The organism is Oceanobacillus jeddahensis (assembly GCF_000750635.1).
Classification (GTDB): domain Bacteria; phylum Bacillota; class Bacilli; order Bacillales; family Amphibacillaceae; genus Oceanobacillus; species Oceanobacillus jeddahense.
The window spans coordinates 1-230,686 of the sequence record NZ_CCDM010000002.1 but is presented as its reverse complement, the minus strand read 5'-3'; the positions used below and the strand labels follow the sequence as shown (position 1 = coordinate 230,686).

Genomic DNA, 230,686 nt, shown 5'->3' with positions numbered 1-230,686 from the left:
ATATTTAATTAAAGATATTTTTGCGAGAATTATATTAAAAGAAGGCTACCCTTAATTCGGATAACCTTCCCTTCATATACATTAAGCATGAATCCGTTTATTCAACGAAACCATTTCTAATAAACCTAACGCAGCTTCTCCGCCCTTATTCCCTGCTTTTGTACCAGCTCTCTCCAATGCCTGTTCAATCGTTTCTGTTGTCAGCACACCAAACATCACAGGAATTTCTGCATTCAAGCCAATTTGCGCAATGCCTTTAGCTGCTTCATTACTGACAAGTTCATAGTGTGTGGTTGCACCGCGAATAATCGCTCCAAGGGTAATAATCCCATCATACTTTTTTGTCTTTTCCACCTGCTTTGTCACATACGGAAGTTCAAAAGCACCTGGCACCCAGAAAATATCGATATCTTCTTCGCTTACCCCATGTCTTTTCAAAATATCCTTGGCACCTTCCAATAATTTAGATGTAATCAGCTCATTAAACCTGGACACCGTGATGGCTATTTTTAATTGCTCTCCTTGAAACATTCCTTCATATACAGTCATAATCATTCTCCTTCTACAGATAATAAATGGTGAAATTTATCTTTTTTTATTTTTAAATAGTGTTTATTTTCATGATAAACAGTTGTTTCCAATGGTACCCTTTGAGCCACCTCAATACCGTATTGCTGTAATTCCTTTACTTTATCCGGATTATTCGTCAGCAAGCGGATTTTTGATATCCCTTCCTTTTTCAACAACCACGCGGCGATATCATAATGGCGCTCATCCGGAAGAAAGCCGAGAGAAACATTCGCTTCATAGGTGTCTGCCCCCTGCTCCTGCAATTCATATGTTTTTAATTTATTCAGCAATCCAATTCCTCTTCCTTCCTGCCTTAAATATAGAATAGCGCCCCGCCCTGCATCAGCAATCATTTGCATGGCTCTCTCCAGCTGTTCACCGCAATCACAGCGATGGGAACCGAAAATATCTCCAGTTAAGCATTCCGAATGCACTCTGACTAATAGAGGCTCCTCGATATCCTTGATTTCTCCCATTGATAACACGAGCTGATCTTTGCCTTCTTTGTCCTGATAAAGGGACAAGTCAAAGTCTCCATGCTTGGTCGGCAGCTTCACTTTGGCATTTGCCTGGATACTGGAATAAGCAAAATAATCTGCAAGCTCTTCGATGGTAACTAGCGGCATATTCCATTCTGCCGCAAGCTGTTTTAAATCCTGCAGCCGAGCCATGTCCCCGTCTTCCTTTAAAATTTCACAAATATAGGCTGCTTCGCTGTCTCCTGCCAGTTTTGCTAAATCAACCGCCGCCTCCGTGTGACCCCTGCGTTCCAGTACCCCGCCGTTTTTCGCTATTAACGGGAAAATATGGCCGGGCCTGTTGAAATCAGCCGCTTGGCTACTTCTATTTGCCAATTCCTGAATCGTCTTTGCCCGTTCAAATGCTGAAATCCCTGTGGTTGTTTCTTTATGATCGACACTAATAGTGAATGCTGTTTGATATTCATCAGTATTTTCACTGGTCATTTCCCATAAATTTAAGTTCTTGGCAATGTTTTCAGAAACCGGCGCGCATATCAATCCCCGGGCATGCTTTGTCATAAAGTTGATTGTTTCCGCAGTTGCTTTGCTGGAAAGACCAACTAAATCGCCCTCTGCTTCCCTGTCCTCATCATCTGCAACAATAATCAGCCGCCCTTGTTTCAATGCAGTAACAGCTGCTTCGATATGGTTTATCATCTTTATTTCCCCTCTATTCTCCAATGTATTTACTCCATAGCTGATTCTTTTCCGTACCGATCATAGCTTTGATATATTTTCCGAGTATATCCGTCTCTACATTTACGAATTCGCCTTGTTTTAACTGACCCAGATTAGTATGGTTCATCGAATAAGGAATGAGTGAAACACTAAATGATCCAGGTGTAACAGCTGACACCGTTAAACTTATTCCGTTAATCGCAACAGATCCTTGAGCCACAATTTCTCCTTGAATTTGCGGCGGATAATAAAATGTGAGAATGACGGAATTCTCCTTTTTTACTTTTTTGGTCAATCGCGTGGTAGTGTCTGCGTGTCCTGAAACAATATGTCCCTCTAACCGTCCATTTGCAGGCATCGCCCGTTCCAGATTGACCGCCGCGTGTACACGCAAATCAGAGAATGTTGTTTTATGAAATGTTTCCGGCATAATATCTACTGTAAAGTCGGAATCGGTCACTTCGATGGCAGTCAGGCAAACCCCATTGATTGCCATACTGTCTCCAACTTGATAATCCTGCAGAAGTTCTCTGGAGGCCGTGCATGTCAATTCAATATGCCGGCTTGCTTTTTTGATTTTCTTGACTGTCCCTACTTCCTGAATTAACCCTGTAAACATCCTTCTTCTCCCTCCTGCTTACGATTCGTATATCCTCACCAACAGCTTCCACACTTTGTAAAGCTAAAGACGTTACAGACGAAACCTTTCTATCGCTATAAAAAGCAGGCGCCCCATTGCCGCCAATCAGCTTAGGCGAGATATACGTAATAACTTCTTCAAATTTATTTTCTGCCAGGAATGCATCATGAATTTTGCTTCCCCCTTCCACATAAACCGATTGAATCCCTTCTTTCTGCAAATAATCAACTACTTTAGGGATTGTCCAATGACTGTCTGGAATTAACCGGACATGCTCAGGTATATTCGCGATGGAATCGTTTTTTGTAAATACCCACACTGGAAGAGACTCTTTATAAATCTGGTATTTTTCAAAATCCAGTGTTTGTCCTCTCCGGTCTAAAATGATACGAACCGGTGGAAAATCAGTGATTACACTTGGTAATAGCTTGGGATCATCCGCTAAAACGGTCCGGCTTCCTGTCAAAACAGCCTGATAAAATTGCCGCTCTTCACGTACTTTTTTATAGGTTTCTTCTCCTGTAAGATACGTCCGCTGAAACGGATCAACAGATAGCTTCCCATCCAGGCTGACAGCTTGTTTTAATACAATATAAGGCTGCTGTCTCCTGTGAAAATAGTTATAGTGCTTGTTCAACGCTTCCGCTTTTTCCTGCAATATACCAGAAATGACTTGTATCCCTTGTGATTCTAAATAAGCTTTTCCTTTGCCTGCTACAACTGGATTGGGGTCAAGCTGTGCAATCACCACCTTGGAAATACCGCTGTCTATAATCATTTGGGTACAAGGGGGTTGTTTTCCAGTATGATTGCATGGCTCCAGCGTCACATATATTGTTGCATCGATTATCTCTTCGGGGGATTCACATTGGTCAATGGCCATTTTTTCAGCATGCTTGTCACCATATTTCGAATGATAGCCAGTTGCTAAAATGACATCGTCTTTCACGATTACTGCACCGACTAATGGGTTGGTATATGTCTTTCCTCTTCCTAAACGGGCAAGCTCTATTGCTTTTTCCATATACAGTTCGTTCATGTGTTTCCTCCTTTCTAAAACATAAAAAAGCCCCGCGAAAATTTTTTCACGAGGCATACTTAAATAGACCATGTCGATTCACCTAAACAAGGTTTTATGTACGCAAAAAGAATACACTACACCCATTCATGTGCTGACTTACGTTCTCTTCTCCCATCCAGACTATTACTGTCGGCTCTAGAATCTCACTAGATCCACCGCTAAACGCGGGTCACGGACTTCAAACCTTATATGTTTGTCACCGTCGGTCGGGAATTACACCCTGCCCCGAAGAAAAATATTCGATTATCTAAGAGAATAAACGCATTTTATAAAATTGTCAAACAGCGAAATACATTTTTTATTGCAGTCAGTGATCACCCTAATGGTTCGACTAACCTTAGTGGCAGTCTATTTTTAACCAATAATTATTTTGCAAAAAAAGAGATAATTTCAAATAAGGATGTATGATTGACAATCTTATTAAAGTGATTTAGGGTATAGAACGGTGGAATTATACTTCCGTTGCTGGGGTATGATTCCACTTTTTATGTTGCTGCGTTTCTATTAGAGGATGTTCAAAAAGTCCACAAATGATAAGCGGCGAATTTCTACGTTGATATGATTTTTCCAATGGGGTCTGCGATTGCTTGCCCTACCAAGACCGTTACTCACGTATTATAAAGCATACGCTCCGTTCGTAAAAATCATATCGCCTTGATCTTCTTGCTTCTAATTAGGAACTTTTTGAACACGCATTATTACCTATTTCATGATATTAAAATGACATATTGGGGAGTTTTTATATTTCCCATCGTAAAAAATGGAAATAATCATTAAATAGAAATTTGGATTCGGAGGAAGAATAAACGTGTAGAACAATTCAACAAACTGGAGGAAAAAAAGGAATGCAAGATTCAAATAAAAAGAAGTCTTCTTTAGATTTACCCACATTTCTGATAAGTGGCGGTGCGCTCATCTTATTTGTCATAGCTGCGCTTATTAATGCAGACTTTGTTGCAAATATGGTGGACACTCTATTTGGCTGGTCAGCTACTTATTTTGGAATCATTTATCAGATCGTTATACTCGGAACATTTTTTATTGCATTAATATTAGCCTTTTCGAAATATGGAAAAATTCGATTGGGTAATGTTAACAAGCCAGAGATGAGTACCTTTAAATGGATTTCCATTATCATGTGTACTTTATTAGCAGGAGGCGGTGTGTTTTGGGCAGCTGCAGAACCCCTCAGTCACTTTTTGGAGGTCCCGCCTCATTTTTCCGGAATTGAAAATGCATCACCGGAAGCCGTTGTGCCTGCGCTTGCCATGAGCTTTGTGGATTGGGGATTTCTTTCATGGGCCATTTTAGGGACACTTGGTACAATTGTGTTAATGTATTCCCATTATCATAAAGGAATGCCATTAAAGCCAAGGTCACTTCTCTATCCTATCTTTGGAGAAAAAATTATTTATAAGAGTGCATTCGGAACCATTGTCGACTCCTTTGCCATTATATCCGTGGCAGCCGGAACGATTGGACCGATTGGATTTTTAGGTTTACAGGCAGGTTATGGGTTAAGTACCATCACAAACTTACCTAACACCTTAACCGTTCATATCATTATTATTATCTTACTTGTAATTGCTGCAGCTATCTCTGCTGTATCGGGTCTTCACAGAGGTATTCAGGTTTTAAGCAGCTTTAATGTTGTTTTAGCTGTCGCATTAATTATTGGCGTACTGATACTTGGCCCTGGATACTTTATCTTTAATCATTATTTGGAAGCATTCGGGCTCTATGTTAATGAACTTATCCCCTTCAGCACTTATCGTGGTGATGAGGCATGGCTCAGCTTATGGACGGTGTTTTTCTTTGCATGGTTTATCGGCTATGGTCCTATGATGGCAGTTTTCTCAGCCCGTATTTCACGTGGGCGTACCATACGTGAGCTTATTGTAGCAGTTGCGATTATCGCTCCTGTCGTTGCTACGTTCTGGTTCGCTGTTATCGGCGGTACGGGGATCTTTCAGGAATTAGAACTTCCAGGTTCCATATCAACCGCATTAAATGAAGCCGGGCAACCAGCTGCCATGATGGCAATTACAGAACAATTACCGCTGGGAACCATTTTCAGTTTCTTATTTTTATTAGCTACAGTCATCTTTGTATTAACGACGACAGACTCTATGTCACTGACAATATCCATGGCTATTTCCGGTAATGGACATCCGCCAAGATGGTTAAGAGCTTTCTACGCAATGGTTATGGGCTTGGTAGCTATTGTTCTTGTGACACTGGGCGAAAACAGTATTAATGCATTACAGTCGTTTATCGTCGTTACTGCGGTTCCGGTTGTATTCTTATTGTTAACCACCTTCTGGACTGCACCGAAAGCAGTTAAAGATTTATACGAAAATCATAAAAAAGAAACGTTATAACATGTATAAGCAGGCCATTCCATTTATTAGGAAGGCCTGCTTTTATATTGTGAAAGAATTTTAAGCCACTACCCGCTCTATATCAATTCTTAGCTATACAAAATATAAAGCGGTCATCAGGACTCCAAATATGTTCTTCATCAGCAATATAGCCCCGTAACCATAATTCTCCTTGAATCCGCCGAAGGTAAAATCCTTTAGGAACATTCACATCCTCACTAAAAATCTTTGAAGCTATTGTTATGGAACCATAAGGTGCTCGATTTTGAAGCTGATTTCCCTCATCCCCTTCTGTTTGATTTAAATACGCTAACCTTAAGTATGGTGCGAGCTCAAGTGGACAAATTTCCAAATCAGATTGGGCAGCTTTGCTATAGAGTTGAGCTGTCACAGCTCCATCAATAAAACCCAAATCCTTTACAGCAAGTTCAACAACCTTCATTCTATAGCGTTCTTCAGACACTTCAAAATACTCACTAGCCATTAGTTCCTCAGCCAGTCTGTTCATAAATATATTATTTTCGTTCATTTTTTTAATTAATTCGTGCTGCGTATGACCGCCTACCTCTATTGTCTTTATATTTGCATCATCATATTGATACGTTTTTTCATTTTTTGTCATGACATAGGCACTCCTTAGATTTTTCTATTTCCAATTCAGGTTCAAAACTATTTATATAAGCTAACTGAACACTTTTTCGCTCAACTATTATAACACAATATTAAGAATATTATGCTATAATAGTTCTAATAAAAGATTGGAACGAATTAACAATCTAACTCAGCCTATTTATACTTCACCCTGCTTCTTCATCTCTTTTTCAACAAATATACGAAAGGAGAGGTCTCAATGCCCCATTCCATTTTAAACCAGACAAATACAATTTTTATTCATGTCAGCGATTTAGAAAGATCCGTTATATGGTATAGCAATTTATTAAACCAGCAAGCTGATCTTTCAAAAGTGTCACGCCCGGTTTATAACCTGGAAATGAACCAGCATACCGGTATTACACTGGATGCAGGGCCGCCTGGTACAACTAAAGAAATTTCACCACAGCCGCACCCTCTGTTTAATTTTCACACGGACGATATTCATCAGGCTTATAAGTATATCGAAAAATTAGGGTATACAATTGCAGCGGAGATTACAGAATTTGATGACTTTGCTTTCTTCAATGTGAATGATCCTGATGGAAATGTAATTATGATTTGCAATGGATAAAGTGATGGCTGCTTTATATCAGAAAGCAGATACCCATGTTAAAAATAACTGCTGCCATCTTCTCTTTTAACTAGCAACAGTTATTTTTCATGCACGCATATTAGTCGATGGAAGCCTTAAAAAGGAAAGCCGCTCAACCCTCATCTTTTTATAATCATCCAATTTCTTCTTTTACTATTTCCAAGCCCAGCTCCTCCAGCAGTTCAAAATAATGTGGGAATGTTTTAGAAACACAGCCCGGATCATCTATCTGAATTCCCTCTATCCTTGACCCAATCAATGCGAATGCCATCGCAACCCGGTGATCATCATAGGTATGCAGCAAAGCTGGTTTTGGAGTACCTGGATAAATCTTCAGCCCCTCATCGTATTCCTCTGTTTTGATTTCCATCCTGGTTAATGCTTCACAAATAGCACTTATCCGGTTAGATTCATGATGACGGATATGGCCGATATCCTTGATCGTTACCGGACCATCCGCAAATGGAGCAATTGCAGCTAACGTCAGAGCCTGATCGGACATTTCCTTCATCGATATTTCAAAATCACCTTTTAATTGTGCAGCCCCTTCTAATTCAATATAAGAAGCCTCTCTTGTCACTTTACATCCCATTTTCTCAAAAACCTCCAGCATGTGAATATCCGGCTGCTTTGTTTTTGTGGTCAGTCCATTTATGCGTATTCTGCCATTTGTTATCGCAGCCAGCGCCCATAAGTAACAGGCCGCAGAAACATCTGGCTCCAAATGGAGTTCTTTCGCTTTGAACGGTTGAGGATTGATAACGATTTTTTGGAGCGCATGATCATATTGTACTTCTGCACCAAACTCCTTCATTAAATCCAGGGTTAAGTAAACATAAGCATGCTGGACAATTTCATCCTTGATGGTAACTGTCGTCGTTTCCTTAAAATACGGTGCAGCAATCAGTACTCCACTGATAAATTGGCTGGATATAGAGCCGGATAAAGTTGCTTCTCCTCCCTTCATTTCAGTGCCTTTAATTCCCAGCGGATAATAATCTTTATCAGCCAGATAGCTGATATCAGCACCAAGTGTTCTTAAGGTATCGATTAGCGGCGCAACCGGTCTTTTGCTCATACTTTGACTTGCCTCCAGTCTCCACTCCCCTTCACGGGATCCTGCCAATACTCCTGGAAGAAATCTTGCAATCGTTCCTGCTGCACCAATATATAAATTATTTGATCTTAAATGTCCGCCGTTTCCCTTAATATACGCTATATCGGCCTGCAGCTCGATCTCTATTCCTAATTGCTTTAAAACCTCGATACACCAATATGAATCATCACTTTTTAAAATACCGCTCAATTTAGAGTTTCCTTCTGCTAAAGCACTCATTATAAGTGCTCTGTTCGTCATGCTTTTACTCCCCGGAATGGTAATAGAACCATTTATTTCTTGCTTCCCGGGGGAAAGACTTATCCTGGTGACTCCCTCCAAAGAAGTCCAGGGGCTTCTTGCCTTGCTGTCAAACAGCTTATTTTCTCCCATCCTTATCATCTCCTCCATCATTCATTGTTTGATATTCATTATAATTAGAATTATGATATAAATGAAATTATTATTTTTAATAAATGCTATAGGTGGTGTCTATACCATGGATGTAGACTTATATCGTGTTTTCTATATAACAGCTATCGAAAAGAATTTTAGCAGAGCAGCAACCCGGCTTTTTATTACGCAGCCCAGTGTCAGTCATTCTATTAAGCAATTAGAAAATGAACTGGAAATTCAGCTGTTTACCAGGACTTCAAAGGGAGTTCTGCTTACGAAAGAAGGGGAAGTGCTATTTGAATATCTCAAACAAGCGTTTGATTTAATTGATCGCGCAGAACAAAAAATAAATGAAATGAAAAATTTGCAAAGCGGGTCTGTTACCGTTGGAGGAAGCGATTCAACATGCAAGCATTATCTGCTCCCTTATATACAGACTTTTCAGGATCTGTATCCAGATATTCAAATCAAATTACAACACGGATCTACCCCGCAGATTTTAGAAAAACTGACAAATGGATTAATTGATATTGGGATTGTCCACCTGCCAGTTGATCAGAACCATGTTTCTATAAAAGATTTCCTGGATATTCATAGCACTTTTGTTGTTGGAAAAAGGTTTCAACATCTATCAAAAGAAAAGCGCTCTCTGTCAGTCATTCAAGAATACCCGCTTATTTCTTTTTCAGAAGCCAGCAGCTCCAGAAAATTTCTCCATCAGCTTTTTGTTAAGCATGGTTTGGACGTGAAGCCGGATATTGAAGTTGGCAGTGTGGACTTATTAATCGAATGCGCAAAAATCGGAATGGGAGCAGCGTTTGTTACCAAAGAGCTGGTATCAGAAGAATTAGCTGAAAAAGAATTATTTGAAGTAACCATAAATGAAGCTATTGAAAAAAGAAAAATTGGATTAGCCACCAATAAAGGAGCTTCGCTATCCTTAGCAACTGAGACATTTTTTAATCACTTGCTGACATAAGGCAGGAAAGCAGGTTCCATGCATGCGAAAAAGCATACAGGTTTATTCATGGCATAAACCTGTATGCTTTTTATTCTCTATTCAAATTTATATCATTTCGTTTTTCACTGAAAAAATATACGAATATCAGATTAAAATATTTAAAATTCCACATAAAACGGATGCATACTTTCATCCAAGCAATACCGGATTCGTTCTCTGAAATTTTTAAGTGTTACCATCTCCAAAGCCTGCTCAATCGGAAAGAATCCAACTTCCAAACTTTCCGGTGAGGTTGTAAACTCCCCTCCAACCGGTTTAGCTAAAAATAACGTATTACAAACGGAGCGGTTTACATTTTGAAATACACCGCAAAATTTTAAGACCTCCACATCAATTCCCGATTCTTCCTTTGTTTCTCTGACAGCAGCAGCTTTTAAAGATTCACCCTCTTCCACTTGTCCGCCAGGCATTTCCCAACCTCTTCTTGGTCCTTTAATTAGCAAAAGCTCATTCTTTTCATTCCGTACGATCGTTGCTGCAGATAAGATATGCTTTGGTGGTGTGAAATTTTCTCGAGTATTTTGACCCAATAATATTCCTCCTTTAACCATTATTGATTAAATTTTAACGCTATTCATTCAAAAGGATATAGATATTCTTTATTCATCTCTTTAAAACACTCTATTACATTCATTTTGCTTTCATCCCTTTTCATGCTCAGGCCTTAAAAACAGCGATCTATCGATCACAGAAGCTATATTAATTTGCGGATATTTACGTTGTATCAGCCGGTAAACCTCCTGTACAATCCCTTCTAATTCACTTAAAGCAGCTGAAGGCTCTCCCATAAAAACGAATTCCAGCCGTTTGAATATATTTTCAGGGACGAGAGACATCGATTCCAATGTCTGCTTCTGCCATTTAAAAGCAGGATGGTGGACATATTGTTTATTTAAGCCAGACAGCATTCCCATGATATTTGTCTGCACATCGGTCATTACTTTATACAGCATCAGCCAGTCCCGGCGATGCAATAAAGCCGCCCGGTTCGTCCAGCTGTTGCCTAAAAACATGTATTCTTTTATCATGGCAATACTTAATTCATCCGGATATTGGCTTACCTTTTTCTTCAATTGTTTTATTAGCTCTTCACCGCTTAACATGACACCATCATATACAGCAGCTGCAAGGCATTGCTTATACACATCCGGATTATAGGACACAACGACATCATTTATGATTCCTTTTATACTATTTGTTAAAAAACTACTTATTTCTAATTTTATCCCCTCGACAACATAGGATTCTGACCACTCCTCCTCTTCATATGGATAAAAATCAATAATATCCCCTGCCAATTCTGTAATTGGCATTTTTCTATCCTCATCTGTCGGCGGTTCCTTCCAAAAAATAAACAGCTCAATATCTGAATAGGAATCCTGCCAATTTCTGGACACCGAACCGCCCAGTAAAACAGCTTCTACTTTTAAATTTGATTGATACACCTTTGCAGCCTTTGATGCCATTATATTTAAATCCATCATCCTGCCTCCACGTATTACGTTAATTTTTTATGTAATGATTTTGATGATTTTAGTGTACAGTCATACAGTTGTTCCTTTTAATCTGTTCATCATCTGTCTGAAAAAACATCTTTTAATGATTCGTATTCCAGAAATTATTCCATCAGCACAATATTATAATAATTTCTATCAAATAAACTGCCTTTCGCATGGAATCTTTTTTCTGATTATAACGTTACTCCCCCCTCTACTCTGTTTACCTCTCTCAAAAATAATACGGATTTTGAATTTCACTCTCTCCCCATTCCTTTACAGCCATGCGGTACATCCCTTTCGCATGAATATGATCATGCCAAATAAATCTTCTTAACACCTTCCGCAGTGACCACTGCTCTCCATAGCTCCCATGAAATACTTTATTTTGCAAAAACGCCTCTTTTTCTTCTATAGCTTGGAAAACCTGGACTCTATTTTGATAGATTGTGTCAGTATTATCTAACTCCACACCAATTTCTGCAGCATAATAATTCGTGACACCATTTGTATGGTCATACATCTCTCCAGGAGTCCTTGGCACATTTCCATAAAAGGATGTTCTTTTCGGCAAAGAAGTATATGTCTTATCAGGCACAGAATTGTAAAGTGTTTGAAAATCCTTCGCAGATTTCAATGCTCTATTTTTCAGCAGCTCATATTCCTCTTTTGGTAATGGATTTTGTTCTGATAAGAAAATAACATCTGAATCTGCTTCGTGTATTTTCAGTTCGCTTTCTTCTGATTGAACAATGATGGATTCAACAGTTTCCGTTTCAGCATCATCTATTTCAGCCCATCTGCAATACCTTTTAATCTCCACGGGAAACTTAGAGAGCGCCTCTTGACGCTCTCTGCCTCTGGTATATGCTCCCGGAAAACTTTCCGAGTACATTAAATATCCTTTCTCATTATATTCTACTACAATATTATTCTTTATCAGCTTCACGCTACCATCCTCCTTAAAGCCGTGCTCCATTAAAACGCAACATACGGGTTGTCTCTTCGGAATATTCTGCTCTGATGGCAGAAATGATTTCTTCTTTCCTTGTCTCTGCTTCTTCTTCTCCAAGGTGCAGAACAATATCTTCAATGTCGTGTGGTCCAATTCTCCAATGTCCGAGCACTGCCCCTTTAAATTCCCCATCAATCAAAAGATACTGAAGAACTTCCCTGCTTTTAAATTTTTCCTTCAATTCATCTAATTCAGTTCTGACCAAAAAATCGGATTGATCCAGCATAAATACAGCCGGCGGGATTTCTGCATTGGTTAAATACAAATCTTTCTCTTGAATAAATCCTTCCCCAAGTCCGTCCACATCTATTTTTACAATTACTTCTCTATCCAATAATACAGTCAAAGCACCTTGTATCGTTTTCCGTGTTAACTGCGTCCAGCTTTTGATTTGATCCAAAGTGGCAAATACTGCTGCATCCAAAAATCGCAGCAGCATTTCTGCTGTAGCAGGAACTGGATCCTCTGCCAACTTAATTTCCAGCCACTCCGTTTTAAAATCAAACCAGCCTGTATTCCAATCTGTATCCACCTGTGATTCATATATTAAGAAAGCCTCCTGCAGCCTTTTTAAAGCAATAGTAATTTCCCGGGCTTTAAAAGGAAGCTCCTCCTTTAACTGATCCTTCGAAATACCGCCGGACGACTGAATCATAGATATAATTTCTTCCTGAAGCACCGTTGTTTTTTGAACAGGCTTTCGAAAAACCGTGCTGTATAGACCAAGGTCCTCTTCCAGAACATATCCGATACGCCCGCCCTGAAAACGGCCTTTTACTAACTGATGTTTCTGGCGTAAGTTTTCTGCTAATAGGACCTCCTTAAAAACTGCTCTGTGTACAAGCTGCGGCGCCTCCCCCGGTCGACTGTTGAAGACTGGAGCTACAGGCTGTAATTTTTGAAATAACTGTTTATAAGCTTCCATATCCTGACTGTCCTCCAGCGGTGTCGTTAATCCTTGCCTTTGCAAGCGTTCACAAATGATGGTTTCCTTATTCAAATAGGATTACCTCCCCTTCTCTGTCTATCAAACATACAGATCAAACATATCTATTTCGTAGCCAAGCTGCTTTAAATAGGTAAAGAATTGGGCCCGGTGATGGAATACATGCGAAACCTCTTCCACAAGCCAATGCGCCTGCGTTTCCCCCTTTTCCAGATAAAAGGGTTTCGTCTTTTTCTTTAAAAAATCTTCATCTGACAGGGACAGCATATACGTTTTGTACAATTGTAAGCCTTGATTCATCGCTTCCGTCATTTCCTCCGAGGATTCCAGCTTTTCATATTTTGATTCTAACTGTTGAATTGTTTCCTGCTTCTTTTCCTGCCAGAGATTCAAGTCTACTTCTGGAATTGAGACAATATGTCTGGCAAGCTCTCTGAGACTGCGCATGTTTTCTGCCGGCCGGTAGTCCCAATCCTTTTTATCAACCTTTTTCAATAACCCTTCCATGGATCGGATCCCAAGCTCCAGCTCCGCTAATAATTCCTCTCTCAAAACAGATACAGCGTTCATTGCACTCATCCTTTCATTATCTTTACTGCTTTAATGTACCATGGAACCATGACAAATCCTGTCATCATTGATAAAGCTAGTTGAAAAATTAATTGTATTTCTCCAGCAGACCCTCTAACTTTCTTTTCATAGTGGCTATTGCTTCTTCCGGTGCTATTATTTGCGCTTCCCTGCCAAAATTCCAGATCAGGTCAACAAAATATGTCAGTTCAGACTTAGGGATCTCCATTTCCACCCATCCTGTTTCGTCCTCCCGCTTCTGAACTTGTCTTTCCAAATCCAATTCTGACATTGCCCGCCGGACTCCTTCTCTCGTCAATTCCACTGAAAAAGTCATTGGATCAGCGATTTCCGATTCAGATAGCGCTATCCATTCCATTACAGATGAATAAGGCAGCTCCCGCTTTTTTTCACCTGTAAGCTCTGCTTTTTTAATTCGATCAGCACGGAACAAACGTATATCCCCACGCAGAAAACAATAGGCAGGACAATACCAGAAACCATTATGACTGTATAAGCCAATGGGCTGGATGATTCTCTCTTTTAATCCCTTTTGGCTATCGTATTGAATCGTAAGCGTCGATTGATCTACTGCTGCGTTTAATAATATATCCAGCTCATTCGCTGTCTGTAGACGGCTTGGATTCCAAAAAACAATCCGATCCTTCATCGTGTCAATACGCTTTTTCACTTCATTTGGCAGGTAGTTATATAATTTCTTTAAAACATAACCTGCTTCTGTTTCAAAAGGCAGAGAACCAATAAATTGCAGGGATTGAAATGCAAAATAAAGCGCAATGGCTTCCGACTCTTTTAATAAAACTGGAGGAAGCATCCGCTCGCTCAGTACGTAATAGCCGCCATCCGCGCCAACTTCTGAATAGAGCGGAACTCCGAGTTCTTCCAATTCATTCAAATCTCTCAGAATTGTGCGGTAAGAAACGTTGAATTCTTCTGCAAGCTCCCGTGCTGTGAATTTACGTTTTGCATTTACTGTCATCATTAGTTCGATTAATCGTTTTGTTTTGGACATAGAATTTCCTCCATTTGAATGAAAGGTTGAGCATGGAAATAAATATTGCGCAGTGAAGCTTCCCAACTTCTTTTCAACTATTTTCTGAAAAGGCTTTCTCCATTAAGAATCATATTTACCTGTTTCAGACTATCTACAACAAATGTGGGCTTCTCACCATTTACCTCTCCCAACGAACCGTATCCATATGTAACACCGATGGAATCTATCCCGGTTTGATTGGCTCCGATAATATCATGCTTTCTATCACCAACCATGATAAATTCTTCCAATTTATATTCTGGATAATTGTCTATAATGTACCGGATAATCTCTGCTTTTGCAGATCTTGTCCCATCCAAATTGCTTCCTGCAATGATTTCAAAGTACTTATTTATTTGGAAATACTCCAGTATTTGCTCTGCGAAAACAGTCGGCTTTGACGTGGCGACTGTTAAAATAAACCCTTGTTCCTTCAGTAATTGTAATAACCCTGCCGTATCAGGGTATAACGTATTCTCATACATCCCTTTTTCTTTAAATCTTTCCCTGTATAACTGGATTGCTTTTTGCGTATTCGCTTCATTAAAATGGTAATATTCAGTAAAAGACACTTGTAAAGGTGGACCAATAAAGCATTTCAGTATATCCAGACTGGATTCCACAATGCCCATTTTATTTAACGCATACTGAACCATTTGGTTATGCCTTCTTTTGGATCAGAAAGTGTCCCATCTAAATCAAATAGGATGATTTTATATTTCCCCATTAGAATCTACCTCTCTCATAAGTTAACTTTATATCTTTCTCTATTTTACCATTTATTTTATATTTAAAGATTTCTCTAAAACCATTTATACAAATTTCATTCAATCTATTTTTGCTATACAATAAAAAGAGAGAGGGAGGATACATATATGACAGTATTTGAAGACAGATTAATAACTATTCTTAAAGAAGACAGCTATATCCTATCAATTTTACAAACAGTGGAAAAATTACAACTGAATGATTGCTGGGTTGCTGCGGGATTAATCAGAAGTAAAGTTTGGGATACCTTATATGATTGCCATACAAAAATAAACGATATTGATGTCATTTATTTCGACCAAACAGATCTTTCCGAAGATACAGAGAAAAAACTGGAAGCGACATTAGAAAAACGGATGCCTGGACAGCCATGGTCTGTGAAAAATCAAGCGAGGATGCATTTAAAGAATAACAACCTTCCTTATACATCTTCCTTTGATGGTGTTTCTCACTTTCCTGAGACACCCACCGCCGTTGCTGCACAGATGGATCATCATGAAATTAAAATAATGGCTCCTTATGGTTTAGAAGATTTATTTCAAGGCATTGTCAAACCAACGCCGTATTATGTAAATGGTATAGAGCTCCATTCCGTTTATAGAGAACGGATGCGTAGTAAAGATTGGGAAGCCAATTGGAAAAATTTATCGATAGCATATTAATACGATATTTCTTCTATGCATGGAAATATATCTTTATTCACTTTAAATAACAGAACATTACATATTATTTACATTCTATTCATCCTACGTTAAAGTCTTTCACCTACAATAAGGTTAAGTACAATTTTGAAGGAGGATGATGGAATGATAAGAAAGCTAGGAGTGGCTGCGTTAAGTGCCGGGATCATTTTTTCAGGAGTAAGCCCAACCGCAGCGAGTGCAGATGAAAACAGCCAGGTGAATAACAGCATGAACAACGGAGACAAGGCGGAAAATATCATTTATATGATTCCAGACGGTTTTAACGCTGACTACGCAACAAATTATCGGCATTATAAAGGAGAACCTGCAGTCTGGGATAACCATTTGCAAGGGATGTTCTCTACATATTCCGCTGATTCCAATATTACAGATTCCGCGGCAGCTGGTACAGCGATGGCATCAGGAGTAAAAACCAATAATGGCATCATTGGATTGGATCCAGATGGTAATGCACATCAAACTATTTTAGAAGCCTCACAGGATAAGGATATGTCAACGGGGCTTGTTGCTACTTCCACGATTACACATGCAACTCCGGCTGCATTTGGTGCTCATGTAGATGACCGAAACGATGAAACAGAGATTGCCAGTCAATTTATAGACAACGAGATTGATGTTTTACTAGGCGGTGGTAAAAATAATTTCCTTCCAGAATCAGAAGGTGGAAATCAGGAAGAAACTAATGTGCTTCAGCAAGCAGAAGAGCAAGGGTATCAGCTCATCGAAAATCGCAATCAATTATTGAATGCTGATATTGATTTGGATAACGAGAATTTACTGGGATTATTCGCAGATGATGCCATGTCACCGGAATTGCACCGCGACGCAGAGGAAGAGCCAAGCCTCGCAGAAATGACGCAAACGGCGATTGATACACTAAACCAAGATGAAGATGGCTTTTTCCTTATGGTTGAAGGAAGCCAGATTGACTGGGCTGGTCATGATAATGATGCAGCATGGGCGATGACAGATGTAGGTGCATTTGAAGAAGCTGTTCAAGAAGCGATTGATTTCGCTGAAAAAGACGGTAATACGCTGGTTGTTGTCGGCGGTGACCATGAAACAGGCGGCATGACTGCGGGTGCCAATGGTTCAGGAACAGCTAATCCAGAACTGCTTCACAGTGTAACCGCAACTGGTGAGAACATCGCTGCAGAGCTAAATGAAGGTCGCTCCAATGCAAGTGAAGTAGTAAATAAATATACAGATATGGAATTATCAGAAGAAGAAATTCAAGCCATTCAGGAAGCAGAAGATCCTAAAATGGCAATCAATGCAGTAATCAGTGCAAAATCCAATGTTGGATGGACAAGCACAAATCATACAGGAGTGGACCTCCCTGTTTATGCATATGGTCCAGGGGCTGAACAGTTTACCGGATTCCATGACAATACCGATTTACCAAAAATCATCGCTGGCTCTGCCAAGATTGAGTTTGGTGGAGAAATCAGTCAAAAACAGCCTGAAGGAAACGTGTATACGGTAAAATCTGGAGATACCCTGTTTGAAATTGGTCTGAAATATAATTATTTATGGACGACCTTACAGGAAATCAATCAATTTCCAAATCCTGATTTGATTTATCCAGGAGACGAGGTAAATTTTAAGTAAGAATCTAAACCAAATTTAGACCTAGTTTATGAGACTTCTCGGAAACCCCCCTGTGAATACGAGTTTATCAAGTACTCGGTGATTCACAGGGGGTTTTGGATATCTTAACTCATAGGATAGAAATTAAATTCTACTCAGACAAAATCTCAACAGTAAATCCTCCAGGGGCTTCCACATAGAAAGTATATCCATGAGCTTCAATGGGAGGATCTACTTCATAACCATCCTCTTTCAGCTGTTTATTTATTTGATTCACTTTCTCTCTGCTCTCCTGCGGGAACCCAATATGAAAGGTTTTTGGATATTGAACATCTTTTCCTTTCATCAGCGTTAAGACAAATTGATTATCGTCAAACATAGCTGCAAAACCTTTTCCACGACTGTTTACACATTTCATTTCAAAGTATTTTTCCAGAAACTCCCGGGAGGCTTCTACATCGCTTACCGTTAAATTTAAATGACTTAATTGCATACCATCACCTCTTTACATGTATTGAAATAATAACTACTTTAACAAGTATATCTGAAAAAAGCGTACAATCTTAAACAGAGCGATATTTTTTCACAGAGAAAAAATAACAAATTCCGCCTATCATCCAAAACGGCTCCCAAAATACCAATCTCCAAAAGGTTGCATGGGCTTCTAAATCCATATCCAGTATAGCAAAAGCACTCATGGAAATCGTGATAAAATTTAATAATCCATATACAAATAAGAATACGCCTGCAATCTTTGTAAAATAGTAAAGCACTTTGGAAATGATAGCATTTTTCCACGGAACAACCAGCAACAATAGCAATAATGCACCTAATAATTTTACAAAGCCCGTCAGCCATACAATTAGGATAAAGGAAGGTTCTGGATCAAGAGACATTTCATAGATTTCCCCACCTAGAGATCTCACGCCAAGCATTCCGCCCATCGCCCAATAAAAGCTCATACCAGCAAAAAGAACTGTCCAAATAACGCCTACAGTCAGCCACCATTTATTAACCCGCAAATAAATACTCCTCTCTTCAGAAATTTACCTTTGTTCAAATAAAAAAGAATCAAGAACTGTTGGTTTACATCCATTCTTGATTCTTCATACCTTTCTCCTGTTTGCGGCTACACGCGTAACATCCCCCGGAATCCTCTGGACCCATAATAAGACTCCGCTCCATTATGATACACAAAAACATGCCCAAATCGGAAATCACAAAATAGCGCGCCACCAAGTTTTCTAATATCCTCAGGTGTCTGTACCCAAGTTGATGTTTTTGCATCAAACGTTCCCAGCTTTTGAAGTTCGCGGTATTGTTCTTCTGTTAACATTTCAATACCCATATCCGCCGCCATATCCATCGCACTGTTTTCTGGTTTATGCTTCTTTCTTGATTCCAGCGCAGCCCGATCATAGCAGACACTCCGACGTCCTTTAGGGCTTTCTTTCGAGCAGTCTACAAAGATATATTCTTTTCTTTCTTCGTCATATCCAATGACATCCGGTTCGCCCTCCGTTCTTTCCATTTCATATAGAGAGGTTAATTTTTCAGAATTACCCTCCAGCTTTAATTGAATTAGATTCCAGTCAAAATCTTCATGGCGATCCATATTTTTTTCAAAACGGGCTTTTAATTTTTCCAGTAATTCTTCTTGTTCCACTTGAGAAAGCTCTTTTCTATTTTCTGCTGTCATATTTATTCTCCTTACGATTTAGATTATTTCATTTAAAATTATTATATCCATTTAGGAAAGTTTTTTCATTTTTTATCACGGAGAACTGTCCGTAAAACTCCCACTGAGTGAAGTTTCGTTTTATACTAATTTTTATTTCCGCTGAAAGCCTGAAAAATGAATTAGTTTAGATTACTCAACAAATTATTATTCAGGATTCATTTGATAAATATGTTCCCTTAATTCCTCTTCCCATAGTGCACGATTCTCATTATCCACCAGATTAAAAACATAATCAACTATCTCTATAAATCCTGCTTCATTCGGATTTAGTCCGCCAACGCTAGTCGTGAAATCTGTTAAATGAACCTCGACATTATAAAAACCCCCATCAACAGAATCACCATCTGATATATCCTCAGGAAGTTGCCAGAAGTGATCTTCCACCAGGCTTTTTATCTCTTCCACTTCTTCTTCAGATACACTTGTTTCGTATACCGGGGCATCTTCTCCTATTTTTATATCATCTGTCTGTTCTGTACGCAGCATTAGATCTCCATTTTCATAAACATCATATTTAACCGGATAAAAATTCCTGTATTCATCTGGTCCAGCAATCCTGGAAGTTACTGTGATAAAAGGGCCTTCTGTATTGTAATCTCGGTTTTCGTTGCACCCAGTCAAGATAATAAGGATCATAAGTAAAATCGATACGGAGGTTAGCATTTTTTTCATTTCTTCTGCACCTCTCTTACACAAAATGATTTTATTTAATATGTACTTTCTTCAAAGTATAGACTAATTCCTTTTTTCTTTCCTGATTTTCACCATTAATCTATCAAAAATTAAACTTTCCATTAAAAAGGACCGCCCATTTAGAATCATGGTGCGGCCACGAGTATTTAAGCTTTCTATTTTAAAACCAAGCTAATTAACCAACCAACAAGCGCCAGCGTAATCACATAACTAATAAGTGTATTCGCTGCCCCCATTTGAAAAATCCAAATATATACTGCTAATAGTAATGCAGCAATAATGATAGCTGCTATAATGAGCCCTGCCGAAGCTTTCAGAATAGCTAAACCTCCTGCAATCAATATCATCCCGCTAATCGCAAAGCTCAAAAAGTCTTTACCTACCCACTCATTTGCCGGAAATTCAAAGAAGCCCCAAATAATAATGATAAATCCAATAATCAACATCGACCAGCTTAAGATTTGTAAACCCATGGTTCGCTCTCCTTTCTATTACTTTATATTGAATGAATATATTTTTAATTCATTCAATAAATGATAAAATAAACCGCCACTTTAATTAGTGGCGTTTATTCTTTAATACTTAGTCCATCCACAATCATATCAGCTAATATTTCCAACATTTGCGGATAATTTCCTGTTCCAATTTCTTCTTTATGGTTATCTACCACAACCAATGCATTGAAAAGAGCCAATGTTGTTTCCATATCAATATCCTGCCGGAACTGTCCTATCTCTCGCCAACGCTGGATATTTTCAATCAGAAAGCTATATACAAAACTGTTTTGCCATCCATCTTTGTTTTTATCATATTCCATAATCAGCTGGCTGACTTCTGTATTTCGGTACCATTCTGCTAAAATAGCATTTTGTTCACTCGTTTGAATAATTGCCTTGATAAATTGTTTAATGATATCCTTAGGTGATTGATTGGTATTTATCAGTGAAACAATTCGATGCTTGGCTGCCTCATTTTCAGCCTGGTACACCTCATAGAAAATTTGTTCCTTGGAATCATAATATTTATAAAAGGTTCCTACTGCTACATTGGCCTGTTTGGTAATAGCTGCTATATTGGTCTTTTTAAACCCATGTTCTAAAAAGAGTGTACGAGCAGCATTAAAAAGCACCTGTTGTTTGTCCATCTGCATCCAACAATCCACCTCCTTAATAATAATGAATGAACATATTTTGTATTCATTCATTATTATATCCTGTTTTATACAAATTGTCAATATAATATAGGGAACGCACCACTTTCAAGCATTCCCTATAGATTATTGATCTATATTTTTCCGGGTAAACACCTGTACTATCCTGGAGTAAAAACTTATTTAACCCAAATAGCGATGATAGATATTTTTTGCCTCCAGCTGATCCATTGTCCCATGGATCAATGCTCTTCCATCCTGAAAGAGAACAACCCGGAAAGAATCCACTTCAAACGAAAGCAAATAAGGGTTTTGAAACAGCTTAATTTGCTTATTCTTCTGCAATTCTTTGGCCACTTCATCTAGATCTGTTTGTTCACGCTGTGGACGCAGCTGTACCGTATTTCTTCCGCATAATACAGCTGTTTTCAAGCGGGAATCATAAGCTAAGTTTGGATAGCTCCTATTCTCTGAGCATGATGGACAATCTGTTTTGCGTAAGGCAGCTGCTTCTATTTCCGTATGCTCATTCTTCCAAAGATCAAAGGAAATAAGCTTTCCAGATAAAGCTGCTTCATTGCCTGTTAATAGCTTCAACGCTTCTGTTACTTGCTGGGATACGACCTTCTGCACAACAGGCTGAATAATTCCAACACTATCACAGGTAGCACCATTTGCCGGAATATATGCTTGCAAACATTGTAAACAAGGTGTTTTATCAGGTAATATAGTAAAAGTCACTCCATAACTTGCTACAACTGCACCGTAAATCCAAGGTTTCTGATACTTTTGTGCGATATCATTCAGTAAAAGTCTTGTTTCAAAATTATCCGTTGCATCGATGATCAAGTTTACTTCAGGTACGATTTGCCTCAGCGTATCTATCTCGGCATCTCCAACAATCGCATCTATTTTGACATGGCTATTTACTTGAGAAAGTCTTTGTTTGGCAGCGATTGCTTTGGGTGTCTTCAGTCTCATATCCTCTTCACTGAATAACTGCTGCCGCTGTAAATTACTTTCTTCTACATAATCCCGGTCAATTAATGTGATATGCCCAACACCGGCACGGGTCAATGCCTCAGCGCTGCTTGATCCCAGTGCACCTGCGCCAACAATTAGCACATGGCTTCGGATCAATTTTTCTTGACCCGTTTCTCCTATTGGAGTAAATAATATTTGGCGATGATAACGACTAGTTTCCAACGCTGATCCCTTCCTCCGGGCTGCTGGCTACAGCATAGTCTTTCACCGGAATCCTGCCTGCTTCATAACCCAGTCTTCCAGCCTCTACTGCGTATTTCATCGCTTCTGCCATTTTTACCGGGTCTTCTGCTCCGGAAACGGCTGTATTCAGTAAAACACCATCCGCTCCCAATTCCATGGCATAAGCTGCATCAGCCGGTGAACCAATGCCTGCGTCTACAATAACCGGCACTTTCGACTGTTCAATAATAAAAGAAAGGTTTAAAGGATTAATAATTCCTTGACCGCTACCAATTGGAGAAGCTCCCGGCATCACAGCATGTGCCCCTGCTTCTTCCAATTTTTTCGCCAATACAACATCATCTGATGTATAAGGAAGCACGGTAAAACCTTCTTTTACCAGCTCTTCAGTAGCTTTTAACGTCTCTACAGGATCAGGTAATAATGTTTTATCGCAACCAATAACCTCCACCTTTACCATATCACATCGTCCCGAAGCAGCAGCCAGCTTAGCAATTCGTACAGCTTCTTTTGCATCCTTCGCCCCTGCCGTATTCGGTAAAAACGTATATTGATCCACATCAATTTTCTCTAAAAAATTGGGTAAGGAAGGATCATAAATATTCATCCTTCTTACGGAAAAAGTGAGTACCTCAGTTCCTGACTTATCTACGGCCTGTTTTTGAATATCAAAATTCGGATATTTTCCAGTTCCTAAGAATAAACGAGATTTAAATTGATAATTTCCAACTTGAAGCATTTGCTTAACCCCCTCCTACAAAATGTACAATCTCAACCTTGTCTCCACTTTCTAATACTGCTTTTTCATGCTCTTCCTTCTGTAATATCTGTTGATTATGCTCAATAATCAACGGTTTATCTTCCAATTCCAGAAAGTTAATCAAACCTTTGATGTGCTTTACATCATCCTGCACCTCTAATCCATTGCCGTTCACCGTTATTTTCATTTTGATTCACCTGCCTTCTCCAATTTATTGCCTCGAGGACTTGCATGAAAGCAATCGTAATAAAGCGGGGAAACCGGCTTATTTTCTATTATGTCTGCCAAATAGATTCCCGTAATTGGTGATAACAGTATGCCGTTTCGATAATGTCCCTTTGCCACATATAAGCCTGGAACACCTGGAATCTCTCCCAAGTATGGCAGTTCATCAGCAGTACCTGGTCTAACCCCTGCCCAATATTTTCTTAGCTTTGCTTCTCCTAGCTGTGGGACCATTTTCTGTGCTTTTGACAACAACCTTTGTACACTTGCAGCATGGACATGCTTATTGGCTTTACCGGGTATAGAGGATGCTCCGACAATGACTTTATTTTCTCGTTTCGGAACAAGATAACAACCGTCCATCCAAAGCGTCGATTGAAATAATTCTTCCTCCCATTCTAATAGTAGACATTCACCTTTCACGGGAAGTGTGGCATAATCTGCTGGAAGCAACTCATCTCCAAAAGCCCCTGTTGCAACAACAACTTGATCAGCATAATAAGCTGCCTCTGTTGTCTGAATCCCGTGGACCTTTCCATTTTCCATTAGCAACTCGACTACTTTTTCCTGCTCATGTATAACTGCACCATGATGAGAGGCGGCCAGAGAAAATGCTTTCGTAAGGTCTCGGGCAGAAACTTGACCATCATTTGGCAGATAGAGGACCGCGCGAAGATTCTCTGTCAAGCCAGGTTCCATCTTTATTGCCTCTTCTACTGACAGCAAATAAGCAGGGTTATCCGCTTCCCGCTGAAACGAAGCAATTGCTTGCAGTCTGTTATATTGTTGCTGATGAAAGGCAAGCTTCATAATTCCTTTATGCAGATATTGAATATCAATCCCTGCTTCTTCCAGCAACTCTTCCGATAAATTTTGAAATAATGCCCTGCTCTCCTGTGCAAATCGGAATAAAGGACTATCTTCTGTAAATTCTCCTTGAGCACCTAACATCCCTGCTGCAGCACTTGATGCCTCACAACCAATCCGGTTCCTTTCTACCAGTAGTACCCGATACCCTCTTTTCACCAGCTGATAAGCAATGGAACAGCCAATGACTCCGCCGCCTACAATGATTTGATCAAACTGTTTATTCACCTTCAACCTCCTTTCCAAGTATTCAACGCTTGGCGAAAAGCCGTGACAGCTTGTACTGGGTTATCTGCCTGCCAAACACCAGACATTACAGCTACTCCGGATGCTCCTGCTTCAATTACTTCTTTCGTTCGCTCCGGTGTAATTCCGCCAATGGCGAATACAGGCGTAGATAGCATGCCCGTAATTTCCCGGAGTTCAGCTAACCCTCTAGGCTGTTGGTTCGGCTTAGATGCACTGGGATAAACATGCCCGTATAAGAGATAATCTGCTCCGTCCTGCTGTCCCTGTTTTGCCTCTGATAAAGAATGCACAGACTTTCCTGCTCTTAGGCTGGGGAAGCTTCCTTTTACAAGTGGAATGGAAGGACTGTGGTATGCCAATTGAACACCTGTACATTGTTTCATCACAGCAATATCAGTGCGGTCATTAACAATTACTTTAGCTAATGGAAATCCGATACCTTCTAAAGCTTCCAAGATATCCAAGATATCCTTTGCTGTCTTGTTTTTTTCTCTAATATGCAAATAATCAATATTACGATGAATCCGCTTTACTATTTGCAAATGCTCTCCGGAAAAACTTCCATCGCTGATTAGATGCAGCTGGTTGTCCATCCTCCATGCTCCTTTCTTTCATCGCTTTTAACTCGCGGAGAAACGAAAAAGACCACTTATCCAACGAGGACAAGTGGCCTTGATTATATAAAAATTCATTGATCGAATGATATATCATCATGTTCCTGCCACTTCCCTACGCTAGTGTTAACCAGATCAGGTTCAAAGGGTCCGAACTTTCGTCTCAGCCAAAGGCTCCCCTAGTGTTGATTATTTAATTTTCGGATTACTCTTAAAGAATAACATATCACATTATATTTTTAAAGCTATTTTCACTGAAGATTTAAAAAATGATAGATTCTATTTTTTGCTGTTAATCACTTGTTTAACTCTGTTTTGCGTAATTAACAGAGGCAGCATATAAATAATATGTTAAGCCCGTTTGCTGCTCTTCCAACATATTTTTGTGAAATTCATCCGTGATAAAAAACCATGTGGATTCAACAAATCCCTGCGAATCTAACTTAATGATATTGTCGTTAATATAACTAATATGCTCAGAAATAAGCTGCTTTACTCGTTCATCATTAACTGCCCATCCTTTTTTCAAGGCAAAACCCATTTTATCCATAAATTCTTTTGATTCTCGAGCTGATTCATTTAATTCTTCCTCTTCTACATTATCCACAGGAATTTCATATTGATAGTTTTCTCTCAAATATGCATTCTGCTCTTTTAATTGTTTCTTCCATTGTGCTTGATTTAATCCTTTAAACATATTTTGATTGTTCATTACTTCTCCACGCTCCTCAAAATAAATAGTCTCATTAATGGTACTTAATATAAGATTCATTCGCTCCTTCTTGTCTTCTATTAGTTTCTTCTGATCAACTAACATATAATGACGACTCTTTTTTTCATACAATATTTTTTGAATAGCTTCTAATGAAAAATCTAACTCACGATAAAACAAAATATGCTGCAATTTTTCTAATTCCTTTTTTCCATATAAACGATATCCCGCATCCGTCATTTCTCCAGGTTCTAAAAGACCGATCTTATGATAATGATAAAGTGTTTTGATTGTTATTCCAGTTAAATCAGCTACTTGTTTCACTGTCATCATATGCAACTCACCCCCTTATAAATAAACAATAGACTCTCACCTAAGGTAAGAGTCAACACTTATTTTGATATTCTTTTATAGAAGATATTTCATCTTCAAATTAGTTCCATTACCCAATAACCTGAACAACATTTCCTTCATTATCTTTAATGTGAGTTTTAACTATCTTAACAACCATCTGTTCACATGAAGAAAGTTCTATCACACTCTCTTTAGGAATTAACTTCTCACTCAATTCGACTGCAGTTTGGTCATCTAAAATTAGTTGGACCTTATCCTTTTCAATGGTATAACCTGATTTTTCACCTGGTTCTATAACAACTAAAATATGAGGTCCTGCCAATGTCAAACCTTTTCCTTTAAGAATACGTCCCCGTAGTACTTTGCTAATTGTTTCTGTTTGCTTTGCACCTAAAGTCAGCATTGCTGGTTTTTTTCTGAACAAGCCCTTTTTCTCTGGTAACCAAGATAAATTGTCATTAAATAAGAACCCTGTGTTTGATCCTTCCCGTTCTCTTCCTTCATCAACTTTCTTAGAAACATCAGGGTAATTTAGAAATGACTCTCTTTCTAAATCAGTTATAGATCCGGGCATATATGCGGCGCCAGCAGAGAGAACTCCCAGCGTATTCCATGTCTGCATAGCTTCAAGTTCACCATCTGTTATGCCAATCATCTGCAGAAATTGCACTTGACCATTCTCTGTTTCTATCGTACCAAGCTCAGGATCAGTCATGAATGCCAACGCTGTTAATTTAGTATTTGATTCCAAGCAGATAGGACCATTTGCGTCCATATAGTCCCCATTTCTGAAAACATTACCACTGTTAAAAACATATCTCCCCATATTTTGAAGTAAATTAAGTGCCCATGCTGGCGGCTCTTCCTCTCCTTCTTTTCTTTTTAATCTGAATGTTAATTCAAATCCAAAACCGCTTACTTCCGGGTTGTCCGATTCCTTTTCATAAATCTCAGAAAATCCATATGTAACCATATGCCAGTGCGACTCTGGAGTCTCTGATTTATAGGCGCTTATCCCATCTAATGGATCCGGTCCACCCAATACATAAGAGACCAATGTTCCATAATGCTTCGGCTCCTGCTCTCCATAGATCGCTTCCATTGTACGATCAATTGCATCCCAGCCTGTTGCCTTTACTTCTTCACTCATCGTATTCCTCCTCTATTACAACTTATTACTGAACTATAAAATGACCTGTTTTAAATACCGTATGAACCATTATCCTACTATTTATAATTATTTTCTTTGTTATTCCATTAAGGGAACTTTCCATCTTTTAAAAGGTACAGCTTGTATTATTCTTTCTTCCTAAAGCACTACCCCTTTCTCGAAGTACAAAACATCTCTGCAAAATCATTTACGATTGTTTTTTCAGGATAATGTTGGACATCATATTTCATTTTCTCTAATCCTTCCTGGTAGTCCTGATCTGTAATCAACGTTAATACCGATATGTCTCTATTCATTGTATGTGTCAGATAATCAGATACTTTGATTCTTTCTAAACAATATTGTATTTCCATTTCCACATGAAATCCTCTTACAGAAAGTTCGTCGAAAATCGCTTGTTTTTCCCAAAACCTTTTCACATCCTCATCATATGCTGTTGGAAAGTAATGATATATCCACCATTTTTTCATATCGTGTATAGCAATATTATGTTGTTTGTATATGCCATTTTTCTTTAGGACACGATAAATTTCATCCAGTGCTGCTTCTTTATTTAAAAAGTGATGAAAAGCATAATTATTGGAGATATAATCAAAACTCTTATCCTTATAGCACATATCTTCAGCCATCCCATGTACGAAAGAAACATTTTTTAATTTTCGCTGCGCCCTTTTTAACATGTCCTCTGAGGCATCAAGGCCATGCCAATTGATATTGTAATTATCAAAATAGTTTATTTGATTTTCAATATAAATACCTGTTCCACATGCTAAATCTAATACTTGATACATTGATTTAGGATGTTTATCCATATATTCCTTTAAATCCTTATCAAACTGTCTTTCCTCTAATCGATATGGATTATCCTCATATTTATCAGCAATTTTTGAGTAATCAGTTATTTTCATGCCGTTTATACCTGCCTTTTGGTTATTTGGAAGAAGTTAAGTTAAATATTATATAGACCATTATACCTTTTTTCATTTTGTTTAAAAAAGCTAACAGTTTAACTAATTCATGAAGTAAGGACCCACGCTTTTTAAGCAGAAAAAAACAGCACCATTCAAAAATGAAAGGAACTGTCTTTTCCATCTATATATTAAATTATTGATTCCCTTTTTTCACCCATTCAGCTGTTGTAACTGTCCGTTGCGCCTGATGTTTCACAGCAGCTTCTACATCTTCCACCATTTTTCCATCTTGATCCACGGTAACACTTGTACCATATGGGTTTCCGCCAGCTGCAAATGCACTTGCATCAGAATAGCCTGGAGGTACAATAATAGCTCCCCAATGCATCATACTCGTGTATAGTGACAGGATTGTTGCTTCCTGACCGCCATGTGGATTCTGTGCAGAAGACATCGCACTGACCACTTTGTTAACTGTTTTTCCACTGCCCCAAAGTCCACCTTGGATATCTAAAAATTGCTTTATTTGTGAAGGCACATTTCCAAAACGTGTAGGTGTACTAAAAATAAGTGCATCTGCCCATTCGATATCCTCTGAAGATGCTACCGGAACATCCTTTGTTGCTTCCACGGTTGCTTTCCATGCCGGATTTCCTTCAATAACGGATTCCGGAGCTAATTCCTGTACTTTTAATACTCTTACTTCGGCACCTTTCGTTTCTGCTGCTTCTGCTGCCCATTTTGCCATTTGGTAGTTTGTACCACCCATACTATAAAAAATAACTGCTACTTTTGCGTTTTCCATATTTTCCATCTCCTTTGATTCATTTGATTTTCCAAATAATTTATCTAAAAATCCCATTGGTTGCACCTCTTTCTTATAAGTTACTTTTTCTCTGTCATAACCATCCCCTTTATTGAAGTCCAGGTTTCCAATATCTAACTGTTCTTTTTATGCTTCATTACCGCAATTTTATACTGAATATCATTCACTTCTTTGAAACGTAAGAGGGTTATGCCAGTATGAAAATAAAAAAACATTTTAAGAGTTAGTCTTCTCCCAGTTAATTTTCATTTGATTGGCTATCATAACGCTACTTTCTAAAATAAATTTAATTAAATAATAATTAATTCATTCATTTTTAATTCAATATAAATTATAGGCTGCATATTTTATTTTGTCAACATAATTATTAAAAACATTTAATGATCGAATAAGAAATACGAAAGAAGTCAATAAACCAAAGCACCTGCATAAAACGTTCGTATAATTTAATAGGAATTAGAGAAAATACCAATAAGACGCCTGACACAATAATAAAATAATCGAGGTGCTTTATATGAGTCAGCCATACCAATGTCCCAGATGTAAAACCAATCGATCCCGCTTTAACGTTATTGAGCAAATAGCGAAGCCGGTCAAATTAGATGCCAGCACAGGAGAAGTATTAAATGATTACCAACAGGAACCGTTAGAAGTCTTTCACATCGCCTATAATGGACCTGACAGAAGAATACAGTGCGGAGCATGCGGTTTAATTGAGGACGAAAATACATTTGTAAATATGAAAGTACAATAACCACGCTATGGGGAGGATGAATACAGATGACCAAAAACCGAAAAGGACCAAAACAGCAGGAACAACCTAATTTGCCTCAAAGTCCGAAACAGCCTTACGGTGAGCCATTAGCAGGATCTCATAAAGTAAAAAATAAAAATCATTCCAGACAAAAAAATAATGCATCACATGATATGTGACGCATGAATTGTTTATCACGGAGAACCGCCCGTAAAACTCCCGCCTCAAAATAAAGAGTAAGAATGAATTTATTTAGGCGGGAGATAACGGGCGCTAACTCCCTGAATCACTAAGGCTAATTCAGTGGGAGAATGAAGGAAGCAGACTAAGTTCGCGACGTCCTGGGACTGGGGCTGCGATTACTCGCCCCATCGTAAAGAGTTGTGCGTCGTAAAACTCCCACTGAATAAAGTTTCGTTTTATACAATGTGCAAAGCAAATGTTTTTTATAGATTATATGACTTTTGCTTTGCATATGGTAGAGAACTATCAGATCTTTTCCCTCTATCTCTATGTTTTCACCTTTATTTACTTAATAACTTTGCGCACTATTCATTCTGTTACTCCCATTATCTTCAAAAGATTAATGTTTCTTGTTCATTAAAAATTGTAATGTTTCTTCAAGACCTTTTTGAAAAGGAGTTACTGGAACAGCGCCGATACGTTTTTCATATTTTTCCCCGCTCAAAATAAAACCTTCTTTAGTAAGGTACATGATTTCAACAATTTCTCTCATAAATACATCAAACAATCCAATCACACGAATAACATTTTTAGTCAGAGGAATAACTGCTTTTCTATCTCCTGTCACTTCCCGAGCTATTCGGATCATCTCTTTACCTGAAATCAATCCAGCACCTGGTATATTCCAATTTTCACCATAGGAATCGTCTTTGTCTGCTATATTTACAATCATCTTAGCAGCGTCTGGCAAATAAACATATTCACGAGGCGTTTTTAAATTTCCAATAAAAATGGATGTTTTACCTGCAGCCATTCCATCGAGTGTAGGCTGCAAGTAAGAATTTTGTGAAGTTGGACCATAATAATCCGGCAATCTGACAATTAAAGCTTTTGCCCTCTTCCATTTTCCGCTAAATATTAATTGCTCGAACGCTACTCGAAGTTTTCCTTTTTTCGTATGCGGGTGTTGCGGATGGTTTTCATCCCCTTTTGCAACTTGATGGCCATATACATAAATACCATCAACAATCACAATTCTTTTTCCCAAAGTGTCTGCTGCTTTCATCACACTCTCTCCCAACGGTATTAATTTTTCCGCCATTTCTTGGTACTTAACATTAGCACATTGAAAGATAACATCTGCATCTTTAGCGGCATCAACAATCGTTTGATAATCAAATATATCTCCCCGTTTATAGATAAGATTCACATGATGATCGTGTTCTGTTATTAATGCTTCCAATTTATTTTGGGAACGTCCGAAAGCAATGACTCCAACTCCTCTATCTAATAGTTCCGAAACCATAACCTGGCCGGTACCGCCGGTTGCACCTAATACAATTGCTTTTTTCATCTTTAAAACTCTCCTTCCATTTAGTTAGTGATTAATCAATAACTAAACAACAAAAAATAAATAATATGTTACATCTGATATCTATTATGGCATTGACTTCCATCTATTTTGGATAAATATTAAAAATTAATCCCAATATGTGAACAATACAATGACAAGAGCAGCAATACCTAAGCCGATAGATAAGGTAGAAACAGCATTTTCCTTTTTATTTTTAACCATCTTTTTATTCAATCTCCTTTCGATCATTGATTAGCAAATAATTAATCCAACCAGCTAATGATACAAACAGTAATAACTCCAATAAAAACATAGTCAATCTTTTGTAATTTCACTTTTTAATCCTCATTCCATTTCATTTATTGATTGATCAATTACTAATTGTGATAAAAAAATAAATAATCAACTTTGATTGATTATTTATTTTGCTTTCTCATCAATCAGCTCGGGAAGGTCTAAGAAATAAGAAATATTACATAACATTCCTCTTGCCAAAAACGTACTAGCTTCTCTTTCTGCATCCTTTATTCCGGCAGACTTGAATCTTTCTAACGTATAGCTTCTGATGTTAGATAATCCTTTTTTTGCAGTGTCCTGTATTGGCTTTTCTGTGACAGAAATACCGATTACTTGCAAAGCAATCTCATTAGGGTACATTTCAGACAACTCTTCATATGCTTCAATCATTTTTGCAACAAGTTGATCTGGATTTGCTTCCACGTTTTTAAATGTTTGAAGGATTCTTTCAAATGCCCGATCTAAAGCAGCAATGAACAACGCTTCCTTTGTTTTAAAGAAACGAAAAACATACGGCTGAGAGATGGCTGCTTTTTCCGCAACATGAGCGGTAGTTGCATTATAATAGCCTTTTTCTGCAAATACCTCCAATCCCGCCTCCAAAATTTCTTCTTTACGATTTTCCTTTTTTGATTTTACCATATTCGTGCACCTACCCAAATTTAGTGATTGATCAATTACTAAATATATTAACTCTTTTTTAAACTCCATGCAAGTGTGTTGCTATTATTTTTTTAATGTTAAAAGAGAATGGACAAAAATCGCTGAAAGTCTTTCATTTTGTCTATAATTGACTTATCGGAAAAATACCATTCAGAAGCTGCCATTTAATAGAGAATAAAAATACATTTAGAAATACAAATTTATAATAATCACACTGTCGCGCGTTATTTCTTAAAATTTCGATACTTCCTAAAGTGCAAAACAAAAGCTTCACTCATTACGAACGAAGCTCTTTCCAATGAAAAACCATACGATTATTTTAATATATCATATTTAACGTGAATTACACCTGTTCCTTCCATTACTTTGGTTGATTTTAATTTAATGCTTTGTTTTCCAATATGATCAAATAAACGTATACCTTTCCCTAATAAAACCGGAGCAATATGCAAATCAAGTTCATCCAATAGCCCGCGTGCTATACATTGCTCTGCGACACTGGCTGTTCCAACACTTACATTTTTTGTGCCTGCTGCTTCTTTCGCCTGTCTCACTGCCTGCTCCACTCCGTCAGTTATAAAAATAAATGGTGTTGCTCCTTTTGGTGGATCCTCTGGGGTATGGTGTGTAAGGACAAAAACAGGAATATTCTCTAATGGATGACTTCCACCCCAACCACCGACAATATCATAAGTTCTTTTTCCAACAAGCATTGCACCAGTTTCTTGAGCTGCAGAATCAAAGATATTCTTATCGGTGCTGGAGAGCTTGAAAAAAGAATTGATTTCACTTATTTCTTCTCCCGAAAACATCCAGGCTTGTAGAATATCACCTTGATCTCCTAAAGGTTGGCTAGGGTTATCATTGGTTCCGGCTATAAATCCGTCTAATGACATAGAGATGTTCAGAATAACTTTATTCATTTCAAAACCTCCTTGATGTCATTGTAACAAGTGAAAATAGGCTATATTTCTTTTCGATTGCTGTATATGTCTATAAACAAGTTAAGCAAAAAGGTATTTATCTATTCTTCTATGCGATTTAGACTTCATTAGTAAGTTATTTCGACCTCCCTTTCAAAGTTTCTGCAAGCCCAATCTCCTTCTTTTTGAAACAGTTCATATGCAAAATCCCGATCTGCAGGTGGTTTTTCTAACCAATGTAACAAAATATCGGTAACGGCACTTTTTTCGGGGAAGTACCGGATAACTACTTCAGATTGTTCATGCAACCGCGTCGTCCAAATCTGAGAGCGCACCATTACCATCGAATAATAGGTTCGAATCAGTTTACGGGAGAATCCCTGTGAGAGTGTTTTGAAATCTTTATCAGAAGCTGCTTCCATCCTTTTTAAAGCTCGATTACGAACCTCGCAAATATCCCCATTAAAAGAAATTGGTATCTCTGGAGTCAGTTTATATGGACCAAAACGTTTCCCTACATCTTCTCCATATACACAAACACAAATTTCCTTTAAAAATGCATTTTCATAGTAATTGGCGGGGTCAAACGTATCATCATAATTAGCAACAGCTATCCCGACATCACGAACTAATGATTGATATTTTTTAGTTAATTCCCCAGAAAGTTTCTTTAACCTATCCAACTGTTGCGTGTTCATTTTACTATGAAACATTGCTATAATATCTAAATCTGACTTCAAAAGAATAGCATCTCCTCTTGGCACACTCCCGTAAAGATAGATACTATGCAATTGCTGTTGGAACAAATGTTGCAGACAATCAATGGTCTCCTCTATACACGGTAAATATCTTGAGTCAATTTTATCCATGCTGACATCACTTATAATAAATCCATTAGAATCGATACCATATCCCGATGATAAACTCAATATATCCATCCCCTTTCTTATTATTATTTTACTAAATGTTTCTATATTAGAAAGTTTATTTATATTTTTATAATCAAGATTATATATAATAGTACCTTAAAATCCATCTTCCTTATTTATTATGATTTCCAAATGAATACCTCATTTATCTACAATAGTTATCCAAGCGAATTTCATGGAGCTAATAACAACCATATAAAAAAAGTATCATGTCAAATTATTTTATTGGTTATCATTACTAGCATTTTTCAGGAAGGAAACTTATAGTGCACATATTACCTCATTGTATAAATATTTTTTAATGATAAAAGTCATTATCTTTATAAATAATTTAGCTTTATTCCATCTCATTAAAAATCCGATTTACTTCAGCATGACTTATAAAACAAAACTTCATTCAGCAGGAGTTTTCACTCTGCTCCCATTGAATGAAGTTTCATTTTTAAACTGAACGCTGATAACGTTTAAAAGCATAGACAGCTAAATAAATAGCAATAATGGCAAAAATCAGTAAATATGCAATATAAAACAATATATTCCCATCATTATTCGCCGTCAGTGCTCCACGCCCCGCCTCAATTGCCCAGTTTACTGGGTTAAGACTTGCCACTATTTGCATCCAACCAGGTACAAACTGCAAAGGCATAAACAAACCGGACATAAATAAAAGAGGCATCGTCGAAAAAGCTACAGCAGAGGTTAATCCCTCTTCTTTACGGATTGTAATGGCAAGTGCTATGGATAACGCTCCAAAAGCAATACCAAGCAGAACACTACACAAAATAAGGAGCGCAATACCGCTAATACCTCCCTCAAATCGAGCTCCCATGATCAATGCTATACCAATCATCATAAAGGATTGGATAACCAGTGTTACTACATTTTGAACAAGTGAGCCGATGATAATAGAGGAACGATGGACAGGTGTAACAAGAAAACGATTCAACACACCCTGCTTGTAATCCGCGATGATCCCCATACCAGCATAACTTCCAGCCATCAATGTACTCATCACCACAATCCCCGGACTGAGAAAATCAATATATGAACTTGCAGCAAAACCTGGCATATGGACAATGTTAGCGAAAACGGTGCTGAACAAAAGCATCCATAAAATTGGTTGGACTAGGTTAATCGCGATGATAAATGGGGAACGGACAATATGGCTTAAGTTACGTCTCATCATGTACCAAGAATCCATGATTACATTCATCGTGACACCTCCCTCTCTTCCGTCTCAGTAAATACGTGACCGGTATACCGTAAATAGACATCATCGAGGGAAGGACGAGAAATCGTTGCTGCTCGGACTTTTATATTTTCTGCTTTCAGTATGCTCATCAAGGCGGGTAATTGTTCAGCCCCTTGGTCTGTACGTACATATACTGATAGTCCGTCAACAATAATTTCATGTAAATCAGAAATCCCTTGCAACATATCTTTAGCCTGAAACTCTGATATAGCTTCCATTGTTTCTATATGAACGACATCTCCATGCATTTCTCCTTTTAACGCTTCAGGAGTACCTTGTACAATCACTTTCCCTTTATCAATGATAGCTAATCGATCACAGAGTTGATCCGCTTCCTCTAAATAATGCGTCGTCAACAAAACAGTTAATCCATCTTCCTTAGACAGATGATGGATAGTATCCCACAAGGAAGCCCTTGCTTCAGGATCCAGACCAGTTGTCGGTTCATCAAGAAACAATATTTTGGGATGATGAATCAGTCCCATTGCCAAATCAAGTTTACGCTGCATACCTCCTGAATACGTTTTGCTTAGACGATCCGCTGCATCCATCAAGTCAAATCGTTCCAGCAATTGTACAACCCGTTCGCTTAATATAGATCCCCGCAACCCATATAACCTTCCTTGCAGCATAAGATTCTCACGGCCAGTACTTTCTCCGTCTACTGCGGATTGTTGAGCTACATATCCAAAAAGCTTGCGTGCTTCTTCCGGATAATGAATGGCATCTACATTATAGAGTTGTACCTCTCCTTGACTCGGACAAGATAATGTGGTCATCACCTTGACTGCCGTTGATTTTCCAGCCCCATTCGGTCCAAGAAATCCATAAATTTCTCCTTTTTGAACGGAAAAATTCAAGCCATTCAGCGCAAATACATCCTTTCCATACTTTTTCGTTAATGCACGAACTTTAATCGCCAAGTCCTCATCCGTAGTACATGTTAAACCGTCCACACCTTTATTTTCAGGATCTATCATATTATTCATTTTCACATGTTCCTTTCTGCTAATTCTTATTTCGTTTTCCAGCACCTTTATTCGACAGTTATTCCTCCTCTTTTCGTTCATACATAATATGAATAGCACGTTCCATAAACTGAACTATCTCTTCATCCATTGGGTAAAAGGCGACGCTTCCTGAATGATCTTTAATAACATCCCACATCTTCCCCTTTAAGACATGATCATCATCGAACATATCATGAACCTTTTTCATCCACTGCTCCGCTAATTGCTGGACTTTTTCTGATTCAGGATTTTCATTTAGAACTGCACGCACATCATGAATAATACGAGCCCATTCCTGAACATCATCCTTATTCCTTTCAGTTTGTAAACTCATAATCTTTTTTTGCTCTTCTTCATTAAAATATTTTTCATAAAGATGGTTAACAACATCTTTATCCCGCTGGAACAAACGAATAATATCAAAAATAAGCGGCCATTTTATTTCTTCTTCCAGCTGAATGGAATAGAGAACACCACTCAAAGCCTGTTCTAACGCCTGTAACTCTTTCTGTTGCTCTCTGATCATGCTCAATTGCTGCTCAATCGACTGTTCCCAAGTCGTTACCGATTCATTCAAGTTTCTTTTGATTTGCTCCAGTGAAAAGCCCATATATTTCAAAGCTAATATTTGCTGTAATCGCAGCACATCACCTTCATTATATAGGCGATGGCCGCCTTCCGTTGCAGAAGACGGTTTAAGTAACTTAATCTCGTCATAATAATCCAAGGTCCGTACTGTCACACCAGTCTTTTTTGATAATTGGCCAATGGAGTACACATTATCCTCTCCTTCTATTTTTGCTACAACTTCAGTATAAAACACCACGTGACGTTTGATTCAAGAAAAATTAAATGTTCCATAAGAAAAAAGAATAAACCATTTTGAAAAAAGCAAATCAAAACGGCTTATTCTTTGAATATCATGACAGAATTTTTATTTTTATAGAGGGTGAATTGTCTTCCTTTATTTTTTTAAAGTATGAAACTGGATCTATACTATCCCTTACTTTTATGCTGATACAAATAGATTGTCAATGGAACAAAAACAGCTGCAATGATAATAGAGACTAGAAATACCCCTCCTATCTGCGCCATCGTAACTATCCCATTCATCGAATCACGGATCGCATTCACCACGATAGAGATTGGATTCATATCAACAAAACCTTGCAACCAGGATGGCAACGTTCCAGGATCTACAAACACATTACTGACAAATGTGAAAGGTACGATAAAGATAGTACTTACCATAATCAAAGACTTTTCCGTCTTAAGCACTAACGCAAGCAGGGTCCAAATCCATGATAAGCAAAAGGCAAAGAACAAAAGCAGTGCGAATGACAAGAGCATCCCAGTCAAACCGCCATCCGGCCTAAATCCAAGAATGAAGCCTAAACTTGCCATGATCATTGCCGCAACCAAATACCGTAAAATATCAACGAACAACGCCCCAACAAGTGGAGAAGGTAGCCAGATCGGTAACGTTCGAAATCGATCAAATACGCCTTTTTCAATATCTCTTTTCAAATCAACTCCTGTATACATTGTTAACATCGTTACTGTCATGGCAAGGACGCCTGGAAAAACAAACTGCAAATAATCAGATGTGGAACCGGCAACTGCTCCGCCGAACAAATACGTAAACATTAATAAAATAATGATTGGCAGAATAGTGATATCAATCAATTGTTCAGGTACATGTTTAATCCGCAGTAGTGCTCTCTTTCCAAATATCAATGACGAAACAAATGCATTAGTTCCCTTCACTTGTTGTTCATTGGAACTCAAATGATTAAATAGTGATTCTTTATGAACGACCGTATTTGAATTCTTTTCTGATAATTGCTCCATTAGTTTGCTCCTTCCTTTCGCTGATCTTCTTGAAACGATGAATAGCTGGTTAATTGGAGAAATACTTCATCGAGGCTCGGCTGTCCAAAAGAAAACTCATTTATTACTACTTTTTCTTTTTCTAATTTCCTTATCTCTTCCATTGCCTCTTGAGAATTCTCCATTTCAAAAAGAAGTTCGAGCGGATTCGGATTCTCAGAAGCAGAAGATGCAAACAACGGGGATAGAATCTTTTCTGCTTTATGACGCTCTTTTAAACCTGGAAAGCGTATACGTAATATCCCTGTTTTCAAAGAGGCTTTTAATTCAGCGGTTGTTCCTTCAGCAATCATTTTTCCCTCTTTAATAATCGCAATGCAATCTGCCAGGTAATCAGCTTCCTCTAAATACTGTGTGGTCAAAAAAACGGTAGTACCGGCATCTTTCAAACTCCGTATAATATTCCAGACTTGATTGCGGCTTTCAGGATCAAGACCTGTCGTCGGTTCATCCAGAAAAAGGATATCAGGTACTTTTACAATACTTCCTGCAATATCGATTCGCCGCCGCATTCCTCCTGAATAATTTTTCACCTGACGCTTTGCTGCTTCTTCCATCTTAAAAAGACGTAACAATGTTTTTGCACGTTTTTTTGCCTGACTTCGTGAGTATCCTAATAACCTGGCAATAATCAAGAGATTTTCCATCCCTGTCAAGTCTTCATCTAAAGAAGCATACTGACCAGCAAGACTGATTCGCTTTCTTACTTCTTTTGATTCATTTTCCAAGTCATTCCCAAATACCTTTACGGTACCGCCGTTCATTGGTAGCAACGTAGACAACATACGTACCGTTGTAGTTTTCCCAGACCCATTAGGGCCAAGGAAACCAAATATGGTTCCCTTAGGAATATTTAAGTTTATATGGTCCACGACAATATTTCTCCCAAATTTTTTCACAAGACCTTTTGCCTCAATAGCGAGTTCTGTTGACGCATCAGGTTGTTTATTGTTTATCAATTATTTCACCTCTTTGGTCATTTTATTATATTTATAATTGCTGACAGCTTCTGCATTCTTGTCATTTAAGAGTAAGACTGATTAGCCATATTGTAATCGCTGCCGCAATAATATAACTTAGAATCGTCATCCCCATTCCCATGGCAGCTGCCCAAATATAAAGTGCCAGTATCAGTACAGAGATTAGAATCGTTACTATAGTTAGAAAGGAAGGTGCTTTACAAATCGCCAGACCACTTGTAATCAATATCATTCCGCTAAAAGCAAAACTTAGAAAATCAAGTCCCAGCCATTGATTCATAGGAATCTCAAAAAATCCCCAAATCAAGATAACAATTCCAATAACTAGAAAAGTGCCACCCAGAATTTGAAACCTGCCTCCACGAGTCTTTTTTTGTTCTGTTAATTTTTCAGATTGATTCGTCATTATATTTCCCCCTTTTATGAATGAATTATTTTTAAATTCATTCACTTCATTGTAAAAATGTACACCACTTCATATCGTGGTGTTTATAATTCTTACTCCAATCATCACTAATCATTTCCGTTAACGATTCTAACACTTTACAGTCAATGCTAAATCCAGTATTCCAGTGCCATTCAGAGCATTTTTCATCCGTTTAAAACAGTGAATTACTGAAATCGACTGACCACCTCCTTAATTAATATATGTTTTTTTATTTTTATATTTTATTGTGAATGAATAATTATTATATTCATTCACAATATTAAACAATAAAAAATGAATTGTCAATTAAATTATTCATTTTTAATGGAACAAAAGGTATCAATTCATTCAAATATATAAAATAGAATGCTCCTGTAAAAGATATTTGACATCCTATATATCTTATTTTAAAATGATCTTGTAAAATATCTTTTACAACCATTAAAATTTAAAGGTGCTGCTCCTATGCAAAATAGAATTAAAGAATACAGAAAAACAAAAGGTATTTCTCAAGGCGAGTTAGCTGATCAATGCCATGTCAGCAGGCAAACTATTAATGCCATTGAAAACAATAAATACGACCCGAGTCTGCAATTAGCTTTTAATATGGCAAAGATATTAGGGGTTAAAGTGGATCATTTATTTTTAAGCGAGGAGGATTTTTAATGAAAACTCGAAAAATTGGTACAATGATTTTTGGCACTGCTGCACTGGTGGTGATAGGATATACTATTTATCAGTTATTAACTGGAAAGACTGTCGGCTTCAATGAAATTATCGCAATTTCCTTAGCATTAATGATGTTTTTCTCTGTAGTTACTTGGGGAAACAGAAAAGAAAAAGATGGCATATACCAGGATGAGGAACTTGGTCAAAAAATCACAGAAAAAAGCTCAAAAATAAGTTATTTTATTTTATTATTTATTATATTGGCTGCTGTAGCCGTTGATCAATTAGTGAATGGAACGATTAATATATTTTTGTTAGCTTCGTTAGGTTTAGGGATAATTCTGTTGCCTATTGTTGAATATATGGTTGCTAAAAAGTATCAATAAATTAATATGAATCATCCTTTATTTTGGAGAAGACTGAAAAAATCTTAATTCATGAGGAATTAAGATTTTCGTTTGCCGTTTTTTTACTACTTACTATATAAAATCTCCAACTCAATCAATAGCTTCATTCTTGAAAAATTTTAAAAGTATTCTAATCGAATCAAGCTTAAACGATTCTTCATGACTTTACTGGATCAGACAGTATATAACCTATTTTTCAGCAGGATTCCCTGGTCCATTAAGTTCTAATTGATAGAAAGCTAAATCTCTCCATTGATTAAATTTAAAACCAACATTTTTTATAGTTCCCGCATGCACAAAGTCGAATTTTTCATGCATGGCAATGCTTTTTTCATTTTCTGCATCAATGCCGGCAATTATTGTCATATACTCTCTTTCTCTGGCAATCGTAATAATTTCCCGCATTAAAGCACTTGCAATTCCTTTTTTCTGATATTCATTCCCTACATAGACAGAATGTTCAATAGAATATTTATAAGCCGGCCAATCTCTAAAAGGGCCAAATGTTGCAAAGCCAGCAACTTTACCATCATGTTCGCTTACTATTATTGGATACCCTGCATCTCTTTTTTGCTTATACCAGGCCTGCCTATTCTCAAGCGTTTGCGGTTTATATGTATATACAGCGGTAGTATGAAGGATAGCATCATTATAAATTTCTAATATATCCATTAAATCTTTTGATGTTGCTTCTCTGATCATGCTTTCTCTCCCTTTCTTATCGATTAGTACTGCTTTACTAATTTTATATTGTCAGTAAACAATACAAATAATTTTATTTTTCATTATAAGCTACATTCACTATAATACAATTAATACTCATATTTAATCCAGAGCGTATACTTTAAGGAGGAGCAGCTATGGGACGGCAGGAAAAAGATCGTTGGAATGCAGCTTTGTATGATGGAAATCATTCCTTTGTATCAACGTTTGGGAGTCATCTATTAGAGCTTCTATCTCCTGTTGCAGGAGAAAAGATTCTTGATATTGGATGTGGTACAGGGGATTTGGCATATAAAATCTATCAACATGGTGCGCAAGTAATCGGCGTTGATAAATCAGAAAACATGGTACAGCAGGCAAATCAGAAATATCCGGAAATAACATTTATGCCTAAAGATGTTTTAGAGCTTCCATACAAAAATGATTTTGATGCGGTTTTCTCTAATGCAACACTTCATTGGATAAAGCAGCCTAAGGAGGCACTTCAACATATCTATAACAGCCTGAGACCCGGCGGCAGGTTTGTTGCTGAGTTTGGCGGAAAAGATAATGTTCAAATCATTACAAATGAAATTATCCATCAGGTTAAAGAAGCAGGTATTCCCTATACACAGGAACAATTTCCATGGTATTTCCCGAGCATTGGTGAGTATACAACACTAATGGAGGAAACCGGTTTTAACGTGACATTTGCCCAGCATTTTGATCGGCCAACACCTTTAGATGGAGATAAGGGACTGCGCAATTGGATGGAGATGTTCTGTGGAGATATCTTTGAAAATTATTCTGAATCTATCAGAGAACGCGTGACGAAAAATGTAGAAAATAATCTAAAAGAAATTCTATATCAAAATGGTCAGTGGATTGCTGATTATAAGAGGCTGCGTGTTATAGGGATTAAAAAAGACACGTAGCATGTTAAACAAGGCTTAATGGCAAGAATATGGCGGGAATTTATTTAGAACTCATGGATTCACAATAAACTCCCGCTTCCAATATTTTAAACGTATTACCTGCCAGTTTACCTTCTGTTCAAAGAAACGAAAACGACTCCACTATCTCTTTTCCCGAAAACATATCCTTTACTTTAAACTGATTATTTCTGACTTCCTCGTCCCCAATAATAATAACGTTGCGGATTTTTTCTTTATTTGCCCAATTAAGTGCTTTTCCAACTTTTTTATTTCCCATCTCGACTTCCACTTTATATCCCTTATCCCGAAAGTATTTTGATACAGATAGAGATTCTTTTTCCGTACCTAGCGGAATAATATAATAATCCATCTCTCTGCCAGTTTTCTGATTTCCCTCGGCTGCAGACATCGCTGTATAAATAACATCCAGTCCAAATGAAATCCCAACAGTAGAGAAAGTTTCATCGGTGCCTATTAATCCGCCAATTGCATTATCATACCTTCCACCGCTCCCGATGCTTGATTTTATCGAATCATCCGCTAAAAACATTTCATAAACCGTACCTGTGTATATTTCTAATCCCCGTGCTAGAAACGGGTTAAATATACATTGTTCACCAACGTCCAGATAGTTAAGATACGATTTCAGCTCTTTTAGTTCCTGCAATCCTTTTCTTACTTGTTCATTTTGATTAGACAGGGATTCAAAGTAGCTTAAATCCGTATGATTCGCATCTACCAAAAACTGTTTAATTAAGCGCATTGCAGTATCTGACACACCTTGCTCATCAAGCTCATCTACAACAGCATCTACCCCTATCTTCTCAAGTTTATCCAATACTAGTACCACTGTATTTATTCTCTCATCTTCTACACCAAATAAATCTAATACCCCAGTTAACAGCTTTCTATTGTTATATTGAATGTTTACCTTCAATCCGAGTTTATCAAAAGCATCTAGCGCCATCAGCATTAATTCTGCTTCACCCATTTGAGATTCTACCCCGACAATATCCACATCACACTGTGTAAATTCCCGCAGCCGTCCTGTTTTTATTGGTCCATCTCGAAATACTTTACCAATTTCATATCGCTTAAAAGGCATTTTTAATGTCGGATTCATTGCCGCCACCTTGGCAAAAGGAATGGTAAGGTCATAGCGTAAAGCCAGATTTCTTTCTCCCCTGTCTGTTAAGGTGTACATCTCCTCCAGTATTTCTGCTCCACCGCCATACTTTGAAGCAAGCAATTCAGTATAATTTAAGATCGGTGTTTCCAGCGGCTGACATCCGTATTGAATAAATACATCCTCTAATGTTCTCCGGATATTTCTTCGCACGCTTTCTGACTCCGGCAAATAATCTTGTGTTCCTTTTACATTTTGATATTCCATTTTCTTCATTTTCCGTACCTCCTCTATTTTCCTTTCTTAAAGCGCAAAAAAATCGCACCTGAGTTAAGTGATTTACTTAATTCCAATGCGATTTCATGAATAATAGCCTTCCTCATTCGATTTTTTAATTTAAATCGATTAGCAAGGCTATCTGATATGATGATGTAGTTGTGAACAGGAATAAATTGCTTGGATAAAATTCATAATGCTCACCTCTGATTTCAAATAAGTCTACCATAATCGTTTGATCATTTCAAAATATACACCCGTAGGTTATTATTTCAAATACGGATCTCTTTGTATGCTCTATTCCTTCATTTCTTTCAAATCCCGATTATTTCGCAGGAACATATAAAAGGAAGCTCCAAATATGGCAAGATAACCAAGAATACTCCATATGTCAGGTATTTGACCAAACAGAACAATACTGAAGATACCTGAATATACGACAGTAGAATAGAAAAAGATGGATATTTCTTTTGCTGGTGCAAATTTATAAGCAACGGTAATACCAAACTGGCCAACTGTGGCGAATACACCTGCTGCAAGCAAATACAACCACTGTATCCCTGTCATCGGTTCATAAAAAAAGATAACCGGCGGCAACAGAATTACTGTGGAAAAGGCTGAAAAATAAAATACAACTGTATAGAACTGTTCTTTATTCCCAAGTACTCGTAAAACGGTGTAAGCCCCTCCTGCAAAAACAGCGGATAAAATCCCCGCTACATAGGGAACCATATCCAGATTGAAAACTGGCTTGATAATAAATAGCGTTCCAAGAAACGCTATAATAACAGATACCACCTGAAAGCGCATCACGTACTCTCTTAGGAAAATTGCCGCAAAAATAATCGTTATAAATGGGCTCATTTTATTCAACATGTCCGCGTCAGAGAGAACAAGATGGTCAATAGCGTAGAAATTTAGTAATACGCCTGTCATCCCCAGAGCTGATCGCAGGAGTAAATATTTTTGGTTTTCCTTTTTACCAAAAAGCCGCTCTCTATGATAAAGAACAAAACCTAACGCAATAATCATTGCTACTCCATTACGAAATAATGTTTTTTGTATGGTAGGCACGTCTCCTGACAATTTCACAAACATAGCCATCAACGAAAAACCTAGTGCTGATAATAATAACAATAAAATTCCTTTATTTCTGTCACTCATGAAGCTTTTATTTCCTCCTAATATATTTTTTGACGGAACTTTTGCACCAAAAAATCTATTATAAAATGAATAAATTCAAGTACTTATATATATTCTTGGGCAAAGACATAAACAAGAAAAACACCTCCACGATTGGTATAGTAGTATTGACCAAAATCACACTACCCAAAACAGAAGGTGCATCTTTTCCTATAATAGCGAATAAGTACCAGAAGAAGCAACTGCCAAATGAAATAAAACGGTGTTTATGACACCAAACAAAAAACTGCCTTTGGAAGCTTCCAAGGACTTCTAAAGGCAGTTTTTGTTTACTATTTTCCAAATTTTTCAGGAAAGAAGCGAATATCATCAAATATTTAAATCTGCTATATATTTAAAATTAGCGTTGATCATTTTCTTCCGGTCATCCTTACTTACTCCATTTTTCTTAACAACGAAGCTTCTAAATTACTTACTGAGCTTTGACCTGCCAGCCCCATCGTAATATCTAAATCAGCAAGTATATTTTGCATTACTTCTTTTACACCTCTTTGCCCTGCGACGGCAAGACCATACATCAGCGGCCTTCCTACAAGTACTGCTTCCGCGCCAAGAGCCATGGCTTTTAAAATGTCTGACCCCCGTCTGATTCCGCTATCCATGAGTATTGTTGCTTTATCTCCTACAGCAGCTGCAACATCAGGAAGGGCATCCAAAGCCCCAATAGCTCCATCTACTTGTCGTCCGCCATGATTGGATACAATAATGCCGTCAACACCTTTTTTTACAGCAAGCTTAGCATCTTCCGGGTGCAGAATACCCTTCAAAATAATCGGCAGTTTTGTATGTTCACGTAAAAAATCAATATCATCCCAGGTTAACCCGGTATTTCCAAAAATCGTTGTCCAATGCATAATGGCAGCTTGTGGATCTTCTTGCGGCGGCTTGTCCAACTTAGTCAAGAACGCGGGATCAGTAAAATAATTCGCTACACCTTCTCCAGCCAGAAATGGTAAATACACATTTTTTAAATCTTTCTCTCTCCAAGCCATCATTGGTGTATCTAAAGTTACTACAATCGCAGAGTACCCGGATTTTTCAGCACGACTTAAAAAACTCGCTACTATCTCAGAATCTCTACTCCAATACAGCTGAAACCAGCGCGGGGCGTCTTCCATAGCCTCTGCTATTTTTTCCATTGGTACAGAAGAAGCGGAACTTGCAATATAAGGAACCCCCATTTCAGCAGATGCTTTTGCAGATCCAATATCCCCTTCTTCATGTATGATGGACTGTACTCCAATAGGCGCTTGTAATATTGGGAACGGATACTTTTGCCCGAATAAATGAACCGATAAATCGCGTTGATCTACATTCCTTAACATCCGAGGAATAATTTCTTGTTTAGAAAGCGCTTTCAAATTTGCCCGCATTGTTTTTTCACTTCCAGCTCCGCCTGCAATATAGTAAAAAGGGCCATCCTGTAATTTTTTGCGGGCAAGATTTTCCCACTCCTCATGTATTACTGGAAATCTATCAGGATCTGGATTTTGCATCGTTGCATAAATTTGATACTGAATGTTATTACCTATGTTTTCCATAGTTTAATTTCCCTCCATTTCCTATATTTATATAATATGCTGTTATCATATCATATATTTTATTCATTTTGGTTTTCAAGAAATAATAATTATTAGAATCTCAACTTTCGCACCTTAAAAAGAAACTTCCTTTCCATAGAAACAGGAGTGATTGTTCTTTTGTTAACTTCCTTGACAAAGAAAGAATAGAAGGTGAGGTGTAAAATACCGCTGATATGCTACCTTTATAGTAGACAGAGAAATAATAAAAAATCTCTCCTACTATGAAGGGAGTATTTTGTATGTCTAGAAGACTGACGAAACATGAGTTAGATGATCGAATTCAAATCGTACGGCAAGTATTAGATAAGAGAAAATCCATAGGGGCAACAGCTAAAAAACATGGAGTAGATGAACGGACACTGAAAAGCTGGATTCGTAAATACCAGGCTGATGGAGTGGACGGTTTGAAAGAATCAAGAAGCTGGAAGTCTTATTCCGCAGAGTTAAAACAACAAGCTGTCGAGTTTTATCTGTATAAAGGAGGAAGTCTGGAAAGCACATGTAACCAATTTCATATTTCGTCCCGATCGGTTTTACAACATTGGCTTAGCCTTTATAATAGTGGGAAAGAGATGAAATCCACGAATAAAGGAAGCGTTAAAATGAGCGAAAGGCGTAAAACCACATTCAAAGAACGGATAGAGATTGTCCAATATGCGATAGCCAATGATTTGAATTATCAGCAAGCTGCGGAGAAGTATGGGGTTTCCTATCAACAAGTGTATAGTTGGGTTCGTAAATACCGGAAAGATGGCGAGCAGGCTCTTCAGGATCGGCGCGGGAAAACATTAGAATCAAAGCCAAACCTAACCGAAGAAGAGAAATTACAGCTTCGAATCAAGGAACTGGAACACCGTACGCAATATTTGGAGGCAGAAAATGGTCTCTTAAAAAAGTTGGAGGAAATCGAAAGGAGAGGATGGAACGAGTAGGAAAACAAGTCCCTACCTTTGAAGCGATTCATGCATATCATGAAGAAACAGGTACGCCAATTCAATTATTATGCGACATTTTAAAGGTATCCCGATCCGGATATTATAAATGGCTGAATCACACGCCGGGTAGCCACGAAGAAGAAAATGTATGGCTGATGAAGCAAATTCAAAAGATTTTTAAACAGTACGGAGGGATTTACGGCTATCGCCGGATCAGAATGGTTATTCAACGCAAATACGGGAAACGCTATAATTTGAAACGTATTCGCCGTTTAATGATTTTATTAGACTTGAAATCATTTATACGTCGTTCCAATAGATATTCCACCAAAACAAGCTATGTCAACATCGAAGACAATCTTCTTAATCGGGAGTTTACGGCAGAAAAACCAAATCAAAAGTGGGTAACGGATATTACCCATTTAAAATACAGAGACGGTCATAAAGCCTATTTATGTATGATCAAAGACCTTTATGATGGGTCCATCGTTGCCTATAAGGTTAGTTACTATAACAATAATGATCTCGTTATGGAAACAATTAAAGCAGCGCTGGAAGCAAATCCAGGGGCTACTCCTTTACTGCATAGTGATCGTGGTTCGCAATATACCTCGAAGGAATATCGATTCGTGACAACAGAAGCCGGGATTACCCGCAGTATGTCCTGCGTTGGAAATTGCATTGACAATGCGCCTGCGGAAAGCTTTTTTGGGCATTTTAAAAGTGAGTCTTACTATTTTAAACAGTATAAAAGTTTTGAAGCATTGGCAGCGGATATTGATAGATATATCCAATTCTATAATAAAGAACGTTACCAGGAGAACTTAAATAGCCTGACACCGTTGGAATGTCGGTACCAGGCTGTTGCATAGAATTTTTGTTTTTTTACTGTCTACTTGACAGGGAGCAGTTCACCGCTGCGGCGGACCGTTTTGCTTTCCTAGGGGCACGCTCTTCAGCTAACTTTTGCCAAGAAGATCGCTTGGCAAAAGTGGATCTTCAGATGGTGCTGATCCCACAGGAGTCAAAACGGTCCGCCTCCGCTAGTTAGATATTCTATACGTGAAATAGCCGAACAAATAAAAGCTAGATCAGACAGAAGAGATTTTTTGTAGTGCATGGTAAAAGTTCCGCTAAGATTACTTTCTGTGCATGAAAACTATTCCTATTGTTAATTATCCATGCTTTTTTGAGTCGAACTGCTAAACCATCCATTTGAAATAACGGAATGATCGTGTCATCAAGCGATAGAGATACTATTTCGTCCACTCCAACAGGATGTTATTTCATTCATTCGCTGTAGAATCCTAATTAAGCGGAGTCCAACCACGCAGACTCCTATGGGAACAGGGCGAGCTGAAGATCCACTTGAAAAGCGGTCTTCTTTTCAAGTTAGCTGAAGCCGTCCCCATGGAAAGCGGAGTGGTTGGACGGAGCAGAAGCTATACACTATTATTCGTTCAAAAAAAGCTGATTTAACTAAAAAGCAAGCACAATAAAAAAGAACTTGATAATCCTGAAACAGCAAGAAATATTTGCTTATTCTTAGGTGCGATAGTTGAGTTAGAATTATATGTTTGTTTCATACGTTAGCCTTAAATTCTTTATACCTGCTTAAAATGCAAAAAACGTCTTCTAAAAAATGTTTTGCACTTTTTAGAAGACGTTGAGGAACTTATACTCTTTTTTTAACCATAGAGGAGAAAACTAGCAATATTACACCAAGCAATACAGCAATTCCGCCAATAATTCCAAAATAAAGAATCTCTGTTTCAGGACTGTATAGCTTCACAATTTGCGCATTAATTGCCTGCGCAGCAGCGTTTGACAAGAACCATAGACTCATTGTTTGTGCAGAAAATGCCGCAGGAGCCATTCTGGTCGTTGCTGCTAAACCTACTGGTGATAAACATAACTCACCAAACACTACAATTAAAAAGCTGAGTACTAGCCATATTGGGCTTACAAGCGCCTCAGGGCCTGCATAAATTGCTGGAATTATCATAATTAAGAAAGAAAGACCAGCAAACATTAAACCTAATGAGAACTTTTTATGTGTAGAAGGCTGTCTTTTCCCTAATTTCATCCATAAGGCAGCAAATACTGGTGCTAAAATAACAACGAATAATGGATTTAGTGATTGGAACCATGATGATTGCAGTGAAAAGCTACCCAAGGATAACCTTGTCCGTTCATCCGCATATTGCGCTAAAATAACAGCTCCTTGCTCCTGGATTGCCCAAAACATCATTGCTGCAATGAATAATGGGATATAAGCCAGCAGACTCTTCTGTTCCTGTTTGGTTGTTTTCTTGCTGAAATACATCACCAAAAAGTAAATAATCGGAATCACTATTCCCAGGATACTCACTGTCATAATAAATCGGTCAATAGTCAGGATTCCCTTAGAAATAAGCCTTTGTCCAATGATCACAATAATGAGCGCACTGATTCCAAATTTCAGAAATATAGATTTCTTTTCATTCGCTGATAATGGGTTTGGTACATAAGAACCGGCCAGGCCTAAATATTTCTTTCTTGTAGCTAAGAAAATAATTAAGCCAACAAGCATACCGATTGCTGCCACTCCAAATCCAAGATGGAAACTATATTTTTGCCCGAGTGTTCCGACAATAAATGGTGCAATTAATCCACCCAGGTTAATTCCCATATAGAATATACTAAAACCGGCATCTGTACGTATATCCTCTTTATCATATAAATCTCCGACGATATTGGATACATTTGGCTTTAACAGCCCTGTCCCAATAACAATTAAGCCCATCGATACAAATAGAGCTGTAACCCCTCCTGGAAAGGATAATGCAATATGACCTGCCATAATCAATAGTCCGCCATAAAAGACGGTTCTCTTCGTACCAAGCATCCGGTCAGCAATCCAGCCGCCGATAATCCCTGACATATAAACAAGCGAGCCATAAATAGCCATAATGGAGGCAGCTGTGCCTTTATCCATATTCAGCCCGCCATCTTTAATTGCGTAATACATATAATAGAGCAAGATTGCCCTCATACCATAATATGAAAATCTTTCCCAAAACTCAGTGAAAAATAATGTAAATAAGCCTTTAGGATGTCCAAAGAAACCTTTTTGCGGAATACTCTTCAGGATCTCTTGTGAATTCTTCGATGTCATAATCTTTCCTGTCCCTTTCTTTCTTTTAGATTCGTGTTCAAAAAGACCGATAAATAGGACCAAGTCGGTTAAGAACGCGACGTCCTGTCGCAACACCGACACTAGCACGTCCTGGGACTGCGATTACTCGCCCCATCGGAAACATTTGTGCGTCGGAAGTTCAAGGCGACGTGTTTTTTCCGAACGGACTTTCACAGGATGTGATGACTTCTGTGTTGTCCACAGGACGTGGACGGTTTTAACAGAAGTTCCTCTATGCTTTATAATACGTGAGTAACGGTCTTGGTGGGGCGAGTAATCGCAGACCCCATCGGAAAAAAACACGTCAACGCAGAAATTCGCCGTGTCATTTTTATTGGACTTTTTGAACTTCCTCTTTTAGATTCGTTCGACTTTTGCAATATATATGGCTTCTAAATATTACTACCGCATCCACCAGATGAAATTGATGCTCTTACATAAATATTCAAACAATTAAAAAATACCTCGCCGTTTGGGTTTTAGATTACTGAATCGTAAAATCGCCAAACAGAAGAGGTACCTGTAATTGATGAGCCTATAAGCAAATGCTACATGAAATTAATTCAACTTTTATAAGAAATAAACGGATAAAACTTTCATGTCATGCAAGTATGACAACGTCTTTCTTACATTGATCCGCTTTTATTTTCAAATATACTGTTTATCTCTGCTTTGAAAATAAAATCTTTTTTATACTTATTTTGGGTTCGTCATGGTACTACTTCTTTTGTTTATTTCCATGCGTAAAAGTCGAATACAATATATCATACCACTCCGGAACTTTAATGTAAATAAACTGTCAAATGGTTATTTTTTCATTTTTTAGCAAGTATGCACATAACTAAATACAGTTTATGCTTCATTATTAATCATAATTGGACCTATACAACATCATCCTTTTACATTCCAAAAGTTCTTCCTTCAAGCATTATTAACTATTGGAATATTGATCTTTATTTAAAATTTTTGTTTTGATTGCTTTGAAAATTTATTTATAAACATAGCTTATATAAACCTTTTTACATGTTACTATTCCTTATTTGACTTGTATTTTTATAAAGTATAGAATTATCCTAATTAACAAATGTTCTAAATTTTTGTTTTATTTTTCATATGAAGGAGGATATGGATGATTTCAATACAAAATACCGTAAACAGTGATATCAATATTTCTTTAAATCATTACATTGTTAACTCCATTCAGCTATTTAAATACAACCAATATGAACTTTATAATTATATTAAAAATAAATTCAATGAAAATCCGCTGGTTTTTATATATGAAGATAAGATTCCAATATCCAATATCTCACAGCAGCAGGTTGATTCTCATCATATCATCGATGATATACTGTCCCATTTCCGCTGTACCCTTCATACGCAGGATCAGTTGACGATGGAGTTTATTCTTCATTCTCTTAATTCCAAAGGCTTTTTAGAAGAACAACCCTATGAGATTGCTTCTTATACCGGATCTTCACTAAATAGAGTGGAAGAATTAATTAACCAACTGCAAAGCTATGAAAATAAGGGTATAGGAACTTTTAATATGCTGGATTTTCTTAAATTTCAACTGAAAAATAAAGGCTTTTATAACGAAAAGCTATTTACTCTTTTTTCATCTCATTTGAATGAAATCAATCAACATTCCTTCCGTTTTCTGGAAGGTTCAAATGTAAATGAAGTTGAATTCAAAGAATACATAGATTTAATTACTACCCATTGCAATTTGACTCCTTTAGAAGCTGATGAAACATTAAATATATCTCCTGATGCTTCCATTGTGCATGGAGAGAACGGATTACAGGTTATCATTCATGATTATCTCAGCGGCGACATTTCCTATGAACCTCTTTTAGCGGATGGTCATCATCATTCATTCAACGCTGAATTGGAAAAGTTTAAAACGGAATACGATGAACTTATTTCTATTTTGAATGCAAGAAAAATATACTTAACTCAGGTCATCTCTATCATTGCAAATGTTCAATATGATTATTTAACTGGAAAAAGTGACTATTTGCATGCTTTAGATCAGACAGATTTAACAGAACATACGAAACTGAGCCCGGCCACCATCAGCAGATTGCTCAGCAATAAATATATCGCTACGCCCAGAGGAACCATTCCAATAAAAAAATTATTATCCAAAAAATATCATAAAAACCTATCAGTCAGTTACATTAAATACTTGATTCAAAATATAACTGACTTCGAAGCACTCTCTGATAATAAAATTTCGAAATATTTAGCTGAAATAGGTATATCTATTTCCAGAAGAACCGTGAACAAATATAAAAATCAAATACTAGGGAATAACAAAAGGACTAGTCCAAAACCGTGAGGACTAATCCTTTTCTTTGCTGTATAATATTTAATCCAGTTTTTCCATAAGTCCTTTCAGCTTCGTAACTTCTTCCTCTGTAAGTCCTAATCTAGGTTTTCTTGCTGGTCCGCCGTTTAACCCTTTCAGATCCATCGCCTTTTTCACTATTTGAACATACTTTCCGGAATCCTCCAGAAACTCACATAGCGGCAATAAGTCTTTATACAACTCCTTCGCTCCGTCGTAATTCTTTGCTTTCACCAGTTCATACAGTCTTCCTGCGCTGTTTGGTGCAATATTTGCCGCTACCGAAATCCAGCCAGTTGCTCCAAGGACATATGATTCCAATGCGAGATCATCTGCTCCACAGAACAGGACAAGATCTGTATTGTCGGCCACCGCTCTAACCTTTCTTATATCTCCACTCGACTCTTTGATATACTGTACGTTATCAAGTTCTTTATCAATTTTATAAATAGTCTCATTTTCCAAATTTACATTTGCCGTAAATGGATTGTTGTACATCATAATCGGTGTGGAAACGTGATCATTTACTTCTTTAAATTGTTCAAATGCTTCTTCTTCCGTTGGTGTCATGTAATATGAATTGATAAGCAACAGCCCATCTGCGTGATTTGCTTCGGCGTGTTTAGCATATTCTAACACTTTATCCGTTCGTTCATCGGCGATTCCAACCAATAAATCTGTCTCTGTATCTTTTACTGCTTCCCCAGCGATTCTAACGATTTCCTTCTTTTCTTCATCATTTAATGAGACAAATTCCCCTGTACTTCCAACCACCACTATTCCTGGGACTTTTTGATCTAAATAGTACTGGATATTTTCTTTTACCCCTTCATAGTTCACGCTGTAATCCTCATTCATTGGTGTAATTAATACTGGAAATGCTCCTTCAAATTGCTTTTTCATGTAAATCACCTTTCCTCTCAAAATTTTAAAAAATATATTTTAACTTCCGAAATACAAATATTTCTGAAAATAGAGGATACGGAAGTTGAGAATACAATTAATCAATTATTTATTCGGGATTGAGTATATCTGGTAACCAAGTAGCTAGAACTGGAAATAATATTAATAATATAATTGCTACGAGTTGCAATCCAATAAACGGTAAAGTTGCCATATATATTTTCCCAATTTTCACTTTCTCGCCTACAGCACTCTTCAAATAAAATATAGCAAAACCAAAAGGTGGTGTTAAAAATGCCATTTGTAAAATAACCATGAATAGTACCGCCCACCAAAGGGGATCAAATCCAGCTTCAACTACTACTGGCGTAATAATTGGAGCTGCCAGCATAATTAATGCCATTGTTTCTAAAAACATCCCTAAAATAAAGATGAAGAGAATAGCAAAAAATAATACGCCCCATTTTCCTCCATAAACATTGGATGCTAATTCAGACACCATTTGATTTCCACCAATTCCAGAAAAAACAGTACTGAACGTTGCTGCTCCAATAAGTATCCAAGCAACCATCCCCGTCATCTTACTAGATTCAAAAATTGCATCTTTTATTTTATACCAGTTTAACCTTTTAGAAAATATACCAATTAAAATTGTTCCTGCTACGCCAACAGAAGCACTTTCAGTAGGTGTAGCTACTCCTGTAAAAATGGAACCTAATACAAGTAAGATTAAAATCATAGGTAGTATTAATGATTTTATAGAATGGAGCTTTTCCTTTAATGAAACACGCTCTTCCTTAGCAAGAGCAGGTACACTAGATGGTTTGATATAAGCAATGATAAATATATATATGATAAAAATAAAAATTAACAGTATACCTGCACCTAGACCTCCTGCAAACAGGTTTGATATAGAAACTCCCGTGATTGCTCCATAAAGGACCATATTTAAATTTGGTGGAATAATTTGACCAAGCGTTCCGCCGCCCATAATAGTCCCTAAACTCAAATTTTCATTGTATTTATATCTCCTCATATGCGGTAAAGCAATAAGGCCTAAACCAATAACACCTGCTGCTACAACACCTGAAATAGAGCCAATAATAGCACCCACTATGATTACTGTAATTGCTATTCCGCCTCTTAGACCGCCAGACCATTTATAAACTGCATCAAACAGTTCTGATATGATATTTGATTTTTCTAAAAGGATCGACATAAGTATAAAGAGTGGAATAGCTATTAATGTATAGTTATTCATTACGCCCCACGCGCCACTAGTAAGCAAAGCTGTACTGTCATATCCCCACATTAGTAGAGCATAGAATACCCCAGTAAATGCAAGAGAAAAAGCAATTGGTACACCCAAAAATAAAAGAAACAGTAATAATACAAACATACCAATAGGCGCATAATCAAAGATTAGTTCCATAATCGCTCTCCCCCTTTTCAAACCATAATTTATACAACTCTACCAATGACTGCAGCCATAATATGAATGCACTAATTGGAATAAACCATTTAAACCACCAAATTGGAGGATTAAAAGAAGTCTGGTGTGCAGAATGTTCCACAATTCGAGTAGACTCTATTGCCAGCTCCACCCCTTTCACCAATAAAAGGAAGGAAGTTATTATAACTAAAATGTGTATAAAAGTAAGTAGAATCAACTTGGATTTTCCTTTTATAAAAGATTGTAATATATCTACTGTAATATGCCCTTTTGTTCTTAATGTATCTGCACCAGTAAGCAGTATCATGATTCCAAAAAGGAAAATAGTAACCTCAAATCCCCAATCTGGTGAGTTACCGAAAAATCTCCTCATAATTACTGTATATAAAATAACGAGAGTCAAAGGAATGATCATATAACTCGCAATTTTCCCTGAAATCCTTGATAGATTTTCTATTGCATTAACAACTCTCTTCATGGTTGACACCCCCTATTCTTCATACCCTAATTTCTCCGCATCTTCTAAATAGCCGAGTTCAGCTAATACTTGGGCATATTCTTCTACGTACTGTTTGCTTAATTCACTTTCTTCCTTATAATCTAACAATAAATCAAATCCAATTTCTTTCATTTCTTCTACATCTTCTTCTGGCAGTTCGATAAATTCGATATCTGGATTATCTCTCCACTCTTGTTCAGCAATCTGGCTTTCAACTCCATATGCAATAGCTGATTCATATCTAACCTTATCTCTTGCTACATATACAGCTGCTTTTAAATCCTCCGGTAGTTCTTCCCAAGCTTTGGGATTGATAATAAGCTCTTTATCAGTACTCGGCCCAACGTGAATTGCCGGATCAATAATATATCTAGTAACCTCATCTAACCCCATTTCTCCATTAACTAGAAAATCATTAAATTCTGCAGCATCCACAGTACCTAATTGCAAGCCTGTATAGATCTCTGAAGCGGAAAGAGAAATAGATGACGCTCCAAGCGCACCATAAAACTGAGATGCAACTCCTGCTGCCCGAATATTTTTCCCTTCAAAATCCTCAATACCTTCTATGGGTACACGTGAAATTAATACTTCTTCCGGAGCATAGTCAAAGGCACCTAAATTTTTTATTCCATGTTGTTCATACGCTTCATTAATGATAGGCTCTAATCTTTCCGTTCTATAAAAATGCTCTTCAAATCCTCTGATCGGATCTCCAGGAATAGTTCCTCCACCAAGTGTAAAAACTGGATCCTTCCCAGACCAAAATCCAGTATAGAGAGCTCCCATTTCAACAACGCCGTTTTTTACCATATCAAATGAATCAGTAGTCGGAAAAAGAATATCAGCTCCATAAGGTTCTATGATTAACTGACCATCTGTTATTTCTTCTACTGCTTCTACAAAGGGAATAATTGTTCCATCATACCTAGAAGTACCTTCAATTTGATGCGTAACCATTCTCCATTCATAGACTCTTTTTTCGCCTTCTGGAATAGTTTGAATGGGTGCACATGAACTCAGTAAAATGATTGTCGATATCATCATTCCAATAATAAACCTTTTCATGTATAATCCTCCTTTTGGCATCGCTTACAATTCTGATTTTATTAAATATTCCATCTTAGTAAATAGAGTATTTCACTTTGTGTGAAAAGTCAATATTTTTTTACACACAGCAAAAAAGGACCAGTCTAAAAAATCGACTAATCCTTTTTAATTTGCTGTATAATATTTAATCCAGTTTCTCCATAAGTCCTTTCAGCTTCGTGACTTCTTCCTCTGTAAGTCCTAATCTAGGTTTTCTTGCTGGTCCGCCGTTTAACCCTTTCAGATCCATCGCCTTTTTCACTATTTGAACATACTTTCCGGAATCCTCCAGAAACTCACATAGCGGCAATAAGTCTTTATACAACTCCTTCGCTCCGTCGTAATTCTTTGCTTTCACCAGTTCATACAGTCTTCCTGCGCTGTTTGGTGCAATATTTGCCGCTACCGATATCCAGCCAGTTGCTCCAAGGACAAATGATTCCAATGCGAGATCATCTGCTCCACAGAACAGGACAAGGTCCGTATTGTCAGCCACCGCTCTAACCTTTCTTATATCCCCACTAGATTCTTTGATATACTGTACGTTATCAAGTTCCTTATCAATTTTATAAATGGTCTCATTTTCCAAATTCACATTTGCCGTAAATGGATTGTTGTACATCATAATCGGTGTGGAAACGTGATCATTTACTTCTTTAAATTGTTCAAATGCCTCTTCTTCCGTTGGTGTCATGTAGTATGAGTTAATAAGCAACAGTCCATCTGCGTAATTTGCTTCGGCATGTTTTGCATATTCTAACACTTTATCCGTCCGTTCATCGGCGATTCCAACCAATAAATCTGTCTCTGTATCTTTTACTGCTTCCCCAGCGATCTTCACGATTTCCTTCTTTTCTTCATCATTTAATGAAGCAAATTCTCCTGTACTTCCAACTACCACTATTCCAGGAACTTTTTGATCTAAATAGTACTGGATATTCTCCTTTACCCCTTCATAGTTCACACTGTAATCCTCATTCATTGGTGTAATTAATACTGGAAATGCTCCTTCAAATTGCTTTTTCATGCTCCTCATCCTTTTCTTTTTCATATTTGTCTTTATCTAAAATAAACCAACCAAAGTAACCATAGATTAAGTTGATTATAATGACTAAAAATCCGTACCAGAAGAAAGGCAGGTATGCAAGGGTTGACACTCCAAGTGTCGTTGCCATAAAAACCCCTCCATCAGTCCAGGGAACCATTGGATTAGCAATTGTACCTCCTGCCTCTACATTTCTTGATAACAAAGTTCTGCTGATTTTTTTCTTATCATAATTAGCTTCTGTAATTTTCGTTCCTGTCAACATTGAAACATAAGCTGCGCCACCAAAAAATACACCAAAGAAAGCTGCGAGCATTGTTGTAAATGTCAGTTTACCTGTATTTGTTGCCCATTTGGCAAAAAGTTCACCAATCACTGTAAATGCACCGATAGTCTGTAACAACCCGCCAACACCTAAAGCTAGAAGAATTAATAATATGACTTCAAGCATGAAAGTAATACCACCACGGTCTAAAAGGTTATCAATGAAATCAATTCCTGTAGTGACTCCGCTTCCAGAGTACAGTGTCTCAATCGCTTCAATGAAACCATATCCTTGAAACCAAACCGCCCATAAACTTCCCAGCAGTGCCCCAAATATAATTACCGGTATGGATGGAAGTTTAAATGCCAGCATGACGACAACCACTACTGCTGGAATCAGCATAAGCCAAGATATATGAAATGTATCCTGTAAACTAGCCATTGTATTCTCCGCAATTGACAGATCACCGCTGCCATCTTGCATAATTAAACCTGTAATCCAATAAGCAATTGCGGCTATAATGAAAGCTGGTATAGATACATATGACATCGATCTAATATGTCTGAATAAATCTACTCTTGACAAGGAAGCCGTCATAACAGTTGTATCAGAGAGCGGTGACATTTTATCTCCAACGTAACACCCTGAAATGACTGCGCCAGCAACCAAATAGGTTGGAAGTCCGAAGCTTTCTCCAATACCCATCATCGCAATGCCAGCTGTCCCTGCCGAACCAAATGATGTTCCTGTGGAAATAGATGTAATCGCACAGATAACCATTGCTGCCATCAGAAAAATACTTGGACTAATGATACTTAAACCATAATAAATCATCGTCGGTACAATACCACCTGCAATCCAAGACCCGATAAGCGCCCCTACAGCGATTAAAACGAGTGTCGCTCCTAAGCCTTCATAAATTCCTTTTAAAAGGCCTTTCTCCATTTCTATATACGTATTACCTAGATATAATCCAACCCCCATAATCACAAACCAGATTGTGAGCAATGCCAGCTGGATAGGCAACTCTAAAACAACAATAAAACCAAACATTATTACTACAAATAAAACTAGGACGAGCAATAATACCGGTATGCTTGGCAATTTCTTTTCTCTAGCCATATATTTCTCCCCTTGTTTTATTTAATAACAAACCCTTTAGAGTAAATATCGGTATGATCAATATAAAATTGTGAATTAGAAATTAAATAATAATGAAGCTGCATATCTTCCACACGTATTTTTAACCCAGTAAAGAAAGTAATAATTTCCTGAGAAAATTCCTTTGCAAGTACAGCCATGACTTCGATAATTGGATATGCTAAAATATCTCCGTTTTTATTTGCAACTACTTGTTTTTCTCCCTGTTTAAGCACCAGATAATCACTGTCTCCATCTTTCTTAGAACGAATGTACTCTTTAATCGTTGTTATATTTTTTATTTCTAATTCTATATCCACTTCATCTACTCTTATTTTCTTGTCGTTGACCAGGTAGATATTCTGTTGTTTTGCTACTTCAGGTAATTTTTCTGTCCTCAGACAATCATGCCGGTATTCATAGATTTGGTCATTATATCTTACGGAATAGCTTTCCTTTTGATTTATTCTGCCTCGATCCACAAGTGATAAAAGCAAGCTTTTTAGTAAAATACTTTCGTTGTCAACGCTTTCATTTTCATGTAAATCTACCTCTAAAACATTGTCATTCCATTGAAAGATTAGTAAATGAACATATTTACTCCCTCTCGGCTCATTACGCATTAATGCCCTATTTTCATAACCTGGTAATGTCGTTTCCAGCTCACTTTTCTCGATAATTCTTAATTGCTGTCCATTAATATGAATATCGTAACTATTAATTACTTTTGAAATCATACATTCACCCCTTTCTTATATTTCCGGGATCAATAGATACCCTTGATTTAAGGGATCATTCGGATCGAAATAAAAGTCATGCCTCCCCATTATCCATGCAGATCCTGTAATAGCAACTTTATTATAAGTTACACCGTCTTCCTTATTCGCATGAATGACCTGAGCTTTAAACTGGGAACCCGTAATACTTTCATGGAGAAAGCTTTCATTCAAACCCAGCTGGCCATCTTTATAAAGTGTCGATACTTTTGCACATGTCCCTGTACCGCACGGCGATCTATCAATACCTCCTGGTGGCACAATTACCGTGTTTTTGACAACATCACCAGGTTCATAGAATTCCATATGCGTCAGCTTATTAATAAATGGATACTCAGGATGCTTCACCTCATGCTGACGATTAATTTCATCTCTGACCGCCATGGCCACGTCCACAATTTCTTCTGATCTTGATACATCAAGCGATAAACCCAAATCACCGGCTTTCATAATTCCATAAAAATTTCCGCCATACGCCACATCACATGGTACATTCTTGAACTCCTTGTAGTCGATATATAATTTCTTTAGATGAAAGGAATCTGTACTGATAAATGTTACTTCTTGTACTTTACCGTCTTCCACCTTGCAGCTGGCTTCCACCACACCTGCTGGCGTATCCAGGACTACCGAAGTATAAGGCTCTTTGACTTCGACATAACCAAGCTCTACAAGTGCTGTACATGTTCCAATGGTGTCATGTCCGCACATTGGCAGATACCCGCCGGTCTCTATAAAAATTACACTAAAATCAGCTTCCTCTTTTAAAGGCGGGAGTAATATCGTGCCACTCATTACATCATGTCCCCTGGGCGGAAAAACCAGGAACTTTCGAATGTAATCATGATTTTCTTTCATATCCAGCATTTTTTCTTGAATCGTCTCTCCTTTTAATTTAGGCATACCGGATAAAACCGTTCTTGTCGGGTTTCCCCCAGTGTGTGTATCCACAGTAACAAGTAGTTTTGAATTTATCTTCATATTGCCTCCTTCTGAAATCTATCCATACTTAGCGGACTAATGTCATCCTCGAGTGTATCTGTCACCATCTGAGCCATCCAATAACCTGTTACCGCAGACAATCCAATTCCATCTCCCTCATGACCAGCGGCTACATAATAATTAGGTACAGTAGTCTCTGAAATAATTGGCAAGTGATCCGGTGTCCACGGCCGGAGACCTGCATAACTACGGATAATATTCATGTCCTTCATTTTCGGGAAAAACTCTATCGCCCTTTTGGCAATCAGTTGAACAACTTGATGATTGACGGTTGTGTCAAAACCGATAAATTCCCGGCTGCTTCCTATCAGGAAGTTTTGACTCTCTGTCGGTTCATGCACCAATGCAATTCCATAATCATTCATGATTTTATCGGCTTTTCTCTCTTTGCCAAACTTCGTCATCAAGTATCCAAACTCTTGAATTTTTCTTGTACCCATTAATTCTGCACGTGATGAAACCAAGATATGACCTTTTCTTGGTTTAATTGGTAAAGGTACACCAAGATGTTTACTCACTTCTGGCGCAAAAACACCAGCTGCATTAATTACTTTATTGGCCGTAAATACACGATCATGAGAATGTACTTTAAATCCTTTTGTTCTATGTTCCTCTATAAATGTTACGGGCGTTTTTTCGAAAAGCTCAAAATCATTTTTTTTCGCTGCGTGAATGAACGAAAATGTTAACATGTATGGGTTTACCGTCGAATCATTCGTGCATTCAATGCCGCCAACCAAATGATCAGCAAAATATTTGGAATCATTTTTTAAATCTTCTTTGGTTAATTTTTTAAAAAATTGATATTCGCCATTTGCCTTGTTGTGTTGATCTACCCAGTCATATGCCTGCTCCAATTCTTCTTCATTTGCACAAAGGAAAATACTTCCCGGATGCCTGTATTCAAATTTCATTTCTAATTCTTTTGATAAGCTTTTGATTAATGCCTGGCTCTTTATCGCCATATTGCTATCAAATCCCGGCTCTTTATCAATCAATAAAACATTGCCATCACATTTTGAGCTTGTACCAGAAGCAACTGTATCCCCTTCTAACATCCCTACTTTCAAACCTTTTTCAGAAGTATAATAAGCAATGCTTGCACCGATAATACCTCCACCAATTATCAATACATCATAAGATGGCGTTGTCAAAATTGCTCCCTCCTTCCTTTATAAAATACTAAGAAAAAAACGTGCCAACTTCACATATCGTAAAATCAATAAAATTTGAAATAATGTGTAAAGAAAAATATAATTATTATTATAAATTTAACACTAAAGGGGATTATACATATGTTAGAACATTCTATTATTGAAGAGCTAATAAATTTTTATAACCACTCTTTTACGATTATTGATAAACACGAAAAAGTCATTTACTGGAGCGACAGAGCTTCAGAAATATTTAACATGGAGAAAAGCGAGGTGATTGGAAAGGATATTAAAGAAATTTTCGCAGAAGACAAATTGGCGATTTTACAAACATTACGAAACAATGAAATCATTGAGAAGAAGCAGCACATGGCTACGAAAAGTATTTATGTAAATCTTAAATCTGTTCCGATTCTCATTGAAGGCAAAGTTGAAGGTGCCATTGTTTCAGAAATTGATGTGACAGAAAAAAAACGCCAGGAGGAAGAAATCGAACAACTCAAAAATCAGGTAAGCTTCCTTACCGATAATGTCAAACAGTTGAAAAATGAAGAACATTTTAAAAATATTATTTTCAAAAGCTCGATCATGGAAAATTTAAAAAACCAGATAAAACGAGCCGCAAAGACAAATGCCAATATTTTAATCACTGGAGAAACTGGTGTGGGCAAGGAACTATTTGCACAATCTATTCATAACAGCAGTGAAACATCCGGTGAATTCATCCCTATTAACTGTGGTGCGATTCCAAAGCATTTATTTGAGGCAGAATTGTTTGGTTACGAAAAAGGAGCTTTTACGGGAGCAAATAAAGAAGGAAACAAAGGGAAGCTCGAGCTTGCCAGAGATGGCACACTTTTTCTTGATGAAATCGGGGATATGCCGTTGGATATGCAAGTAAAATTCCTGCGGGTATTACAAGAAAGAAAATACTTCAGATTAGGCGGTAAAAAAGAAGTTTCCACCCATTTTCGGTTGGTTTCAGCTACAAACAAAACGATTTCTGAGTTACTGAATTCTGATAATTTTCGTTCGGACCTGCTGTACCGGATTAATGTCCTTAATATCCACATACCTCCTTTAAGAGAACGGCCCGATGACATTGAATCCTTATTCTATTATTATCTTTATCACTTATCGAAGAAATACCAGACAGAGCTTCGTTATGCAGATCATTCACTTTTAAACAACCTAAGAAGCTATCACTGGCCTGGAAATGTTAGAGAATTAATCAATGTTGTCGAACGATTAGTTATTTTCTCCAATGAAGATCAATTAAATAATAATATCTTTGATCAATATTTGGTGGAAGTGGGGCAACCAGATAAGACCCTGTCTGTACCAAATCTATCAGAGGATCTAAATCTGAAAGACTATATCCATAAGGTGGAAGCAGAATATATTAAATATATCGTCGAACAAAATGATCATAACATTGAAAAATCCAGTCATGACCTCGGTATCAGCAGACCTACATTATATTCAAAAATGCGCAAATTCCAATTTTAAATTGGCACACTTTTTTCTTGTTTATAAATAAATATCCTTTGAGGTGATTCGAATGAAAAAACAAGATGATTTTATAGTATGTCGATGTGAAAATATATACTACTCCGAAATACTTGAAATATTAGAGAAAGGAGCAGCAAACTCGAGGGAATTAAAACTTAAGTCCCGAGCTGGCATGGGATTTTGCAACTCCAGAACATGCGGACATTTTTTAGACCAGTTGACTCAAGATAAAAATACACAGGCTCCTTCTTATATCAACCTGAAATCCCAGTCTCCTATTCGAACCGTTTCGTTTGAGGAAATTTCAGGGGGTGTGGAATCGTGACAGAAAGAATTACAGATCATAAAATTTTAGGAAAAAAAGAGCAGACACTCATCCCTTTTCAATGGAACGGTCAAACGTATTATGGAGCAGAGGGGGAAAGTATCACAGCAGCGCTTCTCGCTAATAATATTAGAACGCTCAGATACCATGAAAAAGATGGCAAACCACGAGGGCTATACTGTAACATTGGACACTGCTCCGAATGCAGGGTAATTGTGGAAGGAAAACGTAATCAACGGGCCTGCCTCACTCCAATCCATAAAAATATGGTGATTGAACAGCAGAAGGAATTGCCTCACTTGGTAAAAGGAGGGCATTCCCATGGATCACTTTGATACTATAATTATCGGTGCCGGCCCTGCCGGATTAACGGCTGCCCAAGTCCTGCAAGAAAAGCAAAATGTACTCCTTATCGATGAATATTATCATTATGGCGGCAGATTGCTTGGGCAGCTATATGAGGAAACAAAAGGAGAATGGTGGAATGGAATGGAGGTTGCTCGGAAACTTTACAATGAAGTCTCTGAAAAGGTGAACTTTAAGCTTGGCACATCAGTGTATAACGTAGAACATAGTAATCAAGGCTTCGATATCTACACAACGTCCGGCCATTTTCGATCAGAACACTTGATTGTTGCGACCGGCGGAAAAGAAAAATCGACTCCGCTTCCAGGCTGGGATTTGCCAGGAGTAATGACGGTAGGTGCTGCTCAGGTGCTGACAAACTTCCAACGTGTGAAACCGGGAAATAAGGGAGTTATTATCGGTATTAATCCATTGTCCATGGTCATCGCGCTAGAGCTCGGTTACGCATATGTTGATGTTGCTAAAATCTGTCTTCCTCCAGTTAATCTAATCAACAAAGCAACGCCAAAAGAAGCATTGGAAACGCTGATATCTTTAGGAAATTCTGCTCCATCTAAATTCTTTTCAACAGGTTCAAAAATAGCTGGAAAAGTGACTCCACTCCAGCAGCTGGTATTACAGCTTTTCCCTAAAAAAGGAGTCCGTGCACTTGGATTACCTATCTCCATCAAAGAAAGGGTAATGAGAATAAACGGGCAACATGAAGTTGAATCCGTAACCATTCAAAAAACGAATGCCTCGGGTGAACTTATAGAGGGTACAGAAAAAGAAATAGCATGTGATTTTGTATGCATCTCTGACGGTTTATCACCAGTCAATGAAGTAACATCCTTATTGAATCTGAAACATATTTATATGGAATCGTTAGGTGGATATGTACCTCTGCATAACGAAACGATGGAAACAGAAATAGAGAATTTGTATGTTGCCGGTAATATTACTGGCATAGAGAATGCTAAAATTGCTATGCTGCAGGGAAAAATGGCTGCAAATCAGATTATAAAAGATACTATTTCATCTAAAAAAACACTGGAAGCCATAACATACGAAAGGCAACACGCAAAAGTAACCTTCCATAAAGATTTGCACCAAGGAAGAAAAAACTTACAAAGCATGTGGAAACAATTTTTATAAAAAACGCTCTTCTCTAATTTTGAGAAGAGCGTTTTTTCATTTTGTGGATGAAACGAGAAGTAGCTTTGTCGTTTCATCCGTAGCATTGTACCAATGGTGTGCCATACTTGAGTCTATATGGATGGACTCATTGCTATACAGTGTTTCTTGAACACCTTCAATTTCAACTTCTAATTGGCCGGATAAGACATATACAAACTCCTGTCCACTATGTGTATAAGGAATTTGTTGATACTCCCCTGCCTCTAAGTCAATCCGTGCAGGGATAAAATCCGGATGTTCCATTTTTCCAACTAGGCTTTTATAGGAAAAGTTACCAGTATTTTTATACGATGTTTTCTCTTTTTTTACAAAGCTGGAATCTCCATTATCGAAGAAGAAATTCACATTAACATCTAATGCTTCACAGATTTTTTTAAGTGATGTAAATGTAAGTGTCCGCAGTCCCCTTTCTATCTGGGATAAAAAGCTCACAGACAGACCACTTCGATCACTCAATTGTTGTAAGGTCAGCTGCCTGCTCTTACGTACTTTTTTTAGTTCGCTGCCTAATAACTCATCCATCCACGTCACCTCTTAGTTATTATTGCTTCATATTAACAAAGATACTTTTCACTTCTACATAGTTGGAGATGCCGTAATCTCCACCCATCTCTCTGCCTATACCGGAATGTTTGTAACCGCCAAACGGCATTGTTTCCAATTCAAGACCAAAATCATTCACCCAGACAGTTCCTGATTCTAACTTAGAAGCAATATAGTGTCCTTTTTTAATATTTTCCGTCCATACACTTGCAGCTAAACCATACTCACTATCATTAGCCCGCTGAATCACTTCTTCCACTTCATCGAAGACAAACACCGACATAACAGGACCAAATATTTCTTCTCTTGCAATCGTCATATGGTCTTCTACGTCCGCAAAGATAGTCGGTTCTACAAAATATCCTTGATCCCCTGTACGCTTACCGCCAGTAATAAGCCGCGCACCTTCTTCCTTTCCTTTTTCAATATACCCTAAAACAGTATTCATTTGTTTTTCAGATACAAGCGGCCCCATATCCGTAGCATTGTCTAGCCCAGGGCCAACGACCGTTTCTTCAGCTTTTTTCTTGAGCTTATCCAGTACTTCATTATATAAACTTCGATGCACAAAAATACGGGTAGTTGCACTACAATTTTGACCATGATTATACATCGTACCATCAAAAATACCATCTAATGTTGTTTCTAAATCAGCATCTTCTAAGACAATAGCTGGAGATTTCCCTCCAAGTTCTAAGGTGACCGCCTTCACATCATCTGCTGCTTTTCTCATAATTTCCTTACCAGTTTCTGTGGAGCCTGTAAACGCAACTTTGTTCACTTGGGGATGTGTTACCAAAGCATTTCCAACTACACTTCCTGGCCCAGAAACAATATTGACTACACCATCTGGAAAACCAGCTTCTTTAAATAACTTCGCTGCATATAAAATGGATAATGGTGTATCTTCTGCAGGTTTTAAAACAACCGTACACCCTGCTGCAAGTGCTGACCCCAGCTTCCAGGCAGCCATTAGCAGAGGATAGTTCCATGGAATAATCTGCCCTACTACACCAACAGGCTCGTGAACCGTATACGTAGCATAATCCGGCGAAACGTTTGTTGTCTTACCAAAGATTTTGGTTGCCCAGCCCGCATAATATCTAAAATGCTCAATCGTTCCCTCTACATCATCTTCCAAAGCTTGCTGATAAGGTTTTCCGTTATCAAGCGCCTCCAATTGAGCAAGTTCTTCTCTATGCTCTTCTAATAAGTCTCCAAATTTATAAATTATACGGGAACGCTCGGCAGCCTCCATCTTGGTCCATTGTCCTTCATCGAAAGCTTTACGAGCTGCTTGAACAGCCAAATCAATATCGGATTCATCTGCTTGGCTTACTTTCGCAATCACTTCTTCCGTTGCCGGGTTCAAAACGTCAAATGTTTGACCGCTCTGTGCTGTAACGTATTGACCATTAATATAGAACCCGTTTACCTCTTCTAAAAACGCTTTCACTTTTGGCTTCAACGTATCTAACGTATCTAGTGACATACACAAACATCTCCCTTAATATAGATTTATTTAACCTCGAAATATAGCAATCTCCAGATTAAATATTCTGTTAATTAACAGGATAGTCTATGAATGCATAAAAAGCAATCATTTTTTCACAGACAGTAAAATATGGTGCATTATCTGATTAACGTTCAGGCTCCTCAAAAGAGTATTGTTCACAGTTTCTTTTAAAAATATCATCCTTTTTACAGGTACTGTAAAATTCTTACATAAGCACGTTGTTAGGAATATTGAAATCAAGTTTTCTTTTTATATAAGAGTAATCGTTTGTTCGTCGTTCAAACGATAAAATTGAAATAGGCATACTATCCTTTTATGTTTAAAAACCTGTATGTTTCTTGCAAAACTGCTTCTAAATTATCTATCAATAAAGCGTGACCGGCACTTATCGGTGCATAATGAAAGTCAATTCCAGCCTCTTTTAAATCCTCAATTATTTCCATCGTCATTTCTTCCGATACAATCAAATCATTTTCTCCCCAGATTACCAGAATAGGAGCCTGGATATTACTTACTTCCCCGGTCCCATCAATTACACCATTGGATACTGTACTTATATTGAACCTGTTTGCAGCATATGCCGCATCGATTATATTCCTTTGCTGTGTGGCACTGGTTAAATACTTTCGATACCGTTCTTCGTTTGGTTGGTTAACGGAATAAAGCACTTGATCCATAGCCGCTCTAAAAAATGCTTGATTATTTGTTCTCTGAGCATCTAACATCATATTTAATCCAGGGTCTTCTATTAATTGTTCTCTAAAACGGATTCTTTCACCGTCTGTATTAAAAGCTGGATACCCTCGTGTAGACATGGAAGAAAGCAATAGGATTTTTTGAATATGGTCTGGATAATCACTAGCAAACTGCATGGCTACACCACCGCCATTAGACCAACCCATTATATAAAACTTCTGCAAATCTAATTGATCAACAAATTGTTTGATATCCTCCGAAAAATCTTTGATTGAATTTATCGGCTGGTCATAGCTCGATTGCCCATATCCACGTAAATCTACTGCATACACTGTAAAGGCAGGATCTATTTCTTCAAGCAGTAAATCCCATTGAGCCGAAGATGCCATATTTCCATGAATTAATAATAAAACATGCTCTCCTCCTCCTTTTTTTACATAAAAAAGATTCTCGCCATTCTCTAATGCAATATTCATAAATATCCTCCTTTTTGTTAGTTTTAAAACTTCTATTCTATTCGATCACTGAACCTTAAAAGTTCGATAACACAGCTTCTTCAGCGCATCCTGTCTTTATCTACAACATTCTATAAACAAAAAGCATATAGTTATGTTAAATGATCTTTGCATTGAAACCTCTTTCATTATACAATAAAATATTATTTATAGATTGTCAGCAAGCGAATAAATATCAGAAACCAATTCAGGGATCCATTCACGCGCTATTGGTATAACCTCTACCCCATAGTCGAACAATTGCCGCAGTGCATGAATGGTCCAACAAATACCACCCATATTTATTTGCCACTCGATATCGTCTGGTACGCTATCAGCAGTTTGTTCATAATATGCATGGATTAAATCAGCAGAATCAATAGGATAATCCTCTGCCGCACGAATGAAGCAGTACAAATCTCCAAGATGGGGGCTAAGATTTGCGGACGCCCAATCAATTACAGTTATTCTTTCATTATTTTTCATTAAATTTTTAGGATAATAATCATTATGCACAAGCGTCAGCGGAAAATCTCTATATAAGCGCTCCATATGAGGCGGCAAAATAGTTGATAATTTTTTTAAGAATGTTACTTGAGTATCATCTATATACTCCCTCTGTTGGCTCAAGTATACTAAATCATTTATTATCTGGTCTTTGGAAGCGTAATAATACAAATACGTTTCGTTTGTAAGTCTCCCTTCCATGATTGCTGATTTTGTCTCACTGCGAATAGTGGCTAGCTCTTTTGCCGCTTCAATAAAAGTCTCAGGTTGAGGAGCCTCCTCTAAAGTTTCACCCGGAAGATCTTTCATTATCAAGATTCCAATATCATCCGCTTTATAGGACGCATAAATTGTTGGAATATCTAATCCAAATGGAATTAATAAATCTTTATAAACGATGACTTCACGGGCGTTCTCGTCTTTTCCCATTTTGACGATACAGGAATCTCCATTGTTTCTATTTGCCCGCCATACTTCTGAATGGGACCACTTCCGTAAAAGAGTCCAGGATGTTACCTTTTTTAAACTAGGAAGCAAATCGATATATTCAGCAAATGACTCAGGTATTCTATCCATCGGGCCTTCCCCCTTTCTGTAATCATTCCAGTTTCTCTTCTATCAATTCATCAAAACGAAACGTTTGAAAACCCACGGTGTGTTACTTAAATATTATAATTTGTATTACACAAAGAATACCACAGTTTTTTTATCGAAATAATTTTCCAATGGCGAAAAATAATGGTATAGTTGTCAGAGGGATTGTAAAATAAAGTACGGTCCTTAAAGCGTTTTTCAAATTTAATTAATCGAATCAATTGAAATGGAAACACACTCCTATTTTCGCAGCGAATATAGATATAAAATTAATGACACTCAAAAGGAGAAACCAAGTGGAAAAAACAGTAGAATCCGGAATATCCAGTGCAATCGGTAAACTTTTCCGTGATAATTTTGGAAAGGGACCCGAAGCCATTTTTGTATCTATAGCAAAACCATACATTACGATCTATTTAAGAAACTTTTTAGCTCCTATGGAAAAAATTCTGCTGAAGCAGGAAAATGAATTGAAATTTCAGGAAACCCGTGATCTATTAATGAAAGAACTAACTCCGGAGATACAATCGATTATCTCCTCACATGTAGGCGTAAAAGTAGAAAAAATCTACTATGACTGGTCGGTAGAAAATAAAAGCGGAATTCTTTTTACGGAACTGGATTCCAATCTGGATGAAACGACAGAGGACTATCTTTATTATCCAGCCAAAGAACAGGTACATGAAGAGATCAGCCGTTTTACTCAAAAAGCACAAAAGTCTCCGAAGCAGCTTACGTCATGTATGCTTAATTCCCGGACCTTGATCTCCAGACGCGAGGATATACTCGTTCTCATTGAACAGGAGTTGATTCAATCCGGCTTTGAAAACCAGCTCAGGCTGTCAAAACGGAAACTGGAAAAGAGTTTAATTGATAAAAAATTCTTAGAATCTGTACTTCATCAGGAAATACAAGATTTATTTGTGGACTGGGATTTTAACAACGATACAGGATTTGTTATATTCATACTTAAACCAAAAAAATAACATGGTGGAAATGTCTAGACAATAGCGCTAAGGCATGAGCCGAAAAGGATTTTCATTCCTTTTCGGCTTTTTTTATTAAACAAAAGGAGAACAGGTTAACAAATGATAATGTGAACAAAAGGACAGTTTTAGTTGGTATGTTGATTGATGTAGATATCCATCTCCAGAAGCTTCCATCTATGCAGAATCTGAAACAAAACATCTTAAACTTTTATCAGAAACTGGGGGAATTAACTATGAAAACTCAATCATATGTAAACATCGACAAAGAATTGGATATCGTTCATGCTAGACAAATAGGCCGGGATATAGCAAGACAGATTGGCTTTGGTACGGTTGATCAAGCACGTATCACCACTGCAATATCTGAATTAGCTCGTAACATTTACTTATATGCAGAAAAAGGCAGGATTTCTATTGAGGTCACTGACAAATTTGGTCATAAGGGGATAATGATGACAGCAACCGACTCAGGTCCGGGAATAAGCGATATTAGATTGGTATTGGAGGATGGCTATACGACTTCAGGAGGACTTGGAGCAGGTCTTCCCGGTGTAAAGCGTCTGATGGACGAATTCGATATCCAATCAGACATCGGAGAAGGTACAACAATTAAGGTGGTAAAATGGATTTAGTTTCAACATGCATAAAATTAGAATGATGCTGGAGGTTTCGTAAATAAAAGCCCATTCGTTTTGTTTGCAGTGATGGTTTTTTGATCAATTTATTTCATATTTTCCATGTTACGTTTTTTGTTCACTCTTTTACATAGGGAAGAGAACCTAAACTTTAATGAACTTTTAATTACTTTAAATTCGTTAACCATGTCGTAGATCCTCTCCCCATCACTGTTTTGAAAAGTTATTAGATATTTATCATTTCTATTTACCAGATTTTCATGTATCCTATTATTTTCTCACTCCTTCTAATAAATACTGTAAAACAATCATTGTTTCTTCAATTACGCTTTTCTTCTGGTCAAGATGATTGGCAATCCATAATATCGCTTCATTCATCGCTCCAGAAAGACAATGTGTCAATGCCTCTATGGAAACCGGTTTTATGAAGTGTTGTTCCTGCATATGCTGTAATTGCTCCCTCAGGGAATTCATCGAGTATTTTTCGTCCATCTTTCTGAACATTTCCCAACCTAATACAGCTGGCCCGTCAATTAAAAGAATATATTGATTTTGTGATTCCACTGCCCCCTCCAGGAAAGCCTGACATCCGTTAATTAATTGATCCCAGCTATCATCACTTTTAGCTGCAGCTGATTCCACATGATCTCCTACTTCTTTCTGAACTGCTTCAAACACTGCAAGAAAAAGTCCTTTTTTATTATTAAAATGATGATATAAAGCACCTCTGGTTAAACCTGCTTCTTTTACAATTTCTTCTAAAGATACATTCGCATATCCATGTACTGTAAAATGCTGACGTGCTATTACTATTAAATCTTGTATTGTTTTTTCTGTTTCCGCTTTGTTTTTCCTCATCCTGTTTACACTCCTTGCTCTACCTGATGTACCAATTCCATTGCATGTTCATCCTCTGATTTTATTAATGTTCTTAAACCATTTTTAATTATTCCAGAGTTTATCTTCTCATTATTGGATATATATTGCTGCATCCATTTGAGGACTTCTTCTGGATCTTCTTTTGTTAAATCATTTATATGGTTGGCTACAGACTTTTGTACATAACGAGATGAATCATACATTAATTGTTCTAGTAAATAAAAATTATTTTGCAAATCATTCTTTAGTGGATTCATCTTTTTAGCCCATGGTAGACGCGGGCGAGTTCCTTCACTTACTAATCGTCTAACATGCGAGTTAGAGTCCTTTATCCAATATGGAAAATAATTCATACAGTGATCAACATCCATCATTAAATATGGTCTGATAGCATACTCCGCTGTATGACGCTTTGTAATTTCATACATTGCTTGAAAGGAGGAATCAAAATGGTCTAATCCATATTTTTCAACAAAGAAGGCGACAGGCATTAGGAAATAACCTTTCGTAAACATCCCTTCTTCTGTTTTATTTTCCGGTCCCAGAATGTTTAACAAGATAGTTAAAGCTTCTTCGTAATCCTCTGGAAGATATTTCTTTAAAGCGTCTGCTATTACTTCAACACGAGCTTTTAATTCTTTATCGTCTACTTCTGCTCTCACCGTATCTACAAAATTGCATTTAGAAAAAGAGGGATACTGCGGCTGGATTAAATCAGATAACCTGAGAGCCAGTTCTTTATCAAAATAATACTTTAAAGCTATATATTCACTCATGGTAACTCCTACTCTTTCGTTTGCGCTTCTATATTATAATGATCTTGAAAGGATTCATCAGGCGGAATAACTGTAATCACATCAATTAATACACCGCTAGGATCACTCGTTATAAAATGCCTTTGACCAAATGCTTCATCACGTAAATCAAGATGTAAAGGAAGCTTTTTTTCCTTAATTAACCGCACGTATAGTTCATCAACATTTTCCACCTCAAAATTAAGGATTAATCCTTGGACAGACGTTCCAAAGGAAGAAGGCACTGTTTCATGATCTTCTTGGAGAACTGCTAATTCAGCACCTATCTCCTCCTGTTGCAAACTCGTATACCAATCTGTTTCAAAAACAATGGAGAACCCAAAATGCTGTACGTAGAACGCACTAGTTATGCTTACATCCTTTGTCATCAATACCGGGTAAAAACTGCTGATTTTCATTTTCTTCACCCCTCATTATAAGTTATATTCATATTAACATACGTACAGTATGTATGTAAATAAGATAAATGCTACTGAATTTCAAATGAGCTTTATATAATTAGAAAACTTGCATTCGCTCGCTCTTTACTAGCACAAGGAGGTGGGAAACTTAGTCGTAGTTTCTTTGGCTCCGCAGTTTTTATGCTTTCTTATCATGGAACATAAAAAAGCGCTCCAAACTTTGATAAAATTGGATGAATCAATTCAAATAAACCAAAAGAAAGGAACACTTTTATGAAATATAATGGAATGAAAGTAATATCAACTCTGTGAATAAATACGATTATTCATTGGCAAAAAATATAGGATAATATGAATTGTAACATTAACATCATTTTCTAAAGCGTACTAATATCTTTTCTTTTATTCCTTCGCCAACCTGCTTACAGCACATTCAAACATGATTTTCGCAGCTATCGATGTAGTAATCTCTCGTACATCATATAACGGATTTACTTCTGCAATATCAAATACATCTACTTTGTTATAAAGTTCTTCGAGCATGGAAAAAGCTTGTACTACTGTTAACCCTCCTGGCTCATTCGCTCCTGTTCCAGGGGCAAACCCAGGCTCTAATACATCCATATCAAACGTAAGGTAAATATGATCTACATCTTTTAATTTATCATTGATCACTTCTGATATGATTTCTTTAGGATTACGTGAATGAACTTCTCTTGCAGTATATTGAACCACACCTATTTCATTTAAATAGTCAGCGTACCATGGATAGTTAAAGCTGCGCACGCCAATCTGCACAACATGTTCAGGACTTATTCGATCAAGTTCAATTGCTCTTCTCATTTGACTGCTTTGAGAATATTTCCCCTGTATAGGCGAATCATCTACCAAATCCAAATGCGCATCAAATTGGATGATTCCTATCTTACCTTCTGTATGATCATGCAAGGCGTCTATAATCGGATAAGAAATCGAATGATCTCCTCCCAACACAAATGGGAAAACCCCTCCACTCAACATTTCAGCTACCTTATTTTTTGCATTATCAAATGTTTTTTCCGTACTATAAGCAACTATATCAATATCTCCGTAATCTATAATACTATTATCTTGCAATGTATAAAGCTTCCTTTTATCCACATCATATACTTGATTATCTTCAATGCGGTTTTCAAACCATTTATAAGCATCTCTGATACCTTGAGGAGCAAATCTGGCGCCTGGTCTGCCAAGAGACGCCCCGCCATCCCAAGGAAACCCTACTATACCAAAAGTCTCTTTATTCATCATTCAACATCTCCTTTAAAATCTATTCTATTTCTACTATAACTGGCATAAATTGCTATACCAATAATCAACCAAATCACGAATAATATATATTCTATTCCATGTAAAGAAATAGGGGTTCCGGGAATTACCATCAGTAAAGTTAAAATACCAGAGAAAAACGTTGCAATGTAACTTGTTATTATCCCACCCGGTGGGCTGTAAGGTCTATGCATATTCGGCTTTTTCTTATATAACTGAACACTGCTCAAAGACATAAAGAACCATGCAATAAGAAATGAAATACCTCCCATTACTATAAACGGTGCTAAAATTCCCTGACCGAGAAATATACCAAAAACAGTAACGATAAACATGAATATTAATGCATTCTTCGGTGTCTTATTGTCCTGGTCTTCTTTAGAGAGCACTTTTGGCAGAAAACCCGCTTCGGAAAATGACTGAACCAAACGGCTGCCAGCAAATAAAAAGCCATTAAAAGTAGTGATAACACCTAATAACACTCCAAAAACAATAACGGTTGTTAAGAACTTAGAACCTGTTGCTGCTTCAAACGCTGAAACAAGCGGTAATTCTCCTAAATTCACGAGCTCGTTTGCAGGCATGATAAAACTGGAAGCCAGCACAATAACCGAATACAATAAACTGCCAGCAATAATTGTACCAACAATGGCTTTACCAAGGTTTGCCTTATTTATATTGGAACCCGCCTCATTTCGAGCTTTAGGAATCGTATCAAAACCATTCATAAAGAATAAGATAGAAGCAATTGCCGTTGCCACACCACCTATCAATCCCGAGTCAGACGTTGTTTGGGTTATATTTTCACTCGATCCCGTTAAAAATCCTCCAATGATAAACACAAAAAATGTTGCAATCATCATCCACGTTGCAATGTTTTGAAATTTACTTGACTGCTTTACTCCCTTGTAATTTAAGTACACCATTGTCGTAACCATGATCAAACTCACAATTAAATGAGGAAGGTATATGACTGAACCAAACAATGAATATAGAGGAATAGCGTCCATCGATGGAAATAAATAGGAAGTTAGTGCAGCAACTGACACTGCTACCCAAGGTAGAATAATTAAATACCCTAATACTAAAAACCATCCACAAACAAAAGCAGAGAGCTTACCAACAGCTAAATATGTATATGCATATTCACCACCTGAAATCTTTAAGCTGGATGTAAGCTCACCGTAGACAAAACCAATTGGAATAATTACCAGCATCGTTACTAAAATGGCGATAATTGCTCCAATACTTCCCGCAGCTGCCATCCACGCAGGGATAGATATCACCCAGCCGATTCCTATCATGCTTCCAAATGCAAGCGCAAAAAAATCTTTGCCCGACATTCCATCTTTCATTAATAAACCACCTCAAACTTATATTTATACTTTATTATAAATAATTATGCACTTTAAGACAATCATAAATTTCCTATCAAGTTATTTTTCTTACTTATCGTATAAAGAAAACTTGGTATTCTCTGAGCTTTTCACAAATGCCTTAATTGAGGCTGGGACTGGGGCTGCGATTACTCGTCACATTAAAACCGCTGTACTTATACTTTATTCCTTGAATTTTTTATACTTCAAGTGTAAAAAAGATTCTTCTATCCTGATTTCGCTCTTAATTCCTCAACTGATTCTGCTGGTTAATCTTTTCTATCCATTTACCTGTTTAAAAATTAATGGTAAGATGTTTTCAATTTAACTCTTAAGGGGGAAGAAAAAATGGAAAGAAACAACCAAATTATTTGTGAAAAAAGAACTTATTCAAAAGAATTCCATTCGCATCAACACACATTTGGACAATTTCTTTTCCCGCTGCAAGGCTCTCTGGATATCCAAACAAGTCAGCAAGAACTTCATCTTGAACCGGATTATGTCTTCTATCTGCCGCCAAACTCCCATCATCATTATCGCTCTGTAGACAGAAATGAATTTTTAATATTGGATATTCCCATGCATTATTTACCTAATCATACGGAAAGCATGCACATCCGATTAGATAAACAATGGAATGCGATCCGTTATTTACTGTTGGAGGAGGCGGACATAAAGAATGGTTTATCTTCTTTAACCGACTTAACTCGATATGTGACCAAAAAACTCCAAACTTCCAACCCTCCTTCCATTGACTATATCCATAAACATTTCAAGGAGCCAATTCGGTTGGAAACACTGGCAAGCATCGAGCATTATCACCCAGTCTATTATTCAGAATGGTTTAAGAAAAAAACCGGAAAAAGTCCGCAAGCATATATTTTAAAGCTGCGTTTACAAGAGGCTGAGCACTTATTACTAACAACCGGATGGCCTATATCCCGGATTAGTGAGGAATTGGGTTTCGAAAATGGATCTTCCTTTACAAGATGGTTCGTCCGCCATAAGGGAATGGCGCCCAAAAAATATAGATATCTTTAAAATGGATAAAAGAAAAATTAAATCTGGTATAGAAAAAAGAGCAGTAATTTTCTATGATAAGTGTACGATTCTATTTATGGAGTGAGTGGACATTATGCAAGGAAAACTTTCTGCTTTTCTTATCCTGCTTGCTGCTGTACTTTGGGGGACAACCGGTACAACACAGGCTCTTGCACCAGAAAATGCACATCCCATTGCGATTGGAACGATCCGTTTAGCGGTAGGAGGACTCTTTTTACTATCTCTTGTTCTCTTATTCGGCAAATTGGAGTTGAAGAATTGGCCAATGAAAGCTACCATCTTGGCTGCTTTAAGTATGGCTTTATATCAACCGTTATTTTTCTCTGCTGTTACTGTCACCGGCGTAGCCATTGGAACAGTCGTCGCCATTGGGAGCGCCCCCATTTTATCAGGGTTCTTGGAATGGATATTTTTTAAAGTTCGCCCATCTAAAATATGGTGGTGCTCTACTTTTCTTTCCATTTCCGGCTGTATCCTGCTATTTATAAATAGAGAATCCGCCTATGTAGATCCAATTGGTGTCATCATGGCTTTAGGTGCAGGTCTTTCTTTTGCCAGTTACACTCTTGCAAGCAGAGATATGGTTCAAAAATTCTCTTCCTTAAATGTGGTTGCAATTATTTTTACACTCAGTGCCATTTTCCTAGCTCCATTCCTATTTATTTTTGATATGTCATGGGTGGCGAGCTTGCAAGGCGTTGGTGTAAGTATTCAACTAGGTGTTGTGGCTACAGGAATAGCTTATTTTCTTTTTGCCAAAGGTTTAGCAAAAGTCACGTCCTCGACGGCAGTAACCCTTGCTTTAGCAGAGCCTTTAACAGCCGCATTATTAGGGGTGTTCCTGTTAGGAGAAAGCTTAAACATGACTGCTTGGCTTGGTATCGGTCTTTTAATTATGGGGATTGCGATATTAATTGGCTCGTCCAGAACAGCTAATCGAAAGGATAAGGCTGCGATGACGGTTTCTTCTCAAGCAAAATGATAAAAATAGTTAAAAAGGGCAAAGAGAATACACAATCTCCCTGCCCTTTTTAATTATTTTGTACTTGTAGCTATAAATAAAGAAGCGTCCTGCTTCATAAAGATACTACTTCCTTGATGAAACGTATGCATTTTCACACCCTGAAAACCAGCATGACTTAATGCACGATGTATTTCCTCTTCCGTAAAACCGTTATGCACTTTCGGATGTTGTACTTTTTCATTTTTATCAAAATCTACAATGATAAACAGACCACTTGCATTCAGCCGCTCGTTTAATCTTTGCAGGAGCAAATCAATATTGGGAACATGCAGCAACACTAACGATAATACGATAACATCAGCTTTAAGATCCAACCTGTTGTCCTCTACTAAATTGAACGCCATTGCTTCGAAGTGTTCTAATTGTTTTTGCTCTATTTTACTTTGAGCAACTTGAATCATTTCCTGAGAGGAGTCAATTAGCCATCCCTTTTCAAATTGATCAGTCAGCTGAAAGGTAACAAGGCCAGTCCCTCCACCATAATCCAGAATAGAATGATACTGCCCATCATCTAAGGTTTTCTTTATTTCATCCGCAATGATATTTGCCAACTCTTTGCGATCTTTTGTATCATATTTTTTTGCCATTTGATTGAATACATTCTCTTCCATCGTATATATCCTCTCCTGCATATGAGCTCATTTGCTTTTTCAATATAGAATTTCCTGATTTTCCAATATACCACAACTTCAGATTTAAACAAGAAATAAGTCATAGGTTTTAACCTACAATCAGTTAGTGTTAATAGAAGAATTTTTACTAACCCTTCTATATTCGAGAACGTTTATATGATTCAAACCTTAGCAGTTTCATTCCATAGAATGTGTTTCAATAAATAAGATAATTATTTTCACTGGCGGCCAAGCGGGGTTAAATCAAGATAATTCAAAGGAAATAACAAGATATCCAACCCACGCATATAAGTTGTGTAGGTATGAAAAATACGATCATCTTCCCTTAGAAACACACTTACTCCTGGTAACTCCGTACCCCATATATCCCACTTTCCAACCGTATTTTCATGCTCTGTTTTATCCCGAAAGTTAATTTGAATTGGGGTGATGTTCTCATCTAACGTAACGTGAAAATCATAATTGAAATCGCTGTCAAAAGAAGAATACCAAGGAAAAGTCCAGCCCATCTCCTTTTTATATGCTGTAAGTTTAGATAAAGGTGCTCGAGAAACTACGGCTAATGTTGTATTTTTCTCATGAAGATGCGGCAAATGACCAAGATTATGCATATGGAAAGTACATCCCGGGCACGCTTTTTCCCAGTTCGGATCAAACATAACATGGTGGATGATCAACTGACGACGACCCTCAAACAAGTCGAGCAAACTCGCTTTTCCATCTACTCCTTCAAAAATATACTCTTTATCCATTTCAACCATTGGTAAATTACGACGCGCAGCATTCAGTCGATCTCGTGCTCTTGTGAGCTCTTTTTCTTGTTTTAATAAATCTTTACGGGCAGCAAGCCATGCTTCTCTTGAAACGACAGTTTGTTTTGTATTTTCTTGCACCATAATATTTCTCCTTTCATTTCTTTTAAATTAGGTAGTTATTGGTGTTTATGATATTGTAAACTTTTTTAGCTCCAAGCATTTCTTTTAGATTGCGATATTTTGTTACGTATCTTCACCGAATTCTATACAGTTTTTTAAGAGATTTCTCTATATCGCCCTTTATTTGAAGTCAATAAGTTCAATTTCTCTTTCATGCTCTTTAGAAAAGCAATCGATAAGAAATGTAAATCTTGCGGACATGCTACGATATATTTGCTAAGGTAATCGCTTTCTAAAAAAGGGAGGGAAACAATGGAAAATAATCTATATGTCCATCTGACGGAACAGTATTATTTTCCGACTTCAATGAGTGAAGGAGTGAAAAAATGAAGTCTATCTCAAATTTAGTACGACAGTATTTTTCGGCATACGAAACGAAAAACAGGACGATGTTGGAAGGTTTATTAAGTACAAATTTTCATTTTACCAGTCCTGTCGACAATTCCATTAATAAGGAAGCTTATATGCAAAGATGCTGGCCTAGCTGTAAACATATTGATACTTATGAAATTCAAAACTTACTGGTGGATGGAAATAAAGCTGTTATACGTTATGAATGTCGTTTGATTTCTGGAGTAAACTTTCGAAATATGGAGTATTTCAACGTCGTAGGAAACAAAATTGAAGAAATTGATGTCTATTTCGGCTATGATTTACGGAATGATCTCTTTGAAGGAGAAAAATAATACATGGCTTTATACAAAAAAGACAATCGTCAGAAAGAACTTGTAGATTATTTGGAAGGTTAAGTTGCAACATTCTATTCTAAATGAGGAGTGTTTTAAAAATGAAATGGTTAAGTCACATCGGACAAGGGGTACTAATACTTGTATTTTTAATGGCAGGATTAACGAAACTATTTTCAAATACAGAGCAAATCATCGAAATGTATTCAGACCCATTCGGTTATCCGCCGATCTTCATGTACTTCATTGGAGTTATTGAATTGATTGCGGCACTTGGACTGATTGCTGGTTATCGTTGGCGTCGTATTGCCGTACTTTCTTCACTCCTCGTACTCATTCTGTTGCTAGGTATTATCGCTTCAAATCTGATGATAAATGCTTTTGCTGATGCTATTCTGCCTATCATGTACTTACTACTACTGATTGGATTGCTTATACGATTGATCCACGTTGAATCTGTAATGAAAATACAGCCACAATAAGTTCCATCATTTATCAACAAGAGACGATCCCTCTAACTCTTTTCAAAACATCTTACTGGGATCGTCTCTTCATTCATAATATTACCGTTTTCCACTAAATTCAGTATCTATGCTAATAAGACATTTTATCGTCGGAATTTTTCCAAATTTGAAATGGCATATCGTACTTATCTGTCCTAACTTGTTTCATCTGTATATCACGTTCTTCCACGGGAAGCGCAATTTGTTCGTAAATAAAATGATCATCAAACCCAGCTTCTGCAGCTTCTTTTTGAGAAGCAGCATAATAAACTGCCTTTGGCCTGGCCCAATAGATTGCTCCAATGCACATTGGGCAAGGTTCACAGCTGGTGTAGATTTCACAACCTGCTAATTGAAAACTATCCAATCTTTTGCACGCCTCCCGAATCGCTTGTACCTCTGCATGTGCTGTGGGATCGTTCGTTGCTGTAACTTGATTATTCCCGTTACCAATAATTTCTCCTTCTTTGACAACAATTGCTCCAAATGGACCGCCACCAGTGACTGCACTTTTTTGAGCAATTTCTACCGCCCGTTCCATCAGCTTCTCATCTCCCACGATTATTCCCCCACTTCTTTCATGAATTATTTTTATTTTTACGCATTATGAAAACGCGTTCATTATTATAACATAAATCCATTTTTATTTTTGAATGAATTAACTTCTATTTATCCTGGCAAAACCTCAGCAAGTAACCATCAGGGTCTTGAACAATGAATTCTTTTTGAATAAAGTCGCTATAGTTATTTACCATAACATTGCTAAATAGAGGTACATTATGTTTCTTTATATTCTGTAGTATAGGTTCTACATCTTCTACTTCGATTTGAAAATTAATTCCTCTCCCATACGGATATTCCAGTGCACCAGTCTGCCAAACACCATTACTTTCTTCAATCATGATCTGAGCTTCTTCTAATGAAATAAAGGCAAACTTGTCTTCTACTCGTTCATAGTCAAGTTGAAATCCGAGAATCTTTATATAAAAATGTTTTGATTGTTGTATATCTTTAACCGATAATTCAGGTATTAGCTTATTAAACTTCATAAGTTCACTCCTCTTCTCTTCTTTTTGTTCCATTACCACACGCTCTCTTCTGCTAATCATACCATGGTCCAATCTCTTGATAAAAAAAACTACTATGTTATCATTGCTTCAGAATGAAATAAAGGAGTTTTTACCTGTGAATGTTCCAATTCTTTATGAGGACAATCATTTACTTTTTGTAGAAAAGCCTGTCAACGTTCCTGTACAGGAAGATCAGTCTAAAGACCAAGATTTACTAAATTTCTTAAAGAAAGATATAAAAGTTCGTTATCAAAAACCAGGCAATGTTTACTTGGCGCTAGTCCATCGTCTTGATCGCCCAGTAGGAGGTGTAATGGTATTTTCAAAAACGTCTAAAGCAGCGTCCCGACTGTCAGATGCAATTCGCAGACAGGCTGTAGAAAAGAAATATTTAGCTGTCGTACGGGGGATACCTGATAAAAAGCAAGCCTTGCTAAAAGACTATTTAGTCAAAGATGAACAGGAAAATAAAGTTTACACCACACATGCAAATAATAAAAATGCGAAAAAGGCAAAGTTAGAATACGAAGTACTCGGGAGTAAAAAAAATTTGAGTTTGCTTTCCATCAAACTACACACCGGCAGACCACATCAAATTCGTGTACAATTCTCCTCCCGCAATTTGCCGCTTTATGGAGATCAAAAATACGGGGAAAAATGGAATAAGACTGGTGAGCAAATTGCTTTATGGTCAGAAACCCTTGCAATTGAACATCCTACTAAAAAAGAAGAAATAAAAGTAGAATCACGACCTCCTAATCAATTTCCTTGGAACCTGTGGTGAAATATAGGGTTGAGAGAAGCTATTTTTCATCATAACGATTGGTACTCCAGTTACTCGCCCCACCAAGGTCATTTCATCGTGGCAGAAGAAAAAAGTTCATCCATTATTAATTTTTTCCATTCATAGATTTATTAATCATTCCTCATAATAAGTTTGAGGTATAACAAGGAGGTTTTTATAATGGGTGAAATCAGCCAATTTAAGGGTGGAGAGAAAGTTCCAAATAACGGGGTCTATATTGAAGTTGGTGAAACAGGCAGCAATGTAGAAGATCCACAGCAAATTTCGATGAAAGCTGGAGAAAAGTTTCCAGAAACAAAGAACAATGACCGTGTTTGGAAAAACAAACGTAGTCAATCCCATCCAAGCCCGCGGAATAGCCGAAGTACGAATTAATGTAAAGAAGCAAAGGTATGAATATATATTCCTTTGCTTCTTTACATTATCCCTTTCTGAGTTCTTAGCTAACAGTGTATATATAAATGCTAAAATAAATATTTTCTTATAAAAATTACCCAACGAGCATTTCTCAATACCGAACTTCATTTGTATTTATTTTCATATAAAGTGCCCTCTTTTCAGAAATGGAATTGTTTTTTTATATAATCTTTTATCGTGCCCTATTACTGTTACGACTCCTCATCTGTATGTTTCCCAAACTTCTGAAACAACGCTTCTCCAACCAAACCTAATCCTATCCCTATCATTGTCCCTGCTGCAACATTCCCAGTAAATAAGCCAATGCCTATTCCCAAACACATAAAACCGCCGATAACCATAGCTACCCCTCCCATATTAAATAATGGAATTCCTTTACCATTATTTTAACCCGAATCAACAATGATTACATCATTTTGTCTAAAATATCTGTATATTCCAAACAAAGAAAATACACTCGATAATATAATGCCTATTCATCAAGTAATTCGTTGCACCCATCATTTAATAAATATTTAATAAACGATTTAGATTTCTTTAAGATATTACTCTTATGATATGAATTGCAAGAGAAAAAGATAGTTATTTCAATAAAGAAAGGAGTTCTCTTGATGTTCATTCAAAAAATAAATAATTATTTAGGTGTACCGGTGCTTACGTTAATAGTACTCTCTCTGCTAGGTGTGCCCCGTGTCATTTTACATGATTTATCCATTATTGAGGAAGGAAGCACAGTAAATAGCCTGCTCGTTTTTATACCAATTATCATATGGCTTGCTTATATTGTTTTAAAAAATGTAAACAAACCCTTTTTGTCTCTACTGCTCACTGGCTTTTTCTATGGTATATTTTTAGCAATCGTGCACCAAATTTTATGGAATGTAGCTATGGATACGTCTATTCAATTGGGAGGTAACTTCAGTAACCTGCCGCAAGCTGTATCAAATATTATCGTCCGTACATTTGCGTTCTTTAGCGGTGTAACGACCGGTATCGTAGTGGGGGCAATAACTGGAGCAGTCGGTTCTCTCTTAAACTTTGTTAAGAAAAGGTTCACGCCGAGACAAAACAAAGATTAAAATCAAGATTGACGAAAAATAATCACATCTAATTAATCCCAGCCATGATAAAATGAAGGAAGAAAAGGTATCGAAAAAGTCATTCATATAAAACGAAACTTCATTCAGTGGGAGTTTTTCGACGCACAACTCTTTACGGTGGGATGAGTAACCGCAAAAGCTCTTCGATGGGGCGAGTAATCGCAGCCCCAGTCCCAGGACGTCGCGAACTTAGTCTGCTTCCTTCATTCTCCCACTGAATTAGCCTAAGTGATTCAGGGAATTAGCGCCCGTTATCTCCCGCCTAAATAAATTTATTTTCGCTCTTTATTTTGTGGCGGGAGTTTTACGGGCGGTTCTCCGTGATAAAGGAGGAAGATAAAAATGACAGCATCCATGAATTGGAAAAATAATGCCCACGGTCATAAATTTATTGCTTCTTTCAGTGGCGGGAAAGATGGTTCTTTAGCACTTTATCAATCAATGAAGGTTGGAAAAGCAATTGGACTGATTGTCATGATGGAGGAAGAGGGAAAACGATCCAGGTCCCATAACATGCCTCCAGAGATTATACATGCCCAAGCTGACTCCATCGGATTGCCCGTATATACTGCTGCTGCCAGCTGGGAAGATTATGAAACAGTATTTATAGATCTGTTAGTAAAGGCAAAAAACAAGGGGGCAGAAGTGCTGGTAACCGGCGACTTGGATATGCCCGCCCATGGCTGCTGGCACGAAGAAGTTACCAAAAAAGCTGGATTAAAGCTGGGAATGCCTCTATGGGAAATGGACCACAGACAAGTTGTCAAAGAATTCATTGATTTAGGGTTTGCAGCAACAGTTGTAACGGTTAATCTATCTCTTGGCATGCGGGAAGAAGATTTAGGACGAACGTTAGACCATGAATACATACAGGAGCTTGTAAACCGTGGAATTGATCCTTGTGGAGAAGGCGGGGAATTCCATACTACTGTACTGGACGGTCCGATCTTTAAATATCCTATTTCCATTCGTAAAGGGGAAATTCTAAAAGATGGAGATTATGCTTTTTTACCTTTGAGGTCAGGTTAGATTTTGACGTAAATTCCAGAATGGTAAATATCGGACCAAGCCTGCCCCATTATTTACCATTCTAATTCTGATTCAGTTTCTATTACTTTTAGATTAGCATTCACTAATCATTAACATATTCCCATCCGGATCTTTAAAATTAAAATAATGATGATGCTCAACCTCTGTAACCAAATGAACGCCTTTATTTTTCATGTATTGAAAGGCTTCTTCAATGTTTTTGGTATTCAGGTGAAATGCTGGTGCTTTAAAAATATTATCTTTTGCATAAATCTTACTATCTAATACAATTCCTGTGCCCTCCATAGGAATTACGTAAAGATGATCAAACAGAATTTCTCCATCTGCTTTTAACCCTAAAATATCGCAATACCAATTTCTTGCCCTTTCTATGTTACTTACTGGGATAAATACAGTTCCAATTTGTTTTAAGATAGGATTATCCACCAAAACATCTCTCCTTTTAGCTCTCCTCGTTTACTCACTTAAGCTGGCCTGCAAAAGCAACCTATACTTTTTGAATCATATCCTTTAGATTTTTAGTTGTTTCAAGTGCTTCCATAACACACTTATCACTAAATTCACTTAAAATCTGCTTGTAACCTTCATCATTTTTTAATTTTAAGTCCATTGCTTTTTCTTCTACATTTTTAGCTTCCAGAAGCCACTTCCTCTCTAAATCATTATATACCTTTCGTATAATTGGTTGACGTACATTGAACTTTTCACCATAGGCGTCCCCTTTAGCGGTCTCGAGCAAATCACGCATGATCCACCAGAAAGAGTCCTCTTTATAAGAGTCGACTGCAGCATCCTGAGGTGCCATTGCATGTTTACCATACGTACCAGCCTTAGATAGTATCGGATTTATTGGGCCTGCTTCAGGATAAAAAGGGATATACACACCGGTACATGGCACTCCTGCCAGCCACCACATTACAGGAAAACGATCCTTTTCTTTAGGCAAAATAAACTGAGACGATGACGCTGTATTCCCCCAAGTAAATTCTGCAGGTGAATGGTGCATACAGACAGTTAAAAAGTCCGGGAGAGCAGCATTCATATATGGACCTTCTAAGAAAGTATCTTCATAATGATCGCGCATAATCCGTCTGGACCAAGGTAAACCGATCTGACCTTGATGATTATCTAAACCTTCTTTTAACAGCTGCTTCATTCGTTGCACTCGGATATGAGAGAGTTGTAATGGTTTTTCAAAATCCAAAAAAGCTTTTGCAAAATCGAATTCTGACCGCCGTTCTTCTTCCCACCAGCCCTTTTCAATCGCATAATCAATAATTCCATCAGATGCTAAATCCCACTCCGTCCGAATACTTGGCTCATTAGAAATGGCTGTGGTTCCCTTTGAGACTCTTTTGGCCATAAAGTGTTTACCAACCGTTTCTAAAACATAGGATTCATCTTTATCAGCAATAATAAACGAGTTATCGTAAGCTCCATCTTCCGGCTGAACGGCAGGGTTTCCCGAAGAAAACTGGCCATATTCTGCAAGCAAACCGGTAATTACATTTACTGCTTCACGAGCGGTTTTCGCTCTTTCCAGTCCTAATCGGATAAATTCCATACCGATAATTCCATACTCTACATGTTCTCCGTCTTTAACCGCTTGCATTTTCTCTGCGACATCTTTAGTAAAAATAGCTTCATTCCCAATCGCCACACCATGAACATTTATACCTTCTTCATAGCCCCAGCACCAATAAGGAGAAGAGCCTAAATGTTCATAAGTTTCTTCTACTTGGTCAATCGTGACATTTCCTAATTTTAATTTTTCATGAGGGCCATATGTCTTTTTCGGATAATACATTAACGGTTGTGCATCATACTCAACTCTATCACTATTTTTTGAAAGAATGGTAGCCTCTTCTTCAGAAACATCTGCCATAATAACAAAAGTATCACAGCTCCATGAGGAGTTATTTTTTAATGTCTTTAATTCCTCATCCGTAAAATTTTGCTTTGCAATTAAATCTTTCATGCCTATCCTTCCTTTCTCAATTTGAGCTCGTATTAATCAACAAAAAACAGCGTTACATTCCTATGATTGTATGCCCTTACATTTTAATTCTATCATATTGCTGAGACTCTTTGCATGGAAGCATCATAAATCATTTAGAAAATAAATAAATAAGACCAATCGGATGGCGGTTAGATATGCTCAAATTGCAAACATTCTTTTAAATGCGTGTTCAAAAGTCCGATAAATAGGACCAAGAAGTTCAAGGCGGCGAAGCTTTGAGGAACACAACGTATGTTATTAGATACGTGAGTAGCGCTTTTGATGGGGCGAGTAATCGCAAAAGCTCTTCGATGGGATGAGTAATCGCAGTCCCAGTCCCACCGGAAAAGCAAGCCAACGCAGAAATTCGCCGTGTCATTTTTATTGGACTTTTTGAACTTCCACTTTAATCTAAATCCGAAAGCAGCATTCCATACACAATACTATCTGTCCATTCCCCTTTACTCCAAAAATCCTGAATAAAATGCGCTTCTTTTCTCATCCCTATACGCTCACATAATTTTTGTGACGCTTCATTCCTCGCATCCAAATTCGCTTGGATACGATGCACATCATATTCAGCAAACAGCCTCTTCACTAAGCTACTTACAGCCTCCGTTGCGTAGCCTTTCCCCGAAGCTTCTTGTGAAAATGTATAGCCAATTTCAACCGTATCTTTCATCTCTGTATACCATACAGCCAAATCACCAATTACTTCCGCGCCGCTTACTACTGCCAAATTTAAAGGAGTCTCTTTTGTGAGTACATTATTCTTCAATTTTTTATGAAACTCTTCTTGTTTATTTTCATCAGTCCACTTATCATGCAAAAGATATTTACAGGTAGCGTCATTATTATAAAGATGAAATACATCCTGTAAGTCATTTTCATTAAATGGTCTAATCAGTAACCTGTCCGTTTTAAATTCCAAAGAGATTCCTCCTTATTTTCTGTTTCTTTTTTAGTTAACCTTTTATTTCAATACATCAGCCTGTTTTGTGAATGGTTATAATAGAAATTCGTTTAAATAATTATACCAAACTTTCTTATAACTTCCTTTTATTAAAAATAAGCTTTTTACATAAAACGAAACTTCACTCATCGGGAGTTTTCGACGCACAACTCTTTACGATGGGCGAGTAATCACAGTCCCAGCCGCAGTCCCAGGACGTTGCGAACTTAGTCTGCTGTTCTTCTCCCACTGAGTTAGCCTGAGTGATTCAGGGAGTTAGCTCACCTGATCTCCCGCCTAAATAAATTTATTTTCACACTTTATTTTGAGGCAGGAATTTTACGGACAGTTCTCCATGATAAAATATTTTGCAGCAAACTTTAATGTGTACTTTACAATAGTGTGTGACATACACTATAATGAATATAGGAGTTGATCACATGACAGATGCAAACGAACATTTAGATAAAATCATGCAAGAATTGAGAAGAGGAACCATTACAATTGGTGCATTAAGCCAGCTCTCAGAACCGCAGTATGGATACTCCCTCGTGACAAGGCTTTATGAAAAAGGGATACATGTTGAACCTGGCACATTATATCCACTGCTGAGAAGATTGGAAAAACAGGGACTCTTAGATAGTACATGGGATACGAATGAATCAAGGCCGAGGAAATATTATGTACTGAGTAAGACTGGAAAAGAAGTCTTTGATTTGCTGGTTATTGAATGGAAAAATATTGCAGCCAGCATGGATCAGATCATCGAAAATAAGAGAGGTGAAGAAAATGGAAATGATTAATCGGTATATTTATGCGGTTACCCAAAAGCTCCCCCAATCCCAGCGTAAGGATATCGCTGATGAGCTGCGTGGATTAATTGAAGATATGTTGGAAGATCGGGCAGGAAATGATAACGTAAAAGATAGCGAAGTAGAGGAAGTACTTTTGGAACTAGGCAGCCCAAGAGAGCTTGCTGATAAGTATCGGGGAACAAAGAAATATATCATTGGTCCGGAGCTTTTTGATTCCTATATTTTAGTCGTGAAGATTGTTCTCATCGTTATAAGTTCTTTAATAGGTGTTGGATTTGTCATCCAAACAATTTTAGACCCAACGTCTATTTTAGATTATTTTGTGGATATGATTGTTTCCTTCGTTACTGTACTCCCCACGGCTTTTGGCTGGACGACATTTTGGTTTGCTATCGGTGAGCTGTGCGGAGGCACGAAGCAAAAAGATATATCGGGGCATGAATGGAAGCCTTCTGATTTACCGCCCATACCAGATGAAAAAAGACAAATCAAACGTAGTGAGTCAATTATCGGCATTATTTTCTACACCATTATTATTGCATTTCTCGCTTTTTCGAACGACTACTTTGGGATTTGGGTATTTCAAGACGGCTTTACCGAAGTTGTTCCGTTTTTAAATGAACAAACTTATGGCACTTATTTATTGTTTATTCTTCTCATATTTGGAGCTGGAATCATTAAAGAATGCCTCAAACTTGTTTCTGGAAAATGGACGTATAAATTAGCCATTTATACCACTATTGTGAACGTTATTTCGATGGCAGCAATACTATTTATGATTAGCTGGCCTGATTTTTGGAATCCTGATTTTATAAATGAATTAGTAGAAGCCGGTATCGTTGAGGCTGGTTCAGAGACATTTGATACAGTGACTACGATATGGAATCAGTCAACATTTTGGATTTTTATTCTGTTCATTATCGGTTTAGTTTGGGATGCTGTGGACGGATTTATAAAGTCTCGAAAAAAATAAATATTTTCTAATGGCGCATGGTTGAACAGGAAATAATTCAATCATGCGTTGTTTATTTCTAATATCTTAACGTTGAAATACGAATTGAATGGTGGATAGCCCTATTTACTTTTTTGTTTTAAGAAACGTTTTGCCCTTTTATTTCATTTTAACGAACTTCCTATTTTTCATAAAGTGAAACTTCCTTCAGGGGGGGATTTTGCGACGCACAACTCTTTACGATGGAGCGAGTAACCGCAGACCCAGCTCTAGCCAATTACACTGCGATAAACAATGTACGTAATATTTGCCTGGCCAACACATACTTTTTTTGATTAATTCTCTCCAAACAGCCCCCTTTAAATAATCATACTAAGGTTGATATTTGAATCAAAAACTCCAAATACCAATTTTTGCAAAACTGTTTCTATATATTAAATTTTTTCAGCAACAAATTATTGATATGTTATTTTCTCATAGAATTCTAACCAAGTTTTAACCATCATCTTATTCACATCACTTATGATGTTATACAAAAGGGAGGTGAAAAAATTGGCAATAGAAGTTTTCAAAAGAAAAGAGCAGAAATATCTGATTACATTGGATCAATACTCGCTCTTGTTGGAACAAATCATGCCATATATGCGGTCAGATAAATTTGGTGTGGACGGAAGATATATTGTCAGTAGCTTATATTTTGATAGCGATGATCACAAAATTTATTTTGAAACAAAGAATAAATTGGCATTCCGGCAAAAACTCCGCCTGCGAACCTATAATGAAACAGGTATTGATGGAACATCTTTTTTTGAGGTTAAACAAAAACATAACAATGTAGTCAATAAACGGAGAATGTTACTTCCCTTAGAAGAAGCATATCATTATCTGGAAAAAGGAAACGAAAAACATTTAAAGGACTTTCATACTTCGAATTTGCAGGTGCTTCGTGAAATTGATCATTTTCGAACATTATACACATTAAAACCGGAAATGGTTGTTAGCTATGAACGTCATGCACTTCACGGAATAGATGATCCTGAATTGCGTATCACATTTGATTTTAATTTACGCTGTCGTAATGATGATCTCCTTTTAGAACATGGTTCTGATGGAGAGCACTTTATTGATAACAATCTAGTTGTATTGGAAGTCAAAGTAAATGATAGTGTTCCATTATGGTTAACCCGTATTCTACAGGCACTTCAATGCGAGCAGAGAAGTGCATCTAAATACTGTACCAGTATAGAATTACTGCAAAGAAATCAACTGCCAGATGGAATGGAAAGAGAGTATGTAACAGCAGGAGGAAGATAGAATGGATTTCATAGATAAAATATTCGATTTACAAGCTAGTGAACCATCCAGTATTTATATGATATTACTTGCATTGGTCATGGCAACTTTATTGAGCTTGGCTATTACGAAGGTATACATAATCACATTTACAGGTGAACGATATGCCCAATCATTCGTACACACTATTATTATTTTGAGCATTATCGTCTCCGTGGTTATGAACGTGGTTAGTGATAATGCCGGTGTTGCATTTGGTTTATTTGCTATTTTTTCACTAATTCGATTCAGAAGTGCAGTCACCAATGTGAAAGATATTGCGTATATTTTTTTCGGTTTGTGCGCAGGTATGACATGTGGACTTTTTCGTTTTGATTTAGCAATCATACTCACGTTATTTGCTTGTTTGGTACTTTACTTGCTTTACAAATTTGAATATGGAAAAGGAAAAGACACACAAATTTTAAAGGTAACTGTACCAGAAAACTTAAATTATGAAAATCTGATGAATGATGTACTGGCTGCGTATACGCTAAGTTCTTCCTTACGACAGGTTGAAACGACTAATCTTGGAACAATGATTTTATACACTTATGCTATCCGTATGAAAAATGAAGTACATGATAAAGAATTGCTAGACCACATTCGTGAAAAAAATGCTAATTTAAAAGTTTCGATCACTTATATAGAAAATACTGATGGGTAGAATGAGTTAAATATAAAAATAATTTTTAAGAAGTGAAACTTCCTTCAATTAGGGCTTCACTTCTTAAATATTTTTATATTTTTGTGAAATACTTCACAAAAATGCCATAACCTAAGTATTTTCGTCTTTATTTACCTGTTATATTAAAGTTAGAAACATTGATCAACCATTCACAAACAAGGAGGAGATCACATATGAAAAATGTTTTTATTTTGGGAGGAACAGGATTACTCGGATATCATACCGTTCGGGAATTATTAAAGCGGGAATACATTGTATCTACAGTTGCTTTACCGCCAATGCCGGCACCAGAATTACTACCTCCGGAAGTAGAATGCCATCTTGGGGATATCAATGAAATGACGGATGAACAAATTTTAGATATACTAGCTGGTAAAGATATGTTTATCTATGCTGCCAGTGCAGATGAACGAATGGTTCCGGAAATACCTGCAACGCATTTTTTCTATGAAGCAAATGTGCTTCCAACACAACGTTTAGCTCATCTTGCTAGAAAGGCTGGAATTAAAAAGTTTGTTATTTACGGTTCTTACTTTGCCCATTTTGCAGAAACTTGGCCAGAGCTTGAGCTTAAAAAACAAGCCTATCCACGAACACGTTTATTACAAGAAGAAATTGCCTTCATGGAAGGGGAAGGACAAATGGATGTGATGTCTCTACGTCTTCCATATATTTTCGGAACGATGCCTGGGCGAACTCCATTATGGGCAATGTTTTTCCCACAAATCGAAGGAAAAGAAATCGTTCCAGTACTTGGTGGAGGCTCAGCAATGGTTACTGTTCAACAAGTTGCTGAAGCGACAATTGGAGCATTGGAATATGGCGAACATGGAGAAAAATATGCTATTTCTGATACGAATATGAGACACAAAGATTTTTTCCAAATCATTGCCAATGAGCTAGGACAAAAAGACACCGTCATCCAAGTAGTTCCACTCGAGCAAATGAAGCCTGCTATGGCAAAATATGATGAACAAACAGCTGCTGCAGGGAAAGAACATGGTATTCATCAAGCAGTTGCCGCAGAAATTCAAAATCGGGATGCGTATATCAATCCCGATGATACAATGCCAGTATTAAAATATAATAAAGCGGATATCCATCAAGCGATTGCGGAAACAATGAAGCGCTGTATTGAAGACACAAGAAAATAATAGTAAACCTTTCTTTTAAACTCTATTTACCAATTCATTCGCTTAAATCCAAACGTTCAATTAAAACTTGAATTCGTTCGGATTTAAGCGATACTATCCCATTTTCTATAAAAGTAAGCAGAAGTCTTGTTAGAAAAATATTTAAAATAATAAACTTTGCTACTTGTTCCATTACAAATTTGTAATTATTCGGCATTAAACAAACGTTTGATTACTATCTACTAACTAAGCTTATAGTATCTATTTTTGTAATATGTGATATTTATCACGGAGAACCGTCCGTAAAACTCCCGCATCAAAATAAGAACTTAGCAACCACAAATAATATCACCGTAATAAATGTCTGACATCCAATAAATAGCACATATCCTTTTTTAAAATTTTTTTGCTGATTCATTTGATAATACTTAATCACTAAATATTCACTGCAAAAGCAAGAAATATTAACAATTAGTAAAAATCCCACTGTTTTAAATACAGTATTTTCATAAGATGTAAAAGAATTTGAAAAAAGTATTATTGTTAAAATAAGGTGAACGCTGGAAAAGCACCAGTTCTTAGGTGCTACAACCGTCTTAGTTTCTTGCTTCATTTGATTGTCTGTACCTTTTCGTTCATCTGTTTGTTCTTGCGAAAGTATCTCTGTAATATCACAGGAAAACAACTCGGCCAGCGTGATAAGATTATTGGTTGATGGTTCAGATTGGACCCATTTCCCACTTCGATACTGCCTGTCGACTGACTTGCAGCTGTTCAGCTATATATTCCTGTGAAAGCTTCAAAGATTTTCTTTTATTTCTTATATTTATTCCCAATGCTACCCACTCCTCCTCCTTTCTATGCTTTATTACTTTAATCATAAGCATTTTACAAGTTATTTACCACCAACTAAGACGCAACTATTGGTTGCAATGATTGTTTCCCCCACTCTTATTACGATTTTTAATTCAAATCATCACTCTGTCTCCTAAAAAAAGAAGGTCTTTCAGTTAAATACCGAAAACCTCCGAATCAGGGAATATTCTTTTTTAAGAATTATTTTTATGTTCAAACAGGCTCAGTTTATCATGAACTCAACTTTCGCACCTTAAAAAGAAACTTCATTTCCATAGAAACAGGAGTTGGTCGTCCCTTTGATAACTACCTTGACAAAGAATAGAAGGTGGAGTGTAAAATAGCCGAACAAATAAAAGGTAGATCAGACAGAACATATTTATCATGCTCCATGGTAAAATGTTCCACCAAGATTACTTTCGGTGCATAAAAGCTATTTCTGATGATAACTATCTATGCTGTCATGATTCGAACTGCTAAACCAACCATTTAAAATACTGTAATAATCGTGTTATCAAACGAAAGAGCCACTATTTCATGCAACTCAACAGGATGTTATTTCTTTCATGCGCTGTAGAATCCCATTAGAGCGGAGGCCAACCACAGAGACTCCTATGGGAACAGGGCGAGCTGAATATCCACTTGAAAAGCGTTTTTCTTTTCAAGTTAGCTGAAGCCGTCCCCATGGCAGACTAAAAACGCAACGTCCTGGGGTTGCGATTACTCACCCCACCGAAAAGAGTTGTTGTAACGTCTGCACTAGTACGTCCTGGGACTGCGGTTACTCGCCCCATCAAAAACCGTTGTACGTCGGAAAGCGGAGTGGTTGGCTGGAGCGGAGCTATGCACTATCATTCGTTCAAAAACAGCTGATTTAACTAAAAAGCAAGCACAATAAAGAAGAACTTGATAATTCTGAAACAGCAAGATATATATGCTTATTTTTAGGTGAGATAGTTGAGTCATGAATAAAACAAATATCTAATTTTCCTCCTGCTCCATACTTGGTTCAATTACATCTCCATCTGTGGTTTGCACAGTTACGGGCTCTGTTATTTGATCCAATCCGATTATAATATAACCGCTTTCATCCCTACTTCCCCCATCAACAATTTTTACAGTAACTTCTGTTGGCCCACGTTTGTTCACTTTTTCTACTTCCACATTTTTCCCGGCATGTTCTTCTCCTAAATGAACAGTAATTTGCTTTCTCCTTTCAGGAATGGTGGTAATTTCGTAATAGCTTCCCTCTCCTTCTATCACAGTAGTTTCTCCCTCATCAATAACCCAGTAGTTATCCTCCAAATAAATACCTGCCCCAATTGCCGAAAAAAACAGCAGCGGTAAAAGAATAAGAGCCCATATATCTTTCCTTGTAAATTCTCTCGCAAACTTCAAACGGGTCAGTAAAGGTAAAAAGAGGGTCCCGACTATACTTACAACTAGAAAACCTGCTCCTAAAAATCCTACCCCCATCCCTTCGAATCCACCAACAACAATTAAGCTATACGCTACGACAACAAGGAAGATAAGAAAGGTGACGACTGGTGCCATATAATATTTGCCGCTCTTTTTAGATGCAATAAACGTAAACAGAAATACGATAACCCCAAAAAAGATGCCTATCCCTATAATTCTAAACATATGAATACCCCCAATGTTTTAAAAGAAAAATTGCAACATGTTGCCAAACAGAAAAATAATAATGGCGTCTGCCGTTAAAGAAATCCACAGCCATTTTTTATTAAAAAAGGTAAACGTAAATACCAGTAAAAAGACTGCAGCCGGGAAGTAGAACAGTAAAATACCTCCCTGGAAATTTTGCAGCACGACGCCTGGCGATTCCAAATCATAAAATTGAAAACTGGAATAAGTAACGTAAAACAGAATAATAGCCCGAACGGCAATCAATAATAGTTTCAATCCCTTATTAAACTGTACTAATTTCTTTAACGGTTTTATTTCAACCTCTTTGTCGTATGCGTGTTCAGGAATTTCTTTATCCACATCCATCATCTCTGCATACAAATTTTCACATTCGTCGCATGCTTCGATATGCTCTAATACAATTTGTTTCGGTTCCTCATCCAAATCATTGATAACCGGTATTAATTCCTGAGATAATAGGTGAATTTTTTCATTGTCATCCATAGTATCATCCCTTTTTTATCATTTGCTTCCGCATTCGGAAAAACTTTGACTTCAATGTAGAAATTGGCAGATTTAACAATTCGCTGATTTCCTGATAATTATATCCATAGTACTCTTTCGCAAGCATAATCGCTTTATCTGTATCAGATAACTTCCCGAGAACCGTTTCCAAACGTTCGTTAATGATGACATCTTTCTCTGGTGTTCGGTGGTCAATAAGCAGCGACTCGATCACATTTTCATCATGAAGCAATACTGGTTTCTTCTTTTTGTAATAATCCAGCAGTGTATTTTTTGCTCCTCTGGCCAGCCAGCTTTTCATATAATCTACTTTATAAACAATCGTTGGTGTAACCAGAATTTTCGAAAAAAGTTCCTGAATAATTTCATCCGCAATCTCATCACTTTTTGTCAGTCCTATTAAAAAGTTTCTTAAATAGGCATAATGTTCATTGTAGATTTCCTCTATCATCTCTAATGGATTGATTTTCGACATAAGTAAGCCTCTCCATATCATCTCCTGTATAAGTGAGACGAATAAAATGAAATAAAGTTGCATTTTCTTTTTATTTTTTAAATAAAACAGATATTAAATTAATTTCTTTATAAAAAATATACCCTTTGGACACATCGTATCCAAAGGATCTGGACGGTGCAATAATATTTTAAGCGAACACGTATCAAGTCTTCTTTGCAAATTTCTTTTCTATTAGCTGCATCATTTATACCATATTTTCCCAAATTAAAAACACTGACTCTTTATACAGAATCAGTGTTCATTTATGCTTATTATTTTCGTAAAATCTTCTCCATCTTCTTTCCTTTTGCCAATTCATCAATGAGCTTATCCAAATAACGAATCTCCTGCATCAGTGGTTCTTCTATATCTTCTACACGCACACCGCAAATAACGCCTTTGATCAGAGCACGGGAATCGTTCATCTGTGGGGCTTCCGCAAAGAAGGACTCAAAGGTTACTTCTTTTTCAATTTGCGCTTCCAATTCTTCCTGACTGTATCCTGTCAGCCAAGTAATAATCTCGTCGACTTCTTCTTTGGTACGGTCTTTCCTCTCTGCTTTGTTTACATAATGAGGATAAACACTTGCAAATGTCATTGTGTATATACGATGATTAGCCATCGCGTAGCCCCCCTTTTACTGTTCCGTCACTGTATCTTCCGTTTCCAAATGAAACGCATCCAGCAATTCCCGAACTTCATCTGTTGTTTCGGTACTCATCAATTGATGTCTTAGTTCGCTGGCTCCCCGGAACCCGCGGACGTAAATTTTAAAGAATCGACGTAATGGCTTGAAAGCCCGCGGTTCCTGTTCCGAATATTTATCATGCAGGTCAAGCTGCAACCGTAACAAATCCAACAATTCCTGACTGCTATGCTCTCTCGGCTCTTTTTCAAATGCGAATGGATTTTTAAAAATACCGCGTCCAATCATCACGCCATCGACACCAAATTCTTCAACAAGCTTCAAGCCTGCTTCCCGATCCGGTATATCTCCATTGATGGTTAACATGGTATCCGGAGCAATCTCATCACGGAGCCTCTTGATTTCTCCAATCAATTCCCAATGCGCATCGACCTTACTCATTTCTTTTCTCGTACGCAAATGAATGGAAAGATTCGCTATATCCTGCTCAAACACATGCTTCAGCCAATCACGCCATTCATCTATATTGGAATAACCCAGTCTTGTTTTCACACTGACAGGGATTCCGCCCGCTTTGGCAGCCTGAATAATTTCCGCTGCTACTTCCGGACGAAGAATCAATCCGCTTCCCTTTCCTTTGGAAGCTACATTCGGCACAGGGCATCCCATATTAAGATCTATGCCTTTGTATCCCATTTCGGCCATTCCAATGCTCATCTCACGAAAATTATCTGGTTTGTCTCCCCATATATGGGCAACCATGGGCTGTTCGTCCTCGGTAAAAGTCAAACGTCCGCGCACACTATAAATGCCCTCTGGGTGACAATAACTCTCCGTATTTGTAAACTCTGTAAAAAACACATCCGGGCGGCCTGCTTCAGCTACAACATGACGGAAAACAACATCTGTCACATCTTCCATCGGCGCCAATATAAAAAACGGTCGTGGTAAATCACGCCAAAAATTATTTGTCATTTCTTTATTTCAATCCTCTCATTTATGGATAGATAAGGCATTGTACACTTATCCAATATGTTAAAGCAATCATCAATGCTGCTTCTTTTTTATTTTGTCCATGATAATATTATCATAAGAGGATTGAAGAGTACAAAAAGAATTCTTACCACGCAAAACAAGGGACAGAACTTTTTGTCCTGCCCCTAAGTCTATTACCCTCAAATATAAATTAGCGATTTTTTAACAATTGCCGTCTGTATTTTTAATCATTATGAGAGCATCACTTACATCTATATATCTATATTCTGGAAAGTATTGATTTCTTTAGAAAGTGCGTTTTTCATTTTCTGACCACATTTTTCATCACAAACCGTAAACAGACCGTCTTTTCCATGCTTTTTCGCTTCTGAGTCAGCAGTGGCAACAAACATTGGTACACTTGTCCGCCGTGATGATAGATAGACCTGGATGATTTCTCCTTCTTTATCCTTAAAATCTACTCCTTCAACAAACTTCACATTTAGCGCGGTTAATGGCTGATTTTCTCCTATTTTCTTCATACACCATGCACATCGGAACATTACTGAATCCTCCCTCTATATAAATATCTGCTCTAAATCTAATACTAAATTAGACAGTGTCTCAACAGAAATCGTATCGCTTTCTGTAAAGACTCCTTTAAATATATATTGTCCGTCAGTCAACAGATGCATTTCTACAGATTCATTCACCGGATCAACAATCCAGTATTCTTTCACTCCTGCTTCCTCATAAAGGCGATATTTTATCCAACGGTCCAGTTTAATAGATGCAGATGAAAGGATTTCGACAATCATATCTGGAGATCCATTACATCCTTTATCATCCAATTTTTCGGAATCGCATATAATAGATAAGTCAGGTTGAACCACATTATTTATCTCATTATCCTTCTTATTTTGCCCAAACAACCGTACATCAAAGGGAGCAAAAAATACTTCACACTCCTTTCCCTTTAAGAAAACAGAAAAAGCAGTAGACAGCTCCCGCAATACTTGCTGGTGTTTACGTGAAGGACCAGGCGAGATATTAAAAATAGCTCCATCAATTAATTGAATGCTTTCCTCTTCATCCCAGGTCAGATAATCCGCATACGAATATTTCTCATTTTTATTTGGAATAGACGTAAAATCATTCCCTTCAAAGCGTATTTTACAGTTATCATAACATAATCAGAATGATTACTCATCTAACATGGATAAGCTTCTTAAAAATAAATATATTCGTTTCGATAGTATTTCCTATATTTATTTTATCATTTCTTGATACGTCATCATCAAAAAAGACTGAAACATATCTTTTCTGAATAGTCCAGATTCAGAAATAGCGTTCCAGCCTCCATATCTACTTATTTTTATGCAAATATTTATTTAATGTCTCTTCCTGTTTTTTTAAAGTAGAGGTACCGCCCAAATCAGTTTATGATATTTCAATTTAATGATTACGTTCCTTTTCCATTCTTTCAGGATTCAGCTTAAAGCGATAAATCATACTTTAAAGAGCCTCTTTCAAAAAATTTATTATCTATATTGGGGCTTGTAAGTATATTCCTATTTTCCTTCTAAATATTTTTCTTTGAACTGCGGACTAAGCTCACTCCATACATCAAATTTATTACCATTTAAATCATAAAAAACAAAATTCCTTCCTGCATGCCCTCTGTTTTCAAACTCTTCAATTCTAACCCCATTTGCAATCAAATCTTTATACAGAGCTTCTAAGGATTCTACTCCATTTACTTCAAATGTCATAGAAAAGCGCTCTTTTCCATGTACATCTATAAAATTTAACGTTTGATTTTCATCTGATTTCACCAGAAAAAAACTTTGATTTGCCAGGTTTAATATAGCTTTATCCTCATCTTTATAAGACAATCCTGCACCTAACTTATTTATATACCATTCAGATGATTGCTCTACGTTTGTTACTGGAATATAAGCAGTTCCAACCCTTAATAATTTACCGCTCATTTAGAAAACCCTCCCTTATTTTGAATAATTATTTCATTCACCTGTAAAATACTTTTGACTCTTATTTCAACTCATTCGTCAATAAAACTAAACTTCATTCAGTGGGATTTTTTCGACGCACAACTCTTTACGATGGGGTGAGTAATCGCAAAAGCTCTTCGGTGGGGCGAGTAATCGCAGTCCCAGCCCCAGTCCCAGGACGTCGCGAACTTAGTCTGCTTCCTTCATTCTCCCACTGAATTAGCCTAAGTGATTCAGGGAGGTAGCGTCCGTTATCTCCCGCCTAAATAAATTTATTTTCGCTCTTTATTTTGAGACGGAAGTTTTACGGGCGGTTCTCCGTGATAAACCTGAAATGTAATCTATTTATCAAATAACCCTCTTCTGATCAAATTTGCAGTAACCGGTTTCTTCCCCAATACTCGTGACCATACAGATAACTGACCAACATGATGTATTTCGTGAGCAATGACATGACGCATAACTTCTCCATGTTTAAAAAGAACCGCATTCCCAGCAGAATCCGTTTCTGAGAGGATTTGATATTCCATTTCATTGTTCCAGGCAGTAATAAAAGGTTCAACCTCCCGACGGCATTGCCTTGAAAATTCCTTTACTTTTGATAGACTTGCATAAGAATCAAATGGCGGTTCCTCAGGAGGCAATTCACCTTTTAATTCTAAAATCCAGCTGTATTCAACATCTATAATATGAAAAAGGGTATAAAGAATACTGCCTACTCCTCCCACCCGCTCCTTTAATAATTCTTCTTCAGGAATATCTTCACACCACTTAAACCAATCATCACGAACCTGCCAATTATATTGAAATAATTTTAACATTTCACTGTCCTCCATATTCAAAAATATTTAGGTTTATCATATTTGCCTTCATTCATAAAGCACACGATGTAGTTATCAAGAAATCAAGCTCATAAAATCTTCTACATCCTTCACACATATTTTTATCCCCTTCTCCCAAAAACTTTCTGAAGTAATATCCTCTCCCAAATGTTTCATGACTAAATCTTCTGTAGACATACTTCCTGAATCACGAAGCAATGCGATATAATCCTTTTCAAATGCTTTTCCGCTTTCTTTTGATTTTGCATAGAAACTAAGTGTTAACAAATATCCGAAAGTATATGGAAAATTGTAAAATGGCGATGTTGTAATATAGTAATGTGGTGTCCATATCCAGGAACGCAATGACGGGGAATCCAATGATCCGTCATAAGCTGTATCAAAGGCTTCCTGCATAAGTTCATTTAAACGTTCTGCTGGAACCATTCCCTTTTTGCGTTCTTCGTAAAAATTATTTTCAAACAGGAACCTGGAATGGATATTCATAAAATTCATCACACTTCGTTTTAATTTTTCATCAAGCAAAAACAATTTTTCTTCTTTCGTTTCTGCTTTTTCTAATACGGCATCCAGTACGATTTGTTCTGCAAAAAAGGAAGCAGTTTCTGCAATACTTAATGGATATTGTCTATTGATTCCATCCACTGTTTTCATTGCATTGTTATGAAAAGCATGACCCAATTCATGTGCCAAAGTTAATACATTTGTAATTCCTTCTTCATATGTCATAAAAACTCTTGATTCACCCGTAAGCGGAAAGCTCGCACAAAATCCAGCAACTGATTTATTTGTACGGTTTTCAGCCTCTACCCAGCCACTATCAAATACGTTCCGGGCAAAGTTTCCCAACTCATTTCCAAACCGGTTGAAGCTTTCCAAAATAAAATCCACTGCTTCCTCATAAGTTATCTTTTGCTTACTCTCACCAATTGGCGCCCAAAAGTTATATGACTGCATTTTTGTATCTCCATACATTTTTGCTTTTTCTGTTAAATAATCGGTAAATGGCTGTTTATATTTATTTACAGTAGACCACATTGCATTTAATGTTTCCGCTTTCAAATGATTTTTCATTAAAGATTCTGTTAATATATGAGGGAGGTTCTTGTTTTTATATACCTGTAATCGAAAACCTGCTATATGATTTAAGATTTGTGCAAATAGATCTTCTTCTTTTTGCAAAGATTCCTCTAAAGCATGATGAGCTGCTTTACGAATGCCCTCATTGGAATGGGACCGCAAATTAAAGGCTTGACCCACAGACAGTTCCCTAACTTCTTCATCAAATGGTATATTAATCTTTATTTTTCCTATTAGAGAATTGTAAAACTGTCGCCATGCATGGTAGCCATCCATCATCAAATCTGAAATCAGCCTTTCTTCATTCTCCGGGAGTAACAGCTTTCCTTTTTCCCGCCATTCTGTCAATATAAATTTATATTCAGTTAAAGCCTTTATTTCAATTATTTCTGTCCAATGTTCTTCTTCTGTCTCTAAAATAATATATTGGAATTTATTAATTACTGATTCAAAATGAGCATTCATGAAGGAGGTAATTTCTTTAAGAACTACTGCATCCTGATCTTTTGTGTTTTGTGCAGAAAGGCAGGTTATAAAAGAGTTGGCTTGAGACAATTTTTTCCAGATTTCTCCTATGTGTTTTAAGACAGATTTAACTCCCAGTGATTCATTTATCTCTATAAGATTATCAAAAAGATTTATTTTTTCTTCGAGCTCCGTGATTTCCATTTCTAATTGTTTTACATAGTTATCAAATGAAGATGGTCCGCTTCCGCATGGAAATAAATTATTCAGGTTCCAAACTTTTTTATATCTTGTTTCTCTCATTTTTATCCTCCCATTTTTATCATGAATGAATATCGAACGTATATTCCTATGATAACATATTAGAAATGGAAAAGAACCTATTTTGAAAATATTTATCAAAACAGGTTCTTATACCCAAAGTTTATCTTATCATCCAACTTATTTATTTTTTTGCAAATATTTATTTAGCGTCTCTTCCTGTTTTTTGAAATATAGATACCAACCTCCCCAGTACAGTATATACAACAAGATAAAAATCAAACTGTATAATAAAATCGATCTACCGCTGAGGGGAAACCATCCAACCACAGCAGCAATAATGAGCAAGACGCCATACGTAAGAACAAAGTGGATTATGGACTTTTTTAAAAGATGATTACCACTCTCTCCAAAAATAAGCGAAATTACACCAAAATAGATGCCTAATAACATATTTGCTCCCATATGCATCCAAATTTCTGATACAGTAGCCTCCCAGGCATTAAACTTCAAAATAGTGAGGACAATAAATGTTATTATTGCTCCAAAAGCGATACCCATCGTCGAACGTTTTAACATTTCAACTATCATATTACTGCCCTCCCTGCATCAGTTTGTCCTTAATGGCATTGACATATTTTCGCGTAATATATTCCTTATTGCCAGACTGAAAATAAACACATAAATTTCCATTAAAAGATGCTTCAAATTTTTCAATACGATGGATATTCCCGATAACCGACTTGGAAAAGCGCATAAAACCATGAGGAACCAAAAACTCCTCTACTTCATACAGCTTCATTCGCACTTCAAAACGCCAATCTTTGGACACCGCATAGATTTTTCGTTTTTCCGCATGAATAAAATCAATTTCCTTTGGCTCCAGAAGAACCGTCTGCTCTTCATCCACACCAAATAAACGCTGCTGTTTTTTTCTTTTAATCACGTTTACAATATCCTCCAGCTCCTGTGTCCATTCCTTTGCCTGGATAGTGATTTGCGTTTCATCGTGGTTATCATCAATATCAATGTTTATTTTCATTCCGACCCCTCCAAATACACTGCCTATCTTCTGCTAGTTTACAGCTCGTTTTAGAAAATACGGGTATCGGATAATGGCAATAATAAATGCTGCTAAACCAATTGCAAATAATACGCCTAACGTTTGGAATAACTCCGAAGCTTGCGTGGTTCCTGCCATGGCATCCTGGAAAGACTGGTGCGCCCAGTATTGTGGCAGAAAACGGGCGATGGTCTGCATAAAGTCCGGCATCATTTCTAGCGGCATCCATAATCCACTCAGCATCGCTCCACCAAGAGCAATAATTTGTGTAATCGCTATTCCCATATTTTCCGTGTTTACTGTCAGTGACATGGCGAGCCCAATTGCAGTCACTGTAAATGTGATATACAAGGACAAAACCAATAAAATAATTGGCTCACCTAATGAAATATTATAAACGACCTTTCCAAATAAAAATAACACAATAATCTGAAATAACACAATAAACATGAATGGAAGCCACTTGCCTAGTAAATAAGAATAGCTTTTGATAGGAGTACTTGCCAGCCTTGCAGTCATTCCTTTATCTCTGTCTTTAATAAATACCTGTACCATCGAAATCATAATAAAAAAAACAAACATCACAACATACCCTGGAACAATGGATTGAATAACATCCTGTCTCGTTGCATCGTCGACTCCTGATGTAAAAATAGCAATAAATAATACTGTAAATAGAATAGGCAAAAGAAATATCCAAAACACAAGCCCTTTATCCTGTACATGCTTTTTTAATTCGACAATCATAACAGCATTCATCATGAACACCTCCAGCTTTATTATTAATCTCTCAAGTTGCTTCCCGTCAGCCTGAAAAATACATCCTCTAACCGTGGCCGTACAAGCTCCAGCCGCTCTATATCGATGTCACTCTCTCTACAATAGGAAATCACATTTTCCATTACTGAAAGAGCTTCTTCTGTATAGATGAAGAATGCGTTTTTCTCCTGTGAAACTTCGCCATAGGCTTCCAGCTGCTCGGCGGAAATACGATCTGCTTTGATATAAATGGAAGGAACCGCATATTGTTGAAGCAATTCACTAACCACACCGTTTTCTACCATTTTCCCTCTATCGAGAAAAGCAACATTGTCACAGAGTCTTTCTACTTCCTCCATGTAATGGCTGGCATAGATAACAGTCTTCCCAGCTGTTTTTAGTTCTTCAATCATTTGAAAGATATATTGTCGTGATTGCGGATCAATACCGACTGTCGGTTCATCCATAATAATCAGTTCCGGATTATGCATCAGGGCACACCCGATATTGAGTCTGCGTTTCATTCCCCCTGAAAAAGTGGATACTTTATCCTTGCTTCTTTCGCTAAGCCCAATGAGTGTCAATACTTCCTTTGTCCGTTGAGCTAATTTACTTCCGTTTAATCCATATATTCTTCCAAATAGATATAAGTTGCCAGATGCTGTGATATTTTCCTCTAAAACAATATCCTGTGGCACATAGCCTAATTTCTGCTTTGTTTTGTCGGAGATTCGTTGTTCATTAAATTCAATTTTTCCTTCGTAATCGCGGATAATAGATGTAATCATTTTAATTAAAGTCGATTTTCCTGCCCCATTTGGGCCGACTAATCCATAGCAGATTCCCCCAGGAATGGTCATGGAAATATTTTTTAACGCTTCCGTTTTATCATAATGCTTTGTTACATTATTGATTGTCAGCATACTCACCATCTCCTTTCACTTATATTATGGCAAAGAAATCAGGGGCTGCGGGAAGGGATAGGATAAGATGCAAAGTTCTATGTATGAAAAGCTGAAATTCATGCATAAAAAATTGCTCCTAAATTGCGATACTGCTTGTCAATATTGATTCCAGACATACAGACACCGTTAAAATACTTCATTATAAAATCATAATGACAATGTTTGCTTATCCTATTTTCATTTGATTCATCATTTTTTGAATGGGCGAAAAGATAACCAGCGCCAAACCCATTCTAAAGGGCCTGTCCCTAAAAATTTCATAAATAATTCGGATATGAACATCATCAAAATAGTAATTCCAACAAATGCGATAAATGTACCAAAAGCCCCTGTAATTGGAGCCAATCGAAACCCCCAACTATAAAATAAAATGGAGGCGACAATATTTTGAAGAACGTAACAGCTAAGGGCCGTTTGACCAATAGCTTCAAACCGTTTTACGAACCAACGTAAGACTCCTGCTTCCATAAGCCAAGCAATTACACCAATATAGCCAACTGATAATACCGGTGCAAACAAATAACGAACCGGGATTTCAAAGTAACCTCCAGGTACAAGTGCAAGTAAATTAAGTGGCAACCCTACACCGACACCCCAGTATAATAATTTCCGTCTAATACGTTGTCCATTCTCATCTGATGCAAACGCACCCGCTCTCATAAGGCGAATACCAAATAAATAGAGGGAAATATTCATAAATAAAATAGCAATTGCTTCCATTCGTAAAGAACCAAAACCTATTATTCTATATTGAATTTGTTCCAAATACGTACCATTCATATAAATATCCGCTGTCCCTGCCGCCAAATGACCCATCATCGTTAAAAATTCAGGGTCTTGCAACACGAAGATCATGGATAAGGTAACTAATAAAACACCAATCATATGAATAGCAGCCGTCACACGCATCCATCGTGCCATGACCTTCTCCCTGCATCGGATAATGAATACCACAATTACCCCAGTAATGGCGTAACTCATCAATATATCGTAATCAAATACGAAAAGGTAGTGCAATAGACCATCCATAAATAAAATGGCCATCGTCCATATATACACTGGAAGCCAAGGTAATTGGTTCCGTAATGTCTTCCGGTATTTTAATTCTAATCCGATCCCAAACAGGATGGTTAATAAACCAAGAAATTTTCCATTAATAAAGACGGATTGAAGATTTTCAAATATGGAATTCCCACTGTCTCCCCCTATAAACATAGATAAAGAATCACCAGGGTGAGTAAACAACCAAATATTTGTTCCAAGCGTCCCAATAATAGCAAATCCACGTAAAACATCTAATAAACGAATTCTAGACTGCTTTTCCATCTCTATCTCTTCTCCTTATTGTTCTATTATTCAAATTCATACTGTATTCGTTTATTCATCTTGATTCATAGCTTTTAGAGTAATAGCTGTAACAAAAAAGGTTAAACAAATGATTACTGTAGACACAACGATTGCTACTGATAAAGACAAGATTCGTTCCCTCCTCTAATAAAAATATCTTTTAAAATCACTGGCTTTTCACCTTGCTTGATTGATCTCCTTTCACTTATATTATGGTAAAGGAGTCGAGGCTTTTGGGAAGAGAAGGGATAACTTGCAAAGCTGTTCGTATAAAAAGCTAAAATTTTTGCATGAAATATATACAGGTTGATGGGCAGGTCATGGATTGGTAATTTATGTTTGGTTCAAAGAATCTTCATGTGGAAACAGATTGAAAGTATTAGCAGATTAAAAATGGCTTTGCTTAAAAGCGCCTTTCAGATTTCCTTTCTTATTTATATACTTTCTTATCTTTTTAGAAAACTTGGTTGTCACCAAGCCTTTAGATGACAACCTTAGCTACACTTATGCAGTAAGAAAGTTTATACTTTCTTAACTGCTAAAATAAAATAATCCATTTTGAATGATCAAAATGGATTATTTCTTTACTGGTTTTATATGCAATTAAAAAGAACAGACACTCTATTTAATGCGCAAATCAAAATAGCGAATTTATTGTTGTTGATTTAGTATTTTAGAATACAAATTTCATATTACAAGGTATCTTTTTTAGCGGCTAATCCTTGAAATAATGTATCCAAGATATTATGAACAAATCTTTTTTTCTCTTCTCCTAGTTCTCCATCCATAAATCTAAGTTGGAATGCATACTGAAAACAACTTCCCAATAGCATATCAGCTGCAGCTTTTGGATCAATATTCTCTTTCATTCTGCCAAGTAATTGCTCTTCACACAGATAAGCTTCAACCGCTTCATTTGCTCTATGAGGACCTTCATTACGACTTATAAATCCCTTTCTATGGCGAAGTAATAAACCCGGGTCTGAAAAAATAGATGCCATTAAAGGCATCGAATGATAAAAATCTTCCAGCGCAGCAATCCCAACCTCTTCTAAGTTTTCCTGCACTGTTCTAGTCCCTTTTCTCTCTGGAAGAGCAGTTAAAACCTGCATTAAATTTTTTAATTGCCCTCTTAACACATGCAGAAAAACGTCCTCCTTACTTTCAAAATTATTATACAAAGAGCCCTCTGAACATTCCGCTACCCTAGCAATCTCCTTCGTTGTAGAACGAGCGAGTCCCTTCATTTGAATGACCTGTTCAGCAGCTTCTACAATTCTTTCACGCAATCCCAATATTTATCCCTCTCCATCCTTGACAATAAATCGATCATTATTTACACTTACAATTATGAGTGGGTGCACACTCATTGTCAAGAAATTGATTGATTTTTTACATTCAACTGAGTGTGCACCCACTCAGTTGAATACCAATTAAAATGATAAATTAGATAGGAGGATAGTATTTCTTCATGAATGTGTATTCACTCAATGATATCCTGTTAAGGAGGGAATAACTTTTGAAAACACAAACGTATGATAATCACACTAGGTCAGTACCTGGATTTCACTATTTCCTTGTTCCACTTTGTTTCATTACTTTAATCGGTTCCATCATCTATGCAGTATTATCTTTTTTAAACGATGGTTCTATCTTTGCTTCTGTTTTGTTTTTAGCGCTCGCTTTGATTGTAACAATCTCTGTTTTTTTCCTTAGAGCTTTTGTTTGCAAGATACAGGACAGGGCAATTCGTTCAGAAGAAAATTTGCGTTCTTTCGTGTTAACTGGGAAATTACTCGATTCTCGCTTAACTATATCTCAAATTATTGCTTTACGCTTCGCTGATGATGAAGAGTTTCCAGGTTTGTGTAAAAAAGCGGTGATGTATGATATGAACCCTGATGATATTAAAAAGACCATTCAAAACTGGAAAGCTGATTATTATCGAGTTTAACAAGGATGTGGCAGTAATGAATAAATTGATTGATGTTATGTCAGCTAAAGGAAGAACCATTGAAATACTCACCCATTACATTCAAGAATATATTGATGACCAATGGGAGCAAGTTTGGAATTTAAACTTAGAAAAATTAGAAAATGTCTATGTAAAAAATGGTGATGTAGCTTATGGTATATACATTTCTAAATTATTTCATCCCGTTATGCGTGAAATTTACGAAGCAGGGTTAAAACCAAAACCTCTGCTGCCTGGAGATTTCCGTCAATCTAAAGAAAGTTGGGGGCCTTGGGAAGAACGAGAACGACGGTTTTGGAGCGTAATATACCAAGAAAATGATCAAGCTTTAGGTACCCTTTTCACAAGAATTTTTCATGATCATACTTGTTTACGTATCCCGAAAACCCCTAAATTATATTTTATGAAAGAAACGGATTCCGAATACATCTCCCGTTCCATGTTGATAGATAACCCAGAAGCTCAAAATTTAATTCCAGAGGAGGAATAAAATCATTGAATTCTTCAAAGTTAGTACATTTTTGGCGCTTAAGTTTTATCATCATTGCTTGGATTTTCACTATCTGTATTACCACGCAAGTCTTGATGGCAGGGCTTGCATTGTTCACAAACCCGATGTATTGGAATAGTCACACAGTCTTCGCGAGATTTTTCTTTTTCCTGCCAATTTTAATGGCGATACTGGCTTATTTGGCCCAGGTACCTAAAATAACCATTTGGAGATGTTTTGGATTATTTGGAATAGTTATTGGTTTGTTTTTTACAGCAGCTATTTCATCTCGTTTTGGTATTTTAGCGGCACTTCACCCTGTTATCACCATTTTTTTATTTTATAACTGTATGAAAGTTATTCAGACGTTCAACTATCAGTTTCAATAATAGTTGAGAATATATGGTGACCTCAATATTATTGGGGTCTTTTTCTTTAAAAAGCAATATAATTTCTAAACACTTATTATAAAACACATTTTAATGCTTCTTAAAAGGATTATAAGCTCATGTTTTACTCTTCTCCCACTGCGTTAGCCTAAGTGATTCAGGGAGTTAGCTCACCTGATCCCCGCCTAAATATATTTATTTTTACGCTTTATTTGGAGGAGGAGTTTTATGGACGGTTCTTCGTGATAAACATTCCAGGATTTAAAATCGGGTTTTTAGTCCCCCTTCCCTATAAACCTAAACTTCCATATAATAATAACCATTAAACCAAACAAACCAATTGCAGTTATTCCATAGATCGTTTGAAGTGCAACCGTAAATGACGATTGGATAGCTTGAAGCATTTCTGGAAACCTTTCTGATACAGCAACGGCAGAACCAACGTTTTCCATGGTTGAATCAGCTATTTCTGAAGGTACTCCAGCAGGGAGGGAATCCATCAAAGTTAGGCGGTAAACCAACATTCCCAGACTTCCAATAAATGCAATGCTCATTACCGAGCCAAATCCACCGCTGACATCGGACATCGCAGAAGCAGAGCCGGCACGTTCTTGCGGAACACTGGAGATAAGCTGCTCACCAGTAATCGTCATCGTAGGTCCTACTCCGAAAGCAAGCAGGGAAGCGCCAATAATTAAAATAAGTGATCCTGCATCATGCACCGTTAATATAATAAGCAGTGCACCAGCTAATGCAATTAAAAGTCCCATGACCATGGCGTATGCCGGGCGGATCCACCTTGTAAGCACGGGGGATATCATCGTTCCAGCCATTGATAAAAGCGCAGGAATAATCAGTAAGAGTCCCGCCTTCGTTGGAGTAAGTCCAACAACAGCTTGCAGATGTTGTGCAAAAAACATATCTGCCCCAGTTATTACAAGTATGATGACCATCAAAGCAATCAATGAAAAATTAAATATGCGGATTCGAAACATGCTCAAATCTAATAATGGATCTTTCGCTTTTAACTGCCGACGAATAAACAGAATCCCAGTTCCAATACCAATCACTACTGATCCAGCGTAAAACATATTAAAACCAGTGTTAGCTATTTCCTGTAAACCAAAAATAAATGTGACTAATGCCAATGAGGACAACAAAACACTGATAAAATCGATACGTTTTGAATCTTTGTTGCGATATTCAGGAAGAAGAGGTGATATCGCTAACAAGAAAATAGCAATTGGGACATTAATTAGAAATACCGCGCCCCACCCAAAATAATCCAAGAGTAAACCGCCCATTGGAGGGCCTAACGCCATGCCAGCAGAGAATGCACTAAGATTAATAGCGATGGCTACTGAAAATTGCTTTGGATCAAAAAACATATTTCGTAATAAAGACATTGTGGAAGGCATTACAGTTGCAGTAGCTACACCAAGAAATGCTCTTGCAGCAATTAACATCCAGGGCTCTGTCGAAAATGCAGCCAGAAAAGAAGCTGACCCATAGACAGTTACACCAATTACAAGTAGTCGCCTTCTTCCTATGTTGTCACCTAGACGCCCCATCGTTAGTGCAAATCCTACAGCCAGCAGTTCACCAACATGAATAATCCAAAGCATTTGTGTGCCGCTTGGTCCCAAATCAGCAGCAATCGATGGTGTGGCAAGAAAGAGAACGGTCATGTCTGTGGAAAGCATAAAAACCGCCAAAGTTAATGTCCCAAGCCCCAGCCATTCCCGCCATGTTGCTTTTTGCACCTCATTAGCGTACTCGTTACTTCCTCCTTGATTATCGCTTGTGTTACTCATAGCTGCCAACTCTCCTTTTCATATGACTTAACCATTTACATATGCAGCGTTAATGTTCGTTTTTACGAATCTTCCATTACTTGCACATGGATGTCCTGACTTCAACGTTCCCCCACAACGCGGAGAACTTAGTTGAAGTTCCTTTACTTTCATGTGAAAATATCCGTCCCAAGTTCCTCAAGGACATCTATTGCATCTTCAACAGGCAATTTAGGAAGCTCAAATTCCTGGTCGATTACCTTACGAATAGCTTGACGATCCGTTAGTATATGCTTTTCAACTTCTCCATCACTATATTGAATACTTAACACATTATTGACTAAAGACAACGAACGCTGCTGATCCAGCTGCCAGATTTGACAGCGTAGATTAGACGTAAATAATCCATTAGGCTGGAAGTATTCTTTAATTGCCGGCTGAAAATCATCAAATTGATAGATTTTCCTCGTGTCAAAATCCCAAATCATATTCTCAGATAATTTTCCATTCGTATAACGATAATACGTATAGGTTCCTGTTTTATCTCCCGGGCGAAGTCTTATCTCAACTCCTCCAAATCGAGAGACATTCATCGGGTTTGTTTGCAAATGAACCGGTTCAAAAAAAGGAGCACCATTTCCGGCATCGACATACACCTCTTCTATTTCACCCGGAATCTGAACAAGCAAAGCTACATGTCCTCCACCTAGAAAAGCATAACGGCTTTGGAAACCAAGTTCTTTTAGTAGCTGAAGAAGGCTGCTGTTAATGACATAACATGTTCCGCCCATATGATATTGAAATAATTGTTTAACAAACCGCTCCTCATCTTGAACAAGTTTTCCTTTTTGGTGGTACTCCTCAAATTGCAGTAATGTGCTAATATTTTCAAAAGGAATTTGATTTAGATGTGCGCTGGATATTTCTGTTAAATATTCCAGCGACGGCTCTTTCACAGAGACTTGAATATAATGCAGATAATCCCTAGACCATCTAGGCAATTGTTGTTGATTCATCATCCTTGTCACGCTCCTTTATTCCTTGTTTTTCATCTACTTTTACTATACTGACTCTGGAAATCTGACACATCATACAGCTGTCTAAAAATTGCATACAAAAAAAGCCTTATTATTAATAAGACCTTTTCTACGACGATCGTCGCATATTTATCACGGAGAATCACTCGTAAAAACTCCCACCTCAAAATAAAGCGTGAAAATGAAGTTTCATTTTATATTTAAATTTCGAACCATCGATGTTTTAAAGCATGTATAGCTGCTTGTGTTCGGTCCTGGACGTCCATTTTGCCAAGAATACTGGTAATATGCGTTTTCACCGTTTTCTCTGTGATATGAAGAGCTGCAGCAATCTCCTTGTTGCTTTCTCCATATGTGATATGTTCCAAAACGACGCGTTCTCTTGGAGTCAACTCGTAGTAACTAGATTGATTCTTATCTTCCTTAGAAACATGCACCATTAAATGACTGGCTATTTCCGAATGAAGCGAAGTCCCCCCGTCCATAACAGCGATGAGGGTTTCTTCCAAAAAGTTTGGATCCACATCTTTGAGCTGATAACCGCTGGCGCCCGCGCGAATTGCCGGTATGACATGATCCTTATCAGAGGAGCTAGTGAGTATAACAACCTTCACATCAGGATAATCTACTTTTATTTGCCGAGTCGCTTCAATGCCATCCATAATTGGCATAATCACATCCATCAACACAATATCCGGCTGCAGTTTTTTCACCTGCTGCAATGCTTCTTTTCCATCCTGGGCTTCACCGACAATATCAATACCGGGTCGTGTTTGCAGAAAAAAGCGCAGACCTTTTAAAACGACAAGATGGTCATCAACAAGTAATATTTTCAAAAGATATCACCTTCCTTTTCTATCGTTTGGAAAACGGACAATAATCGTCGTGCCTTTTCCTTTTTCGCTGTTTATATGGAAAGAACCATCAAGTTCTTCAGTCCGTTCTTTCATACTTGTAATACCAAGGGATTGCTGTTTTTCAACAGCACCTCCATTACCTTGATCGATCACTTTCATCATAAAGCCATCAGCATCTGATTCCATGACAATCACAGCTTTAGATGTCCCTGCATGTTTTTGAATATTGTTTAATGCTTCTTGCCCAATTCGCCACAATGCTTCTTTACACGATTGATTTAGCTCTAAATTCTCCGGAATTTCCATAGATAGTTCGACCCCAATTTTTTGTGCATATTCGTTGAATAAAGTGACAAGTCCCTGCTCAAGATGATCGGGACGAAGCTGCCAAATCAAACTTCGCATATCTATCAATGCTTCTTTAGAAAGTTGTTGAACTTCCCGGACAGCTTCCAAAATTGTATGTTCATCCTTATCAATGAGCTCTTGCAGTCCACCTGATATTAACGAGAGCGCAAACAATTTTTGATTCACGGAGTCGTGTAAATCCCGAGCAAGTCGATTTCTTTCCTTACTAACAAGCAAAGCTTCCCACTCTTCATACAAACGAATGCGTTCAATTCCCATCGAGAAATGATTCGCAAGCCCTTCCAACATTCCAATTTCCAAATAGTCACATGCTGTCGTACTTCGACTGAGCAATAACACACCGAATGTTTCCTCAGGTCTTTCACGCATAAATAAAGGAAAGGCGATGGAATAAAGAGATTGATGATCTTTTAAAGAGGAAAAATGCAACGGTTTCTTATTTTCTTGCATGATACGTTGCTGAACATAAGCTCTTCGAATCAGATCTGGCTGGGAAAGGTTAATTTTTTGTTCTTTATCAAAAACTTCTTTGGGTCCGTGCTCATCTAAGCAAATTTGAATCGTTAATCTCCCTTGCTCCATTGTAATAATGGCTGCATGTGTCCAATGAGGTAAATGATGGTGTAGCTCCTCCATGATTCCCTGAAATAATTCATTTCGGGTGTGAACATTACCAATTTCACGTTTAATCCTTTCAGCATTGGCATAAGCATCGATAAGATAACGCGCCGTAGCATGTACCTCTTCTTTTGTTTGCTGTTGATGTAAACGCGTCCGTTCTACTGCTGCACCTATTTGATAAGCAATGGTTTCTAAAAGGATAAGATCATCCTCATGAAAGCGATGGCGCCCAGGTGAAGCTAGATTAAGCAATCCAATTTTCTTCCCACGAATTGTAAGAGGGATGCTCGCATGATGGGTAAGTCCTCGCGTTTCCCCCATCTTGTCCGCGACGGCTTGTTTTAGACGAATGCATTTCACATGGTTGACAGCCTGTTTCATATGCCCTTCCCAATAAAGCTGCAAACACGTACAATCGGTGCATCCTTCCTGACAATGCATCAGTTCTTCTCTATTATCAGCCATTGCAGGTGGAAGTTGATAATCAGCAGCAAGCTGGTAAAAAGTATTATCCTCCGTTAAAAAAATCCATCCGGTTTCCAATTCCATTAATTCAAGCAAGCGCTCTAATGATAATTGCAGAATCTCATGAAGATCGGTGCTTTTATTCAATGTTTCCGAAATTTCCCGTTGGATTTGCAGTGCTTTTTGATACTTTAATGAGTGGATTGGCATCTTATTTCCCTCCTCATACCCACTTATACAATGTTCCCTTCTTTATAGAAAACAAAAAAGATTATTTTTCGAAAAATATAATCAAAACTCCATCACCTAAAACAATGGACGAATAATAGGTAAGCGTTTTCTCGCATGTGCTCATTGTGTCTCAAATTTTGTTCTTTTACCATACAGTTAGAGTACCAAATACCTTGGGTCCTCACAAGATATCTATTTCAGCAATGTAATCAAGATCACGTTAATACAACAAAACGACCAAAGACATCTTTGATAACGAACTCCCTTTAGTGTTATTTTTAGTATCATAGGCACCACGAATTTTCTTACCTTCCATGCGATCATCTAGATTTCTGGTGTACAAGCACCTCAGGTTTGATTTCTTTTCTTGATTCCGTTTTATACGTATTTTTAATATGCAAGCAAATCTCGGAAAACTGTTTGGGTTCACTGATATGCGGAGAATGTCCTGAATCCTCAAACCAAAAAATTCTCTTTTGTGGGGCATTTAGTTTTTCGATGTATTGTATTGCGAGTTCAAACGGCGCTTGATAATCGTGTCGTCCTTCACATAAATAGACAGGCACAGATAATTGAGGAACCTCTTCAAAGAGGTTAACGTTCATGAATTCATCCCACAATAATTGATTGGATATCAGAATATTTTTAGCGAAGAAGTACCAATCTACTAAGGTATATTCAGTGGATGAGAGAATGGCACGCAACAGATAATCCGATGAAAGTTCCATCGGTATAAATTTAATCAGCCATTTCCGCTGTTTCATCATTGCTTTAAAGTTTGAGTAAGGTGGGCGACCAATTTTGGATAAAGCTGCAATAGCTTTTTGATGCCCTGCTTCTTGAGCACGTTGAACAGCATAATCATAACTTATCTGTTCGTTTAACTCCATGTTAACTAATTGGGAAATACCAATATAGGAAGTAATATTTTCAGGATACTTTTGTGTTGTAAGAACGCCTAATATGCTGCCCCATGAATGACCAGCAAGAAATAGCGTTCTCTTTCCGAACCGTGATAGCAAATATGTAATCAATTCATTTGTATCCTCAACCATTTGAGCTAGGTTCATCGTTGATGGATCGACTTTTCTTCCTGACTTGCCAGCACCGCGTTGGTCCCAATTTACCACAATAAAATGTTTTTCTAACGCTTGCTCATATTTACGAATAAAACCAACCTGTGCAGAACCTGGCCCTCCATGAAGAAAAAGGAGTAACGGACAGTTTTGATCTTCTCCGCGAACTAATATCCATTGTTTTATCCCGGCAATCTGAACAGGTTCTAATATCGAAACACTATTTTCCAATACCTCGCCTTTTTCATCCAACATTTTAGGAGTCCTACTTTTGAACATTGGCTTTCTTCCTCCAATATAATTTTAAGTGTATGATAAAAATCAGAAAGGTTGCTTTATTGTTTTCCATGCATTCCTTGATTCTATCTATAGGAACGATAGTTTTCATTCATTAATTACTTGTTTCTCATCTTTATTCCTTGTAGAGAATCTAAACCTTCTCATCATGGTTCAGCCCATATCAAATATAATGAACCTGCTAAATAACGCTCTTCCTTTATGAGCTTTACATTAGACTTTTCTATAATATTAGAAATGTTCCTGTTCTGATGACATCCTACAACTCTTAATGCCAATGGATCTACCATTTTTTGCATTCCTGCCAAAAATGTATTCGTACTGATTCCATGCTCTAGCATCAGTATTTTCCCTTCTGGTTTACACCACTTTTGAAATTTATTCAAGACTTCAACAGGTTCTTGATAAGCGCAAAAACTAGTAGAAGATATAATCGTATCAAAGCTATCATCGTTGAATTCAACCGTCTCAACATCTTTTTGGATAAATACAGAATGAAAAGCATAATCTTTTGCCGCACGGTCTGCTTTTTTTAACATTTCGTGACTAAAATCCACTCCTGTCAGTTTAATATTTTCACTATAGAAGGGAAAATTGAGACCAGAACCAATGGCAACTTCCAAAACATTTCCCTCTGCTTTTTGAAAAATTCGTTGCCGAAACCGATACAATGGATCATTCCTACGCCGCTTATCATATTTATCTGCCTGCTTATCAAATTTTTTAATTAATGATTGACGGTTCATATCATCCCTCGATTTCCGATTTATTTGAATAGCTCTTTACCTAGCAAAATCCGCTCTGCTCTATATTCTTGATCTTATTCCCCTTTTTTTTCATTTCATGCTGCTCTTTTATCTAACAAATTCAGAATTGCTTTCACTACTTCATCTGGGCAATCTATATGAATACTTGCATGCCCGGCATTTTCAAGTATTCGATGTTCTCCATATGAGACAGAATTAGCTAAATTCTTATAAATCGTTTTCTTCACATGATTGAATGACTCCGTAATCTCGTGCAAGAATGATTGACACGTCACCAAAGATGTCATTGCGTCAGTTTCCATCGCTGTAAATACAATCAATGGCACGTCTGGCAAATCCCCTCCTGCACGAAGTTCACGATAAAGCTGGGTATTTAAGTTTTTCTTCTCCGCATTCATTTTTAAAAATGTTCTGGTATGATATTCAATCAACTGTTCACGCACCGCATCTGGCCATTCGGAAAACATATGCTCATATAAACCACGAAAAGAGCGTTTATAAGTTAGGAAGGTACGAAGAACAGCGAAACTCTGTGAGAACAGGTAACGTTTCTTAAATTTTGGTGTCCGGGTAAGGTAGTCCTCATGTACTGGTTCCAGTAAAACCATTCCCGTTACTTCATTTGGAAAGCACTGAGCATAACGTTGCGCGTATAACCCACCCAGCGAGTGGCCGACAAAGAGATACGGAGCTGGTATCCCAGCATGATTTAACAAATGTCGCAATTCCCCCGTCACCTCTTGAGCGCTTCTAGGCAGCTTAACTTGTTCACTCCAACCTGTCCCAGCTCGATCATAAATGACAGAAGTTGTATGCTCGCTGATAGAGTGATGGATATTTAGGTAGTCCAGCCCCACCATACCAGCAGCTGGCAAAAAGACAACAGCTGGACCTCCAGAACCAGCCTTATTCAATAACAAACGTCTCCCATCAATATTGTAAAGGTTTTCAAAATAGGGATTACTATTTAAAGACTGATTACTCCGGTATGCATTTGTATTATTTTTCATCACCATACCAATACCTCCAATTATTTATTTAAATCCCTTCCATCGTGTTAATCATTCCTCCCCTCCCCAAACTTCTTCCAAACCTTAATCTGGAATTATCGATAAAAAACTTTTCTAAGTTCATCAAGGTAGCCATCGAGTTCTGCAATAATATGATCATAATCTAATTCAGAAGTTTTCGTATTTCTCATATCCGCCAGTATTTGATTGGTAAAACCAACATTAGACCATAAAATAAGCTGCTTTGATTTTTTTATGTTTAATCCTTCTCTGAATTTAGATTCATCCACGGTATCAAACATGGTTTCATGACAGGAGGATACTTTTTCATGTGTTCTTTTTTCTAACTCTCGATTCACTTCATCAGATTTCGTAGCAGAAGAAAGGTTAATAAATTCGAAAATCCATGGATACTTTTGGATCAACTCAAGCTGGAGTAGATAAGATTGACGAAGTTTTTCAAAAATATCCGGTTCATCAAAATTCATTAAATCCAGATATTCTTCATCAATCATCTTTGTACAGTAATCATAAAGAAATAGAAATAAATCTTTTTTGCTATTTACATAGTGAAACATTAACCCCTTTGAAATCCCTGCTTCTTTTGCAATCACATTGGTTGAGGCATCATCAAATCCATTCGCAGCAAATTCTTTTAATGCTGCATTTAAAATAGCATCTTTTCTTTTGGGTTCTAGACTCTTTATTTTTGGTAGCATCATATCACCTTTATTATTATTTACCAATTAGGTTAATTTAATTGTATTTTAATTTACCTAAAAGGTCAACACCTTTCAAGTCCATCCTTTTCAAAATTATAATCATTTATGGTATTGACTGGCGTTTTTAGGTTGTTATAATAAACGCAACTAATAGGAGTTTGGAGGGAATCATAATGAGGCTAAATAAAACAAATACAGTGATCCATCGTCAATCGGGAACTTTGATAAAGTGTTTACGATGTTGATTTATCAATAAAATAGACTTCCTTCATTTATTGATAAATCATTACCAATAAATGTTAAGGAGAAATTAATGAAAATAAAAAAATTCATATCGTATTATCGACCGTATAAGAAAATTTTTGTAAGTACGTTATTTGCATCATTATTAGTCACCATCATTACGCTCTCGATCCCGCTAATCATCAAATATATGACTGATAATTTATTAAACAATTTTTCTCAGGAAAATATATCTCTCATCTATCTATTAGGCGGATTCATGATGGTTCTAATCCTTATTCAATTTCTGGCACATATTTTTGTAGATTATTACGGGCATGTGATGGGGAACAGAATGGAAAAAGATATGAGTGAAGAGCTATTTCACCACATTCATCAACAGCCGCACGCATTTTTTGATAATAACAGTTCAGGGAATTTGTTATCCAGATTAACACATGACCTATATAATTTGTCAGAGTTATACCATCATGGTCCAGAAGATTTGCTGATGTATATATTGAGGTTTGTCGGTGCGATTATCATTCTTTCATTCATCAGTATGAAACTGACACTTGTGCTGCTTTTTTTCGTCCCTATTTTTTTAGTCATTACATGGTATTTCCAGAAAAAGCTTTATCATGTTTATAAGGACGACAAGGAAATGACAGGAGAAATTAATGGTTTTCTTGAAAACTCATTAAATGGAAGCAGGGTTACCAAGGCATTTACGAATGAGAAAAGTGAGTTGGAACAGTATAAACGATATAATAAGCGTCTGATAGACATTAAAAAGTCTGTTCATAAAAATGAAGCACTTTACAGTGAATTAACAGGCTCTCTTGTGCAAGCGCTTCCTATTATTATTATAGTCATCGGTTCCGTGTTAATCTTACAAAATGACATTACAATCACGGATTTATTGACGTTTATTTTATATATAACGTATATCACAACACCAATTCAGGTGTTCGTGAAACTAACTGTTCAATATAGGGAAGGGATTTCCGGCTTTAACCGATTTTATGAGATTTTACAAATCGATCCAGCTATTAAAAATCACTCGAATCCACAGCAATTAAAACATATACATGGAAATATAGAATTTAAAAATGTTACGTTTTGTTATAGTGAGACAAATATAATTAATGATTTAAACCTTACAATAAATGCAGGTGAGTATGTTGCTTTCGTTGGTCCATCTGGAATCGGAAAATCGACGATCGCATCGTTAATCCCCAGATTTTATGATATACAAAACGGACAGATACAAATAGATGGTATCGATATTAAAGATATGGAACTAACTGCATTAAGGAAACATATAGGCATCGTTCAACAAGACGTATATATGTATTCAGGTAAAGTAATAGATAATATAAAATACGGAAACCCAAATGCAGATAAAAAAAGTATTATAGAGGCAGCTAAACAAGCCAATGCACATGATTTTATCATGAAGCTGCCAAACGGCTATGATACTGTCATTGGAGAAAAAGGTGCGAAATTATCCGGTGGACAGAAGCAGAGACTTAGTATTGCCAGAGTCTTTTTAAAGAACCCTAAAATAGTTATCTTTGATGAGGCAACGAGTTCTCTGGATAATCGGAGTGAGAGAATCGTACAAAATTCATTAGAGCGTTTATCTAAAAACAGAACAACAATCGTAATTGCTCACCGGCTTTCAACGATTAGAAATGCAAACCGGATATATGTTTTTTCTCATCAGGGTATAGAGGAAATTGGAACCCATGAAGAATTGATGAGCAGCTATGGTTATTACAGAAAAATGTATTTAGAAACATCCAATGTAAATTAATATTTTCAGTAAGTCCAATACAACTTGTTTTGAAATGAAAAATCGCTATTAACTTTAAAATGTTATTAGCGATTTTTTGTAGGCATTAATTTTTATTTGGACATTTATTTGATTTTCTCCGCCAACTCTAAAATAATTCCCTCTGGTCCACGAATATAGCATAATTTATATGCGTTTTCATAATTTTGTATCTCACCAATAAGCTCCGCACCTTTCTTTTTCAATTTAGCTACTATACCTTCTACATCTTCTATTGCAAATGCAATATGCCGAATGCCTAGCGTATTTGCTAAGGGATGCTGTATATCCTTCTCATCTGATGGCGAATGGAATTTAACCAGCTCTATCATTGCTTCCCCTTCCGGCACCGCTAACATAGCTACCGTTTCTTTTACATCATGAAGCCCAATAATTCGTTCCACCCATTCCCCTTCTACTTCTGCCTCTCCCAGCTCTCTAAGTCCAAGCTCAAGAAAAAAAGCTTTGACAGAAGGAAGATCATCTACAATAACACCGATATGATCTATTCGTTGAACCTTCATTTGATCCTTCCCTCCTATGTTTTCTTAAGCTTATCACATAGGAGGGACGCAGATTTCTTCTTAATTGCTAAATACTTCATAATAAGATCTTCATCAATAGATATGTTTATACTCCAATAAAGCCGCTTCAATTAGATTCAAAAGATAATGCTAACTATATAAACAATTCACTTTCACACCAAGAAAACAAAACGAAGTAAATCGAAACGCATCGAATTTTCTCTTATTGACGATTCCATTTATTAATCTTCAAAATATCAAAGATAAGGCTCATACATATATTATTTTTCCTTATGATAAAAACGGTAATCATTATAAATAGACTTAACACAATTTTCCATCGCAGCAAATATCCCTAGTGTTATATAAACGAAATAGTTAAATAGAGAACCAAGTCCTTCTTCCCCAAATTAATTCTTTAAATTGGCTATAGCTATCAATAAATGCAAAAATCAATAAACCCAAATATGTGATAATCCGCCTAAGATTCATTTCACTCTCATCTTTAACCCCAATGTAAACAAAAATAGTCAGAGCAATCGGAAGCAAGACAAACATAAAATATATACTCTGATATGAAATTGTGTCATTATCCAAAGTTACTTCAAATATGGTCCATAGTATATAAAAAATTAATAAATAAATGACAATATGCAAAAGTATACGACCGCATAATAATTTCAATCTATCCACAATGTAATTTTCCTTCATAAATCCTGGTATTCTCACCTTAGGTATAAAAACTTTCTTTTTTAAATTTTTATTAAGTTCATCTACCAAAGTCCCCAAAAAGATAACCAGTAATGGGTAAGTCAAAAAAGCAATTAAGCTCCACTGCTCACCATTAATTAATTTAAAAACGAAAAAGAATAAAGCAACCGAACTTATAGTGTATATGGTATAAATAATATATTTCCATAAGCTTAAATAATGTTTTATGTTTTTAACTATTTTGCCTGAAGCTATTCTAGCTAACCTCTCAAAGTAACTCATAAAAGGAGGTAAAGTTAAATAAAGAAGATAAGCGATAATTCCTAAAACGGAAAATGTAATAATTGCTATCCCAAAAAATTGAATAGTATCCCACCTTATTTTATTCAAGAATTCTTCTTTTATGGTAATGGCTTGCACTGTGTATACAATCTATTTTCATATGGATGCGTTTACAATGTAGTCGATTGTTGGTAGATCTCAGGAGGAGGTACCTGCTATTCTTATTGAAACACACTATCAGTTACTCTGCCAGCGGACCGTGTTAAGGGGTTAACATTTTTATTTTATATGGATAAACCATACACATCATTGATCATTACACGATTTGGATGACTCATTCGAAATTTTTCTATCACCGGCCATTTTCTTATCGTTATCTGGGTTTGTATTTTTATGTATGCATTAACTTTATAAAAATTTTAAGTAACGGACTGAGACTGTTTTAAATACTTTGAACAGCCCCTATTTGGGATCTCCTTATAAAAACAAAAAAAGACGTTAGTGAATTCCCACCCTGTAACTTTTCATAAGAAAACAGAGATTTCTTTCACTAACGTCAAATATTAATAACCGAAAAAAAGGAAGGATTGGATTCCTCACGTTATCTGCGTCTCTTACAGGGAGATACCTTCCAACTATCCGAATATTTTCTCTCAAAAAAAAAGACCTCATAAAGAGGGTTCAAACCTTTGACCTACAGCTTAGAAGGCTGTTGCTCTATCCTTCTGAGTTAAGGGCAAAATAATAATCCTTATATTAACATACGAATATATGAAATTTGTACTCTAAATATTCGTATAAGTAATGGGCCTGAGTGGACTCGAACCACCGACCTCACGCTTATCAGGCGTGCGCTCTAACCAGCTGAGCTACAGGCCCATTTTAATAATGGAGCGGGTGAAGGGAATCGAACCCTCATCATCAGCTTGGAAGGCTGAGGTTTTACCACTAAACTACACCCGCATATGGAAGATGGTGGAGGGAGTAGGACTCGAACCTACGAACCCGATGGGAGCGGATTTACAGTCCGCCGCGTTTGGCCAACTTCGCTATCCCTCCACTACTATTTTAAAAATGGTGGCTCGGGACGGAATCGAACCGCCGACACAAGGATTTTCAGTCCTCTGCTCTACCGACTGAGCTACCAAGCCGATTAACTATTATGTATGGAGGAGGTAGAGGGATTCGAACCCCCGCGCGGTTTGACCCGCCTCTCGGTTTTCAAGACCGACCCCTTCAGCCAGACTTGGGTATACCTCCACTTTATTATAAAATCTATAAACAAATCTAAACCATCAGTGAATATGGCGGTCCGGACGGGACTCGAACCCGCGACCTCCTGCGTGACAGGCAGGCATTCTAACCAACTGAACTACCGGACCATTTTGGTTGCGGGGGTAGGATTTGAACCTACGACCTTTGGGTTATGAGCCCAACGAGCTGCCAGACTGCTCCACCCCGCGATATAAATTGATTTTGGTGACCCGTACGGGATTCGAACCCGTGTTACCGCCGTGAAAGGGCGGTGTCTTAACCGCTTGACCAACGGGCCAGTTATTTTTTTCAATTAGTAGACAAATAAATAATTTCACAGGTAGATTTTAAAAATTAAACTTCAAATCTACGACCAGTCGGCTATTAACCGATGTTCTACCATTAAGGTACTGTGAAATAACTGATTGCCCGGCGGCGTCCTACTCTCGCAGGGGGAAGCCCCCAACTACCATCGGCGCTGAAGAACTTAACTTCTGTGTTCGGCATGGGAACAGGTGTGACCTCTTCGCTATCGCTACCAGACCTACAGGATGTTGGTCATTCGGTGTTATCCACACAACATGAATGGATTTAACCGAACATCCTTTATTGTATTTACCTTACAGAGGACGTTTTGCACCCTGAAAACTAAATAAGAGTAACGTGACATAAAAAAACTTAGATAAGTCCTCAATCGATTAGTATCCGTCAGCTGCACGTGTCGCCACGCTTCCACCTCGGACCTATCAACCTCATCGTCTCTGAGGGATTTTACTCACTTCAAGTGATGGGAAGTTTCATCTTGAGGGGGGCTTCATGCTTAGATGCTTTCAGCACTTATCCTTACCACACGTAGCTACCCAGCTATGCTCCTGGCGGAACAACTGGTACACCAGCGGTGTGTCCATCCCGGTCCTCTCGTACTAAGGACAGCTCCTCTCAAACTTCCAACGCCCACGACGGATAGGGACCGAACTGTCTCACGACGTTCTGAACCCAGCTCGCGTACCGCTTTAATGAGCGAACAGCCCAACCCTTGGGACCGACTACAGCCCCAGGATGCGATGAGCCGACATCGAGGTGCCAAACCTCCCCGTCGATGTGAACTCTTGGGGGAGATAAGCCTGTTATCCCCGGGGTAGCTTTTATCCGTTGAGCGATGGCCCTTCCATGCGGAACCACCGGATCACTAAGCCCGACTTTCGTCCCTGCTCGACTTGTAGGTCTCGCAGTCAAGCTCCCTTCTGCCTTTACACTCTGCGAATGATTTCCAACCATTCTGAGGGAACCTTTGGGCGCCTCCGTTACCTTTTAGGAGGCGACCGCCCCAGTCAAACTGCCCGCCTGACACTGTCTCCGAACCGGATAACGGTCCTGGGTTAGAATGGTCATACAGTTAGGGTGGTATCCCACGGATGCCTCCACGTAAGCTGGCGCTCACGTTTCAAAGGCTCCCACCTATCCTGTACAAACTGCACAAACATTCCATATCAGGCTACAGTAAAGCTCCACGGGGTCTTTCCGTCCTGTCGCGGGTAATGCGCATCTTCACGCATAGTATAATTTCACCGGGTCTCTCGTTGAGACAGTGCCCAAGTCGTTGCACCTTTCGTGCGGGTCGGAACTTACCCGACAAGGAATTTCGCTACCTTAGGACCGTTATAGTTACGGCCGCCGTTTACTGGGGCTTCGGTTCAAAGCTTCGCTCCGAAGAGCTAACTCTTCCCCTTAACCTTCCAGCACCGGGCAGGTGTCAGCCCCTATACTTCGCCTTTCGGCTTCGCAGAGACCTGTGTTTTTGCTAAACAGTCGCTTGGGCCTATTCACTGCGGCTCACTCACAAGTGAGCACCCCTTCTCCCGAAGTTACGGGGTCATTTTGCCGAGTTCCTTAACGAGAGTTCTCCCGCTCACCTTAGGATTCTCTCCTCGCCTACCTGTGTCGGTTTGCGGTACGGGCACCTATGATCTAACTAGAGGCTTTTCTTGGCAGTGTGAAATCAGGAACTTCGGTACTCTATTTCCCTCCCCGTCACAGCTCAGAAACATGTCAGACGGATTTGCCTATCTGACTTCCTCGCATGCTTGGACGCACATCCATCGGTGCGCACTCCTTATCCTCCTGCGTCCCCCCATTGCTCAAACAATCATGAGGTGGTACAGGAATATCAACCTGTTGTCCATCGCCTACGCCTATCGGCCTCGGCTTAGGTCCCGACTAACCCTGAGAGGACGAGCCTTCCTCAGGAAACCTTAGGCATTCGGTGAAAGAGATTCTCACTCTTTTTTCGCTACTCATACCGGCATTCTCACTTCAAAGCGCTCCACCAGTCCTCACGGTCTGACTTCACAGCACTTTGAACGCTCTCCTACCATTGTTCGTAAGAACAATCCGCAGCTTCGGTGATACGTTTAGCCCCGGTACATTTTCGGCGCAGCGTCACTCGACCAGTGAGCTATTACGCACTCTTTCAATGATGGCTGCTTCTAAGCCAACATCCTGGTTGTCTGTGCAACGCCACATCCTTTTCCACTTAACGTATACTTTGGGACCTTAGCTGGCGGTCTGGGCTGTTTCCCTTTCGACTATGAACCTTATCACCCATAGTCTGACTCCCAAGTTAAAGTAACTGGCATTCGGAGTTTGACTGAATTCGGTAACCCGGTAGGGGCCCCTAGTCCAATCAGTGCTCTACCTCCAGTACTCATGATCTTGAGGCTAGCCCTAAAGCTATTTCGGAGAGAACCAGCTATCTCTGTGTTCGATTGGAATTTCACCGCTACCCACACCTCATCCCCGCATTTTTCAACATACGTGGGTTCGGGCCTCCAGTCAGTGTTACCTGACCTTCACCCTGGACATGGGTAGATCACACAGTTTCGGGTCTACGACCGCATACTCCTTCGCCCTATTCAGACTCGCTTTCGCTACGGCTCCGTGTCTTCCACTTAACCTTGCATACAATCGTAACTCGCCGGTCCATTCTACAAAAGGTACGCCGTCACCCATTAACGGGCTTCGACTACTTGTAGGCACACGGTTTCAGGTTCTATTTCACTCCCCTCCCGGGGTGCTTTTCACCTTTCCCTCACGGTACTGGTTCACTATCGGTCACTAGGGAGTATTTAGCCTTGGGAGATGGTCCTCCCGGATTCCGACGGAATTTCACGTGTTCCGCCGTACTCAGGATACACTCCGGAGAAAACGCTTTTTCGATTACAGGGCTGTTACCTTCTATGGCTGACCTTTCCAAGTCGATTCATCTAAAGCATTTTTTTGTAACTCCAATGGAATGTCCTACAACCCCAAGAAGCAAGCTTCTTGGTTTGGGCTCTTTCCGTTTCGCTCGCCGCTACTTGGGAAATCGATGTTTCTTTCTCTTCCTCCAGGTACTGAGATGTTTCAGTTCCCCGGGTATGCCTCATCTACCCTATGTATTCAGATAGATGTCCTGTTCCATTACGAACAGTGGGTTCCCCCATTCGGAAATCCTCGGATAATAATGTTTACTTACAACTCCCCGAGGCATATCGGTGTTAGTCCCGTCCTTCATCGGCTCCTAGTGCCAAGGCATCCACCGTGCGCCCTTATTCACTTAACTAAAGTTTTTGAATAAGCTCGTTGATTACAACATGTAATCATTTGTGTCGCTATATTATAGCTTCTTTGCCTTATTTCTAAAGTTTGATGTCGTTGTTACTCTTATTTAGTTTTCAAGGTACAAATAGAGAGAATTACTCTCTCAAAACTGAACCAAACAAACCAGTACAAATTCCGTTAATTATCCTTAGAAAGGAGGTGATCCAGCCGCACCTTCCGATACGGCTACCTTGTTACGACTTCACCCCAATCATTCGTCCCACCTTCGGCGGCTGGCTCCAAAAGGTTACCTCACCGACTTCGGGTGTTACGAACTCTCGTGGTGTGACGGGCGGTGTGTACAAGACCCGGGAACGTATTCACCGCGGCATGCTGATCCGCGATTACTAGCGATTCCGGCTTCATGTAGGCGAGTTGCAGCCTACAATCCGAACTGAGAACGGTTTTATGGGATTTGCTTCACCTCGCGGATTCGCTTCCCTTTGTTCCGTCCATTGTAGCACGTGTGTAGCCCAGGTCATAAGGGGCATGATGATTTGACGTCATCCCCACCTTCCTCCGGTTTGTCACCGGCAGTCACCTTAGAGTGCCCAACTAAATGCTGGCAACTAAGATTAAGGGTTGCGCTCGTTGCGGGACTTAACCCAACATCTCACGACACGAGCTGACGACAACCATGCACCACCTGTCACTTTGTCCCCGAAGGGAAAACTCTATCTCTAGAGCGGTCAAAGGATGTCAAGACCTGGTAAGGTTCTTCGCGTTGCTTCGAATTAAACCACATGCTCCACCGCTTGTGCGGGTCCCCGTCAATTCTTTTGAGTTTCAGCCTTGCGGCCGTACTCCCCAGGCGGAGTGCTTAATGCGTTAACTTCAGCACTAAGGGGCGGAAACCCCCTAACACCTAGCACTCATCGTTTACGGCGTGGACTACCAGGGTATCTAATCCTGTTCGCTCCCCACGCTTTCGCTCCTCAGCGTCAGTTACAGACCAGAGAGTCGCCTTCGCCACTGGTGTTCCTCCACATCTCTACGCATTTCACCGCTACACGTGGAATTCCACTCTCCTCTTCTGCACTCAAGTCCTCCAGTTTCCAATGCACGTTTGCAGTTGAGCTGCAAGATTTCACATCAGACTTAAAGAACCGCCTGCGAGCGCTTTACGCCCAATAATTCCGGACAACGCTTGCCACCTACGTATTACCGCGGCTGCTGGCACGTAGTTAGCCGTGGCTTTCTGGTCGGGTACCGTCAAGGTACGATCAGTTACTATCGTACTTGTTCTTCCCCGACAACAGAGTTTTACGATCCGAAAACCTTCATCACTCACGCGGCGTTGCTCCGTCAGACTTTCGTCCATTGCGGAAGATTCCCTACTGCTGCCTCCCGTAGGAGTCTGGGCCGTGTCTCAGTCCCAGTGTGGCCGATCACCCTCTCAGGTCGGCTACGCATCGTCGCCTTGGTGAGCCCTTACCCCACCAACTAGCTAATGCGCCGCAGGCCCATCTGTAAGTGACAGCAAAAGCCGCCTTTTAACTTATCATCAGGTGATGTTAAGTATTATCCGGTATTAGCTCGCGTTTCCGCGAGTTATCCCAGTCTTACAGGCAGGTTGCCTACGTGTTACTCACCCGTCCGCCGCTCGTTCCACGAACGTCCCTCCGAAGAGTTCTGTTCGCTTCCCGCGCTCGACTTGCATGTATTAGGCACGCCGCCAGCGTTCGTCCTGAGCCAAGATCAAACTCTCCATAAAAGTGTTTGAATACTTTAGCTTTCAGAAGTCAACTTCTGACTTATTTCTTTAAGAAAAACGAGGTTGTTTTTCTTCTTTCGTACTGGTTGTTTTGTTCAGTTTTCAAAGAGCAATTTTTGATCCGTCGTTTTTAGCGACAAGATATAATTTATCATGTTTCAAAATCATTGTCAACAACTTTATCATATATTTTTTACGATGTTCCTATTTTTTTAATTCAAGCGTTCGTTTTCATTTTTAAAATAATAGTTTTCCGCTCTAATACGCTCGCTCATAATTATGCTTATATGTTTATTTTTATAAAAGATGATTGATAAAACAATTCTTTTTTGCATATTAATTTAAAGGTTCTTTTATTCAACATTTTTTATCAATATAAACATTACCTCTGCAGTTGATTTAAAATCAGTTCCAATACATTATCCTGCGACATATCATTAGTCAGTAATGTTTCTCCGTCCACTCCAAGATAATCATTTGGTTTCCAACAAGCTTGTAGAGCATCTATCCCAAATTCCATTTTTTTCGAACTAGCATTGTGACGTGTAGCAGTTTCCTCAAAGGATAAATCAAAATAATAGCTAAATGTTTTCCGGTTGTAAAATTGAATCAAATCCCCCAACATCTCACCATAATGGCTTTTATACAAAATTCCTTCTACAATAACAAATTCACACTTACCTTTCCCATACTCGGCGATTTGGCGAATTAAATCGATAGATAAGTTTCCTTCTCTATCATGAACCTTCAACATTTCACGGCGAACCACATCCTGAGAAATTAACAGCGTTCCATGTCCTAGATAATTTTGAAGATTTTTCGAAGTAGTTGTTTTTCCGCTCCCGGAGTTTCCTCTTATAATAATTAGCTTAGATTCCATAGGCTCCACCTTCCAACTATAAACAGTATTTTCCACCATGATAACAATAATAATGTTCAGCTTGAAGGTTTTTAATTTTATTCAAAGACTCCTTTGCATTTGAAATATCCAAACAAAAGTGTGGATTAGCTACCACTAATTCATTATTTTCATTCACACCTGCATCCCCTGTAATAACACTCTTTAGGTTTGGAAAATAAAGCGAAATATGTCCTGAAGTATGCCCTGGCGTGGATACGATTTCACACTGGTTGTCTAAAATCGTATCCCCATCTTTCACCTTTTCATCAATGGAAACATGCTTCAATTTTTCTAATTCTCCTACAAACCACTCACCAAATTCTTTTTCTTCCTCTGGCATATTTACTAACATTTCTTTGGCTTGAACGAGCCGTTCTGACTCCTGTTCACCACTTATATATTTTGATTCTATTTCACTCGCAATAATATTAATCCAAGGATACGTTTCTTTGAAATCATATAAAGAGCCGATATGATCGTCATCATAATGGGTAATAATGATATTCTTTACATCCTTCATTTCATATCCATTCTTTAAAATTTCCTTTTTAATTAATGGCAGAAAATCTGGATACCCAGTATCAACAAGGGTTAGTTCACTATTCCATATAATTAAACTGGGATAAATATATTCTTTTTGCCCATTAAATTCGAATTCGATTGGTAATTCTTTTATCTTCATTGTGCGTCCTCCTTATTTAGTGAAAGTCTTTGAAAGATGTTTTTCTTTTTCTGTCTTCTAATCTTTTATATCCCATTTACTAACAACTTGAGATATTTTATTCTTATACTTTTCGCATAAAAAAGCCCCTTTAAGCAATATCATAACTAAAGAGGCAAGCCAGTGCATTTTATTATAAAGTTTGTTCATCTTCTGCTCTCAGTTATCCCATTAAAGTATTTTATTACTGGATCAAATATTTATTGATTTAACCCTCTAACCTTCAAAAAGTCCTCTTCCTCTAAGATTTGCTGAAACAGGCTCCCTTCCCAATTCACGCGCCCATACAGACAGCTGACCAATATGGTGTATTTCATGGACAAGGACATGACGTATAATCTCTCCATGTTTACTGGAAGTAACGCATTGCCTATACCCTTTTTCTCTGGGACTAACTGGCTCCCTAGTGAAATCAGCTTCTGAAAGTATCTGTGATTCCATATCGCTTGTCCAAGATACTAGAAAAGGTTCTATCCTTCTTTGGCTTTGCTTGGAAAATCCCTTTAATTTTGCTAAATTAGCATAATTCTCAAATGATGGTTCCTCTGGCACTGATAAGCCTTGTAAAGCAGACATCCACATATATTCAACATCTATAATGTGAAACATGTTGTGTAAGATACTGCCCAATCCACCAATCCGTCGCTTTACTAATTCTTCTTCTGATATAAACTCGCACCATGTAAACCAATCATCCCTAACCTGCCAGTTATATTGAAATAGCTTTAATATCACAAACGCCCCCAGTCTGTAGATTAGTCTATGCGTATTGTATTAAAAACTTGTAAGAAACCTTTTTTATAAAAATAGGCTGTCTCACTGTACTTGAATTTAGGATTTTTTAAAGTATATTATTTCCACTATTGAATGCTTCTCTAGTCGTTTTCATACTAGACCTCCTTTATTTTTATCTCTATTATACTAATACCCTTTTTTCATTTCTTCCAAATTATTTATTTTGTTCTGCTCTTAATAAGAAAGAGTGATGCCGTGATCATAGCATCACCCCTATTCTTAAATATTACAAAATTAGATAGAGACAAATTAGATTACAGTTCTTCCTCTTTTGAATGACAACAAGCCTTCGATTCAAATGCGTGTTCATACTCATCATGCCTGCGAAGCCATGTCTTCCCATTCCCGTCACTGCGCCCAGATGGTTGCTCCCAGTCCTCCTGTCTTCCAAGAGCTGTTAAATCGAGATAATTGAATGTACCAATTAACATATCCGTTCCACGGGCATACGTTGTATACGTGTGAAAAATCCTTTCCCCATCCCGAACAAAAGTGCTAAAGCCAGGCACTTCCATAGACTCTCCAGAATCAACAGGTACGCCCTTCTGGACAAGCTCATCTTTCGTTAAATAATTGTATTCAATCGGAGCAACAGCTTCATCGAGCGTCACATGAAAATCATAATTAAAATCACTATCGAAGGACGAATACCAAGGAATATTCCACCCCATACGCTCCTTGTACCGTTGCAACTTAGGTAATGGAGCACGTGATATCATAGCCAGTGACGTATTTCGTGCATATAAGTGAGAAAGATGACCAATGTTGTCAGTAGCAAGTGAACAAGCTGGACACCCTGCTTCCCAATTAGGATCGAACATAAAATGCTGCACAATAAGTTGTGGGCGTCCTTCAAACAGATCCAGCAGGCTAGTTTTACCGTGTGGACCTTCAAAGACATACTCCTTATTAACCTCTACCATAGGAAGTCGACGGCGCTCCGCACTCAGACTATCTCGCGCTTTAGTGAATGCTTTCTCTTTTGCCAGCAATTCCTTACGAGCTGAATTCCATTTATCTTGTGACACAACATTTGGTAATTGCATATCGTTCTGCATTTTTTTCATATTCTGCTCCTTTCTTTTGTTGTTTTCAGTGTAACGTATCCAATTACTTTAAATTTCTTCTCAATTGCTACAAACAATTTTTTTCTTTGCTCTTATTTAATGACAGAGTATAAGTACTTCTGAAATTGAAAAATACATCTGAATCTCCTAAAAAAAATAATACACATAACAGTTATTTTCATATCTGTAAATAATTTTTTCTTTTCTCATAAAGCAAGAACTTTGCATAGTTGTCTAATAATAAAACCGTCTCTTTTATGTCCGTATTATGTTGTCTTAGGATTAATAGAACAAATTCTTAACACCACTTGATTGTTTAATATCGTTGTATAAACCCCAGCATATCCATTACGTATTACTTTTCTAGATATTTCTGTATTGATTTCATCGATGATTGCGGGATTTAGATGAGACGGAGAAAATCTAAAATTTATAATTCCTAAATTAGCATGCGTGATTAACTGCCAATCTTCATATTTTGAAAGTTCTCTTTCAGCATATTCTGCTAAGCTTACTTCATGATTGATAAATGCTTCTATTTTTCCATGCCCAAGATTTGTAATGAAGTACTATAAGAAATATCCTTTCGTTCAGGTTATTATAAAGACAGGGATAACAGAAGAATTATTTAATATACTTAAAAGTAATCAAATCGATTTGGTATATACATTAGATAACAAGATATTTGTGGACGAGTTATCCCTAAAATATGAGAATGAAGAAACCTGTGTGTTAGTAACCTCTCCAGCGAATGTAAATCAACTAGAAATTAAGCAAATCACAGATATTCTAGATGCGCCAATTATATTAACCGAAGAAAAAACCACCTATCGATTTGAATTGGAAAAAATATTATCCATTGAACAATTAAGTATTTCTCCGTTTCTAGAGATTTGTAATACAGGAGTTATTATTGATTTATTAAAGAAAGGATTAGGATTCTCCTTTCTCCCTTTATACACAATTGAAGAATATATAAAAACAAATGAGTTGAAAGTTATCTCCTTAGAAGGAAATTATGAACTGAAAATGTGAACACAGATTTTTTGTCATAAAGATAAATGGTTAGCGCCACATATGCAGGGCTTCATCGAATTAGTAAAACAAATGAATGATGAGAGCGGATAAGTATAATTGCATATGAATAAAGAAGAAGCAGACTTTTTTTGTAGTTTGCTTCTTCCTTGTCACAGCCATCTCCTATGCTTGGGTATGCTTTTTCTTTATAATATCCCAGCTAAAATGAACCAGTATAAAAGATTGAAATTAAAATGATTTCCTATCCATTTTTTAATTATCCCCCAACGCTTTTTTATCATCGTTAAACATCCGGTAACAAATGAAAAACAGCACGATAAATAACAGTAATGATGAAGCAATTGTTAGCATCAATGGCAGATAAAAACCTGATGATGAACTGAAAATAACCTGCATAAAGGCATTGTTATTCAAGCTCGGAACGAAAAACAGCCACATTGGTATATTAGCTGGCGTAAGTGTGCTCATAATTCCAGGACCGATAAACAATAGAATCATCGTGGCCATCATATAGTTTTGAGCTTCTTTAAAGGATTCGGACATAATACTGACCAGCATTAGCAACGTAACTGCATTTATTGCAAATAGAACTGTGTTAAGAATCAGCCCGATCATCTGTGTAGCCAGCTGATCACCTATTACAATACTGCTACCTTCTGTGTCCATGAAGGAGGTTAGCATGATACCGCCAAAAATGGCAATACATCCGCTTATCAAACCTAAAGTTAATATAACAAGAAACTTAGATGATAAAATACGAAACCTGCTTTTTGGTGCCATCAGCAAAGCTTCCATCGTTCGTTGTTCCTTCTCTTCAGCAAATAAACTAACAGATGCCGGAAAAGCACCAAATAAAACGGACATAATTAAAATGTTCATCAGAAGATTACCGATACTACCACTTTCTTGGTCTAAATTCGCTACTTCTGTCTTTAGGTAATGACTATTTGCTCCCTGCTCGATGTCTTGTAATGTGTTTTGCGTCATGAACAATTCTAGATTCATTATTTCATCCTGAATATTTGATTCATCTACGTTCCCATAAAGGATGAGTGTATGATCATCTGCCTGCAAACCAATATCTGCTTTATCCTGCATTAAATCTTCTTCCATCTGTTCACTATATTCTAATGACGCATATTCTTCTTCTATTACATTTACCACATCCGCTGGAACACTTTCGTCGTATACAATCGTCATTTCTAGATCTCCGCTTGTGTTTTGAATTGTCACACTTACAATCACAATCACCAATGGTAAAATAATGCTTAATAATAATGTTTTTCTATCTCTCCACACATCGATTAAATCTTTTTTATAAATGGACTTCATTATTATAACTCCTCGTTAATCAGATTCATGACAATTTTGTTCAGGCCCCAATCGTTATTCTCTTTATATAAGGTGTTGAGTGGTCCCTCATAATGGATAGTGCCTTCATGAAGGATAATAATATCATCACAAAGAGCCACCTCCTCCATATTGTGGGAACTGAAAAGAACCGTTTTATTTTTTGCTTTCAAGTCCAAAACTTTTTCTCTGAACATGTTGGAGCCAATAATATCCAGTCCCGTCGTCGGCTCATCAAACAAGTAGATATCAGGATCATGAACCATTGACTTGCTGATAGCTACTTTTTGTTTCATCCCTTTTGAAAAATGCTTCACCCTTCTATTCATATATGACCCCATTTGAAAATCTTTTTCCAATAAGGAGATCCTTTTTTTCAGTATTGATTCGTCTAGCCCATAAAGGAACCCGTAATACTCTAAATGCTCTCTCACCGTCAAACGGTTATAAAGCCCTGTATCTCCTCCGAATAAAACCCCGATATTCTTTCGCTGGGATAAAGTTTTCGTTGATTGTGGCTCTCCCCCAATAAACAATTCCCCCTCGTCAATATCATGGAGACCGGCAATTATTCGTAATAACGTCGTTTTCCCAGCTCCATTTTTTCCTACAAGGGCTGTCAATTTACCAGATTGAACATGGATCGTGATATTCTTTAAAACCTCATGTTCAGCCTTTTTGTTTATAAAGCTTTTCTTCACATTGACTGCATCAATCATTTACATACCTCCATTTATTTACGCTTATACCAACTACCAAGGTAAAGCTGAGTCATTACTTCTATACGGAAAAATAAACTGTCCAGGCAGTTTATTTTTGTTTTTAAAAAATATATCTATTTTGAAGAACGAACGAGGCTAAATATGCATGCATTCAAGTATCCCACCAGCTGGTTTCCATATCAATTAGCCAGTGGCTTCGTAACATAAGTGCTCGCTCTACAGCGGCCAAAGCGCCACTAACCAAAAGTGTACGATTTAACCAATTTGGAAGAGCCACTGGTGACTCGAAAGTTCCAACAAGATCAGCAATAAAAGAAATCTGAGAGATTGTCGCTGCAAGCTGCGGAAGACCTAATAGTAAAGAAACCAGCAAAACCACGATAGCTATCTTACCAACAATGGCACTTACTCCCGGGAAACGTGCATCGAATCTCATCCGCAAGCCTTCTGTCGATAGGGGATCAGGGGCTAGCGGATGTTCTGTGCCCTCGTGAGTAACATAGTGCATACGTTTTAGTCCATATGTGCTTGTCGCTACTTCAATCATACCACCAGGCACTGGAAAAATAGCAGGAAGCTCTGACGTGGCCCAATGCTTACCATCGCGGTATAGTTCCGTAGTGGATTCCTCACTAAAGTAATTGACGTTTACAGCATATATGTGTACTATATCGTCGTCTTCACGCAATTTAGCGTAAAATAACGACCGTGAAAATAAATGTTTCAAGTGATAAGGTTCCAGTAAATGCCCATCCCCACGTTGTACTTTATGAACAATCTTCTGACTCTGCCAGCGACGGAATTGACGAAACATAACCCACCTCCTTTTCTTTATTTCCGTTTATTCTTCATCATGTAGCAAACCATCAAAAAATAACTCAATGGATAAGTCAAATAGTTGATAAAACGTTTCTGAATCATATTTATTATAAACTACTGTCATTCCGCCAATGACAGAGTTGAATACAATAGCTAAGTCTTGAGCGGACGAATGCTTAATAACATGTTCCTGAATCCCCCAAGCAAAAAGATCTTCATAAAACCTTAATGGAGCGTCAAGAATTTGCCGTATCTTATCCGAATGATCTTTATCTAAATCTGGATTGCTCATAAAAAACTCTTGTGACACTTGTAAAATTGGATTATTAAAATGTTCCAGGTAATGATACGCAATACCAACGATGGATTCTCTAAAGGTGGGATAATTTTGTTTTTTTGCTTGCCACTCTTTTTCCCACTCGACTGTGTCATATTCTAGAACGGATACAAATAAATTCTCTTTATTGTTAAAATGATAATAAATACTGCCTTTACTAATGCCAGCATGCTGAACAATTTCCGAAAATGATGTAGCATTATATCCCTTTTGGATAAATAGTTCTCTTGCTTTTTCAATGATAAGCGTCTTTTTTTGTTCACTCTTATTTGACATAGGAATCCCCCTTAAAACTGTCCAACCGGTTTAATTATAAGTGGATTATGTTTTGTTGTCAATGCTTTGTCTCAGGTGATCTCTTTTCCTCTACTGATGCTCTAATCGCAGCATAATACTCCTTTTCAACCATAAAATCCTCTTTAGATAATTAAATCCAAAGAGGAAGATAACATCATTTTTATAAATAACTTAAAAAAATACATATAATGATCATTCTTCAAGAAATCGCTTTAATAATTTTGATTATGGCATTAAAAGCCGCACTATGTCCAAAGCCGCTACATTGATTAATCGTCCCTGTAAAATAAATGTCTCGTTCAGGGTTATAAAAGGCAAAAGCACCCGATTGTCCCCAAAAACCGAGTATTTCCTTAATTGGATTTAACGGTGACAGGATCCGTGGTGTCCACAATCTCTCTAATCCAACACCATAATAGAATTGCCCAGGGAAAAAGATCCTGTTCCATTGCTTGAGTTCTTCCAGATCCTCCTTTGGGAAAAAACGCGCATGGAAAAAAGCTTTTAAAAATTTCATTGTATCTTTAGCTGTGGATACGATACCTCCTTCTGTAGCTACAGAAGACATATACAGTGGGAGTTGCAAAGCGTTGGATTTATAATATAAAGGCGCAGGTGTTGTATCGTGAACATCTTCATATACATACGTTTGTGATAGCTCTAACGCATCAAAGATAAACGTTTGAAACACTTCTGATATGCTTAATCCGGTAACATTCTCCACAATCCTTCCAAGGAGTTGATAGTTTGTATCTGAATAATTAACTTTTCCTTTTTGTCCGGGTTTAAATTTCGGTTTTTGTTTTTTTACTAACTCCAATGTTTTCTCTAAACCCCAACTTTCATCATGACCATTAAAAAGCTGTGTAGCTACCGTTTTTCCATTCGATTGCTTACAGGCAAAATAATCTGGTATACCTGATGTATTAGAAATTAAGTGTTTAATGGTAATGTCATCGGAATAGTCAACGCCGTCCAGAACATGAATGCCACGAACGATACCGTCAGACAAATAATTTGCTATCGGACCTTCTAGTTGCAACCGATTTTCTGATCTTAATTTCAAAACAACCGCTGTAACATATAATTTCGTAACACTGGTAATAAAATATGGATCATATTTTTCCAAGTTCCCCGCTGCACCAACCCATGAAAAATCATTATCTCCTTGTTCCACACACAGTACAGCTCCGAAATTATTTCTTTTCTTCACCATTTGTTGAGTTGTATGATGCAAAAAAGTTTCATTGAACTTATAGGTCATCTGCATCCCCTCCCTTCTTGACAAGTTATCGACATTTGACTACAGTTGCTTTATTCCTTTTTCTTACGCAGATGCGTGGCAGTGACAATATCTTCAGCAACACTATCTAACATCTCTTTCATTTTTTCTATACCTACCTTTTCAGGAAATAACCCATTAGCAACCATGACAGATATCCCCATTTGAAAGGCTCTCATTTTAAATAAAATAGTCTGCAGCTCCTCATCTGTAAAACCTTCAAGCTCTGAGTCCTTTTTCATATGTGTAACAAGGCTATTCTCCATCTCTTGATCATAGTCCAGTAAATAATCATTCTGTTTCATAACAAAATCTCTAAACAGTACGGGATACATTTTAGCAAACTGGAGACTGGCAACACCTATATCACTAAATGGATTTCCAGTATTATTTTCATTCAATAAATGGTGACTTACATTAACCACTTTTTTTACTACTGCTTGTTTCAGTTCCTGCACATCATTGAAATTAACATAAATCGGAGCGATGGAACTCCCTAATTGATCAGCAACTTTTCTGATGGTTATACTGTCCATCCCATCTGTTTTAGCAATATGAAAAGCTGCATCAACAATTTGTTCTTTGGAAAACTTATTTTTTGGTGCCATCATGGTTTCTCCTTCGATAACTATTTTTAATCGATATATATCTGTTGATATATATCGTATGTTATATATTATAAATAATGATTAGCATATGTCAAGGTAATTGCGAACAGTGATGCAAAGGAGCTTTTAAAAATCTAATAAAATAATCTAGTATGTGAGAGGTTATCTACTTTAAAACATAAAGGAAGCCGTTTTGAAAAAGATTAATCAAAACAGCTTCCTTCTTTATAAAAATAATTAATTATCAGCTTTAGAAATTTTCTTAAGCACTTCCATATCTAAACGAAGAATAGCATCCATATGATCGTTAATCACCTGAATTTCTAAATCCCACCATTTTATCTGTAATAATTCTTTTATTTTAGATTCAGTGAACCTTTTTTTGATCTGCTTGGCAGGATTTCCTCCCACAATGGTGTAAGGTTCTACATCTTTTGTGACAATAGAGTTAGCTCCAATAATCGCTCCATCCCCTATGGTTACACCAGGCATAATAACAGCATCCATGCCAATCCAAACATCATTTCCAATAACCGTATCTCCCTTTAAAGGCAGCATATCCAGCGTAGGTGTATGCTTCTCCCATCCATTTCCAAAGAGATTAAACGGAAAGGTAGAACCATCCATGCGGTGATTTGCTCCATTCATGATGAAAGTAGCTCCAGGTCCGATGGAAGAAAATTTCCCGATAATCAATCGATCCCCTATCAATTCATAATGGTATAAGACTTGGTCCTCAAAAACCTCTCCGGATTTGCTGTCATAATACGTATACGCGCCAGCTTCTATATTCGCTTTTGTCAGTGAGGGTTTGATAAACTGAACATGTTTATTTCCCGCTATCGGATATATTTGATTCGGGTCTGGTCCTTTTATTCTTTCTGCCATACACTCACCTTCTTTTATGAATTTTTTCTAATACAGCCAATTTTATTACTCTCTAAGGCAAACCAAACTTCTCCATTTTGATCACATGTGATGCCATGTGGCTCCGCAGATGATGTCGGAATGTTATATTCATTTATTTTTCCATCTACAACCGAAATTTGGCCTATTTTATTTGCTCCCCATTCCGTAAACCACATGTCATTATTTTTTCCTGCAGCAATCGCATGTGGACGTGAATTTGAAGTTGGAATATCATACTCTGAAATTTTTCCATCAAGCGTGATTCGACCTATTTTATTTCCTATAATTTCAACAAACCAGATTGCATCATCAGCACCATTAGCGATACCCACAGGACCTGATGCAGGTGTTGGTATGGAATATTCTGTTAGCTCTCCTGTGTCCGTCATCTTCCCAATGGCGTTATTTTGATTCTCTGTAAACCAAAGAGCATTATCAGGACCTAAAGTAATAAAAGCAGGATAAGCCTTCTTATTGGGTAAGTCATATTCATCAATCTTACCGTCAGCAGTCAGCTTTCCAATACGGGCTCCATTCATTTGCGTAAACCAAATATTGCCGTTTGGACCTTCTGTTATCCCATACGGCTCTGAATCAGGCTGTGGCAATGAGTACTCTGTAAAACCACCCGCTGTGGTTAGCCTCCCTATTTTATTAGCAGCATTTTCTGTAAACCAGATTTCACCGCTAGAAGAAACAATTAAGCACATCACTTTAGCATCTGGAGTAGGTACTGCATACTCTTTTATCTCTCCATTTTTATCGATGCAGCTGATTTGGTTTGCTTTATGTTGCGTAAACCAAACACTTCCATCTTTTGCCGCTGCAATACCGTAAGGACCAGAGTCGTTTTTTTCAACTGCATATTCTGTTATATTCATTTTCAAATTAACTTCTCCCCTATTTGATTTATTGATTTCTTATGCTACATTTCCTAAATGTAGCATCTAGCTGTAATGAATATAGGCATAAAAACCCCCTATCCATTTCTGAACAGGAGGTAATCATACATAACAAAAAATACTTTTTAATTATGATGAAGTACATAATGAATCACATTCAGAAAATACAATGTTATACAAGCTGGGTTTCTGAATAGGTTAATCATGCACAAATATTTTTTCCATTCCACACTATTTGAGTGAAAAAACACAGATGTATCCTATCCAGAAAACGTTTCGTAACTATAACGAATGTTTTTCTTATCAATAGGATTAATAAATCATGTGCTCTATTCACCCTTTCAAATTTTATCTATTATTAAGTTTAAACATAATAATTTATATAATCAAGTTGTGCTCAGTACATTAAAATTTTCTGAAGTGCAAATAATACTAAATGTGTTTTAAATAATTTATTAGTCGATATAAATGATGAGCGCCTTTCAATTGCTCTTCATTTCTTTTATTAAGTAATCTTTCTACGTGTAAGATGATAAGCTTGATCTCGTCAACACTATCTCCAAGCTTTAATTTGTCTTTTAATTCAACTATTTCGCTAGAGTAATTAATACTTTTCACTATTTTTAAAATTCCTGCTTTGATGTACCCGCTTTCTGAATAATGCCTATATGGATTGTCAGCATCCCTCATTGACATAATATATCCTTCCTTCTCCCAATATCTTATTGCTGTAGTAGAAACAGCAAATTCTTTAGATAGGTCGCCAATTCTCATAAGCTTTTCATCATGTTGATTCATTTCTTCTGCTTTTTCTTTTAATTTACATAGCAACTCATAATCTGTCCTATTTTGAACATGGACATTATTTAATAACCATAAGGCATCATCTATGGATTCATTTTGAATATCAGACATGATATTTGAGATGACTTCAAATGAATAACCAATAGACATAGCTTGAACCGTCTCGAAATAAATGAAATGGACTTGATGATATTTACGATATCGATTATTTGTACGATCAGGTCGAGGCACTAAACCTTTATCCTCATAATATCGCAGCATATTAGTGCTAATATTTAATTTCTTTGCAATTTCAATTGGTTTATATAATTGTTCCATATGCATCAACCTTTAACTAAGTTGTTTAATTAAAAGAAACAAATCCTATTATATCAAGCTTTTAATAATAAAACCTTCCTATTGGCTTTAATGTGTTATGTTTTAATTGTATTCTAAAAAGGAGGGTTTTTGTATGAATTTAAATCAAGATATGACAATTCAAATGCTAACTGATGAGCTTGCATATTATGTAGAAGAGAATTGGAAAACCGTATTGGAAGAAAATCAAGATGAATTATTTCGACTATTTCCTGAATACGAAGATGCTACCTATGGGATGTACCTTGATAAACTTCTACCTCCAGCTTGGAAGCAAGTTGAAGAAAATGGATTCCGTTCCAATGCAGAACTAAAAGAAGATGACTTTGTTATAGCAGGTTTCTTGAAGTTTCGTAACTCGATCGAAAAAGTGAAATGGGGAGGAAGCTCACATGAATATCGTGTATTTTGGATTACCATAATAAACAGCAATCATGAGGAGATTGGGACGTTACTCTTTGAGTTGCCTCATTCGCATAAAAATTTTCATATCCCCGACTCGCCAAAGTTCACTTACACCTATAAAATAGATAAACGGGAGATTAGACAAGAAATTATCGCATTAATGGAAGAAATATCACATTAAGCAATCGCAGTTGAATTTGCTAAAGATGAGCTGCTAGTATGAAAGAGAATTAAGTTCGCTCTCTAACATATTATAGCTCGCTTCACTCCAAAACAGCTAATAACGACAAAACGTAATTTGTCGTTATTAGCTGTTTTATAATTTGTCTTTGACAGATACTTTTTATACAAGATGACTCGACGTATTAATTTTATCTTTTTAAGAATGGTGACATTTAAAAAAACTAAAACCACGCTTTTTTCCGGCTTCCTCCTGCTTGTCAGGGGCCATCTCTTTCACTATTTGTGTAATTTGCCACTCATAATCATACGGATCCACCGCTGTAAATAATCAACCTCACCAGAATTCATTCATCGGTTCCGTAGTAATTACGCAAATTTTTTCTTTAAAAAATGCATAAACTTCATCTAAATCTCTCATTTCAATGCATTTTTATACCTTTATTTTATAACGTTAAAGCAAGTGCGAAAGTTTCTTGAGAAAGGGAAGAGATACAAAGCTATTTCAACGGATAACATGTCGAATAACTTTCATGTTTTAGTTCAACCTTATTATTTTTAATGATTTCACTAAGTTCAAATATCCCCTCTTCAATTTCATCTAGCGAAGCAAAGCCATAGGATAAGCGTATAAATTGTCCTGTTTGTTCTTTATAGATACTTCCGGGATTTATAACGACTCCTTTAGACAGCGCCTTTTCAAATAGTTTTTTTACCTTGAAGGAATAATTTATCTTAATCCATATAAAAAATCCACCTTCAGGAATATTCCAAGTAGCATAGAAACCTAAATATTTGTCTAACGTATCTAACGCTTTTTTCCGACGAATTCTTAGTTGCTGCCTGACATTTTCAAGATGACGCTCATACATTCCACCGGATAACCACATTTCCGCTGTAAGCTGCGATAATGTACTTGACCCATAATCCAATTGCATTTTCAAATCTGCCAATCGGTCAATAACGGATTCTGGACCAACTATCCATCCAATACGTAATCCAGGACTTAATGTTTTGGATAAACTTCCAATATATAAAACATTGCCATGACGGTCCCTGGCTTTTAACGGTTCTGGAGGTATGTTCTCCATCCATAAATCACCGTACACATCATCTTCAATAACAGGAATCTGCTCTCTGATGCAGTATTCCATTAATTCCTCTCTTCTGCTTTCCTCCATTAAGATACCGGTTGGATTATGAAAGGTCGGAATGGTATATAAAATATTTCTTCCTGCTTCCTTCGTTTGGAAAATGGAATCAACCTTGACCCCTTTATTATCCATGGGCAATCCATCCAAATCCATTCCGGCTGATTGAAAAACAGATAACGAATAAAGATAAGAAGGTTCTTCCAAGAAGACTGTTGATTTTTCCTTTAAAAGACCAATAGAAATAAGATGCAAGGCTTGAAGCGCACCGGAAACGACTAAAATAGAAGGCGGTGACACATGCACACCTCTTTCCTTCAGATAATTGCTAATGGCCTGGCGTAACTTCCTATTCCCTTTCGGCTCTTCATATCCAAACGGAGTCAATTGGTTCGAGACCTTTTGGATGATCTCCTGCATCTCATTTAAAGGGAATAACTCTGGTGATAATTCTCCTTTACTTAATTGAATGAAACGATTATCCGATTCCGCTTCATTGATTTCTTGCACGGTGGAAACACTCGGTTTATGAATACCCTGCGTTACGTTTCTATTCCAATTGGTTGAAAAATGGCTTCCCATCAAGGTCCACGTATTATTAGTAACGACGGTCCCTTTCCCTGCTATACCTTTTATCAGTCCATCTGCGATTAATTCCTCTAATGCTATGATAATTGTACTCCGATTGACTCCAAACATTTTTGCCAAATGACGCTGGCTTGGTATTTGGCTTCCGATTGCCCACTCCCCTTTGGATATTTTCTCTTTTATAAAATCAATAATAATTTGATATTTTGGCTTTTTCATAGGTACTCCTCTTCCAAGCCCATTTAAACTGGTTGGATTTTTTCTTTTTCATCTGTTGCAGACATTTTAACACAGCCATATTAACATAAGAAACATCGCTATCAGCTGGTTGTATTTAAAAACAAATGAGGTGTCCATATGTTAAAATCATTTCATGTAAAAATTGCTGCTGCCCATTTCGTAACCATTATCTTATGGGCATCCGCGTTTCCCGGAATCCGGGCTGCTCTCACTGCTTACTCACCAGAGTATATCTCTCTTTTACGATTATTAGTTGGCTCATTAGCATTAATTTTCGCAGCATGCATCAAAAGGATTCGCTTGCCAGAACGCAAAGATATACCTGTTATTTTATTATTAGGATTTCTGGGATTCTCTGTTTATCAAACAGCTCTTAATTATGGAGAACAAACGGTTAGCGCCGGAGCTGCCAGTTTATTGGTTTCCACAACACCTATATTCGCAGCTATATTGGCCTTGTTATTTTTTCGTGAAAAATTTGGGATTTGGGGTTGGATGGGTTCTTTTATCAGTTTTTGCGGTGTAGCATTTATCGCGTTAAGTGACTCAGCCGGTAAATTTTCATTTAATGCTGGCGTTATCCTTATTTTAATTGCATCCCTTTCCGAAAGTATTTATTTTGTTTTTCAAAATACTTATTTAAAAAAATATGGATTTTTTGCATTCACGATATATACGATTTGGGCAGGCACGCTTTTCATGTTGATCTTTTCACCAGGGCTTGGAGAGGCAATCATAAACGCTCCAGTGGACGCAACGATGGCAGTGGTTTACCTGGGACTCTTCCCAACGGTTATTCCATACTTTACACTAGCATACATTACTTCCAAAACAGGTGCATCAGAGGCAACAAGTTCGCTTTATTTAACACCTGTTTTTGCTTTTCTTATTGCATGGATTTGGCTGGACGAGATTCCTCATTTCTTTGCCATTGCTGGTGGTATCATTACTTTAACTGGAGTATTTATATCAAATATGAAGAAAAAGGTTGGATTAGAGGTCAGCCAGACATCCGTGAAAAAAATGTAAAGAGAGCATCCAATTGGATGCTCTCTTTACAACAGTAATAATGATCCTGTAGCTATTTGAGAAATGCGGGAGCTATAGCTTATCATTGTTTTTGCTTCTGTTTATGACCCGCATTCTGGATTGATTGGTATTATCTTTTTTCATCGATAGGATATAAGGAATATTCCCATTGATGTGTACATTCTTCCAGCATATAATATCCTCGTTCCTCATTTCGTACTATACTTGAACACTGTTGAGCCGGAATATCTCCTGTCCCATTTTCATTGGTTATGTCAATCCACTCTTGGTCTGCCGCTTCATCATACCGTATTGTTAGCGTATTTCCATTCACGCTGATAGTTTGTCCACTCTCTTTCTTTTCAGCTTTATCCATAAATTGCTCGATGACTTCCTCCATATTTTCTGTCTCCTCTGTCTCCTCTGTCTCTTCTGTCTCTTCTGTTTCTGTTGAGGCTTGGGAAGCATCTAAATAAATATCCTCCGTTCCCCTCCATGTATAGAAACGAACTGAGTTTGCTGTTAACCACTCTTCATCACCTAGCCCCAAAGCACTTTCCGCATCGGCACCGCCAGGAGGGTGATCCGTGCCTTGTACAACCATGGAAAAGGATTGATCCTCCAATTGTTTGCCAAAAAAACCAAATTTCGTCTTGTAAAAATCATAGTAATAGGTTGTTTCTCCTAAAGTAAAGTCACGATATACGATTGCCAGCGGCGGCTGATCGTATGGTGAATCTATTTTCGTATAACTATAACCCCTTAACCCGACCATGAAACCATGAAATAACAGGATAGGTATAAAAATAAAAAGACCCGCAATTGTCCATACTTTAGGAAGGTTTGAAGGAATAGGGAGCTTGGCACGAAAACCAATTACAGTAAGAACAACAAGGTTTATAACCATAGGAATGACATATCCGGTTGGTTTTAAAAAAAGTAAGATATAATCTGTATAATGTATGACCATAAGGATCAAATCCATGATTCCTAACATAATGAGTATCCATTTTGTTTTTGTCATAAGATTAAGATTCCCCATTCTCCTCCATTTTCTGTGAAATGGTTTCTTCTAATCCGTACACCTTTAAAAAATCTAAAGATCCCCGGTCTTGATAGAAATAAACAACCACCTTTACCCAATCCCGTAAAAAGCGAATCAAGATAAACTTTATACGAATGATACACGATGATAACCAAAATATATCACATAAAACGAAACTTCATTCAGTGGGAGCTTTTCGACGCACAACTCTTTACGATGGGACGAGTAACCGCAGTCCCAGTCCCAGGATGTGCTAGTGCAGACGTTGCGACAACGGGTTTCGATGGGGTGAGTAATCGCAAAAGCTCTTCGGTGGGGCGAGTAATCGCAATGGTTTTCGATGGGACGAGTAATCGCAGTCCCAGCCCCAACCCCAGGACGTCGCGAACTTAGTCTGCTTCCTTCATTCTCCCACTGAATTAGCCTAAGTGATTCAGGGATTTAGCGCCCGTTATCTCCCGCCTAAATTAATTTATTTTCGCTCTTTATTTTGAGGCGGGAGTTTTACGGGCGGTTCTCCGTGATAAACAACTACTTATTTCACTTATTAAGTAATTAGTTTAAGTCCGATTACGGAGCATAGAACCATCGCTATAAAGACCATCCGCTTCCAGTCTTTTGATTCTCCATAAAATATCATGCCAATAAGGGCGCCGCCCACAACACCAATTCCTGTCCAAATAGCATAACCAGTTCCCATAGGGATGAATTGCAAGGAATAACTGAGTAATGCAAGACTGGAACCAAACCCTAAAATAAGTAAAATAACAGTTTGCCAATTCCGTTTTACAGAAAGCTGGTTGATCATAGCAACACCAAATGTCTCTAGTAATCCTGCTATAATTAAAGTAAACCAAGCCATCAGACTTCAGCCCCTTCCTTTGCCTTATCTGGTGTGACTAATTTCAAACCGATCACTCCAAATAATAATGTGGTTATTAAAATTATTTTTTCCCATTTAAATGCTTCTCCAAAGAAAAGAATTCCAGCAATAACCGTGCCCGCTGTCCCTAAGCCTACAAATACAGCATAAACGGTACCAGCCGGCAGCACTTGAGCTGCTGTGATCATTAAATAATTACTGACGATGACCAAGATAATTGTTCCGGTCCATGTCCAAAAATCATAGGAATGCGTCAGGCCGATTACCCAGAATATCTCTAAAAAAGCTGCTATAAATACTTTAATCCAGTTCCCATTCACTAAGAACACCTCCAATTGTATTATTTCCAAAAAACGAATTAAAAAAAGCCCTGAGAGACAACTGTCCAAACAGCTTCTCCCGGGCTTTTATCCCTCCGTGACACAGTAATTCCCTGTGTGTTTTCTCTCGGACCAGACCAACATGCGATGTGCGGAACCCTAGAAAACATTTGATTTATTTTATTTATTCCATTTCTTAATTATCATGCATATACCGATTTAACAATGATTTAAGCCTACTTTTCAACAAGATAGCTTTTAAGCAGTATAAATATTGTATGTGACTCTCTTTATAGCGATTTTCATATCGCTATAAAGAAATCCTCCATAGAAACCATATCAAAAAGAAGAAAGGGTTGCAACATATTCAACAGACGTAAACCCACCAAGAATAGCTTTATGACTGCTCACCTATAACAGGAAATGTATAGATAATATCTTCTAATTCTTTCATTAAGTGATCTAAATAGGATTGATTTGCTAAAAATTTAAAGCGAAGTATAGCACCACTTCCTGCTGGATAACAAGTTTCTCCTGACCATGCAATATGACCTAACTGATTCATTTTACATTCAAAATGGATAAAACCATCTAAATTTTTCAATATAGCTTTTCCTGTTAAATGCCTATTCATTAATTTCAGATCATTGACAAAATCTCTAATGTCATCTGTTCTTAGACTCGCATTAAAATCAACATAATACCCTGGAATTTCAACTTTTATAGTAGAATTAATCCAGTTTCCATCCCAATAATCGGAACTATTTGGGTATTCACGATCTAGGAGATCTATTTCTACTTTCGCCTTCTCGCCTAACAAATGGAACTTCATTTAACCACCCCATCACTTCATTTTCACAATTTCATTGCCTCTGACTGTACGGAAAAATCAAAGTCATCCGGTATATTTTCTGGCATACTGGCAATCGAATCGACAGGATCTGTTTCTGGTTCATTTGTTTCCAATTGGTCGCATGCACATAGAGAAAACCAAAGCAGAATAAAAAGGAATAACTTTTTCATTAGAGGACCTACCTTTACAAAATAATGGTATTCTATTTCAGTTCACCCTTATTGAAAGAATTTTTTGGATGCAGGCTTGGAACGCTTACTTTAACAATTGCACCGTTTTGTTCAAAAATCATTTCCGTTCTAAAGGAATATCTCCCAAAATTCTCGATCTTCTAAGACTAAGTCATAAGGACTTTTTATATCCGGCCAATGAATACTTCTTTTTCTAAAAAGGGCTAAATTTTCTTCCCCATTCAAAGAAGTAAAATACTCTACAGCTTGACTATTCTGCATTACTTCGTCTATATATGCGTATAATATAGTTAAACATTTTTCTTTTTCAGTAGTACCTCTAATTTGATTTTTTAAAGGAATTTGATTAGCGCATGCTGCTACTTGATACTTGTATGAAAAATGAGAACTATACGAAAACCTGCATTTGATTTCGCTATCATAATTATTTTCAAAATATAAATGCGTAAAATCTAATTCCGTTCTAAAGATATTCGGCTGATAGGATGAGACAGGATTGGAACCAAATGAACCTTTAGGTAATTTCATTGGTGAAGCAAGATAAATATACTGTGTCATTATCTTTCCCCTCCTTTTATATAGCTTTATTCAATAACCCTGCCCCGTCGTTGAAGTAATATCAATTAAATAATAATAACCTGCCTAAAGACACAGATTAATAATCTGATATTTTAATATCCTTATTCGAACATTTACTACAAATGATTGGAACATTCTCCCATTCAAAACTCTTTCTGGGCAAGGTTTGCGTTTTTAAATGACTGGGCGGAAAATTCCACTTTATCCAACATTTTTCACCGGTTTCTATGATTTTATCGCAATGATCACAATGAAAATGTTTGTCTGTATTATTATACATAATGAAGCTGCCCCCTCTCCGGTATTATTTAGTTAAGAAAAAAATATCAGCATTTATAATAAAAGCCTATTAAGACCTTCTATCATATACTGACATTTTACCTTCTATAATCAATAGCCGTCATGCTTTGTCTATCAACTTTATCGCAGTGTAACTGGCCGGGGCTGGAGAGTGAGGCTGGGACCACGATTACCAATGTAGTAAAAGACTGAATCATTATTGATCCAATCTGTATTTTTCTTACCATCGCATCTAAAGTTTTAATTGTCTTCTCCTTCGCATATAGAAAGAAATTTATTTTAGAAGTAACAGCTACTCAAATTCTACCGTTTCCAGTATACCGGGCATATCCTGCTCAACCATCTGTGAAAATTGATTTCCTGTTTCAATATACGGTTCTTCATAAAGCTGTTCCGGCATCATTCCAGGTCTTGTATATACCAATACAACATCATTCCCGGCTGCAATATACCCTTCAAAGCCCGGCCAATCTTCGTAGTATGCTTCTACTTCATTCTCATCTATTCCTTCAATCACTTCAATGGAAAATAAATCTCCAATATACATCCCGTCTTCAACCATGCTAAATACAATCGATTTAGACGGTTCTTTAATCAAGTGATCATAATAATCTTCGGTTTCTCTTACAGAATACTTACCTTCCCATGATTCTGGCAGCTCTACAGAAAAACCATATTCTTCATCCATGTATGTTAAAGCATTCATTGCTTCAGCTGACTCACCAAAAACGTGTGAGGCTGTTTCTTGTACCGGCTCATTGGCCGCCTCTTCATCGTAACTGCTGCCTTGAAATCCTTCTATTTCATCCCAGGGCAATTCAACGCCAACAATGCCTTCCGATTGTGCAAAAAGCGAATTATCTTGCGGGATATATACTGTAAGTGCTTCTTCGCTTAAAGTAAATGAATCATAATCATTTTCCAAAGGATCGGTTACTTCATACGCCGCTTCCATATAATAATCTGATACAGGGTCTTCTCGATATTCAGCAAATTTATCATCTGTAATAAGTTTTTGAGCTGCCAATTCAGCTATTTCATCTAAAGATGTTGCATGTTCATTTAATACCTCTTCTAAGGTAATAACGCTATCATTTCTCAAATCAAAATTTATTGTATTACTTACTAAAAGGCTATTGGCAGCTGCATAATATACGTTATCCTCAAAATAGACAGATACAAAATCTGAAGAAATAATCGGCTCCTCAAAAGTTCTGATAAAGCTATGTTTAACACCAAAAGAATTCTCATAAAACGCATCATTTTCATCAACGTCTTTCTCACGCTCAAAAATGTCTTCCATTTCACTTGATATAATGTCATCTAAAGGAGCATAGGAAAAATGAGGGTATTCTACTGTTATTTCTTTAACATCATTCGTATCTTCTAATACAATCGTCTCATAATTTTCTGGTTTGCTGTCCAAATTTTCTTCTATATCTTCTTCCTCTATCATTGTTTCTTCTACTTCTTCAGGCTCTTCTTCAACACTTTCGCCTGATTTTTCTTCATTCTCGGATTGATGCCCGTTTTCTGCTTCTGCAGCAGTAGATAACGCTTCTTTATTACTACAACCACTCATTACTAGAAATAAAATAGCAAGTGGTATGATGACATATACCTTTTTCATAGTCGTTTTCTCCTTCATATAAATGATACCGTAAATATTTTCCTGCACCTCATCGAATGATCGGCAGTAATGAAAATTACCAGATTTTCTTTACTTAGGTCTGACATGATGGGACAGACGATAAAACCTGGTAAAACATAGATTTGCTGCATATGTACCTTAAACTTCATCATTGCTTTCACTGCAAATAACCCATCACATATCTCTACTGTCCCCCAACTGTACTCACTGTTTCTTCCCGGTTTCTTTGCTAAGCAAAACACAAATAAAACTTTAGAACTAATTTCACATACCTAAAAAATACAAAAAACAAAAAAATCACAACTTAAGAACCATTTTATATCATATAACTAACGTTAAATTATGTAAATAGGCAGGATAATAAATATGGCAAAGTTTTATTAAAAACGCCTAATATGATTCATTTTTTTAAACTATCCGCTATTTCAGTTAAGGATGAATCACTTGGAATCTATTTTCAGTCGACATCCCGAGGCTGTTGGATGAGGTTGAAAGAGAGGAATGATATCTATTTTTGCTGATTGAAGAAAGTAAAATCTTTGTAATGGTAGGAATATAAAACAAAACAATCAGATTGAATCACTTTTGAATTCAATCTGATTGTCTATAGGTAAAAAGCGAAGATTATATCACCATATAACCATTAATTTTGAGTCGTTATACATAAGCAGAAATTAGAATGGAAAAAGTTATTCTATTTCTGCAGGCATGATTGTCTGTGTTCCTACCGACTGTTCATTTTCAACCCGGCTATTCCATCCGCATTCTCTGTGATCTTACTTCACCCTTTATCATTTCAAGACTTTTCACATATTCTCCTATCGTCAAAACTTCTCCCGATAATTCGCTAAAGCAAGCAACGGAAACAAATATTCATAGCTATGATAGTGAATATAAAATCCTCCAGGAAGCCCCTGTCCCTTTGGATAAGCCGTCGTCCAATCCTCTTTCTCTGACGTCTCCAGCAAATACGAAATCCCCCGCTTGATTTCTGGAGTTGCTTTTCCTTCTACAGCAATCAGTGCATCTAATGCCCAGGCGGTATGTGTACGCGTGCTTTCCTTTAATGGGACATACTTCTTCTCTATATCACTTTTACACGACTCTCCCCAGCCGCCATCCTGATTTTGAATAGCGTATAACCATTGGATTGCTTTTTGAACTTGCGGGTGATTATTACGTGTTTTAACCGCTGCTAAGCCAGTAATCGCTGACCAGGTTCCATAAATATAACAAATCCCCCATCTGCCATACCAGGATCCATCCTTTTCCTGATTTTGCAAGAGCCACTTCACGCCGTCCTTTATAAAAGGCTGATACGTATCTGTATGCGTATCATTTCCGAAAAACTCTAATGTTCTCCCAGTTAAATCTGCCGTTGATGGGTCTAAGAGCATCGATCCCCCTCCCTCAATCGGCAGCCAGGAAAGCAGCGTATTATCCACATTTTTCTCAAATGCGGGCCAGCCCCCATCATCATTCTGCATAGAGACCGCCCACTGAACTCCCCGGTCCCAGGCTTGACGGTAAACGGGATTTTCACGAGCAAATGAACGGATAGACCTTAACGCAGCCGTTGTATCGTCCAGATCAGGATTAAATGTATTGATATTGGAAAATCCCCAACCCCCAGGTGTCACATCCGGGTTATGGACGGACCAATCGCCGTACTTCATCTGTTGTCTCCCGAGCAAATAGTGATTTGCCTTTTTAATCTCCGTTGAAGCTGACGGTACACCCGCCTTTTGCAACGCATGGCTGATCAAAGCAGTATTCCAGACGTTTGCCGTCGTATACTGCATATGCGTTTGTTTTCCTATGTTCGTTTGAAACGATTTTAACCCTTCTACAGCTTTCGTAATAATCAGGTCATTTTTCGAATAACCCCTGGCCATCAGAGCAAATATCATCAAAAACGTTGCACTGAAATAGCTGTAAAACGTACCGTCCAATTCCCTTCGATTCAGCATATACTCCTCCGCCCGCTGCAAGGCTAATTCATGGAGCTGTTCCGGGTTCCCTATCAGACTGCCAATTCCTCGTTGAAAGGGAGTTTGAAAGGAGCGCCAATTGTTTAACTCCGTTTCCCAATCGCCGTCATCGCCCCGTTGTAAAAATAGATCGGATAAATCAGGCGAACGCTTTGTTTTCCGGCTGAATTTATAATCCGCAGTAATTAATATCGGAATCAAATTGGACCGTGCATATAACGATAAGTCAAATAGATTAAGTGGAAAGGAAACTGGAAAAAGAATAAATTTAACCGGAACAGGGAGAAAGCGGGGCCACTTATACTGCCCTGTCAGAGCTAACATGACCTTTGCAAACATATTGATTTCTTTTAAGCCGCCATGCCGCTGGATAAACTTTGTAGCCAAGCGAATCTCCCGGTCCTCCTTTTTTCGGTGACCGGAATAAAGGAGCGCATAACAGGCTTCCACTGTTGCCGTGAGATTCCCTTCCGCTTCATCGTGGAATATTTTCCAGGCACCATTTTTCCCTTGTTTACGTAGGATTCTGCTTACCAGCGCTTCGATTAAATCCTCTTCATCCTCCATTTCCAATGTACGTAAGAGAATAATCATATAACAATCTGTGGAAATCCCCGTTTCAAAGGGGTACGCCCAGGATCCGTTATGCTTCTGATCTTGTGTTAGCTTATCAATCAGACGATTTATTTCTGTATCCACCTTTTCTTTCATCAGAAAACCTCTCTTATAGGAATCATTTTTTCCTATACATATGCCACACCGTATAAGCATATTCCTTAGAGAAGGAGGAGACTGGATGACAATTGGCTGTTTCCAGAAGAAAAAAGTGTATGAAAAGTCTGTTCTTGAGATAAAAAAAGAACTGAAGAATAAAAGGAACCAAAAAACAAACGGCCTATCCGTATCCATGCTGCCTAAAAGAGAGCAGATACTTATTCGACATATCCATCATATGACAAATAAATCGAATAAAAATAATGTCACCCGGACACAAGCCTACTTCGATTTTTATGTGCAGCATCCCGAAATCCATTGGGCTTTATTGGGGCATATGGTATCACGAAACGGCGGTTGGAGCATGACCGATTTGAAAGGTGACCTCCTATCGCGTTTGTTATCTGAAAAAGAACAAAAAAATTTCTACCTGTTTTTAGAACGGGGTAATTGGTTAATATTCCAGGATGTTTATCCGCAATTATTGCTATATCAGTACAGCGTAAAGATGAACCGAAACCTTTTTCACCTTCTTCCTTTCTTGAATGTTTCGATATTTATGGAAGTGATATGGAATCATTTTTGGGGGCACGGTGACCGTTATCTCTTAGCCATCGCAACCATTATTAATGAACAAAGTTATTTGGAACAAAGAGTGGTGCATCATCCACATTTTAAAGAAACGGTACTAGATACATTCGGTTTTAAGCTGTATGATTTTTTGCGCTTTAATCATGTTATTTTCCCGTATTATCCACATGGAAAAACAGAAAAGAAACCCGCATTGATTGGCGATACCCTGCACCATTTCGGTTCTCTCCATGAGCGGATTATGTTAGGAAAACGTTTATATACCATCCTTTTTCAACAACAGGCTTCTGTCTTACGAAATGTGCTGAGATGGGCGAATAAACATCCGCATACAGGCTCCAGAGCCGATTATTGGGGGGATTTGTTTCATTCTGTGAATGAATCTGTTCCTGGTACGGTATACCGGCGAAGGACAAAGCATTGTGCACGCAGAAAAGGAGCTCCCCGAATTTATAGTCCCCCATTGAAATATGCTTGGAAAAACGTTAACCACTCTCCGACAGAAACAGGGGACTGGTTTAATGATTTACATGTGATTGATTATTTCGTAGAAGAAGAAAAAAATACAGGTGGGGAAATTTATGAAAAATACTGCAAAGCAATGGAAAAAATCGAGCTTGCCATCATTGCAAAAAAAGCAATCTTTCTCAGACAGGAGTAAAAAGCGGCAGGCGTATGTCATCGCAGCTCTCTTTTCTTCCATCGTCGGAACCTACTTAGATTTATTTTTTGTCGGCATCGAGATGTATCATTTTCCGATGCGGCTTTTCCCGGAGATATTTACAGTTAATATTGCCTTTACGCTGCTGATCCTTCCTGTCTCCATCATTCTTTTTTTGTACGTGGCCGACCGGATGTTGTTTCTTCCGCGGTGTATAATGATTCTTACGATTAGTACAGCAATCATTTTTATTGAAAAAGCCGCTGAGAAACTGGGAGGCTTTATACATCACCCAGATTGGAACCATACCTATTCTTTTTTCGGGTATATGCTGTTCCTCGTTATTGTTTGGAGGGTATTTCGTTTTTTTAGGTGAAATTTTGAAAAGCTGGTATTTCCTCGTCCTGCTTATCATAAAAATGATGAGGAGGTGGCGTGATGCGAAATCGAAAAATATCTATATTGCTGTTAGCAGCTACATATGTCGGAACAGTTATTGGAGCAGGCTTTTCATCAGGGAAAGAAATTGTCACATTTTTTAGTACCTATGGAGCTTTAGGAACCGTTGGCATTGCAGTCAGCGGAGTCTTGTTTATTTGGATTGGAACCAAAATAATGATTATATCTGCCCGAATCGGAGCCTATTCTTATCAGGAATTAAACGCTTATCTATTCGGCAAAAACATTGCCAAAGTGGTGAACCTTTTTATCTTTTTGGTCGTAATTGGTGTCACTTCCGTCATGCTTTCCGGTGCAGGCGCGGTGTTTCAGGAACAGCTTGGCCTTCCATTTCAATTAGGAATTATCCTGACACTTATTCTCTCTTACATCGTTGTCATGAAAGGGTTAAATGGATTATTTGCGATCAACTCCTACATTGTGCCATTAATGCTTCTCTTCGTCCTGTTTGTAGCAGGCTCTATCGCAGGCGAGCATCCGCATCTGCTGGCAGAAAAACTCCTCCCTGTTCAGTTATCGGACAACCTTTCATGGGCGGGTTCCCCTTTTGCCTACGCAGCATTTAATCTGATGACAGCACAGGTGGTCCTTGTTCCATTAGGAAAAGAAATTCAGGATGAACATATCTTACGCTGGGGCGGATTTCTGGGTGGACTAGCTTTATTCTTCATCCTGTTATGGATTCATTTTTCATTATCCGTCTTTCCAGAAACATTTCCTTATGAAATTCCGATGGCCGAGATCGTCCAACATTTCGGAACCCTTATTCACGTCCTGTTCTTAATCGTTATTTATGGCGAGATTTTCAATACGGTAGTCGGGAATGTGTTTGGCATTACACGTCAGCTGCAGTCTGCGTTTCAGCTTCGGTACAAGCATGCTGTTTTGATGATTCTGTTTATTGTCTTTTTAATCAGCCAGGTGGGGTATGGGAAATTACTGTCGGTACTGTATCCGTTGTTTGGTTATTTGGGGTTGTTCTTTCTGCTGTGTTTATTGGTTAAAAGAATGCCGGAGAAATAGGGGAATGCGAGGGATATTAAATAAAATAGAAGGAGCTGTCATCACATACATGGTATATATGTGATGACAGCTCCTTTCTGATTACATAACTTTTGATAAACCAATTGTTTTCTCAATAATAACTAGCGCAATAACCGATAATGCAATAAAGATAACCGCAATGGCATTAACACTCGGATCAAAGGTTTGGTCGATGTATCCAAATGTTCGAACCGGAATGGTGATCGTTTCTGGTGTACTGACAAACAGACTTACAGAAATTTCTCCGAATGATGTAACTGCTGCAAAAACAGCACCTGCAATAATTCCCGGTTTGATCAGCGGCAGGGTGACGCGGTAAAACGTCTGCCATGGTGTCGAACCAAGATTCATGGAAGCGAGCTCGAGTCTAGTATCCAAGTTCGTAATACTAACGGTAACAGTCCGTACTACATATGGAAAGCAAATGACGATGTGACCAATGATCAGTCCCAATGTTGATCCAAATAATCCCATTGAAGAAAATAGATACAATAGTGCAACTCCAAGCACGACTTGCGGAATCATTAAAGGTGACATGATAAAAGACTGAATCAATCCTTTACCCGGGAAAGATAATCGTGCTAATGCATAAGATGACATCGTACCGAGCAATACCGTCAATGGTGTCACGATAACCATAACAAGTGTGCTGGACCAAAGTGATTGCATCCACTGTTCACTTTGGAATACTTCTGCAAACCATCGGACCGAGAAATCGGTTGGCGGAAACTGCGGATAATCTGTCGGACTGAAAGCTGACAAAATGATAACGAGTACCGGAATTGTCAGGAATAGATAGACAGCTATACCGGCAATCCAGATGAGACTGTCGATCCATTTCGTACCTTTTTTATCCATTCACACGCACCTCCCATTTCTTCAGAATGTAACCGAGTATCGCTATCACAAGGAACACAAACACCATTAATGTGATGGCCATCGCAGCAGCAAGCGGTAAATTATAGACTTGCATGATCTGCTGATAGATGGAAAGCGGTAATAATGGCTGCATCCGTCCACCTACTAAAAGCGGTGTAATATAACTGCCAGCTGCCAGCGAAAATACAATCATCGCGCCACTAATCATTCCCGGAATCGTAAGCGGCAAGGTAACGCGGAAGAATGTCGCAATACGATTTGAGCCAAGGGTCATGGAAGCCGAACGCAAATTACCTTTAATATCTGACATGGAAGTAGCAATGGGTAGAACCGCAAATGGCAGCATAACCTGTACATACGCGATAATAACAGCATTCATATTCCAGAGCATATCCAACGATTCATCTATAATTGACGCCTTCATTAGGATATCATTGACAAGCCCGTTTTGAGCTAATAATATGATCCATGCAAATGTCCGGATGACAACACTTGTCAGTAGTGGAGACACAAGCAATATATAGAAAAATGCCCGCCAGCGTTTAGAAGATCGAACTAGTAGATAGGCAGCTGGATAGGCTAGGACTAAACAAACAACTGTGGTGACAACTGCTACGAATAAAGTCTGCCAAATCGTTTTCAAATAGATTGGTGTTGTCAACACCTCAATATAATGACCTAACGTATATCCTTTAATAACCTCAAAGAAATTATCTACTTGCTGAAAACTAAGAATTAGCAACTGAATCAGCGGTAAAAGCAGGAAAATACCCAAAAAAATTAAAGTAGGAGCTAATAAAATACCATAAAATTTCTTCTGTCTAGTTGTCTTCATGATCTAAAACCTCTAAGTAAATAATATCTTCTTTGTTCCACGAAAGGGCAAGCTCCTCACCCTGAGCTGGAAGGACAGGGAACAATGGATCTGGCGCATGAACAGCCAGTTCCATCCCGCCAATTTCTGTTCTAATGCGAATGGCATTACCAATATAGCTGCTTTCTTTTACAACAGCACGTACATGATTCACTGAGCCGATAGCTGCATCTTGTTCAAGGAAGATACGTTCCGGGCGCAGCATGAAACGTACACGCTTCGGTTGTACACCTTGCTCATGCGGCTGAGCTTCCACCTTAAATCCTGCTGCTGTTTCATAAACAGTGCCTTCATTAAGCACTGTATCAAATATATTTACCTGACCGATGAACTCAGCGACAAAACGATTCGCAGGTCGTCTGTATACTTCAAGAGGTTCGCCCACCTGCTGCAAGACGCCATCCCCAAGGATCCCAATCCGATCGGACAGACTCAGGGCCTCCTCCTGATCATGTGTTACTAGAACAGTCGTGATGCCGACACTCTTTTGAATTCGGCGTAGCTCGAACTGCATTTCTTTTCGCAGTTTGGCATCCAAATTACTTAGTGGCTCATCAAGCAGCAGCACACTTGGTTCAATGGCAAGCGCACGAGCGATAGCAACTCGCTGCTGCTGCCCTCCGCTAAGCTGATGCGGCATACGAGTTGCATACGATTCCAACTGAACAAGGGCAAGCGATTCTTCCACTTTTTGCTTCACATTTTTTTTGGACATTTTCTTATTTTTAAGACCATATGCCACATTATCTTGAACAGACAAATGCGGGAATAGAGCATAGTTTTGGAAAACCATACCTAGATTCCGCTTGTAAGGCGGTATATTTGTTACATCCTTGTCTCCAATATAAACAACACCAGTCGTTTGTTCAAGAAATCCCGCTATGATATTTAAGAGCGTTGATTTCCCACAACCACTTGGACCAAGCAAGGAAAAGAACTCTCCCTGCTTAATTTTTAATTCTACTTCTTTCAAAGCTAAGTGATTGCCATAATCCAGACTGACGCCTTCGAGTTTTATTCCACTCATGTTATTCCCCCAATTCTCGTGACCATCTATTCGTCCATTCGGATACTTTACCTGTAGAAACTTCGTAATCAACCCACTTCAAAGAAGCAAATTGCTCTTCTCCGACTTCAATTTTATCTTTGATGGCATCACTGTATTGTGTATTTTCGTTTGCCATACCATAATAGGACTTTTCTGAGTACATACTGTGCACTTCCGGACTGCTTAGATAATCGAGCAGCTTATAGGCATTCTCCTCATTCGGTGCGTTCTTCATCATAGCCCAGCTAGCAACAGCTGCCACAGTACCATCTTCTGGATAAACAAAGTCGATATCCATACCTGCATCCTGAAGCGCAAAAATCCGACCATCCCAAAATGGAATGATGCTGATTTCTCCTCTGTCCAGCAATGTCTGGATTGTTCCAGGATTATCCGGATAGGCGACTACATTCTTATTGATTTTCTTTAATTCCTCAAATGTCTTATCAATATCTTCTGGATTCCCTTCTTCTCCGCCAATCTCCTGTGTAACACCAGAAAAGAACTGCAAGCCAGCCGAATACGAAGGGGAGGATAGTCCAATCTGCCCTTGGTACTCCTCATTCGCTAAATCAAGCCAGCTTTCAGGTACATTCTCTACTGCATCCGGAGCATAGGCAATTCCGAGCTGTCCCATACTGAAGGCTGCTGCGTATTCTTTGCCATCCTTTTCAAACCGCTGCTGAACAGAATCATACAGATCAGCCAAATGTGGTACCTTCTCTTCATCTAGTGGCTCCAATAAATCAGCTGACATAGCACGCTGTATTGTATCAGGCTGTAGAATCAACAGATCATAAGGGACGTTGGAACCGTCTGCTGCCCGCATTTTCATATACCACTCAACATCTGTTCCAGCAATGACATTAACGTTAATACCTGTCTCTTCCTCAAAATTATCAAGGGATTCTTTGATACTCGCTTCCCAATCACCACCGTATACACCAATGGTGACGGATTGTTCTTCCTCGCCAGTACTGCATGATGCCAGTACAAGCAATATAATGAGTGCTACGCTTGCCAAAGCGTATTTACTTAATCGTTTCATCCGCTTCCTCCCCCGTAATTTGACGTAAGGCATCCAAAACAACCTGTTTCGTCAGTGGCTCATTCTGAGAATCAAACTGGCGATGAACTTGTCGTTTGAAATCATTACGTAGGCTAACCGGAAAATTACGAAGTGCTACAGCTAAGGTTGTACTTGCTTCAGCAGTCCAGATGCTTTCATAGGTCGAACGGAAAGCACCGAAATCCCATGCTTTGTTACCTTCCTCTTTCATCTTGGAGCGTATCTCATTAGTCGCTACTTCGTCTACCCCACGTTCATTAAAGATGACACCATAGTCTTTAGCTGCCTGTTCAGCAGAAAGGAGACCATCAGCAACTTCTGTGGCCACTTTATCAACTGGACGAAGATATCCTGGGCCAAATCCGCCTCCCCCAGGTGATGTAATCGAAATGATATCTCCCTTTGCAGGGCGAAGTACATCAATCTTCGGTAATTGCTCCACATCCTCTTCTGGATTTCGTACAACATAGCCTTGTTGTCCAGCTTGTCCGCCGGCTAATCCCCAAGGCTGGAAACGAAACCTTTCCATACCTCTTGCAGTAACTATCGAATCGGACTCCATGACGCGGAATGAGAGGTTAATCGCATGACCGCCGCGATACTGGCCTCCTCCACCTGTATCCTGTTCATATTCATAACGCTCGACAAGCACAGGAATATGCTGTTCCAAGCTTTCAATCGGTGTATTTTTCAAAAATCCGGAAGAATGATCAATTCCATCGATACCGTCCTGTTCCTTCCGGGCTCCACCTCCGCCACCCATCGGTTCAACAACAGCCATATTCCTTGTTCCATCTGGCTGCGGAACAGATAGGACAACAATAGCCGACTGCCCCGCACCTGCTGCTGGTACAAGCTCCGGCAAGGCTTTAGCAATTGCGCCGAGCACTACATTATACATCCGCATTGTGATCGAGTGACGGATACCGACCGCTGCTGGATAAGCAGGATTAACAAGCGTACCCTTCGGCGCGATAACAGAGAAAGGTCTCGTGATACCACCATTATTCGGAATATGAGGATCACTTGTAATGATGAAATTAATCAGACCTTGATATAAGAAACTATGTTTCTGCCCATTTGTCACCAAATTAAAAGCTGTTTGTGTCTGAGGATCACTATCCGAGAAATCGAGCGTAATTTCTCCATCTTTTACACGTAGGGTGACAGCCAGACGAATCGGCACCTCTGATACCATGTCGTCATCCAAGTAATCTGCAAAAGAATATTCACCATCAGGAATCTGGCGTAACACTTCCCTTGATCGTGATTCTGCTTGCTCCAACAAATCCACGATACCATTTTGCACAGCTTCCAAACCGAATTTGCCAATCATACGATGCAGACGATTTTCAGCTGTGTTCACACTTGCTACCATCGCGTTGATATCCCCTTCATTCAAATCAGCTACTCGGCTGTTCATACGAAGAAATGCCAATACATCCTTGTTTGGTTTGCCTTTGTGATACAGCTTCACAGGCGGGATTCGCAAGCCTTCCTGATGCACATCTGTCGCGGTTGGGGAGATACTAGCTGGCACAAGGCCTCCAACATCACTAACATGAACAAATGCCCACGCATAGCTTACCAGCTTCCCATCATGGAAAATTGGCTTAAATACATGTACATCCGGCAAATGCGTGGCAAGACCATCCGTTGTATACGGATCATTCGTAATGATAATATCGCCTTCCTCGATTTCCTCCTCTACTGACTCAATCGCCTTACGTAAACTTAGCCCAAGGAAGATCGTCACTCCGACAGATTTCGGATACATATAAAATTCGCCTTCCGGAGTCGCAAGTGCTGTTGCAAAATCGGCAGATTCTTTCACGAACGTTGTAAAGCTAGTTCGCTCGATCACATGCCCCATTCCCGTAGCAGTTGCATTAAAATAACTGCGCATAATCTCTAGTTGTGCTGGATTCGAACGCATTAGTTCATCTCCTTTCTTTTCAATAACAGGTTACCTGCTTCATCTAGTTTGGCTTTCCAGTTTGGCAGGACTAAAGTAGTTGTATCCTGCTGCTCGATAATAGCTGGCCCTTGTATCTCCATTCCTGGTCGGAGAAGAGTTCTATCGACAATAGCTGCGGTGTAAACCTGCCCATTGATTCGAACAGTACGTTCGGTTGGTTCCATGGAATGCTTGTTCAGCACAATACCTACATGATTATTTGTAGCAGTTTCACCTACAATGCGTACTTTGAAATTCATCAGCTCTATGCTTGCATTTGGATCACTATGTCCGTATAGTCGCTTATGTTGCTCATGGAAAATTTCCGCAAGCTTCAGACTAGGATCTGCTTTTAGCCAATCAAGATGGAATGGTATTTCCAGTTCAAATGCCTGTCCTTTATAACGTGCATCAATCGTATGGTACAGCTGAGTAGATTCAAGAAAAGTATCTACTTGCTGACGATCCAGCCAGTCTGTTGCTTCTTGTTCCATTGCTGCGAAGATTTCACGCCATTCAGATTTGTCCATTTCATTCAGCAATACCTGTCTGGAAGTGATCGCATCATAAACAAAATTAGCCGACAAAGCTCCTTGTGCACAAAGATTGCCTGGATTTGCAGGTATGATAACTTGTTTGGCTTGTATTTCTTCTGCGACCATATTAGCAAGTACAGGACCAGCACCTCCAAAGGCCATTAAACTAAAGTCACCTGGATCAATACCATGCTGCTCCAAGACATTGCTCAATTCAGTAAACATGTTCGCCACAGCTACTTGAATCGTTTGGTCAGCTGCTTCCAGCACATCGTTACCGAGATAGTCAGCAATTTTTTGAAAAGCCAATGCTGATCTATTCTGGTCTAGACCAACACTTCCTCCAGCAAACAATGCACTATTTAAATAACCAGACAGAAGAAATGCATCCGTAAGTGCAGGCTCTTCTCCACGGCCATAGCATGCAGGTCCAGGATCAGACCCCGCCGACAGTGGACCGACTTTTAAAAGGCCACCTTTATCAATCCATGCGAGCGAACCGCCGCCTGCTCCAATTGAATAGATAGCCACTGATGGGAGAATTGTCGGTAGTCCTCCCAGTTCATTCGTTTGCGTATAAAGAATTTCGCCACCTTCAATTAGGGAAATATCCGCACTCGTTCCGCCGATGTCAAAGGTGATGACATTATCTACCCCTGATGCGTTTGCTTCTTGGACTGCTCCCATAACACCAGCAGCAGGTCCTGAGAATAATGTTTTGACAGGATGTTCCGCAGCAGCATGGATTTCCATCAACCCGCCATTGGACTGTGTAATGAATGGCTTCGCTTTAATTCCTTCTTGCTCAAGATGCTCCACCAATGTCTCTAAATATCGCTTCACATTGGGCTGGATATAGACATTCATTGCCGCAATAACGGTACGCTCATATTCCCGCACCTCTGTCCAAATAGATGAGGAGGCCTCTACGTATAAATGTGGAGCCCTTTCCTTAATTCTTTCTACTACCTGCAATTCATGCGCCGGATTACGATAACTGTGTAAGAAAGAAACGACAAGCCCTTCTAAGCCTGCTTCGATTGCTTGATCTATTGCCTGATCCACATCATTCATATCTAAAGACGTGAAAACTTGTCCATCTGCTTGCATCCGTTCCTTGATTGGATACACATGTTTGCGCTCAATCAAGCTATCCGGTAATCTAGAATGCAGATCATATGGTATCGGAAGACGGAGTCGTTGAATCGATAGGATATCTCTGAAACCAGTTGTCACCAGCAATCCAATTTTTGTCCCGTTCCGTTGTAAAAGTGTATTTAAACCGATTGTCATCCCATGTACGAAATAGGATATCTTCGTCAAATCAATTCCCTTTTTTTTGAACAGTTGTAACCCATTCGTAATTCCACTTGCCGGATCTTTAGGCACAGTAGGCGTCTTTTCATTCCAAATGCCAGACCCATCTATCTCTTTTAGGGTAAGATCGGTAAAAGTCCCCCCGATATCTATCCCTAATTCATAATTTATATCACCCAACATACATCTCTCCCAAATAATAGTAATTTCTCAAAACCCACAAATCATATTGTATTTATTGGGATTATACCGTTTGTTTGTTATTTTGACAAATTAATAGTTTGCATAATCGAGTAGAGGGAAAGTTTAATAATTTTTCTCCCTCCATGTAGCTTTGAAATAAAAGCAAGAAATCTTTGGCAGTTACTAAAATTAATTATATACTTACTATATATTTTAACTAATAAATAATATAGGCTGTGATAATATGTCAGAAAACAATCAAATGGACAACGTTAAATTTATTATGAGTGAACTGCTTGAAATACAGCTAAAGTCTAAGAAGTTTGTAAATTTACTTACGGAAGGAGAATCTCTCTCTCAAAACCAGCTTATTCTTCTCCTCCAGCTAAAAATTAATGGTGGAATGAAAGCAACTGAAATTGCTGATTTTTTTAATGTTACTCCCGGAGCAGTTACATCCATGTGTGATAAACTGGAAAAATTAAATTTAGTACAGCGGATAAGAGAAAGTGAAGATCGTCGAGTTGTAAAAATGGTTCTAACAAATACCGGTGAGGATAAGGTTCATGAAATATTTTTGAAGTTTCCTCAAGAAACAATAAATAATATAGCAACGGTTTTAATGGATATCAATAAGCTAATGAATAAAATTTTTTAAGGATTTCATGATGGTGAAATCCTTATTTTATTTTACAAAAATAATACCTTGCCAAAATCACATGTAATATATTTATTAAAACTTGGTGGTGTTAAAGAATGACTAACGAACAAAATGAGAATTTACGTAGCATAAGCTTTGCAAGTGGTACTGTTAAAGATTTGCCAACAACATATGAACTATTAAAAATACGTGGCTCTGTTGCTTTCCATCAGGATATACATACTAAAACAATTTCAACCCATGGACATAGCTCTTTTCGTGGTGACGTTGTAGCAGATATTTTAAAAAGCTCAGAGTCTTGTGTTTTAAAGAACCATTTTGTTATTAAAGAAATTGTAAATGCAGGTAATCTAAAAATTAAAAAAGGGAAAACAACTAAGATTAGCGGTTCAGGAAAACTAACCGTAGAAGATATACTTCAATTAGAAAAAGTTGATTTAACTGGCATTGTTCAAGCAAAGGAAATACATACGAACCAATTCCAGTTAAAATTATCAGGGGAATGTTCTATTGAACGACTTATCGCCGATGAAGCCCATATAGAGAAGGAAAGGATAACAATTTCTTTATTAAGAAAAAAACTGACCTGCACACATATAAAAGGGAAAATACTGGAAATTTCCTATACAGATGCAGAAATTGTTGAAGGAGATACGGTGGTAATAGGGAAAAATTGCAATATCCAAACACTTTATTATAAAAAAATTACAGCCTTTCTCCAAGTGCTAACGTGGAGCACATCATAAGGAGTGAAAAGGAATGAACATTAAAAGGATTATTCTCCCCTTTTTTCATTTACTAATAATTCCTGTCCTTTTCATACTGTACGTAGGATTAATTGTTAGTTCGATCATTTCTATGCTTGCTGGGATACTACGAACGTTTGGTTTTGATCAAATAAGGATGCATATTTAGCCTGGGATGGGTCTCCCAATTCCTTTAAGTGTTCCTTTCGCAATCATCGTTTCATTTATTTTAGTCATTATTTTACTTTATGTGAAACGGTTAATTCATTTTTGTGTTTCGAGCTTTAGATCTTATAACTGATTGTTTTTTATTTATTGTCCATGTATAAAATTAATGTTCCTCTCAATCTCCTCACTCTAATCCCTCTCAACCGCTCTTCCTAACTCCTGTCACAAAATAATTACATTCCTTCTAGTAGATTGCTTACCGAAATTGGATATAAAAAATCCAAGGGCTGGATAGAGAATATACTACCAGAAAGACCTTTGGTGTAGGAACATTAATATTTATATTGAGATTCCTCAACATAAATGTAGCTTTAAAATAAAGTATGACTAAAAGTATCTCGCAAAGCCACATTTTTGAGCAATCAAAAAGAATCCGTTTTGAAAAAAGTTTGATAATTCCATGAACATCACAATGAATTTCATAGTTCTTTCCCTTTCCATATTAAATTTCACCCTCTTTCTTTTTTTATAGTTTTGAAATCCATATACCAATAATCTTGAAAATAAATATCGGAAAATACTTAATACTTCAGCTAAACGGAGTATGAGTATACAACACCAAAAGCTCTAGGATAATTACCCAAAAATAATTTATACCGATTTAATCTTAAAAGATCATTTGGGGGCTGGAAGCTATTGAACTATCAGTAAAATTTTTATCCTAAACGTATTTATGGTAAAATATTTCATACCAAATGTTAAAAATACTTTACTTTTTGTACTAAATATTTTACCATCATAGTTATAAGAGGTGAATAAAGATGCCATTAAATAACGAAAGAAAAATTCAAAATAGAATTGTTGTATTAAGAGCTGAGCGGGGATTATCACAACGGGAGGTTGCTGATAAATTAGGTGTCAGCAGACAGACCATTATATCCCTTGAAAAAAATAGATACAATCCATCTTTGAAGTTAGCATTTGATATTGCGCTGCTGTTTGGTGTCGATTTACATGAAGTTTTTCAATATGAAATAGAGGAGGACAGATAAATATGGACGTTTTCTTAACAACCTTACGTATTGTTTATATAATCATTTTCTTTATTGCAGTATTTATTTCACTGAAATTTGAAATGGGTGAAGAACATAAAGATGAACGTGGACAAAGTATTTCAAACAAATCATATGGTATTGTTTTTCCATTAATCCCTCTTGGATTTTTATTAATTGAGTTATATGATCACTTCATTAGTCATCTAGACTATGGAACATATAAAACAGTCATTTGGTTTTTAATTACAGGATTAATGATTCTTCATGCCAGTATCATAACGGTATTAAAGAGAAAATATTAATACATAGATTTAGAAAGGAAGATTCTCTATAAATATATTTGCATGGATTGGGATGTCAGGAATCATTATCCTCACACTTATGCCCTTACTAAAAAAAGAAAATAGAACGAAACAAGAAATACGTAAAGCAATTGTTACAATCGCTATTGTACTAGGTATTATCATTGCAGTTATCATTTTTAATGTTAATTATTTAATTGCATTTCTATTTGGTGTTATTGCAATGATTTTATTCGATAAAAAGACATATACAAAGAAACGATTAATTATTTATGGAACATCTATTCTGGTTATTGGAGCTGCAGTCTATTCCGTATTTCGGGATAATCCTGATTATGTGCTTAATCATTTAAAGGATCATCCGGAGACATCCTCCCTCTATGTTGCGAAAAATGGAGAGGAGTTAATTACCTATCACTCAGATGTTGTACGTCCTTTGGCGAGTACAGTAAAAATACTAATAGCTGTCGAATATGCGATGCAAATTGACGAAGGAACATTGAATAAAGATAGTTACGTGTCATTAGATGATTTAAACCAATACTACTATAAAGGTTCTGATGGAAATGCACATGAAGAATGGCTAAAAGCAATGCAAAAAGAAGGGAAAATAAATCATAATCAAGTAACACTACAGGATGTTGCAAAAGGTATGATAACATATAGCTCGAACGCCAATACAGATTACCTGATAAACTTGATTGGCATCCATTCTATTAACGAGCGGGCTAAATCTCTCAATCTTACAAAACATGAGGAAATTTATCCAATTGTTGGCGCGCTCCTCATTCCAGATTATCTAAAAAATAATGAAATGGATAAAAATAGATTAGTAGAAGAGCTTGAAAAGATGCCCATGGAAATGTATCGAGAAACAGCTGAAGAATTAAGTCAACAAATGAAAGATGGCACCATCAATATTGAAAACGATACCTTTAATATGCCTCTTGATTTGCAAAGAGTATGGTCGGATCGTCTAATTGGGGCATCGGCGAATGATTACGGAAGATTATTAGCAATCATATCAAATAACGAACTTCCAACAGTAGCTATGCAAACAGTTAGAGATTTACTTGAATGGCCGATGGAAATAAATGAAGGTAACCACGAGCGTTTCACCCATCTTGGCGCAAAAGGTGGGTCAACAGCATTCATCCTGAACGATGCAATGTATGCAGAAGATCATCATGCTGATCGAATCGAAATCGTTCTTCTAACAAATGATTTGAACACTTGGCAGCAGATTCTGCTTAGTCATCATTTAAACAGCTTCGAGTCAAAGCTGCTTGGTAGTGAAGATTACCGTCAGAAAGTTCAAAAGGAACTTTCTGGATCTTAATTCTAAGAGACCATTGTTAATTTTAAATTGATAATGGCTTTTACACTTTTTTATAATCATCCATATGACATTAACAAAATACAAACGCAGTAATAAAGAAAAGATGAACCTGCTGAAAACAGATTCATCTTTTCTTTATTGCTTCCAAATATCTAACTCAGTTTGTGTGTGTGTTCGCTGCAAAACGAATATCTATCTAGAAACAACAGCGTCTTCATGAACCAAACACCACATTCATATCGTTTCCTACTTACACATATTCATGATATTCGTTAGGGTCCTGCCCTTCTACACGGCCGGATTCCCCTTTATCCAATGAATCAATTCTTTCTATATCTTCAGAAGATAATTCAAAGTTGGTGCTATTGATATTATCTTTTTGATGCGTTGGATTGCTTGATTTTGGAATAGTAAATACGCCAGCCTGATAGTTCCAATTCACAATAACTTGTGCCGGAGTTTTACCGTGTTTATCCGCAATTTCTTTAATTGTGGCATTTTCCAGTACGTCATTCAGATGACCGCGGCCAAAAGGAGTCCAGGCTTCTGTAAGAATACCTCGTTTTTCATTTTCTTCAACCATACGGTTATTATGAAAATACGCAGGATGATAAATAAAACTTTCACGAGGATGACAGAAGGCAAGGCATATATTCCAAAGCTATAATAAGCTCATTTATTTTTCTTTGAAAGTGCTCATTAACGGAATGAAGGGCGCAATCCAAATAAACGGAATTGCACCCAAGGTAACCATCTCTTATTTGGAGTTCATAAACCCCGTCCGTTTGTTGAAGATTGTTTTATCGTAAAAAATCCCCTTTGGAATCATCATATCCAAAGGGGGTAAATGAATGCTCCATTATTATGGGCTTTATTTGTTCCAGTAATCCAAGTACTCCTCTTTATAAATTTAATAATAACTTTCAAGAAGTTCTTCCAAAATCACTCCTAAATTATTTAAAAAAATTCCTACGCTAAATTTTTTCGGCCATCAGAGCCCCGGATGCCACTATTTCTAACGATTTCTGGGATTCCCGCAGCTACCAATTGAAGAAGCCTTTTAACACAATCAACATAATGGAATAGACAAGGGATGAGATTAAAAATGTTGGCAAGTGGGCATTTTTTTCAAAAGGGATTTCCTTGCTGATGACATTAAATATCATGGCACCTGAACTAAAAGCAATAATGGAATCTACAAACAGACCGGATGATGGCCCGAAAATTCCTGCAAACGCCCCAATCAAGGTTGCCCCTGCAAGCATGTAGCGTCCTGCACTTTTATGCAGCCGCTCACTCTCTTTTCCCAGATGATACGACAAGCCGATAAAATGAAGACTAACGGCTAGACCGTAAAATAAGGATTCGACGCGCTGAACATCGGATGAAAAAACGATATAAGTAACAATGAAGGAATACACCATAAAAAAGCTGATCTGAACGAAATAAATGGTGTTTGCCTTCAGCCGTTCAGCTGTTTTCGTCTCAGCAAATGCATATACTGCAAAGTAAATCAATAAACCGATGAGGCCGAGAAAATAAAGTTCCGTATCTAATGCGAACGATCCCCCGAGTTTATCCTGCTCCTCATGAAGAGTTGGCAAAATATAGACAAACACATAAGCAATAGCTACACCGCCTGATAATGAGAGCAGCTTTCTTTGTCCAATAGGCGAACGTTTAACAATCGGCAAGGCATAGAGTTGAATAATAATAAATATAATACCAATTATAATTGATTCCATCGTAACCATGACTGTTCCTCCTGATGTTAATATATGAGGTATACTTTCCACAAAAACAGAAAAACCAAACATATCATGGGAATTTTATGAGAGAATGCTTAGGAGATATTTTTGAAGAACCCTTCGAAAAGGATAATTTCAGAATCACCCAATGTAAATTGGTTAGCCATTCCCCGGTATACATCATAGCTCCGAATATCAAAATAATCATGGATATAACTAATATTTCTAACCATGATCTTATCCATTTCGTCCGCAATGACAATCGTCTCTTGTTGTGGTAATAAAGGAAATTGTTCACGAATATCTAGGATTAAATCGGAAATTCAGTCAAATAAAAGTAATTTCGTTCCAAATCTGATAAATATTTATGTTGTCTGCCGGTTTTTATACCTTTTAATCTCGTTGACCGACCTCATGAGGACACATCTTGAATTTTTAGCCATGGCGGATAATTTGCCCTACTGCCAGTTCCTCCACCTTCTTTAATCCACTTATCGACTTTAGATGTTCTTTTTCTTTTCCCCACAAAAACACCCCTTTAGACAATCATATCCAAAGGGGTAAAATTTCGTAACTTTTTTATAAACGTCGCGACTTTATTTTAAACATCGCAACTTTATTTTTAATCTACAAACGAATCCTTACGAATGTTCTTTTTACTCCACCGTAACACTCTTCGCCAAATTCCGCGGTTTATCCACGTCACAATCACGATGCAGCGCCGCATAATAAGCCAATAGCTGCATTGGAATCACACTTACCAATGGCGTCAACAGCTCATGTACCGGAGGCAATACAAACGCATCCTCATCCTGCTCCAAGCCTTTTGAACTAATGATAAGTGCATTTGCCCCGCGTGCAACCACTTCCTGTACGTTACCGCGAATAGAATAATTTACATTTTCTTGTGTTGCTAAAGCGACAACCGGTGTACCATCCTCAATTAATGCGATGGTTCCGTGCTTCAACTCTCCTCCAGCAAAACCTTCTGCTTGGATATAAGAGATTTCTTTTAACTTCAATGCTGCTTCTTGTGCAACATGATAATCCATACTGCGGCCAATATAGAAAGCATTGCGTGTGGAAGCAAAATACTCGTTTGACAGTTGCTCCAGCTCTTCTTTTTGATTTGTGATAATTTCCATTGCATTCGCTACAATTGCCAGCTCCTGTAATGGATCAAAATCTAATTTGATACCTTTTGCTCTTGCTGTATCTACTGCAAGAATAGCTAAAACAGCAATCTGTGCTGTATATGCTTTTGTGGAAGCAACAGCAATTTCTGGTCCGGCATGTAAAGGTAAAGTATAATTTGCTTCACGAGAAAGGGTGGATCCAGGCACATTTGTTAAGGTAAGTGCTGGATGTCCTAATTCTTTTATCTTAACTAATACGGCACGGCTATCTGCTGTTTCCCCGCTTTGTGAAATAAAGACAAACAATGGTTTTTCAGGTAGCAACGGCATGTTATATGAAAACTCACTGGCAATGTGAACTTCTACTGGAATATTAGCTATTTTTTCAATAAGCTCTTTTCCAACCAATCCCGCATAGGAGCTGGTTCCAGCAGCAATAATATAAATGCGGTCCGTTTTTTGCATGGCTTTACGAATATCTTTGTCTAATTTCAATTCGCCTTTTTCATTCTGATATTCACGAATAATATTTCGCATAACAATTGGCTGTTCATCAATCTCTTTCAGCATAAAATGAGGGTATGTTCCTTTTTCTGTATCACTTGCATCAATTTCCGCGATAAATGGCTCACGATTGATAACTTCCCCATCTAGTGTCTGCACTTCTACAAAGCTGCGATTCACAAGCACAATTTCTTTATCAAAGATTTCCAAGTATTCATTCGTTTCTTTCAATGTAGCCATGGCATCGCTGGCAATCAGGTTAAATCCTTCTCCTAAGCCAACCAACAATGGGCTTTTATTTTTCGATACATATAAAGTTTCCTGATCTTCTGCATCAATCAGACCGATCGCATAAGAACCTTTTAACAGGCTCATTGCTTCTCCAAATGCTTTTTTAGTACTTTTATGCTTTTGATAAAGTTTTTCAATAAGCTGTACGATAACCTCTGTATCAGTTTCACTCACAAAGTCGACATCTTCCAGGTATTCTTTCTTTAGAGCCATATAATTTTCAATAACCCCATTATGCACAATGGTAAAACGTTCTGTTGAGCTCTGATGTGGATGTGCGTTTTGCACACTTGGTACACCATGAGTAGCCCAGCGAGTATGCCCAATACCAATAGTAGCATCATTTTCGTTATCTACTTTTTCACGTAACGCTGCAATACGTCCTTTTACTTTTGTTACGTGTACACCATCTTCCCCTAAAGTCGCAATCCCTGCAGAGTCATATCCGCGATATTCCAATTTTTCCAAGCCTGTTAATAAAATTTCTTTCGTATCATTTTGTCCAATATAACCGACGATTCCGCACATGTCGATGTCCTCCTTGTTTGAAGGGGCAGAGACAAAAGACCGATTCGAAGCGAAGGGGCCCTTGTACTGCCCCTTTCTCGTGTTAGTTTTTAATTTTTAAGACATCGTTCTTTATCTCTTTGTTCATCAAGTCACCCTGATGGTTTGAAGATAAAGCGACAACTGCGATGTACAGCTGGGAGGCACCCGCCGAATAACTCGATAACCTCCGACCTCGTCAACTATTCTTCCTATCCGTCCGTAGAATAGTCCTGGCGCTTTAGATTATAGATTCCTTTTTTCTGTTCCTACTCCTCTCCACTTTTATTTGCTCTTGTCAAACGGACTTTTTCATTTGGAAAACAAGAACTTTCTATATTTTATCGGAAAGTAGCTTTTCCGGTCAACCTTTTTCTTCCTTTCCGATAAGATAGTTTATGAAATCCTTCTAAAATGTTGCAAAATCTACACAAATGACTGCGTTAATGCAAGTTAGTAAGTTCTTAGACTTAGATAAGAGAATATTTGAAGAAGGATCAAGCATGGTGGTATAATAAAGGAAATATTATGAAAGTTTTCGATAAAGTTTTTAGCTGGATAGATGAATTAGTGCTAACCCTAGGCGAACATAAATTACTAAGGAGGTTAGCACCTCAATGTACCAAAGATTTTTGAAGGTTTTATTGAGAATAATGATTCTTTATTTTTAATTTAATAAAAGGCTAGCACTTTTTATTATTTGAGGGTTTGATGTGTAACATTTTATATTAGTCGCTTTCTCACCTTGTGTAGGTGAGTGGATTGAAATATATATCTTAAACTGTTTACGATACGGAACTGCATTCTCACCTTGTGTAGGTGAGTGGATTGAAATCATTCTGGATAAAATACGCTGTGCATTTCGATCTCTTCTCACCTTGTGTAGGTGAGTGGATTGAAATTCCGAGCTAAACGTCAGCTCAAACGCCTATATCTTCTCACCTTGTGTAGGTGAGTGGATTGAAATTCCCAATGAAACCACCTCATAATTTACTTAATTTTTCTCACCTTGTGTAGGTGAGTGGATTGAAATCGGCGCATCTGCATATGAGATGGAACAATTGGATTCTCACCTTGTGTAGGTGAGTGGATTGAAATTATTGACATCTAATTCATCCATCAAACTGGCGAATTTCTCACCTTATGTAGGTGAGTGGATTGAAATAGAAAGGCCAGCAAACACTTTAAATTTCTTGCGATTCTCACCTTATGTAGGTGAGTGGATTGAAATCGGATACCGGGGCGCATTCCAGCATACAAGTTTCTTCTCACCTTGTGTAGGTGAGTGGATTGAAATCTAACCGTTTGTCTCTGACGTGGCGGTCTGTGCTTTCTCACCTTGTGTAGGTGAGTGGATTGAAATCTTATGGAATGAATAAAGTATTATCAAAAAGGTGGATGCCTATCTTATTTAGGTACGTAAGATGTAACCATTCTTGTTAAAGGAAGTTTTGGACAAACAGGATATGGTGCTAACCTTAGGCAAACATAAGTTACTAAGTAGGTTAGCACTTCAATAAATACAAGGATTTAAAGAGCGTAAGTACAGAAAGCAACCAAATTTTATTATTTGAAAAAAGGTCAGCACTTTTAAGCAGCTGATCCTTTGATGTATTAGTTCTTTCTTTGTACGCTTTCGCATCTTATATGGATGCGTGGATTGAAATCCACTCTGGAAGAAGCCAAAGCTGCTCGCCTTGATTCGCATCTTATATGGATGCGTGGATTGAAATATTTTTCGTCTGTTCACCATTGGAAGAATTTTGTTCGCATCTTATATGGATGCGTGGATTGAAATTCACCCAAGTGCTATAAGGAACCCACTCTCTATATTCGCATCTTATATGGATGCGTGGATTGAAATCTATTGACCAGGAACGTGATGCTTTCGGACATCGTTCGCATCTTATATGGATTCGTAGATTGAAATGCATCTACTGGTTCAGTAACTCCCGCCATCACAGTTCGCATCTTACTATGATTAATAAACTGAAATATTAATATTGCAAATGGAAATGGAGTGTTAAATTTCAGCAAAAAAAGAAACACAAATAAGAGGGGCTCCATCCCAACTCCTCTTTCTAAAAACTCCTTCATCACAACCCCTTACCAATAATAAAAGGAGCTGGCCCATGACAAAAATAATTTGGCTTAACGGTGCTTTTGGTGCAGGAAAAACGCAAACAGCCTATGAACTTCATAGAAGATTGGAAAACTCCTTTGTATATGATCCGGAAAACATTGGTTTCTTTTTAGATCAGAATTTGCCTGATAAGTTAAAAAAGAAGGACTTTCAAGATTACGAAATATGGAGAGAATTTAATTATAAAACCCTAAAATATATCGCGGAAAACGATCAAACTCCAATCATCGTTCCAATGACAATTACGGATACATCTTATTTTAAAGAAATTACCGGTAAACTCGAATCGGAAGAAATCCAATTACATAAATTTGTCTTATCCGCTTCCAAAGAAGTAATCGAACGTAGGCTAAGAAAACGCCTTGAAAGGAAGAACTCATGGGGATTCAGGCAAATAGACAGATGCATCTCAAGTTTAGCTGATGAAGTATTTGGAGAAAAAATACAGACGGATTATTTATCCATCGACAATGTTGTAGAAATCGTTGCTGCGAGAGCAAATGTAGTATTAAAAGATGATAACCGTTCTACTCTAAAAAAGCGTATGGATCGCATTAGAATCCAGATAAAACATATTAGATAGCTTTAACAAAAAGGAGAATAATTCAATGAACAATACAATAAACTGGCCTGATATTATCTTTCAGCTTATTTTTATCATTTTCATTATTGCTGTAATAACAGGGGTCATCATTATTGTAAAAAAGTTACTACAAAACAATAATGATTAAATTCAAAAGGCAATATATTCTTCCGCGTGCTTTTTACAGATGGATCTCCATGAAAAATGATAGTAGCGCTTATTCACGCAAAAAATCAACATCAGCAAAGCCTCTGAACTCTGAGACGGTGATTACCATCTCACCTAAAGGCTTCGCTGATGTTTTTTGTTTACTTATGCTTGTCCATAAAATCCAGCATTCGCTTATAAACTTTAATTTCATTCTCTTTTTTCGAGAATCCGTGCCCTTCATCTTCCAGCACCAGATACTCCACATGCCGCCCTTTATCCTGCAGTTTTTGAACAATTTGATCCGATTCTTCCTTCACAACACGAGGATCCTTTGCACCTTGGATAACCAGCATCGGTTTTGTCATTGTTTCCAAATACGTTACTGGAGAATCTTTTATATAACGTTCCTCATCACGCTCTGGATCGCCCAGCCATCTTTCCATAATGGGCTTCCAATGCGGCGGCACAGAATTGACGAACGTAAATAAGTCGGACGGTCCAAAAATATCGATGACCGCTTTAAAATACTCTGGATGACGTCCGTGTAAGAGTAATGCCATGTAGCCGCCATAGCTGCCTCCTACTAAAAATAGGTGATCTGGGTCGGTAATTTTTTGATCAAACAGCCATTTAATCCCTTCCACATTATCCAGGCGCGGCCCATGCCCCCAATCCTGCTCAACAAGTTTCACAAAGGAGGAACCATAGCCCGTGCTTCCCCGGAAATTTGGAGCGAAAATATGGTAGCCGCGATTTAAAATACTTTGAAACATGGAACGGAAAAATTTTCGTTCTGCTGCTTGTGGTCCTCCATGCGGCCAGTATACCGTATATCCATTTGCATTTTCCGGCTTTGCTCTGAACAAGAGTGATTCTATTTCCATTCCGTCAAAGGAGGAATATGTCACAATTTCCGGGTCAACGAGCTCTTCTTCAGATACGCCTAGAACACGATTATCCGTAAGCTGCTCCCACTTTTCACCGTTTGTCAGACGATAAATGTTATTCGGCTTAACTGCTGAACCTCCCAAAAGATAAACTGCTCCTGACTCTGTTACCGTTACCTGTTCAATCAAATCAATAGGCATTGTAATTTCTTTCAGATCTCCTGATGTTACTTTATATTGATAGAGTTTATCGACAACCCCTTTTTCCGTTACAACATATAAAGAATCAGATGATTTATCATATTTGATGGTTTCAATCGATTCTTCCTCCAACGCAAGAACTTTTGAAAACGCCTCTTGCTTTATGTCATACTTGGCCAGATACATATATTCGCTTTCATAATCTGTAGGAAAATAAATGGTGTTATTATCCGTGAAAACCGGTTCATAGGATACATGCACCTTTTTGGGATCGGGAGTAAGATAAATTTTTTCTGCTCCTCTTTGAATGAAGATATTATTATATGTGTTTGCAAACATGCTTACGTATACAAGAGTCTCTTCATCTTCTGATACGCCATCCAGCGTAGTCGGGCCTCTTTCCCCCTCCGCTAAAAGTTCATCTTTACCTGTATCCAAGTGACGTACGTGTGTGTTTAAAAAGGTCGGATTATTTTCAGTCGTATTATAATAAACCCGTTTTCCATCTTTACTTAAGTGAGCAAATAAATATCTTTCCGTTTCTGCTCCTGTAATCAGCGGTTGTGGTATCCCTCCCTCTGGAGGCAAAGCATAAATTTGATGATTTTCATCTCCATCTGAATCAAAACTGGTTAAAACATACTGCCCATTTGGGTCGAATTGAACAAATAAGGTCGATTCATCTTTTTGAGCAAATTGATACGGATACGAATGTCCTTTACTCAAGTCTAATGCCCACAAATTACGTTTTCCGCTTAAATTTGTTGAAAAAACAATCTTTTTTTCATCTTTGCTTACTTGAAAGTGGTAAATACCATACGTATAAAAAAATTGTTCAACTTTTGGTTTAGGAAATTCTATCATTTTCCGCACTTCCTTTTCTGTATTTTCTATATTATACCATTATTCTTAAATTAAACCAGCAATGCTAGTCTTTTTTCCTCTACAACTTAGAACAATTACAGAGGGGAAATTATCTTTAATTCAGTCTTTTTTAATTGCATTTTCATCAATTGAACAGTAAAGTGATATATAGGAAAGATTGTGAGTCAACTCAAGTAAAAATACCCAACCTCCCGTCATAATAGTTTACACTTACGTTAATTGAATAACGGACGAATTTTGAACAAAATCTAAACGATAGAGGAGCAATAAGTATGGAACAATATCGTATTAATCAAAAGAAAGGACTGGAATTTGGACTTTACACACTAGGAGATCACCTTGCCAACCCTTTTACAGGAAAACGAATTTCTGCACAGCAGCGTATCCAGGAGATTATTGAATTAGCAAAGCTGGCGGAACAAGCAGGGTTAGACTTTTTCAGTGTTGGAGAAAGCCATCAGAATTACTTTACGACGCAAGCACACAGTGTTGTATTAGCTGCCATTGCCCAGGCCACAGAAAAAATCAAAATTGGCAGCTCATCGACCATTATCAGTACTTCCGATCCCGTTCGTGTGTATGAAGATTTTGCTACAATTGATTTAATTTCTAATGGACGTGCAGAAATTATAGCAGGCAGAGCTTCCCGGATTGGACTGTTTGAATTATTAGGTTATGACATACAGGATTATGAAGCATTGTTTGAAGAAAAGTTTGACTTGTTATTGCAAATTAATGAAAACGAAAAGCTTAACTGGGAGGGGCAATATCGCGCACCCTTAAAAGATGCACAGGTGCTGCCCCGCCCCCAAAATAGTACACTGCCAATTTGGCGTGCAGTTGGTGGAACCCCAGCCAGCACGATGAAGGCAGGCTATGCCGGTGTACCAATGATGCTGGCGACACTTGGCGGTCCAGCAAGTGCTTTTAAGAATGTTATTGATGCGTATCGAGAAACCGCAACGAGAAGTGGGCATCCTGCTGACGAACTCCCTGTTGGCGTCACTGGATTTTTCCATGTAGCAGAAACTAGCCAGGAGGCACTGCAGCAAATGTATCCTTATATCAATGAAGGTATGAAGCTGACAAATGGACAAGGCTTTCCTAAACAGGCATTTGCACAGGCAAAAGATAAACGGAGCGTTATCAATGTGGGCAGTCCCCAGGAGGTTATTGAGAAAATACTCTATCAGCATGAACTTTTTGGACATCAGCGCTACTTGGCCCAAATGGATTTTGGCGGTGTTCCATTTGAACAATTGGCGAAGAATATTGAAATTATCGGTGCAGAAATTTTGCCGGCTATTCGTAAATACACAGGAAAGGATCAGGAGGATTAACAGATGAAGATTATTGGTTTATCCGGGTCCATTGTTGGTTCAAAAACAAGGACTGTCATGGATGCTGTCGCAGAAGAAATTGCTGAAAAATATCCAGAAGGAGATTTTCAGCTCATTGATTTAAAGGATTATGATTTGCCATTTAGTGATGGCAGGAACTATCTCGATTATACCGGAGACACTGCTTGGGTCACCAGACAGGTAATGGAAGCAGATATAATTATTATCGGTACACCTGTATTCCAGGCATCTATTCCAGCGAGCTTAAAGAATATTTTTGATTTGCTCCCTGTTGGCGCATTTCAGGATAAGACAGTAAGCTTTTTTGTAACTGCAGGCTCTTCCAAACATTATTTAGTTGGTGACCATCAGTTAAAGCCAACTTTATCCTATATGAAAGCACAAATTGTACAAACCCATGTCTATATTGAAGAAAAAAGCTTTCAACAGAAGCAGATAATTGACGACGATGTCTTCTTTCGCTTAGAACGATTCGTCGAGGATACGATAGACACGTATGAAGCAAGTGAAATCATTCGAAATAAGAAAGAAGATTCCTATGGATTTTAAGACTAAAAAACCGCGTAGATGATATTCACTCACGCGGTTTTTTATACAAAGCACACTAATTATACACCTAAATGATTTTCAATTACTTTTACAATCCGTTCTGCATACGTTTTACAGTCTTCTTCAGTTCTTGCCTCAACCATGACACGTACAAGCGGTTCTGTTCCAGAGGGGCGGACTAAGACACGCCCGTTTTCTCCCAACTCTTCTTCAACAGCTTGTACTTCATCTAAGATGATCGGGCTTGTCAATGCTTCATTCTTATCTGTAACACGGACATTAATTAACGTCTGTGGAAAAATTGTCATTTCATCTGCCAATTCTGAGAGCGGCTTGCCTGATTCACGCATCACATTGACAAGCTGCAATGCTGATAACAGACCATCTCCTGTTGTAATATAGTCCAAGAAAATAATGTGACCAGATTGTTCTCCGCCTAAGTTATAATCATTTTTACGCATTTCTTCCATCACATAACGGTCACCGACTGCGGTCTTATCACTTTTCAGACCAGCTTTTTCTAATGCTTTATAAAACCCTAAATTACTCATAACTGTGGAGACAACGGTATCCTTGCGCAGCATCCCAATTTCTTTCATATATTTAGCACAAATGAACATAATTTTATCGCCATCCACGATTCTACCTTTTTCATCAACAGCAATAAGGCGGTCTCCATCTCCGTCAAAAGCTAACCCAACATCTGCTTCTTTATCCAGCACATATTGCTGTAAGCCTTCTGGATGCGTAGAACCGACACCGTCATTAATATTTAGGCCATTCGGTGTGGATCCCATCGAATGAATGTCCGCTTCTAAATCTGCGAATAGGTGTGTAGCCAGGCTGGATGTTGCTCCATGTGCACAATCCACCGCAATACGTAATCCGTCAAAATCATTATCAATTGTATCTTTTAAGAAGGAAAGGTATTTCTGTCCACCTTCAAAATAATCGCTTACTGAACCAACTGCAGCGCCCGTTGGACGAGGTAAATCATCCTCTTCTTTTTCTAATAAAACTTCTATTTCTGCTTCCTGAGCATCTGTCAGCTTAAATCCGTCTGAACCAAAGAATTTGATCCCATTATCTTCTACAGGATTATGGGAAGCAGAAATCATTACTCCTGCCTGCGCGCTCATTGCTTTTGTTAAGTAAGCGACTCCCGGTGTTGAAATAACACCCAGCCGCATTGCTTCCACACCTGTTGACAGCAGACCTGCAATCAACGCGCCTTCCAGCATATGTCCAGAAATACGTGTATCTCTGCCAATTAAAACACGCGGTTTTTCACTGCCTTTTGTTAACGTATATCCGCCAAAACGGCCGAGCTTAAATGCCATTTCAGGAGTCAGCCCTTCATTCGCTACTCCTCTGACACCGTCTGTTCCAAAAAATTTACCCATATTTATATCTCTCCTTTGACCATACAATATACAACTATTCTTCTGCTGTTTCAGCCGGATCGATTATTTCCACTGTTACTTCTTCCACATTTCCTGTGGCAGTGACATCCTCAGGAGCTTCAAGGTCAATTGGCACTTCATGCTCTCCTGCTTCTAAATCAGATAAATCCAGTACGGCATTGATATCCTCTGCCGTTAAATCATTTACCACCGATGCATCCCCAGTCACCTCTACTTCTAATGCGGGGTCTGCATAAGATGCTTCCAATCCATTTGCTAAACCTTCTTCTTCTAAAGCTACATCCTCGATAACATTTGTACCTTCCACTTCCACTGTTACTTCTACCTCTTCTGTATCCGGCGCTTGTACGTTTTCCGGTAAATCCAGCGGCACCTCTACTGTGCCAGATTCTTCAATCTCGGATAAGTCCAGTGGCTCTGTAGTCACTTCTGAAATATCCTCCAGCACTTCACTTTGAGAGTAAATCTCCACTTCCTCTTCATTTGGAGAAATAGAGTCCAGCTCAAGGTCTTCCTCTAATTCACCTGTTGTCTCTACAGACAGTGGTACAGACTTGCTTGGATTGTCAACTTCCACGGAGACCTGAACACTTTCAGGATCTAATCCGACATTCAATTCATTTCCTTGTACATCATATACACTTATCGGAAGCTCGCGATTGTTGATTGAATCATCAACACCTTCCATATTCACATAAGTCCTTACAGAACCGATCGATTCAATGACACTCTCGGAGCTTGTTATCGTTATCGTTTCTGGTTCAACACTGTAGTCGACCACTTCGTAACCATCTGCCATCAGGTCTTGATTAATCAAATCAGCAGTTACAGTAAACTCTCGAGAAGCCCGTTCTTCAATGGTAACTTCTGCTGTTTTCGGCTCAATAAATACTTCTACATCCCCCGATATATTATGCTGTAGTTCTACAACATGGGTTCCTTCTTCTAACCCCTCCAGGTCAACATATACATCAAAATTACGTTGGAGTATGTACGGGGTCACACTGCCTCGATTCCCTTGTAAAGTAACATCGACCTCTTCTGGAACATCACTGACAACATAGCTGTCGCGGTCAATACGTATATCCACTGGAATTTGTTCCAATGTTTCTGTGGAAGTTGTTGAGCCAGAGAATGTTGAATCGGAATTCGGTGTCTCGGACACATTGACAAAAGCATAAAGCGTTACTGCAAATGCTAAAGAAAGGACACGGACAAACCACTTACTCTTAAACCAATTATCCACGCTTACCAGTCCTCCGTTTCCATGATTTTTTGTCAGAGGCTTTCGGCACGATTGATAAATGCGTTAACAGCATTTCTCTTAATTTTTCTTCATCGATATCACGATGCAGTTCTCCGTTTTTTGTACAAGAGATGGAACCAGTTTCCTCAGAAACAACAATCGTTAACGCATCTGTCACTTCACTGATTCCCATCGCAGCACGGTGCCTTGTTCCTAATTCCTTGGAGATAAATGGACTCTCGGATAAAGGCAAGTAACACGCGGCAGCTGTAATCTCTTCATTTTTTATAATTACCGCACCATCATGAAGCGGTGTGTTTGGTGTAAATATGTTTGTCAGAAGCTGGTGGGTAAGCTTTCCATTGATTGGAATCCCTGTTTCCGCGTAATCCCCGATCCCTGTTTCTCTTTCAATAGAGATAAGCGCACCAATTCTTCTTTTTCCCATGTAGTTACAAGATGTAACGATAGCCTCAATTTCATTTTGTATAATTTCTTCTGCAGAGCTTCCAGATCTGGCGAAGATATTTCCTCTTCCTAATTGCTCTAGTGCTCTCCGCAATTCCGGCTGGAATAAAATAACAGTAACTACTACTCCCCATGTAATAACTTGGCCTGTGATAAATTGCACGGTTTGCAAGTTTAACAGCATACTTGCACCCCAAACAATCAATACAACAGCTATTCCTTTTAACAGCTGAATAGCCTTTGTTCCTCTGATCAGCATGATTAATTTATATAATACATACCAGACGAGAGCGATATCAACGCCTATTCGCAGCAGATTTAAAATGTCCAATCCCCCATCAAGCATGTGCACACATCCTTTACCCAATAAAATGACCTATTTATTTTCAGAAAAAACCGTATTCGCTAATCCTTTAGCAAACCAACCGTTTTCTTCTATTTCCTTTTATGGTTATAAAATTTCAGTCGATAATTATTATATCATAAATTAGTAAAATCAGACCTGTATGTAGTTTATTATTTTACCAAAAAGAAAACTTTGTAACCTAAGCCTGGAAAGTGCAGGTTTACTTGTCTATAACTGATACAATAGTCTTAACATTTAAGCTGACTTGACACATTTTTCTGAAATATAATTATCCATGCCATCAAAACAAAAACAGTCGTTAAAATTTTAGAGTGAAAAAAGAGAGCGATATAATACTCTCTTTTCCATTGTCTTATCTATTTTAATCTTTAAAATGAAAATAATCCTTTAAAAAAGTTTTTTAGATGATACCAAAACCATTCAAATGTTTGATCGACGGTTTCTAACTCTCCGTTCACTCCCCCTGCAGAGGCCATTAGACCGCCCCCTTCAAGCTCCGACTCACCGTCTAACAGTTCCCCATTAAATAAGGTAACATTGCCATCAACGGTGCCAAGAACTAATAAATCACCGTTTTTCACATAAACATCCCCGGGAACCGTTACACCCTCTGGTACAATAACGGTGCTTCCATCAACAATAAGTTCTTCCTGCGCGGAGACGACTAGCTGATCGGTTCCTTGATTAAAAGTAGATGAAAGACTGCCTATCATCAATAAAAAGAAAATCGCCGCTGCCACAAATATAGGATGACGTTTAAACCAGCGCTTGTACTTCACTGTTTTCTTCTCTGTAGGTAAATTTTTCATAACATTATCGGTGAAACCATTTGGTGCTTCTATCCGTTCTGCGCTTCGAATTAATGTAATCGTTCGATTAAGCTCATGAAAATGCTTCTGGCATTCTTCGCAATCTTCCAGATGCCTTCTTAGTAAGCTTTCATCTTCTGCGGAAATATCTCCATCTAAATAGTCATGCATTTTTTTTATATACTTTTCATTACAACTCACATCAAGCACGCTCCTTTACACATGTCGAAGCCTCTTTCTAAGGGCCTCTCTTCCACGATGAATCCGCGTTTTTACCGTACCAAGAGGAACATCAAGAATGTCGCTGATTTCTTTTAGCGAAAACTCTTCCAAATATCTAAGCATGATAATACTCCGATATTTTGCAGGGAGCTGAGAAATCTCATGATGAATATACCGCTGCAATTCTCTGCTTTCTACTTCTTCTCCAGGCAGACGTTCTGTACTGGCAAGCTGTGAATACATATCTAAGCCGTCTGTTCCTCTCACTTCTGCATCGAGATGGAAATCCGGCTTACGCTTACGCATGCGATCAATCGTTAAATTCGTAGCGATGCGGTATAACCATGTAGAGAATTTTCTACTTTCGTCAAACGAATCAATATTCACATATGCACGTATAAACGCTTCTTGTGCAATGTCTTCTGCTTCGTGCTTATTACCAAGCATGCGATAACAATGCTGGTATATTTTATCCTGATAAAAGGATACGACATCCGAAAAAGCAGATTGGTCTCCTTTTTTAACTTGTATAATCTTTTTCTTTATAAATTGCTCCATCTAATTACCTCCGCACTATGCGGTACTCTCTATACGAAACAACCGCTTGTAAGGTTTCACTTTTAAAAAAGAATGTTTATTTTTTTTCCGAACGGGTATATCTAACGATAAGTATACTAAAAAAGGAGTGAAATTTGTGAACAAAAAAGCATTATTCATTGAAATTGAACAATGCAGGCAAGAAATGCTGGCACTATCTGAAGAACATGGTTTAGAATCAGAGCATGTCTTAGCTTCAAGTGAAAAACTTGATGAATTAATCTATGCTTATTTAAAAAAATCATCTTAAGTAAATTCTTACTCTCATTTTAAAGGCATGTCATGTATGTCTTTTTTTGTGCCATTTTTTTCAGCTACAAATTTCTTTAATAGATACGCTGGTCTTCAACCGTAATATCTCTATAAATAATAATATCTTATTTTTTCTTTCACTTCATTATCATTGTTCATTTTTTATAAGAAACTTGAAAATATTTGAAAGATGTTTGCAATCTTATTTTCATTTGAATACAAAAATAAAAGAACCGATTCACAATATACAGTATTGCAAAACGGCTCTCATTTATAGTCTTTTAAAGTTATTAAACAGAGTGATTCTCTTCAACCACTGTTTCCCCACCTATAAAAGGAGATAATGTCAATGCTTTAATTCCTGCTTCTTCCCAAGCAAGTGCTAATTGTTCTGCCGTTTCTTCCGAAGGCATAAAAGCAATGCCACAATCTCCACCTCCAGCTCCGGAAGGTTTCCCAGCCCCTCCCAAATTTTCTGCTATGTTACACAATACTGCTAAATCTGGTGTTTCAATGTTTGTATCTGCTGCTTTCCCGACTTGATCTAAAGCTTTTCGGTTTGCTTTTATCCCTTGAAATAATTGATTTATATCATTATTTTTTGCGCCTGTTAAAAATTGAGAAACGGCATTTTCACTATCTTTCAGAAACGCCGCATAAGCTTCCGCATTATTTATCTTCAATAACCGAACCTGGTTCACTAAATCTTTCGTCGATGCCGCACTGCCTGTCCAGCCTACACAAAAGCAAACATTGGCCGGTAAAGTAATTGGTTTGGTTTTATAATACTTCCAATCCTTCTCGACCACCTCCGTAATAGAATCTGCTTCCTGGTATGCTTCAAGCAGCCAATCGGCTTGAAAAGAAGAAAATTGCAGCAACCCGCCATAAGTGGACGCAGCTATATCTGCACCAGATCCATTTCCTTGTATAATCACATGGGATAACGCAGATAAACGAAAAATCGTGTCTTTTTCAGCTAATGCAGGAGCTTGAAAATGCAAGACTCCTGCCACAATGGAAGTAACAATTGCCGCACTAGAACCTAACCCATATTTGATACCAGAGGCATCATCTAATTCACTACGGGTAGATACATGCATCGGCCGAATTGACATTCCTTTTTCTTCCATATAATGGCAAGTAATCCGGAGTGCTTCTTTTACAAAAGATAACCGGGAATCATCAGATTCAATATGTATATCCGTCTCGTGCCAAGTCCACGGAACATTATGAAGGGAAAAATCTGATAGAGTAAGCTGGTGGCTATCTGCTTCCGATATAGTTGCATATACAAATCGGTTAACAGCCATCACTGCTAAATCCTGATATGGTTCTAATACGGCAAATTCTCCCGCAATCATCAATTTTCCTGGTACTTTAACTGTGATTGATCTAGCCACTGTTTACTCCTCCTACATGTAACTGATTCCACTTCCGGGCTTGCTAATAATAATATCTTCTACGTCTTCCATTGCTTGCAGGCTATTTTTCACTTTAGCTTCATCTTCCGGTAAATATAAAACCTTCACATTTGGGCCTGCATCAATTGTAAAAAAGGCTGGAATTCCTTGTTCTCTTAAATTTTGCACAGTTTGCATCACGCGCATCGTAGTATCTTGCCAATAGGTGAAAGGTGGATTCGCTCCTAATGTTGTCGCATGCATTCGTAAACAATTTGCCTCCGCAACACTTCCCATTTTCTCAAAATCCTTCGCTATAATTGCTTGTTTGATTTCCTGCAAATCCTTTGCCGTCTGCTCCAACCAGCCAGCATAAAAAGGAGAGGTTTCTACGGTACGGCGCATCCCCTCTCTACTTGAGACCTTTTTCACTGTTTTTGACAAGACCACAGCAGCGATACGAATATCCCAATGAGATTGGTCTGCAATTTGTACTGCATAAGAATCTAACCCATCTTCACGCTCACCCATTTGCCATTCGACAAAGCCTCCATAAATAGAACGGGAAGCCGAACCAGAGCCTTGGCGGGCTAATCTCGATAATTCCATATTGTCTAAGGAAAGTCCTATTGCTTTGGAGCTAGCAGCTGCTAAAGCAGCCAGACCAGATGCAGAGGAAGCCAATCCAGCAGCAGTAGGAACATGATTCACAGATTGAACCTGTGCATAAATCTCCTTACCATAAAGAGCCCGTACCTTATCTAGAAATACCGCTATCTTTCCAAGAGCAGCTCCTTCTACCTTTTGTTCATTTAAGAGAAAGGAATCTTCCTTTAAACCTTCCTGAAAATGAACCGTAGTCTCTGTAGAAAAACCATCTAATGTAACGGAAAGGTTGCTATTGGTAGGGAGAATCAATGATTCATCCCGCTTTCCCCAGTACTTAATCAAAGCGATATTCGTATGTGCTCTCGCTGTTGCCTTCATATTTCTGAATCCCCTTTTCTACGATACCTGTCAAATCGTTCTTTTTGAGCATTTTCTATTATTTCTTCAGAACAAACGGCCATACTGCCGCTGCACCAAACCGGCGTAACTTTTCAGCTAACTGCTTGGAATGCACCTCATTTTGTGCAAGCGCAATGATACAGCCGCCATTTCCGCCGCCTGTCAATTTCGCACCCAAAGCACCTTCTTCACGTGCAAAGCGAATTAATTTATTTAATCCGGCATCACTTACCCCTAGTGCTTCCAGTTCTTTCTGCGCTTCATTTAACAGCTGCCCTAAAATTTGCTTACTCGCTTTTTCTAATGCTTCTTTCGCATGATGTGTTAACTCCCCGATCCGCTCTATTTTTGAATGAATACGTTGAGGGGCGGCTTTTAACAAATTGGCTACAGATTCAACGGAAGTACGTGTATCGCCAATTCTACCAGAATCCGCAACAATAAAATGAAGGTCTTCTCCTAATTCGATATAATCTACTGGCTTTTCCTTTTCATACCATACTGGTTTATCAGAGGTAATACTTAACGTATCAATACCACTAGGTGCACCATGTGCATAGGTTTCTGCCACATTCGCTAAATTTAATAATTCTTCTACCGAGCATTCTTTATTACAGTAGTTGAATAAAGATCGGATCACAGAAATAGCTACCGATGCACTAGAACCCAGTCCTTTTCCAGGTGGTACGGAAGAATTAATTCGTATCAATAAATCCTCGTAAGGAATACCAAGATATTCACAGGAATCCTCCACGCAACTTACAATTCCTTCAAGTTCTTTTGGCGCATGATGCAATGGACCATGATAGAAAGTACTATCCATTTTCACCGTTCCCGGAACGTACTCAATCACCGTCTCTACACCAATCAAAGGAAATGGAATAGCAATTGCCGGCTGTCCGTGTACAACCGCATGCTCTCCAATTAAAATCACTTTACTATGAGCTATACCAATAGCTGTTTTTTCCGTCGCTGTTACTTTTTCTGCACTCATTTTTTATACTGTTCCACCAATTCTTTAGCTTTTCCCACACGGATTTCTTGTTGTTCTACTAATTGTTTCGCTATCACATCAATCATCTCCCCAGTTGCTCCTCCAGCTATCGCAACAGAACGTGAATGAAGCGCCATGTGTCCTTTTTGAATACCATCTGTTGCTAATGCCTTGAGCGCTCCAAGATTTTGAGCAAGGCCAACTGCCACAATTACCTGCGCAAGTTCCTCTGCTGATTCAATATGCATAATGGATAAAGAGAAGCCCGCCAGCGGGTGTACACGAGTCGCGCCTCCAACTGTTCCGATAGACATTGGTAATTCAATTTCTCCAACCAGATTGCCTTCTTCATCCTTGGACCATTTTGTCATAGATCCATATTGACCATTCCTAGCAGCATAAGCATGAGCTCCCGCTTCTACTGCCCGCCAGTCATTTCCTGTCGCTATGACAACAGGATCAATACCATTCATAACGCCTTTATTATGTGTTACAGCACGATACGGGTCCGAAGCAGCAAATTCATAAGCATGAATAACACCGTCTCTAACTTCTTCTCCAGCAAACGAACCAGTTTTTAATAAATGTGGAGGGATCATGCATTTTGCTGTTGCAAGGCTACGATCTGCATAATTTGATAAGATACGCAAATATACTTTTCCTTTTGTTATTTCTTCCACAATCGGCGCAATTGATTCAACCATGGTGTTAATCATATTTGCTCCCATCGCATCACAGGTATCTACATAAATATGCATTACCAGCATTTTACTATACGACGATGCATCCTCTTCATTCAGAATACGGACGTCTAAATCTTTTACACCACCACCGCGATGGACAATGCTTGGATAGGCATTATCGGCAGCTGCCATTAGAGTATCTTTTTGATGAAGGATTTGTTGCTTCGCTTCTTGAAAATCAGGACATCCAACGACTTGAATTTGTCCAATCATCAGCCTTTCTTTTGATTCTGTTTGAAATCCACCAGCTTCTCTGACTATCTTCGCAACATGGCTAGCTGAAGCAACAACAGAAGCTTCTTCGATAGCCATTGGTATTACATATTCTTTCCCGTTTATTAAAAAATTTAATCCTAATCCAAATGGTAATTGATAGGTCCCAATGACATTTTCAATCATATTATCTGCTTTTCCTATTGTAAGCGCATCTGCATTAGACAAATTTTGTGTTTCTGCATCTGTTAAAGAAAAGGCTTCACGTAATAACGCCCGTCTTTCTTTTACCGTCATATTATAAAAACCGGGTATCCTTGAAGAGGTCATGCCTAGCTCATCCTTTTTATTTATCATATCTAAAATATACTTTTTATTACTTAGTACTAAAAATAAACTATTTTGATTATAACACGAATTATATCGTTTTTTCATTTACAAGTTACTTATTTCGTTACTGGAACTAAGTTTCGAATATTATTATCATGTACTGGAATTTTCACTTTATTATAAATGATTGGATTTCTATTTTATAATAAATTTGCATTCGTTCGTTTTTTACTTGTACAAGAATCAAATGATTAAATAGAAGTCCCGAGACCTTAGCCCAAGTTTCTTTAAATGGCTTTTAAATACATTGTTCTTTTCTGCTGGGTTAATAAAGAAAAAAACGAGATAAGATTATCCCGTTTTCGCTGCACTTTATACTTGTTATTTGTTTAATGAGCCATGAAGGATTCGAACCTTCGACCCTCTGATTAAAAGTCAGATGCTCTACCGACTGAGCTAATGGCTCCCGTTTAAAATAGAATCTTACTTTATTTAATGCTTTTTGTTTGGTGGTCCCTTGCATCTAAAAGCCTATGCTTCGAAGGGAATGTTTCGGGGTTACTCGCAGCTGTTTCGGCAGATGGATTGCTCGTTGCTCTACCGACTGAGCTAATGACACTTACTATCTATTCTGTCAAACCTAAAAAAGACATAAAAAAAAGGCTGGGCCACTAGGATTCGAACCTAGGGTACACGGGATCAAAACCCGATGCCTTACCGCTTGGCTATGGCCCAACAAAAACATGGTGGAGGGGGGCAGATTCGAACTGCCGAACCCTGAGGGAGCGGATTTACAGTCCGCCGCGTTTAGCCACTTCGCTACCCCTCCAAATTATTGTTAACCATATTATCAAATATATACATGAAAAAATGGTGCCGGCCAGAGGACTTGAACCCCCAACCTACTGATTACAAGTCAGTTGCTCTACCAGTTGAGCTAGGCCGGCGTTATGGTGGAGGATGCAGGGATCGAACCTGCGACCCCCTGCTTGTAAGGCAGGTGCTCTCCCAGCTGAGCTAATCCTCCAAGGTGTAACGTATATGTACAACTATATATATTGCACATGTCTTCTTTAAAATAATTTGGTGACCCGTACGGGATTCGAACCCGTGTTACCGCCGTGAAAGGGCGGTGTCTTAACCGCTTGACCAACGGGCCATCATGCGTTGGCTGAGAAGCTTTTTGAAAGCATCTCCCGCAAACTGACGAATTTTATTATATCGAGGAACCGACCGTTTGTAAAGAGAAAAATGAAAAAAACTTAAATTTATTTTCAAAAGGCTAATAAATCACAGTTCACACCTTGTTTCGACGCTATTTTTCGCGGTTAAAATTCTATCTAGGATTCATCTTTTTACTTTATTTTCTTCCATTTATTATTTAACTCAACTTTCGCACATTAAAAAGTAACTTCATCTCCATAGAAACAGGAGTTGACCATTCTTTTGATAACTTCCTTGACAAAGAAAGAATAGAAAGTGAAGTGTAAAGCACCGCTGCGGCGGACCGTTTTGCCTCCGCTAGTTAGATATTCTATACGTGGAAAACAACTCACCCAATAGATGTTTGATCAGATAGAACATATTTTTCATACTGCATGGTAAAATGTTCTTCCAATATTACTTTCTGTGCATGAAAGCTATTCCTGATATTAACTATCCATGCTGTCATGATTGGTTGTTCAGGTGAAAGCTGCTATTTCGTCAAACGCATCAAAATGTTATTTCTTTCATTCGCTGTAGAATCCTATTAGAGCGCAGGCCAACCACGGAGACTCCTATGGGAACAGGGCGAGCTACAGATCCACTTGAAAAGCGGTTTTCTTTTCAAGTTAGCTGAAGCCGTCCCCATGGAAAGCGGAGTGGTTGGCCGGAGCGGATCTATGCACAATCACCAATTCCAAAAATAGCCGGATATGTAACCAAAAAGCAAGCATGGTAATGAAGAACAGGTTCATCCTGAAATAGCAAGATATATATGCTTATTTTTAAGTGTAAAAGTTGAGTTATTTAAGATCACAACTGCACTTCTTAGATTCTCAAACTAACATGTTTCTATACTTCATGTAGTAAGATAGATAGAAAAAATTCGATAATAGAAACGCTTTTCCCCTCTTGTCAGAAAAAAGAAAAACGGATTTGACTTTATCACCTGGTACTAATCAGTTATAATAGATGCTAAGTTAAATGTTGAATGGAGGATACATATGACAAAATTATTAGAAGGTAAAAATATTGTTGTAATGGGTGTCGCTAACGAAAGAAGTATTGCTTGGGGCATTACAAAATCTCTACATAACGCCGGGGCCAACCTTATTTTTACGAACCGGCAAGAAAGATCCTATAATAAATTAGTAAAACTTTTAGATAAGCACGAAATTGAACCAAAAGCAATCATCTCTTGTGATGTTGCTTCAGATGAAAGTGTTCAGGAAGCTTTTAATGAAATAAAAGAAAAAATCGGTGTGATTCATGGTTTAGTTCACTCTGTTGCCTTTGCAAAACGTGAAGACCTGCAAGGTGAATTTGTCACTACCTCCCGTGACGGTTTCTTGCTTGCTCAAGAAATCAGCGCTTATTCCTTAGTATCAGTTACAAATGCTGCAAAGGAACTGATGACAGAAGGCGGTTCTATTGTTACACAAACTTATATCGGAGCAGAACAAGTAGTTCCAGGCTATAACGTTATGGGTGTTGCGAAAGCATCTCTGGAAGCAAGTGTCCGTTATTTAGCGGAAGATGTAGGAAAACATGGAATTCGCGTGAACGCTGTTTCAGCAGGCCCAATCCGTACACTCTCTGCAAAAGGAGTAGCTAACTTCAACGAAAAATCACAAGTTGTTGAAGAAAAAGCTCCACTGCGTCGTAACATCGATCAAGATGAAGTTGGAGACGCAACGCTATTTTTCCTAAGTGAATTGGCACGGGGAATTACCGGCGAAGTGCTGCATGTGGATGCCGGCTTCAACATTATTGGTGGTTAAAACCTATCTCTTTACAGATTCGAAAACTGTCTCTCTTCTATCGGGGAGACAGTTTTTTTATTGGATAAATCAAAGTTCTCTCCTATGTTTAATATTTTTTAGTACGGGAACTAGTATTAATGCATGTTCAAAAAAGCAATATAATCCTTTTAAAACATGTATTTTCAAAATATGCAAAGGGGTGGAATAAAATGTATAACCATATACAACATTATATTAACGGTCAGTGGGTTGACTCCACTGAAAACGAAACAATTGATGTTATCAACCCTGCTACAGAAGAAAAAATTGGTGAGATTAGCTCCGGTACCAAAGAAGATCTCGACAAAGCAGTACAAGCTGCACGAGACGCTTTTCCATCATTTTCTCAAACAACAAAAGAAGAACGTGCTGATTTATTAGATCGCATTGCAGATGAATATGAAAAACGAAAAGATAAATTTATTGAAGTTATTATGGAAGAATTGGGTTCGCCTGTAAATTTCACAACGGAAGTGCAATATCCAATGGGACTAAATCATTTTCGCGCAACAGCAAAGCTGCTACGTGATTTTGACTTTACCGAAAAACGAGAAAACTCGTTTATTCAAAAAGATGCAATTGGAGTTGCCGGTTTAATTACACCATGGAATTTCCCTACAAACCAAGCATCCACGAAGCTGGCCAGTGCATTTGCAGCAGGTAGTACAGTGGTCCTAAAACCATCTACAGAGACACCATTTGCAGCAGTTTTACTAACAGAAGTATTCGAAGCAGCCGGTTTACCTAAAGGTGTATTCAACCTGGTAAACGGAACAGGGTCTACTATCGGTGACGGCATCAGCTCTCACCCGGATATCGATTTTGTATCCTTTACAGGCTCCGGCGGCGTTGGAACAAAGATAATGGAAAATGCCGCCCAAGATATTAAAAAAGTTTCCCTAGAGCTTGGAGGCAAATCACCAATTGTTGTATTAGACGATGCAGATGTGGATTATGCTGCTAAAACAGCAATTTCCCATATCGCCGGTAATACAGGTCAAGTATGTACCGCTGGAACACGGGCGCTCGTTCCAGAATCCATGCACGATGACTTTATCCAAGCGGTTAAAAATCATATTTCTGAATACCCTGTCGGTGATCCAAAAGATAAATCTACTTTTACTGGTCCGCAAGTATCTGAGGATCAGTGGAAAACCGTTCAAGATTATATCCAAACAGGTATTGATAGTGAAGCAACGCTCGTTACAGGCGGGACAGGTAAACCAGAAGGCTTGGAAACTGGATACTATTCTAAGCTGACTGTATTCACAAATGTAAAACCTGACGATACGATTGCCCAGGAAGAAATTTTCGGACCTGTTCTTTCTGTGATCACGTATAAAGATTTAGATGAAGCAATTGATGTTGCCAATGGTACTATTTACGGATTAGCAGGCTATGTTGTCGGCAATGATCCAGATAATCTAACCAAAACAGCAAGAAGCCTTCGTTCAGGTAGAATCGTAGTCAATAATGAACCTGCCGACTTCACCGCTCCATTTGGTGGCTTCCAACAATCTGGTATTGGACGCGAATGGGGAGATTACGGAATTGAAGAATTCTTGGAACCAAAAACAATTGTAGGTTTACCTTCATAATCAATAAATCTATGGTCAGCAGCCCTTCCGCTGCTGACATTTTTTTTGCAAAAATAGCTTGACATCCACTCTAAAAACCTGTAAATTTTAAATCGTAACGATTACGAAATGATAAATTAAAATTTATCCTGTTTGCTTTTCACAAGGGGAGACACAATAAACAGAGCACCCTGCAATAGCAATGTTTACTTAATTTTCTTTCTTAAAAAAGAAGCCAAATGCACTATTAAATAACGGAGGTACATTTCATGATAAAACGGATGATTATTTTTTCCAGCTTACTCCTTCTCTTCCTTGCCGGCTGCCAATCTACGGAAGGTGGTCAAGATGGAGACCAGGAACAGCTTGAAATTTCTACAACTATTTTTGCATTAGAAGATTTCATTTCCAAGATCGGCGGTGAGTATGTTGATGTGGAAAGCATCTACCCGCCAAATGCAGACGCACATACGTATGAACCAAGCTCCCGTGAGATGGTTGATTTAGCGAAAAAAGATTTATTCATTTATTCCGGTGTTGGGATGGAGCCTTTTGCTTCCAAAGCAGAGGATATTCTAGAAAATGAAAATGTTGAAGTCTCCGCAATTGGTGAGGATATTCCGCTCCGAGGAGAAGCAGATCACGATCATGGTGAAGAGGAAGAACATCACCAGGAAGAAGAAGCGGAAGATAACGGAGATATTATTATTGATGGGATTAATGACCATTATCATAGTGGGGATACAGCAAGCTTAGAGGCAGAAACAACTATTGATGAAGACGTCGCAGAATGGAATTGGTATTTCCGGACAGCCGATTCTGAGGATTGGGAATTAGACGAGGATGCAGACAATTCTGCTTTTGAAACACAAATTAATGATACATTAGAAGTAAAATTAGAACTTAGAGATGCTGATGGAGAAGTGATTACGGAATCAGGTATTGTGGAATTACTCGTTGATAATCATGATGGGGAGAGTGGTATCGGCGATCCACATGTTTTCCTCGATCCGATCATAAGCATTCAATTGGCTGAAAATATTACTAACCTTCTTATTGAAAAAATGCCGGAGCATGAAGCATATTTCACAGAGAATTTTGAGGAACTAAAAGGGCAGCTGGAACAAGTGGATCAAGAATTAGCACAAACGATTGAGAACGCAGACCATCCACAAGTGATTGTCTCCCATGCAGCCTATGGCTATTGGGAGGAGCGATATGGGCTAGAACAAATTAGTATTCACGGGCTGTCCTCATCTCAGGAGCCTTCCCAATCTGCCTTAGTAGATATTGTTGATACCGCCCGCGAATATGACTTAAAATATGTTGTATTTGAAAGAAATATCAGCAGCAGAATCAGCGAAATTATCCAAGACGAAATTGGTGCAGAAAGTGCCGTGCTTAGTAATATGGAGACCATTACTGAGGAAGATATAGAAAACAATGAGGATTATTTCAGCTTGATGCAAAAAAATATTGAGACATTAGAAGCTGTACTAAACGATTAAAAAACAGCTTTCTTCCAGATCGATACATCTATGGAAGAAAGCTGTTTTTTATGCTATTCGGAAACCGGGTACGCATAAGCAACAAAACGCTCTGGCGCATTACCTACAAAATGAAATGGATAACATGTGGTTACGACTAATACTTCTTCTCCCATTTCTCGAATAACCGAAGTATCATCCTCCGGGACAATTTCTGTTTCTTTTATTTCATACGTATATTCGCCATAAGGCATCTGCACAATAAACGTATCTCCTATCTCCAATTCACCAAAGTCACGGAAAACCGTATCACGATGCCCGGATAGAAGAATTTGCTCGCCCTGCCCTGGGAAAACAGAATTTGACAGATGGCCTACTCCCTTTTGCAATGAATCTGGGTCAGTCCCCTCAACAATAGGCAATGTTTTTTCCAATTTTGGTATCTCTAATGTAGCAAACGCCTCATCTTCCTCCGTCTCAAATGTTTCTATTGTTTGTTCTATATCTTGATCCGATTCAGCTTGGCTGGTAGCTCCTTGTTCAATTTTTTCCTCTGCTTGAATTAAAGATTGCTTTTGTGATTGTTCATGACCAATTAGCTGATAGCCAAAAACACCCAAACAGATGACACCTATAATCATAAAAAGGATGCCAATACGTTTCATTTAAGTCGCCCCTTTCTGTTCGTTCATTTTTTCGATTAGCGTGGAACTATGTAAAAAGATTTCTTAGTTAGAAAGCAATATATATCTATATTTAATATACCATGTTATATGAATAATTTAACTACTTTTATTATTAAAAAATAAGCTTAGGCGATAAAGTGAAACTTCCTTCAGTAGGAGTTTTACGGACGCTTCTCCGTGATAAAATTCAACTTCCCCTCTCCACTAACTATTTCTCAATTTAACGACTATGCTATAATTAATTTCTAAAATAGAAATCCAGGGGTGCGCAATACGATGAAAACAGCTCAACGAATCATCCAGTTACGGTCGAAAAAAAATTGGACGCAAAAAGAGTTTGCTAAACACGTAAATATAAATGTTAGTGTGATGAATCGAATAGAGTCTGGCGAACGCCCGATCAAAGGAGATGAATTAACTGCCATCGCAGATACATTGCAGGTTACCACAGACTACTTATTAGACAGAGAAGTACCTTCCTCCAAAGCGTCAGATCACGAAAATGAATTTATCAAAAGCATTCAGGAAAGAATGCCAAATGCAGACAGGATGTTTCGCGATTTAGCAAGCCTTACTCCCGAACAAATGCAGGATGTTTATGATTACTTGCTTTTTAAAAAGAGTAGAAGGAAAAATTAAAGCTCTTATCTTTGCCTATAATTCATATTAATAACTCCTCAAAAACGATATAAGAAATACGTACATTTCTATAATAAATAGACATATCCAGATTTAAATTGACAGAAACCTATTCGTTCGTTATGATGGTAATATAACAAAATAGCAGTACGGGATAGTGAGAAGATTCCCCACAAAAGACGACAGTTAACTGTCCTTTTTGTGGGGAATTTTTTTATTATCTACACTAACTAAAAGAAAGAATGGAGCGATAGAATGTCTAAAAACAGAAGATTAGCCCGTGTTTTTTCGAACGATAAGAAAACGCTTACTCTAGCGTTAGATGGTTATTATTTCACAAACAAAACAGATGGAATTGATAAAACCATCTCACAAATGCCGGAGCTCGTTGAAAACGGTCTCGATGCAGTATTGGTTACCCCGGGAATAGCAAAAAAGCATGCAGATGCCTTTACTGATGTAGGAATGCTGGTCCGGGCTGATATGTCTACCAATTTACTTGATCCCTCTGTTCCGGATACATTTTATGCTGCTACCGTGGAGGATGCATTGAAGCTAGGCGCTGACGGGGTGGTTAATATGACTTTCCCAGGAGCGGACAATGAAGCAAGCTCTCATCAAATCGCCCGTGATTTAGCAAGAGCTTCGGATAACTGGAACACGGTATTTATGTGCGAGACCCTTCCTTTTGGGTATCCTGTCACGAATGAAGAGTCCAATCAGGCATCTTATATTGCCGCTGGCGCCCGTGTGGGTACAGAGCTTGGTGCTGATATTATTAAAACACGTTTTTCAGGAGAACCTGAAGATAAAGAAATTGTAGAAGCTGCTAATGCACCTGTTGTTGCACTGGGCGGTCCAAAAACAGAGAACATCATTGATTATTTTGCCTTTGTCCGTCATTGCATGGACGTTGGAGCCAGTGGTGTTGCAGTAGGACGTAATATTACTCAAAATCCAAATCCTGCTGCTGTCGTAGCTGCACTAAATCAGATTATTCATCATCATGCAACTGCAGAAGAAGCAAATGAAATGTATAACAACTACTCATCGTAAGACCATTACCTTTTAAAAAAATGAGGAGGAGTGAACGAAATGGATTTAGGAATTAAAAATAAGACAGCCATTGTCACTGGCGGTTCCAGAGGTGTCGGAAAAGAAATCGCTTTATCTCTCGCCAATGAAGGGGCAAATGTTGTCGTAACTTATCAAAGCAATCAGGCCAAAGCAGATGAAGTAGTAAAAGCTATTGAAGCTACTGGACAAAAAGGGCTGGCCATTCACGCAAACCTGGCAGATTCAGATGATGCTGTATCTATTATTTCACAAAGTGTGGAAGCGTTTGGAACAGTTGATATTCTCGTGAATAATGCTGCAATCTGGCTGACCGGATATGTAAAATCTATTGAATTAGAAGATTGGAATAAAACCTTAGATGTGAATCTCACCTCTGTCTTCTTAACATCCCAAGCATTCTTAAACCATTGTTTAGAAAAAGAACAGCCTGGTGATATTCTCAATATCACCTCTCAAGCAGCCTTTCACGGATCAACTACCGGACACTCGCATTATGCGGCAAGTAAAGCCGGAATGATTGCCTTTACAAAATCAATGGCCCGTGAACATGCAAAGGATGGTGTCCGTGTCAACAACCTGGCACTTGGCATCGTAGAGACTGATATGATTCGTGAAAAGCTGGAAAAAGACGCATCTTATTACTTGAATCGTATTCCGCTTGGAAGGGTGGCACAGCCTGATGATATTGCTGATATTGCTGCCTTCATGGTATCCAAACGGGCAGGATACATCACAGGAGCAACCATTGATGCCACCGGCGGCATGTTAATGCGATAACTTGGAACGATATAGGTAGAAGTTTAAAAAGAAAAGAGGTGAAGAGCAGCTCTCTTACATGAAAACAAGAAGAGAGTTTCGCTCATTACATGAAATGTTTAGCATTTGCCGACTTATTCATTCCAAAAGAAATGATGCAAGCCGGACTTAAAAAGTTAGAAGATCAAGGTGTAGAAGTAACTGTCCGCGAATGGACGCATAACAATATCGAAGCATTGCAAGAAGATAACTTAGCTGTAGAACAAGGTGGAAGTGAAGTGATTTCCTTACCTGATTCCCTACTGGAAGATATCGATACATTCGACATGATTATTACACAATTTGCACCAATTAATGAAAAAGTATTAAAAGCAGCAACTAATTTAAAACTGATCGGTGTCCTTCGTGGTGGAACAGAAAACATTAATCACGATATTGCAAACGGTCTTAATATAAATGTTTATAATACACCAGGAAGAAACGCCCGCAGTGTTGCTGAATTTGCAGTCGGATTAATCCTTGCTGAAATTCGAAATATTACCCGTGCACACACAGCATTAAAGGATGGTAATTGGCGCAAAGATTTCCCAAATAGTGCTACGATCCCTGAATTAGGCGGTCGTACAGTAGGAATTATTGGATATGGAAATATCGGACAGCTTGTTGGCAGATTTTTAACAGCCTTTGATATGAATGTCATCTTTTATGACCCTTATTTCAAAGGAGAAACAAATTCTCAACAAATAGATCATCTGGATACGTTATTGGAAAAGGCAGATGTCGTAACGCTGCATGGAAGATTAACCGAAGATACCAAGCATATGATTCGTTATGAACATTTTCAAAAAATGAAAGAAACTGCTATTTTTGTTAATTCTGCCCGTTCTGGTCTCGTAAATGAGCAAGACCTTGTCCGCGCACTACAAGAAAAAGAAATTATGGGAGCAGCAATTGATACTTTCGATGAAGAACCGCTCCCTTCAAACAGTCCATTCTTGCAATTGGACAATGTAACCATTACAACTCACCTTGCAGGGAGCACCAATGATGCCTTTAAAAACACACCAAATTTATTAGTAACAAGATTATTAAAGGAATCAGCATTATTTAAAGCTTAAAAAGACTGTTCGAAAAGTTCCCAACTAATAAACAGCAAGGTAATAGCATTCTTGTTTCTAATTTTAGGACTGGGACCGCGATTACTCGTCCTCATCGAAAACTGTTGGCTACTTTTTGAACACGCGCTTAAATCAAGAAATATTTCACCTGCAAAGGAGCATATATATGGAACAAAATACTTTCTCAAGCCTGTCACGTTCTTCTGTCATCCAGGAAATGGAGCAGGAGTCCTTTGATTTATTAATTATCGGCGGCGGCATTACAGGAGCAGGAATTGCACTGGACGCAACCACACGAGGACTCAAAGTTGCTTTAATTGAAAAAAACGACTTTGCTTCCGGTACAAGCAGCCGATCTACTAAATTAATTCATGGCGGATTAAAATATTTGCAAAACCTTGACTTCCCAGTAGTTAAGGAAACAGGAAGTGAACGGGAAATTGTATTTAACAACGCCAGACATCTTGTTCACCCGATCCGGATGAACTTCCCACTTATCAAAAAGGAATCTTACAATCTAGCTACCCTAAAAGCAGGGCTGACATTGTATGATCGTCTAGCTGGTGTAAAGAAAGAAGAACGTCATACGATACATGGAAAGAAACAAACGATGAAAAATGAACCTCTTTTCAATAAGAAAATTGTTCAAGGAAGTGGTGTCTATGTAGAATATCGTACGGATGATAGCCGTCTCACATTGGAAGTTGCAAAGACAGCACAGGAACGTGGAGCAAAGCTGCTTAATTATGCCAGCATGACAGACTTCATTCAAGACCCTAATAATCAGGTGAAAGGTGTTGTCGCAAAAGATGAGCTAAGTGGAAGAACACTGAAAATAACAGCCAATCATATTGTCAATGCAGCAGGGCCTTGGGTAGATTTTGTAAGAAAAAAAGATCGACCAGTTACAGGGAAGTATATGGTTCTGGCAAAAGGAATTCATATCGTCTTTGAAAGAAATAAATTGCCTGTACAGTCTTCTACGTATTTCCAACATAAAGGCCGAATGATTGCGGTTATTCCAAGAGGTGGTACAACGTATGTTGGATCTACAGAATCGATTTATACAGAAGATGTTGAAGATATTCATGTGAATCAATCTGAGGTTACTTACTTATTAGGCTGCCTCAAAGACATGTTTCCTGATTTAAACTTACGTATCTCAGACGTCATCTCTAGCTGGGCCGGCGTTCGTCCATTAATTGGTGAAGAAGGAAAATCTTCAGCAGAGCTATCCAGACATGACGAAATATTTGAATCAGATACTGGTCTAATTACCATTGCTGGAGGAAAGTTAACCGGCTATCGTAAAATGGCAGAGCGTATTATGCAGTACATTGAGAAAAAAGAGAAAAAGAAAAAAACTGCCTCTATTACAGCATCTGTCCGTTTAACTGGCGGTAATTTTTCATCATCTGAAGAAGTGGAACAGCTGATTCAAAGGCTTTACGGAAATTATGAGCATCTCGGTCTATCCAAGCAAGAAGTGGAGAACTATGTCCATCGCTATGGTTCCAATACAGAAGCATTTCTAAAAGACTTAGCCAATTACGATGAAAAAGATTTGGATAAAGCCTCTCGTAATATACGAGCAGAAGTTAAATACACGGTTGAAAATGAAATGGTTGCAACATTAACAGACTTTTATGATCGTCGTACAAGCTATGTTTTATTTGATCCAGACAAAGTGTTAGGTACATTGGATGCAGCAGCTGCAGAAATGGCAGACTTATTAAATTGGGATAATAGCACTACGAAAGAAGAAAAAAGAAAAGCTATATATGCACACCATAAAGCTGTTACTTTTTTGGATAAATAGCTATTTACGTATTATTTTTCTTTCTCATTGCAACGCCCGTGAAAGTGCTTACATTAAACATAGACAAGTTTCTTATGAAGTTATATAATTAATTCATAAGATTGTAAGTGTCCACAATATTTTCACTCCTTCAAATAAAGGAGAAAAAGGAATGTTTATTTGGAAGAAGATTGTAGATGTAAAAAGTTGATGAAAGTCAACATATAAACTTTGTAATGATCCGTTTTTATCAAGAATGATAAAATTTGAACTTTGGGGAGGAATTAGAATGTCTTTAGTTATGATTTTAGCTGCTTTTGGCGGCGGTGTATTTGGTGCACTTATTGGGGGTACAACAGCCTTTATATTTACTGGATTTTTAGGGTTAACCGGAGCTGCTGTAGCGGTTGCATCTGGAAGCACTTTGATTTTAGACTCTGTAGCTTTCGGTCCGTTCTTTGGCCCTCACGTAGCTTTTGTAGGAGGTGTAGCAGCAGCGGCGTATGCAGGAAAGATTAGTAAAAAACGATTAGAAAAGGCTGACTTTCTTAGCAATCCTGTAAACGCGAATACAGTTCTTGGAGATCACTCAGATAAAGATAAAATTTTTGCTGAAGATGATAGACACGTTGATGGTGCAGATACAACTGTTCCACTTTTCAAAACCACAGACCCGATGGTCCTTATCATTGGGGGTATATTTGGTATTCTAGGTTACTTAGTTCAACATTTATATGGTCCAGTATTAGATATTCCAATCGATACAGTTGCCTTAACGGTTGTAACATTCGCTATTATTACACGTTTTATGTTTGGTACTTCTGGTTTAACAGGTATCTTCCCTTCTAATGAAAAGCGTTTCCCATTCTCTGGAAAAATGTTGCTTTTCAATGCTATTTGGGGATTCGCATTAGCTGGTCTAGTAGGCTACACTGCGATTGCATTAGACTTAGATAATATCGGTTTCTCTATTAGTGCAGTATCTCTTATTTTCTTATACTTTGGATTAAAATTCCCTGTATCCCACCATGTATCAATGGTTGCAGGTTTCGCAGCAATTGCGTTTGGTAGCCCATGGTTGGCAGCCTTATTTGGTCTATTCGCTGTTATTACAGGAGAATACGTACAACGTCTATTTAATACACATGTCGATACACACGTCGATATGCCGGCGATTACCATTGCGTTCTGGAGTTTCATTATTCTAGGAGTAATTTCACCATTCATCTAAGATATTTAAATTAATTAGTCTTAAATTCATATCTTTTTAGCGTATAATTATGTCCGATCTGAACACAATAATTGGAAGTCACCAATGGAAATGATAAAATAGAATATATAAAATAGTAACAAAGTTTTAAAAGGAGATGTCATTCATGGGAATTATTGATAAGTTTCGATTAGATGGTAAAAAAGCATTTATTACAGGTGGAGCCGGTGGAATTGGTAAAGCTATTTCTAAAGGATTATTAGAAGCAGGTGCAGATGTTGCAATTGTCGATATTAATTTAGAAACCGCTCAAGCAGCAGCCGAAGAGCTATCTACTATCGGTCCAAAAGTTATTGCTGTACAAGCAGATGTAACAAACGAAGATGCTGTTAACAAAATGATTGAGACAATTGTTGATGAATTTGGAAGAATCGACATCGCTTTTGCAAATGCAGGGATTACATTGAATATTCCAGCTGAAGAAATGACCTTTGAGGAATGGAATAAAGTCATTAATCTCAATTTAAATGCTGTTTTCCTTACAGATCAAGCTGCCGGAAAACAAATGATTAAACAAGGCGATGGTGGAACAATTATTAATACCGGCTCTATGTCCGGAAGCATTGTTAACATCCCTCAGCCTCAAAGCTCTTACAATGCTTCAAAAGCTGCTGTAATTCATTTATCTAAATCACTGGCAGTTGAATGGGCAGATCATAATATTCGTGTAAATTCTATTAGCCCAGGTTATATCGGCACAGACTTACTATACAAAAACGAAAAATTAAAACCGTTAATTTCTGAATGGGAAGATGCAACACCACAAAAACGTCTAGGTAAACCAGAAGAGCTTCAAGCAATTGCTTTATACTTGGCAAGTGATGCCAGCTCCTACGCTACGGGGTCTGACTTTATCGTAGACGGCGGGTATACAACCGTTTAATGAAAAAGAAAAAGGAGCAACCTCTCAAATAATGAAGGTTGTTCCTTTTTCTTTCATCTGTTTACCACTTTAATGTAAGGTATGTTTTAATCCAGCCTCTGTTATTGGCATCGTGTTCCATCGCTTCCCGCATATCTTCTGGGGATTCCACAATAAAATGCTCATCTGGAATTAATTTGCTAAGAACCTTACGATAATCTGGATTTTTAAATGCTTCCATCAGCTGTTTAAATTCCTTCACTGTACTACGGGAGCTTCCCTTTACAGTGATTCCTTTTTCAAGAATATCTCTTGTATTCATTGGTACTAACTCTTCTGTTACTCCCATCAATACAAGGTTACTTTCGTTATCTAATAAATCGATAGACTGATTAATCGCAGAAGAGCTGAATTTTCCGCCAGTACATTCAAATACTGTATTTACCCCTTCTACCGCTTTAAAATCGTAATCATGTACAAGTGCTGTGGTCGCAAAGCTGTCAAACTGAGCAATTTTATCCTCAACAGCTCCGAACACAAGTAAGTTTTCCTTCTCAATTCCATGTACAAAATGTAACGCAGCTGCTGTTAAATAACCTACTGGTCCATCTCCAAATACAGCTACTTTTGGAGAATTTCCAGTTGTTAAATCCTGCTCCACCCTATTGATCGCATAAAGAGATACAGAGCATAGTTCGGCCAAAATAGCTACATCGTCTTCTAATTCATCTGGAACAGGTACAAGGTTTTCCCCGCTAATCACTAAATCGCTCTGACCAATTCCATCGTACCCACTGCCAAGGAATTCACCATTTAAGCAATAATTATCATCTCCACCATCACGGCAATTACGACAGCATTCCTCTTTTGATGTATTGTTTAGTACAAAACCAGGAATACTTGGTACGATAACAACACGGTCCCCCTCTTTAAAAGAAGGATGCTTCGAATCTGTCACCGTTCCAATCCCTTCATGGAATAAAGCCATCGGCAGCTTAGCTTCTAAAGCCTCTTTTCTGCGATTTCCAGTATAATAACGTAAATCTGCGTGACAAACGCTTACAATGTGCGAACGGACCACTACATCATTATCTTTTACTTCACGTTCTATCTCTACTGCTTCAAAAGTTCCAGGGGTTGTTAAACGGTAAACATTTGAAATAACTTTTTGTGACATTTCGCATACCTCATTCCTCTATTTTAATTAAAATACATTCTCTACCATTAAACGATATTTTATTCTACCTATACTTTTAATAGGTGTTTTATGGTTATGATAAAACCTTCTATTTCAATAGTAAATCGTTTATGAGTTTACGTCAATTTTTTATTTTTATTTACGCTCATTTACGTTCATTTACTAGCATATTTTTCGTATTTACAGTATAATTAAAAGATAGAACGCTTACAGAAAAAGGAGGATTTTTAATGACTTATTCCATCGGTGTAGATTTTGGAACTGGATCTGGAAGAGTAATGATTGTTGATACAAATAACGGTGATATTCTAGCTATGAGTGTGATTGACTACCGTTCAGGAACAATAGAGCAAAACTTAAACGGGAATCCCATCCCCTCCTCATTCGCCTTGCAAGATGCAACAGACTATATTGACGTTCTTAAACGCGGTGTACCAGAGGCTTTAAAAGAAGCTAATATAAACCCTAATGAAATTATAGGTTTAGGAATAGATTTTACTGCTTCAACCGTTGTATTTGCTGATAAAGATTTTACACCATTAAATGAAAAAGAAGAGAATAAAAATAACCCGCATGCTTATACGAAATTATGGAAGCATCACGGTGCGGAAGAAGAAGCAAAATATATTTTTAATACTGCTGTAAAAGATAAAGACCGCTGGCTTGGTTACTACGGCTTTAATGTTAGCAGTGAGTGGCTTATTCCAAAGCTTTTAGAAGTTAAAAACCATGCTCCGGACATGTTGGAGCAAGCAACATATATAATGGAAGCTGGAGATTGGGTTATTTCTAATCTAATCAATGAAAATGTTCGCAGTAACTGTGGTCGTGGATTTAAAACCTTTTGGAATGAAGATGAAGGATTTTTCTATGACTTCTATGAAAAACTAGATTCTGAATTACCCGATATTGTGCAAGACAAGCTGGAAGGGCGTCTTGTAAAAATTGGTGAGCAGGCCGGCGTACTAACCGATGCGTTTAGTGAAATGCTCGGCTTACCAGAAAAGCTTCCAGTAGCACCAGCTATTATTGATGCTCATTCTGGACTATTAGGTATTGGATCTAAGAAGAAAAATCAATTAACAATGGTAATGGGTACCAGTACATGTCATATTATGCTTCATGAGAAACATGTAAAAATTCCTGGAATCTCCGGAAGTGTAAAAGACTCTATCATTCCTGGCCTATACGCTTATGAGGCTGGACAATCTGCTGTTGGTGATTTATTTGGATACGCAGTGAAACAATCTCCAAAAGAATACACAGAGGAAGCAGAAGAACGTGGAATAAGTATCTATGAATTATTAGAGGAAAAAGCGAGCCAAAAAGAAGTTGGAGAATCTGGACTTGTTGCATTGGATTGGCATAACGGAAACCGCTCTGTACTAAGTGATAGTAATTTAAGTGGACTTTTAATCGGCCTGACTCTTCATACAAAGCCTGAAGATATTTATCGAGCTTACATGGAAGCAACAGCCTTTGGTACAAAAATCATTATGGCTTCTTATGAAGACTGGGGTATGGAAGTGGATGACGTATTTGCTTCAGGCGGTCTGCCTCAAAAATCTGATTTACTTATCCAAATTTATGCAGACGTCTTAAACCGTCCGATTACTGTTTCAGCAAGTGATTATGCATCTGGTGTCGGCGCAGCTATTTTGGGCGCTGTTGCAGGAGACGCTCATGAGGATATGGATACCACTATCTCTAAAATGAAACAACCATTCTTGAAAACAGTAGAACCAATTCCAGAAAATGTTGAAAAATATGAAAAGCTATTTAAGATTTACAACAAACTTCATGACGAATTCGGTTTTAAACACTCTTACCATGTTATGAAAGAATTGAAAGAAATACAAGAGAATCAGGAAACAGTATAAAGGGAAACGTTATTCAGTAGAAGTTTTGCAGAAGATTTTCTATAATATAAGAAACAAGCAACAGCTCCGATTAATACGGAAGCTGTTGCTTTTGTTTTAATATATATTATTTAATTGTGTTTCCGCCATCAATTACAATATTTTCACCTGTAATAAGATTTGCAGCATCACTTGCTAAGAATAATGCGATTCCCGCAACTTCTTCCGGATAACCGAAACGGCCAAGCGGAATTTCACGTTTTGCTTGCTCTCCAACTTCACCAGCCCACGCTTTCTTACCTAGTTCTGTTAAAATAACTGTTGGAGAAATAGCATTTACCGTAATATCGAATTGCGCCCACTCATATGCCAATACTTTCGTCATGCTTACAACACCAGCTTTACTTGCGCAATAAGCCACATGGTTATCAAGAGCAATAATAGCCGCTTGAGAAGCCATATTGATAATTTTTCCGCCATGTCCTTGTGCAATCATTTGTTTTCCAACAAGCTGGGACATTTTAAATGTTCCTGTTAAGTTTAAATCGATTGTTTTTTGCCAGTAGTCATCAGAAAGATTCTCTGCATCATCCAATAAAGCCACGCCTGCACAGTTTACGAGGAGGTCTACTTTGCCAAAATGTTCTACAGTTTGATCAATTGCTCCTTGAATGCTGTCACCATCAGTAATATCTACTCTAACACCGATAGCACTCTCTCCGCCGATTTCTTTTGCTGCATCTGCAACATCTTCTTTTACGTCAAAAATCGCTACTTTAGCTCCTTTTTCAATGTAGAACTCTGCAATTGCTTGTCCAATACCACTAGCTCCACCTGTAATAATAGCTACTTTGTCTGTAATTTTGAAATTTTTATCATAACCTTGGAAACTCATTAGCAAGCACTCCTTTATTTAGTTTGCATCTTACAATTTCCTCATTAACAACGTTTACATTATTATTGTACCACTGGGCAATTAATTGTCAAACATTTTCATTTATTATTTTATTTATTCACTTTATGGTACAATACACTATATAACTATGATAAATTATGAGTTAGGAAGAGATATTTTTTTGTGAGGATGACGGATAATGAAAATGTTTGTAACGGAAAGAAGAAACAAAATTATGGAACTTCTGCATGATAAACAACGGCTAACTGTAAAAGAATTATCAGAGCAGATCGGTGTGTCCGAAGCAACCTTACGTACGGATTTAAATAAGATGGAACAAAATGGACTTTTAACACGTACCCATGGCGGGGCTATGTTAAATCAACAGAATAACTCTGACTATGACACCAGCTTCTCTGTACGTGAAAAGCAAAACCGGAAAGAAAAATCATTGATTGCAAAGGAAGCGTTTCATTTTATTGAAGAAAAACAATGCATTTTACTGGATGCCAGCTCGACCGCTCTGGAATTAGCACGTTATCTAAATGAAAAAATGATTCGCTTAACTGTTGTAACAAGCGGGCTTCAAACAGCATTAGAACTAAAAGATAATCCTAATATCACCGTTATTTTAATTGGTGGTGTCGTAACAAAAGGTTCTTCAACAATTGAAGGCACACTCGGAATTGAGTTATTAGAAAAGCTTCATATTGATATTCTATTTACCTCTGCTAATGGATTTTCCATAGAAAATGGTCTGACTGATTTTAATTTATATGAGGTAGAACTAAAGAAACGGATGGTGAATAAGGCACAGAAAATTATTGCTGTGATTGACCATTCTAAAATTGGTGTGACATCCAGTGCCCCATTTGCAAGGACAGATCAAGTCGATGTGCTCATTACAAATAATGCGATTGATCCGGAAATAGAACAGGTACTCGTCGAACGTAATATTCAAGTGGTCTCTACCTCATAATATATAGTTAGCCTTTTACCGGGGGATTATTCCCTTTTCAGACAATTTAAAAAGCACTGTATGCGTTTTCCATACAGTGCTTTGATTATTCTTCTGCCTTATATCTATCGTTAACAAGAGCTTTTTGCTGCGTCTTTGAAGTTTTGATCAAGGAATTGGCTTTCTCTGTCTACGATTTGATCTACTTTGCGTTGAGAACCGCCAGACCATTCTACATTTAGATATGCCTCAACTACTTTTTTAGCAGCTTCTGGTCCAATAACTTGAGCTCCCAGTGTAATGATCTGAGCATTATTACTTAATTGAGCGCGCTCTGCAGAGTACGTATCATGTGTGGTTGCTGCCCGGATTCCTGGATATTTGTTAGCTGCAATAGCAACACCAAGACCTGTACCACAAACAAGTACACCACGGTCTACTTTCTTCTCACTGACCGCTTCTGCTACTTCAAAAGCAACACCAGGATAGTCAACTGCATCGCTGGAATGAGCTCCAAAGTCTACTACTTCATGATCTGTTGATTCTTCAATAAATTTTTTCAACGTTTCTTTTAATCCATATCCATGATGATCTCCGCCAATACCAATTTTCATAATGCAAGCTCCTCTCATTTATTTATTCTACTTCTATTATATACCTTACGTTTTCTTTTATCAACTTTTCTTTTCGTTTGTAATCAAATTAACAATAAACGAAAGCACCTTCCCTCTTTTCGATTCAGAATCCAATATGCAGATTTTCATCAGTGGAAGGAAAGGCGCTTTCATTTATTTCTTTATTATTTAAACACTCGAGCAGCTTCTACAGCTTTTTGCCAGCCACTATAAAGCTTTTCACTTTCTGCTTTATCCATTTCTGCTTCAAATGTTTTTTCATTTTGCCATTGTTTTGCAATTTCTTCTCTATCCTTCCAATACCCTACTGCCAAGCCTGCTAGATAAGCAGATCCAAGTGCTGTTGTTTCTTGTACAACAGGGCGCTCAACTGGAACATTTAGAATATCGCTTTGGAATTGCATTAAGAAATCATTCTTTACTGCTCCTCCATCAACTCGTAACGCTTTCAAATCGATTTCAGAATCTATAATCATTGCATCCAATACATCTTTCGTCTGATAAGCAAGAGATTCTAATGTTGCACGGATAAAATGCTCTTTAGACGTACCACGGGTTAAGCCAAACACCGCACCGCGTGCATCACTATCCCAATAAGGTGTTCCTAGTCCTACAAATGCAGGAACCATATAGACACCCTCTGTAGAATCAACTTTTTTAGCAAAGTCCTCACTTGCAGGCGCATTTTCAATGATTTTTAAACCATCACGCAGCCACTGAATGGCGGAACCAGCTACGAAAATACTTCCTTCAAGTGCGTATTCTACCTTGCCGTCAATTCCCCAGGCTAATGTGGTTAAAAGGCCATTTTTAGATGCCACACCTTTTTCACCGGTATTCATTAACATAAAGCAACCTGTACCATACGTATTTTTTGCCATTCCTCTCTCAAAACATGCCTGCCCAAACAATGCAGCCTGCTGGTCACCCGCAATTCCTGCGATCGGCACTTCTTGTCCAAAGAAATGATAATCTACTGTATTTGCATATACTTCAGATGATTGTTTCACCTCTGGGAGCATACTTTTCGGTACTCCTAAAATATCTAATAACTCATCATCCCATTTCAAATCATAGATATTGAACATGAGTGTACGGGATGCATTGGAGTAATCAGTAATATGAGTTTTTCCACCTGATAACTTATACACTAACCATGTATCAATGGTTCCAAATAACAAGTCACCATTATCCGCTTTTTCTCTGGTACCTTCAACGTTGTCCAGAATCCATTTTACTTTTGTTCCGGAGAAATACGGGTCAAGCAATAATCCTGTTTTCTCTCTGAACAAGTCATTGTGTCCAGCTTCTCTCAACTCTCTACAGATCCCCTCTGTTTGACGGGATTGCCAGACAATCGCTTTATAAACGGGTTTACCGGTATTTTTATCCCAAACAACTGCTGTTTCCCTTTGGTTGGTAATACCAATACCCGCTACTTGTGCTGGTTCTATATCTGCTTTTCGCAACACTTCTGCAATACAGGCTAGTACTGATGTCCAAATTTCATTAGCATCATGCTCTACCCAGCCTGGATGCGGGAAAAATTGTTCAAATTCTTTTTGAGCAACCTCCACAATCGTACCATCATGATCAAATAAAATTGCGCGTGAACTTGTTGTGCCTTGGTCAATGGATAGAATATACTTTTTACTCATCATTACCATCTCCTTTTATATGTTCTTCATACATAAAATATAAAAATATGGACGCTTCACCAACACCTATGGAGGACAATTTTGCTATAAGTTTGATGCAGGCAACCATTACAGAAAATCAGCACCCATTAGTCTCACCATCCTATTTTTAGCTTCTTATCAACCATAGACCCTGGTGTTGATCCAAAGTATGAAGTAATTAACCACTCAATTTCACTTGCTTTACAGTATCAAGGATTTGCTTATAATTTGTAGGATCATGGCCAAAACGGCCAATGAATACCCCGTCTACATCGTCATGAGAAGTAATCTCATAAACATTATCCTTACTCACTGACCCGCCGTAGATAATACGGACTGCGTCAGCCAGTTCGGGGCTATATGCTTCTTTAACAATTTCTCGGATTAATTCATGCGTTTGATGCACGTATGCTGCGTCGGCTGCCTCTGCTTTACCAATTGCCCAAACCGGCTCATAAGCTAAGATAACTTTTTTAATAAGCGCTGCGTCTACTTCGCCAAAAGAAGTTAGAATTTGCTCCTTCAACACTTGTTTTCGCTCGCTTTCATTATCTAAACGCTCTCCCTCACCGATACATAAAACAGGAGTTAAGCCTTTTTCAAGGGTAAGCTTCGTTTTTAAATGAATCATATCAAGTGTTTCATGAAAAATACTTTGTCTTTCTGCATGTCCGATTTCCACATGCGTTCCACCCATATCAATAATAGACTCAATAGAAACCTCTCCTGTGTAAGCTCCATTTTCATAAGGTGAAATATTTTGTGCCCCAAAGGCAATTTCAGATCCTTTTAATGCCTGGGCTACAGGATACACAACCCCCAGAGACGGGAAGACAAATTTTTCTACTTCTTTTTCATTTGTGGTAACCTCAGCAAGAGACTGTACCAATTCCGTAGCCTTATCGACTGTGTTCACATAGGTTTTATAGCTTATTCCCACAACTGGCTGTCTCATGCAGATGCCGCCTCTTTCAAACGCTTTAAGAAAACCTCCATCATCATCCATGCTGATTCGGCGCCAGGGTCCTTATGCCCCACTGCGCGCTCACCCAAACGCATTGCACGTCCTTTTTTAGCAACTAGAGGTATCGTGGATTCAGCTCCCTCTTTCATTGCTTCTACAAAAGCAGTGAATTTTTCAATAGGGTCTTCCGGCTTATCTTGCTTGAGCACTTCTACTCCAGGAAGAAAAGCATCAATCATGGTTTTATCGCCAACCTCTGCTTTCCCTCTAAGCTGAATCGCTTCAATGCCGTTGATGAGCATTCCGCAAAATTCATCGAAGGTAACTTCATCTTTACCAGTTACATCTTTACCAGCCTTCATGAAAAAGCTCCCATAAAGCGGGCCAGAAGATCCTCCAACTTTTCCTAAAAGAATCATCCCGATTTTTTTAAAAACAGTTGAAATATCTGCTGCTTCTTCATTAATGGTATCTAACTGCTTCGTTACTTCACGAAAGCCGATGGTTAAGTTAATACCATGGTCACCGTCTCCAATTTCTGAATCAAGCTGTTGCAAATGCTCCGATTGCTCATCTACAAACGGAAGCATATCACGAAAAACATTTAAAAAATATTCTCTATCTAATACTAGTGTTGACATAAATTTTCCCTCCATCATATTCCTCAATATACAAAAGTATGCTTGTTGGTGCTTAGAATTTAATATTTGGAATATCTGTTGGATAATCCAATAATTCTTTCAATTCATCATCCAGTTTAACAAGCGTGATGGACATTCCTACCATATCCATAGATGTTGCATAGTTTCCTACAAGATTTTTATGGATTTTAATTCCTTTTTCGCTTAATACTTGCTCTACACGACGATATACAATATATTGATCCATTAATGGCAATCCGCCAAGACCGTTAACAAGCACATAAGCTTCATCGCCGCTTTCTAAATGATGATCTTCTAAGATATATCCTAAAATTTCATCCACTACTTCATCAGCAGGACGAATTTTATCTCTCCTTACCCCCGGTTCGCCATGGATTCCCATACCGATTTCCATATCTCCTTCATCCATTTCAAAGATATTTTTACCAGTTGCAGGTAATGTACAAGAAGATAAAGCTACGCCCATTGATCTTGTAGCAAAATTCGCTTTTTCAGCAGCAGCTTTTACTTCAGGAAGCTCCAATCCTTTTGCAGCTGCTGCAGCTGCTGCTTTAAATACAAAAATATCTCCAGCAACCCCACGACGGTCTTCGATATTTTCAGAAGAATACACGTCATCTGTTACCGTTACTGTTTCTACCTGGATGCCGTCATCAGCTGCCATTTCTGCACCCATATCAAAATTCATCACATCACCAGCGTAGTTTCCATACATGTACAGACAGCCTTTTCCTGTATCTACTGCTTTTACAGCATTGTAGCAAGGCTCTGGAGATGGAGATGTATTGACATTACCCACTACAGAAGCGTCTGCGAAGTTTTCACCAACGTAGTTAATGAAAAGCGGCTCATGTCCTGACCCACCACCAATAATAATTCCTACTTTGCTCTTATTACCGCGTTTCTTACTAACAATAACGCGTTTATCATGTTCTAATAACTCTACATAATCACTGTTCGCTTCAGCAAAACCTTCTAAAAGCTCCTCGACAACATCATAACCATCATTGACTAAACGTTTCATTTTATTTTTCCTCCAATTCTAGATATACATTTATTACCTGCTTCATTAAGTGAATTGTTCGTTTTTATACTTCTTTATCACGAACTAAATCGAAAACCCTTTCAATGTGTCGTTAAAAGGTCCAGCTATTATAGCTTGGACACTTCTTCAAGAATCACATCAACATCGTTCGTGACCGTCGATTGTACAGAAGCGACAAATGCTCCTTCTACTATTGGGCCTTCTACAATTTTACATTTCGCCTGTAAATCCTCATCTAACAAATCTATTGCAGTCTCTGTACTTAACAGCGCACTTCCCATGTCATAAAAAATCAAGATATTTTCACAATCTTGAAGTTCTTCGATTTTACTCATAATGATTGTAGCACTTGTTCCCAAGCGCCCATCATCTGTACCTCCAGCAGAGTGAACGTTTACATTGTCACCATTCATTTCAAGAATCAGATCTTTTAACCCTTCCGTGACTTTTTGGCTGTGTGATACTAAAACAATACCTACGGATGATTGAGCGTTATTTCCCATTATTATTTCTCCTTTATCAAAGTGATAAAATCTGTCTTTCTTTATATTTGTCCAAATGCCTAGAAAAAAGGTTCCTATCATGTGGCTTTTGAACAAGCATTTATAATTATATCATATCACTTTTTTTCGAAACCTGCATATATTTTTATTTGTTTTTATTTCAATTCGATTTCCAAAAAATATATTTGCATTTTCTTTTTTATTAAAAGGTACATAAATTAGAAAAACACTGTGATCTTTGAAAATATACCTCTTGTCCAATTCTAACCTTGTTCCCTTTCATTGAAAAAGAATCGATCATCTATCTTTCACAGAGTCCATTTATTCAAAGTACAGTGTTTCCCTTCTTTCCATTACCCTAATAAATTGTCGATTAATGACCAGCCCACTATTTTACTCTGCATCATGAAGGTAAGATGCTATATCCGCTAATAAATCGTCACAGTCGTCTGCGTGAACTCTTAGCTTTAGTGGTTCTGTTAAGTCCAGACTAAATATGCCCATAATGGATTTCGCACTCAAGATATACGTATCGGATATAACCTCTGCTTTATAATCATAGCGTGATACGATTTCTACAAAATCTTTTACATCGTTAATCTTTTCTAAACGAACATAACGCTCAACCATCAAACTCCTCCTTTATACCTCCTATTATATCTCCCTTCTACGATGAATAGAAGAATGGCTACGGTAATTATCATTATCAAGGTGTATCCTTGGATGCTTCACCTTCACACCATAGCTTGATAACAGTTATCTTTATTTTCTCATTCATCTGTTACTTTGTAAACTTTTCAAAGCCTCACACAGATAGGCAAATATTGTTTCATCTGAAACTTATTTCATTTGATATTATTCTTGTACTATATATGGGGCAATTGCTTCTAGTAAATCATCGCACTCATCTGCGTGTATCTTTAATGTTAACGGCTGTGTTAAATCCAAGCTGAAGATTCCGAGTATAGACTTCGCATCCATCACGTAGCGGCCAGAAATAATATCTACTTGGTAATCAAAAGTCGTCATGATCTCTACAAATGCTTTTACATCATTAATCTTCTCCAGTTTCACTGTGCGTTCAACCATTGTCATCCTCCTTGATAGAACATGAATTTTTATTTTTTTGTTTCACGTACCTAAATTTCGTTATCCCGCTTTTTATTCCAATATAATTTCATAATTTCCGTTAATGTATACCATTCTTTATAGCGTGATTCATATATAGGATAAGTTGAAGTATCTGGATTAACAGCAGGCAGGACTGTTACCGCGTTACGAAAAGCATCTTCATAACTGTCATAGACCTCTGTCGCTACACCCGCAACAATAGCCGCACCTAATGCACCGACTTCTTCCGCTTCTACCACTTCAATTGGTAGCTCGAGTACATTAGCAAATATTTGAGCCCATACCTTACTACGTGCAATTCCACCAGTTAACCGGATTTTGTCTGCTTTAACACCCGCATTACGCAGAAAATCGATATGGTATTTATGAACAAAAGCTACCCCTTCTGCTACCGCATAGGCAAACTCAGCATAGGTCGTATTTTGATCAACATTAAAGAAGTTTGCTTTTGCTTCTGTATGCAAGCTTGGCTGTGCTACAAACGGGTGGTAGATTACCTTTGCTCTTTCAATTGGAACTAAATCAATTAACTCATCAAGCACTTCATAATAGGAAATTCCTCTTTCATGTGCCTCTATTTTTGCATTTCCACCTAGAATTCTTGTAAACCATTCATAGTTTGCGCCGGAAGCACCTGACCAGGAACCAACTAAGTATTCCTCACTATTTAAGTAAGGCATATGTCCTGAAGCACCGTCTACTATTTTACTCGTATGCGCTAAGTTAATAGACCATGTACCTGCTACAGCTGTAAATGTCCCATCGTCTGTCGCACCAGCCCCAATAAGAGACGCAAATACATCCATCATGCCAGCGACAACAGGAGTTCCAGCTAACAATCCAGTTTTTTCTGCTGCCTCTTCCGTTACTTCTCCAATAATTTCTTCTGGCTTCCTTGCTAATTTTGGTAAAACATCGTACATCTCTGGAATTCCAAATAAGTCCATCAATTCTTTCGAGTAATCAAACGTTTCTAAATCCAGTAAATTGGATCCCCCAAAGTTATTTGCATCTGCAGCAAATGTATCGGTTAATTTATAAACAAGATAATCTTTAAACATGAGAATAGTACCTATCTGGCTATACACATGCGGTTCATTATCTTTAAACCAACGTAATATTGGACCAGGTTGTCCAGCAAATAAAGTAGCCTTGGTAATTTCGGCAACTTTCGCGGTTGTTCCATTGGCTGTCATCTGTTCAACAATGTCTGTCGCACGATAATCCTGCGAAAAAGCACCTGGTGCAATTGTATTTCCATCTTTATCAAGAACTACCAGACCATTACCAAATGAGGTGATGCCGACACCTTTTACTTCAGCAGGATCTACATTAGCCTGCTTAAGCGTCTCTCGAATACTTTCATAAGTAGAATCACCTAAAGCATCTATATCGAACTCTTCAAAGCCTTTTCCTCTCGGGCGTAAACGCATGCTGCTCGTCGCGTACGAAGCAATAACCTTTCCCTTCGTATCAAAAAGATTTGTCTTGATAGACGTATTTCCAGCATCAATACCAATTAAATACATTATGATCCTCCTCTTTTGAAAACCCTTACAATTTAAAATCAAAAAAGCTAAAGACACCACTATAGTACCATTATGATAAGCTGTGGGTCTTTAGCTGAATTCTTCTCACTATTCAACTACAATATATTTTGTTGTACAAAAAGAAAGTGCTTACACTTTATTTAAATTCATATTACATGAGACACAATCTATTTGTCAAGAAATAAGTCATTATATTTGTCAGAAAATTTAAAAGACGAAATTATTGCTTCTCATCGAAGGAAAAAGCTTATTTGACGCTGACTTTTTTGACATTATCGAGTATATTCTATAACATTATAGTATTAATCTAGATTGGAGTTGGATAAACTTTTATGAGCACATATCAGTCACTGGAAGTTATACCTTCTGTCAAAGATTTAAAATATCTTTCTGACGCATTAAAAAGCCCTCATAAATACATTGTTCTTACAAATGCCCACATTGGAAATTTGAAAAATTTAGTTGACTTATGCCATCAATCAAATAAAAAAGTCATTGTTAACCTCGAATTGCTTCATGGATTTAATGCAGACTCTATTGGAATTAAATTATTAAAGCAACAATTTAAGGTGGATTTCATCATTGCCAAAGGAACTTCAAAAATAAATATGGCAAAAACTGCGGGTTTAATAACGATTCAACGCATTGTTTTAGAAGATTCGATCGCTTTAGATTCTGCCTTAAAAATTGTCCAAGAATCAAAAGCAGATATGGTTGAATTAAGACCCGGCCATTTTGGCATGGAATTTTTTGAAAAGTTTCGTCAAACGCGTGATGTTCCTTATATTTTAAGTGGATTTATGAGCAAAAAAGAACAGCTGGACAGAGCAGAAAAATTAGGTTTATTCGGCGCAACAACAAGTTGTAAAGATCTTTGGAATGAATAAAGGAGGAATTTTTTGAAACATGGTCTAATCCATCACATAGAACTTTATGTTTCTGATATAAATGAAACAGTCCATTTCTGGGGCTGGTTCCTAAAAGAACTAGGATACGAGCCTTTTCAAAAATGGGAAGGTGGACAAAGCTGGAAACTGGGAGAATCCTATCTTGTATTTGTACAAGCAGAGGAAAAATTTTTAGATATTCCCTATCACCGACGTCGGGTCGGTTTAAACCACTTAGCTTTTCATGCAGACTCCCGCGAATTTGTTGATGAAATGACTACAAAACTCCAGCAGCGAGGGATTACTATTCTTTATCCCGAGCTTCATCCATTTGCTGGCGGTGAAAGTCATTACGCTGTGTATTTTGAAGACCCAGACAGAGTGAAAGTAGAATTGGTTGCTCCTGATGATTAAATGATTATCTCTTTTTTAGCACAAATGATCTAATACATAGTGCTAAGTGATAGCTTACTAACTGCTTGTAATAAAGAGCTAAGCAGCTTAATACCATTAAAATATTGGTATTAAGCTGTAGCATGAATGAATTAATTATTTATTTATTTTCCACACATACTAAAACTGCACTATTCGGTTCTCTGCTCCAATTTTTCAATTCTTTTCTCTAGCTTTTCTGTCGTTCTTAACTGCTCAATCATCCGTTTGATTAATTGCAGTTCAGCTTGTGCAGTCATTAAATGATCCTGTGCATGAATCATCAAAAAACTCGGTTTCGCCTGATCGTCTTGATTTTGAATAAGTTTTGTTTGATACTGATGCCCTTTTACAAATTCTTCATCAGCTTCTTCCAACAGCTTTTCAGCCTCAGTAAAGTTGAAGGTTTGCGCTTCATCCAGTGCTTCGTACGCTGCACCACGAGCATTTCCTCCGTGCAAGATGAGTTGTGACATGATTTCTTCGTAGTTCATATTCTCTCTCCTTATTAATTAGTTTCCGCTTCGTTATTATTTTCTTCGTTCAACAACTGTTTATCATATTTACGGAAGAAAGGATAATAAATCAACGCTGCAATAATCGCATTCACAATTTGTACTACTCCTGCTAACCAGGAACCACCTGTTGCAATAAATCCTCCTAAGAAAATAGGAACCGTGAATGGCGGCTGTACAATAACAGGAGGTAGAATACCTGTTGCAAACAGGATATAGTTAATCGTTACAATAACAACGGGTCCCAGTACAAATGGAATAATTAATATAGGATTCAACACAATCGGTACCCCGAAAATGAGGGGCTCATTGATATTAAATAATGAAGGTACAATAACCGTTTTTCCGACCTGTTTCAATTGTTTGGATGCCGCAAATAAAAGGAAGACAGCTAAACCAATCGTTGCTCCCGACCCTCCGAGATGCGTAAACATGTGGAAGAACGGTTCGGTAACAATACCTGTCGCTTCTGTTCCTTGCCTTACTGCTTCGGCATTATCTGCCAGGTTAGCCATCCAAAAAGGGTATACAACGGAAGATACAACGTTCATTCCGTGAATTCCCATCGCCCATAAAACAAGCATCAACAGAATCATTCCAAGTGTTGCCCAATACGAGTTAGATACAGTTACCAGAGGGCTAAATATGTCTAATACAGCTTGAGGTATCGTGATACCGAAATTAGCCCAGACAATCCAAGAAAGAATCCATACAATCGGTAAAATAATCATAAAGGGAATAATCACACGGAAGGTTCGCATCACATACGGAGGAACCCCGTCAGGCATTTCGAAAGTAACCCCTTTTTTAATTAAAAATCGCATAGCTTCTGTCGTAAGAATACCTAAAATAATGGCAACAAACAAGCCTTGCCCGCCTAAATACTGCAGAATATCTCCAAACGCTACCTGCTCAATATCCGTGACAGGGAATGCAGTCATAAAGAAGGCTAGCATAGATAACATTCCAGCCATTACTGCATCCATATCCCTGCGACTGGCAAGACTGTAACCAATACCAAACGCAACTGTCAGCGCCATTAATCCAAATGTCAAATTAAACGGGAAAAGAAGTTCTGCCTGAATAGGTTCTACTGCATTTACCCAAGCCTGCACAATTCCCCATTCAATGGAATCAGGCGGATTAGCAATGATAAGGAAAATCGCACCAGTAATAATAACAGGCAACGCAAAGATAACAAATGCATCACGAATAGACTGCAAATAAATATTCTGCGCTATTTTCCCTAATGGTCCCATGAGGTGATCTTCAAGCCACTGATCTAGCTTCATAGCATACTCCTCACTTTCATATCGTTTTAGTCCTTAGACACTCTATTTCTTCATATTTAGTGCTTGGTCCAACACCTTATCTCCATCCATTAACGCAAACGCCCGTTGATCTACTAATTCAACAGGAACATCATTCTGCTCCCCTATTTTTGTAACTTCTTTTTTCAAATGACGTACTTGTGGTTCTAAGAGAGCAACATCATATTCACTTGCTTTTTGCTTGAATTCTCCAGTACCACCTGCATATACTTCCACATCTAGCTCTCTCTTCTCTGCTGCCTGTTCCACTTTTTTGGCTAATTGACTTGAAGTAGCTCCCCAACTGCAAAGGATAATAATTTTTAATTTGTTATTTCCCATCTTTAACACCTCTTAATTTGTTATTTTTTGTAAACATTGTTTTTGCCATGCTATCAATTCTCTTATAGTGGCGCATAATCCAACTCGAGAACCAACTAGCAATAAATAGACATACTGAAAAGGCAATTCCAAATCCAAGAATTACTCCAGCTGAAGGCTGATTAGCGATAAGTGCATAAACACCATATCCAATCCAAATCAACGATAAAACAGTTGCATAAGTGAAAAGAAATTTTTTCAAGTAACCCCCTCCTTCTCTTTTTCTAAAAATGCTTTCCTGAGAATCACATTTAGCACTTTTTACAACCTTCACTTTATTACTTGCAAAAAATATGCCAACACAGTTTATTGGGTAGAAATAAAGAAGAAGAGCCTCATAATAGAAATTTCATTTGAAAACATTTTTTAATAAAAAATGTGTGCAACATGATTGCACACATTTTAACGGGATAATTTAACAAGCTCTGTTTTTATATGATCCGGAACAGTGAGATGAAATTTCTGCTCTAATTTTTCATAAAAAGGTTCCCATAGCGTCTTTTCTTTATCTGTAATAGTAATTTCTTGATCATCCACTGGAAACGAAAACATAAGCTTGTCTGAATTACTTTGAACACGGTTAGCGATTAATCGGTCGACTAGGCCTCCAATATGCATCCACATGCCTAACTCTCTTCCGGTATCCCAGTGATAATATTCACGAATCGGCGGAATACTAGCCTGCAAAATATTTGCAATAGATTTGGGATTTCCATAGGTGATGATTTCTTGTAATCCACCAATAATTAAATGATAGATTTCCTCTCTTTCTACCTCATTGCTTTCCATTGATGTCGCTAATGATTTCCTTGTAATTTCCAGCAGTCGATGCATTCTAGATACCCCTTCTTCCTGTAGCAACTCCCATGCAGGAATATAGGGGATACCTTCTATCGATACTGGAACGGTTCCAATAATGGCAATGACTTCATAATAATCCTGCAGTTCATGAAGAACAGAAGTATCGTTAGTTGAAGGATTAACTCGGACAGACCGTATTAAAACATCTTTATCTGAATGTGAAAGCTGTTTTTTTATCCAATCTTCCAGCAACTGCGCTGCACCTTCTCCTGTAAAGCAAACCGTAGCGATAAGGCGTTTTTTCTGTACATACTTCGACTCCTCTTCTTCTTTTGCAAACTTTAGCATCGCTTCTCTAGCATTTTCGTAGATTCCATCCAATGTTTGTTCAGATACCAGCGATTGTCTTCCTGCCTCCATTACCATAGGCAAATTGACACTTGAGATTGTTTTTAAAGGAAGATCTACATCGTTTTTAATGGTATCTCCCATGGTAATAAGTGATCCAATATCCACTAGCAGTAATACACTTTCTATATTTTCCATCTCTGTTCGTAATTGATGAATACGTGTTTTCACCTGTTCATACGTTTCTTCAGCAGTAATATGCAATGGCATATCAACAGCATGAATAACATGATTTCCCAGCAAATAATTTACTACTTCTGCCATTGAAGAAGCTGTAGACTTTCCATGCATAACAAGTAAAACAGCTATTCTTTGATCGTTTACTATCGTATCAACAGTGTAATTCTCTGGTGTTATAAAATGCGTGATTAGTTCAATCTCTTCAGGAGGTAATTTCATTCCAATTTGTTCATTTAAATAATAGGCAATCTGATTAGCCGCTTGTCGACATGTAGCGTTCGGATGAATCATAACTGGAATTGGAACTTTCTTGATATCGTTTCGAAGATGGTTTCGAAAATTTTGTAGATGTAATCCAAGCACGAAAAGTTGGCTTTTAGGAATTGAAAATCCAAACGATTCTTTTAATTCTTCTCCTGCATATTGAAGCGCATTAAATAAATCTTTATCGATTAATTGATTCCAACTTTGTCTTTGGTTTGGAAGATGTCTGTATTTTTGATTCAATTCTGATATATAATCCATTACCACTTTCTCTAACATTGGAGTTGATTCTTTCGAATTTTTACTGGTTGAATCAAAATGCTGATAAATATTTGGAAAATCCGTAGAAGTCCCCTCTGACACGTGATTAATATCCAGAGAAACTTTTTCTTTTTTATTCTCCATGTCATTTTCGTTATAACTAAGAAAATCCTCTAATTTAATAACGACACTCTTATTTTCGTTATTTAAATAACGGTAATATGCATGTGCACAGGCAATTTGAATATCACTTTTTAACTGTCCTATATTTCCTGGACAATCGTAAGTGAGAAAGGCTTCGCGACAATCTTTTTCTATAGATAGTGTGACACTCATTTTTGCTGCCTCTTCCCGAAGAAAATAATCAATTAGCTTTTCTCTTTCCCTATAGGTTCTTTCCCGCAATGGAGGAATATTTAATTTGATAGAAAAACGCCGCAGCAATGTAGGAAGCAAGACTTCGTTGGGGTTCTCTGTTGTTGCGCCAATAATAGCTATATCTGCAGTCCTCTCTTTTGTTGCATCTCCTAACCGATGAAAAATTCCTTTATCCATCAGGTAAAAAAGCATTTCTTGACCAGATGGAGGTAAACGGTGTATCTCATCCAAGAAAAGAATTCCTTTATGAGCCATATCGACGAGCCCTTTTTTATCCTCATCAGCACCTGTAAAAGCTCCTTTTTTAATTCCAAAAATCTGGCCGATTAACAATTCTGGATTTTGCGCATAATCAGCGCAATTAAAAGATATAAAAGCGTTATCATCCAATATATCTGATTGCTCAATTGCCAAGTGGGAAAGTTTTTCAGCTAAATAAGATTTCCCGGTACCGGTTTCTCCTGTAAAGAGAATTGGGAGAGGTCGGGAAGGATATGAAAACGCCGCCATACCAGTTTCCAATATAGGTCGAAGCGCTTCCTCTGATCCGATTAAATCCATTTGTTCACTATCTGAGGAATTAGATGATTTTACTGCATAACGCACGGGCTTTCCTGGTATTTTTAATACTTTATTTCTTTTTAACAAGTCATTCAAATAACGGCTTGCAGTGGAACGATCAATATTCAATTGTTCTCCTACCTCAACGGCAGTAACAGTCTCTTCTTTCAATTCTTTTAAGTGTTGGTAAATATCCAATATTCGACTCATCTGTCTAAACCTCATTTATTTAAAATAATTTCATTCGCTTCTATCTCTATCATAACAGCAGAAGACCTAAAATACACGTAACCAATTTGTGTAACCATTTTGCACACATGTGATCATCAACGACCAATAAAGTTTATAGTTCAACATTCTTTTTAACTGGCATGAAGTTTGCAATATGAAAGTTAAACCTGGACAAAGGAGGAATCAAAATGATTTCAACATTATGAAAGCGCAACCAAAAAAAGAAAGGAGATACTCTGGAATCACATGAAAAGTTGTTATGAAAAATTTAAAATGAAAGTTTACAGTTGTAAAACGGATTTTTTATTACTTCACAGAAAATTCAACCATTAAAGGAGTGAGTGCAATGCAAAAACGTTTTAAAAAATGGCTGAGTTTTTTCTCCATATTTATTCTTTTTTCACCAATGCAAAAACCAGTCATAGCAGAGAGTAACTCTTCCGAAGAAAACTCGAATGAAATAGAATTTGTTGAACAAAAAAATGGACCTGTACTTGGATATTCTTCTACATCCGGCGTAGAGATAATAACAGAAGGATCAGATCAATTTAAAGATTTAAACCAGAATGGACAATTAGATGACTATGAAGACTGGAGATTATCTGCGGAGGAAAGAGCAGAAGACCTTGCTTCTAGAATGTCCATCGAAGAAATCGCTGGACTTATGCTATATAGTTCTCATCAATCTATCGATTCTGCAGAGCTGACGGAAGATCAGAACAGCTATATCACTAATGATAATCTTAGACATGTATTGATAACAAATGTAGAAAGTTCAGAAACAGCTGCTCAGTGGAATAACAATGCACAAGCACTAGCAGAAGGGTTAGGCTTAGGTATTCCATTAAATAATAGTTCTGATCCAAGGCATAGTACGGATTCCAGTGCAGAATTTAATGCTGGTGCTGGTGGAGACATATCCATGTGGCCAGAGGCTATTGGTTTAGCTGCAACATTTGATCCTGAGATTGTAGAACAATTTGGTCATATTGCTTCTGAAGAATATCGTTCTCTAGGAATTGCAACGGCTTTATCTCCACAGATTGATATTGCCACAGATCCAAGGTGGTATAGATTCCCTGGCACGTTTGGGGAAAATCCTGATCTAGCAGCAGATATGGCAAAGGCTTATGGAGACGGCTTTCAGACCTCGAATGAGCAATCTGAGATAGATGAAGGCTGGGGATATACAAGTGTCAATACGATGGCTAAACATTGGCCTGGTGGTGGAACAGGAGAAGCAGGACGTGATGCACATTACGCTTTTGGAAAATATGCTGTTTATCCAGGAGAGAACTTTGATGAGCACCTTACTCCATTCTTAAATGGAGCATTTGATTTAGAAGGAGGAACAGATTCAGTTTCTGCGATAATGCCATATTACACCATTTCTTGGAACCAAGATGAGCAATATGGAGAAAATGTTGGTAATGCCTATAGTAAATATATGATTCAAGATCTTCTGCGAGACACGTATGGTTATGATGGGGTTGTTACCACCGATTGGGGAATCATTGGTGATCCAAATGAAGATATAGAACAATTTGCAGGTGGGAAATCATGGGGAGTAGAAAAACTTTCTGACCCTGAACGGTTCTATAAAGTTATAATTAATGGAGTTGACCAATTTGGCGGAGTTGATGAATCAGGGGATATCTTGGAGGCTTATCAGCTCGGTGTGGAAGAGCATGGAGAAGAATTTATGCGTAATCGTTTTGAGGAATCTGCAGTTCGTCTATTAACGAATATTTTTCAAACGGGTTTATTTGAAAACCCTTACCTGGATGTACAAGAATCTGTAGAAACTGTCGGTAATTCTGAATATATGGAAGCAGGATTTGAAGCACAACTTAAATCGATAGTAATGTTAAAAAACAAAGATAATATATTACCCCTTCAAGCAGAAAATAATGAACAATTGACAGCATATGTGCCTGAAAGATGGTTTCCTCCTGAAGAAAGCAGTTTTGGAGGCGATGATGAAGCATCAGAGGGAGAGTGGGCACCACTACTCAATCTTGATATTGTTGAAGACTATTTTAATATTACAGACAATCCAGATGAAGCGGACTTTGCATTAGTTGCGATAGAAGGTCCAGATGGCGGGCTTGGTTACTCTTCTGAAGATGTTGAAAATGGTGGAAATGGTTATTTTCCTATTACGCTGCAATATGGAGAATATACAGCTGAATATGCTAGAGAGCAAAGTATTGCTGGAGGACACCCAACAGAAGACTCCACCAATAGATCTTACAAAGATAAGACAGTAACTGCATCCAATACAAAAGATCTAGATCTGGTACTTGAAACAAGAGAAAAAATGGGAGATAAACCTGTAATCGCCTCCATTTCTATGGGTAACCCTGCTGTTTTAGCTGAATTTGAAGACGAAGTAGATGCTATTCTAGTAAATTTTGGCGTACAGGACCAAGCAGTGTTAGAGATACTTTCAGGTGAAGTGGAGCCTTCAGGACTCTTACCATTTCAAATGCCAGCTAATATGAAAACTGTAGAAGAACAATATGAAGACGTAGCTCATGATATGGTGGCATATGTTGATTCAGAACGAAACACTTACGATTTTGCATTTGGTCTAAATTGGGATGGTGTTATTCAAGATGAAAGAACAGAAAAATATGAATTTGAAGGAGTATCTAGTAATGAATTGCCTCAAACAGCTACTTTCGCGAACAATTATTTAATAACTGGCATACTATTACTCCTTTTAGGAGGAGTTTTCATAATCATCCAACGTAGAAAAAACATATAAGCTAAGCATGTCGGTAAACAATGAGATCAAATTCTTTATTCGTTGATCATATTCATAATCGCAACAGCTTTCTTATCTAGATAAGAAAGCTGTTGCGAGCAGATTTTTGATAAGCATATTTATTTTTACCAGTAAAATGTCAGGAGAAAATTTAAATAAACATTAAAAAGGGAAAATTTAGGTTCTTTACGGGCTTATTTCTTGGGTACATAAAAAAATAAGATGATAGCGAGAACCAAACTCACTTTATCACCTTATCATTCGAAGCTTCCAAGCGGATTTGAACCGCTGACCCCTTCCTTACCATGGAAGTGCTCTACCGACTGAGCTATGGAAGCAGATGGCTCCACAGGTAGGATTCGAACCTACGACCGATCGGTTAACAGCCGATTGCTCTACCACTGAGCTACTGTGGAATACAAATTAAATTTAGATAAAAAAATAAGCCTGGCGGCGTCCTACTCTCGCAGGGGGAAGCCCCCAACTACCATCGGCGCTGAAGAACTTAACTTCTGTGTTCGGCATGGGAACAGGTGTGACCTCTTCGCTATCGCTACCAGACTTACAAGATTTTGCACCCTGAAAACTAAATAAGAGTAACGTGACATAAAAAAACTTAGATAAGTCCTCAATCGATTAGTATCCGTCAGCTGCACGTGTCGCCACGCTTCCACCTCGGACCTATCAACCTCATCGTCTCTGAGGGATTTTACTCACTTCAAGTGATGGGAAGTTTCATCTTGAGGGGGGCTTCATGCTTAGATGCTTTCAGCACTTATCCTTACCACACGTAGCTACCCAGCTATGCTCCTGGCGGAACAACTGGTACACCAGCGGTGTGTCCATCCCGGTCCTCTCGTACTAAGGACAGCTCCTCTCAAACTTCCAACGCCCACGACGGATAGGGACCGAACTGTCTCACGACGTTCTGAACCCAGCTCGCGTACCGCTTTAATGGGCGAACAGCCCAACCCTTGGGACCGACTACAGCCCCAGGATGCGATGAGCCGACATCGAGGTGCCAAACCTCCCCGTCGATGTGAACTCTTGGGGGAGATAAGCCTGTTATCCCCGGGGTAGCTTTTATCCGTTGAGCGATGGCCCTTCCATGCGGAACCACCGGATCACTAAGCCCGACTTTCGTCCCTGCTCGACTTGTAGGTCTCGCAGTCAAGCTCCCTTCTGCCTTTACACTCTGCGAATGATTTCCAACCATTCTGAGGGAACCTTTGGGCGCCTCCGTTACCTTTTAGGAGGCGACCGCCCCAGTCAAACTGCCCGCCTGACACTGTCTCCGAACCGGATAACGGTCCTGGGTTAGAATGGTCATACAGTTAGGGTGGTATCCCACGGATGCCTCCACGTAAGCTGGCGCTCACGTTTCAAAGGCTCCCACCTATCCTGTACAAACTGCACAAACATTCCATATCAGGCTACAGTAAAGCTCCACGGGGTCTTTCCGTCCTGTCGCGGGTAATGCGCATCTTCACGCATAGTATAATTTCACCGGGTCTCTCGTTGAGACAGTGCCCAAGTCGTTGCACCTTTCGTGCGGGTCGGAACTTACCCGACAAGGAATTTCGCTACCTTAGGACCGTTATAGTTACGGCCGCCGTTTACTGGGGCTTCGGTTCAAAGCTTCGCTCCGAAGAGCTAACTCTTCCCCTTAACCTTCCAGCACCGGGCAGGTGTCAGCCCCTATACTTCGCCTTTCGGCTTCGCAGAGACCTGTGTTTTTGCTAAACAGTCGCTTGGGCCTATTCACTGCGGCTCACTCACAAGTGAGCACCCCTTCTCCCGAAGTTACGGGGTCATTTTGCCGAGTTCCTTAACGAGAGTTCTCCCGCTCACCTTAGGATTCTCTCCTCGCCTACCTGTGTCGGTTTGCGGTACGGGCACCTATGATCTAACTAGAGGCTTTTCTTGGCAGTGTGAAATCAGGAACTTCGGTACTCTATTTCCCTCCCCGTCACAGCTCAGAAACATGTCAGACGGATTTGCCTATCTGACTTCCTCGCATGCTTGGACGCACATCCATCGGTGCGCACTCCTTATCCTCCTGCGTCCCCCCATTGCTCAAACAATCATGAGGTGGTACAGGAATATCAACCTGTTGTCCATCGCCTACGCCTATCGGCCTCGGCTTAGGTCCCGACTAACCCTGAGAGGACGAGCCTTCCTCAGGAAACCTTAGGCATTCGGTGAAAGAGATTCTCACTCTTTTTTCGCTACTCATACCGGCATTCTCACTTCAAAGCGCTCCACCAGTCCTCACGGTCTGACTTCACAGCACTTTGAACGCTCTCCTACCATTGTTCGTAAGAACAATCCGCAGCTTCGGTGATACGTTTAGCCCCGGTACATTTTCGGCGCAGCGTCACTCGACCAGTGAGCTATTACGCACTCTTTCAATGATGGCTGCTTCTAAGCCAACATCCTGGTTGTCTGTGCAACGCCACATCCTTTTCCACTTAACGTATACTTTGGGACCTTAGCTGGCGGTCTGGGCTGTTTCCCTTTCGACTATGAACCTTATCACCCATAGTCTGACTCCCAAGTTAAAGTAACTGGCATTCGGAGTTTGACTGAATTCGGTAACCCGGTAGGGGCCCCTAGTCCAATCAGTGCTCTACCTCCAGTACTCATGATCTTGAGGCTAGCCCTAAAGCTATTTCGGAGAGAACCAGCTATCTCTGTGTTCGATTGGAATTTCACCGCTACCCACACCTCATCCCCGCATTTTTCAACATACGTGGGTTCGGGCCTCCAGTCAGTGTTACCTGACCTTCACCCTGGACATGGGTAGATCACACAGTTTCGGGTCTACGACCGCATACTC

At 38.1% G+C, this 230,686-nt stretch carries 220 protein-coding genes, 17 tRNA genes, 5 rRNA genes, 2 pseudogenes, 1 CRISPR repeat array and 3 riboswitches; of the genes and pseudogenes, 66 read left to right on the top strand and 178 right to left on the bottom strand.

The features are described from left to right. Positions 1-81: 81 nt before the first annotated feature. From ribH to ribD, 4 genes are read right to left on the bottom strand one after another with little or no spacing between them, the layout of a single operon-like run. The gene (ribH, locus tag BN986_RS08885; RefSeq protein ID WP_040979460.1) at positions 82-549 is read right to left on the bottom strand and encodes a 6,7-dimethyl-8-ribityllumazine synthase; all 468 of its coding nucleotides are present in this window, start codon (positions 547-549) and stop codon (positions 82-84) included. A gap of 2 nt (positions 550-551) precedes the next feature. Beyond that, complete coding sequence (locus BN986_RS08880; RefSeq protein WP_040979459.1) at positions 552-1,748, bottom strand: bifunctional 3,4-dihydroxy-2-butanone-4-phosphate synthase/GTP cyclohydrolase II; 1,197 nt, start codon at positions 1,746-1,748, stop codon at positions 552-554. A gap of 13 nt (positions 1,749-1,761) precedes the next feature. Next, complete coding sequence (locus BN986_RS08875) at positions 1,762-2,388, bottom strand: riboflavin synthase (RefSeq protein ID WP_040979458.1); 627 nt, start codon at positions 2,386-2,388, stop codon at positions 1,762-1,764. Further along, complete coding sequence (gene ribD / locus BN986_RS08870; RefSeq protein WP_052400719.1) at positions 2,321-3,448, bottom strand: bifunctional diaminohydroxyphosphoribosylaminopyrimidine deaminase/5-amino-6-(5-phosphoribosylamino)uracil reductase RibD; 1,128 nt, start codon at positions 3,446-3,448, stop codon at positions 2,321-2,323. Before ribD ends, BN986_RS08875 begins: the two co-directional genes overlap by 68 nt. A 141-nt stretch (positions 3,449-3,589) precedes the next feature. Continuing rightward, positions 3,590-3,727: riboswitch (FMN riboswitch) on the bottom strand. 608 nt (positions 3,728-4,335) lie between these two features. On the opposite strand from ribD, the gene BN986_RS08865 reads away from it, so the two are divergent. Then, complete coding sequence (locus BN986_RS08865) at positions 4,336-5,871, top strand: BCCT family transporter (protein WP_040979457.1); 1,536 nt, start codon at positions 4,336-4,338, stop codon at positions 5,869-5,871. An 82-nt stretch (positions 5,872-5,953) separates the two neighbouring features. On the opposite strand, the gene BN986_RS08860 is transcribed toward BN986_RS08865, so the two are convergent. Further along, positions 5,954-6,493 carry a hypothetical protein gene (locus tag BN986_RS08860; protein ID WP_052400718.1) on the bottom strand — a complete coding sequence of 180 codons (540 nt, stop codon included), beginning with the start codon at positions 6,491-6,493 and terminating at the stop codon, positions 5,954-5,956. Between the two features lie 228 nt (positions 6,494-6,721). Between BN986_RS08860 and BN986_RS08855 the strand changes: the two genes are divergently transcribed. Beyond that, a complete protein-coding gene (locus tag BN986_RS08855) occupies positions 6,722-7,096 on the top strand; it encodes a VOC family protein (RefSeq protein WP_040979456.1) in 375 nt (124 codons plus the stop codon). Positions 7,097-7,250: 154 nt separating this feature from the next. Here the strand turns inward: BN986_RS08855 and aroA are convergent, their stop codons facing one another. Then, positions 7,251-8,606 (bottom strand): 3-phosphoshikimate 1-carboxyvinyltransferase, encoded by a 1,356-nt coding sequence (gene aroA / locus BN986_RS08850; RefSeq protein ID WP_040979455.1) that lies wholly within the window; start codon positions 8,604-8,606, stop codon positions 7,251-7,253. A gap of 106 nt (positions 8,607-8,712) precedes the next feature. Between aroA and BN986_RS08845 the strand changes: the two genes are divergently transcribed. Further along, a complete protein-coding gene (locus tag BN986_RS08845) occupies positions 8,713-9,588 on the top strand; it encodes a LysR family transcriptional regulator (RefSeq protein WP_040979454.1) in 876 nt (291 codons plus the stop codon). 140 nt (positions 9,589-9,728) lie between these two features. On the opposite strand, the gene BN986_RS08840 is transcribed toward BN986_RS08845, so the two are convergent. From BN986_RS08840 to BN986_RS08810, 7 genes and pseudogenes are all read right to left on the bottom strand, one after another. Then, a complete protein-coding gene (locus tag BN986_RS08840; protein ID WP_040979453.1) occupies positions 9,729-10,160 on the bottom strand; it encodes an NUDIX hydrolase in 432 nt (143 codons plus the stop codon). A gap of 111 nt (positions 10,161-10,271) precedes the next feature. Then, positions 10,272-11,111, bottom strand: a complete 840-nt coding sequence (locus tag BN986_RS08835; protein ID WP_052400716.1) for a DUF4037 domain-containing protein — start codon at positions 11,109-11,111, stop codon at positions 10,272-10,274. A gap of 247 nt (positions 11,112-11,358) precedes the next feature. After that, positions 11,359-12,075, bottom strand: coding sequence for a hypothetical protein (locus tag BN986_RS08830; RefSeq protein WP_211198895.1), 717 nt, complete (start codon positions 12,073-12,075; stop codon positions 11,359-11,361). 13 nt (positions 12,076-12,088) lie between these two features. Beyond that, positions 12,089-13,141, bottom strand: coding sequence for a DNA glycosylase AlkZ-like family protein (locus BN986_RS08825; protein ID WP_040979452.1), 1,053 nt, complete (start codon positions 13,139-13,141; stop codon positions 12,089-12,091). Positions 13,142-13,168: 27 nt separating this feature from the next. Beyond that, on the bottom strand, positions 13,169-13,657 hold the full coding sequence (locus BN986_RS08820; protein WP_040979451.1) for a DinB family protein: 489 nt from the start codon (positions 13,655-13,657) through the stop codon (positions 13,169-13,171). An 88-nt stretch (positions 13,658-13,745) separates the two neighbouring features. Next, the gene (locus BN986_RS08815) at positions 13,746-14,690 is read right to left on the bottom strand and encodes a helix-turn-helix transcriptional regulator (protein WP_040979450.1); all 945 of its coding nucleotides are present in this window, start codon (positions 14,688-14,690) and stop codon (positions 13,746-13,748) included. A 77-nt stretch (positions 14,691-14,767) separates the two neighbouring features. Next, positions 14,768-15,438, bottom strand: a pseudogene (locus tag BN986_RS08810) (HAD hydrolase-like protein). A 148-nt stretch (positions 15,439-15,586) separates the two neighbouring features. On the opposite strand from BN986_RS08810, the gene BN986_RS08805 reads away from it, so the two are divergent. Together BN986_RS08805 and BN986_RS08800 are read left to right on the top strand one after the other, a co-directional pair. Continuing rightward, complete coding sequence (locus BN986_RS08805) at positions 15,587-16,141, top strand: nucleotidyltransferase family protein (RefSeq protein WP_040979449.1); 555 nt, start codon at positions 15,587-15,589, stop codon at positions 16,139-16,141. Between the two features lie 144 nt (positions 16,142-16,285). Further along, on the top strand, positions 16,286-17,794 hold the full coding sequence (locus BN986_RS08800; protein WP_074435643.1) for an alkaline phosphatase: 1,509 nt from the start codon (positions 16,286-16,288) through the stop codon (positions 17,792-17,794). Positions 17,795-17,924: 130 nt separating this feature from the next. Here the strand turns inward: BN986_RS08800 and BN986_RS08795 are convergent, their stop codons facing one another. From BN986_RS08795 to wrbA, 15 genes are all read right to left on the bottom strand, one after another. Beyond that, positions 17,925-18,266 carry a VOC family protein gene (locus tag BN986_RS08795; RefSeq protein WP_040979448.1) on the bottom strand — a complete coding sequence of 114 codons (342 nt, stop codon included), beginning with the start codon at positions 18,264-18,266 and terminating at the stop codon, positions 17,925-17,927. A 70-nt stretch (positions 18,267-18,336) separates the two neighbouring features. After that, positions 18,337-18,795, bottom strand: a complete 459-nt coding sequence (locus BN986_RS08790; RefSeq protein WP_040979447.1) for a DUF3995 domain-containing protein — start codon at positions 18,793-18,795, stop codon at positions 18,337-18,339. A gap of 107 nt (positions 18,796-18,902) precedes the next feature. Continuing rightward, positions 18,903-19,472 carry a DUF4256 domain-containing protein gene (locus BN986_RS08785; protein ID WP_040979446.1) on the bottom strand — a complete coding sequence of 190 codons (570 nt, stop codon included), beginning with the start codon at positions 19,470-19,472 and terminating at the stop codon, positions 18,903-18,905. A 186-nt stretch (positions 19,473-19,658) separates the two neighbouring features. After that, positions 19,659-20,186 (bottom strand): hypothetical protein, encoded by a 528-nt coding sequence (locus BN986_RS08780; protein ID WP_040979445.1) that lies wholly within the window; start codon positions 20,184-20,186, stop codon positions 19,659-19,661. A 176-nt stretch (positions 20,187-20,362) separates the two neighbouring features. After that, a complete protein-coding gene (locus BN986_RS08775; protein ID WP_052400714.1) occupies positions 20,363-20,680 on the bottom strand; it encodes a hypothetical protein in 318 nt (105 codons plus the stop codon). A gap of 95 nt (positions 20,681-20,775) precedes the next feature. Continuing rightward, positions 20,776-21,357 carry a TetR/AcrR family transcriptional regulator gene (locus BN986_RS08770; RefSeq protein ID WP_052400713.1) on the bottom strand — a complete coding sequence of 194 codons (582 nt, stop codon included), beginning with the start codon at positions 21,355-21,357 and terminating at the stop codon, positions 20,776-20,778. Between the two features lie 183 nt (positions 21,358-21,540). Next, positions 21,541-22,563, bottom strand: a complete 1,023-nt coding sequence (locus BN986_RS08765; protein WP_040979444.1) for a ThiF family adenylyltransferase — start codon at positions 22,561-22,563, stop codon at positions 21,541-21,543. Then, positions 22,553-23,323: a thiazole synthase gene (locus BN986_RS08760; protein ID WP_040979443.1), complete on the bottom strand. Its 771-nt coding sequence runs from the start codon at positions 23,321-23,323 to the stop codon at positions 22,553-22,555. Before BN986_RS08760 ends, BN986_RS08765 begins: the two co-directional genes overlap by 11 nt. Positions 23,324-23,327: 4 nt before the next feature. Then, positions 23,328-23,531, bottom strand: coding sequence for a sulfur carrier protein ThiS (gene thiS / locus BN986_RS08755; protein ID WP_040979442.1), 204 nt, complete (start codon positions 23,529-23,531; stop codon positions 23,328-23,330). Continuing rightward, positions 23,528-24,664, bottom strand: a complete 1,137-nt coding sequence (gene thiO, locus BN986_RS08750) for a glycine oxidase ThiO (protein WP_052400712.1) — start codon at positions 24,662-24,664, stop codon at positions 23,528-23,530. Before thiO ends, thiS begins: the two co-directional genes overlap by 4 nt. Positions 24,665-24,666: 2 nt before the next feature. Beyond that, entirely contained in the window at positions 24,667-25,278 is a 612-nt protein-coding gene (locus BN986_RS08745; RefSeq protein ID WP_040979441.1) for a thiamine phosphate synthase, read from the bottom strand. A gap of 116 nt (positions 25,279-25,394) precedes the next feature. Next, a riboswitch (TPP riboswitch) is annotated at positions 25,395-25,490 on the bottom strand. Positions 25,491-25,603: 113 nt separating this feature from the next. Next, positions 25,604-26,344, bottom strand: a complete 741-nt coding sequence (locus BN986_RS08740; protein ID WP_040979440.1) for a MerR family transcriptional regulator — start codon at positions 26,342-26,344, stop codon at positions 25,604-25,606. A 109-nt stretch (positions 26,345-26,453) separates the two neighbouring features. Next, positions 26,454-27,515 carry a suppressor of fused domain protein gene (locus BN986_RS08735; protein WP_040979439.1) on the bottom strand — a complete coding sequence of 354 codons (1,062 nt, stop codon included), beginning with the start codon at positions 27,513-27,515 and terminating at the stop codon, positions 26,454-26,456. Between the two features lie 167 nt (positions 27,516-27,682). After that, positions 27,683-28,444, bottom strand: coding sequence for a class I SAM-dependent methyltransferase (locus tag BN986_RS08730; RefSeq protein ID WP_040979438.1), 762 nt, complete (start codon positions 28,442-28,444; stop codon positions 27,683-27,685). Positions 28,445-28,640: 196 nt separating this feature from the next. After that, positions 28,641-29,252, bottom strand: coding sequence for an NAD(P)H:quinone oxidoreductase type IV (gene wrbA / locus BN986_RS08725; protein WP_040980729.1), 612 nt, complete (start codon positions 29,250-29,252; stop codon positions 28,641-28,643). A 535-nt stretch (positions 29,253-29,787) separates the two neighbouring features. Between wrbA and BN986_RS08720 the strand changes: the two genes are divergently transcribed. Both BN986_RS08720 and BN986_RS08715 read left to right on the top strand, forming a co-directional pair. Continuing rightward, the gene (locus BN986_RS08720) at positions 29,788-30,027 is read left to right on the top strand and encodes a hypothetical protein (RefSeq protein ID WP_040979437.1); all 240 of its coding nucleotides are present in this window, start codon (positions 29,788-29,790) and stop codon (positions 30,025-30,027) included. Positions 30,028-30,053: 26 nt separating this feature from the next. Then, the gene (locus BN986_RS08715) at positions 30,054-30,206 is read left to right on the top strand and encodes a small acid-soluble spore protein P (RefSeq protein ID WP_040979436.1); all 153 of its coding nucleotides are present in this window, start codon (positions 30,054-30,056) and stop codon (positions 30,204-30,206) included. A gap of 404 nt (positions 30,207-30,610) precedes the next feature. Here the strand turns inward: BN986_RS08715 and BN986_RS08710 are convergent, their stop codons facing one another. From BN986_RS08710 to BN986_RS08665, 10 genes are all read right to left on the bottom strand, one after another. Next, a complete protein-coding gene (locus tag BN986_RS08710; protein WP_040979435.1) occupies positions 30,611-31,564 on the bottom strand; it encodes an SDR family oxidoreductase in 954 nt (317 codons plus the stop codon). 420 nt (positions 31,565-31,984) lie between these two features. Continuing rightward, positions 31,985-32,503 (bottom strand): TetR/AcrR family transcriptional regulator, encoded by a 519-nt coding sequence (locus BN986_RS08705; protein ID WP_040979434.1) that lies wholly within the window; start codon positions 32,501-32,503, stop codon positions 31,985-31,987. Positions 32,504-32,838: 335 nt separating this feature from the next. Continuing rightward, a complete protein-coding gene (locus tag BN986_RS08700; RefSeq protein ID WP_040979433.1) occupies positions 32,839-33,447 on the bottom strand; it encodes a dihydrofolate reductase family protein in 609 nt (202 codons plus the stop codon). A gap of 128 nt (positions 33,448-33,575) precedes the next feature. After that, positions 33,576-34,385, bottom strand: a complete 810-nt coding sequence (locus tag BN986_RS08695) for a nucleotidyltransferase domain-containing protein (RefSeq protein WP_040979432.1) — start codon at positions 34,383-34,385, stop codon at positions 33,576-33,578. A gap of 433 nt (positions 34,386-34,818) precedes the next feature. Next, entirely contained in the window at positions 34,819-35,589 is a 771-nt protein-coding gene (locus BN986_RS08690; protein ID WP_040979431.1) for an ABC transporter permease, read from the bottom strand. After that, a complete protein-coding gene (locus tag BN986_RS08685) occupies positions 35,586-36,617 on the bottom strand; it encodes an ATP-binding cassette domain-containing protein (RefSeq protein ID WP_198136791.1) in 1,032 nt (343 codons plus the stop codon). Before BN986_RS08685 ends, BN986_RS08690 begins: the two co-directional genes overlap by 4 nt. A gap of 58 nt (positions 36,618-36,675) precedes the next feature. Next, positions 36,676-37,461 (bottom strand): MerR family transcriptional regulator, encoded by a 786-nt coding sequence (locus BN986_RS08680; RefSeq protein WP_244444976.1) that lies wholly within the window; start codon positions 37,459-37,461, stop codon positions 36,676-36,678. A 173-nt stretch (positions 37,462-37,634) separates the two neighbouring features. Beyond that, entirely contained in the window at positions 37,635-38,489 is an 855-nt protein-coding gene (locus tag BN986_RS08675) for an ABC transporter permease (RefSeq protein WP_040979429.1), read from the bottom strand. Continuing rightward, entirely contained in the window at positions 38,489-39,487 is a 999-nt protein-coding gene (locus tag BN986_RS08670; protein ID WP_316244922.1) for an ATP-binding cassette domain-containing protein, read from the bottom strand. The genes BN986_RS08675 and BN986_RS08670 overlap by 1 nt, the downstream gene beginning before the upstream one ends. A gap of 61 nt (positions 39,488-39,548) precedes the next feature. Further along, on the bottom strand, positions 39,549-39,914 hold the full coding sequence (locus BN986_RS08665) for a hypothetical protein (protein WP_040979428.1): 366 nt from the start codon (positions 39,912-39,914) through the stop codon (positions 39,549-39,551). 486 nt (positions 39,915-40,400) lie between these two features. Here BN986_RS08665 and BN986_RS08660 point away from each other — a divergent pair, with 486 nt between their 5' ends. Then, entirely contained in the window at positions 40,401-40,601 is a 201-nt protein-coding gene (locus BN986_RS08660) for a helix-turn-helix transcriptional regulator (protein ID WP_040979427.1), read from the top strand. After that, positions 40,601-40,990 carry a hypothetical protein gene (locus BN986_RS08655; RefSeq protein ID WP_040979426.1) on the top strand — a complete coding sequence of 130 codons (390 nt, stop codon included), beginning with the start codon at positions 40,601-40,603 and terminating at the stop codon, positions 40,988-40,990. The genes BN986_RS08660 and BN986_RS08655 overlap by 1 nt, the downstream gene beginning before the upstream one ends. Before the next feature lie 210 nt (positions 40,991-41,200). On the opposite strand, the gene BN986_RS08650 is transcribed toward BN986_RS08655, so the two are convergent. Continuing rightward, positions 41,201-41,713, bottom strand: a complete 513-nt coding sequence (locus tag BN986_RS08650; protein WP_040979425.1) for a GNAT family N-acetyltransferase — start codon at positions 41,711-41,713, stop codon at positions 41,201-41,203. Between the two features lie 158 nt (positions 41,714-41,871). Between BN986_RS08650 and BN986_RS08645 the strand changes: the two genes are divergently transcribed. Continuing rightward, a complete protein-coding gene (locus BN986_RS08645) occupies positions 41,872-42,648 on the top strand; it encodes a class I SAM-dependent methyltransferase (RefSeq protein WP_040979424.1) in 777 nt (258 codons plus the stop codon). Positions 42,649-42,766: 118 nt separating this feature from the next. On the opposite strand, the gene BN986_RS08640 is transcribed toward BN986_RS08645, so the two are convergent. The 3 genes from BN986_RS08640 to BN986_RS08630 form a co-directional block, all read right to left on the bottom strand. Next, a complete protein-coding gene (locus BN986_RS08640; protein ID WP_040979423.1) occupies positions 42,767-44,050 on the bottom strand; it encodes a histidine--tRNA ligase in 1,284 nt (427 codons plus the stop codon). A gap of 297 nt (positions 44,051-44,347) precedes the next feature. Further along, a complete protein-coding gene (locus tag BN986_RS08635; protein WP_040979422.1) occupies positions 44,348-45,214 on the bottom strand; it encodes a DMT family transporter in 867 nt (288 codons plus the stop codon). A 413-nt stretch (positions 45,215-45,627) separates the two neighbouring features. Further along, on the bottom strand, positions 45,628-46,794 hold the full coding sequence (locus BN986_RS08630; RefSeq protein ID WP_040979421.1) for a lactate 2-monooxygenase: 1,167 nt from the start codon (positions 46,792-46,794) through the stop codon (positions 45,628-45,630). Positions 46,795-47,075: 281 nt separating this feature from the next. On the opposite strand from BN986_RS08630, the gene BN986_RS26680 reads away from it, so the two are divergent. Further along, a protein-coding gene (locus BN986_RS26680) for an IS3 family transposase (RefSeq protein WP_392392261.1) occupies positions 47,076-48,643 on the top strand; the annotation gives its coding sequence in 2 pieces (ribosomal slippage) (positions 47,076-47,739 and positions 47,739-48,643; 1,569 coding nt in all). A gap of 803 nt (positions 48,644-49,446) precedes the next feature. On the opposite strand, the gene BN986_RS08615 is transcribed toward BN986_RS26680, so the two are convergent. Then, a complete protein-coding gene (locus tag BN986_RS08615; RefSeq protein WP_040979418.1) occupies positions 49,447-50,928 on the bottom strand; it encodes a peptide MFS transporter in 1,482 nt (493 codons plus the stop codon). A 1,150-nt stretch (positions 50,929-52,078) separates the two neighbouring features. Here BN986_RS08615 and BN986_RS08610 point away from each other — a divergent pair. Further along, positions 52,079-53,293, top strand: coding sequence for an RNA polymerase factor sigma-54 (locus BN986_RS08610; RefSeq protein WP_040979417.1), 1,215 nt, complete (start codon positions 52,079-52,081; stop codon positions 53,291-53,293). A 30-nt stretch (positions 53,294-53,323) separates the two neighbouring features. Here BN986_RS08610 and BN986_RS08605 read toward each other — a convergent pair whose 3' ends face one another. From BN986_RS08605 to BN986_RS08565, 9 genes are all read right to left on the bottom strand, one after another. Then, positions 53,324-54,205, bottom strand: a complete 882-nt coding sequence (locus tag BN986_RS08605) for a dihydrodipicolinate synthase family protein (RefSeq protein WP_040979416.1) — start codon at positions 54,203-54,205, stop codon at positions 53,324-53,326. Positions 54,206-54,314: 109 nt separating this feature from the next. Further along, the gene (locus BN986_RS08600) at positions 54,315-55,637 is read right to left on the bottom strand and encodes a TRAP transporter large permease (RefSeq protein ID WP_052400711.1); all 1,323 of its coding nucleotides are present in this window, start codon (positions 55,635-55,637) and stop codon (positions 54,315-54,317) included. Then, a complete protein-coding gene (locus BN986_RS25700) occupies positions 55,621-56,136 on the bottom strand; it encodes a TRAP transporter small permease subunit (RefSeq protein ID WP_052400710.1) in 516 nt (171 codons plus the stop codon). Before BN986_RS25700 ends, BN986_RS08600 begins: the two co-directional genes overlap by 17 nt. 12 nt (positions 56,137-56,148) lie before the next feature. Beyond that, a complete protein-coding gene (locus tag BN986_RS08590) occupies positions 56,149-57,225 on the bottom strand; it encodes a type 2 periplasmic-binding domain-containing protein (RefSeq protein ID WP_040979415.1) in 1,077 nt (358 codons plus the stop codon). Between the two features lie 166 nt (positions 57,226-57,391). Further along, positions 57,392-58,273, bottom strand: a complete 882-nt coding sequence (locus BN986_RS08585) for a dihydrodipicolinate synthase family protein (protein WP_040979414.1) — start codon at positions 58,271-58,273, stop codon at positions 57,392-57,394. Beyond that, positions 58,257-59,678: a Na+/H+ antiporter NhaC gene (gene nhaC / locus BN986_RS08580; RefSeq protein WP_040979413.1), complete on the bottom strand. Its 1,422-nt coding sequence runs from the start codon at positions 59,676-59,678 to the stop codon at positions 58,257-58,259. The genes BN986_RS08585 and nhaC overlap by 17 nt, the downstream gene beginning before the upstream one ends. A 17-nt stretch (positions 59,679-59,695) precedes the next feature. Next, complete coding sequence (locus BN986_RS08575; RefSeq protein WP_040979412.1) at positions 59,696-60,433, bottom strand: hypothetical protein; 738 nt, start codon at positions 60,431-60,433, stop codon at positions 59,696-59,698. Positions 60,434-60,448: 15 nt separating this feature from the next. Next, a complete protein-coding gene (locus BN986_RS08570) occupies positions 60,449-61,453 on the bottom strand; it encodes a proline racemase family protein (RefSeq protein ID WP_040979411.1) in 1,005 nt (334 codons plus the stop codon). Continuing rightward, a complete protein-coding gene (locus BN986_RS08565; RefSeq protein WP_040979410.1) occupies positions 61,450-62,628 on the bottom strand; it encodes an NAD(P)/FAD-dependent oxidoreductase in 1,179 nt (392 codons plus the stop codon). The genes BN986_RS08570 and BN986_RS08565 overlap by 4 nt, the downstream gene beginning before the upstream one ends. Positions 62,629-62,769: 141 nt before the next feature. Between BN986_RS08565 and BN986_RS08560 the strand changes: the two genes are divergently transcribed. From BN986_RS08560 to BN986_RS08545, 4 genes are read left to right on the top strand one after another with little or no spacing between them, the layout of a single operon-like run. Continuing rightward, positions 62,770-64,137: a sigma-54 interaction domain-containing protein gene (locus BN986_RS08560; RefSeq protein WP_040979409.1), complete on the top strand. Its 1,368-nt coding sequence runs from the start codon at positions 62,770-62,772 to the stop codon at positions 64,135-64,137. Between the two features lie 52 nt (positions 64,138-64,189). Continuing rightward, positions 64,190-64,465 carry a (2Fe-2S)-binding protein gene (locus BN986_RS08555; protein WP_040979408.1) on the top strand — a complete coding sequence of 92 codons (276 nt, stop codon included), beginning with the start codon at positions 64,190-64,192 and terminating at the stop codon, positions 64,463-64,465. Continuing rightward, positions 64,462-64,800: a (2Fe-2S)-binding protein gene (locus BN986_RS08550; protein WP_040979407.1), complete on the top strand. Its 339-nt coding sequence runs from the start codon at positions 64,462-64,464 to the stop codon at positions 64,798-64,800. The genes BN986_RS08555 and BN986_RS08550 overlap by 4 nt, the downstream gene beginning before the upstream one ends. Next, positions 64,787-65,965 (top strand): NAD(P)/FAD-dependent oxidoreductase, encoded by a 1,179-nt coding sequence (locus BN986_RS08545; RefSeq protein WP_040979406.1) that lies wholly within the window; start codon positions 64,787-64,789, stop codon positions 65,963-65,965. Before BN986_RS08550 ends, BN986_RS08545 begins: the two co-directional genes overlap by 14 nt. A gap of 36 nt (positions 65,966-66,001) precedes the next feature. Here BN986_RS08545 and BN986_RS08540 read toward each other — a convergent pair whose 3' ends face one another. The 4 genes from BN986_RS08540 to BN986_RS08525 all read right to left on the bottom strand — a co-directional run bounded on the left by BN986_RS08540 (position 66,002) and on the right by BN986_RS08525 (position 70,339). Beyond that, positions 66,002-66,529, bottom strand: a complete 528-nt coding sequence (locus BN986_RS08540; RefSeq protein WP_040979405.1) for a helix-turn-helix domain-containing protein — start codon at positions 66,527-66,529, stop codon at positions 66,002-66,004. Positions 66,530-66,548: 19 nt separating this feature from the next. Next, the gene (locus BN986_RS08535; RefSeq protein ID WP_040979404.1) at positions 66,549-68,042 is read right to left on the bottom strand and encodes an aldehyde dehydrogenase family protein; all 1,494 of its coding nucleotides are present in this window, start codon (positions 68,040-68,042) and stop codon (positions 66,549-66,551) included. Between the two features lie 329 nt (positions 68,043-68,371). Next, positions 68,372-69,238, bottom strand: coding sequence for an intracellular short-chain-length polyhydroxyalkanoate depolymerase (gene phaZ / locus BN986_RS08530; RefSeq protein WP_040979403.1), 867 nt, complete (start codon positions 69,236-69,238; stop codon positions 68,372-68,374). Between the two features lie 186 nt (positions 69,239-69,424). Beyond that, positions 69,425-70,339, bottom strand: a complete 915-nt coding sequence (locus BN986_RS08525) for a phosphotransferase (protein ID WP_040979402.1) — start codon at positions 70,337-70,339, stop codon at positions 69,425-69,427. A 314-nt stretch (positions 70,340-70,653) separates the two neighbouring features. Here BN986_RS08525 and BN986_RS08520 point away from each other — a divergent pair, with 314 nt between their 5' ends. Both BN986_RS08520 and BN986_RS08515 read left to right on the top strand, forming a co-directional pair. Beyond that, positions 70,654-71,343 carry a Na-translocating system protein MpsC family protein gene (locus BN986_RS08520; protein ID WP_040979401.1) on the top strand — a complete coding sequence of 230 codons (690 nt, stop codon included), beginning with the start codon at positions 70,654-70,656 and terminating at the stop codon, positions 71,341-71,343. 236 nt (positions 71,344-71,579) lie between these two features. Beyond that, positions 71,580-71,978, top strand: a complete 399-nt coding sequence (locus BN986_RS08515) for an anti-sigma regulatory factor (protein ID WP_040980719.1) — start codon at positions 71,580-71,582, stop codon at positions 71,976-71,978. 273 nt (positions 71,979-72,251) lie between these two features. Here BN986_RS08515 and BN986_RS08510 read toward each other — a convergent pair whose 3' ends face one another. From BN986_RS08510 to BN986_RS08490, 5 genes are all read right to left on the bottom strand, one after another. Further along, a complete protein-coding gene (locus BN986_RS08510) occupies positions 72,252-72,839 on the bottom strand; it encodes a TetR/AcrR family transcriptional regulator (protein WP_040979400.1) in 588 nt (195 codons plus the stop codon). A gap of 5 nt (positions 72,840-72,844) precedes the next feature. After that, positions 72,845-73,636: a DNA alkylation repair protein gene (locus BN986_RS08505; protein WP_040979399.1), complete on the bottom strand. Its 792-nt coding sequence runs from the start codon at positions 73,634-73,636 to the stop codon at positions 72,845-72,847. Positions 73,637-73,644: 8 nt separating this feature from the next. After that, entirely contained in the window at positions 73,645-74,073 is a 429-nt protein-coding gene (locus BN986_RS08500) for a VOC family protein (protein ID WP_040979398.1), read from the bottom strand. A 405-nt stretch (positions 74,074-74,478) separates the two neighbouring features. After that, the gene (locus BN986_RS08495) at positions 74,479-75,366 is read right to left on the bottom strand and encodes an agmatinase family protein (protein ID WP_040979397.1); all 888 of its coding nucleotides are present in this window, start codon (positions 75,364-75,366) and stop codon (positions 74,479-74,481) included. Beyond that, a complete protein-coding gene (locus BN986_RS08490; RefSeq protein ID WP_040979396.1) occupies positions 75,363-76,739 on the bottom strand; it encodes an APC family permease in 1,377 nt (458 codons plus the stop codon). Before BN986_RS08490 ends, BN986_RS08495 begins: the two co-directional genes overlap by 4 nt. A 369-nt stretch (positions 76,740-77,108) precedes the next feature. On the opposite strand from BN986_RS08490, the gene BN986_RS08485 reads away from it, so the two are divergent. Together BN986_RS08485 and BN986_RS08480 are read left to right on the top strand one after the other, a co-directional pair. After that, positions 77,109-77,801, top strand: coding sequence for a helix-turn-helix transcriptional regulator (locus tag BN986_RS08485; protein ID WP_040979395.1), 693 nt, complete (start codon positions 77,109-77,111; stop codon positions 77,799-77,801). Between the two features lie 94 nt (positions 77,802-77,895). Next, a complete protein-coding gene (locus BN986_RS08480; protein WP_040979394.1) occupies positions 77,896-78,804 on the top strand; it encodes an EamA family transporter in 909 nt (302 codons plus the stop codon). A 53-nt stretch (positions 78,805-78,857) separates the two neighbouring features. Here the strand turns inward: BN986_RS08480 and BN986_RS08475 are convergent, their stop codons facing one another. Together BN986_RS08475 and BN986_RS08470 are read right to left on the bottom strand one after the other, a co-directional pair. Next, positions 78,858-79,457 (bottom strand): class I SAM-dependent DNA methyltransferase, encoded by a 600-nt coding sequence (locus tag BN986_RS08475; protein WP_040979393.1) that lies wholly within the window; start codon positions 79,455-79,457, stop codon positions 78,858-78,860. Between the two features lie 239 nt (positions 79,458-79,696). Beyond that, positions 79,697-80,374, bottom strand: a complete 678-nt coding sequence (locus BN986_RS08470) for a DUF899 domain-containing protein (protein ID WP_040979392.1) — start codon at positions 80,372-80,374, stop codon at positions 79,697-79,699. Between the two features lie 365 nt (positions 80,375-80,739). Here BN986_RS08470 and BN986_RS08465 point away from each other — a divergent pair, with 365 nt between their 5' ends. Both BN986_RS08465 and BN986_RS08460 read left to right on the top strand, forming a co-directional pair. Further along, positions 80,740-81,099, top strand: coding sequence for a nuclear transport factor 2 family protein (locus BN986_RS08465; RefSeq protein WP_040979391.1), 360 nt, complete (start codon positions 80,740-80,742; stop codon positions 81,097-81,099). A gap of 101 nt (positions 81,100-81,200) precedes the next feature. Further along, positions 81,201-81,581 (top strand): DoxX family protein, encoded by a 381-nt coding sequence (locus BN986_RS08460; protein ID WP_040979390.1) that lies wholly within the window; start codon positions 81,201-81,203, stop codon positions 81,579-81,581. Between the two features lie 112 nt (positions 81,582-81,693). Here BN986_RS08460 and BN986_RS08455 read toward each other — a convergent pair whose 3' ends face one another. Further along, positions 81,694-82,161, bottom strand: a complete 468-nt coding sequence (locus BN986_RS08455) for a nucleoside deaminase (protein ID WP_392392259.1) — start codon at positions 82,159-82,161, stop codon at positions 81,694-81,696. Positions 82,162-82,267: 106 nt separating this feature from the next. After that, positions 82,268-82,684 (bottom strand): bleomycin resistance protein, encoded by a 417-nt coding sequence (locus tag BN986_RS08450; protein ID WP_455565971.1) that lies wholly within the window; start codon positions 82,682-82,684, stop codon positions 82,268-82,270. Between the two features lie 103 nt (positions 82,685-82,787). On the opposite strand from BN986_RS08450, the gene BN986_RS08445 reads away from it, so the two are divergent. Both BN986_RS08445 and BN986_RS08440 read left to right on the top strand, forming a co-directional pair. Then, entirely contained in the window at positions 82,788-83,456 is a 669-nt protein-coding gene (locus BN986_RS08445) for an RluA family pseudouridine synthase (RefSeq protein WP_040979389.1), read from the top strand. A 180-nt stretch (positions 83,457-83,636) separates the two neighbouring features. Further along, the gene (locus BN986_RS08440; protein WP_040979388.1) at positions 83,637-83,852 is read left to right on the top strand and encodes a YjzC family protein; all 216 of its coding nucleotides are present in this window, start codon (positions 83,637-83,639) and stop codon (positions 83,850-83,852) included. 233 nt (positions 83,853-84,085) lie between these two features. Here BN986_RS08440 and BN986_RS26950 read toward each other — a convergent pair whose 3' ends face one another. Then, the gene (locus BN986_RS26950; RefSeq protein ID WP_157037068.1) at positions 84,086-84,235 is read right to left on the bottom strand and encodes a hypothetical protein; all 150 of its coding nucleotides are present in this window, start codon (positions 84,233-84,235) and stop codon (positions 84,086-84,088) included. A gap of 270 nt (positions 84,236-84,505) precedes the next feature. Between BN986_RS26950 and BN986_RS08435 the strand changes: the two genes are divergently transcribed. Together BN986_RS08435 and BN986_RS08430 are read left to right on the top strand one after the other, a co-directional pair. Further along, the gene (locus BN986_RS08435; protein ID WP_040979387.1) at positions 84,506-84,973 is read left to right on the top strand and encodes a hypothetical protein; all 468 of its coding nucleotides are present in this window, start codon (positions 84,506-84,508) and stop codon (positions 84,971-84,973) included. Between the two features lie 363 nt (positions 84,974-85,336). Then, positions 85,337-86,023, top strand: coding sequence for a Dph6-related ATP pyrophosphatase (locus tag BN986_RS08430; RefSeq protein ID WP_040979386.1), 687 nt, complete (start codon positions 85,337-85,339; stop codon positions 86,021-86,023). Between the two features lie 93 nt (positions 86,024-86,116). Here the strand turns inward: BN986_RS08430 and BN986_RS08425 are convergent, their stop codons facing one another. The 3 genes from BN986_RS08425 to BN986_RS08415 all read right to left on the bottom strand — a co-directional run bounded on the left by BN986_RS08425 (position 86,117) and on the right by BN986_RS08415 (position 88,974). Continuing rightward, positions 86,117-86,470 carry a VOC family protein gene (locus tag BN986_RS08425; protein WP_040979385.1) on the bottom strand — a complete coding sequence of 118 codons (354 nt, stop codon included), beginning with the start codon at positions 86,468-86,470 and terminating at the stop codon, positions 86,117-86,119. Between the two features lie 61 nt (positions 86,471-86,531). Next, on the bottom strand, positions 86,532-88,022 hold the full coding sequence (locus BN986_RS08420; protein ID WP_081922165.1) for a C69 family dipeptidase: 1,491 nt from the start codon (positions 88,020-88,022) through the stop codon (positions 86,532-86,534). A gap of 427 nt (positions 88,023-88,449) precedes the next feature. After that, on the bottom strand, positions 88,450-88,974 hold the full coding sequence (locus BN986_RS08415; protein ID WP_040979384.1) for a GNAT family N-acetyltransferase: 525 nt from the start codon (positions 88,972-88,974) through the stop codon (positions 88,450-88,452). Positions 88,975-89,435: 461 nt separating this feature from the next. Between BN986_RS08415 and BN986_RS08410 the strand changes: the two genes are divergently transcribed. From BN986_RS08410 to BN986_RS08390, 5 genes are all read left to right on the top strand, one after another. Next, positions 89,436-89,798, top strand: coding sequence for a PadR family transcriptional regulator (locus BN986_RS08410; RefSeq protein WP_040979383.1), 363 nt, complete (start codon positions 89,436-89,438; stop codon positions 89,796-89,798). Beyond that, positions 89,785-90,783, top strand: a complete 999-nt coding sequence (locus BN986_RS08405; RefSeq protein ID WP_040979382.1) for an HAAS signaling domain-containing protein — start codon at positions 89,785-89,787, stop codon at positions 90,781-90,783. The genes BN986_RS08410 and BN986_RS08405 overlap by 14 nt, the downstream gene beginning before the upstream one ends. Positions 90,784-91,314: 531 nt before the next feature. Continuing rightward, entirely contained in the window at positions 91,315-92,076 is a 762-nt protein-coding gene (locus BN986_RS08400) for a polyphosphate polymerase domain-containing protein (RefSeq protein ID WP_040979381.1), read from the top strand. Between the two features lies 1 nt (position 92,077). Then, the gene (locus BN986_RS08395) at positions 92,078-92,761 is read left to right on the top strand and encodes a DUF4956 domain-containing protein (RefSeq protein WP_052400708.1); all 684 of its coding nucleotides are present in this window, start codon (positions 92,078-92,080) and stop codon (positions 92,759-92,761) included. A gap of 194 nt (positions 92,762-92,955) precedes the next feature. After that, positions 92,956-93,936, top strand: a complete 981-nt coding sequence (locus BN986_RS08390) for an NAD-dependent epimerase/dehydratase family protein (RefSeq protein ID WP_040979380.1) — start codon at positions 92,956-92,958, stop codon at positions 93,934-93,936. A 698-nt stretch (positions 93,937-94,634) separates the two neighbouring features. Here BN986_RS08390 and BN986_RS27340 read toward each other — a convergent pair. The 17 genes from BN986_RS27340 to BN986_RS08305 form a co-directional block, all read right to left on the bottom strand. Continuing rightward, positions 94,635-94,751, bottom strand: coding sequence for a helix-turn-helix transcriptional regulator (locus BN986_RS27340; RefSeq protein WP_074435671.1), 117 nt, complete (start codon positions 94,749-94,751; stop codon positions 94,635-94,637). Positions 94,752-95,751: 1,000 nt separating this feature from the next. Continuing rightward, positions 95,752-96,414: a YesK family protein gene (locus BN986_RS08380; protein WP_040979379.1), complete on the bottom strand. Its 663-nt coding sequence runs from the start codon at positions 96,412-96,414 to the stop codon at positions 95,752-95,754. An 18-nt stretch (positions 96,415-96,432) separates the two neighbouring features. Continuing rightward, positions 96,433-96,921 carry a hypothetical protein gene (locus BN986_RS08375; protein ID WP_040979378.1) on the bottom strand — a complete coding sequence of 163 codons (489 nt, stop codon included), beginning with the start codon at positions 96,919-96,921 and terminating at the stop codon, positions 96,433-96,435. Positions 96,922-96,925: 4 nt separating this feature from the next. Next, positions 96,926-97,417, bottom strand: a complete 492-nt coding sequence (locus BN986_RS08370) for an RNA polymerase sigma factor (protein ID WP_040979377.1) — start codon at positions 97,415-97,417, stop codon at positions 96,926-96,928. A gap of 293 nt (positions 97,418-97,710) precedes the next feature. Then, positions 97,711-98,061, bottom strand: coding sequence for a DUF2200 domain-containing protein (locus tag BN986_RS08365; protein WP_040979376.1), 351 nt, complete (start codon positions 98,059-98,061; stop codon positions 97,711-97,713). Between the two features lie 15 nt (positions 98,062-98,076). Then, complete coding sequence (locus BN986_RS08360; RefSeq protein ID WP_040979375.1) at positions 98,077-99,060, bottom strand: tRNA dihydrouridine synthase; 984 nt, start codon at positions 99,058-99,060, stop codon at positions 98,077-98,079. A 272-nt stretch (positions 99,061-99,332) separates the two neighbouring features. After that, positions 99,333-99,623 (bottom strand): hypothetical protein, encoded by a 291-nt coding sequence (locus BN986_RS08355; RefSeq protein ID WP_040979374.1) that lies wholly within the window; start codon positions 99,621-99,623, stop codon positions 99,333-99,335. Positions 99,624-99,638: 15 nt separating this feature from the next. Further along, positions 99,639-100,163 carry a Uma2 family endonuclease gene (locus BN986_RS08350; RefSeq protein WP_262362468.1) on the bottom strand — a complete coding sequence of 175 codons (525 nt, stop codon included), beginning with the start codon at positions 100,161-100,163 and terminating at the stop codon, positions 99,639-99,641. A gap of 468 nt (positions 100,164-100,631) precedes the next feature. Beyond that, positions 100,632-101,051, bottom strand: a complete 420-nt coding sequence (locus tag BN986_RS08345) for a VOC family protein (RefSeq protein ID WP_040979372.1) — start codon at positions 101,049-101,051, stop codon at positions 100,632-100,634. A gap of 362 nt (positions 101,052-101,413) precedes the next feature. Next, a complete protein-coding gene (locus BN986_RS08340; protein WP_040979371.1) occupies positions 101,414-101,893 on the bottom strand; it encodes a DinB family protein in 480 nt (159 codons plus the stop codon). A gap of 75 nt (positions 101,894-101,968) precedes the next feature. Beyond that, a complete protein-coding gene (locus BN986_RS08335) occupies positions 101,969-103,762 on the bottom strand; it encodes a M3 family oligoendopeptidase (protein WP_040979370.1) in 1,794 nt (597 codons plus the stop codon). A 138-nt stretch (positions 103,763-103,900) separates the two neighbouring features. Next, positions 103,901-104,311: a DUF3021 domain-containing protein gene (locus tag BN986_RS08330; RefSeq protein ID WP_040979369.1), complete on the bottom strand. Its 411-nt coding sequence runs from the start codon at positions 104,309-104,311 to the stop codon at positions 103,901-103,903. A gap of 1 nt (position 104,312) precedes the next feature. Continuing rightward, positions 104,313-104,762: a LytTR family DNA-binding domain-containing protein gene (locus BN986_RS08325; protein ID WP_040979368.1), complete on the bottom strand. Its 450-nt coding sequence runs from the start codon at positions 104,760-104,762 to the stop codon at positions 104,313-104,315. A 33-nt stretch (positions 104,763-104,795) separates the two neighbouring features. Next, positions 104,796-105,545, bottom strand: coding sequence for an ABC transporter permease (locus BN986_RS08320; protein ID WP_244444975.1), 750 nt, complete (start codon positions 105,543-105,545; stop codon positions 104,796-104,798). A 20-nt stretch (positions 105,546-105,565) separates the two neighbouring features. Next, on the bottom strand, positions 105,566-106,465 hold the full coding sequence (locus BN986_RS08315) for an ABC transporter ATP-binding protein (protein WP_040979366.1): 900 nt from the start codon (positions 106,463-106,465) through the stop codon (positions 105,566-105,568). A gap of 231 nt (positions 106,466-106,696) precedes the next feature. Next, on the bottom strand, positions 106,697-107,833 hold the full coding sequence (locus tag BN986_RS08310) for a DUF418 domain-containing protein (protein WP_040979365.1): 1,137 nt from the start codon (positions 107,831-107,833) through the stop codon (positions 106,697-106,699). Positions 107,834-108,546: 713 nt separating this feature from the next. Beyond that, a complete protein-coding gene (locus BN986_RS08305; protein ID WP_040979364.1) occupies positions 108,547-109,149 on the bottom strand; it encodes a TetR/AcrR family transcriptional regulator in 603 nt (200 codons plus the stop codon). 224 nt (positions 109,150-109,373) lie between these two features. Between BN986_RS08305 and BN986_RS08300 the strand changes: the two genes are divergently transcribed. The 3 genes from BN986_RS08300 to BN986_RS08290 are packed head-to-tail and all read left to right on the top strand — an operon-like array spanning position 109,374 to position 110,708. After that, complete coding sequence (locus BN986_RS08300) at positions 109,374-109,808, top strand: DUF6526 family protein (protein ID WP_040979363.1); 435 nt, start codon at positions 109,374-109,376, stop codon at positions 109,806-109,808. Between the two features lie 16 nt (positions 109,809-109,824). Next, positions 109,825-110,319 (top strand): DUF6022 family protein, encoded by a 495-nt coding sequence (locus BN986_RS25695; RefSeq protein WP_052400706.1) that lies wholly within the window; start codon positions 109,825-109,827, stop codon positions 110,317-110,319. A gap of 5 nt (positions 110,320-110,324) precedes the next feature. Next, positions 110,325-110,708 (top strand): DUF6220 domain-containing protein, encoded by a 384-nt coding sequence (locus BN986_RS08290; protein ID WP_040979362.1) that lies wholly within the window; start codon positions 110,325-110,327, stop codon positions 110,706-110,708. A 275-nt stretch (positions 110,709-110,983) separates the two neighbouring features. Here BN986_RS08290 and BN986_RS08285 read toward each other — a convergent pair whose 3' ends face one another. The 8 genes from BN986_RS08285 to BN986_RS08250 all read right to left on the bottom strand — a co-directional run bounded on the left by BN986_RS08285 (position 110,984) and on the right by BN986_RS08250 (position 119,977). Then, positions 110,984-112,522 (bottom strand): MFS transporter, encoded by a 1,539-nt coding sequence (locus BN986_RS08285; RefSeq protein ID WP_052400705.1) that lies wholly within the window; start codon positions 112,520-112,522, stop codon positions 110,984-110,986. 149 nt (positions 112,523-112,671) lie between these two features. Further along, positions 112,672-113,520 carry an arylamine N-acetyltransferase gene (locus tag BN986_RS08280; RefSeq protein WP_081922164.1) on the bottom strand — a complete coding sequence of 283 codons (849 nt, stop codon included), beginning with the start codon at positions 113,518-113,520 and terminating at the stop codon, positions 112,672-112,674. Positions 113,521-113,738: 218 nt separating this feature from the next. Then, positions 113,739-114,374, bottom strand: a complete 636-nt coding sequence (locus BN986_RS08275; RefSeq protein ID WP_040979361.1) for a response regulator — start codon at positions 114,372-114,374, stop codon at positions 113,739-113,741. A gap of 6 nt (positions 114,375-114,380) precedes the next feature. Then, positions 114,381-116,060, bottom strand: a complete 1,680-nt coding sequence (locus BN986_RS08270) for a GAF domain-containing sensor histidine kinase (protein WP_040979360.1) — start codon at positions 116,058-116,060, stop codon at positions 114,381-114,383. Positions 116,061-116,401: 341 nt separating this feature from the next. Further along, the gene (locus BN986_RS08265; RefSeq protein WP_081922163.1) at positions 116,402-117,436 is read right to left on the bottom strand and encodes an alpha/beta fold hydrolase; all 1,035 of its coding nucleotides are present in this window, start codon (positions 117,434-117,436) and stop codon (positions 116,402-116,404) included. Positions 117,437-117,600: 164 nt separating this feature from the next. After that, the gene (locus tag BN986_RS08260; RefSeq protein ID WP_040979359.1) at positions 117,601-118,200 is read right to left on the bottom strand and encodes a class I SAM-dependent methyltransferase; all 600 of its coding nucleotides are present in this window, start codon (positions 118,198-118,200) and stop codon (positions 117,601-117,603) included. Positions 118,201-118,295: 95 nt separating this feature from the next. Next, a complete protein-coding gene (locus BN986_RS08255; protein WP_052400703.1) occupies positions 118,296-119,237 on the bottom strand; it encodes an alpha/beta fold hydrolase in 942 nt (313 codons plus the stop codon). Between the two features lie 89 nt (positions 119,238-119,326). Continuing rightward, complete coding sequence (locus tag BN986_RS08250; RefSeq protein WP_198136790.1) at positions 119,327-119,977, bottom strand: TetR/AcrR family transcriptional regulator; 651 nt, start codon at positions 119,975-119,977, stop codon at positions 119,327-119,329. A gap of 289 nt (positions 119,978-120,266) precedes the next feature. Between BN986_RS08250 and BN986_RS08245 the strand changes: the two genes are divergently transcribed. Continuing rightward, on the top strand, positions 120,267-121,994 hold the full coding sequence (locus tag BN986_RS08245; protein WP_040979357.1) for an ABC transporter ATP-binding protein: 1,728 nt from the start codon (positions 120,267-120,269) through the stop codon (positions 121,992-121,994). Between the two features lie 104 nt (positions 121,995-122,098). Here BN986_RS08245 and BN986_RS08240 read toward each other — a convergent pair whose 3' ends face one another. The 18 genes from BN986_RS08240 to BN986_RS08155 all read right to left on the bottom strand — a co-directional run bounded on the left by BN986_RS08240 (position 122,099) and on the right by BN986_RS08155 (position 133,620). Beyond that, positions 122,099-122,536 carry a VOC family protein gene (locus BN986_RS08240; RefSeq protein WP_040979356.1) on the bottom strand — a complete coding sequence of 146 codons (438 nt, stop codon included), beginning with the start codon at positions 122,534-122,536 and terminating at the stop codon, positions 122,099-122,101. A gap of 378 nt (positions 122,537-122,914) precedes the next feature. Then, positions 122,915-123,667, bottom strand: a complete 753-nt coding sequence (locus tag BN986_RS08235) for a hypothetical protein (RefSeq protein WP_040979355.1) — start codon at positions 123,665-123,667, stop codon at positions 122,915-122,917. 526 nt (positions 123,668-124,193) lie between these two features. Beyond that, positions 124,194-124,266: transfer RNA gene (locus BN986_RS08230), tRNA-Arg, on the bottom strand. A 68-nt stretch (positions 124,267-124,334) separates the two neighbouring features. Continuing rightward, positions 124,335-124,408: transfer RNA gene (locus BN986_RS08225), tRNA-Ile, on the bottom strand. Between the two features lie 10 nt (positions 124,409-124,418). Further along, a tRNA-Gly gene (locus BN986_RS08220) sits at positions 124,419-124,492 on the bottom strand. Between the two features lie 10 nt (positions 124,493-124,502). Then, a tRNA-Tyr gene (locus tag BN986_RS08215) sits at positions 124,503-124,588 on the bottom strand. A 16-nt stretch (positions 124,589-124,604) separates the two neighbouring features. Continuing rightward, positions 124,605-124,680: transfer RNA gene (locus tag BN986_RS08210), tRNA-Phe, on the bottom strand. 16 nt (positions 124,681-124,696) lie between these two features. Next, a tRNA-Ser gene (locus BN986_RS08205) sits at positions 124,697-124,789 on the bottom strand. Between the two features lie 45 nt (positions 124,790-124,834). Then, positions 124,835-124,911, bottom strand: a tRNA-Asp gene (locus tag BN986_RS08200). Positions 124,912-124,915: 4 nt separating this feature from the next. Further along, a tRNA-Met gene (locus BN986_RS08195) sits at positions 124,916-124,992 on the bottom strand. A 14-nt stretch (positions 124,993-125,006) separates the two neighbouring features. Further along, positions 125,007-125,081 (bottom strand) — tRNA-Glu (locus tag BN986_RS08190). 129 nt (positions 125,082-125,210) lie between these two features. Continuing rightward, positions 125,211-125,326 (bottom strand): 5S ribosomal RNA (gene rrf / locus BN986_RS08185). A 135-nt stretch (positions 125,327-125,461) separates the two neighbouring features. Continuing rightward, positions 125,462-128,384: ribosomal RNA gene (locus BN986_RS08180) — 23S ribosomal RNA — on the bottom strand. A gap of 190 nt (positions 128,385-128,574) precedes the next feature. Beyond that, positions 128,575-130,136: ribosomal RNA gene (locus BN986_RS08175) — 16S ribosomal RNA — on the bottom strand. 382 nt (positions 130,137-130,518) lie between these two features. Then, positions 130,519-131,016, bottom strand: a complete 498-nt coding sequence (locus BN986_RS08170) for a kinase (protein ID WP_040979354.1) — start codon at positions 131,014-131,016, stop codon at positions 130,519-130,521. 16 nt (positions 131,017-131,032) lie between these two features. Continuing rightward, entirely contained in the window at positions 131,033-131,719 is a 687-nt protein-coding gene (locus tag BN986_RS08165) for an MBL fold metallo-hydrolase (protein ID WP_040979353.1), read from the bottom strand. A gap of 255 nt (positions 131,720-131,974) precedes the next feature. Further along, positions 131,975-132,490 carry a DinB family protein gene (locus tag BN986_RS08160; protein WP_040980695.1) on the bottom strand — a complete coding sequence of 172 codons (516 nt, stop codon included), beginning with the start codon at positions 132,488-132,490 and terminating at the stop codon, positions 131,975-131,977. A 317-nt stretch (positions 132,491-132,807) separates the two neighbouring features. Further along, complete coding sequence (locus BN986_RS08155; RefSeq protein ID WP_040979352.1) at positions 132,808-133,620, bottom strand: DUF899 domain-containing protein; 813 nt, start codon at positions 133,618-133,620, stop codon at positions 132,808-132,810. Positions 133,621-134,181: 561 nt separating this feature from the next. Here BN986_RS08155 and BN986_RS08150 point away from each other — a divergent pair. After that, positions 134,182-134,655: a LysR family transcriptional regulator substrate-binding protein gene (locus tag BN986_RS08150; RefSeq protein ID WP_052400702.1), complete on the top strand. Its 474-nt coding sequence runs from the start codon at positions 134,182-134,184 to the stop codon at positions 134,653-134,655. A 255-nt stretch (positions 134,656-134,910) separates the two neighbouring features. Here BN986_RS08150 and BN986_RS08145 read toward each other — a convergent pair whose 3' ends face one another. The 9 genes from BN986_RS08145 to BN986_RS08105 all read right to left on the bottom strand — a co-directional run bounded on the left by BN986_RS08145 (position 134,911) and on the right by BN986_RS08105 (position 143,006). Then, positions 134,911-135,990, bottom strand: a complete 1,080-nt coding sequence (locus BN986_RS08145; protein WP_040979351.1) for an ABC transporter permease — start codon at positions 135,988-135,990, stop codon at positions 134,911-134,913. Positions 135,991-135,992: 2 nt separating this feature from the next. Continuing rightward, positions 135,993-136,727 carry an ABC transporter ATP-binding protein gene (locus tag BN986_RS08140; protein WP_040979350.1) on the bottom strand — a complete coding sequence of 245 codons (735 nt, stop codon included), beginning with the start codon at positions 136,725-136,727 and terminating at the stop codon, positions 135,993-135,995. Positions 136,728-136,881: 154 nt separating this feature from the next. Next, positions 136,882-137,166 carry a hypothetical protein gene (locus BN986_RS26945; RefSeq protein ID WP_148417095.1) on the bottom strand — a complete coding sequence of 95 codons (285 nt, stop codon included), beginning with the start codon at positions 137,164-137,166 and terminating at the stop codon, positions 136,882-136,884. A 405-nt stretch (positions 137,167-137,571) separates the two neighbouring features. Beyond that, positions 137,572-138,162 (bottom strand): TetR/AcrR family transcriptional regulator, encoded by a 591-nt coding sequence (locus BN986_RS08130; protein WP_040979348.1) that lies wholly within the window; start codon positions 138,160-138,162, stop codon positions 137,572-137,574. 220 nt (positions 138,163-138,382) lie between these two features. Beyond that, positions 138,383-139,447 carry a serine hydrolase domain-containing protein gene (locus tag BN986_RS08125; protein WP_052400701.1) on the bottom strand — a complete coding sequence of 355 codons (1,065 nt, stop codon included), beginning with the start codon at positions 139,445-139,447 and terminating at the stop codon, positions 138,383-138,385. Between the two features lie 50 nt (positions 139,448-139,497). Then, positions 139,498-140,073 (bottom strand): TetR/AcrR family transcriptional regulator, encoded by a 576-nt coding sequence (locus BN986_RS08120; protein WP_040979347.1) that lies wholly within the window; start codon positions 140,071-140,073, stop codon positions 139,498-139,500. Positions 140,074-140,310: 237 nt separating this feature from the next. After that, positions 140,311-140,961 (bottom strand): Vat family streptogramin A O-acetyltransferase, encoded by a 651-nt coding sequence (locus BN986_RS08115; protein WP_040979346.1) that lies wholly within the window; start codon positions 140,959-140,961, stop codon positions 140,311-140,313. Positions 140,962-140,975: 14 nt separating this feature from the next. Beyond that, positions 140,976-141,863: a Vgb family protein gene (locus BN986_RS08110; RefSeq protein ID WP_074435669.1), complete on the bottom strand. Its 888-nt coding sequence runs from the start codon at positions 141,861-141,863 to the stop codon at positions 140,976-140,978. Positions 141,864-142,316: 453 nt separating this feature from the next. Next, entirely contained in the window at positions 142,317-143,006 is a 690-nt protein-coding gene (locus BN986_RS08105) for a MerR family DNA-binding transcriptional regulator (protein WP_040979344.1), read from the bottom strand. Between the two features lie 133 nt (positions 143,007-143,139). Here BN986_RS08105 and BN986_RS08100 point away from each other — a divergent pair, with 133 nt between their 5' ends. Next, positions 143,140-143,631, top strand: coding sequence for a DUF6022 family protein (locus BN986_RS08100; protein WP_074435642.1), 492 nt, complete (start codon positions 143,140-143,142; stop codon positions 143,629-143,631). A gap of 499 nt (positions 143,632-144,130) precedes the next feature. Here BN986_RS08100 and pdxR read toward each other — a convergent pair whose 3' ends face one another. Further along, positions 144,131-145,588 carry a MocR-like pyridoxine biosynthesis transcription factor PdxR gene (gene pdxR / locus BN986_RS08095; RefSeq protein ID WP_052400700.1) on the bottom strand — a complete coding sequence of 486 codons (1,458 nt, stop codon included), beginning with the start codon at positions 145,586-145,588 and terminating at the stop codon, positions 144,131-144,133. Positions 145,589-145,726: 138 nt separating this feature from the next. On the opposite strand from pdxR, the gene BN986_RS08090 reads away from it, so the two are divergent. Next, positions 145,727-146,638 (top strand): DMT family transporter, encoded by a 912-nt coding sequence (locus BN986_RS08090; protein ID WP_040979343.1) that lies wholly within the window; start codon positions 145,727-145,729, stop codon positions 146,636-146,638. A 130-nt stretch (positions 146,639-146,768) separates the two neighbouring features. Here the strand turns inward: BN986_RS08090 and BN986_RS27335 are convergent, their stop codons facing one another. The 9 genes from BN986_RS27335 to shc all read right to left on the bottom strand — a co-directional run bounded on the left by BN986_RS27335 (position 146,769) and on the right by shc (position 155,162). After that, a complete protein-coding gene (locus tag BN986_RS27335; RefSeq protein WP_187378538.1) occupies positions 146,769-147,662 on the bottom strand; it encodes a hypothetical protein in 894 nt (297 codons plus the stop codon). Positions 147,663-148,230: 568 nt separating this feature from the next. Next, positions 148,231-148,545 carry a DMT family transporter gene (locus BN986_RS08080; RefSeq protein WP_040979342.1) on the bottom strand — a complete coding sequence of 105 codons (315 nt, stop codon included), beginning with the start codon at positions 148,543-148,545 and terminating at the stop codon, positions 148,231-148,233. After that, complete coding sequence (locus BN986_RS08075; RefSeq protein ID WP_040979341.1) at positions 148,545-148,886, bottom strand: DMT family transporter; 342 nt, start codon at positions 148,884-148,886, stop codon at positions 148,545-148,547. The genes BN986_RS08080 and BN986_RS08075 overlap by 1 nt, the downstream gene beginning before the upstream one ends. A 74-nt stretch (positions 148,887-148,960) precedes the next feature. Further along, positions 148,961-149,060: riboswitch (guanidine-I (ykkC/yxkD leader) on the bottom strand. A 223-nt stretch (positions 149,061-149,283) separates the two neighbouring features. Continuing rightward, on the bottom strand, positions 149,284-149,718 hold the full coding sequence (locus tag BN986_RS08070; RefSeq protein ID WP_040979340.1) for a WapI family immunity protein: 435 nt from the start codon (positions 149,716-149,718) through the stop codon (positions 149,284-149,286). 23 nt (positions 149,719-149,741) lie between these two features. Then, positions 149,742-149,909 (bottom strand): hypothetical protein, encoded by a 168-nt coding sequence (locus BN986_RS26940; protein WP_157037067.1) that lies wholly within the window; start codon positions 149,907-149,909, stop codon positions 149,742-149,744. 129 nt (positions 149,910-150,038) lie between these two features. Next, entirely contained in the window at positions 150,039-150,488 is a 450-nt protein-coding gene (locus BN986_RS08065; protein WP_040979339.1) for a hypothetical protein, read from the bottom strand. Positions 150,489-151,101: 613 nt separating this feature from the next. Next, positions 151,102-152,439, bottom strand: coding sequence for a hypothetical protein (locus BN986_RS08055; protein ID WP_040979337.1), 1,338 nt, complete (start codon positions 152,437-152,439; stop codon positions 151,102-151,104). Between the two features lie 14 nt (positions 152,440-152,453). Beyond that, positions 152,454-152,702, bottom strand: a complete 249-nt coding sequence (locus BN986_RS26935) for a hypothetical protein (protein WP_148417093.1) — start codon at positions 152,700-152,702, stop codon at positions 152,454-152,456. A gap of 582 nt (positions 152,703-153,284) precedes the next feature. Beyond that, a complete protein-coding gene (gene shc / locus BN986_RS08050; RefSeq protein ID WP_040979336.1) occupies positions 153,285-155,162 on the bottom strand; it encodes a squalene--hopene cyclase in 1,878 nt (625 codons plus the stop codon). An 85-nt stretch (positions 155,163-155,247) separates the two neighbouring features. Between shc and BN986_RS08045 the strand changes: the two genes are divergently transcribed. The 3 genes from BN986_RS08045 to BN986_RS08035 all read left to right on the top strand — a co-directional run bounded on the left by BN986_RS08045 (position 155,248) and on the right by BN986_RS08035 (position 157,899). After that, on the top strand, positions 155,248-156,417 hold the full coding sequence (locus tag BN986_RS08045; protein WP_040979335.1) for a DUF2515 domain-containing protein: 1,170 nt from the start codon (positions 155,248-155,250) through the stop codon (positions 156,415-156,417). After that, positions 156,338-156,793 carry a CBO0543 family protein gene (locus BN986_RS08040; RefSeq protein ID WP_052400699.1) on the top strand — a complete coding sequence of 152 codons (456 nt, stop codon included), beginning with the start codon at positions 156,338-156,340 and terminating at the stop codon, positions 156,791-156,793. The genes BN986_RS08045 and BN986_RS08040 overlap by 80 nt, the downstream gene beginning before the upstream one ends. 62 nt (positions 156,794-156,855) lie before the next feature. Continuing rightward, complete coding sequence (locus tag BN986_RS08035) at positions 156,856-157,899, top strand: YkvI family membrane protein (protein ID WP_040979333.1); 1,044 nt, start codon at positions 156,856-156,858, stop codon at positions 157,897-157,899. Between the two features lie 81 nt (positions 157,900-157,980). Here the strand turns inward: BN986_RS08035 and BN986_RS08030 are convergent, their stop codons facing one another. Genes BN986_RS08030 through BN986_RS08005 form a run of 6 tightly spaced genes read right to left on the bottom strand, consistent with a single transcriptional unit; the run spans position 157,981 to position 165,780 of the window. Continuing rightward, positions 157,981-158,778 (bottom strand): ABC transporter permease, encoded by a 798-nt coding sequence (locus BN986_RS08030; protein WP_040979332.1) that lies wholly within the window; start codon positions 158,776-158,778, stop codon positions 157,981-157,983. After that, complete coding sequence (locus BN986_RS08025; protein ID WP_040979331.1) at positions 158,771-159,634, bottom strand: ABC transporter permease; 864 nt, start codon at positions 159,632-159,634, stop codon at positions 158,771-158,773. The genes BN986_RS08030 and BN986_RS08025 overlap by 8 nt, the downstream gene beginning before the upstream one ends. Beyond that, positions 159,621-160,700 carry an ABC transporter ATP-binding protein gene (locus BN986_RS08020; protein ID WP_040979330.1) on the bottom strand — a complete coding sequence of 360 codons (1,080 nt, stop codon included), beginning with the start codon at positions 160,698-160,700 and terminating at the stop codon, positions 159,621-159,623. The genes BN986_RS08025 and BN986_RS08020 overlap by 14 nt, the downstream gene beginning before the upstream one ends. A 1-nt stretch (position 160,701) precedes the next feature. Beyond that, complete coding sequence (locus tag BN986_RS08015) at positions 160,702-161,769, bottom strand: ABC transporter substrate-binding protein (RefSeq protein ID WP_040979329.1); 1,068 nt, start codon at positions 161,767-161,769, stop codon at positions 160,702-160,704. Next, positions 161,753-163,726, bottom strand: a complete 1,974-nt coding sequence (locus BN986_RS08010) for a hydantoinase B/oxoprolinase family protein (RefSeq protein WP_040979328.1) — start codon at positions 163,724-163,726, stop codon at positions 161,753-161,755. Before BN986_RS08010 ends, BN986_RS08015 begins: the two co-directional genes overlap by 17 nt. Beyond that, complete coding sequence (locus BN986_RS08005) at positions 163,726-165,780, bottom strand: hydantoinase/oxoprolinase family protein (protein WP_040980685.1); 2,055 nt, start codon at positions 165,778-165,780, stop codon at positions 163,726-163,728. Before BN986_RS08005 ends, BN986_RS08010 begins: the two co-directional genes overlap by 1 nt. Positions 165,781-166,027: 247 nt before the next feature. Here BN986_RS08005 and BN986_RS08000 point away from each other — a divergent pair, with 247 nt between their 5' ends. The 5 genes from BN986_RS08000 (at position 166,028) to BN986_RS07975 (ending at position 170,054) form a co-directional block, all read left to right on the top strand. Then, on the top strand, positions 166,028-166,441 hold the full coding sequence (locus tag BN986_RS08000; RefSeq protein WP_040979327.1) for a MarR family winged helix-turn-helix transcriptional regulator: 414 nt from the start codon (positions 166,028-166,030) through the stop codon (positions 166,439-166,441). Positions 166,442-166,539: 98 nt separating this feature from the next. Beyond that, complete coding sequence (locus BN986_RS07995) at positions 166,540-167,190, top strand: hypothetical protein (protein WP_052400698.1); 651 nt, start codon at positions 166,540-166,542, stop codon at positions 167,188-167,190. A 989-nt stretch (positions 167,191-168,179) separates the two neighbouring features. After that, the gene (locus tag BN986_RS07985; protein ID WP_040979326.1) at positions 168,180-168,410 is read left to right on the top strand and encodes a helix-turn-helix transcriptional regulator; all 231 of its coding nucleotides are present in this window, start codon (positions 168,180-168,182) and stop codon (positions 168,408-168,410) included. Positions 168,411-168,412: 2 nt separating this feature from the next. Next, positions 168,413-168,715, top strand: a complete 303-nt coding sequence (locus BN986_RS07980; protein ID WP_040979325.1) for a hypothetical protein — start codon at positions 168,413-168,415, stop codon at positions 168,713-168,715. A gap of 52 nt (positions 168,716-168,767) precedes the next feature. Continuing rightward, complete coding sequence (locus BN986_RS07975; protein ID WP_052400697.1) at positions 168,768-170,054, top strand: serine hydrolase; 1,287 nt, start codon at positions 168,768-168,770, stop codon at positions 170,052-170,054. A gap of 250 nt (positions 170,055-170,304) precedes the next feature. Here the strand turns inward: BN986_RS07975 and BN986_RS07970 are convergent, their stop codons facing one another. The 4 genes and pseudogenes from BN986_RS07970 to glmS form a co-directional block, all read right to left on the bottom strand. Next, the gene (locus BN986_RS07970; RefSeq protein WP_244444973.1) at positions 170,305-170,637 is read right to left on the bottom strand and encodes an aldo/keto reductase; all 333 of its coding nucleotides are present in this window, start codon (positions 170,635-170,637) and stop codon (positions 170,305-170,307) included. 457 nt (positions 170,638-171,094) lie between these two features. Continuing rightward, complete coding sequence (locus tag BN986_RS07965) at positions 171,095-171,808, bottom strand: hypothetical protein (RefSeq protein WP_040979324.1); 714 nt, start codon at positions 171,806-171,808, stop codon at positions 171,095-171,097. Positions 171,809-171,957: 149 nt separating this feature from the next. Continuing rightward, positions 171,958-172,328 (bottom strand): annotated as a pseudogene (locus tag BN986_RS27610) (hypothetical protein); the annotation flags it as partial. A gap of 130 nt (positions 172,329-172,458) precedes the next feature. Beyond that, a complete protein-coding gene (gene glmS, locus BN986_RS07955) occupies positions 172,459-174,261 on the bottom strand; it encodes a glutamine--fructose-6-phosphate transaminase (isomerizing) (protein ID WP_040979323.1) in 1,803 nt (600 codons plus the stop codon). Positions 174,262-175,016: 755 nt separating this feature from the next. Beyond that, positions 175,017-175,642: a CRISPR direct-repeat array (repeat unit 32 nt; unit sequence TTCTCACCTTGTGTAGGTGAGTGGATTGAAAT). 769 nt (positions 175,643-176,411) lie between these two features. Here glmS and BN986_RS07950 point away from each other — a divergent pair. Further along, a complete protein-coding gene (locus BN986_RS07950) occupies positions 176,412-177,005 on the top strand; it encodes an AAA family ATPase (RefSeq protein WP_040979322.1) in 594 nt (197 codons plus the stop codon). A gap of 25 nt (positions 177,006-177,030) precedes the next feature. Then, the gene (locus BN986_RS27880; RefSeq protein WP_256708489.1) at positions 177,031-177,153 is read left to right on the top strand and encodes a hypothetical protein; all 123 of its coding nucleotides are present in this window, start codon (positions 177,031-177,033) and stop codon (positions 177,151-177,153) included. Positions 177,154-177,313: 160 nt separating this feature from the next. Here BN986_RS27880 and BN986_RS07945 read toward each other — a convergent pair whose 3' ends face one another. Continuing rightward, on the bottom strand, positions 177,314-179,107 hold the full coding sequence (locus BN986_RS07945) for a S9 family peptidase (RefSeq protein ID WP_040979321.1): 1,794 nt from the start codon (positions 179,105-179,107) through the stop codon (positions 177,314-177,316). 293 nt (positions 179,108-179,400) lie between these two features. Here BN986_RS07945 and BN986_RS07940 point away from each other — a divergent pair, with 293 nt between their 5' ends. Both BN986_RS07940 and BN986_RS07935 read left to right on the top strand, forming a co-directional pair. After that, the gene (locus BN986_RS07940; protein ID WP_040979320.1) at positions 179,401-180,468 is read left to right on the top strand and encodes an LLM class flavin-dependent oxidoreductase; all 1,068 of its coding nucleotides are present in this window, start codon (positions 179,401-179,403) and stop codon (positions 180,466-180,468) included. A 3-nt stretch (positions 180,469-180,471) separates the two neighbouring features. Next, positions 180,472-181,038 carry an NADPH-dependent FMN reductase gene (locus BN986_RS07935; protein WP_040979318.1) on the top strand — a complete coding sequence of 189 codons (567 nt, stop codon included), beginning with the start codon at positions 180,472-180,474 and terminating at the stop codon, positions 181,036-181,038. A 59-nt stretch (positions 181,039-181,097) separates the two neighbouring features. Here the strand turns inward: BN986_RS07935 and glmM are convergent, their stop codons facing one another. The 5 genes from glmM to sigW form a co-directional block, all read right to left on the bottom strand. After that, positions 181,098-182,441: a phosphoglucosamine mutase gene (glmM, locus tag BN986_RS07930; protein WP_040979317.1), complete on the bottom strand. Its 1,344-nt coding sequence runs from the start codon at positions 182,439-182,441 to the stop codon at positions 181,098-181,100. A gap of 34 nt (positions 182,442-182,475) precedes the next feature. After that, positions 182,476-183,708, bottom strand: a complete 1,233-nt coding sequence (locus BN986_RS07925) for a CdaR family protein (RefSeq protein ID WP_040979316.1) — start codon at positions 183,706-183,708, stop codon at positions 182,476-182,478. After that, the gene (cdaA, locus tag BN986_RS07920; RefSeq protein ID WP_040979315.1) at positions 183,701-184,522 is read right to left on the bottom strand and encodes a diadenylate cyclase CdaA; all 822 of its coding nucleotides are present in this window, start codon (positions 184,520-184,522) and stop codon (positions 183,701-183,703) included. The genes BN986_RS07925 and cdaA overlap by 8 nt, the downstream gene beginning before the upstream one ends. A gap of 389 nt (positions 184,523-184,911) precedes the next feature. Further along, positions 184,912-185,523, bottom strand: coding sequence for an anti-sigma-W factor RsiW (gene rsiW, locus BN986_RS07915; protein ID WP_476739074.1), 612 nt, complete (start codon positions 185,521-185,523; stop codon positions 184,912-184,914). Between the two features lie 45 nt (positions 185,524-185,568). Then, positions 185,569-186,132 (bottom strand): RNA polymerase sigma factor SigW, encoded by a 564-nt coding sequence (sigW, locus tag BN986_RS07910; RefSeq protein ID WP_040979312.1) that lies wholly within the window; start codon positions 186,130-186,132, stop codon positions 185,569-185,571. Between the two features lie 136 nt (positions 186,133-186,268). Between sigW and BN986_RS26670 the strand changes: the two genes are divergently transcribed. Continuing rightward, entirely contained in the window at positions 186,269-186,421 is a 153-nt protein-coding gene (locus tag BN986_RS26670; protein ID WP_081922161.1) for an aspartyl-phosphate phosphatase Spo0E family protein, read from the top strand. Between the two features lie 292 nt (positions 186,422-186,713). On the opposite strand, the gene BN986_RS07905 is transcribed toward BN986_RS26670, so the two are convergent. The 10 genes from BN986_RS07905 to BN986_RS07860 all read right to left on the bottom strand — a co-directional run bounded on the left by BN986_RS07905 (position 186,714) and on the right by BN986_RS07860 (position 192,273). Next, a complete protein-coding gene (locus BN986_RS07905) occupies positions 186,714-187,826 on the bottom strand; it encodes a phosphomevalonate kinase (protein WP_040979311.1) in 1,113 nt (370 codons plus the stop codon). A 12-nt stretch (positions 187,827-187,838) separates the two neighbouring features. After that, on the bottom strand, positions 187,839-188,813 hold the full coding sequence (mvaD, locus tag BN986_RS07900; RefSeq protein ID WP_040979310.1) for a diphosphomevalonate decarboxylase: 975 nt from the start codon (positions 188,811-188,813) through the stop codon (positions 187,839-187,841). Between the two features lie 58 nt (positions 188,814-188,871). Then, complete coding sequence (gene mvk, locus BN986_RS07895) at positions 188,872-189,828, bottom strand: mevalonate kinase (protein WP_040979309.1); 957 nt, start codon at positions 189,826-189,828, stop codon at positions 188,872-188,874. Then, a complete protein-coding gene (locus BN986_RS07890) occupies positions 189,825-191,114 on the bottom strand; it encodes a hydroxymethylglutaryl-CoA reductase, degradative (protein ID WP_040979308.1) in 1,290 nt (429 codons plus the stop codon). Before BN986_RS07890 ends, mvk begins: the two co-directional genes overlap by 4 nt. Before the next feature lie 393 nt (positions 191,115-191,507). Continuing rightward, a tRNA-Lys gene (locus BN986_RS07885) sits at positions 191,508-191,580 on the bottom strand. A gap of 197 nt (positions 191,581-191,777) precedes the next feature. After that, a tRNA-Gln gene (locus BN986_RS07880) sits at positions 191,778-191,849 on the bottom strand. A 9-nt stretch (positions 191,850-191,858) separates the two neighbouring features. Continuing rightward, positions 191,859-191,943: transfer RNA gene (locus BN986_RS07875), tRNA-Tyr, on the bottom strand. A gap of 42 nt (positions 191,944-191,985) precedes the next feature. Next, positions 191,986-192,061 (bottom strand) — tRNA-Thr (locus BN986_RS07870). A 4-nt stretch (positions 192,062-192,065) separates the two neighbouring features. Beyond that, positions 192,066-192,141: transfer RNA gene (locus BN986_RS07865), tRNA-Val, on the bottom strand. 57 nt (positions 192,142-192,198) lie between these two features. Beyond that, positions 192,199-192,273 (bottom strand) — tRNA-Glu (locus BN986_RS07860). A 1,048-nt stretch (positions 192,274-193,321) separates the two neighbouring features. On the opposite strand from BN986_RS07860, the gene fabI reads away from it, so the two are divergent. From fabI to BN986_RS07845, 3 genes are all read left to right on the top strand, one after another. Then, complete coding sequence (gene fabI, locus BN986_RS07855; protein WP_040979307.1) at positions 193,322-194,098, top strand: enoyl-ACP reductase FabI; 777 nt, start codon at positions 193,322-193,324, stop codon at positions 194,096-194,098. Positions 194,099-194,289: 191 nt separating this feature from the next. After that, the gene (locus BN986_RS07850; RefSeq protein WP_040979306.1) at positions 194,290-195,717 is read left to right on the top strand and encodes an aldehyde dehydrogenase family protein; all 1,428 of its coding nucleotides are present in this window, start codon (positions 194,290-194,292) and stop codon (positions 195,715-195,717) included. Between the two features lie 248 nt (positions 195,718-195,965). Continuing rightward, complete coding sequence (locus BN986_RS07845) at positions 195,966-197,204, top strand: metal ABC transporter solute-binding protein, Zn/Mn family (RefSeq protein ID WP_244444972.1); 1,239 nt, start codon at positions 195,966-195,968, stop codon at positions 197,202-197,204. Positions 197,205-197,257: 53 nt separating this feature from the next. Here BN986_RS07845 and BN986_RS07840 read toward each other — a convergent pair whose 3' ends face one another. After that, positions 197,258-197,848 carry a class D sortase gene (locus BN986_RS07840; RefSeq protein ID WP_040979305.1) on the bottom strand — a complete coding sequence of 197 codons (591 nt, stop codon included), beginning with the start codon at positions 197,846-197,848 and terminating at the stop codon, positions 197,258-197,260. Between the two features lie 297 nt (positions 197,849-198,145). Here BN986_RS07840 and BN986_RS07835 point away from each other — a divergent pair, with 297 nt between their 5' ends. The 7 genes from BN986_RS07835 to BN986_RS07805 all read left to right on the top strand — a co-directional run bounded on the left by BN986_RS07835 (position 198,146) and on the right by BN986_RS07805 (position 205,410). After that, positions 198,146-198,508 (top strand): helix-turn-helix domain-containing protein, encoded by a 363-nt coding sequence (locus BN986_RS07835; RefSeq protein ID WP_040979303.1) that lies wholly within the window; start codon positions 198,146-198,148, stop codon positions 198,506-198,508. Between the two features lie 255 nt (positions 198,509-198,763). Beyond that, positions 198,764-199,564: a class I fructose-bisphosphate aldolase gene (locus BN986_RS07830; RefSeq protein WP_040979302.1), complete on the top strand. Its 801-nt coding sequence runs from the start codon at positions 198,764-198,766 to the stop codon at positions 199,562-199,564. A gap of 39 nt (positions 199,565-199,603) precedes the next feature. Next, positions 199,604-200,362, top strand: coding sequence for an SDR family NAD(P)-dependent oxidoreductase (locus BN986_RS07825; protein ID WP_040979301.1), 759 nt, complete (start codon positions 199,604-199,606; stop codon positions 200,360-200,362). Positions 200,363-200,451: 89 nt separating this feature from the next. Beyond that, positions 200,452-201,459: a 2-hydroxyacid dehydrogenase gene (locus BN986_RS07820; protein WP_040979300.1), complete on the top strand. Its 1,008-nt coding sequence runs from the start codon at positions 200,452-200,454 to the stop codon at positions 201,457-201,459. A 166-nt stretch (positions 201,460-201,625) separates the two neighbouring features. Beyond that, the gene (locus tag BN986_RS07815) at positions 201,626-203,278 is read left to right on the top strand and encodes a glycerol-3-phosphate dehydrogenase/oxidase (protein WP_040979299.1); all 1,653 of its coding nucleotides are present in this window, start codon (positions 201,626-201,628) and stop codon (positions 203,276-203,278) included. A gap of 268 nt (positions 203,279-203,546) precedes the next feature. Next, a complete protein-coding gene (locus BN986_RS07810) occupies positions 203,547-204,488 on the top strand; it encodes a DUF7973 family transport facilitator (RefSeq protein WP_040979298.1) in 942 nt (313 codons plus the stop codon). Between the two features lie 145 nt (positions 204,489-204,633). Continuing rightward, complete coding sequence (locus tag BN986_RS07805) at positions 204,634-205,410, top strand: SDR family oxidoreductase (RefSeq protein WP_040979297.1); 777 nt, start codon at positions 204,634-204,636, stop codon at positions 205,408-205,410. 61 nt (positions 205,411-205,471) lie between these two features. Here the strand turns inward: BN986_RS07805 and BN986_RS07800 are convergent, their stop codons facing one another. Beyond that, positions 205,472-206,566, bottom strand: a complete 1,095-nt coding sequence (locus BN986_RS07800) for an alcohol dehydrogenase catalytic domain-containing protein (RefSeq protein WP_040979294.1) — start codon at positions 206,564-206,566, stop codon at positions 205,472-205,474. Positions 206,567-206,817: 251 nt separating this feature from the next. Here BN986_RS07800 and BN986_RS07795 point away from each other — a divergent pair, with 251 nt between their 5' ends. After that, positions 206,818-208,467 (top strand): ribulokinase, encoded by a 1,650-nt coding sequence (locus BN986_RS07795; protein ID WP_040979293.1) that lies wholly within the window; start codon positions 206,818-206,820, stop codon positions 208,465-208,467. A gap of 106 nt (positions 208,468-208,573) precedes the next feature. Here BN986_RS07795 and BN986_RS07790 read toward each other — a convergent pair whose 3' ends face one another. Further along, positions 208,574-209,341, bottom strand: coding sequence for an SDR family oxidoreductase (locus BN986_RS07790; RefSeq protein WP_040979292.1), 768 nt, complete (start codon positions 209,339-209,341; stop codon positions 208,574-208,576). Positions 209,342-209,540: 199 nt separating this feature from the next. Between BN986_RS07790 and BN986_RS07785 the strand changes: the two genes are divergently transcribed. Beyond that, positions 209,541-210,320: a DeoR/GlpR family DNA-binding transcription regulator gene (locus tag BN986_RS07785; protein ID WP_052400696.1), complete on the top strand. Its 780-nt coding sequence runs from the start codon at positions 209,541-209,543 to the stop codon at positions 210,318-210,320. Positions 210,321-210,430: 110 nt separating this feature from the next. On the opposite strand, the gene rpiB is transcribed toward BN986_RS07785, so the two are convergent. The 9 genes from rpiB to BN986_RS07740 form a co-directional block, all read right to left on the bottom strand. Further along, the gene (gene rpiB / locus BN986_RS07780) at positions 210,431-210,913 is read right to left on the bottom strand and encodes a ribose 5-phosphate isomerase B (RefSeq protein ID WP_040979290.1); all 483 of its coding nucleotides are present in this window, start codon (positions 210,911-210,913) and stop codon (positions 210,431-210,433) included. A gap of 185 nt (positions 210,914-211,098) precedes the next feature. Then, positions 211,099-212,592: a glycerol kinase GlpK gene (gene glpK, locus BN986_RS07775; protein WP_040979289.1), complete on the bottom strand. Its 1,494-nt coding sequence runs from the start codon at positions 212,590-212,592 to the stop codon at positions 211,099-211,101. A 199-nt stretch (positions 212,593-212,791) separates the two neighbouring features. Next, on the bottom strand, positions 212,792-213,568 hold the full coding sequence (gene tpiA / locus BN986_RS07770; RefSeq protein WP_040979288.1) for a triose-phosphate isomerase: 777 nt from the start codon (positions 213,566-213,568) through the stop codon (positions 212,792-212,794). Continuing rightward, positions 213,565-214,218 carry a dihydroxyacetone kinase subunit DhaL gene (gene dhaL, locus BN986_RS07765; protein ID WP_040979287.1) on the bottom strand — a complete coding sequence of 218 codons (654 nt, stop codon included), beginning with the start codon at positions 214,216-214,218 and terminating at the stop codon, positions 213,565-213,567. Before dhaL ends, tpiA begins: the two co-directional genes overlap by 4 nt. Positions 214,219-214,270: 52 nt before the next feature. Next, on the bottom strand, positions 214,271-215,263 hold the full coding sequence (locus BN986_RS07760) for a dihydroxyacetone kinase subunit DhaK (RefSeq protein ID WP_040979286.1): 993 nt from the start codon (positions 215,261-215,263) through the stop codon (positions 214,271-214,273). 128 nt (positions 215,264-215,391) lie between these two features. Then, a complete protein-coding gene (gene dhaM, locus BN986_RS07755) occupies positions 215,392-215,787 on the bottom strand; it encodes a dihydroxyacetone kinase phosphoryl donor subunit DhaM (RefSeq protein ID WP_040979284.1) in 396 nt (131 codons plus the stop codon). Between the two features lie 393 nt (positions 215,788-216,180). Then, positions 216,181-216,417: an HPr family phosphocarrier protein gene (locus tag BN986_RS07750; protein ID WP_040979283.1), complete on the bottom strand. Its 237-nt coding sequence runs from the start codon at positions 216,415-216,417 to the stop codon at positions 216,181-216,183. A 225-nt stretch (positions 216,418-216,642) separates the two neighbouring features. Then, a complete protein-coding gene (locus BN986_RS07745; protein WP_040979282.1) occupies positions 216,643-216,876 on the bottom strand; it encodes an HPr family phosphocarrier protein in 234 nt (77 codons plus the stop codon). 50 nt (positions 216,877-216,926) lie between these two features. After that, a complete protein-coding gene (locus BN986_RS07740) occupies positions 216,927-218,447 on the bottom strand; it encodes an FGGY-family carbohydrate kinase (RefSeq protein ID WP_040979280.1) in 1,521 nt (506 codons plus the stop codon). A 353-nt stretch (positions 218,448-218,800) separates the two neighbouring features. Between BN986_RS07740 and BN986_RS07735 the strand changes: the two genes are divergently transcribed. Both BN986_RS07735 and BN986_RS07730 read left to right on the top strand, forming a co-directional pair. Beyond that, complete coding sequence (locus tag BN986_RS07735; protein ID WP_040979279.1) at positions 218,801-219,355, top strand: glycerol-3-phosphate responsive antiterminator; 555 nt, start codon at positions 218,801-218,803, stop codon at positions 219,353-219,355. A gap of 12 nt (positions 219,356-219,367) precedes the next feature. After that, positions 219,368-219,769, top strand: coding sequence for a VOC family protein (locus BN986_RS07730; RefSeq protein WP_040979278.1), 402 nt, complete (start codon positions 219,368-219,370; stop codon positions 219,767-219,769). 170 nt (positions 219,770-219,939) lie between these two features. On the opposite strand, the gene BN986_RS07725 is transcribed toward BN986_RS07730, so the two are convergent. The 5 genes from BN986_RS07725 to BN986_RS07705 all read right to left on the bottom strand — a co-directional run bounded on the left by BN986_RS07725 (position 219,940) and on the right by BN986_RS07705 (position 225,056). Further along, entirely contained in the window at positions 219,940-220,281 is a 342-nt protein-coding gene (locus BN986_RS07725) for a PTS sugar transporter subunit IIA (protein ID WP_040979276.1), read from the bottom strand. Between the two features lie 14 nt (positions 220,282-220,295). Beyond that, on the bottom strand, positions 220,296-221,594 hold the full coding sequence (locus BN986_RS07720; RefSeq protein ID WP_040979274.1) for a PTS sugar transporter subunit IIC: 1,299 nt from the start codon (positions 221,592-221,594) through the stop codon (positions 220,296-220,298). A 42-nt stretch (positions 221,595-221,636) separates the two neighbouring features. Then, complete coding sequence (locus tag BN986_RS07715) at positions 221,637-221,954, bottom strand: PTS sugar transporter subunit IIB (RefSeq protein WP_040979273.1); 318 nt, start codon at positions 221,952-221,954, stop codon at positions 221,637-221,639. Then, positions 221,944-222,195: a hypothetical protein gene (locus tag BN986_RS07710; RefSeq protein ID WP_040979271.1), complete on the bottom strand. Its 252-nt coding sequence runs from the start codon at positions 222,193-222,195 to the stop codon at positions 221,944-221,946. Before BN986_RS07710 ends, BN986_RS07715 begins: the two co-directional genes overlap by 11 nt. 200 nt (positions 222,196-222,395) lie before the next feature. Next, positions 222,396-225,056, bottom strand: coding sequence for a sigma 54-interacting transcriptional regulator (locus BN986_RS07705; protein WP_040979270.1), 2,661 nt, complete (start codon positions 225,054-225,056; stop codon positions 222,396-222,398). Positions 225,057-225,483: 427 nt separating this feature from the next. Here BN986_RS07705 and BN986_RS07700 point away from each other — a divergent pair, with 427 nt between their 5' ends. After that, on the top strand, positions 225,484-227,847 hold the full coding sequence (locus BN986_RS07700) for a glycoside hydrolase family 3 protein (protein WP_148417121.1): 2,364 nt from the start codon (positions 225,484-225,486) through the stop codon (positions 227,845-227,847). A gap of 265 nt (positions 227,848-228,112) precedes the next feature. Here the strand turns inward: BN986_RS07700 and BN986_RS07695 are convergent. The 4 genes from BN986_RS07695 to BN986_RS07680 all read right to left on the bottom strand — a co-directional run. Continuing rightward, positions 228,113-228,185 (bottom strand) — tRNA-Thr (locus BN986_RS07695). Positions 228,186-228,188: 3 nt separating this feature from the next. Beyond that, positions 228,189-228,263: transfer RNA gene (locus BN986_RS07690), tRNA-Asn, on the bottom strand. Positions 228,264-228,292: 29 nt separating this feature from the next. Further along, positions 228,293-228,408 (bottom strand): 5S ribosomal RNA (gene rrf / locus BN986_RS07685). A 55-nt stretch (positions 228,409-228,463) separates the two neighbouring features. Then, positions 228,464-230,686 (bottom strand): 23S ribosomal RNA (locus BN986_RS07680); the annotation flags it as partial.

Coding starts and splice junctions, on each gene's coding strand:
- ribH (WP_040979460.1), bottom strand. CDS start 549: ATGACTGTATATGAAGGAATGTTTCAAGGAGAGCAATTAAAAATAGCC.
- BN986_RS08880 (WP_040979459.1), bottom strand. CDS start 1,748: ATGATAAACCATATCGAAGCAGCTGTTACTGCATTGAAACAAGGGCGG.
- BN986_RS08875 (WP_040979458.1), bottom strand. CDS start 2,388: ATGTTTACAGGGTTAATTCAGGAAGTAGGGACAGTCAAGAAAATCAAA.
- ribD (WP_052400719.1), bottom strand. CDS start 3,448: ATGAACGAACTGTATATGGAAAAAGCAATAGAGCTTGCCCGTTTAGGA.
- BN986_RS08865 (WP_040979457.1), top strand. CDS start 4,336: ATGCAAGATTCAAATAAAAAGAAGTCTTCTTTAGATTTACCCACATTT.
- BN986_RS08860 (WP_052400718.1), bottom strand. CDS start 6,493: ATGACAAAAAATGAAAAAACGTATCAATATGATGATGCAAATATAAAG.
- BN986_RS08855 (WP_040979456.1), top strand. CDS start 6,722: ATGCCCCATTCCATTTTAAACCAGACAAATACAATTTTTATTCATGTC.
- aroA (WP_040979455.1), bottom strand. CDS start 8,606: ATGGGAGAAAATAAGCTGTTTGACAGCAAGGCAAGAAGCCCCTGGACT.
- BN986_RS08845 (WP_040979454.1), top strand. CDS start 8,713: ATGGATGTAGACTTATATCGTGTTTTCTATATAACAGCTATCGAAAAG.
- BN986_RS08835 (WP_052400716.1), bottom strand. CDS start 11,111: ATGGATTTAAATATAATGGCATCAAAGGCTGCAAAGGTGTATCAATCA.
- BN986_RS08820 (WP_040979451.1), bottom strand. CDS start 13,657: ATGAACGCTGTATCTGTTTTGAGAGAGGAATTATTAGCGGAGCTGGAG.
- BN986_RS08815 (WP_040979450.1), bottom strand. CDS start 14,690: ATGTCCAAAACAAAACGATTAATCGAACTAATGATGACAGTAAATGCA.
- BN986_RS08805 (WP_040979449.1), top strand. CDS start 15,587: ATGACAGTATTTGAAGACAGATTAATAACTATTCTTAAAGAAGACAGC.
- BN986_RS08800 (WP_074435643.1), top strand. CDS start 16,286: ATGATAAGAAAGCTAGGAGTGGCTGCGTTAAGTGCCGGGATCATTTTT.
- BN986_RS08795 (WP_040979448.1), bottom strand. CDS start 18,266: ATGCAATTAAGTCATTTAAATTTAACGGTAAGCGATGTAGAAGCCTCC.
- BN986_RS08785 (WP_040979446.1), bottom strand. CDS start 19,472: ATGACAGCAGAAAATAGAAAAGAGCTTTCTCAAGTGGAACAAGAAGAA.
- BN986_RS08780 (WP_040979445.1), bottom strand. CDS start 20,186: ATGAAAAAAATGCTAACCTCCGTATCGATTTTACTTATGATCCTTATT.
- BN986_RS08775 (WP_052400714.1), bottom strand. CDS start 20,680: ATGGGTTTACAAATCTTAAGCTGGTCGATGTTGATTATTGGATTTATC.
- BN986_RS08770 (WP_052400713.1), bottom strand. CDS start 21,357: ATGCAGATGGACAAACAACAGGTGCTTTTTAATGCTGCTCGTACACTC.
- BN986_RS08760 (WP_040979443.1), bottom strand. CDS start 23,323: ATGCTTCAAGTTGGAAATTATCAATTTAAATCTCGTTTATTCTTAGGA.
- thiS (WP_040979442.1), bottom strand. CDS start 23,531: ATGAAAATAACGGTGAACGGCAATGGATTAGAGGTGCAGGATGATGTA.
- BN986_RS08745 (WP_040979441.1), bottom strand. CDS start 25,278: ATGGACAACCAGCTGCATCTAATCAGCGATGGAAGTTTTTCCGGAGAG.
- BN986_RS08740 (WP_040979440.1), bottom strand. CDS start 26,344: ATGATGACAGTGAAACAAGTAGCTGATTTAACTGGAATAACAATCAAA.
- BN986_RS08735 (WP_040979439.1), bottom strand. CDS start 27,515: ATGAGTGAAGAAGTAAAGGCAACAGGCTGGGATGCAATTGATCGTACA.
- BN986_RS08730 (WP_040979438.1), bottom strand. CDS start 28,444: ATGAAAATAACTGATTACTCAAAAATTGCTGATAAATATGAGGATAAT.
- wrbA (WP_040980729.1), bottom strand. CDS start 29,252: ATGGAAAACGCAAAAGTAGCAGTTATTTTTTATAGTATGGGTGGTACA.
- BN986_RS08720 (WP_040979437.1), top strand. CDS start 29,788: ATGAGTCAGCCATACCAATGTCCCAGATGTAAAACCAATCGATCCCGC.
- BN986_RS08715 (WP_040979436.1), top strand. CDS start 30,054: ATGACCAAAAACCGAAAAGGACCAAAACAGCAGGAACAACCTAATTTG.
- BN986_RS08710 (WP_040979435.1), bottom strand. CDS start 31,564: ATGAAAAAAGCAATTGTATTAGGTGCAACCGGCGGTACCGGCCAGGTT.
- BN986_RS08705 (WP_040979434.1), bottom strand. CDS start 32,503: ATGGTAAAATCAAAAAAGGAAAATCGTAAAGAAGAAATTTTGGAGGCG.
- BN986_RS08700 (WP_040979433.1), bottom strand. CDS start 33,447: ATGAATAAAGTTATTCTGAACATCTCTATGTCATTAGACGGATTTATA.
- BN986_RS08695 (WP_040979432.1), bottom strand. CDS start 34,385: ATGGATATATTGAGTTTATCATCGGGATATGGTATCGATTCTAATGGA.
- BN986_RS08690 (WP_040979431.1), bottom strand. CDS start 35,589: ATGAATGTAATCATGGATTCTTGGTACATGATGAGACGTAACTTAAGC.
- BN986_RS08685 (WP_198136791.1), bottom strand. CDS start 36,617: ATGAATAATATGATAGATCCTGAAAATAAAGGTGTGGACGGTTTAACA.
- BN986_RS08675 (WP_040979429.1), bottom strand. CDS start 38,489: ATGGAGCAATTATCAGAAAAGAATTCAAATACGGTCGTTCATAAAGAA.
- BN986_RS08665 (WP_040979428.1), bottom strand. CDS start 39,914: ATGACGAATCAATCTGAAAAATTAACAGAACAAAAAAAGACTCGTGGA.
- BN986_RS08660 (WP_040979427.1), top strand. CDS start 40,401: ATGCAAAATAGAATTAAAGAATACAGAAAAACAAAAGGTATTTCTCAA.
- BN986_RS08655 (WP_040979426.1), top strand. CDS start 40,601: ATGAAAACTCGAAAAATTGGTACAATGATTTTTGGCACTGCTGCACTG.
- BN986_RS08650 (WP_040979425.1), bottom strand. CDS start 41,713: ATGATCAGAGAAGCAACATCAAAAGATTTAATGGATATATTAGAAATT.
- BN986_RS08645 (WP_040979424.1), top strand. CDS start 41,872: ATGGGACGGCAGGAAAAAGATCGTTGGAATGCAGCTTTGTATGATGGA.
- BN986_RS08640 (WP_040979423.1), bottom strand. CDS start 44,050: ATGAAGAAAATGGAATATCAAAATGTAAAAGGAACACAAGATTATTTG.
- BN986_RS08635 (WP_040979422.1), bottom strand. CDS start 45,214: ATGAGTGACAGAAATAAAGGAATTTTATTGTTATTATTATCAGCACTA.
- BN986_RS08630 (WP_040979421.1), bottom strand. CDS start 46,794: ATGGAAAACATAGGTAATAACATTCAGTATCAAATTTATGCAACGATG.
- BN986_RS08615 (WP_040979418.1), bottom strand. CDS start 50,928: ATGACATCGAAGAATTCACAAGAGATCCTGAAGAGTATTCCGCAAAAA.
- BN986_RS08610 (WP_040979417.1), top strand. CDS start 52,079: ATGATTTCAATACAAAATACCGTAAACAGTGATATCAATATTTCTTTA.
- BN986_RS08605 (WP_040979416.1), bottom strand. CDS start 54,205: ATGAAAAAGCAATTTGAAGGAGCATTTCCAGTATTAATTACACCAATG.
- BN986_RS08600 (WP_052400711.1), bottom strand. CDS start 55,637: ATGGAACTAATCTTTGATTATGCGCCTATTGGTATGTTTGTATTATTA.
- BN986_RS25700 (WP_052400710.1), bottom strand. CDS start 56,136: ATGAAGAGAGTTGTTAATGCAATAGAAAATCTATCAAGGATTTCAGGG.
- BN986_RS08590 (WP_040979415.1), bottom strand. CDS start 57,225: ATGAAAAGGTTTATTATTGGAATGATGATATCGACAATCATTTTACTG.
- BN986_RS08585 (WP_040979414.1), bottom strand. CDS start 58,273: ATGAAAAAGCAATTTGAAGGAGCATTTCCAGTATTAATTACACCAATG.
- nhaC (WP_040979413.1), bottom strand. CDS start 59,678: ATGGCTAGAGAAAAGAAATTGCCAAGCATACCGGTATTATTGCTCGTC.
- BN986_RS08575 (WP_040979412.1), bottom strand. CDS start 60,433: ATGATTTCAAAAGTAATTAATAGTTACGATATTCATATTAATGGACAG.
- BN986_RS08570 (WP_040979411.1), bottom strand. CDS start 61,453: ATGAAGATAAATTCAAAACTACTTGTTACTGTGGATACACACACTGGG.
- BN986_RS08560 (WP_040979409.1), top strand. CDS start 62,770: ATGTTAGAACATTCTATTATTGAAGAGCTAATAAATTTTTATAACCAC.
- BN986_RS08555 (WP_040979408.1), top strand. CDS start 64,190: ATGAAAAAACAAGATGATTTTATAGTATGTCGATGTGAAAATATATAC.
- BN986_RS08545 (WP_040979406.1), top strand. CDS start 64,787: ATGGATCACTTTGATACTATAATTATCGGTGCCGGCCCTGCCGGATTA.
- BN986_RS08540 (WP_040979405.1), bottom strand. CDS start 66,529: ATGGATGAGTTATTAGGCAGCGAACTAAAAAAAGTACGTAAGAGCAGG.
- BN986_RS08535 (WP_040979404.1), bottom strand. CDS start 68,042: ATGTCACTAGATACGTTAGATACGTTGAAGCCAAAAGTGAAAGCGTTT.
- phaZ (WP_040979403.1), bottom strand. CDS start 69,238: ATGAATATTGCATTAGAGAATGGCGAGAATCTTTTTTATGTAAAAAAA.
- BN986_RS08525 (WP_040979402.1), bottom strand. CDS start 70,339: ATGGATAGAATACCTGAGTCATTTGCTGAATATATCGATTTGCTTCCT.
- BN986_RS08515 (WP_040980719.1), top strand. CDS start 71,580: ATGAAAACTCAATCATATGTAAACATCGACAAAGAATTGGATATCGTT.
- BN986_RS08510 (WP_040979400.1), bottom strand. CDS start 72,839: ATGAGGAAAAACAAAGCGGAAACAGAAAAAACAATACAAGATTTAATA.
- BN986_RS08505 (WP_040979399.1), bottom strand. CDS start 73,636: ATGAGTGAATATATAGCTTTAAAGTATTATTTTGATAAAGAACTGGCT.
- BN986_RS08500 (WP_040979398.1), bottom strand. CDS start 74,073: ATGAAAATCAGCAGTTTTTACCCGGTATTGATGACAAAGGATGTAAGC.
- BN986_RS08495 (WP_040979397.1), bottom strand. CDS start 75,366: ATGATGAATAAAGAGACTTTTGGTATAGTAGGGTTTCCTTGGGATGGC.
- BN986_RS08490 (WP_040979396.1), bottom strand. CDS start 76,739: ATGAAAGATGGAATGTCGGGCAAAGATTTTTTTGCGCTTGCATTTGGA.
- BN986_RS08485 (WP_040979395.1), top strand. CDS start 77,109: ATGGAAAGAAACAACCAAATTATTTGTGAAAAAAGAACTTATTCAAAA.
- BN986_RS08480 (WP_040979394.1), top strand. CDS start 77,896: ATGCAAGGAAAACTTTCTGCTTTTCTTATCCTGCTTGCTGCTGTACTT.
- BN986_RS08475 (WP_040979393.1), bottom strand. CDS start 79,457: ATGGAAGAGAATGTATTCAATCAAATGGCAAAAAAATATGATACAAAA.
- BN986_RS08470 (WP_040979392.1), bottom strand. CDS start 80,374: ATGGTGCAAGAAAATACAAAACAAACTGTCGTTTCAAGAGAAGCATGG.
- BN986_RS08465 (WP_040979391.1), top strand. CDS start 80,740: ATGAAGTCTATCTCAAATTTAGTACGACAGTATTTTTCGGCATACGAA.
- BN986_RS08460 (WP_040979390.1), top strand. CDS start 81,201: ATGAAATGGTTAAGTCACATCGGACAAGGGGTACTAATACTTGTATTT.
- BN986_RS08450 (WP_455565971.1), bottom strand. CDS start 82,684: ATGGAACAAAAAGAAGAGAAGAGGAGTGAACTTATGAAGTTTAATAAG.
- BN986_RS08440 (WP_040979388.1), top strand. CDS start 83,637: ATGGGTGAAATCAGCCAATTTAAGGGTGGAGAGAAAGTTCCAAATAAC.
- BN986_RS26950 (WP_157037068.1), bottom strand. CDS start 84,235: ATGGTTATCGGCGGTTTTATGTGTTTGGGAATAGGCATTGGCTTATTT.
- BN986_RS08435 (WP_040979387.1), top strand. CDS start 84,506: ATGTTCATTCAAAAAATAAATAATTATTTAGGTGTACCGGTGCTTACG.
- BN986_RS08430 (WP_040979386.1), top strand. CDS start 85,337: ATGACAGCATCCATGAATTGGAAAAATAATGCCCACGGTCATAAATTT.
- BN986_RS08420 (WP_081922165.1), bottom strand. CDS start 88,022: ATGAAAGATTTAATTGCAAAGCAAAATTTTACGGATGAGGAATTAAAG.
- BN986_RS08410 (WP_040979383.1), top strand. CDS start 89,436: ATGACAGATGCAAACGAACATTTAGATAAAATCATGCAAGAATTGAGA.
- BN986_RS08405 (WP_040979382.1), top strand. CDS start 89,785: ATGGAAATGATTAATCGGTATATTTATGCGGTTACCCAAAAGCTCCCC.
- BN986_RS08395 (WP_052400708.1), top strand. CDS start 92,078: ATGGATTTCATAGATAAAATATTCGATTTACAAGCTAGTGAACCATCC.
- BN986_RS08390 (WP_040979380.1), top strand. CDS start 92,956: ATGAAAAATGTTTTTATTTTGGGAGGAACAGGATTACTCGGATATCAT.
- BN986_RS08380 (WP_040979379.1), bottom strand. CDS start 96,414: ATGTTTAGAATTATAGGGATAGGCATCTTTTTTGGGGTTATCGTATTT.
- BN986_RS08375 (WP_040979378.1), bottom strand. CDS start 96,921: ATGGATGACAATGAAAAAATTCACCTATTATCTCAGGAATTAATACCG.
- BN986_RS08370 (WP_040979377.1), bottom strand. CDS start 97,417: ATGTCGAAAATCAATCCATTAGAGATGATAGAGGAAATCTACAATGAA.
- BN986_RS08365 (WP_040979376.1), bottom strand. CDS start 98,061: ATGGCTAATCATCGTATATACACAATGACATTTGCAAGTGTTTATCCT.
- BN986_RS08360 (WP_040979375.1), bottom strand. CDS start 99,060: ATGACAAATAATTTTTGGCGTGATTTACCACGACCGTTTTTTATATTG.
- BN986_RS08355 (WP_040979374.1), bottom strand. CDS start 99,623: ATGTTCCGATGTGCATGGTGTATGAAGAAAATAGGAGAAAATCAGCCA.
- BN986_RS08345 (WP_040979372.1), bottom strand. CDS start 101,051: ATGAGCGGTAAATTATTAAGGGTTGGAACTGCTTATATTCCAGTAACA.
- BN986_RS08340 (WP_040979371.1), bottom strand. CDS start 101,893: ATGTTAAAATTATTTCAATATAATTGGCAGGTTCGTGATGATTGGTTT.
- BN986_RS08335 (WP_040979370.1), bottom strand. CDS start 103,762: ATGAGAGAAACAAGATATAAAAAAGTTTGGAACCTGAATAATTTATTT.
- BN986_RS08330 (WP_040979369.1), bottom strand. CDS start 104,311: ATGATAGTTGAAATGTTAAAACGTTCGACGATGGGTATCGCTTTTGGA.
- BN986_RS08325 (WP_040979368.1), bottom strand. CDS start 104,762: ATGAAAATAAACATTGATATTGATGATAACCACGATGAAACGCAAATC.
- BN986_RS08320 (WP_244444975.1), bottom strand. CDS start 105,545: ATGATGAATGCTGTTATGATTGTCGAATTAAAAAAGCATGTACAGGAT.
- BN986_RS08315 (WP_040979366.1), bottom strand. CDS start 106,465: ATGCTGACAATCAATAATGTAACAAAGCATTATGATAAAACGGAAGCG.
- BN986_RS08310 (WP_040979365.1), bottom strand. CDS start 107,833: ATGGAAAAGCAGTCTAGAATTCGTTTATTAGATGTTTTACGTGGATTT.
- BN986_RS25695 (WP_052400706.1), top strand. CDS start 109,825: ATGAATAAATTGATTGATGTTATGTCAGCTAAAGGAAGAACCATTGAA.
- BN986_RS08285 (WP_052400705.1), bottom strand. CDS start 112,522: ATGAGTAACACAAGCGATAATCAAGGAGGAAGTAACGAGTACGCTAAT.
- BN986_RS08280 (WP_081922164.1), bottom strand. CDS start 113,520: ATGATGAATCAACAACAATTGCCTAGATGGTCTAGGGATTATCTGCAT.
- BN986_RS08270 (WP_040979360.1), bottom strand. CDS start 116,060: ATGCCAATCCACTCATTAAAGTATCAAAAAGCACTGCAAATCCAACGG.
- BN986_RS08265 (WP_081922163.1), bottom strand. CDS start 117,436: ATGTTCAAAAGTAGGACTCCTAAAATGTTGGATGAAAAAGGCGAGGTA.
- BN986_RS08260 (WP_040979359.1), bottom strand. CDS start 118,200: ATGAACCGTCAATCATTAATTAAAAAATTTGATAAGCAGGCAGATAAA.
- BN986_RS08255 (WP_052400703.1), bottom strand. CDS start 119,237: ATGGTGATGAAAAATAATACAAATGCATACCGGAGTAATCAGTCTTTA.
- BN986_RS08245 (WP_040979357.1), top strand. CDS start 120,267: ATGAAAATAAAAAAATTCATATCGTATTATCGACCGTATAAGAAAATT.
- BN986_RS08240 (WP_040979356.1), bottom strand. CDS start 122,536: ATGAAGGTTCAACGAATAGATCATATCGGTGTTATTGTAGATGATCTT.
- BN986_RS08170 (WP_040979354.1), bottom strand. CDS start 131,016: ATGGAATCTAAGCTAATTATTATAAGAGGAAACTCCGGGAGCGGAAAA.
- BN986_RS08165 (WP_040979353.1), bottom strand. CDS start 131,719: ATGAAGATAAAAGAATTACCAATCGAATTCGAATTTAATGGGCAAAAA.
- BN986_RS08155 (WP_040979352.1), bottom strand. CDS start 133,620: ATGAAAAAAATGCAGAACGATATGCAATTACCAAATGTTGTGTCACAA.
- BN986_RS08150 (WP_052400702.1), top strand. CDS start 134,182: ATGAAGTACTATAAGAAATATCCTTTCGTTCAGGTTATTATAAAGACA.
- BN986_RS08145 (WP_040979351.1), bottom strand. CDS start 135,990: ATGAAGTCCATTTATAAAAAAGATTTAATCGATGTGTGGAGAGATAGA.
- BN986_RS08140 (WP_040979350.1), bottom strand. CDS start 136,727: ATGATTGATGCAGTCAATGTGAAGAAAAGCTTTATAAACAAAAAGGCT.
- BN986_RS26945 (WP_148417095.1), bottom strand. CDS start 137,166: ATGAGATTCGATGCACGTTTCCCGGGAGTAAGTGCCATTGTTGGTAAG.
- BN986_RS08130 (WP_040979348.1), bottom strand. CDS start 138,162: ATGTCAAATAAGAGTGAACAAAAAAAGACGCTTATCATTGAAAAAGCA.
- BN986_RS08125 (WP_052400701.1), bottom strand. CDS start 139,447: ATGACCTATAAGTTCAATGAAACTTTTTTGCATCATACAACTCAACAA.
- BN986_RS08120 (WP_040979347.1), bottom strand. CDS start 140,073: ATGGCACCAAAAAATAAGTTTTCCAAAGAACAAATTGTTGATGCAGCT.
- BN986_RS08115 (WP_040979346.1), bottom strand. CDS start 140,961: ATGGCAGAAAGAATAAAAGGACCAGACCCGAATCAAATATATCCGATA.
- BN986_RS08110 (WP_074435669.1), bottom strand. CDS start 141,863: ATGAATATAACAGAATATGCAGTTGAAAAAAACGACTCTGGTCCTTAC.
- BN986_RS08105 (WP_040979344.1), bottom strand. CDS start 143,006: ATGGAACAATTATATAAACCAATTGAAATTGCAAAGAAATTAAATATT.
- BN986_RS08100 (WP_074435642.1), top strand. CDS start 143,140: ATGAATTTAAATCAAGATATGACAATTCAAATGCTAACTGATGAGCTT.
- pdxR (WP_052400700.1), bottom strand. CDS start 145,588: ATGAAAAAGCCAAAATATCAAATTATTATTGATTTTATAAAAGAGAAA.
- BN986_RS08090 (WP_040979343.1), top strand. CDS start 145,727: ATGTTAAAATCATTTCATGTAAAAATTGCTGCTGCCCATTTCGTAACC.
- BN986_RS27335 (WP_187378538.1), bottom strand. CDS start 147,662: ATGACAAAAACAAAATGGATACTCATTATGTTAGGAATCATGGATTTG.
- BN986_RS08080 (WP_040979342.1), bottom strand. CDS start 148,545: ATGGCTTGGTTTACTTTAATTATAGCAGGATTACTAGAGACATTTGGT.
- BN986_RS08070 (WP_040979340.1), bottom strand. CDS start 149,718: ATGAAGTTCCATTTGTTAGGCGAGAAGGCGAAAGTAGAAATAGATCTC.
- BN986_RS26940 (WP_157037067.1), bottom strand. CDS start 149,909: ATGAAAAAGTTATTCCTTTTTATTCTGCTTTGGTTTTCTCTATGTGCA.
- BN986_RS08065 (WP_040979339.1), bottom strand. CDS start 150,488: ATGACACAGTATATTTATCTTGCTTCACCAATGAAATTACCTAAAGGT.
- BN986_RS08055 (WP_040979337.1), bottom strand. CDS start 152,439: ATGAAAAAGGTATATGTCATCATACCACTTGCTATTTTATTTCTAGTA.
- shc (WP_040979336.1), bottom strand. CDS start 155,162: ATGAAAGAAAAGGTGGATACAGAAATAAATCGTCTGATTGATAAGCTA.
- BN986_RS08045 (WP_040979335.1), top strand. CDS start 155,248: ATGACAATTGGCTGTTTCCAGAAGAAAAAAGTGTATGAAAAGTCTGTT.
- BN986_RS08040 (WP_052400699.1), top strand. CDS start 156,338: ATGAAAAATACTGCAAAGCAATGGAAAAAATCGAGCTTGCCATCATTG.
- BN986_RS08035 (WP_040979333.1), top strand. CDS start 156,856: ATGCGAAATCGAAAAATATCTATATTGCTGTTAGCAGCTACATATGTC.
- BN986_RS08030 (WP_040979332.1), bottom strand. CDS start 158,778: ATGGATAAAAAAGGTACGAAATGGATCGACAGTCTCATCTGGATTGCC.
- BN986_RS08025 (WP_040979331.1), bottom strand. CDS start 159,634: ATGAAGACAACTAGACAGAAGAAATTTTATGGTATTTTATTAGCTCCT.
- BN986_RS08020 (WP_040979330.1), bottom strand. CDS start 160,700: ATGAGTGGAATAAAACTCGAAGGCGTCAGTCTGGATTATGGCAATCAC.
- BN986_RS08015 (WP_040979329.1), bottom strand. CDS start 161,769: ATGAAACGATTAAGTAAATACGCTTTGGCAAGCGTAGCACTCATTATA.
- BN986_RS08010 (WP_040979328.1), bottom strand. CDS start 163,726: ATGCGTTCGAATCCAGCACAACTAGAGATTATGCGCAGTTATTTTAAT.
- BN986_RS08000 (WP_040979327.1), top strand. CDS start 166,028: ATGTCAGAAAACAATCAAATGGACAACGTTAAATTTATTATGAGTGAA.
- BN986_RS07995 (WP_052400698.1), top strand. CDS start 166,540: ATGACTAACGAACAAAATGAGAATTTACGTAGCATAAGCTTTGCAAGT.
- BN986_RS07985 (WP_040979326.1), top strand. CDS start 168,180: ATGCCATTAAATAACGAAAGAAAAATTCAAAATAGAATTGTTGTATTA.
- BN986_RS07980 (WP_040979325.1), top strand. CDS start 168,413: ATGGACGTTTTCTTAACAACCTTACGTATTGTTTATATAATCATTTTC.
- BN986_RS07975 (WP_052400697.1), top strand. CDS start 168,768: ATGTCAGGAATCATTATCCTCACACTTATGCCCTTACTAAAAAAAGAA.
- BN986_RS07970 (WP_244444973.1), bottom strand. CDS start 170,637: ATGGTTGAAGAAAATGAAAAACGAGGTATTCTTACAGAAGCCTGGACT.
- BN986_RS07965 (WP_040979324.1), bottom strand. CDS start 171,808: ATGGTTACGATGGAATCAATTATAATTGGTATTATATTTATTATTATT.
- glmS (WP_040979323.1), bottom strand. CDS start 174,261: ATGTGCGGAATCGTCGGTTATATTGGACAAAATGATACGAAAGAAATT.
- BN986_RS07950 (WP_040979322.1), top strand. CDS start 176,412: ATGACAAAAATAATTTGGCTTAACGGTGCTTTTGGTGCAGGAAAAACG.
- BN986_RS27880 (WP_256708489.1), top strand. CDS start 177,031: ATGAACAATACAATAAACTGGCCTGATATTATCTTTCAGCTTATTTTT.
- BN986_RS07945 (WP_040979321.1), bottom strand. CDS start 179,107: ATGATAGAATTTCCTAAACCAAAAGTTGAACAATTTTTTTATACGTAT.
- BN986_RS07940 (WP_040979320.1), top strand. CDS start 179,401: ATGGAACAATATCGTATTAATCAAAAGAAAGGACTGGAATTTGGACTT.
- BN986_RS07935 (WP_040979318.1), top strand. CDS start 180,472: ATGAAGATTATTGGTTTATCCGGGTCCATTGTTGGTTCAAAAACAAGG.
- glmM (WP_040979317.1), bottom strand. CDS start 182,441: ATGGGTAAATTTTTTGGAACAGACGGTGTCAGAGGAGTAGCGAATGAA.
- cdaA (WP_040979315.1), bottom strand. CDS start 184,522: ATGCTTGATGGGGGATTGGACATTTTAAATCTGCTGCGAATAGGCGTT.
- rsiW (WP_476739074.1), bottom strand. CDS start 185,523: ATGCATGACTATTTAGATGGAGATATTTCCGCAGAAGATGAAAGCTTA.
- sigW (WP_040979312.1), bottom strand. CDS start 186,132: ATGGAGCAATTTATAAAGAAAAAGATTATACAAGTTAAAAAAGGAGAC.
- mvaD (WP_040979310.1), bottom strand. CDS start 188,813: ATGAAGGCAACAGCGAGAGCACATACGAATATCGCTTTGATTAAGTAC.
- mvk (WP_040979309.1), bottom strand. CDS start 189,828: ATGAGTGCAGAAAAAGTAACAGCGACGGAAAAAACAGCTATTGGTATA.
- BN986_RS07890 (WP_040979308.1), bottom strand. CDS start 191,114: ATGACCTCTTCAAGGATACCCGGTTTTTATAATATGACGGTAAAAGAA.
- fabI (WP_040979307.1), top strand. CDS start 193,322: ATGACAAAATTATTAGAAGGTAAAAATATTGTTGTAATGGGTGTCGCT.
- BN986_RS07850 (WP_040979306.1), top strand. CDS start 194,290: ATGTATAACCATATACAACATTATATTAACGGTCAGTGGGTTGACTCC.
- BN986_RS07845 (WP_244444972.1), top strand. CDS start 195,966: ATGATAAAACGGATGATTATTTTTTCCAGCTTACTCCTTCTCTTCCTT.
- BN986_RS07840 (WP_040979305.1), bottom strand. CDS start 197,848: ATGAAACGTATTGGCATCCTTTTTATGATTATAGGTGTCATCTGTTTG.
- BN986_RS07835 (WP_040979303.1), top strand. CDS start 198,146: ATGAAAACAGCTCAACGAATCATCCAGTTACGGTCGAAAAAAAATTGG.
- BN986_RS07830 (WP_040979302.1), top strand. CDS start 198,764: ATGTCTAAAAACAGAAGATTAGCCCGTGTTTTTTCGAACGATAAGAAA.
- BN986_RS07825 (WP_040979301.1), top strand. CDS start 199,604: ATGGATTTAGGAATTAAAAATAAGACAGCCATTGTCACTGGCGGTTCC.
- BN986_RS07820 (WP_040979300.1), top strand. CDS start 200,452: ATGAAATGTTTAGCATTTGCCGACTTATTCATTCCAAAAGAAATGATG.
- BN986_RS07815 (WP_040979299.1), top strand. CDS start 201,626: ATGGAACAAAATACTTTCTCAAGCCTGTCACGTTCTTCTGTCATCCAG.
- BN986_RS07810 (WP_040979298.1), top strand. CDS start 203,547: ATGTCTTTAGTTATGATTTTAGCTGCTTTTGGCGGCGGTGTATTTGGT.
- BN986_RS07805 (WP_040979297.1), top strand. CDS start 204,634: ATGGGAATTATTGATAAGTTTCGATTAGATGGTAAAAAAGCATTTATT.
- BN986_RS07800 (WP_040979294.1), bottom strand. CDS start 206,566: ATGTCACAAAAAGTTATTTCAAATGTTTACCGTTTAACAACCCCTGGA.
- BN986_RS07795 (WP_040979293.1), top strand. CDS start 206,818: ATGACTTATTCCATCGGTGTAGATTTTGGAACTGGATCTGGAAGAGTA.
- BN986_RS07790 (WP_040979292.1), bottom strand. CDS start 209,341: ATGAGTTTCCAAGGTTATGATAAAAATTTCAAAATTACAGACAAAGTA.
- BN986_RS07785 (WP_052400696.1), top strand. CDS start 209,541: ATGAAAATGTTTGTAACGGAAAGAAGAAACAAAATTATGGAACTTCTG.
- rpiB (WP_040979290.1), bottom strand. CDS start 210,913: ATGAAAATTGGTATTGGCGGAGATCATCATGGATATGGATTAAAAGAA.
- glpK (WP_040979289.1), bottom strand. CDS start 212,592: ATGAGTAAAAAGTATATTCTATCCATTGACCAAGGCACAACAAGTTCA.
- tpiA (WP_040979288.1), bottom strand. CDS start 213,568: ATGAGACAGCCAGTTGTGGGAATAAGCTATAAAACCTATGTGAACACA.
- dhaL (WP_040979287.1), bottom strand. CDS start 214,218: ATGTCAACACTAGTATTAGATAGAGAATATTTTTTAAATGTTTTTCGT.
- BN986_RS07760 (WP_040979286.1), bottom strand. CDS start 215,263: ATGAAACGTTTAGTCAATGATGGTTATGATGTTGTCGAGGAGCTTTTA.
- dhaM (WP_040979284.1), bottom strand. CDS start 215,787: ATGGGAAATAACGCTCAATCATCCGTAGGTATTGTTTTAGTATCACAC.
- BN986_RS07750 (WP_040979283.1), bottom strand. CDS start 216,417: ATGGTTGAGCGTTATGTTCGTTTAGAAAAGATTAACGATGTAAAAGAT.
- BN986_RS07745 (WP_040979282.1), bottom strand. CDS start 216,876: ATGGTTGAACGCACAGTGAAACTGGAGAAGATTAATGATGTAAAAGCA.
- BN986_RS07740 (WP_040979280.1), bottom strand. CDS start 218,447: ATGTATTTAATTGGTATTGATGCTGGAAATACGTCTATCAAGACAAAT.
- BN986_RS07735 (WP_040979279.1), top strand. CDS start 218,801: ATGAGCACATATCAGTCACTGGAAGTTATACCTTCTGTCAAAGATTTA.
- BN986_RS07725 (WP_040979276.1), bottom strand. CDS start 220,281: ATGAACTACGAAGAAATCATGTCACAACTCATCTTGCACGGAGGAAAT.
- BN986_RS07720 (WP_040979274.1), bottom strand. CDS start 221,594: ATGAAGCTAGATCAGTGGCTTGAAGATCACCTCATGGGACCATTAGGG.
- BN986_RS07715 (WP_040979273.1), bottom strand. CDS start 221,954: ATGGGAAATAACAAATTAAAAATTATTATCCTTTGCAGTTGGGGAGCT.
- BN986_RS07705 (WP_040979270.1), bottom strand. CDS start 225,056: ATGAGTCGAATATTGGATATTTACCAACACTTAAAAGAATTGAAAGAA.
- BN986_RS07700 (WP_148417121.1), top strand. CDS start 225,484: ATGCAAAAACCAGTCATAGCAGAGAGTAACTCTTCCGAAGAAAACTCG.